Origin of the sequence: Microbacterium gubbeenense DSM 15944 (assembly GCF_000422745.1) — a bacterium.
Lineage (GTDB): Bacteria > Actinomycetota > Actinomycetes > Actinomycetales > Microbacteriaceae > Microbacterium > Microbacterium gubbeenense.
On the sequence record NZ_AUGQ01000006.1, the window covers coordinates 1 to 194,753 of the forward strand.

Consider the following 194,753-nt stretch of genomic DNA (forward strand, 5'->3'; position numbering starts at 1 on the left):
GGTAGAGAACGGTCCGCCACCGTGCCTGATCCGGGCTGCCTTCGGCAACTTGGGAACCGAGATAAGGAAGCAGTCGCACTCGTCGAGCTGGTACCCACCCCACGACGCGACGCGGAGCTGCTCGCGAGCCAGTTCACGGTACGGGTGATCCCCGCTGCACAGAAGATCCAGCACCGTCTTCTCCTTCGCGGAGAAAGCACTCCCAACTGCGCGACCACGACTCATGTTCATCCCTCGAGGATACGGGGGCGGCATCGCTGGGTCTCGCTACCGCAGACATGGCACCTACGGCACGAAGACCTGACAGAGTAGGCGGGTGGTGCGTTTACCGGTTGAGACCGCCGATCCTTTTGGTGCTGGGAAGGTACGTATGCGTCATTGGAGTCGGGTGCGCGGCTCCCGTGACGCAAACGGATCCTCGTTGCGCTGGGAAGGTACGCACGCGTCACCGGAAGCCGCGCGGGCCGTCGTGACGCGACGGGATCCGCGTCGTCAGCGGCGAGGCGTGCGGCTCCGGTGTCGCAAACGGATCCTTTTGGCGCTGGGAAGGTACGTATCCGTCACCTGAGTCGGGTGCGTGGCGCTCCCGTTTCGCAAACGGATCCTCGTTGCGCCGGGAAGGTACGTGTGCGTCACCGGAAGCGGTACGCGCGGCGCTCCCGTGACGCAAACGGATCCTCGTCGCCCACGGAACCTACCTACCCGTCACCGGAAGCGGACACGCCGGAGGGCCGGTCCCTGCGCACAGGGCCGGCCCTCCGGGATCCAGGTCAGAACTGGTCGATTGCCGCGTTCAGGGTGGCGGACGGGCGCATCACGGCACGGGTCTTGGCCTCGTCGGAGCGGTAGTAGCCTCCGATGTCCGCGGGCTTGCCCTGTACCGCGAGAAGCTCGTCGACGATGACCTGCTCGTTGTTCGCGAGCGTCTCGGCGAGGGGACCGAAGGCCGCCGCGAGCTCGGCGTCGTCGGACGCGGCCAGCTCCTGGGCCCAGTACAGGCCGAGGTAGAAGTGCGAACCGCGGTTGTCGATCGTTCCGAGCTTGCGGCCCGGCGAGCGGTCGTTCTCGAGGAACGTCGCCGTCGCCTTGTCGAGCGTCACCGCGAGCGTCTGCGCGTTCTGGTTGTCGGTCGTCTGGGCGAGGTGCTCGAACGAGGCGGCCAGCGCGAAGAACTCGCCGAGCGAGTCCCAGCGCAGGTAGTCCTCGTCCACCAGCTGCTGGACGTGCTTCGGCGCGGATCCGCCGGCGCCCGTCTCGAACAGCCCGCCGCCCGCCATGAGCGGCACGATCGAGAGCATCTTCGCCGACGTGCCGACCTCGAGGATCGGGAACAGGTCGGTGTTGTAGTCGCGCAGCACGTTGCCCGTGACCGAGATCGTGTCGAGGCCCTGGCGGATGCGCTCGAACGAGACGCGGGTCGCCTCGGCCGGCGCGAGGATGCGCAGGTCGAGCCCATCGGTGTCGTGGTCGGCGAGGTACTCGTTCACCTTGGCGATGAGGTTCGCGTCGTGCGCACGGCTCTCGTCGAGCCAGAACACGGCCGGCGTACCCGAGAGGCGGGCTCGCGAGACGGCGAGCTTCACCCAATCGCGGATCGGCGCATCCTTCGTCTGGCATGCGCGCCAGATGTCGCCCCGCTCGACCGCGTGCTCGATCACCGTCTCGCCGGCGGCGGTGACGATGCGCACCGTGCCGTCGGCCGGGATCTCGAACGTCTTGTCGTGCGAGCCGTACTCCTCGGCCTTCTGCGCCATGAGGCCCACGTTCGGAACGGTGCCCATGGTGGCCGGGTCGAGCTTGCCGTTGGCCTTGCAGTCCTCGACGGCGGCGTCGTAGACGACGGCGTACGACGAGTCGGGGATGACGGCGAGCGTGTCCTGCTCGTCGCCCGCGGCGTTCCACATCTTGCCGCCGCCGCGGATCATCGCCGGCATCGAGGCGTCGATGATGACGTCGCTCGGCACGTGCAGGTTCGTGATGCCCTTGTCGGAGTTCACCATCGCGACCGCGGGGCCCTGCTCGAGCGCGAGATCGAACGCGGCACGGATCTCGGATCCGTTGTCGAGGGCACCGAGGCCCGCGTAGATCGCGCCCAGTCCGTCGTTCGCCGACAGGCCCGCCGCGGCGAGGTCGGATCCGTACTGCGCGAACACATCGGCGAAGAACGCTTTGACGACGTGCCCGAAGATGATGGGGTCGCTGACCTTCATCATCGTGGCCTTGAGGTGCGCCGAGAAGAGCACGTCCTCGGCCTTCGCCGCGGCGAGCTGCTCGGCGAGGAACTGATCGAGCGCCTTGGCGCTCATGAAGGTGCCGTCGATGACCTCGCCCGCGAGGACCGGCAACGACGGCTTCAGCACCGTGACGGATCCGTCCGACTCGACGAGCTCGATGCGCAGCGTGTCATCGGCGGGGGAGACCCACGACTTCTCGTTCGAGAAGAAGTCGTTGCCCGTCATGGTCGCGACGCGGGTCTTCGAGGAGGCACTCCAGTCGCCCATGCGGTGCGGGTGCGCCTTCGCGTACGCCTTCACCGCGCCGGGCGCGCGGCGGTCGCTGTTGCCCTGGCGCAGAACCGGGTTCACGGCGGATCCCTTGACCTTGTCGTACCGGCCCGCGATGTCCTTCTCGTCGTCGGTCTCGGGCGACTCGGGCAGGTTCGGCACGTCGTAGCCCGCGGCCTGGAGCTCTGCGATCGCGGCCTTCAGCTGCGGGGTCGATGCTGAGATGTTCGGCAGCTTGATGATGTTCGCCGACGGGTCGTTCGCGAGCTCGCCGAGCTCTGCGAGCGCGTCGCCGATGCGCTGCTCGTCGGTCAGGCGCTCCGGGAATTGCGCGAGGATGCGGCCCGCCAGCGAGATGTCGCGCGTCTCGAACTCGACGCCGGCCTTCGCCGCGTACGCCTCGATGATCGGGAGGAACGAGTACGTCGCGAGCAGCGGGGCCTCGTCAGTGTGGGTATAGATGATCTTGGACATACGTCGAGCCGCTCCAGGGTCAGTCGAAATGGGAGGATTCTCTCGACATCAAGATACCGGAGAGCGCGCGGTATGGCACAACGCTAGAGCGCGTCGATCAGGGCGCGCGCGAGCGGGGCGCTCATCGAGGTCGCCCACGTGGCCGTGACGTGACCCGCCGCATCGCGGTAGACGCGCACGCCGCCGATGATCCCGGGACAGAAGTCGTCGTCGCAGTACAACTGCGTGAGATCGACGACCGGCAGGTCGAGGGATCGCGCCGCCGCGGCGAGCGTGTGCGTGTCGGCGAGCGCCACATCGGCAGCAGTGCCGCATTCGCTGTCGGCGCTCGCGCCGAGCCTCGTCGTGCAGGCGATCGACTCTTCCGTCGGCAGCGGGTTGTCCTCGACGACGATGAGCTGGCTGCCGGCGTCGCGGATCTGGGCCATGATCGCCTCCTGCGAGGCCTGATCCTTGCCGAACTTGCGCGTCGACGTCGCCAGCACGACGTCGTAGTCGCCGGAGGTGAGCGCCTCGTTGATGGCCGGGCGGGCGACGTCGCAGTCGGTCACGACGTCGGTCACGAGCGTCAGCGCGCAACCGCGCCCGACGAACGTATCGAGCGACCAGCCGAGCCCCTCGAGCTGCGGCCAGAGCGCCGGGAGCATGCCCGCGGCGTGGCTGTCGCCGACGATCGCGACGCGGGTCGCATCGTCGGACTCGACGCCGAACGTGCAGGAGTTCAGCTCGGTGTCGCTCGCGTTGTAGCACTGGTACGCGCCGCCGGTGTCGTCGAGCAGATCCTCGGACGACGGTACGATCGGCGTGAGATCGGCCTCCGCGCACTCGTCGGGGTGGAGCGACGTGCCGGCGCCCCAGCAGTCGGTCGCGGGGTCGATCTGATCCTCGGTCGCGCCGGGGGTCGGCGCCGCGACCTCGGCGACCGGCCCCGTCGCCTGCTCGTCGCCGCGCACCACCGAGACGGCGGCGATGCCGGCGGTGCCGACCAGCACGACGACGGCGAGCGCGCTCGTGACGGGGATCCATGCGCGCGTGAGCCCGCGGATCCGCCCCTCGCGGCGCGCGAACCACGTCGCGCGCCTGGCCGGGTTCTCGATGAGGTGGTACGACAGGATCGACGCCGCGAACATCGCCACGAGAGCTGCGGCGTAGTACACGAGCGACCCCGCGGGGAGGATCGTCACGCCGAGGATCGCGATGGGGAAGTGCCAGAGGTACAGGCTGTAGGAGATGTCGCCGATGTAGGTCGCGACGCGGTTCGACAGGATCCACGGATCGGTCCCCGCGGCGATCACGAGCGCCGTGCTGATCACCGGCAGCAGGCCGAGCGGCGCCGGCCACAACGGCGAGGACTCGGTGACGACGACGAGCGAGGCGGCGATGCCCGCGATGCCGACCCACGCGATCGCGCGCCGCCACCAGAGGCCGAGCGGAAGCGCGGGGAGGAAGGCGAGGACCGCTCCGATCCCGAGCTCCCACGCGCGCGAGAACGTGGAGAAGTATGCGAACGCGTGGTTCGCCTGCGTCTCGTACAGTGCCCACCCGAACGACGCCGCGGTGAGGAGCACGATCAGGGTACGGGTGAGGCGCCGCGCGCGCAGCGCCGACCAGCCGCGCGAGGCGGCGAACACGATGATCGCGAGCATGACCCATGGCCAGACGAGATAGAACTGCTCCTCGACCCCGAGCGACCAGAAGTGCTGCAGCGGCGACGGCGGCGTGCCCTGGGCGAAGTAGTCCACGCCCTCCGCGGCGAAGCGCCAGTTGCCGAGGAAGAACGCGCTGTAGAGCGCATCGATCCCGACCCCGATGCCGCCCTTCTTCCCGAGCAGCGCGACCGAGGCGATCGTCGTGGCGACGAGCACGACGACCGCGGCGGGCAGGATCCGCTTCGCGCGCCGCTCGTAGAACCTCCGGAACGAGATCGTCCCCGTGCGCCCCGACTCGCGCAGCAGGAGCCCCGTGATGAGGAAACCGCTGATGACGAAGAAGACGTCGACGCCGACGAAGCCGCCGGCAGGGACCTGGAACACATGGGCCGCGATGACGGCGAGCACCGCGACGGCGCGCAGCCCCTGGATGTCGCGCCGCTGGCGCGTGGAACCGCTCACGCGAGCGCCTTCGCGATCCGCTGCACCGACACCGTCTCGGCCGTGCCGAGCTGCTGGGCGTAGAGCCCCACGCGCAGCTCCTCGAGCAGCCATCGCGCGCGCACGAGGCGCTCATCCGCGTGCTCGGGCAGGGGGATCCGGCCGCCCGCGTCGGCGAACAGCGCCGCGGCCCGCTCGAACTCGGTCATGCGCGCCCGATCGCGGCCGGCGTGGTCGGCGAGCTGTTCGAGCCGCGCCGCGGCGGCCTGCAGGTAGCGCGGCAGATGCGCGAGGCGGTCGAGGCCCGTCAGCCGCACGAATCCGGGGTGGACGAGGCCCGCGAGCTGCCCCGAAACGTCGTTCAGCGCGCCGAGCAGCGACATCGAGTTCGCCTTCTTCATCGCGCGCTCGACGTCGCGCCACGCGACGAGGATCTTCGCTGCGAGCGACACGCCGGCGAAGACATCGTCGACCGATCCGGCCGTCACCTCGCGCCTCAGCGCGTCAAAGTCGGCGCGGGTGCGCACGGCGCCGCGGCGCGCGATCGCCCCGTCGATCACAGCGGCGCGCACGTCTTCGATCACGGCCTTCGGCGAGGGATACGGCGCGGCGGACAGTGCGAGCTTCTCCTGCGAGGACAGGTGCTCCTGGATGTAAGCGACGGGGGAGGGCACGGTGAGCAGCAGCAGTCGGCGCAGCCCCGCACTCGTCTGCCGCTCGGCGTCCTCCGCGGTCGCCTCGACCCGGATCGACACACTGGTGCGGTCGTCGACGATCGCCGGGTAGCCGCGCACCACGCCGCCCGCGACGGGCGTGTCGACCTCGGCCGGGAGCTCGTCGAAGCTCCAATCGTCGAGCCCGGTCCGCTCGATGCTCGGTGCGGCGGGCACCGCGGACGCGGCGCCCTTTCGCGGCCGCGGCGCGACCAGCTGTCGGGCGACCGAATCGCGCGACTTCGCGGACAGCCGGGACTGCAGACCCGCGAGGTCCCGAGAGCTGCCGGCGGCGCGGCCGCGGTGATCAACGGCGCGGAACGACATCGTGAGGTGCGCCGGAACGCGCGACATGTCGATGTCGTCGGCCGTCACGGGCTGGTTCGCCTGTCGCTGCACGAGGCGGGCGAGGGCCTGTGCGAGGCCCGTCTCGGGGCGGCCCGCGGTGTTCTCGGGGCCCGACTCCGCGAGGTCTGAGGCGAACGTCGCCGCCCAGTCGGCGGCGGGCACCACGTGCCGCCTCATCGCCTTCGGCAGCGCGCGCAGCATGGCCGTGATGAGCTCGTCGCGCAGCCCGGGCACCTGCCAGTCGAACCCGTCCGGTCTGATGGAGGCGAGAAGCGCGAGGGGAATCACGACCGTGACGCCGTCGTCGTCGGCGCCCGGCTCGAAGCGATAGGCGAGGCTCAGTGTCTGGTCGCCCTGGACCCACGTCGCAGGGAACTCCTTCGCGTCGGTGGTCGCCTCGCCCTCGACGAGGTCGGCCTCGCGCATCGTGAGCAGATCGGGGGTCGCGCGCAGAGCCTCGCGCCACCAGGCCTCGAAACTGCGCACGTCGAACACGTCGGGCGGGATCCGCGCGTCGTAGAACGTGAAAACGGCTTCGTCGCCCGCGAGGATGTCGCGGCGGCGCTCGCGCTCCTCGAGCTTCTCGAGGCGGCTTCTCAGCTCGGCGTTCTGCCGCAGGAACCGCGCGACGGGCTTCGCGAGGTGCGACGGATCCCAATCGCCCTCCGTCAGCGCGTGCTGCACGAACATCTCCCGCGCCGCGGCGCGGTCCACGCGCGCGAACTGGATGCGCCTGGTCGGCACGATCTCGACGCCGAACAGCGTCAGTTTCTCGTGGGCGACGGCGGCGCCGGAATCCTTCGACCAGTGCGGCTCGGAGACCTGGCGCTTCACGAGATCGCCGGCGAGCTCCTCCGCCCAGGCCACGTCGATCGCCGCGACCGTGCGCGCGAACAGACGGGAGGTCTCGACGAGCTCGGCCGCCATGACGGCCTTCGGGCGCGACTTCTTCAGCCCCGAGCCCGGGAAGATCGAGAACGAGATGCCCCGCGCCCCGCGGTAGGCCGCCGGCGCGGGCCGCTTCGAGCCGCGGTCCTTCTTCGCGTCGCGCTCGTCGAGCACCCCGATCTGGCTCAGGAGCCCCGCGAGCAGCGATTTATGGATCGCGTCGCCCTGCGGGTGGCCCGATTCCGGAGCCGCCTCGACGGGCACGGACTGCTTCTTCGGCGCATTGCGACGCGCATCGCCGCGCGCGTCGCGCCGGTCGTCGCGCGTCAGCGAGCGCAGCTGTCGGTTGACGTCGAACCACTCGCGTACGCGCACGTAGTTCAGGAAGTCCGAGCGCACCTCGCGCCGGAACGCGCTCGAACCGAGCTCCTTCTGCCGCTCGCGCAGGTGGTTCCAGAGGTTCAGCAGACTCAGGAAGTCGCTCGCGGGATCCCGGAACCGGGCGTGCGCCGCATCGGCCTTCTCACGCTGTTCCTCCGGCCGCTCTCGCACGTCCGGAATCGACATGCCCGAGACGATCGCCAGCACATCGTCGGTGACGCCCCGGCGCTGCGCCTCGATGAGCATGCGGGCGAAGCGCGGGTCGATCGGAAGGCGCGTGATCTGACGCCCGATCTTCGTCAGGCGGGGCGTGCCGCGTGTGAGCGTGATCGCGCCGAGCTCGGTCAGCAGATCGAACGCCGCTTTCACCCCGCGCGAGTCGGGGGGAGTGAGGAACGGGAACGCCTGCACGTCGCCGAAGCCGAGCGACAGCATCTGCAGCACGACCGAGGCGAGCGACGTGCGCAGCACCTCGGGGTCGGTGAACTCCGGGCGCTTCTGGAAGTCGTCGTGCCCGTACAGGCGGATCGCAATGCCGGCGCTGGTGCGGCCCGCGCGGCCCGAGCGCTGCTGTGCCGACGCCTGCGAGATCGCCTCGATCGGCAGACGCTGCACCTTCGCACGGCTCGCATAGCGCGAGATGCGGGCCGTTCCCGCGTCGATCACGTACTTGATTCCGGGCACCGTCAGCGAGGTCTCGGCGACGTTGGTCGCGAGGATCACGCGCCGCTTCAGGCCCGCGAGCGTCGACTTCTCGAACACCCGGTGCTGTTCGGCCGCGCTCAGGCGCCCGTAGAGGGGAAGCACCTCCGTCGGGCGAGCGGATCCGCCGAACGCGCCGCGCACGGCGTCCGCCGCGTCGCGGATCTCGGCCTCGCCGGGGAGGAACACGAGCACGTCGCCCGCGGGCTCGCGGTCGAGCTCCTTCAGCGCCTCGACGATCGCTGCGACCTCGTCGTCGGCGTCGTAGGCGCGCTCGTCGATGTCGGGGTCGGCGTTCTCTCCAGGATCAGCGAACGGCCGGTACCGGATCTCGACGGGGAACGTGCGGCCCGAGACCTCGATCACGGGGGCGGGTTCGCCGTTCTGATCGGCGAAGTGCCGCGCGAACGATTCGGGGTCGATCGTCGCCGAGGTGATGATCACCTTGAGGTCAGGGCGTTCGGGCAGCAGCCGCTTCAGGTACCCGAGCAGGAAATCGACGTTGAGGGAGCGCTCGTGAGCCTCGTCGATGATGATCGTGTCGTAGCGGCTCAGCAGCCGGTCGCGGTGGATCTCGTTCAGCAGGATCCCGTCCGTCATCAGCGTGACGAGCGTCGCGTTCGACACCTGATCGGTGAAGCGCACCTTGTAGCCGACCTCGGCGCCGAGGTCGACCTGCATCTCTTCGGCGACGCGCTCGGCGATCGTGCGCGCCGCGAGCCGGCGCGGCTGGGTGTGCGCGACCGACGTGCGCCCGAGCTCCAGCGCGATCTTCGGCAGCTGGGTGGTCTTGCCGGATCCCGTCGCCCCGGCGACCACGACGACCTGGTTCGCGCGGATCGCATCGGCGATCTCATCGCGAGCCCGGCTGACCGGCAGGTCGGAGGGAAAGGAGAGGACAGGCATGGCGTTTCAGTCTATGACGGGCCCGTCGCGCGAACGATCAGGGTGCCTAAGGTGGAGGCATGACTGTTCCCACTGTGAAGCTCAACTCCGGCTACGAGATCCCCCAGCTCGGCTTCGGCGTGTTCCTGGTTCCGCCCGAGGAGGCCGAGAAGGCCGTCAGCGAGGCCCTCGAGGTCGGCTACCGCCACATCGACACCGCCGCGATCTACCGGAACGAGGAGGGCGTCGGCGCGGCGCTCGAGAAGAGCGGCATCGCGCGCGATGAGCTCTTCATCACGACCAAGCTCTGGAACGACCGGCAGGCGGGCGACGAGCCGCACGCGGCGATCCGCGAGAGCCTCGACAAGCTGCGCCTCGACTACGTCGACCTCTACCTGACGCACTGGCCCGTGCCGCAACAGGACACCTACTCGAACGCGTGGCAGAAGCTCATCGAGATCCGCGACGCCGGACTGTCGCGCTCGATCGGCGTGTCGAACCACCTGCCCGAGCACCTCGACCGCATCGTCGCCGACACGGGCGTCGTACCGGCCATCGACCAGATCGAGCTGCACCCCGCCTACCAGCAGCAGAACGTGCTCGACTGGGCCGAGAAGAACGGCACGCGGATCGAGTCGTGGGGCCCGCTCGGTCAGGGCAAGTACCCGCTGTTCGAGAACCCGGCCGTCCAGGCGGCCGCCGAGGCGCACGACCGGTCGCCGGCGCAGGTCGTCATCCGCTGGCACCTGCAGCGCGGCATCATCGTGTTCCCGAAGTCGGTGAACCGTTCGCGCATCGAGCAGAACTTCGACGTGTTCGACTTCGAGCTGACCGCCGCCGAGGTCGACGCGATCACCGCGATCGACCCGCAGGACGGCTCGGGGCGCGTGGGAGGGCACCCGCTCGAGTCCAGGTGACCCGAAACGCGTGAGCGCCGTCCCTCGGGGCGGCGCTCACGCGTTTCTACAGGTACCAGCTGGGCAGCCAGAGGTGGGCCTTGTAGAGCCACTCGGGCTCGACCCAGCCCGTGCCGAACGGCAGGAAGAATATTCCGACGAGGAAGATCGCGGTCAGAGCGACCGTCGTGGCCGTGCCGGCCACGACACGGCGATCGGGATCCGGGTGGTCGCGGAGGCGCGAGGCGGTGACGACGACCGCGAGAATCACGAACGGCAGTACCGTGATCGCGTAGAACGTGAACATCGTGCGGCTCGGCAGCAGCAGCCACGGAATGTAGGTCGCGCAGATGCCGGCGAGCAGGAACCCATCGGTGCCGGAGATCGGGCGTTTGTTCGCGAGCGCGATGAAGATCCGCACCGCCAGCCACACGACGCACGCGATGCCCGCCCACCACAGCACCGGGTTCGGCAGGGCCGCCATGAGCCCGACCGCGCCGTCGTCGCCGTTCGTGCGCTCCATCAGCGTCGGGTTGAGCATCAGGATCCACTCGGCCGCGGGGCTCGCGTACGTGTGCCCCGCCGTAACGCTGCCGTGGAAGTCCAGCACCGTGCGGTGGTAGTTCCACAGCGCGACGAACGGATTCGTCGACGACTGCCGGTCGTAGCCGCCGTCGGTCGCGAACCAGCCCGTCCAGCCGACCAGGTACACGACCAGGGCCGGCGGCACGAGCAGCACGAACGATGCGGGTCCCTGGCGCCCGATCGCCGACTCGACCCACCGGTCCACCCCGGCGCGGCGGCGATCGATCGCGTCCATCACGACGATCGCGATGCCGAGCACCGCGAGCGCGTACAGCCCCGACCACTTCACGGCGGAGGCGAGACCGAGCACGCCGCCCGCCGCGATGATCCACGGGCGCCGCCACACGATCGGGCCCGCGATCCGGTCGGTGCCCGCGCGGATCCGCCGGACGGTGCCCGGGCGGTCGAGCAGCACGAACCAGAAGGCGAGCAGGATGAACAGCGCGAGCGAGGTGTCCAGCAGCGCGATGCGGCTCATCGCGACCGCGAGCGGGTCGATCGCGAGGAGCGCGGCGGCGACACCGGCGAGCCAGACGGATCCGGTCAGCCGCTTTGCGACGACGTGCAGCAGCGGCACGAGCAGCGTGCCCATGATCGCCGTGGCGATGCGCCAGCCGAACGGCCCTGTGCCGAACAGCGCCATACCGGCGCCGATGAGCCACTTGCCGACCGGCGGGTGCGCGACGAACGATCCCTCGGCGGAATAGCCGTCGACGTCGCCCGCCTCGAACGCGGCGTTCGGGTCGTCGCCCCACGTGCCCTCGTAGCCGAGGTTCCAGAGGCTCCATGCGTCCTTGACGTAGTAGGTCTCGTCGAAGATCAGGGTCGCGGGGCCGCCGACTCCCGCGATCCGGAGAATCGCGGCGACGAGCGTGATGCCGACAGCGAGGGCCCAAGCCAGGATGCGCGTGCCACGCGGGGTCATCGAGCGTTCGGTCACGTCGCCACTCTATTCTGAGTCGCATGATCATCCTGGCGGCAACCCCGATCGGCAATCTCGGCGACGCATCCCGGAGGCTCATCGAGGTGCTCGAAGCGGCGACCGTGGTCGCCGCTGAAGACACCCGCACGACACAGCGGCTGCTGCAGGCGCTGAATATCTCCAACCGGCCGCGCCTGATCCCGCTGCACGACCACAACGAGAAGCGCGTATCGGCGGATCTCGTCGCTCTAGCGCGCGACGAGGACCTCGTTGTGCTCTCCGATGCGGGCATGCCGACCGTGAGCGATCCGGGCTACGGCCTCGTCGCGGCGGCCGTGGAGGCCGGTGTCGAGGTCACCGCGATCCCCGGCCCGAGCGCGGTGCTGACCGCGCTGGCGATATCGGGCCTGCCGACCGATCGGTTCGCGTTCGAGGGGTTCGCGGCGCGCAAACAAGGGGAGCGGCGCCGGGCGTTCGACGCCGTCGCCGAGGATCCGCGCACGCTCGTGTTCTTCGAGGCGCCGACGCGCACGGAGCAGACGCTGCGCGATATGGCGCAGGTATTCGGCAACGACCGCCGCGGCGCCGTCTGCCGCGAGCTCACGAAGTTGTACGAGCAGGTCGTCAGAGGAACCCTTTCGGAGCTCGCGGACTGGGCCGCGGGCGGCGTGCGCGGCGAGGTCGTGCTCGTGGTGGCCGGCGCGCCGGACGTCGCGTGGACCCTCGAGAAGGCGCTCGCCGGGGTGCAGGCACGAGTGTCGGCCGGATCCCGTCTCAAGGACGCGACCCGCGAGGTCGCCGCCTCGTCCGGCATCTCCGCGCGCGACCTGTACGACGCGGCGGTCGCGGCGAAATAGGGGCGGTCGCTGCGAAGTTCGGCGGATCAGCCGAGCGATCCGTCCGCGCGGATCTCCGACCGCACGGAGCGCATGTGCTCGCGCGAGTGGTGTTCGGCCTCGTCGGCGTCGCCCCGAGCGATCGCGTCGGCGACCGCGCTGTGCTCCGCGACGGTGCCCGCAGCCGGCGTCGCGGGCGTCATCCCGAGGCGGGAGCGCCCCGTGAGGACCTCGCGGACGGGGTCGCACAGCGCCCGGAGCTGCGGGTTGCGGGACGCGCACAGCAGCAGCGAGTGGAACTCGACGTCGGCCTGCAGGAAATCGTCGGATGCGCCGAGGCCCCTATCACTGAGCTCGCGCAGGCGGTCGGCGAGGCGCCTCAGCTCGGCGCGCTGCGCGGGGGTCGCCCGGCCAGCCGCGAGCATCGCGGCCGTCGGTTCGACCGCGACCCGCAGCTCCATGAGCGCTTCCAGCTGCTGCTGGCGGAAGGGGCCCTGGAGATTCCACTCGATCACCTGCGGCGAGTTGGCCTCCCAGTCCTCGCGCGACTGCACCGTGATTCCGACGCGCCTTCGGCTGCGGACCATGCCGATGCTCTCGAGCACGCGCACGGCCTCGCGAACGACGGTGCGGGAGGCGTCGTGGTCGCGCTCGAGCTGCGCGAGCGTCAGAACAGATCCGGGTGGGACTTCGCCCGCAGCGATGCGCGCACCGAGCGTCGAGGTGATGTCCCCGTGCATGTCGCTCGCCATCGTGCACTCCTTCCGCCGGGTTCCATTCCCAGCGCAATGGTGTTACTTTATCTTGTCATAAGTAGTACTTTTAACGTGCGAGGGCATTGCCGTTCTCGTGCCGCATAACCACGTTCAATGGAGAATCCCATGACAGAAGAGTGGACTCAGACGCTCGGAGCCGGGCCGCTGCTGGCGATCGCCGCCGTGGCGGTCGTGGTCATCCTGTTCCTCGTGATCAAGGTGCGCCTGCACGCCTTCCTCACCCTCGTTCTCGTCTCGCTCCTGACGGCGCTCGCGACGGGACTGCCGCTCGGCAGCATCGTCGACACGCTGGTCGGCGACTTCGGCAAGACGCTCGGATCCGTCGCCCTGCTCATCGGGCTCGGCGCGATCCTCGGAAAGCTCATCGAATCGTCGGGCGGTGCGAAAGCCATCGCTGATCTGATGGTGCGCGTGTTCGGCGAGAAGCACGCGGCGCTTGCGCTCGGCGTGACGTCGCTGCTGCTCGGTTTCCCGATCTTCTTCGACGCAGGGCTCGTCGTCATGCTGCCGATCATCTTCGCGGTCGCGCGACGCCTCGGCGGCAACAACCTGCTGATCTTCGGGATCAGCGGTGCCGCGGCCTTCTCCGTGATGCACGTGTTCGTGCCGCCGCACCCCGGCCCGGTCGCCGCGACCGAGCTGTACGGCGCCAACCTCGGCATCGTGATGCTGCTCGGCATCGTCGTCGCGGTTCCGGCGTGGTACGTCTCGGGTCACCTCTGGGGCTCGTTCATCAACAAGCGCATCCCGCTCGCCGTGCCCGCGCTGTTCGGCACCGTTGATGAAGACCAGCCGAAGAAGGCGCCGCACACCGGCGTCGTCATCATGATCCTCCTCATTCCGATCCTGCTGATCCTTCTGAACACCGGCCTCGACGCCCTCGGATCCATCGGCGCGGTCGATAGATCCGCCGCGTGGGTGCAGGCGCTCGCACTCGTCGGCACCGCTCCCGTCGCCCTCCTCATCTCGGTCATCATCGCGCTGCTCGTGCTCGGCACAGCACGCGGCGAGAACGGCTCGGCGCTCGAAAAGCTCGTCGACGGCACGTTCGGCACGGTCGCATCGGTGATCCTCATCACGGGCGCCGGCGGAATGTTCGGTGGCGTGCTGCGTGCGTCCGGTATCGGCGACGCGCTCGCCGATACTCTCTCGGACCTCGGGCTGCCGATCATCGTGGCGGCCTACGTCATCGCTGTGCTCCTGCGCCTCGCACAGGGCTCCGCCACCGTCGCGCTCGTGACGACGGCCGGGCTTATGGCGCCGGCGGTCGCAGCGGGAGACTTCAGCGCGATCGACGTCGCGGCCATCACTCTCGCGACGGCCGCCGGTTCGGTCTTCGGCAGCCACGTGAACGACTCGGGCTTCTGGCTCGTCGGGCGCCTGATGAACATGGACGTCAAGACCACGCTGAAGGTCTGGACCGTTCAGCAGGCGATCGAATCGGTCGTCGGCTTCGCGATCGTTCTCGTCATCTACCTCGTGTTCTGACCGGCAAGGGGCACCAACGCACATGGCTCACGACGTCGTCATCGGCATCGATCTCGGCACGACCGCCACGAAGGTCGTTGCCTACCAGGCGGACGGCGCGGCCGTCGCCGAGGCCTCGAACGGATATCCGCTCGAGGAACCGTCACCCGGACGCGCGGAGCAGGATCCGCGCCTGATCCTCGACGCCATCTATCGCGGGCTCCGCGATGTGGTCGCCGAGATCGGCGCGGATCGGGTGCGGGGGCTGAGCTTCTCGAGCGCGATGCACAGCATCATGGCTCTCGACTCCGACCAAGAGCCGCTGACGCCCGTGCTCACGTGGGCCGATACGCGGGCGGAGGCCGAGGCTGAGATGCTGCGGCAGGGTGAGCGCGGGCTCGCCCTGCACCAGCGCACCGGCACCCCCGTGCATCCGATGTCGCCGCTCGTGAAGATCTCGTGGTTCCGCGCCCACGAGCCGGACTTGTTCGGGCGCGCCGCGATGTGGGTCGGCATCAAGGACTGGATCCTTGCACGTATGACGGGCGAGCTGGTGACGGATCACTCGCTCGCCTCGGCCATGGGCCTGATGGACATCCACCGTCTCGCTTGGGACGAGGAAGCCCTCGAGATCGCGGGCATCACAGCCGACCAGCTGCCGACGCTCGTGCCGACGCGGTACGTGTTGGAGGGGCTCTCTCCCGAGGCCGCCTCGGCGACCGGGATCGCGCGGGCGACGCCGGTCGTGGTCGGTGCCGGTGACGGACCCCTCGCGAACCTCGGCGTCGGCGCCGTGCACCCCGGCGTCGCCGCGTGCTCGGTGGGTACGAGCGGCGCCCTGCGCATCGCCGTCGACCGACCCGCGGTCGATTCGCGCGGCGGCGTGTTCTGCTACGCGCTCACCGAGGATCGCTGGGTGATCGGCGGCGCCATCAACAACGGCGGCGTCGTGCTCGACTGGGTCCGCAGCGAGCTCGCCTCAGGCGATGCGGGGCTGTCGACGGCGCAGCTGCTCGACGAGGCGATGACGGTTCCCGCGGGATCCGGCGGCCTCGTGATGCTGCCGTACCTGCTCGGCGAGCGCGCGCCCCGCTGGGGCGGCGTCGCCCGCGGAGCCTACGTCGGCCTCACCCGCTCCCACCGGCGCGCGCACCTCGTGCGCGCTGCCGTCGAGGGCGTCGCCCTGCAGCTGACGCTGGTCAAGGACGCGATGATCGAGGCGGGCTTCGAGATCGGCGAGATCCGGGCGACCGGCGGCGTGATGAAGCACGAGATGTGGCGCCAGACGCTCGCGAGCGCGTTCGGATCCGCGATCGGCTTCCCCGAGTCGTCCGAGGGATCCGGCTTCGGGGCGGCGCTGCTCGGCATGGAGGCGCTCGGAATGATCGAGTCGATCGACGTCGCCGCCGACATGGTGCCGATCGAGGGAACCACAGAACCGGTGCCCGCAGACGCGGCCGTGTACGCCGAGCTGCTGCCGGTCTTCGAGGAGCTCTACGACGTGCTGCTGCCGGCGAACGAGGCGCTGCAGCAGGTCGCGAGCCGATTGCCGCTCGCGCACTGATCGGTTTTGCCCGCCATCGGCGTCGCGGGGCGTCGGCGGTCGCCGACGGGGTGCATACTGTCCCGGTGCTCGCATCTCGTACGACCGCTCTCGTCACCGTCGCCGCCGTGCTGGCTGTCGGCCTCACCGCCTGTTCGCCTGCGGAGGGGCTCGATCAAGAGATCTCCGAGCTGACCTCGAAGATCGAGAACCGCTCGCTCGACGGCTTCGATGGGCCGGCCGAGGCGCTCGCCGAGTACGACGTCGAGGTGACCGCCAGCGATCCGGTGCTGGACGGAGAGACCGCCGCAGTCGATCTCGACCTCAGTTGGCACGTCGACGATGAGGTCTGGGAATACCAGGTGCCCGTCGACTTCGCGCGCGTCGAGGGCCAGTGGACGACCGACACGACGGCGTCGGACGTCGCGGGCGACCTCGATGAGGGCGAGACCATCGAGATCACGCGCGAGTATCCCGAGCGCGCGGACATCGTGGGCTCGGGCGGCGAGGAGATCGTGACCGAACGGCCGGTCTCGCGGTTCGGCCTCGACAAGAGCTGGATCACCCTCGCCGAGGTCGAAGGCTCCGCCTTCCGCATCGGGGAGGCACTGGGCATCGACGCGGACGAGTTCGCGGCGCGGGCCGTCGCGGCCGGCGAGGAGGCCTTCGTCGAGGCGATCGTGCTGCGCCCGGAGGCCAGCGACCGGGTCGACGCCGACTACTACGCGATCCCCGGCGCGCGGGCGGTCGACGACGTGATGCTGCTCGCCCCGACGCGCGTGTTCGCCCGCGACCTGCTGGGCACCGCGGGCGAGGCGACGGCCGAGCTCATCGAGGGGTCGGACGGCGACATTGCCCCGGGCGATCAGGTCGGCTTCTCGGGACTGCAGAAGGCATACGACGAGCGCCTGCGCGGAACTCCGAAGACGACCATTGAGGCCGTCGCGGGGGAGGAGCGCCGCACCCTCGTCGAGTGGGAGGCCGCAGCAGGGGATCCGCTCGAAACGACGCTCGACGTCGACCTGCAGAAGAAGGCGGATCGCGTGCTCGCGGGGACGAGCGGAACCGCGTCGATCGTCGCGATCCGGCCGTCGACGGGCGAGATCCTCGCGGCCGCGGACTCCGCCGAGCACGACGTGGCGAACGCGGCGACCGCGGGGCAGTACGCGCCCGGATCCACGTTCAAGATCGTCACCGCGCTCGCGCTGCTGCGCTCAGGGATGAGCCCCGACGACACCGTCGCCTGCAAGAAGACCCTCACGGTCGACGGCTTCGAGTTCCACAACGACCCCGGCTATCCCTCGGACATGACGGGCAAGATCACGCTGCGCGAGGCGATCGCCAATTCGTGCAACACGGCGATGATCGCCCTGCGCGACAAGATCGACGACGAGGCGCTCGCGGACGCCGCAGCCTCGCTCGGCCTCGACGCGGAGGCCGACCTCGGCGTTCCCGCGTTCCTCGGCGACGTGCCGACGCCCGAGAGCGAGACGGAGCGCGCGGCCGCGCTGATCGGTCAGGGCAAGGTGCTCGCGAGCCCCCTCGCCATGGCGACGGTCGCCGCGTCGGTCGCTGAGGGCGCGACCGTCACGCCCCACGTCGTCGTCGGCGAGGAGGGCGAGGCGGACTCCGGGGAGCCCGCGCCCGCGGAGACCGAAACGCCCTCCGCGCCCGCATCACCCTCCGCGACCGCCGCGCCGTCGGATCCCGCGCCGCTGTCGGCCGACGAGGCCGCCGCGCTGCGCGATATGATGCGCGCGGCCGTGACCGACGGATCCGCCTCGATCCTGTCGAAGATCGATCCGGCGGTCGCGGCCAAAACCGGCACGGCCGAGTACGGTGAGCCCGATTCGAAGGGCGCGTACCCGTCGCACGCGTGGCTGATCGCGACGCAGGGCGACCTCGCGGTCGCCGTGTTCGTGGCCAGAGGCAAGGGCGGCGCCGCGACGGCGGGCCCCCTCATGCGCGAGATGCTCGGCTGAGCACCGACGAAACATGCAGTCACACACGGCCTAGACTGGAGCGCGTGACTTCAGGCGGTTCGTTCTTCATCACCACGCCCATCTACTACCCGAGCGATGTGCCCCACATCGGCCACGGGTACACGACGGTGGCCGTCGACGCGCTCGCGCGGTGGCACCGCCAGTCGGGCGATGACACGTGGATGCTCACGGGCACCGACGAGCACGGCCAGAAGATGATGCGCGCCGCCGCTGCGAACGGCGTGAGCCCGCAGGAATGGGTCGACAAGCTCGTCGCCGAGGAATGGTCGCCGCTGCTTGAGACGCTCGACGTCGCGAACGACGACTTCATCCGCACGACGCAGGAGCGCCACGAGACCCGCGCGCAGAAGTTCTGGCAGTCGATCTACGACCGCGGCTACATCTACGCGGGCGAGTACGAGGCCCTGTACTGCGTCGGCTGCGAGGAGTTCAAGCCCGACGCCGAGATCGTCGAGGGCACGGGCGCGTTCGAGGGCCTCATGGTCTGCGCGATCCACTCGAAGCCGCTCGAGCTGCTGCACGAGAAGAACTACTTCTTCAAGCTCAGCGAGTTCTCCGACCAGCTGATCGAGCTCTACCGCAGCCAGCCCGACTTCGTGCGCCCCGAGTCGGCGAAGAACGAGGTCATCGCGTTCGTGCAGCAGGGGCTCAAGGACCTCTCGATCTCGCGCAGCGCGTTCGACTGGGGCATTCCGATCCCGTGGGACTCGTCGCACGTGCTGTACGTGTGGATCGATGCGCTGCTGAACTACGTCACGGGCGTCGGATACGGATCCGACGAAGAGGACTTCCAGCGGCGCTGGCCCGGCTACCACGTGGTCGGCAAGGACATCCTGCGCTTCCACGCCGTCATCTGGCCGGCCATGCTGATGGCCGCCGGCCTCGACGTACCCAGGGGCGTCTTCGCGCACGGCTGGCTGCTCGTCGGCGGCGAGAAGATGTCGAAGTCGAAGGCGACGGGCATCGCGCCGACGACGCTCGTCGACACGTTCGGATCCGACGCGTTCCGCTTCTACTTCCTCTCGGCGATCGCGTTCGGCCAGGACGGCTCGTTCTCCTGGGAGGACATGGCGGCCCGCTACCACGCCGAGCTCGCGAACGGCTTCGGCAACCTCGCCTCGCGGTCGATCGCGATGACGGCGAAATACTTCGACGGATCCGTTCCGGAGCCCGCGGAGTACACCGACGCCGACCGGGAGATCCAGAAGCTCGTCGCGGATGCCGCCGCGAACGCCGACGCCGCGATCGAGCGGTTCCGCATCGACCAGGCGATCAGCGAGGTCTGGACGATCGTCGACGCGCTCAACGGCTACATCACCGAGACCGAGCCGTGGGTGCTCGCGAAGGACGACGCGCAGCGCGATCGCCTCGCGACGGTCATCTACACCTGCCTCGAGGGGCTCCGCGCCCTTGCGGTGCTGCTCTCGCCGATCATGCCGGAATCGACGGCGAAGCTGTGGTCCGCGCTCGGAGGGGCCGGCGAGGTCGCAAAGCAGCCCGTCCGCGAGGCGGGCGCGTGGGGCCAGCTCGCGCCGGGGACGCAGACCTCGAAGCTCGCCCCGCTGTTCCCCCGCATCGAAGAGGACTGATGGCCAAGACGTACGTCGCGAAGCGGGAGACGAAGGGCCGCAAAGACCTGACCCACCCCGACGAGCCGGCGCCGCTCGTCGTGCCCGTCTACGACAACCACTGCCACCTCGACATCGACGACGGCGAGGATCCGCTGGGCCTCGCCGAGCAGCTCGCCCGCGCGGAGCGGGCCGGCGTCGCGGGCGTCGTGCAGGCGTCCGGCGACATCGAATCGTCGCGGTGGGCGGTCGCGGCCGCCGAGCGGGATCCGCGTGTTCTCGCGGCCGTGGCGATCCATCCGAACGACGCGCCGATCTACGCGGCGGAGGGGCGGCTCGACGAGGCGCTGTCGGTGATCGACGAGCTGGCCGCGCACCCGCGCACCCGCGCGATCGGCGAGACCGGACTCGACTACTTCCGCACGGGCGAGGACGGCCACGCCGTGCAGCGGGAATCGTTCGAGGCGCACATCGCTCTGGCGAAGAAGCACGGCATCGCCATGCAGATCCACGACCGCGACGCGCACCGCGACGTGCTCGACACTCTTGCTCGCGTGGGGGCGCCGGAGAAGACCGTCTTCCACTGCTTCTCGGGCGATGCCGACATGGCACGCGAGGCGGCGGATCGCGGGTACTGGCTGTCGTTCGCAGGCAACGTCACGTTCAAGAACGCGCAGAATCTGCGCGACGCCCTCGCCGTGACGCCGCGCGAGCGGGTCCTCGTGGAGACCGACGCGCCGTTCCTCACACCGATGCCGCACCGCGGCCGCCCGAACGCGCCGTACTTGGTGCCGCTCACGATGCGGTTCATGGTGGACGAGCTGGGCACCGACCTCGACGAGCTCTGCGCCCAGGTCGCCGCGAACACCCAAGAGGTCTACGGCGCCTTCGCCTGACCGGGTCGCAGGGAACTCCGCAGGCGGGGTGAGATGATTGCCGGCATGAGTTCCGTTCGCCTGTTGGGCGCCGCCGACATCCGCCGCCTGGCCGCAGACCTCGACGTCACACCGACGAAGAAGCTCGGGCAGAACTTCGTCGTCGACGCCAACACCGTGCGCAAGATCGTGCACGCCGCTCGCGTGACCGGCAACGACCGCGTCGTCGAGATCGGTCCGGGCCTCGGATCCCTGACGCTCGCGATCCTCGACGTCGGGGCGAGCGTCACGGCCGTCGAGATCGACCGCCGCCTCGCCGCGCGCCTCGCGCGGACGGCCGCGGAGCGGGGCGTGCCCGACGGCGCGCTGACCGTCATCGAGCACGACGCCATGACGGTGACCGAACTGCCGGGCGACCCGAACGTGCTCGTCGCGAACCTGCCGTACAACATCTCGGTCCCCGTGCTGCTGCACTTCATGGAGATGTTCCCCGGCCTCGGCCGCGGCGTGGTCATGGTGCAGGCCGAGGTCGGCGAGCGCCTCGCCGCCGGTCCCGGCTCGAAGATCTACGGCGCGCCGAGCGCGAAGGCCGCCTGGTACGGATCCTGGCGACTCGCCGGAACCGTGTCGCGCCAGGTGTTCTGGCCGGTTCCGAACGTCGACAGCGTGCTCGTCGGCTTCGAGCGCGCGGATCAGCCGATGGGGACCGAAGAGGACCGCCGCGAGACGTTCCGCATCATCGATCTCGCCTTCCAGCAGCGCCGCAAGATGCTGCGCCAGGCGCTCGCGCGTGAGCTGGGCGGATCAGCGGCGGCGAGCGAGCTGCTCGAGGCGGCGGGCGTGGCACCGACGGCGCGCGGCGAGGAGCTCGAGGTCGCCGCGTTCCTGCGCATTGCACACGCCGTGCGCGCCGCCCGGTAATCTGAAGGCGTGACCGAATCCCCCCGCTTCCACTCCCGCCCCCTCGCTGATCTCAACCGCCCGTACGCGGCGGCCGATGACCGCTACGACGCGTTCGAGTATCGCCAGGTAGGCGCGTCGGGGCTGTTCCTGCCGCCGATCTCGCTCGGCCTGTGGTGGAACTTCGGTGACAACATCCCGATGGACAACCAGCGCGCTCTGCTGCGCCACGCGTTCGATCGGGGCATCACGCACTTCGACCTCGCCAACAACTACGGCCCGCCGTACGGATCCGCCGAGAAGAACTTCGGACGCATCTTCCGCGAGGACTTCGCCCCGTACCGCGATGAGCTCATCATCTCGTCGAAGGCCGGCTACGACATGTGGCGCGGGCCGTACGGCGACTGGGCCTCGCGCAAGTACCTCATCGCGAGCGCCGAGGAGTCGCTGCGGTCGATGAACCTCGACTACGTCGACGTGTTCTACTCGCACCGGCCCGATCCGGTCACCCCGATCGAGGAGACGATCGGGGCCCTCGACACGCTTGTGAAGCAGGGCAAGGCGCTGTACGTGGGCATCTCGTCGTACTCCGCCGAGCAGACCATCGCAGCGAAGGCCGTTGCCCGCAGCCTCGGCACGCCGCTCGTGATCCACCAGCCGTCGTACTCGATCATCAACCGCTGGATCGAGGACGGCCTGACGGACGCGCTGCGCCAGGAGGGCATGGGCGCGATCGCGTTCGTGCCGCTCGCGCAGGGCGTGCTGACGAACAAGTACCTCGGCGAGGGCGAGGCGGATCGCGCGCAGCAGCGCGGATCCCTCGGCGGAAAGCGCGTGACGGACGAGGCGCGCGAGCAGCTGCGCACGCTCGATGCGATCGCGTCCGATCGCGGTCAGACGCTCGCGCAGATGGCGCTGCAGTGGGTCCTGCGCGACGGCGTCGTCACGAGCGCGCTGATCGGCGCGAGCCGGCCCGACCAGATCGACGAGAACGTGCGCGCGCTCGAGGGAGCGGCCTTCACCGCCGCGGAGAGCGACGCCATCGACCGCGCGGCCGAGCTGATCGGCGACGATTTCTGGGCCTCTGAGTGACGCTCGTCGAAGAGTTCCCCGACGTTCGGGTGCGCGCGCCGGCGAAGATCAACGTCTTTCTGGCGGCAGGGCCGCGCGCCGATGACGGGTACCACGAGCTCGCGACCGCGTTCCAGGCGGTGAGCCTGTTCGAGGACATCATCGCGAGCCACTCCGACGGCTTCTCGCTGTCGATCACGGGGCCGATCGATACGTCGAGCGTGCCCACCGACGATTCGAACCTCGCGCTCAGGGCCGCGAGGTTGCTCGCCGAGCACACCGAGTACGGCGGCGGGGTGCACATCGACATCCGCAAGGAGGTCCCGGTCGCCGGCGGCATGGCGGGCGGATCCGCCGACGCGGCGGCCGCGCTCGTCGCGTGCGATGTCCTGTGGGGCACGGGACTGTCGATGCGCGAGCTGCAGGCTCTCGGATCCCGGCTCGGAGCCGACGTGCCGTTCGCGCTCATGGGCGGCACCGCGATCGGCACGGGGCGCGGCGACGTGCTGAACCCGGCGCTCGCGCGGGGCCGATTCGAGTGGGTCATCGTTCCGAACGCGCTCGGCCTGTCGACGCCGGACGTGTACCGCGAGTTCGATCGGCAGGACGACTCGCCGGCGGCCCCCGCCGTTCCGAGCGAGGTGCTGCACGCACTGCGGGCAGGCGATGCGCGCATGCTCGCTGAAGCCCTGCACAACGACCTCCAGGCACCGGCTCTGCGGCTGCGCCCCGATCTCGCCGCCGTGCTCGAGTACGGCGAGACGAACGGCGCGCTGGCCGGAATCGTCTCCGGATCCGGACCCACCCTCGCGTTCCTCGCGGAGAACCGCATCGAGGCGCGCTCGCTGCAGCAGAGCCTCGAGCGAGCGGGCCACGAGGCGCTCACGGTCTACGGCCCCGTTCACGGCGCGCGCGTGGTCTGATGGACCTCAACAGCGACGTCGGCGAATCCTTCGGCGAGTGGCCGATGGGCGACGACGCTGCGATGTTCCGGCACGTCACGAGCGCGAACATCGCCTGCGGTTTCCACGCGGGGGACCCGTCGGGCATCGCCCGCACCTGCCGCGCGGCCGTCGACGCCGGCGTCGCGATCGGCGCGCACGTCGGCTACCGGGATCTCGTGGGCTTCGGCAGGCGCTTCATCGACTGCTCCGAGTCGGAGCTCGCCGATGATGTCGCCTACCAGATCGGCGCGCTCCAGGCTCTCGCCCGTCGCGAGGGCGGCGAGGTCCGATACGTGAAGCCGCATGGCGCGCTGTACAACGCGATCGTCCACCACGAAGCGCACGTGCGGGCGGTCGTCGAGGCCGTGGCGTCGGTGGATCCGAACCTCGCGCTGCTCCATCTGCCCGGATCCGTCGCGCTCGACACCGCTCGCACGCGCGGGATCCGCGGTGTCCGCGAGGCGTTCGCCGACCGTGCGTATCTGCCGAACGGGCGGCTCGTGCCGCGCACGGAGACCGGCGCGGTGCTCCGGGATCCGGAGGCCGTGGCCAGCCGTATGGCGAGGTTCGCGAGTGACGGGGTGATCGAGGCGATCGATGGATCTGATGTCCGGATCGATGCCGAGAGCATCTGCCTGCACGGCGATACTCCGGGCGCAGTCGCGCTCGCTGCGACCGTGCGCGAGAGGCTCGAGACTGCCGGAATCGAGCTGCGGAGCTTCGTATGAACCCGCGCGTGCGCTGGGTGGGGGAGCGCGCGTTTCTGGTCGAGTTCGCCTCTCTCGACGACGTGCTGGCGTTTCAGGTGCGGGTCACTGCGGATCCGATCGCCCAGACGGATCAGGTCGCGGCCGCGCGGACGGTGCTCCTCACGTTCGCGACGGCCCGCCAGGCGCGGCGCGCGGCGACCCGCGTCGGCGAGGTCGAGCTCACACCGATTCCGAACATCGACCGGCGCACCGAAATCATCGACGTCATCTACGACGGCGCGGATCTCGTGGAGGTGGCCTCCCACACGGGCCTATCGGAAGAGGCCGTCGTCGCTGCCCACACGACCTCGACCTGGACGGCGGCCTTCGGCGGATTCGCACCCGGGTTCGCGTATCTGGTGGGCGGCGATCCGAGACTTCAGGTGTCGCGCAGGGAGAGCCCGCGCACGGCTGTACCCGCGGGATCCGTTGCGCTGGCGGGCGAGTTCTCTGCCGTGTATCCGCGTTCGTCCCCGGGCGGCTGGCGGCTCATCGGTCGAACCACGGCGACGATGTGGGACATCGATCGCAGCCCGCCCGCGCTGCTCGCACCGGGAGATCTCGTGCGGTTCCGCGCCGTGCGCGAGCGGATCACGGCGGCCGCCGTTGCGGGAACGCAGGTGCCCGACGCGAGGGCCGCGACCACCGCGGCGCTTCGGATCCTCGCGCCCGGGCCGATGTCGCTCGTGGAGGATCTCGGACGTCCCGGACGTGCGTATCTCGGTGTGACGGCATCGGGCGCGGCCGATACCGCATCGGCGCGGCTCGCGAACCGTCTGGTCGGGAACGGGCGCGCCGCCGCGGTCGTCGAGACTCTCGGCGGCCTGTCGGTGCGCGCCGAGATCAACGTGATCCTCGCGCTTACGGGCGCGGACGCCCGCGCGGAGCTGCGCCGCGCCCTGCCAGCCGAATCAGACGACGACGGCGGACCCCGGGACGAGCTCGTCGAGCCCGGTCGCACTCTGCCGCGCAACCGCGTGCCCGTCCGGATTCCCGCTGGCACGCCCGTCCTCCTCCGTGCGGGCGATGACCTCGCACTCGGATTCCCTGATACCGGGCTCCGCGCGTATATCGCAGTGCGCGGTGGGATCGCGGCGCCTGACGCTCTCGGCAGTCGCGCCCGCGACACCCTGAGCGGCATCGGCCCGGACCCGCTGCGTGCGGGCGAGGTGCTCGAGATCGGCTCGTCGGCCGTGACCTCCGTGGAGGAGCCCAGCGCCGAAGCGCCGCTCGCAGGGGGCGATACCGCCGCCCTGCGCGTGCGCGTCGGTCCGCGTGATGATTGGTTCGTGTCCGACGAGATCGCACACTTCTTCGATACCGTGTGGGTCGTCAGCTCCGAGACCGACCGCGTCGGCACGCGCCTCACCCCCGCGGACGGGACTCGTCCGCTTCGTCCTCGCACAGGAGACCTCCCGAGCGAAGGCACTGTAAGGGGAGCGCTGCAGGTGCCGCCGTCGGGCGAACCTGTACTTTTCGGCCCGGACCACCCCGTCACCGGCGGCTATCCGGTGATCGGCGTCGTTGCGGATGCCGACCTGCCGCTCGCGGCACAGCTGCGCCCCGGCACGCGGGTGCGCTTCGTTCGAAGCTGACAGCCGCGCGGCGGACCACGCAGCACGACCGAGAGCTCGCGCGATGCGAGAACGCGCCGGTCACCTCGCAGCCCGTTCTCAGCGCGTGCGCATCGCGCTTCAGAGCAATGGTGCAGTGATTGATCGAGGTGGCGGCGCAGCCGCGGTTCGGCGGCGGACCTTCTCCCGCTCAGTGCGCTTGGTGCGGATCGGACGGTAGATCTGCCGTCGGTCGACCCACCCCGGCGCCTTCACGAGGGGCACGCCATCGCGCATGCGGATGCCCCACCCGGAGCCTTCGAGGTTGTGGTGGTGATTCCAACACAGCAGCACGCCGTTATCGGTGTGGGTCTCGCCGCCGTGAGCGTGCTCGTCCACGTGGTGGATCTCGCACCACCCAGCCGGAATCGAACAGCCGGGGATGATGCATCCGCCGTCGCGGGTGGCGATGGCTCGGCGCTGGTGAGTGTTGAACAGGCGCTCGCGGTTGCCGATCTGAACGATGCGACCGTTGCGGTCGAAAACCATTTTCTGAACCGCACCCGTGCAGACGATGCGGTGGGCAAGGCGTGCAGGTGCGGCGACGTCCACGCCGTCGACATCGACGATGCCGCCGTCGAGATCGCTGATCGTCGTCGTGACGACGAGTGTCGGGGCCGCGCCGCCGAGCGAGGGGCATCGGCTGAGCGCGCGGCCGCCTGCACGATCGAACCGAGCACGTCATGGTTTCGCTGGATCGCGGTGCGCGGGTCATCGTACTTCTCGTCGCCGTTCCACGGCGTGCTCTGGTCGGTGCCCGGCTCGGGCGTTCCGGGCGCGAACAGCGTTCGGGAACCGGCGTAGGCGTCGAAGAGGCGCTGAATACCCGCGGCGACCTCGGGAATGAGATCGCCGCGAACGGGGACGAGTCCGTTCCTCGCGCGGCCGAGCGAGAAACCGCGACGTCGCGCCTGCCAATCGTCGTCGGGTTCGACGCCATCGCGGGTGAGGAACTCGATCCACACCTGCGCGAGCGTGCGGTATTCGTCGAACGTGGATGGAAGCGCATCATCACATTCGGACGCGGACTCGGCGCCGGTGAGCCCCGCAACAGTTGCGCCGATGATCTCGCGCTCGGCTGTGCGCTTCTCGTCGGGGTCGATGTGGTGCGTCTTGGAAGCGTGATCCAGTTCGTCGGTGAGGTGTCGCGCGATGTCGATGCCGATGGCGCCGTCGCGGAATGCCTGCGCGACGATGGGATACCGGGTCGTGGATTCGCCCGTCATGAGGTGATGACGGTCGCGCGTGCGGCGGTCGAGGCGCACGCGCGACCGCAGCTCGGGCACCGACGCGCGGGTCGTGCGCTCGAGCAGTTCGGTGGCGTTGCGGCAGCCGAATGCGATCGCGAGGCGATCATCGCCCACGCGGTCGCCGTCGAGGGGATCGGAGCGCACGTCGACCTCGCCCGCGACGCGGACCTTCAGCGCATCCACCTGGCGCACGAGCGCCTCGACCTCTTCCACGGCAGAGACGAGATCGGCGTCGGAGAGCGAGGAGATCTCGCCGGTGAGTCCCGCGACCAGAGGCGTCGCATCCGCGACCCGCCGACGCACACCGCGCGCGATCTGCGGGGAATCCGACGTCGTTGCCATACCCTTATTTTAGAATAAAGATACGAGCAGAGCAAGAAGAGTTTAGAACTAATGTTCTATAAACAGGAGTGCCCCGATCACTCCCGCAGATGCTCGCGCAGGGTGTCTCCGGCGTAGCGCGTGCGGAAGATTCCGCGACGCTGAAGCTCCGGCACGACGCCGTCGACGAACTCCTCGAACGACGAGTGGTACAGCGCGGGCATCACGATGAAACCGTCGGCGGCCCCACTGCGAAACAGGTGCTCGAGCTGGTCGGCAACCGACTCGGCCGACCCCACGAACTGCGGGTGCAGCTGGTTCATCGACTGTTCGATGGCGAGGTCCGCCACCGTGTAGCGGCGACGCGCACTCACCGACGCGAGCATGTCTTCGAACCCGACGCTGCCGGTTGCCCCGCGATGCGCGGCGAGCACCTCGACCGCCGCGGCGCGAGGATCGAGCGGTTCCGCCGCATGAAGCAGGCGCCCGAGCTTCACCAGCGCATCCTCGAGCGAGATCTGCGACCGCAGCCGAGCGAGCTTCTCGGCGGCATCAGCGTCGGTCCACCCGACGATCGGCTGCATGCCCTGCAGCACGCGAATGCTGTTCTTGTCGCGTCCGTGGTCACGCGCCGCCCGCTCGTGGACCTCGGTGCGGAAGTCGCGCATCTGCTCCTCGGAGTCGCCGATCGCGAAGATCACCTCGGCCCATCGGGCGGCGAAATCGCGTCCTCTCGACGACGAGCCCGCCTGCATGAGCACGGGGTGCCCCTGAGGGCTCGGTGGCAGAGTGAGCGGCCCACGGGACAGGGGGTCCTCGCCCTCGCGCGCGGGAACGCGATGCACTTTCGCGGGATCCGCGAACCGTCGCCCATCGCGATCGAGCACCAGCCCGTCCGGATTCCAGCTGCGCCACAGGTCGCGCACCGTGCCCACGACGCGGTCGGCGACGTCGTACCGGTCGACCGGGTTCGCGATGGATTCCCGACCCATGTTGCGCGCCTCGGCGTCGGTCGTCGACGTGACGATGTTCCACGCCGCGCGGCCGCCGGAGAGGTGATCGACCGTCAGCAGCTGCCGCGCGATCGTGTATGGCGGCACGAAGCTCGTCGACAGGGTCGCGCCGAGCCCGATGCGGCTGGTGGCGCCGGCGACGAGCGAGATGGTCGCGATGGGATCCAGGTAGATGCTTCCCTTGCCGCCCGTGAGGAGCGTCGTATCGTACGACCCGTCCGCCGCCTCGGGAACCGCCAGCGCGTCCGCGAAGAAGATCATGTCGAACAGGCCCCGCTCGAGCGTGCGGCCCAGGTCGGTGTAGAAGCTCGCGCGCAGCCAGTCGGCGCGGCCGAGCGGATTGCGCCAGTTCTCGGCATACTGGCTCGTCGGCGGATTGACCATCCCCACCAGGTGCATCCGGCGCATCATCGCGTCGTTCATCGCTGCGTCGGACTGTTGATCGACACCGTGACGTGCGTCGTCACGTGCTGCACCGTGCGCCCCACCCCGATCCACGCATTCGCGACGGTCTCGAGCACCTCGGCGAGATCGCCGTCGAGCCGTGTCGCGAAGTGATCCGAGGAGGTGAACACGCCCGACCTCCTCGCCTGCTCGATGGCCGCGTAGATCGCGCCCATGTGGTCGCCGCCCGCGCCCCCGTCGAGGAGCGGATACAGCGACCAGTGCGCGCCCGCCGTAACCCCCGTGGGCTCCAACCGCACCGGATCCGCGCCCAGCGCCGCGACGCCGGGCGGCAGCTCGCACTGCAGTTCGCCGGGGCAGCCGCGCGAGAGCAGGATGCTCGCCGACAGGTGCGCGTCCGACGCCGCGGCGGCGGCGATCGTGTCGCGCAGGAAGCGCAGGATGTCGCTCTCGGATCCGCCGACGAACGTGGAGACGTCGTCGGTCTTCACCGTGAGGCCGCTGGCATCCGCCGCGTCGAGCGCGCCCACGATGATGCGAACGTAGTCGGATTCGTACACCGAGAGGGTCAGGCGTGCGCCGACCCCGTACTGCTGCGGGGTCATCGGAGGGGACGGGTGCGTCGAGGTCATGACGACACACACTAGCGGCAGCCGGTACGCTGTTCGCAACACGGGAGTCCGGTGAGCCGGGCTGAGAGGAAGGTCACCAACCTTCGACCGTCGAACCTGATCTGGATCATGCCAGCGCAGGGAGGCATCTCTGATAACCCGTGCCCACCTCGAAAGGGCACACCCATGCAAGAGAACATTTCCATTCGTCGACCCCTCGGCGCGGCATCCGTCGCCGCCGTCGGTGCGCTCATCCTCGGCGGCTGTTCCGCGCAGGCGAACTCGAGCGACGCACCGGATCCGCGCGACGAGGTCACCTTCGCGCTCGACTGGGCGCCCAACACCAACCACATCGGCGTCTACGTGGCCGACGCGCTCGGCTACTTCGCCGACGCCGGCCTGGACGTCGAGATCCTCCCGTACGCGTCGACCGCGGTGCCCGACCTCGTGTCGGCGGGCGCGGCCGATTTCGGATCCGCGGGCCAAGCGGGCGTGCAGCTCGCCCGATCCGCCGGGCGCGACGTCGTCTCCGTGTTCCAGGTGACGCAGACCGACACCGGCCAGGTCGTCTTTCTGGGCGACCGCGACGACATCACCCGGCCCGCCGACCTCGATGGGCTCGTCTTCGGGGGCTTCGGATCGCCGCTCTACAGCGCCCTCGCTCGAGCGGTCGCCGTCGACGACGACGGCACGGGCGAGTTCGAGGAGGTCGTGCTCGACACGGGCGCGTACGAGGCGCTCAGCCAGGGGCGCATCGACTTCACCCTCTCGGTGTCGACCTGGGAGGACATCCAGACCGAGCTCGACGGCCACCCGTACGCATCGTTCCGGTACCAGGACTTCGGGGTGCCCGACGTGCAGTCGACCGGCATCGTCTCGAGCGATGCGTTCCTCGAGAACAACCCCGACGAGGCCCGAGCGTTCGTGGGCGCCGTCCAGCGCGGCTACGCCTACGCCGCCGAGAACCCGGACGATGCCGCCGACCTCCTGATCGAGGCCAACCCCGACACGCTCGGCGAGGCCGACGAACTCGTGACGCGCAGCACACGGCTGCTCGCGGAGCGCTACTTCGTCGCCGACGGCGTGGAGATCGGCGAAGCGGTGCCCGAGAAGTGGGAGGAGTTCGGCGCGTTCCTGATCGAGAACGGCGTCGTCACCGACGGATCCGGTGAGACGCTCACCGAGGCGCCCGACTGGTCCGCGTACTACACCAATGATTTCCTCGGGTAGCCCGTGCGTCACCTGCGCAACGCAGCCGCGACCGTTGTTCCTCCGCTCATCGCCGCCGCTGTGCTCCTGATGGTGTGGCAGACCGTGTCGGCCACGGGCATCGTCGACCCGAGCGTTCTTCCGGCGCCGTCGCACGTCGCAGGCCAGGGCATCGGCCAATGGGACGTACTGATCAGGCACACGGCGCCCACGCTCGCGGCGACGGTTCTGGGTTTCATCCTGTCGATCACGGTGGCGTTCGTCGTCGCCTCCGCCCTGGACTTCTCCGGCACCCTGCGCGGAGCGATCCTGCCGCTGCTGATCGTCGGCCAGACCCTGCCCCTCATCGCGCTCGCCCCTCTCGTGGTGCTGTGGTTCGGCTTCGGGCTGCTGCCCAAGGTGCTGCTGGTCGCGTTCGTGACGTTCTTCCCCATGGTCGTCGGCCTCATGCGCGGTTTCGCGTCCGCCGATTCCGACGCCCAGTATCTGTTGCGCTCGATGGGGGCGGGGCGCGTGCGGGTGTTCCGCACAATCCGTCTGCCTGCGTCCATGCCGTCCTTCTTCTCGGCGCTGCGCATCTCGATCACCTACGCGGTGGTCGGCGCGGTGTTCGCGGAGTACGCGGGGGCCGTATCCGGGCTCGGCGTGTACATGCAGTCGGCGAAGAACGTCTTCCGCACCGACCTCGTGCTGGCCGCCGTGGCCGTGAGCTCGGTCCTCACCCTCCTGCTCTATCTGCTCGTCGTCCTGATCGAGCGCGCGGCGCTGCCCTGGCACCGGATCGACGTGGGGGAGCGCACATGATGTCCGGGCTCGACCTCACCGACGTTCGAAAGGGGTTCGGCGGCGCGCCCGTTCTCGACGGCGTCTCGCTCTCGGTGGCGCCCGGCGAGATCGTGAGCCTCATCGGGCCCTCCGGCAGCGGCAAGTCGACCCTGCTCAGCCTGCTGACCGGCGCGCTCGCCCCCGAATCCGGACGCATGCTGTTCGACGGCGCGCCCATGACCGGGCGCGCGCGCCCGGTCGCCTACATGCCGCAGCGGGATGCGCTGCTGCCGTGGCGCCGCGCCCTCGACAATGCCGCGGTGGGATTGGAAGTCGCCGGCGTCAGGCGGCGAGAGGCGCGGCAGCAGGCCGACGCCCTCTTCGACACGTTCGGCCTCCAGGGCACCCAGGATCGCTACCCCCGGCAGCTGTCGGGCGGCATGCGCCAGCGCGTGTCGCTTCTGCGCACCGTCGTCCAGAAGAAGCCGCTGCTCCTGCTCGACGAACCCTTCGGCGCGCTCGACGCCATCACCCGCGACGACCTGCAAATGTGGCTGCTGAACATCTGGGCGGTGCACCGCTGGAGCATTCTGCTCGTGACCCACGACATCCGCGAGGCCATTCGGCTCTCCGACCGCGTGCACGTGCTGTCGAGCCGCCCCGGACGGCTCGTCGGCGAGGTGCAGGTCAGTCGCGACATCCCGCGCGACGACCGGTTCTTCGCCGACCCGCGCATCGCGCCGCTCGAGGGTCGGCTGCACGACATGCTTCGGGCCGGGTCACACCGCGACTGAGCGCGGGATCACGACGGGCTACTCCGCGTCGGGCATCTCGATCTCGATCGACGTCACCGATGCCGGCTCGGCCAGCCCGAGTATGTCGGTCGCCGGGGGATCCGCGAGGAACTCCGCGGGGTCATCGCGATTGAGCGGTTCGCCGGGGATTGCCATCGAACCGAGGTGCTGGTCGCGCTGCTGGCTGAAGAGTCCCATCCGACCATTGTGCACCCGCAGCGGCGGCCGGGCGCGGGTGCGCGTCAGCCCAGCAGCTCGCCGAGCTCGAGCCAGCGCTCCTCGAGTGAATCGGACTCGTCGCGCAGCGTCTGAAGGTCGGCATTCAGCTTCTGCAGTCCGTCGAAGTCACCCTGGTCGTGCGCGGCCATCTTCGCGTGGACATTCTTCGTCTCGCGCTCGATCTTCTCGAGCCGGCGCTCGATCGACGCGAGCTCCTTCTCGGCGGACCGCTTGTCGGATCCCGTCAGCCCCGGCGCTTCGGCCGCTGCGCTCGCCGACGCTGCGGGCGCATCGCCCTGCGCGCGCAGCCTCAGGTACTCATCGACGCCGCCCGGCACGTGCCGGAGCTTCCCGCCCAGGATCGCGTACTGCTGATCCGTGATGCGTTCGAGCAGATAGCGGTCGTGGCTGACGACGATGAGGGTGCCGGGCCACGAGTCGAGCAGGTCCTCCATCGCGGCGAGCATGTCGGAGTCGACGTCGTTCGTCGGCTCGTCGAGCACGATGACATTGGGCTCGCTGAGCAGCAGGAGGAGCAGCTGCAGGCGGCGCTTCTGCCCTCCGGAGAGCTCATCGACGCGCGCGGAGAGGTGCTCGCGCGCGAAACCGAGCCGCTCGAGCAGCTGCGCCGGCGAGAGATCCTTGCCGTCGATGTTGAACGTCGTCTTCTCGCGCCCGAGCACCTCGCGCACCCGATCGGATCCGATGGTGGCGAGCTGAGAGAACTGCTGATCGAGCATGCCGAGCTTCACCGTCTTGCCGCGCTTGACGCGGCCCGACGTCGGCTCGAGCACGCCCGCGACGAGGTTCAGGAGGGTCGTCTTCCCGGTGCCGTTCGCACCGAGGATGCCGGTGCGCTCGCCGGGGCCGATGCGCCAGGTGACATCGCGAAGGATCTCGCGGTCGCCGAACGAGACGCCCGCCTCGAGCACGTCGATGACGTCCTTGCCGAGGCGCGCGACGGCCATCTGCTTGAGCTCGATCGGATTCCGTACGGGCGGAATGTCCGCGATGAGCTCGTTCGCCGCCTCGATGCGGAACTTCGGTTTCGCGGTGCGGGCGGGCGCGCCGCGGCGCAGCCATGCGAGCTCCTTGCGCATCATGTTCTGGCGCTTGGACTCGGTCGCGGCCGCGATGCGATCGCGCTCGACGCGCTGCAGGACGTAGGCGGCGTAGCCTCCCTCGAAGGGCTCGACGATCTGGTCGTGCACCTCCCAGGTCTTCGTGCAGATCTCGTCGAGGAACCACCGGTCGTGCGTGATCACGATCAGCCCGCCCGCATTCTTCGACCAGCGGTTCTTGAGGTGGCCGGCGAGCCACGAGATTCCCTCGACGTCGAGGTGGTTGGTGGGCTCGTCGAGCGCGACCAGGTCCCAGTCGCCGATCAGCAGCGCCGCGAGCGCGACGCGTCGGCGCTGCCCGCCGGAGAGGTCGCGGATCTTCGCGTCCCACGGCACGTCGGCCGCGAGCCCCGCGATGACGTCGCGGATCCGCGCGTCGCCCGCCCACTCGTGCTCGTCGAGATCGCCGACGATCGCCGCTCTCACGGTGCCGTCGGGGTCGAGGTCGTCGCCCTGGGTGAGCACACCGAAGCGCACGCCGCCGCGGCGCGTGACGCGGCCGGACTGCGGCGCGAGGGTGCCCGCGAGCATCGCGAGCAGGCTCGATTTCCCATCGCCGTTCTTCCCGACGATGCCGATGCGATCGCCCTCGTCAATCCCGAGCGTGATGGAGTCGAAGACGATGCGTGTCGGGTATTCGAGGTGCAGGGCCTCGGCCCCGAGAAGATGTGCCATATCCGTCCCAGCCTACGCGGCCGCGCGGTCAGTCGAGCGACACGAGGAGGTGCCGCAGAAGAGTGCTCAGCCGCTTCTGATCCGGGGCGGTCATGCCGCCCAGCAGTTCCGACTCGGCGTCGATGAGGCGCGTGATGGCGGCATCGACCCGCGTGCGTCCCGCGTGCGTGAGCGTGACGAGCGCGCCGCGGCGGTCGGACGGATCCGTCGCGCGCTCGACGAGGCCGCGCTGCTTGAGGCGGTCGATGCGGTTGGTCATCGTGCCGCTCGAGACGAGGGTCTGCTGCAGCAGCTGCTTGGGGCTCAGGCGGTACGGGTCTCCGGCGCGGCGCAGGGCCGAGAGCACGTCCCATTCCCACGGCTCGATGTCGGTGCGCCGGAACGCCTCGCGGCGGGCGCGATCGAGGTGGTGCGAGAGCCGGTCGACTCGCGACAGCACCGCCATGGGGGAGAAATCGAGGTCGGGGCGCTCGGAGCCCCAGGCGCCGACGATGCGGTCGACCTCGTCCTGTTCGGAGACCATCATCCGATTATCGCCCAGTCGGCATCACTCGGTCGGCCGTGACAAGATGGAAGTGCGGCCGAACGGCCGTGGTCCGCCATGGTGTAATGGCAGCACGACAGCCTTTGGAGCTGTTAAGTCCAGGTTCGAGTCCTGGTGGCGGAGCGTGAGTGAGCACAACCTAGCAATTGTGATTCTGGCGGCGGGTCAGGGCACCCGCATGAAGTCGGCCACGCCCAAGGTCCTGCACCGGCTCGGGGGGCGCACGCTGCTCGGGCACGTGCTGCGCAGCGCCGAGTCGCTCGGCGCCGACCTCGTGCGCGTGGTCGTGCGCCACGAGCGAGAACAGGTGGCCGCGTCGCTCGACGATTACCCGGGCGCGATCGCCGTCGATCAGGACGAGGTGCCCGGCACGGGGCGCGCCGTTCAGGTCGGCCTGCACGCGCTTCCCAGCGACTTCGAAGGCGATGTGCTCGTGCTCTCGGGCGACGTTCCGCTGATCGAGGTCGAGACCTTCCAGGCGATGCTTTCGGAGCACCGTGCGCGCGGCGCCGCGGCGACGCTGCTCGGCGCGCACCTCGCGGATCCGAGCGGCTACGGGCGCGTCATCCGCGGATCCGACGGCATGGTCGAGCGGATCGTCGAGCAGAAGGACGCCACGCCCGAGGAGACGGTGGTGACCGAGATCAACCCCGGCGTCTACGTGTTCCGCGCGCCCGCGCTGCGCGGCGCGCTGGAGCAGGTCGGCACCGACAACGCGCAGGGCGAGATGTACCTCACCGACGTGATCGGGATCCTGCGCCGCGGCGGCGATACCATCGCGGGCGTCACGGCCCCCGACGCGGGTGTCGCACTCGGCGTGAACGACCGCGTGCAGCTCGGCGAGGCCGCGCGGATCCTGAACCAGCGCGTCGTGCGCCGCTGGCAGCTGGCCGGCGTGACCATCCAAGATCCCGCCACGACGTGGATCGACGACACGGCGACGCTCGCGCAGGACGTGACGGTTCTGCCGAACACGCACATCCTCGGCGCGACGTCGGTCTCCGCCGGCGCCACGATCGGTCCGGACACCTCGCTCGTCGACACGGAGGTCGGGGAGAACGCCACAGTTCGCCGCAGCGACGCGACCCTCGCGGTCATCGGGCGCGGCGTCAACGTGGGCCCCTGGGCGTATCTGCGCGCCGGTGCCGAGCTCGCGGAGGGCGCGAAGGCCGGCACGTTCGTCGAGATCAAGAACTCCACGGTGGGCGCGGGCAGCAAGGTGCCGCACCTGTCGTACGTCGGCGACGCCGAGATCGGTGAGGGCGTCAACCTCGGTGCCGGCGCCATCACAGCGAACTACGACGACATCGCGAAGCACCGCACGGTCGTCGGCGACCATGTGAAGACGGGCTCGCATACCGTCATGATCGCCCCCGTTACACTGGGTGCTGGCGCGAAGACGGGAGCAGGTGCGGTGGTCCGAAAGGATGTTCCGCCCGGGGCCCTCGCGATGAGCGTGGCACCCCAGCGAAATCTTCCGGGGTGGGTTGAGAAACACAGGTCGGGAACGGCGGCGGCCGATGCGGCCGTCGAGGCTCAGGGTTCGGAGAAGCAAGCCGATGGCGAGTAAGAACAAAACGGTCGAGCTCGATCTTGCCCGGGGCATCGCTCCCGGCAGGGAGCAGAAGACGCGCAAGCGCATGGTGGTCGTGACCGGCAGGTCGCACCCCGAGCTCGCGGCCGACATCGCGTGCCACCTCGGCATCGAGCTGGCGCCGACGGAGCACCGCACGTTCGCGTCCGGCGAGATCTACACGCGCTTCTCGGTCTCGATGCGCGGAACCGACGTGTTCCTCGTGCAGTCGTTCGGAGACAACATCAATGAGGATCTCATGGAGATGCTCATCATGCTCGACGCGCTGAAGCGGGCATCGGCGAAGCGTGTCACGGTCGTCGTGCCGTACTACCCGTACTCGCGCCAGGACAAGAAGGGCCGCGGTCGCGAGCCGATCTCGGCGCGCCTGATCACCGACCTCATCGCGACGGCGGGCGCCGACCGCATCATGAGTGTCGACCTGCACGCCTCCCAGATCCAGGGCTTCTTCAACGGTCCGGTCGACCACCTCTTCGCGAAGCCGGTTCTGGAGAGCCACTTCATCGAGACGCTCTCGGAGGAGGAGCGCGAGACGCTCACGGTCGTCTCGCCCGACATGGGCCGCGTGCGCGTCGCCGACACGTGGAGCGACTCGCTCGGCGCGCCGCTCGCGATCATCCACAAGCGGCGCGATCCGAAGGTGGCCAACCAGGTCTCGGTGCACGAGATCGTCGGATCCGTCGAGGGGCGCACCTGCCTCCTCGTCGACGACATGATCGACACCGCTGGAACGATCGTCAAGGCCGCTCAGGCGCTGAAGGCGAACGGCGCCAAGAAGATCATCGTCGCCGCGACCCACGCGATCTTCAGCGATCCCGCGGCGGAGCGCCTGCAGGATCCGGCCGTGGATCGCGTCGTCGTGACCGACACCGTGCCGGTGCCCGAGCACCGCCGGTTCGAGGGCCTCACCGTGCTGTCGGCGGCCCCGCTCCTCGCGCGCGCCATCCAGGAAGTGTCCGAGGACGGCTCCGTCACGAGCATGTTCGACGGCGCCGCGTAATAGAGACCGCTGGCGCGCCTCACAGGAAGTACATAGCTCGCACCATAGCCGATCCATAGAAAACGGCGCACAATGGGCTCATGACGAACCCTGCGCCCGGATCAGCACTCACCCGCCCCGATGGCACGCCCGTGCGTGTGCTCGTGGTCGACGACGAGCAGATGCTCACCGATCTGCTCTCGATGGCGCTGCGCATGGAGGGGTGGGACGTGCGCACCGCGGCCAGCGGGTTCGAGGCGCTCGACGCGGTCAAGGAGTACTCGCCGGACGCGCTCGTGCTCGACATCATGATGCCCGACCTCGACGGCATGAGCGTGCTGCAGCGCCTGCGCCAGCAGCAGAACATGGTGCCGGTGCTCTTCCTGACCGCGAAGGACGCCGTGTCCGACCGCGTCGCGGGCCTGACCGCGGGCGGCGACGACTACGTCACCAAGCCCTTCAGCCTCGAAGAGGTCGTCGCCCGGCTGCGCGCGCTCATGCGCCGGGCCGGAACGGCGCTCGCGGCCGAGCCCGAGCCGATCCTGCACGTCGGCGAGCTGAGCCTCAACGAGGACAGCCACGAGGTGCTCCGCGCGGGCGAGGAGATCGAGCTCACGGCCACGGAGTTCGAGCTGCTGCGGTTCCTGATGCGCAATCCGCGTCGCGTGGTGTCGAAGGCGCAGATCCTCGACCGCGTCTGGAACTATGACTTCGGCGGCAAATCGAGTGTCGTCGAGCTGTACATCTCGTACCTGCGGAAGAAGATCGACGCTGGTCGTGACCCGCTCATCCACACGGTTCGCGGCGTCGGCTACATGATCAAGGCCCCGCAGTGACGAACGGCCTGCCTCCGCGCGGGCCGGCGCCGCAGGCGGGCAGGCCGCGCATGACGCTGCAGGGCCGGCTGATGATCACGATCTTCGCGATCGTCGCCGCGATTATGCTCGTGATCTCGCTCGTGACCGGCGTCGTGCTGAGCAACGTGCTGAACGGGCAGGCGGATGCGCGCGCGAACGAGGCGCTCACGAACCTCAAGAACGAGTTCGGCATCGGCATGCTCGACGGAACGGCCAAGGATCAGCTGCAGGCCGCGCAGGCCGCGCCCGGCACGCTGCTCGTCATCGTGAGCCCGTTCACGGGAACCACGGGCGCGGTCGTCGGCACCGACTACGAGCGGTACGCCCTGAACGAATCCCAGATGGAACGCATCCTCGAGGCCACAAAGACGAGCGCGTCGTCGCCGCTGACCACCGTCACGATCCCCGGGATCGGAGGGTTCCGGGTCGGGGCGATCGCCCCGCGCGGATCAGGCGAGACGATCGGCGTGTTCGGCCTGTCGACCGCGGGGGAGAGCGCGACCCTTCGTCAGATGCTGTGGGCGATCGGCTTCGCCACGATCGGCGGAATGCTGCTGCTCGGCATCGCCACGTCGGCCGTGATCCGGTCCGGGCTGCGCCCGCTCCGGAGCGTGGCGCACACGGCGCAACGGGTCGCACAGCAGCGGCTCGACCAGGGTGACGTGTCGATCGCCGAGCGCGTGCCGCCGGCCCTCGCGGATCCGGGAACCGAGGTCGGTCAGGTCGGATCGGCCCTCAACACGCTCCTCGATCACGTCGAGGATTCGCTCTCGGCGCGCCAGCGCAACGAGGAGACGATGCGGGCGTTCGTCGCCGACGCGAGTCACGAGCTGCGCACGCCGCTGTCGTCGATCCGCGGATACAGCGAGCTGTCGCTGCGCGACGGCACCCTGAGCGAGACCAGCCGCCAGTCGCTGCAGAGGATCGAGGCGCAGTCGCAGCGCATGACGGGCCTCGTCGAGGACCTGCTTCTGCTCGCGCGCCTCGACGAGGGCAAGGAACTCGTCTACGACATGGTCGACGTGAACCAGCTGGTCGTCGACGCGGTGGCCGACCAGGCGATCGCCGGCATGGAGCACGACTGGGGCGCCGACGTGGGGGAGGACCCGGTTCTCGTCGCCGGCGACCGCGCGCGGCTGACGCAGGTCGTGACGAACCTTCTCGCGAACGCGCGCACGCACACGCCGAACGGCACGTCCGTGACCGTCGCGGTGCGCACCGAGGGCGAGGGATCCGCGACGCGCGCGGTCCTGACGGTCACCGACACGGGGCCCGGAATCGATCCGACCCTGCAGGAGAAGCTGTTCACGCGCTTCATGCGCGCCGACGCCTCTCGTGCCCGGAAGACCGGCGGATCCGGCCTCGGCCTGTCGATCGCCAAGGCGATCGTCGAGGCGCACCACGGAACCATCTCGATGCAGAGCCGCCCCGGCGAGACGACCTTCACGGTCGAGCTCCCGGCGAAGCCCGCAGCGACGTAAGAACGGGTGAGGTCCGGGGGATCAGCCCCGGACCTCACCCGCTCGTTCAGCCGAACGTCAGTGCGTGTCCTCGGCCTCGATCTCGGTGCGGTCGCCCGACCACAGCGTGTGGAAGGTGCCTTCCTTGTCGATGCGCTTGTACGTGTGCGCGCCGAAGAAGTCGCGCTGACCCTGCACCAGGGCCGCCGGCAGGCGGTCGGCGCGCAGGCCGTCGTAGTACGCGAGCGACGAGCTGAAGGCCGGCGAGGGGATCCCCGCCTGCGTCGCGGCGACGACGACGCGGCGCCAGGCGGCCTGGCCGTCGGTGAGCGCTGCGGCGAAGTACGGCGCGGTCGCGAGGACCGGCAGGTCGGGCGCGTCGACGTAGGCGTCGGCGATGCGGTTGAGGAACTGAGCGCGGATGATGCACCCGGCGCGCCAGATCTTCGACACGGCACTCAGGTCGATCGTCCAGTCGTACTCGGCGGCGCCGGCGCGGATCTCGTCGAATCCCTGCGAGTAGGCGATGATCTTCGAGGCGAACAGCGCGAGGCGCACGTCCTCGATGAAAGCGTCGACGTCGGCGACCTCGAAGGCCTCGTCGGGGCCGGGAAGGGACGCCGCGACGGCGCGCTGCTCGGGATGCGACGACAGCGACCGGGCGAAGGTCGCCTCGGCGATGCCGGATACGGGAACGCCGAGCGAGAGCGCGGTCTGCACGGTCCAGGCGCCGGTGCCCTTGGCGCCGGCCTGGTCGAGGATGACGTCGACGAGCGGCTTGCCGGTCTCGGCGTCGACCTGGCGCAACACCTCGGCGGTGATCTCGATCAGGTACGACTCGAGCTCGCCCTTGTTCCATTCGGCGAACACATCAGCGATCTCGGCCGGGGTCTTGCCCGTGCCGCGACGGATGAGGTCGTAGGCCTCGGCGATCAGCTGCATATCGGCGTACTCGATGCCGTTGTGCACCATCTTCACGAAATGCCCGGCGCCGTCGTGCCCGATGTGGGTCACGCACGGCTCGCCCTCGGCGACGGCGGCGATCGACTTGAGGATCGGACCGAGCGTCACCCACGACTCGTCGGATCCGCCCGGCATGATCGACGGGCCGAGCAGCGCGCCCTCCTCGCCGCCGGAGATCCCGGCGCCGACGAAGTTGATGCCCGTCTCGCGGACGGCCTTCTCTCGGCGGATCGTGTCGGGGAAGTAGGCGTTGCCGCCGTCGACGATGATGTCGCCCGGTTCGAAGACCTTGACGAGCTCGTCGATCACGGCGTCCGTGCCGCGGCCGGCCTTGACCATGATGATCGCGGTTCGGGGCTTGGACAGGCTCGCGGCGAAGTCCTCGTACGAGAACGCCGGAGCGAAGCCCGCCTCCGGATGCTCGACGACCAGGGCGTCGGTCTTCTCGCGGCTGCGGTTGTAGACCGCGACCTTGTTGCCCTCGCGACTGGCGAGGTTGCGGGCGAGGTTCGAGCCCATGACGGCGAGGCCCACGACCCCGATGTTGGCGACAGCTGCGTTCACGCACGTCTCCTTAAGAGAGGAATTCACGATGGGATTCCAGCCTACTCTGACGGCCGCGCGGCGAACGTCCCTACTTGTCGTACGACGAGCCCCGGCCGAGGGCGTACATCGCGCCGATGCCGGTGATGGCGGACACGACCGCGAGAGCTCCGATGATGAGTTCGAGGATGTGCGAGGCGTCCATGAGGTGCGGCTCCAGAGTCGTAGCGGGGAAGCGGCGGCGAGTACGCACGCGCGGTGTCGATCCTATCCGAGGGATCGGGTATCATGAGAATCGACCTCGGCGAGGGGGGCCGCATGCGGCCGCCGTTATCGACGCGGTGATGCGGGCTGGCAACGGTCTCCTCACGCAGTGCGTTCGAGTCGAGAGAACTTACCCACATCCGCGGCCGTCACCCCGCCGCGCACATCACAGGAGTGAACATGAGCGACGAGAACAAGCTCTCAGCAGAGTCCCGCACCGAGTTCGGCAAGGGCTTCGCCCGCCGCCTGCGCGCCGCGGGCAAGATCCCCGCCGTCGTGTACGGCCACGGATCCGACGTCCAGCACGTCGCGCTGCCGGCGCACGAGACGGGCCTGATCGTCCGCTACGCGAACGCGATCATCCGCCTCGAGATCGATAACGGCGCGCAGCAGGTCGTCTTCGTGAAGGACGTCCAGCGCGACCCCGTACGCAGCATCATCGAGCACATCGACCTCGTCACGATCAAGACCGGCGAGAAGATGGAGGTCGAGGTTCCCCTCCTCACTGAGGGCGAGTCGTTCTCCGGCACCTACGTCACGCACAGCACGACGACGGTCCGCGTGCTCGTCGACGCGCTCCACATCCCCGAGCACGTCACCGTGTCCGTGGAGGGTCTCGAGGACGGCGCGCAGCTGTACGCGAAGGACGTCGTTCTGTCGGGGGGCGCCGAGCTCGCGGACGACCCGGAGCTGCACCTGCTCTCGGTCACAGCGAACGCGACGTCCGACGAGGACGACGAGGACGGCGCCGAGGCAGCATCTTCTGCGGAGGCCGCCGAGTAAGCATTCGGTATCGTTCGAGGGGTGCGGCGCGAGCCGCACCCCTCGTCTCGTTCTAAGGGATCCTGCGCATGATCGACACCTGGCTCATCATGGGACTCGGCAATCCGGGCCCGCGATACGAGCGCACGCGCCACAACGTCGGGCAGCTCGTCGTCGACGAGATCGCGCGGCGCCGTGACGAGCGCTGGAAGCAGCACAAGGCCGGCGCGCGCGTGGCCGAGACGAGGCTGGGCCCGGGCGGGTCGAAGCTCGTCCTCGTGAAGTCGAACGGATTCATGAACACGTCGGGCGGTCCGGCCTCCGCGCTCGCGAAGTTCTACTCGATCGCGCCCGACCGCGTCATCGCGATCCACGATGAGCTCGACATCCCCTTCGACTCCCTGAAGCTGAAGGTCGGCGGCGGTCACGGCGGCCACAACGGGATCCGCGACATCGCGAAGGCGCTCGACACGCCCGACTTCGCGCGCGTCCGCGTCGGGATCGGGCGTCCGCCCGGCCGGCAGGATCCCGCGGACTGGGTGCTCAGCGACTTCTCGCCGACTGAGCGCAAGACGCTCCCGATCCTCGTCGGCGATGCCGCTGACGCCGCCGAGCTGATCGTGTCGGACGGCCTCACCGCCGCGCAGCAGAAGGTGCACGCGCCGTGCTGACGCCCGATCAGCCGAAGAACGGCAGATTGCCGAGCAGCCCCGCGAGAAGAGCCTCCGGCATGAACGCCAGGAGGATCATCCAGCCGATGCTGGCGGTCACGATCGCGGCGATGCCCCACGCCCGCCCCCTGTTCACGGCGGTCGCGACGATTCCCTGAACGAGGCTCCACACCGCGATCAGCGCATGCACGAGCCAGGCCGCGACGAGGATCACGACGGCGATGACGGCGCGCCCGAGCGTGTCCCAGAGCTGGGTCGACGTCTCCTGGACGAGATCCGGGTAATCGCTGATGCGCACGAGGCGGCCGAGCGCGAAACCCGCGGCCCAGATCCCGATGGCCCCGAGCAGCAGCGCCGATACGGATGCGATGAACGCGACGATGCCGAGGGCGCGGCGGGGTCGGGGTCTGGTGGGAACGCTCACCGCACCACATTATCCGTAGAATCATCGGGTGAGTCTTACCGGGATCCTGCGCGCCCTCGACGCCTCCGAATCGTTCCGCGAGGCGTTCGCCGTCACCTCGGTCGATTCCGACGTGTCCCTCGTCGATGGGCTCGATGCCCCGGGCCTGGCCGCCCTCCTGGAGCGGAGGAAGGCATCGGGGCAGCCCGCCGTGCTGTTCGTCATCGCCCCGACGAGCCGGCGCGCCGAGGCCATCGCGTCGTCGATCGGCGCCCTCGTGCCCGATGCGGAGGTGCGGGGCCTGCCCGCCTGGGAGACGCTGCCGCACGAGCGGCTGAGCCCGAGCCCGGAGACCGTCGGCCGGCGGCTGGAGACGCTGCGCGCGCTGACCGCGTGGACCGGCGAGCGGCCGCTCGTCGTGACGGCCTCGATCCGCGCGGCGATCCAGCCGATCGTGCGCGGCCTCGGCGAGGCGGATCCGATCTCGCTCGTCGTCGGCGGGCGGGACCTGTGGCTCGAGGAGGTCACGGAGCGGCTCGTCGAGCTCGCCTATCACCGCGTCGACATGGTCTCCCGGCGCGGCGACTTCGCCGTGCGCGGCGGGATCCTCGACGTCTTCCCGCCGACCGCGGCCCACCCGCTGCGCGTGGAGTTCTTCGGCGACGAGGTCGATCAGATCCGGGAGTTCTCGGTCGCCGATCAGCGCAGCGTGCCGGGCGAGATCCAGCGCGTCGACCTGATTCCGAGCCGCGAGCTGCTGCTCACCGCCGATGTGCGCCAGCGCGCCCGCGAGCTCGAGGGTGCGTATCCGGGCATCGCCCAGATCCTCGAGAAGATGGCCGAGGGCATCCCCGCCGAGGGCATGGAGTCGCTGTCGAGCCTCGTCGCGGGGCCGCTCATCTCGATCGCCGACTACCTGCCCCGCGGCGCGAGCGTCGGGCTCGTGGATCCGGAGCGCGCGGTGTCGCGCGCCGTGAGCCTGCGCGAGACGAACGCCGAGTTCCTCGAGGCGGCGTGGAGCACCGCGACGGCGGGAGGATCCGCCCCGGTCGACCTGTCGACGGGCGGCTTCTTCACGCTCGAGGACCTGAGGTCGGCGGTGCGCGACGCGGGCGGCGTGTGGTGGAGCCTCAGCCCGTTCGACAGCGGCATGGCCGAGATCGAGGCCGAGCTCGGCGACGCCGTATCGGCCGATTCCGCCGAGCGGGTCGCGGGAGATGCGATCCCCTCATTCCAGGGCAACGTCGAGGGCGCGACCGCATACGTGGCGGGCCTCGTGCACGACGGGTGGTCGGTCGTGCTCGCGGCGGCGGGATCCGGCCTCGTCGATCGTGCGCGCGACGTGCTCAGCGAGCTGGGCGTCGCCGCGCGCATCGTCGAGGACCTCGACGCCGCGCCGGAGCCCGGCGTCGTCACCCTCGTGAAGGCCGAGATCGAGCGCGGGTTCGCCGTGCCCGGCGCGAAGCTCGCGGTGCTCACCGAGTCCGAGTTCTACGGCCGCGGCGTCGGCGGCGGACAGCAGGGGCCGAAGAAGCTCGCGTCGCGCCGCCGCAACGTCGTGGATCCGCTGCAGCTGAAGGCCGGAGACCCCGTCGTGCACGCGACGCACGGCATCGGACGCTTCGTCGAGATGCAGCAGCGCGAGGTGTCCTCGGGAGGACGAAACGCGACCAAGTCGCTGCGCGACTACGTCGTGATCGAGTACGCGCCGTCGAAGCGCGGATACCCGGGGGACAAGCTGCTCGTCCCCACCGACCAGCTCGATCTGCTGTCGAAGTACGTCGGCGGCGAGAGCCCCCAGCTGTCGAAGATGGGCGGATCCGACTGGTCGCAGGCGAAGAAGAAGGCGCGCCGCGCCGTGCGCGACATCGCCATCGAGCTCGTGAAGCTCTACTCAGCGCGCATGGCGTCGAAGGGCCACGCGTTCGGGCCGGATACGCCCTGGCAGCGCGAGCTCGAGGAGGCGTTTCCATTCGCGGAGACGCCCGACCAGCTGCAGACCATCGACGAGATCAAGCGCGACATGGAGCGGGAGATCCCGATGGATCGCCTGCTGTCGGGAGACGTCGGCTTCGGCAAGACCGAGGTCGCCGTGCGCGCGGCGTTCAAGGCGATCCAGGACGGCAAGCAGGTCGCGATGCTCGTGCCGACGACGCTGCTGGTCAAGCAGCACCTCGAGACGTTCGCGGATCGGTTCGCGGGCTTCCCCGTCACCGTCAAGGCGCTCAGCCGCTTCCAGACCGACAAACAGGCGAAGGAGACCGTTGCGGGCCTCGCCGACGGAACGGTCGACATGGTGATCGGAACCCACCGGATCCTCACCCAGAGCATCGCGTTCAAGGACCTCGGCCTGCTGATCGTCGACGAGGAGCAGCGGTTCGGCGTCGAGCACAAGGAGGCGCTGAAGAAGCTCAAGACGAACGTCGATATCCTCGCGATGAGCGCCACGCCGATCCCGCGCACGCTCGAGATGGCCGTCACGGGGATCCGCGAGATGTCGACGCTCGCCACGCCGCCCGAGGAGCGGCACCCGATCCTGTCGTACGTGGGGCCGTCCAACGACAAGCAGGTCGCCGCGGCGATCCGGCGCGAGATGCTGCGCGAAGGGCAGGTGTTCTACGTGCACAACCGCGTGACGAGCATCCAGCGCGTGGCGAAGCACCTCGCCGAGCTCGTGCCCGAAGCGCGCATCGCGGTCGCGCACGGCAAGATGAGCGAGAACCAGCTCGAGCAGGTCGTCGACGACTTCTGGGAGCGCAAGTTCGACGTGCTCGTGTGCACGACGATCATCGAGACCGGAATCGACATCCAGAACGCGAACACCATCGTCATCGACCGCGCCGACAAATACGGGCTCGCCCAGCTGCACCAGCTGCGCGGGCGCGTGGGGCGAGGCCGCGAGCGCGCGTACGCGTACTTCGTGTACGACGAGGGCAAGCCGCTGTCGGAGACGGCGGCGGACCGCCTCGAGACGATCGCCGTGCACAACGACCTCGGCAGCGGCATCCAGGTCGCGATGAAGGATCTCGAGATCCGCGGCGCCGGCAACCTGCTCGGGGCCGAGCAGGCCGGGCACATCGAGGGCGTCGGCTTCGACCTGTACCTGCGCATGATCGGTGAGGCGGTGAGCGAGTTCCGCGGCGAGACGGCCGATGGTCCGGTCGAGCTGCGCCTCGAGCTGCCCATCGAGGCGCGGATCCCCGACGACTACATCGACAGCGAACGTCTGCGGCTCGAGGCGTACCAGAAGCTGTCCGCCGCCGCGACAGCCGCCGCCGCGCAGGACGCGATCGATCTCGTCATCGAGGAGCTGACCGACCGATACGGCGAACCGCCCGCGGAGGTTTCGGGACTCGTCGAGGTCGCGCGCCTGCGTCGACGCGCCGCGCTGTCACAGCTGTCCGACGTCGTCGCGATGGGCAAGAACCTGCGAATTGCGCCCGCGCATCTGCCCGATTCGATGCAGGTGCGCCTGAAGCGGCTTCACCCCGGATCGAAGCTGCTCTCGGGCGGCGATGCGCTGGTCGTGCCGCTGCCGACCGCGGGCGGCGAGCTCGTCACAGGATCCGGTCTCATCGCGTGGGTGCGTCAGTTGCTGGACGCGCTGTTCCCGCTCGCTGAGTAGAATGGAATCTGGTGTGCCGGGAAGTCTGGTCGGCGTCGCGGATCGCCTGATCCGCGAGATGTGTCGACTCGAAAGGCAACGATGAAGCTTCTTCGTTCTGAAAGATTTCCCGCGTTCCTCCTGCTCGGAGCCGCCGCGCTCGGGCTGATCATCGCGAACCTGCCGTTCGGCGGCGAGGTGATCTCGTGGAGCCACACCGAGTTCGGCGTTCCGGGCCTCGAACTGTCGATCTCGCACTGGGTCGCCGACCTGCTGCTCGCGGTGTTCTTCTTCGGCGTCGCGGTCGAGCTGCAGTTCGAACTGACCCGCGGGCAGCTGAACAGCGTCGCCAAGGCGATCCGCCCGGCGATCGCGGCTGTCGGCGGCGTCATCGTGCCGATCATCGTCTTCCTGATGATCGCGGGACGGGGGGACGCTTCGGCGGGTTGGCCGATTCCGACCGCGACCGACATCGCCTTCGCCCTCGGTGTGCTGGCGATGTTCGGCAAGGGCCTGCCCAAGGGCGTGCGCGTCTTCCTGCTCGCTCTCGCGATCATCGACGACATCGTCGGCATCGTCTTCATCGCGGTGCTGTTCGCCACCGACCTCGACTTCGGCATGATGCTCGCGGGCATCGCGTGTGTGGCTGTGTTCGCGATCGTCAGTCGCTTGGACATTCCGACAGCGATCCGCCTGCCGCTGCTGATCGTGCTCGCGATCGCCGCGTGGGTGTTCGTGTTCCACTCCGGTGTCCACGCGACCATCGCGGGCGTCGCGCTCGGCCTCGTGATCCGTCAGGACGTCGGCATGAGCGCGAGGCACGCGCTCGAGCCGTGGATCAACGCGCTGATCCTGCCGATCTTCGCGTTCTTCTCGGCGCTCGTCATGATCCCTCAGGTCTCGATCGATGAGCTCTCGCCGGCGCTGTGGGCGATCGTCGTCGCTCTGCCGGTCGGCAAGCTCATCGGCATCACCCTGTTCGGCTGGCTGGCGCAGTTCGTCGGACGCGGCGAGCGGCTGCCGATCGGCGACATCCTCCCCGCGGCCGCGCTCGGCGGCATCGGCTTCACGGTGTCGCTGCTGCTGTCGAGGCTGGCGTACTCGGACGCGACGATCGCGGACGAGGCGGTGCTCGGCGTGCTGATCGGCTCCCTCGCCTCGCTGATCCTCTCGGCGATCGTCGTGCCGCTGCGCGCCCGGCACCACCGCCGCCTCGCGGCGACCGCCTGACACCCACTTTTCTTCATTTCTGGCACGTTTCTCCCTCGATTTGACGCATGAAAAGTGCCAGAAATGAGGAATAGTGGAGGGGTGATGGAGCCAGGAGACGAGCTGCGGCGGGTTGCCGATGTCATGGAGCAGGTGCATCGGCGCTGCGTGTGGTCCCGCGAGATGACGCACGAGAAGCTCGTCCCGTACCTCACCGAGGAAGCCGCGGAGGTGATCGACGCGGTCGAATCCGGATCCGCGGACGACCTGCGCGAGGAGCTCGGCGACCTGCTCTGGCAGGTGCTGTTCCACTCGGCGGTGGCGGAGGACTTCGCGATCGATGATGTCGCCGCAGGGCTGGCCGACAAGATGATCCGCCGGCATCCGCACGTCTTCGCGGGGGAGGACGCGGCCACTCCCGAGCGCGTGCTCGACCTGTGGAACGCGGCGAAGCGCGACGAGAAGCGCTCGCGCACCTCGGTGCTCGACGGCGTGCCGGCCGCGATGCCGGCGCTCGCCCTCGCGCAGAAGGTGCTCGGCAAGGGCGAGAAGGTCGGAGTGGGCCTCGAGCTGGTGGAGGCGATCCAGGCCGTCGAAGCCCTCGAGCAGGCGGACCAAGAGGCGCTCCTGCCCGAGACCGAGGAGGAGCTCGGCGACACGATCCTCGGGCTCGTCGCGCTGGCCCGCGCTCGAGGCTGGGACGCGGAGCGGGCGTTGCGCGGGCGCGTGCGCGCGTTCGCGGGCGAGGTGCGCGAGGCCGAGCAGGGCTCACGGGCCGCGCGGTCCGGTAGGGGATAATGGATCCCCTATGGCAACTGTGAACCCGCCGCGCGGAATGCGCGATTTCCTCCCCGCAGACAAGGCCCGCCGCGAGCGCGTGCTCTCCGTCATCCGCGAGCGATACCGCGCGCACGGCTTCGACGAGATTGAGACTCCGGTCATGGAGGAGTACGGCCGGCTGCATGCGGGCATGGGCGGCGACAACGAGAAGCTGGCGTTCAACATCATGAAGCGCGGCATCTCGGCCGACGCGCTCGCGACGACGACCGACCCCGCGGATCTCGCCGACCTCGGGCTGCGCTACGACCTCACTGTGCCGCTGTCGCGCTTCTACGCCTCGCACCGCGCCGAGCTGCCCACGGTCTTCCGCGCCCTGCAGATCGCGCCCGTGTGGCGGGCGGAGCGCCCGCAGAAGGGGCGGTACCGCCAGTTCATGCAGTGCGACATCGACATCATGAACGATGCGTCGAGCCGTGCGGAGGTCGAACTGATCACGGCCACGCTCGACGTGCTCGACGCGCTCGGTCTCGCCGGCGCGCACGTGCGCATCAACGATCGCCGCGCGCTCGATGCGATGCTCGATGTCTTCGGGTTCCCCGAGGCCGAGCGCCCGGGCGTGCTCATCACGATCGACAAGCTCGACAAGATCGGGCCCACCGGTGTCGCGGCCGAGCTGCGCGAGCGCGGCGCCGCAGACGCAGCGGTCGGCGCCCTGGAGGCGTTCTTGGCGGGGCTCGAGGCGCCCGCCGGATCCTTCGGTCCCGAGCAGATCCGCGCCCTCCTCCCCGAGGGGATCCCGGGCGAGATCGTGGATCACCTCGTCGGCGTGGGCGAGGCGGTCTCGGCTGCGCGCGGCGACGCCCCGCTCGTGTTCGACCCGTTCCTCGTGCGCGGCATGGGCTACTACACCGGCACGATCTTCGAGATCGCGCACCCCGACGTGACGTACTCGCTCGGCGGCGGCGGACGATACGACGGCATGATCGGCCGCTTCCTCGGACAGGACGTGCCGGCCGTCGGATTCTCGATCGGCTTCGAGCGCATCGTCGACCTCGTCGCGATCGCTGAGGCCGAGGGAGCCCGCGCTGTCGTGCTCGTGCACGACAAGGACGTGCCGGTCGCGGAGCTGCTCGCCCACAAGGCGCGCCTCGTCTCCGACGGCGCGCGCGTGAGGCTCGAGCGCCGGCCGAGGAACCTCAAGGGCGTGCTCGAGCGCGCGCAGGCAGACGGCTACACGTCGTTCGCGACCGTCGCAGCGGGTCAGCACGACCTCGATTTCAAGCCCCTCCGCTGAGCGCCGCGTGAAGTCGCAGGCCCGGCTGATCCGCCTGATCATCGTCTGGCTGCCGATGGCGGCCGTCACGGCGGTGGTCGTCGCCGAGATCGTCGCCCTGCCCTTCCTGCCCGCGCGCGTCGTGATCCACTGGTCGGTGGCCGGCGAACCCGACGGCTGGGGGCCGGCGTGGGGCACGATCGGCGTCACGGCCGCGATCGGCTACGGTTCCACGGCGCTGTTCGCAGCGGTCGGGCTGTTCGATCTCCGGTCGGTGAACGACAGGCCGAGGCCGCGCTTCGTTGCGGCGACGACCTGGTTCGTCGTCGGATCCTGCGTGCTCGTGCTCGGCGCGACGTTCATCGGGCAGATCGGGAAGCCGGAGGCACCAGCCGGAACGGCGATGCTCGTCGCGATCGCGACCGGAGCGTCCTTCGCGAGCCTCGCGAGCACGCTCCTGCCGTCGTCGCGCCGTGACCGCTCGGATCCCGAGGGAGACGACCTGCGGCAGTGGAGCGCCACGACGGCCGCCGGGCGATACGGGCTGCAGGGGGCGATCACCGCCGGCCTCGTCGCAGCCCTCGCGATCGCGGCTCACGCTCTCGCGATGCTGGAGCAGCCCGCATGGATCGTCGCAGCGACGCTGCTCATCGTGCACGCAGCCGCCGCGCCCGCCGCGCTCGTCGTGCAGGTGCGGATCGACGCGCGAGGGGTCCTCGTGCGCTCGCCGATCGGAATTCCTCGGGTCAGCATCCCGCTGACCGATATCGCGGATGCTGACCTCATCGAGGTGGATCCGGCGGTCGAGATCGGGAAGACCGGCTGGAACGCGCGCTCGGTCGGACCGCAGGCGGGCGTCGCGATCCGAGCCGGCGAAGGCATCCGGATCCGCCGCGCGGACGGATCGCGCTTCGTCGTTGCGACCGACGATGCCGCTGCCGGCCTCGTCGTGCTGCGCGCGCAGCTCGCGGCCGAGCGAACCGCGCACGTGAGCACCGGCCCGACAGAGAGGACCCGTCCATGACAGACGCGCTGCTCGAGACCAGGAAGCGAGCCCGTCGCGCATTCGCGATCCGGTGCCTCTGGATCCCGATGGCGGCGTTCGTCGGCATCGCGGCGGTGCAGCTTTCGCTGATGCCGCTTCTCCCCGACGTCGTCGCGACGCACTGGGGCCTCTCCGGCACGGGGGACGGGTTCGGTCCGTCCTGGACCTATCCGCTCATGACGATCGGCATCGGCGGCGGAATCACGGCACTGATCGCGGGCATCGCGCTGGCTGAGGTGAAGAGCCCGGCGCAGCGCACGCAGTACCGCTTCCTCGGGGTCGTGATCGGTGCGGAAACGGGGTTCCTCGGCTCGGCGATGCTCGGTCTCGTGATCGTGCAGGTCGGGGTCGACGATGCGTCGGACGCGCCGGATTCCCTCGGGATCATGATCCTCTCGCTCATCGTCGGGGCCGTGCTCGGCACGATCTATCTGCTCATGATCGAAGAGCCGCCGGCGGCGGACGCCGCAGAGCAGGATCCGCTGCCGTTGACGGGCGCGCAGCCGGGAGTGTGGACCCGTTCGGTGCGGATGTCGCGCGCGGGGGCGGTCACCCTCGGCGCGCTCGTCGGGGGCACGACGCTCGCCGTGCTCGCGCTGTGCTTCGACGCGGTGAGGCGCACGGGGAGCATTCCGTTCGCGCTCTGGGGAACGCTCGCGCTGATGCTCGTCGTCTCGGTGCTGTCGCTGTCGATGCTGCGCTTCGATGTGCGCATCGACGACGCGGGGCTCACGGTGCGCGCACCGCTCGGGTGGCCGCGGGTGCGCATCGCCGCCGGCTCGATCACCGCGGTGCGGATCGTTGAAGTCAGTCCGATGGCGGAGTTCGGCGGTTGGGGGTGGCGCTTCGGGGCGAACGGTCAGGGCTTCGTACTGCGGGCGGGGGAGGGGATCCGCGTCGCGCGCGTCGGCGGGAGCGACCTGACGATCACCGTGGACGACGCCGCGACCGCGGTCGCTCTGCTTCGCCGCGGCATGGCGAGATACTGAAGCCCCCAGGGGTCGTCGAGCCCGGCGCAAGCCGGACACTCGGAGAACCTCCGGTGAACGGCTGCGCGCCGCGCCGCACCGCACGACGCCGCCCCGATACGCTCCCCAACCATGACGTCAGGATTCGTACGCCGGTTGGGACTCTCGGACGCGGTCGCGATCGGCCTGGGATCCATGATCGGCGCGGGCGCGTTCGCCGTGTGGCAGCCGGCGATCGAAGCGGCGGGGAGCGGGGTGCTGATCGGGCTCGTGCTCGCGGCGGTCGTGGCGTTCTGCAACGCGACATCGACGGCGCAGCTCGCCGCAGTCCACCCGGTCGCGGGAGGAGTGTACGCCTACGGCAACGCAGAGCTGGGGGCGTGGTGGGGGTACCTCGCCGGGTGGTGCTTCGTCGTCGGCAAGATCGCGAGCTGCGCGGCCATGGCGCTGACCTTCGCATCGTACGCGGCCCCCGGGTTCGAGCGGCCGGCCGCGATCGGCGCCGTAGTGCTGCTCACGATCGTGAACCTCCTCGGCGTCACGCGCACGGCGAGCGCTGCGAAGATCATCGTCGTGATCGTGCTGCTAGTGCTCGTCTTCGTCGCGGTGTCGGGACTCGTCGGATCCACGGGCGAGCACGCATCGATCGGTGAGGGCCTGTTCGACGGCGGGTGGTACGGGATCCTGCAGTCGGCGGGACTGATCTTCTTCGCGTTCGCCGGGTACGCGCGCATCGCGACGATGGGCGAGGAGGTGAGGGATCCGGCGCGGACGATCCCGCGTGCCATCGTCTTCGCGCTCGCCGGCGCGGTCGTGGTCTACGCCGTGCTTGCGGTCACGGTGCTGCAGGCGCTCGGACCCGCGCCGCACGTCTCCGCGACGCCGCTCGCCGACGTCGTTGCGGCATCCGGGTGGGACTGGGGCGCGCCGGTCGTCCGCGTCGGGGCGGCCTGCGCCGCGCTCGGCGCGCTGCTCGCGCTCATCGCCGGCATCGGGCGCACGAGCCTCGCGATGGCGCGCGGGGGAGACCTGCCGGGATTCTTCTCGCGGATCCATCCGCGTATGCGCGTGCCGCACCGGGCGGAGATCGCGGTCGCGGCCGTCGTGATCGCGATCCTTCTCGTCGCCGACCTGCGCGGCGCGATCGGCGTCAGCTCGTTCGGGGTGCTGCTGTACTACTTCGTGGCGAACCTCGCGGCGCTGCGTCAGGGAAAGACGGTGCGCCGGTACCCGCAGTGGCTGCAGGTCGCGGGCGCGATCGGGTGCGCGGGCCTGGCCGCACTGCTGCCGTGGCCGTCGGTCGTGGCGGGAGCGGCCGTGGTCGCGATCGGCGTCGTGATCCGCGGTGCCCGGCTCATCGCAGAGCGCCGCAGCCTCTGAGACCCACCGTGTCCCACGTGATGCGCGAAAGCGGCAGTCGATCCCGCATCAATCGGGACACGGTCCGGAGGGCTCACGCCAGCGTCACGATGCGGGCCGTCGGATCCGGGGCCTCGTCCCAGAGGCCGGCCATGCCCGCGGCGACGTCGTCGACGACATCCGCGAGCTGATTCACCCGGAAGATGGTGCAGCCGCCGGCCTGCGGACGGTCGGCGTCGCGAGCCGATATCGAGAATCCGTGCGCCATCGCCTGGATCCACGCCTCGATCGCTGCCTTGACGGCCGCGTAGTTCGCACCGCCCGCGAGGGGACGGGCCACCTGCACCGACGAGACGACGGCGACGCGTGCGGCCGGCGATGCCTCGAGCAGCGGCCACGCCGCGCGGCACGCGTGGCGCACCGCCGTCAGGGCATCCGACAGCGCCTGCCAGTCCTCGTCGCTCTGACCAGGGATCCCGCCGCCGCCGCGCCACCCGCCGACCAGCGGGATCAGCCCATCGAGGGGTCCGAGGCCGCCGACGGCGTCGTCCACGGCCGCGGCGTGCGTGAGATCGACCTCGACCGCGTCGAACCCCGCGTCGGCGAAGCGCGCCAACCGCACCGGGCTCCTCCCGGCCACGACGACGCGCGCCCCGCGACCGCGGAGGGCGTGCGCGATCGCCCACCCGGCGTCGGATGTGCCGCCCGCGAGCAGCACGCGGCGATCGGTGAGTGTGCGCGCATCGGTCATAGCGCCCATCCTCTCGCACGATCGACCGCCCGCTGCCGGAATGACGCACGACGGGGTTCGCCCTAGACTGAGGGAGGGCCTCCCGGTCCGCCCATGCCCACCTTCTCAAGGAGTACATCCGTGGCACAGATCGAAGCAGTTGGCGCACGCGAGATTCTCGACTCGCGAGGCAACCCCACCGTCGAGGTGGAGGTCCTCCTCGAAGACGGCATCGTGCAGCGGGCGGCCGTGCCGTCCGGCGCCTCGACCGGCGCGTTCGAAGCGTACGAGCTCCGTGACGGCGACGCCTCGCGCTACGGCGGCAAGGGCGTCACGAAGGCCGTCGAGTCGGTCATCGACGAGCTCGGCCCGGCGATCGAGGGCCTCGACGCGAGCGACCAGCGCCTGGTCGACCAGGTGCTGAACGAGGTCGACGGCACCGACAACAAGAAGCGCGTCGGCGCGAACGCCATCCTCGGCGTGAGCCTGGCCGTCGCGAAGGCCGCGGCCGACAGCGCCGACCTGCCGCTGTACCGCTACGTCGGCGGCGCGAACGCGCACGTGCTCCCGGTGCCGGCCCTCAACGTCATCAACGGCGGCGAGCACGCCGACAACGGCATCGACATGCAGGAGTTCTTCCTCGTGCCGCACGGCGCCGACTCGTTCGCCGAGTCGCTGCGCTGGGGCGCCGAGACCTACCAGGTGCTCAAGAAGGAGCTGCTCGCGGGCGGCTTCGCGACGGGCCTCGGCGACGAGGGCGGCTTCGCTCCCGACCTGCCGAGCAACCGCGCGGCGCTCGACTTCCTGATGTCCGCCATCGAGAAGGCCGGCTTCACGCCAGGCACCGATATTGCGGTGGGCCTCGACGTCGCCTCGACCGAGTTCTTCTCGGACGGCAAGTACACCTTCGAGGGCAAGCAGTGGTCGGCCGAGCAGCTCACCGGCTACTACGAGGAGCTCCTCGCGAACTTCCCGCTCGTGACGATCGAGGACGCGCTCGCCGAGGACGACTGGGACGGCTGGCAGGCCCTCACCGAGCGCATCGGCAACAAGGTGCAGCTCGTCGGCGACGACCTCTTCGTCACCAACCCTGAGCGCCTGAAGACGGGAATCGACCGCGGCATCGCGAACTCGCTGCTCGTCAAGGTAAACCAGATCGGCACGCTCACGGAGACGCTCGACGCCGTCTCGATGGCGCACTCGGCGAACTACACGGCGATGATGTCGCACCGCTCGGGCGAGACCGAAGACGTGACGATCGCCGACCTCGCGGTCGCCGTGAACTGCGGTCAGATCAAGTCCGGCGCGCCCGCTCGCAGCGACCGGGTCGCGAAGTACAATCAGCTTCTGCGCATCGAAGAGGAGCTCGGCGACGCGGCGACGTTCGCGGGCCGCGGCGCCTACCCGCGCTTCAAGGGCTGATCGCACGCACGTATTCACGAGAGGGGGAGTCGCATGGCACGTAACGCGGCTCCCTCCTCTCGTTCCCGCGCGCAGCTGAACGCACGCGAGTGGCTGAGCGGGATCCGCCTGTCGGGCTTCGCCGTGATCATGCTCGGCCTGGTCATCATGGGGGCGTTCATCCTCGTGCCGTCGGCGAGCTCATACATCGACATGCGCCAGCAGGTCGCACAGGCCCAGGCGGGCGTCGCGCTCACCGAGGACGAGATCGCCGACCTCGAGCGCGAGCGCGACCGGTGGCGCGATCCGGCCTTCATCACGAGCGAGGCGCGCGAGCGGCTGTACTACGTCAAGCCCGGTGAGATCGTCTACCTCATCGAGGACGATGTCGAGCGCGACGACGAGGCAGAACCGGATCCCGTCGGCGCTGACGTCGAGGAGGCCGACAGCGACTGGATGAGCACGATGCTCTCGTCGGTCGTGAACGCCGGCCTGGCGCAGCAGGGAACTTCCGAAGACTCGGCGCTGTTCCGATGAGAATCCCAGAGCTTCCCCGGTAACCTCAACGCGTGAGCACACCTCCGTTCGAACCCGTCAGCGCGGCCGATATTCGCGTCGTGAGCGCGCAGCTGGGGCGCGAGGCGCGCGGCGTCGTCGGGATCTCCGCGCGCTGCACGTGCGGCAACCCGACGGTCGTCTCGACCGCGCCGCGTCTGCCGCAGGGAACGCCGTTCCCGACCTTCTACTACCTCACCCATCCCGCCGCGACGGCCGAGATGTCCCGCCTCGAGGCCGGGCAGATGATGGTCGAGCTCAATGAGCTGCTCGCGAGCGACGAAGAGGTGCGCATGCAGTACGCGCGGGCGCACGAGGCGTTCCTGGCCGACCGGGCGCAGTACGGCGATGCGGAGGAGATCCGGAACATCTCCGCCGGCGGCATGCCGACGCGCGTGAAGTGCCTCCACGCCCTCGCCGGCCACGCCCTTGCGGCCGGCCCGGGCGTCAACCCGATCGGCGACCTCGCGCTCGAGCGCTCGGCATGGTCGCCGGATCGCTGCGAGTGCGACGATCCGGGCGCCGCCCTGAGAGGCGACGCCGAGGGGATCCCCGCGGGATGACACGATCCGCGCGTCGCCGATCCGGTGCGGTCCTCGCCGCGCTCGCGGTGGCGTATGCGCTGATCGCGCTGCCGCAGGCATCCTTCGCGGCGACGGACGACGACGAGGCACCCGAGCCCACTTCATCCGCGACGCCCAGCCCGACGCCCACGCCAACCCCGACGCCGGATCCCGTGCGGTCGGCCGAGTACTGGCTCGAGGAGTACGGAATCGCCGAGGCATGGGAGACCACGCGCGGCGAGGGCACGACCATCGCGGTCATCGACAGCGGCGTCGCGAGCGACATCGACGAGCTCGACGGCGCGGTCACCGGCGGCGCCGACATGTCGGGTGTGGGATCCGACGATGGCCGCACTCCGCTCGGCAGCGACGTGCACACCCGCAGCCACGGTACGTGGGTGGCGTCTCTTGCGGCTGCCCGCGGCACGGGGGAGGACGAGGGCATGATCGGGGTCGCCCCGGCCGCGAACATCCTGTCAGTGTCGATCGGGTTCCAATCCGTCAGCGAGGTGCCCTTCGACCAGCAGGTCGCCGACGCGATGAAGTGGTCGGTCGACAACAGTGCCGACATCATCAATCTGTCGTTCACGACGAACCAGACGGCCTGGGGCACGATCTGGGACGAGGCGTTCCTGTACGCGCTCGAACACGACGTGCTGGTCGTCGTCGCGGCGGGCAACCGCGCAGGCGGCACCGAGGTGGTCGGCGCGCCCGCGACGATCCCCGAGGCGCTCGTCGTGGGCGGCGTGGATCCGTCTGGCCGCGCGAGCGACGCCGCCTCCACGCAGGGCGTGTCGATCGGCGTGTCCGGGCCGAGCGAGAAGCTGCTCGGCATCGGGCCGAGCGGGGAGATCGACGAGTGGAGCGGCACGAGCGGCGCGGCACCGATCATCTCGGGCGTGGCCGCGCTCGTGAAGTCGGCGCATCCGGACATCGACGTGAACAATCTCATCAATCGGATCGTGCGATCGGCCGACCGCGCTCCGGACCAGGACGGTGCGCGCGACCCCAGCTACGGGTTCGGGATCATCGACGCCGCGGGAGCGGTGTCGTCGAGCATCGGAGCGGTGTCGTCGAATCCCGTGAGCGACATCACGCTCAAGGAATGGATCCGTCTGAACCGCAGCACCGGATCCACGGGGCAGCTCGAGTCCGGCACGCAGCCGACTCCCGCGCCCGTCGAGCTTCCCGCGCTGCCGCCGCGCGATGCGCCCGTCGAGGCGTCGAACCCGTACCTGCCCTCGCCCGAGAGCCTCCGCGAGGTCACCCTGCCGTTATTCGCCCTCACAGCCGCTGGTAGTCTTGTTCTGCTCGGCGTCTTGGTCGTGTCCCGTCGTCTGCGCTCGCTTCGTGCCGAGCGCGATTCGGGTTCCTGATATTTTCAAGGAGATTTTCTTCCGTGCCTAAGATTCTTATCGTCGGCGGCGGATACGCGGGCTTCTATACCGCGTGGAAGCTCGAGAAGCACCTGCGCCGCGGCGAGGCCGAGGTCGTTGTCGTCGACCCGCTGCCGTACATGACGTACCTCCCGTTCCTCCCGGAGGTCGCCTCGGGAAACATCGAGCCCCGCCACGCGGTCGTCTCGCTCCGTCGCCACCTGAAGCGCACGCGCGTCATCAACGCCCGCGTCACGAACATCGATCACGCGAACAAGACGGCGACGATCTCGCCCGAGGGCGGCGAGGACTGGCAGTACGACTACGACCAGATCGTCGTCACGGCAGGATCCGTCTCGCGCACCTTCCCGATCGCGGGCATCGCCGACAATGCGATCGGCCTCAAGTCGATCGAGGAGGCCGTCGCCGCGCGCGACACCCTCGTGCGCAACTTCGAGCGCGCCGCGAGCCTTCCGGTCGGCAGTGAGCTCCGCAAGCGCCTGCTGACGGTCATCGTCGTGGGCGGCGGTTTCGCCGGCATCGAGACGCTCGGCGAGCTGCGGTCGGCCGCGAACGCGCTGCTCGGCCAGTTCCCGGACATCTCGTACGACGAGACTCAGTTCCACCTCATCGAGGCGATGGGTCGGATCATGCCCGAGGTGTCGCTTCCGACGAGCGAGAAGGTCCTGAAGGATCTCGCACAGCGCGGCGCGCACGTGCACCTCGACACCCAGGTCGCGGACGCGACCGACGGCGTCGTGAAGACGAACACGGGCGAGGAGTACCCGTCGGGGCTCATCATCTGGACCGCCGGTGTCATGGCGAACCCGAAGGTCGTGAACGGCAGCGACCTGCCGCGCGAGCAGCGCGGCCGCATCACGACGCAGGCCGACCTCCGGGTCGTCGATGCCGAGGGCAACCTCGTCGAGGGTGCATGGGCCGCCGGCGACGTCGCGGCCGTGCCCGACAAGACGGGCGGCCTGCCCGATGGCACCTGCGTGCCCAACGCGCAGCACGCCGTGCGCCAGGCCAAGCAGCTCGCGAAGAACATGGTCGCCGTTATCCGCGGCGAGGATCCGGTCGATTATTACCACAAGAACCTCGGCGCGGTCGCGGGCCTCGGCCTGTACCACGGCGCGTTCCAGTCCGGGAAGTTCGCGCTGACGGGCTTCTTCGCCTGGCTCGCGCACCGCGGATACCACGGCCTCGCGATGCCGACGTGGGAGCGCAAGTGGCGCGTGATCTGGGGATGGGTGCACAACTTCTTCCTCGGCCGCGACCAGGTGCAGATCAGCAAGGTGCAGGAGCCGCGCGCCTTCTTCGAGGAGTACGCCTCGCGGCCGAAGCCGAAGGCAGACTGACGCGAAAGAAGGGCGCTCCGATCACGGAGCGCCCTTTTTCTCCCCCCATAGCCCAACCGGCAGAGGCAGCGGACTTAAAATCCGTTCAGTGTGGGTTCGAATCCCACTGGGGGGACCGATCTACCCGCCGGGTCTCAGGCCGGCGCGGCATACTCTCTGGAATGGAGAACGACGTCGCGGCCGCACCGCCCGAGGGGCGCGGCTCGTGGACCCGTCTCGCGCGCGGCCAGCGGATCCTCGCCCCGCGTGAGGGGATCTCCGCGGCGCGATTGCGCGCGCCCGGCGGCAAGGAGACGCACGCCGCCCAACACGATCCCGTTCCCCGCACCGTGCGCGAGTGGCTCGAGACGATCATCATCCCGCGCGCGGTGCGGAGCGAGCGGACGCTCGCAGGCATCACGCCGGAGTTCTTCATCTCTGAGGGCGCCCTGACCGACCAGGACGGCCACAGGGTCGGCCTCGACGACGCCGTGATCCCGGGCGGGTTCTACGCCTTCCACAAGCCGGTGCCGCCCGAGCCCCGCGTGCCGTTCGAGATCGCGATCGTCCACGAGGACGAAGACCTGCTGATCGTCGACAAGCCGCACTTCCTCGCCTCGACGCCGAACGGCGTCTTCCAGCGCGAGTGCGTCGTGACCCGCATGCGCCTCGAGCGCGGCGAGGACGACATCGTCGCGATGCACCGGCTCGACCGCGTCACCGGCGGCCTGCTCGCGCTCTCGCGCCGGCCGGCCACGCGCGGAAAGTACCAGGTCCTGTTCCAGGAGAAGCGGATCCGGAAGACGTATCGCGCGCTCGCGCGGCTGCCGGTCGGATGGCGGGCGGGGGATCCTCTGCCGCTCGGGCTGGAGTCGGGCGAAGAGCGCGAGCGCCGCAGCCGCCTGCAGAAGATCGACGGAGAGCGGCCCGTTCGCGAGGTCGTGGGGGAGCCGAACGCGCACACGTCGATCAGATTCGTGAGGGCTCACGGCACAGCCGGCGAATTCGAGCTCACGCCGCACACGGGAAAGACCCACCAGCTGCGGGTGCACATGAACGGCCTCGGCATGCCACTGGTCGGTGACCCGGTGTATCCCCGGGATATCGAACCGGATCCATACGACTTCTCGGATCCGTTGCAGCTGCTGGCGACGACGCTCGCATTCGACGATCCGCTGACGGGCGGAGAGCGAGTGTTTGAAACGTGCATGACGCTCGCGCGGTAGCTGTTCTCGAGTGAACGGCGGTTATGGCCGCACGTCGAAATGACCGGCTCTCGCTCTCGTACGTCAGAGGGGGCCGCCGAAGCGACCCCTTCTGACGTACGAACGAGCGATCAGTGCACCGGGACCGACTCCTGGTCGTCGGCGGGCTTCTTGATGAAGAACGCCAGCACGACCGCGACGACCGCGATGCATGCGCCGACGAGGAAAGCAGACTGTGCGCCCACGGCTCCTGCCGATGCGGGATCCGTGCCATCGGCGACGCCCGCGTGCAGACCTGACGAGTAGATCCCGATCAACAGGGCGGTGCCGGCGGCGCCCGCGACCTGCTGCAGGGTATTGAGCGCGGCGGAGCCGTGCGAGTAGAGGTGGCGCTTCAGCGACCCGAGCGACGAGGAGAACAGCGGTGTGAACGAGCCCGCGAGGCCGAGCGACATCGCGACCTGGACGGCAGTGACGAGCGCGATCGGCGTCTCCGGCGTCAGCGTCGCAAACGTGAACAGTGCGCCCGCGATGAGGAGCGTGCCCGGAACGAGCAGGACCTTGGGGCCGTACGCGTCGTAGATGCGGCCCATGAGCGGACCGAGGATTCCCATGAGGAGCGCGCCCGGAAGCAGTACGAGGCCGGACTGCGTCGCTTCGAGCCCCGACACCTTCTGCAGCACGAGGGGCAGCATCGACAGCGTGCCGAACATCGCGAACGCGACGACGGTCATGATCGCGACCGCAACGACGAAGTTCTTCGAGCGGAACACGCGCATGTCGAGCAGCGCGTCATCCTTCTTCTGCAGCGCGATCTGGCGCCAGACGAATACAGCGAGCGCGACGATTCCCGTCACCAGCAGCGCGATCGGCAGGACGCCGAGGTCCGTCGAGGCCTCGGCCCCCTCGCCGCCGCCGAGCTGGCTGAGTGCGAACACGAGGCCGCCGAAACCGAGCGCGGACAGGATGATCGACAGCACATCGATCGGGGCGTGCGTCGTCACTCCGAGATTCGTCATCCATTTCGCGCCGATCAGCAGTGCGACGATCGCGATCGGCAGGATGATCGCGAAGATCATGCGCCAGCCGAAATGATCGAGGATGATGCCCGACAGCGTCGGGCCGATCGCCGGGGCGAGCGAGATGACGAGGCCGACGCGGCCCATCATCCGGCCGCGGGAGTGTGCGGGAACGACGTTCATCATCGTCGTCATGAGCAGCGGCATCATGATTCCCGTGCCGGCGGCCTGCACGATGCGGCCGATGAGCAGCATCGTGAATCCGGGGGCGACGAGGCAGATGAGAGTTCCGAGCGCGAACGACATCATCGCGGCGAGGAACACCTGACGCGTAGTGAAGCGCTGCAGCAGGAAGCCGGTCGTGGGGATCACGACGGCCATCGTGAGCATGAATCCGCTCGTGAACCACTGGCCCTGTTCTTCGGGGATGCCGAGGGTCTTGTTCAGCTCGGGGATGGCGATCGCCATCGTCGTCTCGTTGAGAATCGCGACGAAAGCGGCGACGAGCAGCAGCCAGATCACCCGCATTCCTGCAGGGTCGATCGCGTCGTGGGAGGCGGGCTGGGCCCGCATGGATCCGGTGTCTGTCGTCACGAGGTGTGCTCCAGCAGAAGGGTATGAGCTGTCTCGGGCCAGGAGCGTGCAGAAGCTCCCCGTAGACAGACGATTCAGTTTAACGATGAGATCGGTGTGATGTATTCCCGCTCTCGTGAGAATTCTCCGAGTGTTCGCGCGCCATAGGCTAGCCGGATGAGTATGGGACGGCCGATGGGCGGCGGGCGCGGGATGCGCCCGATCGACGAATCCGCGCAGCGGAAGGCGAACGCCGCCGCGCCGCGCGTTCCCGACCTCGGGAAGCGGATCGTCGCGCTGTTCCGGCCGTATCGGCGTCGGGTCGCGATGACGGCGCTGCTCGTGGTCGTCGGCGCCGGACTCGGCGTGATCCCGCCCCTCGTGATCCAGCGGGTCTTCGACGAGGCCCTGTTCCCACCCTCGGGCGAGGTCGACCTCAGCCTGCTCGGCCTGCTCGTCGGCCTCATGATCGTGTTGTACGTGCTGGCGGCGGGCACGCAGGTCGTGCAAACCTGGCTGACGTCGAGCGTCGGCAACCGGGTCGCGGGCGACCTGCGCGTGCGCATGTTCGACCACCTGCAGAACATGGAGCTGGCGTTCTTCACCCGCACCAAGACGGGCGTGATCCAGTCGAGGCTGCAGAACGACGTCGGCGGCGTCTCGGGCGTGCTCACGAGCACCGTGACGAGCATCCTCGGAAACGCCGTCACGGTGATCGCCTCGATCGTCGCGATGGTCCTGATCGACTGGCGCCTGACGATCATCTCGCTCGTGATGACGCCCGTGCTCGTCATCGTCCAGCGCCGCGTCGGCCAGGTGCGGGCGCGGATCGCGAGCGAGACGCAGCAATCGCTGTCGGAGCTGACCTCGATCACCCAGGAGACGCTGAGCGTGTCGGGCATCCTGCTGTCGAAGTCATTCAACCGCCAGCGCACCGAGTCGGCGCGGTACTCGGCCGAGAACGCCAACCAGATCCGGCTCCAGGTGCGCCAGACGATGAGTGGGCAGGGCTTCTTCGCGATCGTCAGCGTGCTCATGAGCTCGGTTCCCGCGGTCATCTATCTCGCCGCCGGGTTCCTCATCGACGGCGCGGCCGGATCCATCACCGCGGGCGCGATCGTCGCGTTCACGACGGTGCAGGCACGGGTATCGATGCCGCTCGTGAGCCTGATGCGGGTCGCGCTGGAGCTGCAGACGTCGCAGGCGCTGTTCGCGCGGATCTTCGAGTACCTCGACCTCGTGCCCGCGATCGCCGACCTCGACGATGCGGCCGACGTCGACGTCGATGGCGAATCGGATCAGGTGGGGCGCATCGAGTTCCGCGACGTCACGTTCCGGTACCCGGATGCGGCGCCCGATTCGACGCCGACGCTCGATCGCGTGTCGTTCGTTGCCGAGCCGGGCACGAACGTCGCGTTCGTCGGTCCGAGCGGCGCGGGCAAGACGACGATCCTCTATCTGACGCCGCGCATGTACGAGGCCTCAGCGGGCGAGGTGCTGTTCGCCGGGCGCGACGTGCGCGAGCTGAGCATGGGATCGATCATCGATCACGTCGGCATCGTCAGCCAGGAGACGTACCTGTTCCACGCCACGATCCGCGAGAACCTGCGCTACGCCAAGCCCGACGCGACCGACGACGAGATCGAGCGCGCGTGCCGCGGGGCGAACATCCACGAGCGCGTGATGAGCTTCGAGGGCGGGTACGACACCGTCGTCGGCGAGCGCGGGTATCGCCTGTCGGGCGGGGAGAAGCAGCGGATCGCGATCGCGCGCGTGCTGTTGAAGGATCCGCCGGTGCTGCTGCTCGACGAGGCGACCAGCGCGCTCGACACCGTGAGCGAGCGCGTCGTGCAGGAGGCGATCGAGCAGGCCGCGCGCGGGCGCACGACGATCACGATCGCTCACCGACTGTCGACCGTGGTCGGCGCCGACAAGATCTACGTGCTCGACGCCGGACGGATCGTCGAGCAGGGCACGCACGCGGAGCTGATGCGCCTGGACGGCTTCTACGCGACGCTCGCGACGCAGCAGGAGCCGGGTCAGAGCGGGCCGGGATCGGCGAAGTCGACCTCGGCGTTGTAGCGGAAGATGCGGGCCGGACGGTGCGGGCCCGTGCGGAAGTCCTCGGTCGGCACGAGCGCTTCAGATCCTTCGAGGAGCCGCCGGAAGTTCGACGGGTCGAGGCGCTTGCCGAGCACCGTCTCGTACACGCTGCGCAGCTCGGCGAGCGTGAACTCGTCGGGGAGCAGCGCGGCGGCGATGCGGCTGTAGCCCGCCTTGTTCCGCAACCGCCAGACGGCGTATTCGATGATCGAGCGGTGATCGAACGCGAGGTCCGGCAGAGCCTCGACGGGGAACCACTCGACGTTCTCGGGCGATCCGGCGGCGGCCCGCTGGGCCTCGACGAGGTCGCTGCGCAGCAGCGCCCAGTACACGACCGAGACGACGCGCGCTGAGGCGTTGTCGAACGTGTAGAGCTGCTCGAGCCAGCTCGGAGCGAGTCCGGTCGTCGCCGCGAGCGTGCGGCCCGCGGCTGTCTCGAGGCCCTCCGCGTCGCCGAGCCACCCGCCGGGAAGGGCCCACTGGTCGAGGAACGGCTCGCGCGTGCGCCTCACGAGCGGGATCATCAGCTCGTCGCGGTCGGTCCCGGCGCGCACCGAGAAGATCGCGGCCTGGACGGCGATCCGCGGCGGATCATTCGTGGCGACAGTCACGCACTAGACCCTACCGACCGCGTGCCGGAAGATTCGCGTGGGCCGCCGCTGCGAGCGCGCGGGCGACGTCGTCGAGGTCGTCGCTGCGCGCCGAGAGTGAGAAGCGGATCGCCGTTCGGGCCTCATCCTCGTCGCTTCCGAGGGCGAGGAGCACATGCGAGGCGTCTTCGCTCGCGGCGGAGCACGCGGATCCGCTCGATGCCAGCACCCCGCGGCGCTCGAGGTCGGTCAGGACCGCCTCGCCGTTGATGCCCTCGATCGTGAAGCTGGCGATGTGAGCCAAGCGCTGGGTGGGGTGCCCCGTGAGCCGGGCCGCCGGCACGACGCCGAGCACGTCCTGGACGAACTCGTCGCGGACCCGTGCGATGCGCGCCGCGGACTCGGTGCGTTCGGCCTCCGCCAGGTCGAGCGCGGCGGCCATCGCCACGGCGCCCGCGACCGACTCGGTGCCCGAGCGCCGCCCGCGCTCCTGGCCTCCGCCGTGCAGCAGGGGCTCGAGCGGGATCCGCTGCCGCACCATGAGCACTCCGGTGCCCTTCGGCGCGCCGATCTTGTGGCCGGAGAGGGAAACGGCATCGGCGAGAGCGTAACGACGGCGGCTTTCGGCCGCGGCGGCGGAACTCGGCCGGAAACGGCTCGTGTCCCCGCGATCTGCCGTCGTTGTGCGGCGCGCGAGCGGCAGCCACCCGGCGGCCTGCACGGCATCGAGGTGCAGCGGCACAGCGCGAGCTGCACAGACGGCGCGGATCTCGTCGATGTCCTGCACCGTGCCGACCTCGTTGTTCGCGTACTGCACGCTCACGAGCGAGGTGTCGTCGCGGATCGCCCGGTCGACCTCCGCCGGATCGACCAGCCCATGCCGGTCGACCGGCAGCACGGACGCCTCGATGCCGTGGATCCGCTCGAGCGCGGCGACGGATTCGAGCACGGACGAATGTTCAACAGCGGTGGTGACGACGTGCCGGAGCCCGCGGCCCGCGAGAGCGGCCACGGCGATGCCCTTGACGGCGAGATTGTTCGACTCCGTGCCGCCGGAGGTGAAGACGATATCGCCCGCGCGGGCGCCGAGGTGCCGCGCGACGCGGTGCCGCGCGCTCGTGAGGGCCGCGCGGGCGCGCTCGCCCGCCGCGTGCGCGCTCGACGGATTTCCGAACTCCGTCGTGAGGAACGGGGTCATGGCCTCGAGCACCTCGCGGCGGACCGGAGAGGTGGCGGCGTGGTCGAGGTAGATCACGACACCGCGATGTCGAGCCCGAGATCGAGCGACCTCGCCGCGTGCGTCAGGGCTCCGACCGAGATCACGTCGACGCCCGTCGCGGCGATGTCGGAGACCGAATCGAGGTTGACTCCGCCGGAGGCCTCGACCGCCGCACGGCCGGCGATCAGCCGCACCCCATCGCGCAGATCGTCGAGCGAGAAGTTGTCGAGCATGATCGTGTCGACCCCGGCCGCGAGCACGGGCTCGATCTGGTCGATCCGGTCGACCTCGACCTCGATGTGGGTCGTGTGCGGGAGGGATTCCCTCGCCTCCCGCAGCGCCTGGGTGAGGTCGCGGCCGGCGACGACGGCGAGGTGGTTGTCCTTCGCCATGACGGCGTCGGACAGCGAGAAGCGATGGTTATGGCCCCCGCCCGAGACGACGGCGTGCCGCTCGAGCGCGCGGAGGCCGGGCGTCGTCTTCCGGGTGTCGGCGATGCGCGCGCCCGAGCCGGCGACGGCGTCGACGTAGCGCGCGGTCAACGTGGCAATGCCCGACATGCGCTGCGCGAGATTGAGCCCGACGCGCTCGGCGGTGAGCACGGCGCGTGCAGGCCCCGTCACGCGCGCGAGCCGGTCGCCCGCGGCGAAGCGGGATCCGTCGGCTGCCTCGAGCGCGACTGAGACCGCCTGGTCCGTCAGCCGGAAGGCGGCAGCGAACACCGCGCCGCCGCTGAAGACGCCGGGCTCGCGTGCGATGAGGTCGGCCTCGGCCGTCGCCGCGGCGGGGATCAGGGCCTCGCTCGTGATGTCGCCCCACGGGGCGTCCTCCTCGAGCGCGAGACGCACGACGCGGTCGATGGCTGCCTGGGTCAGCATGGGTCTCCTTCGAGCGGCGGTCAGGCCGCGGTGGGCACGAGCGCGGGGTCCGAGCGGTGGTGCGCGCCGACCGACTGCGGCCGGGTGCGAGCGGCGCGAACGATCTCGAGCGCCACGGTGAGGAGGCCGAGATCCTCGATGTCGGCGACGGAGGACGGTTCGGCGAGGTCCGACAGCCAGCCCTCGATGCGATCGGCCGCGAGATCGAGGCCGGCCGCATCGCGCTCCAGCCCGGCGTGCTCCCACATCACCCGGCCGAGGGCCTCGCGGTCGAAGTCGTCGGCGGAATCTCCCTGGATCCGCGCACTGCGGCCGGGTCGTATCGGCGCGGCACTGCGGACCGTCGTGGGGCGGTAGCGCGACGCGGCGCGGGCGGCGCGCGATCCGAAGACCGCCCCCTCGAGCAGCGAGTTCGACGCGAGCCGGTTCGCGCCGTGCACGCCCGTGCACGCGGCCTCGCCCGCGGCGAAGAGACCGGGAACGCTCGTCGCGCCGTCGATGTCCGTGACGATCCCGCCCATCAGGTAGTGGGCTGCGGGGGCGACGGGGATCGGATCCCGTGCCCAGTCGAGCCCGCGACCTCGCACGGCGCGGTCGATCGTCGGGAACCTCGCGGCGAGGTGCTCGGCCCCGAGGCCCGTCGCATCGAGCAGCACGGGGCGGCCGCGCTGCTTCGCCATGGCGTCGGCGATCGCCCGCGCCACGACGTCGCGCGGGGCGAGCTCGCCGTCGGGGTGGGCGTCGAACGCGAACCGGCGCCCGTGATCGTCGAGCAGCACCGCACCCTCGCCGCGCACCGCCTCGGAGACGAGGAACGCCTCGCCGTCGGCAAGCACGGTCGGGTGGAACTGCACGAACTCCATGTCGGCGACGCGCGCCCCCGCCCGCATCGCGGCGGCGATGCCCTCGCCCGTCGCACCGGCCGGGTTCGTCGTGCGCGCGTACGCCCGCCCGCACCCGCCCGTGGCGAGGATCACGGCCTCGGCGCCGACATCGACGGAGCGTCCCGAGCTGTCCATGAGCCGCGCGCCGACGACGGATCCGTCGGAGAGGAGAAGATCCTGCAGCGCGGTGTGCTCGCGCACGTCGATGCCGGCCGCGCGCACCGCGCCGATGAGGGCGCGCTCGATCTCGGCGCCCGTGGCGTCGCCGCCGGCGTGCAGGATCCGCGGGTGCGAGTGCGCTGCCTCGAGGCCCTGCGCGAGCCGGCCGTCGGCGTCGCGGTCGAAGACGACGCCGCAGTCGAGCATCAGCCACGCGATGACGTCGGTCCCGTCCTCGACGAGCGTCATCACGGCATCCGGATCCGCCGTATCGTCGGCCGCGCGCAGCGTATCCGCCCAGTGCGACGCGTGGGTGTCATCGGGGGAGACGACCGCGGCGATTCCGCCCTGAGCGTGCGTCGTGTTCGCATCGTCGATCCGCCCCTTCGTGGCGATCACGACCTCGGCGCCGCTCTCGCGGGCGACGAGCGCGGCGGTGAGGCCGGCGATCCCCGACCCGACGACGAGGATCACGGGAGCGCTCGCAGCATGCGATCGAGCGCCGTGCGCGCGGGCTCGGCGACGTCGCCGGTGACGCGGATCCGGTTGACCGTCTCGCCAGCGACCAGCTTCTCGAGCACCCACGCGAGATAGGCGGGGTGGATCCGGTACATCGTCGAGCACGGGCACACGACGGGGTCGAGGCAGAAGATCGTGTGCTGCGGGTTCTGGGCCTGAAGGCGCCGCACGAGGTTGATCTCGGTGCCGATCGCGAACGTCGTAGGCTCGGTCGCCTCCTCGATCGCGCGGCGGATGACGTCGGTCGAGCCCGACTCGTCGGCCGCATCGACGACCGGCATGGGGCATTCGGGGTGCACGATCACGCGCACGCCGGGGTGCTCGGCGCGGGCCCTGTCGATCTGCTCGGTCGTGAACCGCCGGTGCACGGAGCAGAAGCCGTGCCACAGGATGACGCGCGAGTCCGCGAGCTCGGTGGGGGAGGATCCACCGAGGGCGCGCCGCGGGTTCCACATCGGCATCTGCTCGAGGGGCACGCCCATCGCCTTGGCGGTGTTCCGGCCCAGGTGCTGATCGGGGAAGAACAGCACGCGGCGGCCGCGCGCGAACGCCCACTCCAGCACGGTCTTGGCGTTCGACGAGGTGCACACGATGCCGCCGTGACGCCCGACGAAGCCCTTGATCGCGGCGGACGAGTTCATGTATGTCACCGGGATCACCGGCACGAGGCCGTCGGCGTCCGGCTCGTCGAGCGGGCCGAGCAGGTCTTCGAGCTGCTCCCAGCACTCCTCGACCTCGTCGATCGAGGCCATGTCGGCCATCGAGCACCCCGCGCCGAGGTGGGGGAGGATCACGCTCTGATCGGGGCCGGAGAGCAGGTCGGCCGTCTCGGCCATGAAGTGCACGCCGCAGAACACGATCGCCTTGGCGGCGGGGTGCTCGCTCGCCGCGCGGGCGAGCTGGAACGAGTCGCCGACGTAATCGGCGTAGGCGACGATCTCGTCGCGCTGGTAGAAGTGGCCGAGGATCACGACGCGATCGCCGAGCGTCGCGCGCGCGGCACGGATCCGCTCGTCGAGCTCGTCATCGCTCGCGGCGCGGAGGTCTTCGGGCAGGTCGCCCTGCGCGGGCGCGATGCCGGGGAACGGATCGGCGGACGAGGATCCCGGCCCGTACCCGGGCGTCTTGTCGAACGTCCACGGCGCCTCGGCGAGGTCGGTCGAGCAGGAATCGGCGGGGTTCTGAGTGATCGCGCGGGCGACGGAGGCGTCGACCTCCAGGGTGAGCCGGGTGGCGGACATGGCGCTCCTCGAGAGATAAGGTGTCGGAGACCATAACCTTACACCTGCTTAAGGTTCTGTTGACCTTAAGCGGGCTACCGTGCGCGCAAACCTTCATTTCTGGCACTTTTCTACACGCAATTGCGTGTAGAAAAGTGCCAGAAATGAAGGGAAGTCGGCGTTAGATGCCCGCGGCGCGGAGTGCGGGGAGGATCCGGGTCGTCATCAGCGGCGCCAGGTCGGCCGACGGCGGACCTTCCGTCGCGACCCAGCGGATCTCCTCGATCTCGGCAGCCGGCGTCGTCACCTCGACGGGCGGGTGCGTGAACACCGTGCCGCGCACGACGTAGCCGTCCTCGTTCGCCGCGGGCGCCTCGAAGACGCCGAGCAGCCGCATCCGCGCAGGATCCAGCTCGACGCGCAGCTCTTCGCGCACCTCGCGGATCGCCGTGTCGACGGCGCTCTCGCCCGGATCCGGTTTGCCGCCCGGCTGCATGAACATGCTCGTGCCGCGCTTGCGCACGGCGAGCACGTGCCCCGTGCGCGGGTGCCGGATGACGACGGCGCTCACGCGGATCCGCTTGAGCTCGTGATCGATCATCGATCGAACCGCGCGGATCCCTCGTGAACGAGCGCCTCGCGGATCCGCTCGCGCATATCGTCGTTGACGCCCGCCGCGGCAATCTCGTCGATCGGGCACCACCATGCGCGCGTGTTCTCGCCGTCGGCGGGGTGCGGATCGCCGCCGTCCGCCGAGCAGCGCACGACGATGTCGAGGTACTGCGCGCGGTCGCCGTTCGCGTACGTCATCGGCGGGAGCGCGTGCACCCAGACGATCGCCTCGGCGCGCGCGCTGATGCCGGCCTCCTCGGCGACCTCGCGCACGGCGGCGAGAGTCGGATCTTCGCCGGGATCCACGATTCCAGTGACGGGCGTGACCAGGCCGTTGTCGGCGCGCTCGACGAGCAGCACCTCATCGCCCTTCACAACGACGGCCGTCACGCCGATGAGCCAGAGCAGCTCGTGGCCGACCTTCTCGCGCAGGCGCAGGACGAAATCGGGTGTCGACATGGTTCGACCCTAAGCCCGTCGTGGGGGCGCACTAGGCTTATCGAGGTGAGCTTCGCGTCAACACCCACCCTGCAGAACGACCGCGTGCGCCTGGAGCCGCTTTCCCCCGACCACGCCGAAGACCTTGTCACCGTCGTTTCGGACGGCGACCTGTGGCGCACTTGGTACACGAGCATTCCGCGGCCAGAGAATGTGTCCGCCGAGATCGACGCGCGACTCGTCCGCCAGCAGGCCGGAGAGATGGCGCCCTGGGCGATCATCGATCGTGAGACAGATCGTGCCGTGGGCATGACGTCGTACTGCAATATCGACGAGGCGAACCGCCGGGTCGAGATCGGGTACACGTGGATGGGGCGACAGACGCACGGCACGACGATCAACCCCTCGGCGAAACTATTGTTGCTGTCGCGGGCGTTCAACGATCTCGGATGCATCGCGGTGCAATTCTTGACGCATTGGCATAACCGTCAGTCACGCGCGGCGATCGAAAAACTGGGCGCCAAACAGGACGGCGTCCTGCGCAACCATCGGGTCATGCCCGACGGTCACATCCGCGACACTGTCGTCTTCTCGATCATCGAAGGCGAATGGCCGGCCGTTCGCCGCGGCCTCGAAGCGAGGATCTGATGGTCGTCGCTATTCGCCCGCTCAATGATTCCGACATCGACGCGGTGATCCGGTTATGGGAGACCTCCGGCCTGACGCGTGAGTGGAACGATCCGCGCGCCGACATCGCCCGCGCCCGCGCCGTGTGGCCCGACTTGCTGCTCGTCGCCGTCGACGGCGACGCGGTCGTCGGATCCGTTATGGCCGGATACGACGGACACCGCGGCTGGCTGTACTACCTCGCGACGGAACCGTCGTCGCGCGGGCAAGGGGTCGGATCCGCTCTCGTCGCGGAAGCGGAGCGCCGGCTCGGCGAGCTCGGCTGCCCGAAGGTGCAGCTCATGGTGCGCCGCGAGAACGCGCAGGTCCTGTCGTTCTACGACGCGCTCACCTACGCCCCGAGCGACGTCGAGGTCTACGGCAAGCGCCTGAACGCGGTCCCCTGACCCTCCCCAACCCTTCATTTCTGGCACGATTCTTCATCGATTTGCATGGTGAAATGTGCCAGAAATGAAGGGTTGGGGTCAGAGGTGCGACGGGAGGGTGCGGAGCAGATCTCGCCGTGCAGGGCGGACCTCGGCGACGCCCGCGGTCCGGAGGACATCCCGCAGCTTCTCCGGCCGTCGCACGTCGTCCCATGCCCAGCGCGCGATGCCGCGCACCTGGCGGCGGAGTGCATCCTCTCGACGCTTCTCCGCCCATACCTGTTGCTCCGGGCCGGCCCCGTTCAACGAGTACTTCGCGCGTCCGTCCGCCTCGCCGATCACGTCCGCGCTGCGCCAGTAACAATCCGAGCGCACGATCGAACCGCCTCCGATCTCGAACTCCACCTGCAGCTCGGGGCGCTCGAAGCCGAGCCATTCGATCACGCAGAGCGACGCCGACTCGAGTGCGGTTTCGGCCAAGGGCGTCGCGGTCGCCAGCGGCCATCGAGCAGCGGCCCGCCCGCGCCGGCTGAGCCTCTCGTCGTTGGTCGCGAGCAGGACGTCGGGACTCATCCCTGATCGGCGAACCAATGCATCGGCCGCGGCGCGCGCGATCACGGGGTGGTGCGTGCGGGCGAGGTCCACGATCGTGTCGCTCGGTGACGTCGCCGCGATGCCGGGCTCGACGACGACGTCGGGCTCGTCGCTCGTGTGGTGCCACTGGATGTCGCCGGTGCGGCGGGAACCGCCCGACCGTTTCGCCCGCGCATGGAGGTGATACGGCATTCCGAGCGTCGGCAGCCCCCAGAGCGCGGCCGCGGATTCGTGCATGAACACGGTGTGCGGCGACTTCATGGCGAACGCGTGGATCCGCGCGAGATAGCGGCTCCACGGCGGCAGCGCTTCCCAGCCGTCGGTATCGACGTATACGCCGCTGCGGATGCGATGCAATCGCCCGACGCGGACGGCATGGTCGAACCGCGTGCCGGATTCCGCACGTCGGATCAGAGCGATCGGCGGCGGCTGGATCGCGAGAGTCGAGAGCGGCGGATCCTGAAGTCTCATCTATCGATCGTGACGCCGTTCACGCTTCTGAGTCCGAACTGCGAACAACTCATGCGGATCCGCGATTGTGAGCGACGTGTCGACGTCAGGCCGCCCCGTCACAACCCTTCATTTCTGGCACATTTCACCATGCAACTAGATGAAGAATCGTGCCAGAAATGAAGGGTTAGGGGAGGTAGGGGGCCGCCAGCGGGTAGCCGACGAAGGCGAACACATCCAGCAGCGTGTGGGCGATCACCAGGGGCATCACGCGCCGCCACTTCAGGTACACCCATCCGAAGACGAGGCCCATCACCATGTTGCCCAGCGCCATCGCGGGGCCCTGGTAGAGGTGATAAAGGCCGCGCAGCGCCGCCACGGCGACGAGCACGCGCCACCCGGATCCCAGGCGTTCGAACAGGTATCCGTTGAGGATGACCTCCTCGAGCAGACCCGCGCGCACGGCGGAGAGGAGGAGCAACGGGATCGTCCACCACGCGGCGTCGAGCTCCGACGCCTGTACCTGGAGCGTCAGCCCCATAAGGCGGCTGATCGCATACAGGCCGAGCCCGGGGATCCCGATCGACGCCAGCAGCAGAACCGCTGTTCCCACGTCGCGCCCGAACCGCGAGAAGTTCAGCCCGATGCGCTGGAACGCGCTCTGCGCCGGTCGCCACAGCAGGTAGATCACGAGGGCGACGAGCGCGAGATCGAAGAACACGTCGAAGACCCGGTAGATCGCATCCCAGATCGCCTGATCCGCCTGCGACGGGTTGAGCGCCGTCGCTTGTTCGGACAGCGGCGCGGTCATGAGCGATCGGATGAAGGACAGCACCGAGTACACGGCCGATCTGCCGATCGACAGCGCGAGCACGATGCCGACCTCCCAGCCGAGGCGAGCTCGTGAGATGTCGGTGGTCACGAAGTCAGCCTGTCACAACAACTCCGTATCCTTGACGGCATGCCCCGCGACACCGACCCGATCGTGCTCCGCTCGTCATTCGCCTGGGTCTGGACCGGGCTCGCGATCGCGCTGACCGCATACCTCCTCATCGATATGGGGATCCGCGCGAGCGTCTGGGACGCGTTCCTCGTCGCCCCCTGGCTGCTGCTCGTGTGCTGGGTCGTGTGGCTGTTCCAGGTCGTCCCGCGCATCGAGGCCGACGAGCGCGGGGCCCGCGTCTACAACCTCCTCCGGATCCTCGACCTGCCCTGGTCGGCCGTGGCGAGCGTGCGGCTCCGCTACCACACGGAGTTCACGCTGCGCTCGGGCGAGACCGTCACCGCGTGGGGCGGATCCTCGCGGCGCCTGCACCTGTCCATCAAGCACCGCAGCGCGGAGGATCCCGCGATGGAGGAAGCCGACGCGCTCCAGCGCCTGCACGCGAACGCGGTGCGGGACCCGTCGCCCGCCCGCCGCCGCTGGAACGCCCCGGCGCTCGCCGCCCTCGTCGTGATCGTCGTGTGGATCGTCTTCTCGCTGATGCAGACCGGCGGAATCGTGATCCCCGGGGTGATGTAACACTTCCGACGCCTCCGGCAATATGAAGGGAAAGGACCCCTTCGACGAAAGCGATCGTGTGGCAGATCGAGCGATTCACGCGGACGAGTTCCGTGCGTTCTATCGCGCCCACTACGGGCTGATCCTCACGGTCGCCGAGCAGCGGCTCGACACGCACCAGGCCGCCGAGGACGCGACCGCCGACGCGTTCCAGATCGCGTGGCGGAGGTACCAGCACGATGACGCGACGCTCGCCCTCCCGTGGCTCTATCAGATCCTGCGGAACGTGATCGGAACCGAGTATCGACGGCTGGCAAGGGCGCGGCACGCGAACGAACAGCTCGATCTCGACCACGGCACGGATCCGCAGATCGAGCGGCGCATCGACGTACGGAATGCGCTGCGCCGGCTTCCGGAGCAGGACCGGGACCTGCTGTACATGGCCTACTGGGAGGACCTCACGGGCGACGAGCTGGCCGGGATCCTCGGGGCGAGTCCGGGCGCCGTTCGGGTGCGTCTGACGAGAGCGCGCGAGAAGCTCCGCACGATTCTTGCGGACATCGAGGCACGGCAGGGGGATCGCCATGGATGACATCGAGGAGATGCTGCGCGACGCGCGTCCCGAATCAGGGCGCCGTGACCGGGCGCCGAGCGCGCGTTCGGAGCGCGAACTCGACGCGTTGATCTTGTCGACGCAGGCGGAACAGATCCCTGGACGTGCGCGGGTCGTGAGGAAACGTCGGGGCATCGGTCGCCGGACGATACGAACCGCACTGATCCTCCTGGCGGGTGCGATCGCGATCGCGGTGGCCGGCGGGCTGGCCTCACTGCTCGACGGCGCGCAACAGGAACCGCCTCCTGTCGCGCAGCCCGCGGAACCGGATCCGTCGACCGTGCTGTCGAGTGCGGCCGACAAGCTCGATGGGACGGGCGAACAGAGCGAATCCGGTATTGCGGCGCCGGAAGACAGCCGGGCGCTCATCGAGTGGCTCACCTCGGGGGAGCTGACGCGGTCGAATCAGGCGACCTGGCTTCGGGACCTGTCGGAGGACGGTCTCGCCACGCACGCCGAGCGCGGAGCCGACGACACGTGGCTTGTCGATGTCGCAGGCGTCACCCTCGTGATCCGGGAAGCAGCGGGCGAGGTCTCGGCGGTCATCGACACGCAGGGCCGGACGCACACCGTTCCGCCGGGGACGTAACAATCGCCCGCCTCCGGCAATAACCTCTGCAATACATCCCCGCAGAGAGGATCCCCATGAAGATGCGACATCGCGCGCACGCCGCGGCGGTCCCGTGCGCCGTGCTCGTCCTCGGCACCGTCGGATGTGCGACCGGTCAACCCGCCGAGAGACCGAGCACGCCATCGGCCACCGCAATCGCGAACATCTTCACCACGCAGCACCGCACCACGGTCATCGACGACGGCGACCGCCCGCCGCAGCTCTGCATCGGGGGCGTGGCGCAGTCGCTCCCGCCGCAGTGCGCGGGGATCGATCTCGAAGACTGGGACTGGAGCGCCGTCGGTGACCACGAGCAGCAGGGGAGCGTGCGGTGGGGCTCGTTCGTCGTCGCGGGCGAGTACTCCGCACCCGATAACTCCCTGCGCGTGACATCGGTGTCGGCGGACGGAACGGATCCTCGCCACACAATGGAGCCGTGCGCCGACGGATCCCGCGAGAAGACGGATCCGTCGAACGTCATGCGCATCTGGGAGTTCATCGAGGAGGACCTCGGCGTTCGAGTGTTCTCCGGCGGCGACGTCCCGGCGTGCGGATCCGTGGAGGTCCGAGTCGGGCACGACGACGGATCTATCCAGTCGGCGGTAGATGCAGAGTTCGGCGCGGGAACAGCGTCCGTCGATTCGGCACTCGTTCCCGCGCCGTGACATCCGCCCAGCACCGGCACAGCCTGGCGCGATAAGGTGGATCGCCCTGATTTCGGGGCACCTCCCAACGACCCAGAAGGATCCCTTCATGGCGCTTGCGCACCGCACCGATCTCCGCAACGTCGCGATCATCGCCCACGTCGACCACGGCAAGACGACCCTTGTCGACGCGATGCTCCGACAGACCGGCTCGTTCGGCGACCACGAGCACGTCGACGAGCGCGCGATGGACTCGAACGACCTCGAGCGTGAGAAGGGCATCACGATCCTCGCCAAGAACACGGCGATCACGTACAACGGCGAGCACACCGACACCCCGATCACGATCAACGTCGTCGACACCCCGGGCCACGCCGACTTCGGCGGCGAGGTCGAGCGCGCGCTGTCGATGGTGCACGGCGTCGTGCTGCTGGTCGACGCCTCCGAGGGCCCGCTGCCGCAGACGCGCTTCGTGCTGCGCAAGGCGCTCGAGGCCAAGATGCCCGTGATCCTGCTCGTGAACAAGACCGACCGCGCCGACGCGCGCATCGAAGAGGTCGAGGGCGAGGCCCAGGACCTGCTGCTCGGCCTTGCGGGCGACCTCTCCGACGAGGTCCCGGATCTCGACGTCGACGCGCTGCTCGACGTTCCGGTCATCTACGCGTCGGGCCGTGCGGGCATCGCCAGCCGGACGCGCCCCGAGAACGGCTCGCTGCCGGAGGGCGACAGCCTCGAGCCGCTGTTCGAGGCGATCCTCGAGCACGTCCCCTCGCCCACCTACGACGACGAGGCGCCGCTGCAGGCCTGGGTCACGAACCTCGACTCGTCGTCGTTCCTCGGCCGCCTCGCGCTGCTGCGCGTCGTCAACGGCACGCTCAAGAAGGGCCAGACCGTGGCCTGGGTGCGCGCCGACGGAACCGTGCAGAACGCGCGCATCACTGAGCTGCAGATGACCAAGGCGCTCGACCGCTACCCGGCCGAGCAGGCCGGCCCCGGCGACATCGCCGTGATCGCGGGCTTCGAGGACATCATGATCGGCGAGACGATCGCCGACCCGAACGACGTGCGTCCGCTGCCGCAGATCACGATCGACCTGCCGAGCATCTCGATGACGATCGGCACCAACACCTCGCCGCTCGTCGGCAAGGTCAAGGGTCACAAGCTCACCGCTCGCATGGTCAAGGACCGCCTCGACCGCGAGCTCATCGGCAACATGTCGCTCCACGTGAACGACATCGGCCGTCCCGACGCGTGGGAGGTGCAGGGCCGCGGCGAGCTGCAGCTCGCGATCCTCGTCGAGAACATGCGCCGCGAGGGCTTCGAGCTCACCGTCGGCAAGCCGCAGGTCGTCACGCGCAAGGATGAGAGCGGCCACACGATCGAGCCCTTCGAGCAGCTCACGATCGATGCGCCCGAGGAGTACCTCGGCGCGATCACGCAGCTTCTCGCCGCCCGCAAGGGCCGCATGGAGTCGATGACCAACCACGGCACCGGCTGGATCCGCATCGAGTTCGCGATCCCGGCTCGCGGCCTCATCGGCTTCCGCACGCAGTTCCTGTCGATCACGCGCGGCACCGGCATCGCGAACGCGATCTCGACCGGCTACGGCCCGTGGGCCGGCCAGATCGAGGCGCGCGCGCAAGGATCCATCGTCGCCGACCGCTCGGGCGTCGTCACGCCGTTCGCGATGGTCGCCCTGCAGGAGCGCATGTCGTTCTTCGTCAAGCCGACCGAAGAGGTCTACGAGGGCATGGTCATCGGCGAGAACTCGCGCGCCGACGACATGGACGTGAACATCACCAAGGAGAAGAAGCTCACGAACATGCGGTCGGCCAACGCCGACACGTTCGAGTCGATGACGCCGCCGCGCATCCTCTCGCTCGAGGAATCCCTCGAGTTCGCGGCTGAGGACGAGTGCGTCGAGGTCACCCCCGAGCACGTGCGGATCCGCAAGGTCATCCTCGACGCCACCACGCGCGGTCGCGAGACGGCGCGGAAGAAGCGCCAGGGCTGATCCGATGAGCTGGCCGGCTCGCGCCGTCACGTGGATCCTCGCGCTCGTCGCGGGGGCCGTGTTCGGCGTGGCCGGCACCATCACCCACCCGCTCGTCATGGGGTGGGTGCCGGTCGGTCTCATCGTCGCGGCGCTCGGCTGCGCCGGGCTGATCCTCGCCGTGCGGCTGCTCATCGAGGACCGCGGTGCGGTCCTCGCGTGCGGCGTCGGCATGATCGCCGCGCTCATGGTCTTCTCGGGCCGCGGCCCGGGCGGATCCGTCGTGGTTCCGCAGGCCGCCGAGGGCGAGTTCCCGTTCGGCATCACGTGGACGCTGCTGCTGACGGCGATCGTTCTCGTCGTCGTCGCGTGGCCGAGATTCCGCCGCCCCGAGCGCGCCGCCGGCTGAGACCCGCCGCTGAGCCGACCATCAGGCCGCGCGGCTAGAATTACAGCGTGACTTACGTGATCGCCCTTCCCTGCGTGGACGTCAAAGACCGCGCCTGTATCGATGAGTGCCCCGTCGACTGCATCTACGAGGGCGAACGCAGCCTGTATATCCACCCCGACGAGTGCGTCGACTGCGGTGCGTGCGAGCCCGTGTGCCCCGTCGAGGCGATCTACTACGAGGACGACCTCCCCGAAGAGTGGTCCGACTACTACAAGGCGAACGTCGAGTTCTTCGACGAGATCGGCTCCCCGGGCGGCGCCGCGAAGATCGGTGTCATCCCGAAGGATCACCCCGTCATCTCGGTTCTGCCGCCGCAGAGCGTCTGATGTCGATCAACGACCTCGACGACTACCCGTGGGACAAGGTCACGCCCTATCGTGAGCGGGCCGAGCAGCATTCCGGCGGAATCTGCGACCTGTCGATCGGATCCCCGACGGATCCCACGCCGCAGATCATCCGCGATGCGCTCGTGGAGGCGACCGACGCACACGCGTATCCGACCGCGGCGGGATCGCCCGAGGTGCGCGCCGCGATCCGCTCCTGGTACGCGCGTCGCCGCGGCGTGACGGGGCTCACCGACGACAACGTGATCCCGACGATCGGATCCAAGGAGCTCGTCGCCCTGCTGCCGACGCTGCTCGGTCTGGGGGAGGGCGACGTCGTGGTGCATCCGCGCGCCGCCTATCCGACGTACGAGGTCGGCGCGCGCGTCGCCGGTGCCGCGCCCGTCGCCGCCGATGACCCCGACGAGTGGCCCGAGGGCACGAAGCTCGTGTGGATCAACTCTCCCGGCAACCCCGACGGCCGCGTCCGGGGCGTCGATGAGCTGCGCCGCGCGGTCGATCGCGCGCGCGAGATCGGCGCCGTGATCGCGAGCGACGAGTGCTACGCCGAGCTCGGCTGGGACGCGCCGTGGGACACGGAGACGATCCCGTCGATCCTGGATCCGCGCGTCGCGGGCGATTCTCGCGCGAACCTCCTGAGCGTGTACTCGCTCAGCAAGCAGTCGAACCTCGCGGGCTACCGCGCGGCGTTCGTAGCAGGGTGCAGCCGCGTCGTCGCCCAGCTGCTGAAGAACCGCAAGCACCTGGGCCTCATGCCGCCGGCGCCCGTGCAGCACGCGATGGCCGTCGCGCTCGCCGACGACGAGCACGTCGAGGCCCAGCGCGAGATCTACCGCCGCCGGCGCGACGAGCTCCGTCCCGCCCTCGAGAGCGCCGGATTCCGCATCGACGGCAGCGAGGCGGGGCTGTACCTGTGGGTGACCGAGGGCGATGACGCGTGGGCGTCGATGTCGCGGCTCGCAGAGCTCGGGATCCTCGCCGGTCCTGGCGTCTTCTACGGCGACTTCTACCCGAACCACGTTCGGCTGTCGCTGACGGCGAGCGACGATCGGATCCGTGCCGCGGCCAGCCGCCTGCGCGGGCCGTCGTAGGTATCATCAACGATCCTCGGCGAACGTTGCCGAGTTTCACAGTGGCCCATTCGGGCCGATAGGCTATGGCGGGGCGCCCTGCGGAACATGCAGCCGGGTTCGCCTGCATGGAGATCCCAGAAACGACGAGGAGATGCCGTGAGCGACGCGGGAAACCTGCCCGAGAAGGCCACTCTGACGGTAGGCGACAAGATCGCCGAGTTCCCGGTGCTGCCGGCGGTTGATGGCAAGAGCGCGATCGACGTATCGACGCTGTCGAAGCAGACCGGCTACACAGCGCTCGACTACGGGTTCGTCAACACGGCGTCGACGAAGTCGGATATCACCTACATCGACGGCGAGGCCGGGATCCTGCGCTACCGCGGGTATCCGATCGAGCAGCTCGCCGAGAACTCGAGCTTCCTCGAGGTGGCGTGGCTGCTCATCTATGGCGAGCTGCCGACGGCCGACGAGCTCGCGTCGTTCGACGACAAGATCCGCCGCCACACGCTGCTGCACGAAGACCTCAAGCGCTTCTTCGCGGCCCTTCCCTCGACGTCGCACCCGATGGCCGTGCTGTCGTCGGCGACGAGCGCGCTGTCGACGTTCTACGAGGGTCAGTCGGATCCCGACAACCCCGAGCACGTCGAGATGAACATCATCCGCCTGCTCGCGAAGCTTCCGGTGATCGCGGCGTACTCGCACAAGACCTCGAACGGGCAGGCCTTCCTGTACCCCGACAACTCGCTCGGGTACGTCGAGAACTTCCTGCGCCTGAACTTCGGCGTCATGAGCGAGCCGTACGAGATCAACCCCGTCATGGCGAAGGCGCTCGAGCGCCTGCTGATCCTGCACGCCGATCACGAGCAGAACGCGTCGACGTCGACCGTGCGCCTCGTGGGATCCACGGGAGCCGACCAGTACGCGTCCGTCTCCGCCGGCATCCACGCGCTCTCCGGCCCGCTGCACGGCGGCGCCAACGAGGCCGTGTTGAAGATGCTCGCGCAGATCGAGGAGTCCGGCGAGAGCGTCCAGCGCTTCGTCGAGCGGGTCAAGAACAAGGAAGACGGTGTGAAGCTCATGGGCTTCGGGCACCGCGTCTACAAGAACTACGACCCGCGCGCGAAGATCGTCAAGAACGCGGCCGACGAGGTGCTGGCGGCGCTCGGCGTCAACGACCCGATGCTCGACATGGCGAAGGAGCTCGAGGAGATCGCGCTCAACGACGAGTACTTCCAGGCGCGCAACCTGTACCCGAACGTCGACTTCTACACCGGTGTGATCTACAAGGCCATGGGCTTTCCGACGCGGGTGTTCACGGTGCTGTTCGCGATCGGTCGCCTGCCGGGCTGGCTGGCGCAGTGGAGCGAGCAGAACCGCGACCGTCAGGGCAAGATCGGCCGCCCGCAACAGCTCTACACGGGCGAGGCGGCGCGCGACTACCCGACGACGTAGTCGCGCGCGCCGCGTCAGGCGTGCAGGGCCGCGTTCAGCGTCACTCCGACGCCGCGGCGCCTGCGGGCCTCGACGGCTCCTGTGACGGAGTTGCGGATGAACAGCAGGCCGCTCGCGCCCGAGAGCTGGGCGCCCTTGACGACGGGCGCGTCCGGCTCGTCGGCCAGCACGATCTTGGTGCCGGCCGTGACGTAGAGCCCGGCCTCGACGACGCAGTCATCGCCGAGCGAGATGCCGAGGCCCGAGTTCGCGCCGAGCAGCGTGCGCTGGCCGATCGACACACGGTGCGAGCCGCCGCCCGAGAGCGTGCCCATGATCGACGCGCCGCCGCCGACGTCGGATCCGTCGCCCACGACGACGCCCTGCGAGACGCGGCCCTCGACCATCGACGCGCCGAGCGTTCCGGCGTTGAAGTTCACGAATCCCTCGTGCATCACGACCGTGCCGGACGCAAGGTGGGCGCCGAGCCGGAGGCGCGAGCCGTCGGCGATGCGCACGCCCTTCGGCAGCACGTAATCGGTCAGGCGGGGGAACTTGTCCTGCGCGTATACCTGGATCCCGCTGAGCTTCAGCAGCGGCAGGTTCGCCGCCGCGAAGTCGGGAGCGACCGGCCCCGCGTTCGTCCACGCGTTGTTCGGCAAGTGGCCGAAGATGCCGTCGAGACTGATCGAGTTCGGCCGCACCAGCAGGTGCGACAGCGCGTGCAGGCGCAGGTAGGCATCGCTCGTGGATCCGACGGGCGAGTCGAGGTCGATCTCGATCTCGATCACCTCGGTCACGACAGCGCGGCGCGGATCCGGTCCGACCTGCTCGGCGAGCGCGCCGCGTTCCGCTGCGAGGTCGCGATCCGCGAGGCGACCGATGAGGGGTGCCGGGAACCACGTGTCGAGAACGGTGCCGTCGGTCGCCGTGGTCGCGATGCCGACGCCGGAAGCCCAGCGCGTATCAGTCATGCATCCAGGCTAATAGGCTGGAGGCATGCTCGATCTCACCGCGTCCGCCGTCGACCTCACACGAGCACTGTGCGACATCCCGAGCGTGTCGGGGGATGAGGGCGCGTTGGCCGACGAGGTCGCCCGCGCGCTCGCGCCCGTGGCCCATCTCGAGGTGATCCGCGACGGCGACGCGATCGTCGCGCGGACGAACCTCGGGAGGGCCGAGCGCGTGATCATCGCCGGTCATCTCGACACCGTGCCGATCAACGATAACCTGCCCGTGCGCGACGTCTCAGAAGACGGCGAGGCCTACCTCTGGGGCCGCGGAACGGTCGATATGAAGGCCGGCGTCGCGGTGCAGCTCAAGCTCGCGGCCGAGCTCACGGAGCCCGTCTACGACATCACCTGGATCTGGTACGACCACGAGGAGGTCGAGGCCGAGAAGAACGGCCTCGGGCGGCTCGCGCGAACGAGGCCGGACCTGCTCGAGGGATCCTTCGCGATCCTCGGCGAGCCGTCGAACGGCGGCATCGAGGGCGGCTGCAACGGCACGCTGCGCGCCGTGGTGCGTACGCACGGGATCCGCTCGCACAGCGCGCGCGCCTGGCGCGGCGAGAACGCGATCCACTTCGCCGCGCCGATCCTCGCGAAGCTCGCGGAGCACACGGCTCGGACGATCGACGTCGAGGGCCTCGCCTACCGCGAGGGGCTGAACGCGGTGCGGATCTCCGGCGGCGTCGCCGGCAACGTGATCCCCGACCTGTGCGAGGTGGAGGTCAACTACCGTTTCGCGCCGGACAAGACCGCCGAGGAGGCGGTCAATCGCATCACCCACTTCTTCGACGAGTACGAGGTCGAGATCACCGACCTCGCGGGCGGGGCGCGCCCCGGCCTCGACGCCCCGATCGCGCAGTCGTTCGCCCGGGCGGTGGGCGGCACGCCGAAGCCGAAGTACGGCTGGACGGACGTGGCGCGGTTCAGCGCCCTCGGCATCCCGGCGGTCAACTACGGCCCCGGCGACGGCCAGCTGGCGCACGCCGACGACGAGCGGGTGCGGGTCAGCGAGATCGAGAATGTCGAGCGAGGGCTGCGCGGATGGCTGAGCGCCGACTGACCTCGGCGGCGCCCTGGGTGAGGGTGCTCGCCGTCTACGCGATTGCGCGCGCCGTCACGACCCTCCTGATGGCGCTGAGCTCGGCGCTGGCGCCGGCCGACGGTCGGCACGGACAGGGTCCGTCGATCCTCGACTACATCGCGGGGTGGGACGCGGCCTGGTACCGCGAGATCGCCCTCAACGGGTACCCCGCCGACCTGCCCGTCGATGATTCCGGCTCCGTGCAGCAGAACGCCTGGGCCTTCATGCCGATCTTCCCCTGGCTCGCGCGCGGACTCGCCGCCGTGTGGCCAGCAGCCGGCCTCGGATCCGGCGACGTCTGGGCGATCGCGAACGCCTGGGCGATCGCCGCGGCCCTCGTCTCGCTCGTCGCGGGGTTCTTCGCGTGCTGGGCCGTCTATGTGCTGCTCGAGCGCGCGCTCGACGCGGAGCGCGCGCTCTGGGGCACGGCGTTCGTCGCGGCCGGTCCGCTGGCGCTGATGTTCCAGGTCGGATACGCGGAGGCCCTCTTCCTCGCGGTCGCCATGTGGGCGCTCGTCGCGCTGTCGCGCGAGGCGTGGTGGTGGCTGTACCCGGCGAGCATGCTGCTGGCCTTCGTTCGCCCCGGCGAGCTCGCCCTGCCGCTGACGATCGCGCTGTACGGCATCTGGCGCATCCTGAACCGCCGCGACCGGCCGATCGAGCGTCGCGAGGTCGTGCACATCCTCGGCACCGGCGCGGTCGGCACCCTCGCGGGCTTCGCCTGGCCGGTGATCGTGAACGCCGTGACGGGAAGCGGATCCGCGTACTTCGACACCGAGCTCGCGTGGCGGGCAGGTTGGGTGCCCGGCGGGGCGGACGGGTTCGTGCCGGGCGAGGGGTGGCTCACGGGCGCGAGCGTGTGGGCGGACCTCTGGGGCATCCCGACGTGGGCCGGGTACGTCCTGCTCGCCGTCATCGCCGCCGCCGCGGTGCTACTGTTCCTGACCCCGGCCGTCCGCGCGCTCGGCATCGAGACGCGGCTGTGGTCGGCCAGCTACCTGGTCTACGCGGCGCTCGTGCTGTTTCCGCAGTCGAGCACGTTCCGCCTGCTGCTTCCGATCGCGCCGCTCATCGCGGGTGCGCTCGCGTTCCCGAAACTGCTGCGCTCGTCGCGGATCCTCATCCTCATCGCGCTCGCGGCGCTGCAGTTCTGGTGGATCCACGCCATGTACGGCCACGGGAACACCTATTTCCTCATTCCGTGACGCCCGATGACGCTCTTCGACACCCCTCGCGGGGCGTGTGGCTGGGCGTTCCCTATAGAATGGGTGTGACCAATTAGGAAGGGGAGCCACCTATGGCTGCTATGAAGCCGCGCACCGGAGACGGACCCATGGAGGCCGTGAAAGAGGGGCGCCTCATCATCGTTCGCGTCCCGCTCGAAGGCGGCGGACGCCTCGTCGTATCTGTGAACGACGAGGAGGCGAAGGAGCTTCACGGCGTGCTGAGCGGCGTTGTCGAGGCAGCCTGAGCATCCTGGCGTCAGCGACGCAGAAGAGGGCCGGATCCGTATGGGATCCGGCCCTCTTCTTCTGCTTCGCGTCAGCTGCGGCGGGTCGTGATCTGCAGCAGACCCTCCTCGAACGACGACAGCGTCGCGACGACCGACGTCGAGGCGAGCGTCTCGGTGATGAGGCCCCGGAGGTCGCTCGTCAGCGCGTCGCGGGCGACGGGATCCGCGATGCGGCCGGAGGCCATCACCCGCGGGACGAGCACGGTGCCGCCCGGGCGCGCGAGGCGCAGCCCGTGCGCGACGTAGTCGATCGCGTGCTCGGGATCCGCATCGATCAGCACGATGTCGTACGCCGCTTCGTTCATGCGGGGGAGCACGCTGTCCGCGCGGCCCGTGATGTAGCGCACGTGCGACGGCGCGATCCTCGCGTGCTGGAACGCCTGGCGCGCCGCGGCGAGGTGCTCGGGCTCCTTGTCGATCGTCGTGAGCACGGCCTCGGGCGCGCCGTGCAGCAGCCACAGGCCGGACACGCCCGCACCCGTGCCGATCTCGATCATCGTGCGGGCGCCCGACGCCGCGGCGACCGCGGCGATCTGCGACCCGACGGCCGGGCTGACGGGTGCGGCGCCGAGCTCGATCGCGTTCTGCCGCGCTCGAGCGATGTGGTCGGGTTCGACGATCGCCTCGCGCACGAATCGCGCCACTGCACTGTCTGTCATGTGATCCAGAGTAGATGCCGCTACTCTGAATCACATGTTCGGCGGCTTCACGATCGAGAAGATCATCATGATCGGGGTGATCGCGGCGATCCTGATCGGTCCCGAGCGCCTTCCTCAGGCAGCGGAGTGGCTGGGGCGCACGGCGCGCAAGACCCGCGAGTACGTTCAGGGCGCCCGCACGCGGGTGCAGGAGGAGATGGGCGAGGACCTCGGCGACGTCGACTGGAAGAAGCTCGACCCGCGCCAGTACGACCCGCGCCGCATCATTCGCGAGGCGCTCCTCGAGGACGACTCGCCGGCGCGTCCCGCGGCGGCGGCCACGACTGTCGCGATCCCGCGGACGACCCCGCTCGCCGTGACGGCCTTCACGTCGGAGGCGCCCCCGCCCTTCGACGACGAAGCGACCTGACGCGCGGTCCCTATCGCGTGCTGACCGGCAGCTTCCGTCCCGCCAGCCCGCGCCCCGTCGACGCGATGCGCTCGGCGATCGCCTCGACCGCGAGAGCGGCCGGATCGTCCGGGTGGGCGATCACGGTGGGGATCCCCGCGTCGCCGTCGGCGCGCAGGGCGGGGCTCAGCGGCACGGATCCGAGAAGCTCCGCACCCTCGCCGAGCGCGCGCGCCACCTCGGCGCCGCCGCCGGATCCGAACAGATCCATGGTCGACCCGTCGGGCATCTGCATCGCCGACATGTTCTCGACGACGCCCAGCACGCGCTGACCCACCTGGCGGGCGACGAGGCCCGACCGGATCGCAACGTCGCTCGCGGCCGCCTGAGGGGTCGTCACGACCAGGACCTCGGCGCCCGGGAGCAGGTGCCCGGCCGAGATGGCGATATCGCCGGTTCCCGGGGGCATGTCGAGCAGCAGAACGTCGAGGTCGCCGAAGAACACGTCGGTCAGGAACTGCTGCAGGGTGCGGTGCAGCATCGGCCCGCGCCACATCACGGCGCCGGGCGTCGACCCGTCCGACTGCTTCAGGAACATGCCGATCGAGATCGTCTTGACGTCGTGCGCGATGGGCGGCAGGATCATGTCGCCGACCTGCGTGGGGGAGGGCGCCTCGCCGTCCTCGACGAGCCCGATCAGCTGCGGGATGGAGAAGCCGTGCACGTCGGCATCGATGAGGCCGACCTTCAGCCCGCGGCGGGCGAGCGCGACGGCGAGGTTCGCGGTGAGCGTCGACTTGCCGACGCCGCCCTTTCCGCTCGTGACGGCGATCACGCGCGTGAGGGATCCCTCGCCGAACGGATTGCGCTTGGCGGGCCCGCGCAGCTTCTCCGTGAGCGCCTGCCGCTCGGCGGGCGTCATCACGCCGACCTCGACGCGGACCGGGCGCCCCTCCGCCTCGGATTCGGCGGCCTCGCGGACGTCCTGTTCGATGCGGTTCGCCGCCGGGCAGCCGACGATCGTCAGCACGATGCTCACGGTGACCTCGTCCGGCGTCGTCTCGACGCCGCGCACCATGTCGAGCTCCGACAGCGGTCGCCGCAGCTCGGGATCCGTGACGCGCCCGACCGCGTCGGAGATGCGCTGTGCGACCGGCTCGGTCATCGTGAGCGCTCCTCGTCGAGCTCCTCGAGCGCGTGCTTCAGCTCGTCGCGCAGCGCATCGCGATCGATGATGGTCTTCTCCATCGCCTCGAGCGTGAGGCGCAGCGACACGATCTCGCGCGCGAGGTACTCGGTGTCGGCGAGGGTGCGCTCGGCGAGCTGGCGGTCGTTCTCGAGGGCCACGCGGTCGCGGTCGTCCTGACGGTTCTGGGCGAGCAGGATCAGCGGCGCGGCGTAGGAGGCCTGCAGCGACAGCAGCAGGGTGAGCGCCGTGAACCCGATCGCGGCCGAGTCGAACCGCCACTCCACGGGTGCGAGCGTGTTCCAGGCCATCCACAGGGCGCAGAACACCGTGAGGATGATGAGGAACCACGGCGTGCCCATCGCGCGCGCGATCCACTCGGTCGCCCGACCGAAGCGATCCTTGGGGCGGGGCGCCTCGTCCTGCAGGAGCGGGCTGCGGCCGCGCGTGAAGGTGCGGTCGTCGCGGGAGGCCATCACGTCGATGCCGTTCGGATCGAACCGGTCAGCGTCGGGATCGGATCGCCCTCATCGTGCGAGCGCCAGTCGTCGGGCAGCAGCGAGTCGAGGATGTCGTCGACCGTGGCCGCCCCGAGCAGGCGGTGCGCGGTGTCGACGACGGGGAGCGAGACGAGATCGTAGCTCGCCAGGCGCCGCGCGACCTCGGCGCCGGGCGCCTCGGCCTGCACGGGTTCGATCGAATCGTCGAGGATCGCGCCGATGCGCTCGTGCGGCGGGTACCGCAGCATGCGCTGGAAGTGGACGGTGCCGAGGTAGCGGCCCGTGGGCGTTTCGTACGGCGGCAGCGTGACGAACACGCTCGTCGCGAGCGCGGGGTGCAGCTCGTGACGGCGGATCAGCGCGAGCGCCTCCGCGATCGTCGCGTCGGCGGGCAGGATGATCGGATCCGTCGTCATGAGACCGCCGGCCGTGTCCGGGCCGTACTGGAGGATGAGGCGCACGTCCTCGGCCTCCTCCGGCTCCATCATCTGCAGCAGCTCCTCGCTGCGCGTGTCGCCGAGCTCGGCGAGGAGGTCGGCGGCGTCATCGGGCTCCATGGCGTCGAGGACGTCGGCCGCGCGCTCGTCGCCGATGGATTCGAGGATCGCGACCTGCTCGTCCTCGGGCATCTCCTCGAGCGCGTCGGCGAGGCGCTCGTCGCTCAGCTCGGAGACCACCGCCATGCGGCGCTCGCGGGGCAGATCGAGCAGAGTATTGGCCAGGTCGGCGGGCCACAGCTCGGCGTAGCTCTGCGCGAGGTGCTCGGCCGACTGCGCCTGACCGGGGGCGGTCTGCTCGACGACCTCCTCCCACGTGGCAAAGGTCGTGGGGCCCTTCGAGAACGGCGACACCCCGGTGCGCGGGCGGCGCAGGAACAGCTGCGAGATCGCCCATTCCCCGATGCGGCTGCGCTCGATCGCGGCGTCCTCGATCGTCGCGGTGCCGGTGCCGTCGCGCAGGTCGACCCGGCGCCCGACGATCTCGGCCATGATGCGCCGCTCGTCGGCGCGCGGCTGGAAGCGCCGCACGTTGATGAGCCCAGTCGTGATGATCTGGCCCTGCGCGATCGAGGTGACGCGGCCGATCGAGACGAAGACCTGTCGGCGCCCGGGGATCTCGAGAACGAGTCCGATCACGCGGGGCGCGCCCGTACTTCGGTACACGATCACCACGTCGCGCACCTTGCCGAGCCGGTCGCCCGCCGGATCGAACACGGGGCAGCCGGCCAGTCGACCCACGAAAACCCTCTGCGTACTCACCACACCAGACTACTTCGCTCGCCTGCATGGGAGAATCGAAGAATGAGCATGATGAACGCCGCACTGCCCGCGCCCGAGGTCGGCGAGACGGTCGCGACGTACAAGAAGTACGAGGGAGCCCAGCGCGCCGTCTCGAAACTGATCGAGAACGACGTGCCGGCGAAGGAGATCGCGATCGTCGGGCGCTCCCTGCGCTCGGTCGAGAAGGTGACCGGAAAGCTCGGCTGGGCGCGCGCCGCCCGCCAGGGCGCGCTCAACGGCATCGTGCTCGGCCTGCTGTTCGCGGCGTTCGCGATCATCTGGATGCCCGACCTGCAACCGGCCGTCATCGGCGGGATCCTGCTGATCGGCCTCGGGTTCGGCATGGCGCTGCGCCTGCTGAACTACTCGATCGTGCGCCGCCGTCGCGACTTCGCGAGCGTCATGGCGATCACGGCGGATCATTACGAGGTCGCCGTCTCGCCCGCGCACGTGCCCGAGTCGCGCCGCGTGCTCGGCACGGAGAAGACGCGCACCGTGGTGGCGCGGCCGCCGTCGAACGAGCCGCCGAGGTACGGCGTGCGCATCGACGACCGTCCCCGCGACGAGCGCCCCGCCGAGGAGCGTCCCGCCGCGGATCCGGATCAGCCGCGCGAGGACTGAGCGCCTGAGACCCAGGCCTCGATCTCGTCGGCCGTGCGCGGGAGCGCCGCTGAAAGGTTGACGGGCCCGTCGGCGGTCATCAGGATGTCGTCCTCGATGCGCACGCCGATGCCGCGGTACTCGGCCGGCACCGTCTCGTCGTCGATCTGGAAGTACAGGCCGGGCTCGATCGTGAACACCATGCCCGGCGTCACCACGCCGTCGTAGTACATCTCGCGGCGCGCCTGGGCGCAGTCGTGCACGTCGAGGCCGAGGTGGTGGCTCGTGCCGTGCACCATGTATCGGCGCTGCTGCCCGCCCTTATCGGCGTCGAGGGCCTCCTCGGCGGTGACGGGGAGCAGCCCCCACTCGGCCGTGCGCGCCGCGATGACGCGCATGGCGGTGTCGTGCAGGTCGCGGAACTTCATTCCGGGCCGTGCCGCGGCGAACGCCGCGTCGGCTGCCTCGCGCACCGCCTCGTAGACCGTGCGCTGGATCGGCGTGAACGTCCCGCTCACGGGGATCGTGCGGGTGATGTCGGCCGTGTACAGGCTGTCGAGCTCGACGCCGGCGTCGACGAGCATCAGATCGCCCGGCACGACGGCGCCGTCGTTGCGCGTCCAGTGCAGGTAGCAGGCGTGGGGGCCGGATGCCGCGATCGTGTCGTAGCCCTCCCAGTTGCCGTCGCTGCGCGCGCGCAGGTGGAACACGCCCTCGACGATCCGCTCGCCGCGCTCGTGCGCGATGATGCGCGGCAGCTCCCGCACGATGTCGTCGAAGCCCTTCGCCGTCACGTCGACGGCGAGCTGCAGCTGGCGCACCTCGAAGTCGTCCTTCTCGAGACGCAGCTCGCTGACCGCGCTCGTGAGCTCGTCGTGGCGGCCGACGACGAGATCGCGGTCGGTCGCGGCGAACTCGCCGATATCCTTCGTCGCGATGCCGAGGTCGTGCGCGACCGCGTCGAGCGAGGGGCGCGGACCGACCCAGAACTCGCCGATCGATGCGTCGCGGTAGAACTCGGGCATGTCGCGGGTCGCGCGGTCGCGCAGGAACAGGGTGGCCGCGTGCGCGTCGCCGTCGGGCTCGAACACGAGCAGCGAGTCGGGAACCGCGTCGGCGCCCCACCCGGTCAGGTGGGCGAACGCCGAGTGCGCGCGGAACGGGAAGTCCGTGTCGTTCGAGCGCTGCGCGAAGCCGCCGGCGGGGATCACGAGGCGCTGACCGGGGAATCGCGCGCTGAGCGCTTGGCGGCGTGCCGCGGCGTACGGCGCGGCCTCGCGCGGATCCGGAATCTCGTCCGCTCGCTCGGCCCAGCCGGTCCCGATCGTGTCGAGGAAGCCCTGCGGGAACGGCTGACGGCGATTCGTGTTCGTGTCGTCAGCCGCGGTGGTGTCGGTGGTATCGCTCATGCCACCAGTTAATCACTGGAGCCTAGGAGGCGGGTTCGAGCTGCGCGACGAGCGGGCGGTGGTCGCTGCCCGCGTCGTCGAGGTTCGTCACGACGATGGATCCGCTGACCTCCCACGCGCTCGAGACGAGCACGTGGTCGATGGGGGAGCCGAGCACCGCCGGGATCGACGTCGGCCACGTTCCCGCGCCGCCGTTGCCGGTCTCGGCGGCCGCGTCGCGGCACCAGCCGAGGTCGCCGTCGCCCTCGCCGAGCCCGGACATGTGATCGAGCGTCGCGTTGAAGTCGCCCGCCATGATCACGTTCCCCTCGACGCACTGGTCGGCGAGCCAGCGCAGGTCGCTGCGCCACGCGTCCATGTACTGCGGCTGCGGCGCCACGGCGTGCGCCGCGACGACGATCGGGCCATCGCCGTTCGTCGGCATGGCGATGGCCGACGGCAGCATGGTCGTTCCCGAGTCGGAGGCCTCGATGACCGAGTAGTCGCCGAGATCGGGGGAGATGAGGAGGGTCGTCTGCCACGCCTGCGGCCCGTCGACGACGTCTTCGTTATAGGCCTCGTGGTGCACCCACATGGGGCGCCCGAGGTCGCGCATGATGACGGCGACCTCCTCGCCGACGCCCGCCGCCGTTTCGGGCAGCGAGATGATGTCGGCCTCCATCGCGACGGCGGTCTGCGCGATCGAATCGGCGCCGGTCGCGTTCCCAAGGGTGTTCCATGTCATCACGCGCACGCTCTCCTCGCCCTTGTCGGGGAGGGTGGCGGCACCGTACCCGCGGATCCCGAGGGTCACGCCGCTCGCGACCGCGGCGATCACGCACACGACGGCGATCGACACGGCGAACGGCCGCGCGCGGCGGGAGGCCGCGATGATGAGGAACACCACGGCGAGCACGGCGAACGCGGCCACCATGAGGCCGCGCATGGCGACGATCTGGGTGAAGGGCAGGCGCTGCTCGAGGTGGAAGAATCCGGGCCAGGTGATCACGGCCGCGGCGCACGCGAAGAGGACGGTGATGAGAACACCTAGCGAGCGAAGCACCCTTGGAGCCTAAGCAGGCGGGCTGTGAACTTCCGCCACTGCAGGGCATAGGATCCTTGAGATGTCCCCCCAAATCGCCGGGCCCGCCGATCTCCACATGCACTCCGAGTGTTCGGACGGCACCGAGGCGCCCGCCGAGGTCGTGCGCCAGGCGGGGATCGCGGGACTGCGCACGATCGCGCTGACCGATCACGACACGGTCGCCGGGTGGGACGACGCCGCGCGGGCGTCCCGCGAATCGGGGATCGCGCTCCTCCCGGGCGCCGAGGTCTCCTCGAAGCACCGGGGCAGCAGCGTGCACGTGCTGGCATACCTGTTCGATCCGGATCACCGGGGGCTCTCGCATCTGATGGCGCGGGTCCGCGATGATCGCGTCGGGCGCGCGGAGCGGATCGCCCGGAACCTCGCTCGCGACCTGCCGGTGACCTGGGAGGACGTGCTCGAACAGCGCTCGGGAGACGCGACGATCGGCCGACCGCATATCGCCGACGCGCTCGTCGCGCGCGGAATCGTCAAGAGCCGGGCGGAGGCCTTCGCCGGGCCGCTGCATCCGGCCTCGCCGTACTACGTCAGTCACGCCGCGCCGACGCCGCTGGAGGCCGTCATCGAGATCGCGCGGGCGGGCGGGGTATCGATCATCGCCCACCCCGCGGGTCGCGGCACGATGCCGGAGCACGCGATCCGCGAGCTCCTCGACGCGGGGCTGGCCGGGTTCGAGCTGGGACACCGGGAGAACACAGCGACGGGGACCGCGCGGCTGCAACGGCTCGTCGAGGAGCGCGACCTGATCGTGACGGGGTCGAGCGACTACCACGGCGCGGGGAAGCCGAACCGCCTGGGGGAGAACACCACGGATCCCGCGATGGTCGCGCGCATCGTCGGCGCCGCCACGGGATCCGCACCGGTGTTCTGAGCCCCGCGGGGCTCCTGAGGCTTACGCGCCCTGGCTGGGCGTGCGGCGACGACGCCGGCGGCGTGCCGGGGCCGGGTGGCCGTCGCGGTGCTCGGCGCCGGTTCCGTCGTGCGTGCCCTCGCCCGGGCGCTTGTCGTCCGAGGCGTCCTGGCCGCCGGATCCCTCGGTGCGGCGGCGACGCGGCGGGCGCGACGACTTCTCGTCGTCCTTGCGCTTCGTCGGCGCCTTCGTGATGCGACCCTTGGTGCCCTCGGGGATGTCGAGGTCGGTGTACAGGTGCGGGCTCGTCGAGTAGGTCTCGACGGGCTCGGGCTGGCCGAAGTCGAGCGCGCGGTTGATGAGCGCCCACTTGTGCAGGTCGTCCCAGTCGACGAACGTCACCGCGATACCCGTGCGTCCCGCGCGGCCCGTGCGACCGACGCGGTGCAGGTACGCCTTCTCGTCGTCGGGGATCGTGTGGTTGATCACGTGCGACACGTCGCTCACGTCGATGCCGCGCGCGGCGACGTCGGTGGCGACCATGACGTCCTTCTTGCCGGCTTTGAACGCGGCCATCGATCGCTCGCGCTGTTCCTGGCCCATGTCGCCGTGCACGCCGCCCACGGAGAAGCCGCGGTCGCCGAGCTCGTCGACGAGGCGCTGCGCCTGGCGCTTGGTGCGCGTGAAGATCACGGTCTTGCCGCGATCCTTCGCCTGCAGGATGCGGCCGATGACCTCGTCCTTGTCGAGCTGGTGCGCCCGGTAGACGATGTGGCGGATGTTCGCCTGCATGAGGCCCTCATCCGGATCCGACGCGCGGATGTGGATGGGGTTCGACATGAAGCGGCGCGCGAGCGCCACGATCGGGCCGGGCATGGTGGCGCTGAACAGCTGCGTGTGGCGCTTCTGGGCGACCTTCTGGAAGATCTTCTCGATGTCGGCGAGGAAGCCGAGGTCGAGCATCTTGTCGGCCTCGTCGAGCACGACCTCTGTCGCGTTCGACAGGTCGAGCAGGCCCTGGCCCGCGAGGTCGATGAGGCGGCCCGGCGTTCCGACGACGATCTGTGCGCCCGCGCGGAGCTGCTCGATCTGCCCCTCGTAGGCCTTGCCGCCGTAGATGGCGACGACGCTCGTCGAGCGGCCCCCGGTCAGCAGATCCATGTCTTCGTAAACCTGCGTCGCCAGCTCGCGCGTGGGAACGACGATGAGCGCCTTCACGCCCGGCTCAGGGTCGATGCCGAGGCGCTGGACGACGGGGATCCCGAAGCCGAACGTCTTGCCCGTACCCGTCTTCGCCTGGCCGATGACGTCCTGGCCCGGAAGCGAGATCGGAATCGTCTGCTCCTGAATGGGGAAGGCGTCTTCGATGCCCTTCGCGGCCAACTGGTCGAGGATGTCCTGATCGATCGCGAGATCGGCGAATGCGGTCATGAAATGTGCTGCCTGTCTCGACGGTGCGGCGCGTTGACGCGAGGCGACCGCCGGTGGTGACGTCCACGCCCCACTCGATCTTCAACAGGCGCGGCTCCCCGATCCGGTGTCGGGGCCGCTACCAGCGTACCCTGGTGACGTGGTGAACTGGTTCTGGCAGCGCAGGCGTCCTGTTCGGCGACTCCGTCTGAGGTCGCGCGGAGATCAGAGCGACGCCGTGCGCGTCGACTTCGCGGAGCTCGCTCCCGACGTCGAGGTGTTCCTCGGCCAGGCGGCGTACCTGCAGCTCGGGTATTTCGAGACCCTGACCCGGCTGATCCGGCGCACGCCCGACCTCACGGAGAAGGAGGCCCTCTCGATTGCGGCCGGTGCGGCGCTCGAGAAGCACCGCGGGATCGTCGACATCATGCGCTCGCGCGGCGCGGATCCGACCGGGCTGATGCGCCCGTTCCAGGCGCCCCTCGACGAGTTCCGGTGGGCGACCATCGGCGCGCGGCCGCGCGAGACGATGCTGTCGGTGCACATCACCGCCGGCATGCTCGACGACTTCTACGTGGCGCTCGCCGCGACGTACGGCGACGTGGGGCGCCAGGTCGAACAGGTGCTGCGCGTCGAGCACGATCGAGAGCAGCTCGTCGATCTGCTCGTCGCGACGATCGACGAGGACGACGAGATGAGGGGCCTGCTGTCGATGTGGGCGCGGCGCCTCGTCGGCGACACGTTGCTCGTCGCCCGATCGGCCCTCCGGATCGACGCCGATGACGAGGAGAAGATCGAGCCCGTCTTCACGGCGCTCGTCTCCAACCACTCTCAGCGGATGACGTCGATGGGTCTCGCGGCCTGACGCCTCCGCCCCTGCGCGTTAGGCGACGAAGCCGACCTTGCGCACTTCTTCCGAGCCGATCTCGACGTAGGCGAGGGCCGCCGTCGGGACGATGTAGGTCGATCCCTTCGCGTCGGTGAACGACAGCGAGGCCGTGCCTGCGAGGGCCTCGTCGACCTTCTTCGCGACTGCCTCGGGCGTCTCGGCGGAGGAGAAGTTGAGCTCGCGGCCGGTATTCATCATGCCGATGCGGATATCCACGGGTCGTGCCTTTCGTCGTGCTGATCGCCCCGAAACGGGCGCGCCATCAAGCCTATTGCAGTTCGGATGTCGGGGGTTCTGGATAGCGTGGGCATCATGAGCGACATGTCATGGGATGCGGGTCAGGCCGCGGTGCTCGGGCTCGATTCCGCCGAAAGCGGAACCGTGATCGGGGCGCCCGGCAGCGGCAAGACCGCCGTGCTCGTCGAGCGCACCGCGCGGCTGCTCGAGGGCGACGATCCGCTCACGCCCGACCAGGTGCTCGTGCTCACGCCGTCCCGTGCGTCGGCGACGCGTCTGCGCGATCGGCTCGGCACCCGCATATCGGCCGCGACGCCGGGCCCCCTCGCGCGGTCGGTCGGGTCGTTCGCGTTCCAGATCGTGCGCGCCGGCGCGACGGGTGGCCGGGCGCCCGAACTGCTGACGGGGGCGGAACAGGATCGCGTGCTCGCGCAGCTGATCGAGGGCGACATCTCCGACGCGCTGATCGATTGGCCCGCCCACCTCGGCGAGACCGTGAGGCGTTCGCGGCAGTTCCGGTCCGAGGTGCGCTCCTTTCTCGACCAGGCGATCGAGCTCGACACGTCGCGCGACGAGCTGCGCGCGCTGAGGGGCGGCGAATGGGCCCCCGTCGTCGACCTCCTCGACGAGTATGCCGGGGTCATCCAGCGCATGCGCACGACGGCGCTCGGCGCATCCGAGCTCACGGGGCTCGCGGTGGATGCGCTGCGCGGCGAGTCCCACATCCCCGGCGTCGACGAGCTGCGGGTGGTGCTCATCGACGACGCTCAGGAGCTCACCCGCGGCGGGATCGCGCTCGCGGAGGCGCTGCGCGCACGCGGGGTCGCCGTGCTCGCGGCCGGCGACCCCGACATCGCCTCCGGGGCGTTCCGCGGCATCACGCCCGACATGTTCTCGGACCTCATCCGCGCGCTCGGCGACGTGCACGTGCTCGACGGCCAGCATCGATCGTGCGGCGAGCTCGCGTGGCTCGTCCGGCATCTGACCCAGACGATCGGTGCGGCGGGCCGCGTCGAGCACCGGCGCGCGCCCGGGCCCGAGCCCGAGTCGTGGGAACGCGTCACGACCCTGCGCGCCTCGTCGCCCGGCGAGGAGGCCGATCTCATTGCCCGGCGGCTGCGCGAGCTCCACCTCGGCGGCGCCACGGCGTGGGGCCGCATGGCGGTGATCGCCCACGACACGCGACAGCTGGTCGCGCTCGACACCGAGCTCGCCGCGCGCGACGTGCCCACGAGGGCGGCGGGCGTGCCCCGTCCGCTCGGCAGCGAGCGCGCCGTGCGCCAGATCATGGAGATCGTGCGCCTCGGCCTGACGCCCGTGGCCGACCGCGAGGTCGATCAGCTGGTCGAGGCCCTCCGCACGCCGTTCGGCGGTTTCGACGGCGTGGGGCTCCGGCGCCTGCGCGGCGCGCTGCGGCACGCCGAGCTCGAGGTCGGCGGCACGCGGCCGGCGAGAGAGCTGCTGAGGGAGGGGTTCGCGCACCCGGTGCTGTTCGCCACCCTCGACACGGGCGAGGGGCGAGCCGCCGAGCGGTTCGCCGTGACGCTGTCGCAGGTCGCCGTGATGGCAGAGAAGGGCGGCACGGTGCACGACCTGCTCTGGCACGTGTGGGATCGTTCGCGGCTCGCAGAGCCCTGGCACCGCATCGCGACCTCGCCCGGGCCGCTCTCGGGCGAGGTCTCCCGCGCCCTCGATGGGCTCGTCGCCCTGTTCGACGCAGCCAAGCGCGCGATCGAGCGCAACCCGAACGAGGGCCCGCAGCGCTTCATCCGCGAGATCCTCGACAGCGATGTCCCCGAGGACACGCTCTCGTCGCCCGAGCGTCACGACGCCGTGACGCTCCTCACGCCCGCGAACGCGCTGTCGACCGAGTTCGACGTCGTCGTGATCGCGGGGCTGCAGGACGGGGTATGGCCGAACACGCGCCTGCGCGGCGGAATCCTCGGATCCTGGCGCCTCGTCGATGCCGTGCGCGCGGCGCGCGACGGAAGCGATCCGGTCGACGAGCCGCTGATCGACCGGCGGCGCCAGGCCCTGCACGACGAGCTGAGGCTGTTCGTCCGGGCGGCGTCGCGCGCCACGACCCGGCTCATCGTCACGGCGGTCGACAACGACGATCAGATCGCGAGCCCGCTGTTCTCGCAGCTTCCGCCCGCGACTCCGGCGGCGGCGGGCGACGAGCACCCGCTCACCTTGCGGGGGCTCACCGCGAAGCACCGCCGCACCCTGACCAGCTCGCCCGACGAGCGAGCGCGCGCCGAGGCCGCCGGTCAGCTGCGCGCGCTCGCGGCCCACGGGGTTCCTGGCGCCGATCCCGACGAGTGGTACGGGGTGCGCGAGCCGTCGACCACGCGGCCGCTGCGCGACCTCGAGCAGACCTACGTCAAGGTGTCGCCGTCGCAGATCGACGCCTTCACCGAGTGCGGTCTCGGCTGGGTGATCGGCGCGCTCGGCGGCGACGCGATCACGTCTCCCAGCGCCGGCATCGGCACCCTGCTGCACGCGGCGCTCGAACAGGTTCCGGAGGGCGGGATCGACGAGATGAGGGCCGTGCTCGACGCGAGGTGGGGCGAGCTCGACTTCGAGGCGCCGTGGATCGCCGCCCGCGAGCGGCGCCGCGCCGAGGAGTACCTCGAGCGCCTCGATGGCTACCTCGCGCAGGTGGCGCTGCAGAACGGCCGGGTCGTCTCCTCCGAGGGCGCCTTCCGCCTGGCGATCTCCACCACCGACGAGCAGGTCGTGCCCGGCGGCGAGGCGTACGCGCCCGGCAACGCGGTCGTCGGAGGATTCATCGACCGCGTCGAGGAGTATCCGCGCGGCTCGGGCGACCACGCGATCGCGCGCCGCGGCGCGCGAGGCAGCAAGACAGCGTGGCAGGCGATGGCAGCGCCGGACGAGGACGCCGGTCGCCGCGTCGTGGTCGTCGACCTGAAGACCGGCAAATCGGAGGATCGCACCAACGACGACCTCGTCGCGGGCGACGCGCAGCTCTCGGCCTATCAGCTCGCCGTCGCTCAGGGGCTCGTCGACGGCGCCGATCCGGGCGCGCTCGCGGGGGCGCGACTCGTCGTCGTGTCGAAGACCATCGGCGAGAGCCCGTACCGCCTCGCCCATCAGCACACGCTGGGCGGCGAGGCCCGTGAGGCCTTCCTGCACGCCGTCGCGGAGGCGGCGCGCGGCATGGCGGCCTCGAGCTTCGTCGCCGCCGTCGAGACGCATTGCCAGGGCCAGCGCATGGCCCCGGTCTGCCGGATTCACACGATCGGAGCGGTCAGCTCATGACATTCACCGAGGGACGGGGCCTATCGGCCGGGGTGATCGCGCGGGCGCTCGATCTGTTCCCGCCGACGCCCGATCAGACGCGCGTTATCGAGGCAGCGGCCGAGCCCGCGCTCGTCGTGGCCGGCGCCGGCAGCGGCAAGACCGAGACGATGTCGATGCGGGTGCTGTGGCTCGTCGCGAACGGCTTCGTGCGCGCCGACGAGATCCTGGGGCTGACGTTCACCCGCAAGGCGGCGGGCGAGCTCGCCGAGCGCATCGCGGATCGCCTCGCGCAGCTCGACGAGTACGGCCGGCGGGGTCTGCTGCCGCACCTGGCCGAGATCGTCGCCAGCGACGAGTTCGCCCGGCTCGAGGGTGTGAAGCCCCGCGCGCAGCGCCGGGCGATCATCCGCGACGTGATCGAGATCTTCGCCGCGCGCCGCGGGCACGAGGCCGATGAGTCCGCGGTCGCCGACGACCTGCTCGATCGACCGCGGGTGTCCACCTACAACGCGTTCGCCGACGCGATCGTGCGCGAGAACGCCGCGCGCATCGGGCGCGATCCCGACGCGGCGATGCTCGCGGACTCGTCCGCATGGATCGTGGCGCGACGGGTCGCGGTGCGCGCCGAGGGCGCCGGCCTCGAGGACATGGACGGCACGCTGGGCCCGCTCGTCGACGCGATCCGCACGCTCTCGGGCGAGCTGCTCGACCACCGGGCCGATCCCGAGGCCGTGCGGCGGTACGCGGTGCGCCAGGCCGCCGAGTTCGCCCCGTTCGTCGACGATTCCGTCGCGACGACGCGCTCGTGGGAATCGGCCCATCGCGCGCTGACCGCGCTTCCGACGTTCCTCGACATCGTCGCCGATTACGAGGCCGAGAAATCGAGGCGCGGGGTGCTCGAGTTCGCCAACCAGGTCGCGGGGGCTCTTGACGTCACCGAAGCCGCACCGGACGTCATCGAGCAGCTGCGGGAGCAGTACCCCGTCGTGCTGCTCGACGAATATCAGGACACCTCCGTCCTGCAGACGAGGCTGCTCGCCGCGCTGTTCCGCGACAGCGCCGTGATGGCCGTCGGCGATCCGAATCAGGCGATCTACGGCTGGCGCGGCGCGAGCGCCGACAACATCCCGAGCTTCCCCGCCGACTTCGCGCAGGAGAAGCCGGCGCACCGGTTCGAGCTGATGACGAGCTGGCGCAATGACACGAGCATCCTTACGGCGGCGAACACGCTCGTGAAGAGCTTCGAGACGGCGCCCCGCACCGGGGTGTCCGAGCTCGGGGCGCGCGACGGGGCGGGCCCGGGCGTCGTCGACGTGACGTACCCGCGCACGATCGATGAGGAGGCCGCAGGCGTGGCGGACTGGTTCGCGCGCCGGCAGGCCGAGCACACGGGCCGCGACCCGCTGACGGGCGCCGTGCTGTTCCGCAGCAAGGCGCACATGCAGCGATTCGCCGATGCGCTCGGCGAGCGGGGCGTGCCGCACCGGATCCTCGGGCTCGGCGGCCTGCTGTCGGTGCCCGAGGTGACCGACGTCGTGAGCGCGCTGCGCGTGATCCACGACCCGCTCCAGGGCTCCGCGCTCATCCGCCTCCTCGTCGGACCGCGCTTCGCGGTCGGGGTGGCCGACATGGGGGCGCTGCATGACGTGGCGGTCAGCCTGTCGACGAGAGACCAGGCGCTGGCGCCGCTCAGCGCCGACGTCACGCAACGGGTGCGAGATTCGGCGGGCATCGACGAGCAGGTCTCGATCATCGACGCGCTCGATTTCGTTCGGCGCAGCCGTGCCGACCACGGCTTCCTCTCGGCGTTCACCGAGGAGGGGCTCGCGCGCCTCAAGGAGTCGGGCGAGATGTTCGACCGGCTGCGGCGGGCATCGTCGCAGCCCGTGCCCGACCTGATCCGGCTCATCGAGCAGGAGCTGCGCCTCGACATCGAGCTGCCGGCGAACGAATCGCGCGGCGCCGCGCGCACGGCCGCGAGCCAGCTGCGCGCGTTCGCCGATGAGGTGCGCGGCTTCCTCTCGGTCGACGAGCGCGGCACGCTCGGCAGCGTGCTGAGCTGGCTCGACCACGCCGAGAAGAAGGACGACATGGCGCCGCGCGCCGAGGCGCCCGAGCCGGGTGTGGTGCAGCTGCTGACGGTGCACGGCTCGAAAGGCCTCGAGTGGGACGCGGTCGCGGTCGTGCGCCTCGTCGCGAACGAGTTCCCCGGATCGATCAAGAACAAGTCGGGCGGGTTCCGCATGGGCAGCCTGCCGAACGCGTTCCGCGGCGACGCGGCCGCGCTGCCGTCGTTCGATTGGCAGGCTCCGGCCGTCATCCCGGACGCGAAGGCGCTCCGCGCCGAGACCAAGGAGCTGAAGGCGGCGTTCGACGCGTTCGAGCAGGGCAACCGCGACCATCACGCCGACGAGGAGCGGCGGCTCGCGTACGTCGCGGTCACGCGTGCGCGCACCCACCTGCTGCTGACGGGCTCGTACTGGGCGGGGCAGAGCGAACCCCGCAACCCCAGCGCTTACCTCGTCGAGATCCTCGCGGCGCTGGGTCGGGATGCGGTGCCCGAGATGACGAAGGATGCTGAAACGAAGTCGTACGACGACGAGAACCCTTACGCGGGCGAGGGCGCGACGATCTCGTGGCCGCTCGATGCCCTCGGCGCCCGCCGCGCCCGGGTGGCAGCGGCAGCCGATCTGGTGCGCGGCGCCGAGATGGCCGAACCGACGGTCGAGCTGCAGCGCCTGCTCGACGAGCGCGATGCGCGGGGCGCCACCCGCGTGATGCCGGTGCCCACGCGCGTGCCGGCGTCGAAGTTCAAGGACTACGTGGTCGGTTTCGACGAGACGATCTCCGCTCTTGCGCGCCCGATGCCCGAGCGGCCGTACCGCCAGACCCGGCTCGGCACGCTGTTCCACCAGTGGGTCGAAGAGCGCTCGGGACTCACGGCCCGCGCGGCGTCGATCGATGACGCGCTATGGGACACCGACGACGGCGAGGAGTGGGCGGATCCCGCGGCGCAGACCGACGACGACGCACGCGACCTCGGCGTGCTGCGCGAGAAGTTCGAGCGCAGCGAATGGGCGATCCTGAAGCCGATCGAGGTCGAGACCGAGGTCGATTTCCCTCTCGTCCTCGACGAGAACGAGCCGCCCCACATCATGATCTGCAAGCTCGACGCCGTGTACCGCAGAAACGGCAGGATCGAGATCGTCGACTGGAAGACCGGGAAGGCGCCGCGCACGCCCGCAGAACGCACCGACCGCATGCTGCAGCTGGCGCTGTATCGGCTCGCCTACCACCGGCGCCACGGCGTGCCGCTCGATGAGATCGACGTCGCGCTGTTCTACGTGCCCGACGAGCTCGTGCTGCGCGACGAGGGAGCGATGGGGGAGCGCGAGCTCATCGCGCGCTGGAGGGCGGCGCGGAAGCCTTAGTCCTTCTCGTCGACGTCGACCGGCTGCGTCGCGTCGTCGACGGGGCGGGTGGCATCGTCCGGGTCGACCGTGCGCGGCGGCGCCGCGTCCCACGACTCCTCCGAGTGCAGGCGCAGCTCGTCGGGGTCGAACTGGTCGGTGTGCATCGAGGTGTCCGACCCGTTCGGGGTCGTCCGGGGCATGCGATCGAGCAGGGCGATCGCCTCGCTGACGTCGGCGCGGTCGCGCACGGGCAGATCCGCCATCAGGTCGTCGTCGACGAGCCCCGCCGAGAGCGAGTCGAGCAGCGCGGCCGCGTCGTCGACGATGTCGGTGCGGTGAGCCTCGATGCCGTGCAGGAGCCAGCGGGCGAACTCGAGCTCGGCGTGCAGCCGTGCGCGCACGCGCAGCGCGGCATCGGGCGAGCGCACGGCGGCATCGCCGTAACCGCGGAACACGTCTTCCGCACCCTCGGACGCACCGGCTGTCCAGTGCAGGTCGACTGCGGGATCGCCGATCGAGAGGCCCTGCCAGTCGAGCACGCCTGTCACGCGCGGAACATCATCGGCGTCGTCCTGGAGGACGAACGACGTTGCCTGCGCGCCGCCGAGCACGACGACCTGCTCGTAGCCCCACAACCGGTCGTCCTCGACGGCCTCCCGCCAACGCACCATCAGGCGCACCGGCACGCGGCCCGACCGGCCGATCGCGTCCAGAAGCCGCTCGAGACCGGCCCGAGCATCGGCGGGCGAGCGCTCGGGCAGCCCCGCCGCGCGCACGACCGACGGGGGCAGTCCGTGCACGCGGGCGATCGCCCCGCCGATCTCGCCCGCGACGCCGCGACCGGCCGGAATGTGGGCGGCCTCGACCTGGTAACCCGGCAGGTATGTCATCACGACGATGCGCGCGTCGCCGATCGCGGCGGTTCCGCGCGATTGCGGAGCATCGAACCCGAGGTATGCGCGGGCGCCGGCGGTGAGAGCGCGCAGCGCGACGAGCTCGCTGTCGATCTCCTGGTCGACCTCGGCCGAGGTCGGAATGCGCACGACGAGCTTCTCGCCGTCCGCGAGCGTGATGAGCGCGGCATCGAACCGGCCCGACCCGTCTGCCGTGAGGCGCCTGGTGGAGCGGATCGCGGCGTCCGGCAGCGCCGCGGATGCGGCCGCGGCTAGAGTGAGGGTGGTTCGTGCCATGCCGCCCAGACTAGGTGGCGCACACGTGCGCCCCGCCCCGCCACGCCCCGCAGAGAGGGAGTCGATGCCTGCATCCGCCGCTTTTCCGATCGATCTGAGCGCAGACGAGCGCATGGACGATGGCCTCCTCGACAGGCTGCGCGGCGACGACCTCACGCTCGTCGTCAGCGTGATCGGCGACCGGATCGCGACATCCGACGGGACGCTCGCCATCGCATCGCCCGCGGACGTGGGAGACGCGACGTGGGCCTTCCTCGGGCGCGCTCCGAGCGGCGCCGGCGTGCTGCTCGCCGTGCTCGGAGACCGCGACGCATCGGCCCCCGCAGGGGAGTGGTCTGCCTTCCGCGACGCGGCCGTCAGCATGTCGCAGCCTGAGGTCGAGCTCGGCACGAGCGCGGTCGCGCTCGGCCGATGGCTCGCGGACGCGTCGTTCTGCCCCGCATGCGGATCCGCCACCGAGCAGCGCATGGCCGGCTGGGCCCGCGGGTGCACCCAGTGCCGTCGCGAGCATTTTCCGCGCACGGATCCCGCTGTGATCGTCGCGGTCATGAGCGAGGACCGCCAGCGCCTGCTGCTCGGTGCGAACGCCCTGTGGCACGGGGAGATGTTCTCGTGCTTCGCGGGCTTCGTCGAGGCGGGCGAATCGGCGGAATCGGCGATCCATCGCGAGCTGGTCGAAGAGGCCGGTGTGCGCGTGCGCGACGTGCGCTACATCGAATCGCAGGCCTGGCCCTATCCGCGCTCGCTCATGCTCGGATACCACGCCACCGTCGTCGACGAGGCAGAGGTCCGGCCCGACGGCGAGGAGATCGTCGAGGCGCGCTGGTTCACGCGCGAGGAGATCGGCCGCGGGCTTGCGGGCGAGCTGGACGTGCGGGTTCCCGGGGGGATCTCGGTCGCGCATCGACTGATCCGCACCTGGTACGACGAGGCGGAGGATCCCGCGCCGTGAGCGCGCTGGACTCGCTCGACGCCGAACAGCGTCGCGCGGCGGAGATCGTGCGCGGTCCCGTGGCGGTGCTCGCCGGCGCCGGCACCGGCAAGACGCGCGTCATTACGCACCGCATCGCGTACGGCGTCGAGGAGGGCACGTACACGCCGAACCGCGTGCTCGCGCTGACGTTCACGTCGAAGGCCGCGGGCGAGCTGCGCGGCCGGCTGCGCGCCATGGGCGTCGTCGGTGTGCAGGCGAAGACGTTCCACGCGGCCGCGCTCGCGCAGCTGAACTACTTCTGGCCGACGGTGGCGGGCGACACGGCCCCCAGGATCGTCGATAACAAGGTGCGCCTGCTCGCGCACGCGGCCGATTCGGTGAAGCTTCGGCCAGACACGAACACGCTGCGAGACATCGCAGCCGAGATCGAGTGGCGCAAGGTCACGATGCGCTCGATCGAGCAGTACGCGGCGCTCGAGCGCCGCGTCGGATCAGTCTCGCCGACCGCGCTCGTCGACCTGATGGGCGCGTACGAGAAGCTCAAAGACGAGCGCCGTCAGCTCGATTTCGAGGACGTGCTGCTCGCGTGCGCCGGCATGATCGAGTCGGAGCCGAAGGTCGCCGTTGCCGTGCGGGAGCAGTACCGGCACTTCACGGTCGACGAGTACCAGGACGTCTCGGCGCTGCAGAACAGGCTCCTCGAGCTGTGGCTCGGCAACCGCCGCGACATCTGCGTCGTCGGAGACGCGAGCCAGACCATCTACTCCTTCACGGGCGCCGACGCATCGTTCCTGCTCGATTTCGGCAGCACGTATCGCGACAGCACGATCGTGCGCCTCGAGCGCAACTATCGCTCGGCGCCGCCCGTCCTCGCCGTCGCGAACGCCCTGATGCGCGATCGGCCCGGCGCCTTGCGGCTGACCGCCGCATCCGCTGAGGAGGGCGCACCGGCGCCGACCGTCACGGCCTATGAGCACGACGCGGCCGAGGCCGACGGCGTGGCGCGGCGGATCCGTGCACTGATCGACGGGGGAGCGCAGCCGGGCGATATCGCCGTGCTCTACCGGTCGCATGCGCAGTCCGCGCCGCTGCAGCAGGCGCTCGCGCAGCAGCAGATCCCGACGAGCGCGATCGGCGGCACGCGGTTCTTCGACATGCCGGAGGTGCGACAGGCGATCCTCGCGATCCGGGCGGCCGCGGTCGCGCCGAGCGACCTGACCTTCTCGGGCGCGGTCCGCGATGTGCTCCGAGGGCTCGGCCACACCGACGAAGCGCCCGAGGCCGGCGGCGCGCGGCGCACGGCCTGGGAGGCGCGGCAGGCGATCCTCCGGCTCGCGGAGGAGGCCGGGCCCGGATCGACGATGCGCGGGTTCGCCGACGATCTGCTGGCGCGCGCGAAGGATCAGCACGAGCCCGCGCTGACGACCGTCACGCTCGCGACGCTGCACGCGGCGAAGGGCCTCGAATGGCCGACCGTCTTCCTCGTGGGCGCGTCGGAGGGGCTGCTGCCGATCTCGTACGCCACGAGCCTCGACGGCATCGACGAAGAGCGCCGCCTCGCCTACGTCGGCATCACCCGCGCCGAGCGGCGCCTCGTGGTGTCGTGGTCTCGGGGCGGTCGAGCAGGGCGACGGGCATCTCGCTTTCTCGCGGAGATCGGCACAGACACGCTGCGTGAGGTCGATGCGAGCGCCACCGGCGCCGCCCGTCGAGGCTGACGGCGACGGATCGGGTGCGCGACGAGCGCTCATCGACGGAGGAGACGACGCGCGCGACGAGCGAGGCAGCGAGCGCTCCGAGCGTGCGCGACGGGTCGGCGCCGGTCGTGCGCGACGCGAGCTGGGTCGCGATCATCGGCCACGCGGCGTCCCGCTCGCGCTCGTGCTCCCATAGGCACGAGAGGCAGGCCGTCGTGCCCGGCAGGATGTAGGGGCCGACGACCGCGCGCCCGACCTCGAGCGAGATGGGAAGGTGCGGCACGTCGGCGCTCATCATCTCGCGGGCGAGGTGCGGGGGAACGAGATCGCGGCCGAGCAGGATCGCGGCGCCGCCGGACGCCGCTTCGATGGCGGTGCGCCGCACCGCGACGAATCCGGCGTCGCGGAGCCCATCGAACATGCCGAGCACGGCCTCGTGCGGCACGCGGTCCGCGGTGACGAGCGAGATCTCGCGCGGCGCCGCGACCTCACGCAGTGCGGGGCCGAGCACGGCGAGGAACGCCGCCGTCTCCGCGGGCTCGGCGCCGAACGCGGCCGCGACGCCCGCGATCCGCCCGGCCGGGATGCCGCCCTCGAGCGCGGCGAGCAGCTTGAGCTGCCAGCGCGACGGATCCTCGAGCACGACGACGGCCGGACGCGCGCCGATCTGCAGTGACCGCGCATCGCGCCACAGCACGGGGCGCGCGGGGTCGACCTCGATCATCGGCATGGCCCGATTCTGCCGCGCCGCGGCCGGTCACATCCGGTTATCCACAGGTCGATCTCGAGATCGGCCCCTGTGGACGGTGCGTCACGCGGGCCGCGGACCCTCCGGGCCCTCGGTGCCGTCGGCGCTGTCCTCGCCCTCGTCGTCCCCATCCTCGGCGTCCGCGAGCAACTGTGCGAGGGCGTCGTCCATCTCGTCGCGAGGCGCCTCGTCGCCGCGGGCGGCGGCCTCGAGGCGGGCGATGAGGGCTGACGGATCGTCGATGTCCGACGCGCTCGGAACGAGGTCGGGATAGTCCCACAGTGCGTCGCGCGCGTCCTGGCCGACGGCGTCGCCGACCGTCCGCCACATTGCGGCCGCCTCGCGCAGGCGACGCGGCTTGAGCTGCAGGCCGACGAGCGCGCCGAGCGCGTCTTGCGCCGGACCGCCGACCGCGCGGCGGCGACGCGTCGCCTCCGCGATCTTGTCGAGGCTCGGCACGCGGCTCGTGGCGTCGGCCGCGACGACGTCGACCCACCCCTCGATCAGGGCGAGCATGTTCTCGAGCCGCGCGAGCGCGTTCTGCTGCGCCTCCGACTGCTGGGGGAGCAGAGCGCCCGACTGCAGCGCGTCCTGCAGCTCCGAGGGATTCGACGGGTCGAAGCGCTCGGCGAGATCCTCGAGCACCTGGGTGTCGACGTGGATCCCGCGCGCGTAGTCGGTGACCTGGCTCATGACGTGCAGGCGCAGCCACTTGGCGTGCTTGAACAGGCGCGCGTGCGCGAGCTCGCGGGCCGCGAAGTACAGCGCGAGCTGGTCATCGGGAATGCCGAGTCCGTCGCCGAGGTCGGCGAAGTTCTGCGGCACGATGGCCGCCGTGCCCGTGGGAAGCAGCGGAAGCCCGACGTCGCCGCCCGACACGACCTCCTTCGACAGCTTGCCGACGACCTGGCCGAGCTGGTTCGCGAACAGCGTGCCGCCGACCTGGCGCAGCATGCGGCTCGCGCCCTGGATCATGCCCTGCATCTCATCGGGCGCCTGCTGATCGAGCGCGCTCGTCAGGGCATCGGCGACGCTCGTCGCGACCGGCTCCGCGAGCTCCTGCCAGACCGGAAGCGTCTGCTCCACCCAGTTGCCGCGGGTGAGGACCTGCAGCGGCTCTCCCGTGGCGGCGAGCGTTGTAGCCTCGCCGAGCCAGAGGTCGGCGAGCTGGAAGGCCTGGTCGAGGTCGGCGCGATCGCGGGAGCTGATCGACGTGCCCGCCTGATTCGCGATGTGCAGCGCGCCGGTCTTCGCGGCATCCCACGAGATCCCCTCATCGCCGGAGGAATTCATGGCCTGCTGCAGGGCGAACATCATCTGCTGCATCTGGGCGGGGTCGACGCCCATGTTCTGCAGCTGTTCGGCCCCCTCGCCGCCGAGCATTCGGCGGAGCATCTCCTGGAAGTCGTCGTCAGGGGTGTTGTCGTCGCTCACGAGAGCCGCCTTTCCGCGGTGCTCAGCCTGCATTGTGGGTACAGGAACTACGCTAACGTCTCTGGGGCCGGTCGTGCCCGTGATCAGAAAGGCTTACCGCGTTGTCGGATAGTCCACAGGAACCACGCGCGTGGCCGCGCCGCGTCGTCGCGGGATCCATTGCACTCGTCGTCGCGCTCGTCGCACTGCTTGTCATGAGCTTCCTGCCGACCGAATACGTGCTGCAGCGACCGGGCCCGGTGTACAACACGATCGGCGCCGTCCAGGATGCCGACGGCGCAGAAGTGCCGCTCATCAGTGTGCCCGACGGCGAGGCCCACGAGACCACGGGGTCCCTTTCTCTCACGACCGTCGAGGTCGTCGGCAACCGCGAGCACCCGTTGTCGTGGATCGAACTGGCCTCGGCGTGGTTCGATCGGTCGCGCGCGATCGTGCCGATCAGCGCGGTGTTCCCCGAGGGGCAGACGAGCGAGCAGCGCGACGCGCAGAACCAGGCCGCGATGACCGATTCGCAGAGCGAGGCGGAGGCCGCGGCGCTGCGGCACCTCGGCTACGACGTGCCCGCGGACATCCGCGTTGTGTCCCTGACCGATGACTCGCCCTCGCAGGGCCTCATCGAAGAGGGCGACCTGATCCGCGCCGTGGACGGGCAGACGGTGGAGCAGGTGACCGGACTGCGTGACGGGATCGCGGCGGCCGCCGGCGACCCGGTCGTCCTCACACTCGAGCGCGACGGTGATGAGGTGACGGAAGAGGTCACCCCCGAGAAGCTCGAGGACGACAGCTGGGCGATCGGCGCGCTGCTCTCGGTGAGCTACGAGAATCCCGTTGACATCTCGATCCAGCTCGACAACGTGGGCGGGCCGAGCGCCGGCACGATGTTCGCGCTCGGCATCATCGACACCCTGACCGAGGGGGAGATGACGGGCGGCGAGAACATCGCCGGCACCGGAACGATCACCGCCGAGGGCGACATCGGGGCGATCGGCGGCATCCGTCAGAAGCTGTACGGCGCATCGAACGCCGGCAACGACTTCTTCCTCGCTCCCGCATCGAACTGCGCGGAGGTCGTCGGCCACGTTCCGCATCGCCTCACGGTCGTCAGCGTCGAGACGCTCGACGATGCCGTGGACGCGGTCGACATGATCGCTCAGGGCGAAGCGGAGAATCTCCCGTCCTGTGCCCCCTCATAGGAACCGCTCATAGAATGGTCGGGTGACCAATAACCACGCGCAGCCTCCGGCCACATCCGTTTCTCCGACGCGACGGATCGTGATCGCGACCGTTGCGATCATTGCGGTCCTCATCGCGGTGCTGTTCGGGCTCGCGAGCCTGTATACCGAGCTTCTCTGGTATCGCCAGCTCGACTTCGGAACCGTCCTCACGACGCAGTGGGTCGCGCGCGTGGTCATGTTCGCCATCGGATTCGTCGGCATGGCCGTTCCGGTCTGGCTCTCGATCTTCCTGGCCTACCGCATGCGCCCCGTGTATGCGCGCCTGAGCTCGCAGCTCGACCGCTACCAGGAAGTCGTCGAGCCGCTGCGCCGCCTCGCGATGTGGGGCATTCCGGTGCTGTTCGGATTCTTCGCCGGCTTCGCGGCCTCGACGCAGTGGGAGACCACGTGGATGTGGTTCAACGGCGTCGACTCGGGTGAGACCGATGCGCAGTTCGGCCTCGACCTGTCGTTCTACATGTTCGACCTGCCGTTCTACCAGGGCCTCGTCGGGTTCGCCTCGGCGGTCGTGCTGATCTCGCTGCTCGTGACGGCGCTCGTGGCGTACCTGTACGGATCCGTTCGCGTCGGCCAGGGCGAGATGAGCATCTCGAAACCCGCGCGCATCCAGGTCGCGATCATCGCCGGCGTATACCTGCTGCTGCAGGCGGCCAGCATTTGGCTCGACCGCTTCGCATCGCTCACCGCCGAGGCGGGGCGCATCACCGGACCGGACTACGTCGCGGCGAACGCCGTGATCCCCGGCCAGACGATCCTGTCGATCGTCGCGGCGCTCGTGGCGATCCTGTTCCTCGTCACCGCATTCATCGGCAAGTGGCGCTACCCGCTCGTCGCGACCGGCCTGCTGATCGTGACCTCGCTCGTGATCACGCTCGCACTGCCGTGGGGCGTGCAGACGTTCCAGGTCACACCGAACGAGCGTGCGCTGCAGAGCGAGTTCTACCAGAAGAACGTCGACGCGACGCGCGCGGCCTATGAGCTCGACGAGATCGAGACGACGCAGTACGAGGCCGAGACCACGGTGGAGAAGGGCCAGCTGCGCAACGACGCGGCGACGACGGCCTCGCTGCGCCTGATGGATCCCTCGATCATCAGCCCGACGGTGCAGCAGCTGCAGCAGGTGCGTCCGTACTACCAGTTCCAGGACACCCTCGACGTCGACCGCTATGAGATCGACGGCGAGATGCAGGACACCGTGGTCGCCCTTCGCGAGCTGAACCTCGATGGCCTCGGCGAATCGCAGAGCTGGGTCAACTCGACGATGACGTACACGCACGGCTACGGCATGGTGGCCGCGCGCGGCAACGAGCGCACGGACGAGGGCGAGCCGGTCTTCATCGAGGGCGACATCCCCGCGTCCGGCTTCCTGACTGACGTCGAGTACGAGCCCCGCATCTACTTCGGCGAGCAGACGCCGCTGTATTCGATCGTCGGCGCGCCCGAGGGCGACGACCCGGTCGAGCTCGACTACGCCACCGGTTCGGGAGACGAGAACCAGACCTACACGACGTTCTCCGGCGACGGCGGACCGAGCCTCGGCAGCTACTTCAACCGCATGCTCTACGCGCTGAAGTTCCAGTCGGAGCAGATCCTGTTCAGCGACCAGATCAACGACGAGTCGCAGATCCTGTACGACCGCAACCCCCGCGACCGCGTGCAGAAGGTGGCGCCGTACCTGACGCTCGACCAGGATCCGTACCCCAGCGTCGTCGACGGCCGCGTCGTGTGGATCGTCGACGGTTACACGACGAGTGCGTCGTACCCGTACGCGACCCCGACGTCGCTGTCGCAGGCGATCAGCGACTCGTCGAACCCGCAGCCGAACCTGCTCGTCGACGACGTGAACTACATGCGCAACTCGGTCAAGGCGACGGTCGACGCCTATGACGGATCCGTCACCCTCTACGCGTGGGACGACGAGGATCCGGTGCTCAAGACGTGGCAGAACATCTTCCCGTCGACCCTCAAGTCGGTCAGCGAAATGTCGGGCGACCTGATGAGCCACGTGCGCTACCCGACCGACCTGTTCAAGGTGCAGCGCTCGATGCTCGGCGTCTACCACGTCGACACGGCGAGCGCGTTCTACCAGCGCGACAACGCGTGGGAGACGCCGCAGGATCCGACCGACGAGAGCGCGCTGCAGCCGCCGTACTACCTGACGATGCAGATGCCGGGCGAGGAGGAGCCGACCTTCTCGATGTTCACCTCGTTCATCCCCGACGGCGGTGACCGCCAGGTGCTCATGGGCTACCTCTCGGTCGACTCCGATGCGGGCGGCGAGGACGGTGCCGTGCGCGACGACTACGGCAAGCTCCGAATGCTCGAGATATCGTCGGCGAGCACAGTTCCCGCACCGGGTCAGGTGCAGAACACGTTCGACTCGAACCAGCAGGTCGCCGAACAGCTGAACGTTCTGCAGATCGGTGACTCGACGGTGACGCCGGGTAACCTCCTGACACTGCCGGTCGGCGATGGTCTGCTCTACATGCAGCCCGTCTACGTGCAGTCGTCCCGCGACACGTCGTACCCGCTGCTGCGCAAGGTGCTGGTGGTGTTCGGCGATGAGGTCGCGTTCGAGGACACGCTCGCCGAGGCGCTCGACACCCTGTTCGAGGGTGATTCCGGTGCCGAGACGGGCGACGAGGACATCACTCCGACGGCGCCCGAGGCCGACCCCGAGGGGTCGGGCGAGGACCCGACCGAGGGCAGCGTCGAGGATCCGAGCGCCGAGCCGACCGAGGAGCCGACGGATCCCTCCGGCGGAACGTACGAGGACGCTCTCGCCGAGGCGAAGACCGCACTCGACGCCAAGCAGGCGGCGCTCTCGTCGGGCGACATGGTCGCCTACGCCGAGGCCGACGCCGACCTCACGCAGGCCCTCGAGAAACTGCTCGAGCTGGAGTGACGATGACGGGACCTCGTCTCGGTTTCTTCTCGCGTCTGCTCGAGGACGCACCGGCGGCTGATCGCTACCGGTTCGCCCTCGAGCAGATCGAGGCCGCTGATCGGGCGGGGTTCTCGTCGGCGTGGGTCGCGCAGCACCACTTCAGCCGCGACGAGGGCGGCCTGCCGTCGCCGCTCGTCCTGCTGGCCGCGGCCGCCGCGCGCACGACGCGGATCCGGCTGGGCACGGCGGTCCTGACGCTCCCGATCGATGATCCGGTGCGCGCCGCCGAAGATGCGAGCGTGCTCGACGCGATGTCCGGCGGCCGCGTGCAGCTGGGCGTGGCCCCGGGCGGGACCCCGGCGTCGTTCGCGGCGTTCGGCCGGGATCCGTCGCACCGCGCGGAGCTCTTCGCTGACCACCTCGGCGTCTTCCGGGACGCGCTGGCGGGGCTCGGCGTGCGGGGAACGGACTCGCGGATCTATCCCGCGTCAGACGGGCTGTCGGCCCGGATCTGGCAGGCGACGTTCGGCGCGGCGGGCGCCGTGCGGGCGGCCTCGGCGGGAGACGGGCTCATGCTCTCGCGCACGCAGGAGAAGCCGGGCGGGATTCCGCTGCACGACGCGCAGCTGCCGATCATCGAGGCCTACCGCGGTGCGCTCGACGACGGCGCGGCCGCGCGGGTGCTCGCCTCGCGCACGGCGGTGGTCGTGGATTCGGACCGCGATCGCACCCAGTTGATCGAGGCATCGCGGGCCCAGCTTGAGCGCACGGCGCGCAGCACCGTGCGGATCGATCCTGATGGGATGAGCCTCGACGCCCTCGTGCGCGCAACCGACACGCATGTCGGCACGGTCGACGAGGTGGTCGAGTCGCTGTCGGCGGATCGCGCGATCGCGGCGTCGACCGACGTGTCGTTCCAGGTACATTCGCTCCGGGCGGATCACGAAACGACGCTGCGTTCGATCGAGCTGCTCGCGGGCGTGGTCGCCCCGCACGTCGGCTACGGGCTCACTTCGGACGCGCGCGCCACCTGAGGAACGCAACGAGGGCGGCCGAGAAGACGGCGAAGCCCGCGGCCATGACGCCGATGTAGGAGAACACGCCGCCCCATCCGCCCTGCACCGCCGGGTTGAAGAACGGGTAGGGGTACCACGACGGCGCGCCGCCGACGGGCGAGACGATGAACGGCGCGCGCACGAGCGTGTAGAGCACATACGCGATCGCGTATCCGATGGGTACGAGCATCGCGGACCACCGCGGCCGTGCGGGGCGCGGCGCGATGAGCACGTCGGCGAGCAGCACGAGGGGGGCGATCACGTGCATGAGCTCGCTGGTCCACGCGACGTACGGGGCGACGCCGCCCGCCGTGTCATCGCCGCGGAGCAGGGCGTTGTAGACGACTCCCGTCAGCAGCATGCAGCAGGCGGCGAGCACCTGGCCGGCCACGAGGACGCGCGGCTGCGGGGCGCCGCGGCGGCCGCGCGTGAAGCCCCAGATCGCGGCCGCGCCGAGGAAGAGCGCGGCGAAGATGTTCGACTCGATCGTGAAGTAGCTGAAGTAGTTCGCCACGTAGGTCGGAACGTGCGCGGCGGGCGGATCCTCCGCGATCCGCACATAGGACAGGTCATGGACGAACAGGTACACGAGTGTGAAGATGATCACGAGCGCCGCGAGAGCGCGGAACGCTGACCACGCGACGAGGAAGCGCGCGGCGCCGGACGAACGAGTCATGGGCGCTCCGGGAGGTGAGGCGAGGAGAGAATGGTTCACGTCATCGTATCGCCCGCCGGAGGCCATTGATGGCCCCGAACGGCGCATAATCGACTATTGTAGAATTACACGTGAAACACACGCTCATCGGGTGAAAGGAATGCATCATGGCACGTTTTGACGGCAAGACGATCGTGATCACTGGCGGCGGTTCAGGACTCGGACGCGCGACGGCCGTGCGCGTCGCGAGCGAGGGCGCGCAACTGGCGCTCGTCGATATCTCCGAAGAGGGCCTCGCAGCGTCGGTCGACGCGGTGCGTGAAGCGGCGCCCGACGCAACCGTCATCACGGTGGTGGCCGATGTGTCGAAGGAATCGGACGTCGAGGCGTACGTGTCGGCGACGATCGAGAAGTTCGGCCGCATCGACGGGTTCTTCAACAACGCCGGCATCGAGGGCAAGCAGAACCTGACCGAGTCGTTCACGAACGACGAGTTCCAGCGCGTGCTGTCGATCAACCTCTCCGGCGCGTTCCTCGGCCTCGAGAAGGTGCTGGCGCACATGCGCGAGCAGAAGAGCGGATCCGTCGTGAACACCGCGAGCGTCGGCGGTATTCGCGGCGTCGGCAACCAGTCGGGCTACGCGGCCGCGAAGCACGGTGTGGTGGGCCTCACCCGCAACTCAGCGATCGAGTACGGCGAGTACGGGGTGCGGGTGAACGCGATCGCCCCGGGCGCGATCTGGACGCCGATGGTCGAGAACTCGATGAAGCAGCTCGACCCGGAGAACCCGCGGAAGGCCGCGGAGCAGTTCATCCAGGCCAACCCGACCAAGCGCTACGGCGAAGCTCACGAGATCGCGGCGGTCGTCGCGTTCCTGCTCTCCGACGACTCGAGCTACGTCAACGCGGCCGTGCTGCCGATCGACGGCGGCCAGTCGGCGAAGTACTGACGCGGTCGCCAGGTAGGTACGGAGGGCGGCCATCCCCGTGCGGGGTGGTCGCCCTCCGTCGTCACGCCCCGACCAGCAATCCTGATTCGAGGCGCTCGAGGAACGTCTCGTCCCACCGCTGCTCGAGGCGGAGCGCCCGCGGATCGTCGAACCACGAAAGGTCTCGTTCGACGTCCGATGCGGCGTCGTCCGGCCTTCCGCCCTCCGGGTCGGCGCCCAGGGCGGCGAGCTCCCGCTCGCGCCGGCGCATGTCGGCGTAGCGCGCCTGTCGGCCCCGGATCGTCTCGCGCTGCAGCTGGGCGAATTCGTTGTCGCCCCGGTCGGCGAGGAACTGCTGAACATGTGCGTCGGCATCAGCGTCGGCATCGGTGCGCGCCGTGCCGCCGCGTGGCGGCGTGTCGCAGAAGAAGACGCGACTGATCGGCTCGTCGGTGACGGTGCGGCCGAGGGGAGTGGTGAACTCGACGACTCCTCCCGCTTTCTGCCTGACGCGCCAACCGGTCTGATGCTTCATCTGATGATGGCCGGGACACAGCGACTCGAGGTTGTCGAGCGACGTCCGCCCGCCGAGGGCATAGTCGTGCCCATGATCGATATCGCACTTCCGGGCGGTCGTCTCGCATCCGGGGATGCGGCACGTCATGTCGCGTGCGAGCAGCGCGCGCTTCTGCGCCGCGGTCGGTCGGTAGTGATCCGCCGCGGCGATCGTGCCGTCCTCTGGCCGGATGAACAGCCGTTCCCAGCCTGCGGCCTGCCCGGCGAGGATGCGGAGAGTATCGGGAGACGCGAGCTCGCCGCTCTCGAGCCAGCCGGACCCGCGATCTGGATCGAGGAGCTGGTCGACGGGGATCGTGATGTGCACCGTCGGGCGGATCTGATCGAGCGTCGTGCCCGTACCGGACGCCGCGAGCTCGTGACCGGTCGGCTCGGCCGTCAGCAGCACATCCTGCAGCAGGTCGACGCGGATCTGCATGAGGGTGCGATTGTCGGTCGCGGCGATCTCGAGCGGGTTGGTGATCTCGCCTCGGCCCGATTCGGGGGACGTCCACTCGCCATCGGGAAGCGCGCCGTGCTCGCGCTCGTACTCGCGCATCGCCCGCAGGCGGTCGCGGCGGATCGCATGGGCACGCGAATCGAGGATGTCCAGAATCGCGCGCGTCTCGACCGTCGGCGCATAGATCTGAGTGAGCGACATGCCGTAATCGCCGGCGCGCACCGAGATGTAGCGCCGAGCACGCTCGGCGTCGTGCCGCTCCATGAGTGATCGCGTGTCGAGGTCGGCCGCCTGCTTCTTCACGATCTTGGCGAACTCGCGGGCCGTGCGCGCCTCCGCATATGCCGGAGCGTGGTCGTCGAGCGAGGCGCGGGCGTGCGCGTCGAGAGCCCCTCCGGCCGCCGCGACATGGCCCGCATGTGCGAGCGAGATGCGCCCGTCCGTAAGCGAGGCGAGCGTCTTCGGGTAGTCGTGGTCGAGGGTATCTGCGAGGTTCATCTCGTTCCGCGCCTCGCTCGGGGCGACGCGGAGAGCGCACGCTGCTTCGGCGGCCAGCGACCGACGGGCATCGGCGCGCGCATGGGAGTTCGACGAACCCTGGGCCTGCGCGTCGGCGAGCCGCGCGAGAACGGCGAGCGCCCGAACGCGGCGCCCCTCGACGAGCGCGGCATCGCGACGGGCCTGTTCGAGACTGAGGAGGGCCTCGCGCGCCTCGTCGCACTGCTCGCCGGTGAGACCGGTGAGCAGATCGTCGAACGCGTCGTTGTTCATGCCCCGATTCTATCGAACAAATGAACGAAGAACAAGACTTTCACGAAGATTGGTGATAGAAACTAGGAACGATGATGAGTTGCCGCAGTTCGTCCCGTGCGCGGGGTGTGCGTCCCGAGCCGCCCCGGCTCGTTCCGCACGCGCTCGGGAAGAGGGGGAGGAGTGACCAGATCCCAACTCCCGCGTGGCATCGCGGTGACCTATCGTGCTATCCTGAAGTGTCACGCGTGCGCGCGTCGGCTCGCTCGCTCTTCGGATCGGGCGTGCAGACTGCCGCGTGATCGCTGAAACCCATCCAACCGCTTCCGGTTCCCCTGTGTGATTGTGCGGGCACGTGCCCATTCCGTCCGGATCTGAAGCCCGAGATTTCAACCCCTGAAGGCTAACTACTACATGACTAACGCAACGACCGCCTCGGCCACCACGCAGGTCGCGATCAACGACATCGGATCTGCGGAAGACTTCCTGGCCGCGGTCGAGAAGACTCTGAAGTTCTTCAACGACGGCGACATCATTGACGGCGAGATCGTCAAGATCGACCGCGATGAGGTTCTGCTCGACGTCGGATACAAGACCGAGGGCGTCATCCCCTCGCGCGAGCTGTCCATCAAGCACGACGTCAACCCCGATGACGTCGTCAACGTGGGCGACCGCATCGAGGCCCTGGTTCTCCAGAAGGAGGACAAGGAAGGCCGACTGATCCTGTCGAAGAAGCGCGCGCAGTACGAGCGCGCCTGGGGCGACGTGGAGCAGGTCAAGGAGAACGACGGTGTCGTCAAGGGCACGGTCATCGAGGTCGTCAAGGGCGGCCTCATCCTCGACATCGGCCTCCGCGGCTTCCTCCCGGCCTCGCTCATCGAGCTGCGCCGCGTGCGCGACCTGACGCCGTACCTCGGCCAGGAGCTCGAGGCGAAGATCCTCGAACTCGACAAGAACCGCAACAACGTGGTGCTCTCGCGCCGTGCGCTCCTCGAGGAGACGCAGTCCGCGAGCCGCGCTCAGTTCCTGGGCGGCCTGCACAAGGGCCAGGTCCGCAAGGGCCAGGTCTCGTCGATCGTCAACTTCGGTGCGTTCGTCGACCTCGGCGGCGTGGACGGCCTCGTCCACGTGTCCGAGCTCTCGTGGAAGCACATCGACCACGCCAGCGAGGTCGTCGAGGTGGGCCAGGAGGTCACCGTCGAGGTTCTCGAGGTCGACCTCGACCGCGAGCGCGTCTCGCTGTCGCTCAAGGCGACGCAGGAAGACCCGTGGCAGGTCTTCGCCCGCACGCACCAGATCGGTCAGATCACGCCCGGTAAGGTCACCAAGCTCGTTCCGTTCGGTGCGTTCGTTCGCGTCGCGGACGGCATCGAGGGCCTCGTGCACATCTCCGAGCTGTCGCACAAGCACGTCGAGATGGCCGAGCAGGTCGTATCGGTGGGCGAGGAGCTGTTCGTCCGCGTCATCGACATCGACCTGGACCGCCGCCGCATCTCGCTGTCGCTCAAGCAGGCCAACGACATGGTCGACCCGAACGGCACCGAGTTCGACCCGTCGCTCTACGGCATGACGACCGAGTACGACGAGAACGGCGAGTACAAGTTCCCCGAGGGCTTCGACCCCGAGACGAGCGAGTGGCTCGAGGGCTACGACGAGGCGCGCGAGACCTGGGAGCAGGAGTACGCTCAGGCGCAGGCTCGCTGGGAGAACCACAAGGAACAGGTCGCCAAGGCCATCGAAGCCGAGGCGAACGCCGAGGAGCAGGCCCCGGCCGGCTCGGCGGCATCGAGCACCTTCTCGTCGGAGAGCGCCGGTGCCGGCGCCCTCGCTGACGACGAGGCCCTCGCGGCGCTCCGCGAGAAGCTCGCCGGCAACTGATCTAGCCGCAGCATGAGCGGGTCGGATCCTTCGGGATCCGGCCCGCGTTCTCGTTCAGGCGGCGCTCGGTAGGCTGAATCACAGTGCGACGAAGGGAGAGCGCATGGCCCTCGCCCGATGGCGCGTCCCCGTGCGGGTGCGGATCCTCGCCGCGATCCTCGCGGTCACGGCGGTCGGCCTCGTCGTCGCCGGCGGCATCGCCTTCTTTCTGCAGTACACCCGCGTGATCGACGGGATCGACGCCGAACTGCACCAGGAGCTCACGGGCATCGAGACCCGCATCGACGGCGATCGCGTCGGATCGGTCGACGGCTCCGCCGGAACCGCGACTGTCGAGGATCTGTCGGGCTTCACGAACGTCGACGCGCTCGTCGAGGAGATCATGAGCATCGTGTCGCCGCCGCTCGGCGGCAGCACCCTCGGCCTGATAGACGGCAGCCCGGCATACGGGCCCGGTGCGTCGACGATCATCGACCTCAGCGATCCCGATTTTTCGAACGGCGTCGCCGAGGTCGCGACGTCGAGCGGCATCGTCATCGGCACGCACGCGCTGGGCGGCAGCCCCGTGCGCTACCTCGCGGTTCCCCTCGCCGTAGACGGCGATCAGGCCGAGGGACTGTTCATCTCGGGCATCTCCGTCGACTCGCGCCTCGCTGATCTGCGCTCGGTCATCGGCGCGTACGCCTGGGCCGCGCTCGGCGTCCTCATCGTCATCGGCCTCGTGGGCTGGATCGTCGCCGGGCGGCTGTTGAGGCCCGTGCGCGAGCTGCGCACCACCGCCGCACGGATCACCGCCGGCGCCCTCGACGAGCGCATCCCCGTGAGTGGCAACGACGACCTGTCGGACCTCACCGAGACCATCAACGCGATGATCGCGCGCCTCGAGGAGGCGTTCCGCGGGCAGCGGCGCGTGCTCAACGACGTGCGGCACGAGCTCGCGACCCCCGTCACGATCGTGCGCGGTCATCTCGAGCTCGTCGACCTGACCGATCCCGCAGACGTCGCCCAGACGCGCGACCTTGCGATCGATGAGCTCGACAGGATGTCGGGCCTCATCGCCCAGATCTCGCACCTCGCCGAGGCCGAACGCAGCGGGGCCCACGCGCCGCGAGCCGTTGACGTCGACGAGCTCACGCGCGGCGTGTTCGCGAAGATCCGCGTCATTCCGGATCGTGATTGGACGCTTGGATCCGTTGCACGAGGCGAGGCGTTCGTCGATCACGAGCGGATCACCCAGGCCTGGGTGCAGCTCGCCGACAACGCGGCGAAGTATTCCGAGCCGGGCACCCGCATCGAGATCGGCAGCTCCCTCGATCGCGATGGCCTGCGCTGCTGGGTCGATGACGACGGGCCCGGCATCCCCGACGAGGCCCGCGAGCGGATCTTCGAGCGGTTCGGCCGCGCCACGGACAGCCGCGGCGCCGACGGATCCGGGCTCGGGCTGTCAATCGTGCTCGCGCTCGTGCACGCACACGGAGGGCGGGTCGATCTCGATACGCAGGTCGGGCGCGGATCCCGGTTCACGGTGGTTCTGCCGCGGACCCCCGCGGACCCCGACGACGAGGAGGAACGATGAGCAGGATCCTGATCGTCGAAGACGAGGACCGCATCGCCACGTTCATCGAGAAGGGCCTGGGCGCCGCGGGGTATGCGACCGAGCGCGCCGCGAGCGGCGACGAGGGCCTCGAACTGGCGCGGTCGATCGAGTTCGATCTCGTCCTGCTCGACGTCGGTCTGCCCGGCATGGACGGCTTCAGCGTCCTTCGGGCCCTGCGGGGCACCGGCAGCCGCGTGCCCGTCATCATGCTGACGGCGCACAGCTCGCTCGAGGACACCGTGCGCGGCCTCGACGGCGGCGCCGACGACTACATTCCGAAGCCGTTCCGCTTCGACGAGCTGCTCGCCCGCGTGCGCGTGCGGATCCGCGACATTCAGCCGGAGGCGACCTCGTCGACGACGCTGAGCTTCGGGAGAGTGAGCCTCGACCTGCGCTCGCGCCGCGCGGAGGTCGATGGCGCGAACGTCGAGCTCTCGGCGCGCGAGTTCGCCCTCGCGGAAGAGTTCCTGCGCCATCCCGACCAGGTCATGAGCCGCGAACAGCTGCTCAGCCAGGTCTGGGGCTACGACTACGACCCCGGCTCGAACATCGTAGATGTGTACGTGCGGTACCTGCGCGCGAAGCTCGGAGCCGAGCGGATCGAGACCGTGCGCGGAATGGGATACCGCCTCGTGGGCTGATTCCGCTGGATGAGAATCTTCTCATCTGTGCCTCATCCTCCTTTCCCGGACGACGACGAGTGTAGAAGTCGTACAGCCCCGACATACCGATGGGGCAGGGATCAGGAGTAGACATGAGCACGAGAATCGTCTTGTTCTCGCACGACTCGGCCGGCCTCGGCCACATCCGCCGCAATCTTGCGCTCGCACACGCGCTGAGCGCCGGATCGGCCGAACCCGTCACGGGTCTGCTCGTCGCGGGGCGCCCCGAGGCGACGAGGTTCCGTGCGCCGCGAGGATGGGACTGGCTCATCCTTCCCGGCGTGCAGCACGGCGAGGGCGGCTACGTCTCGCGCGAGCTCGACCTCGATCTCGAGGCGTCGACCGCGCTGCGCGGCGGCGCGTTCCGTGCGGCCCTCTCGGCGTTCGCCCCCGACCTCGTCGTCATCGACCGCCACCCGTTCGGCGTGGGCGGCGAGCTCGAGGACGGGCTGCGCACGCTGCGCGCCGCGAACCCCGAGTGCCGGATCGTCCTCGGCCTTCGCGACGTGCTCGACGCACCGCGAGCAGCGGCCGGCGAGTGGAGCGCGCTCGGCGGGGCACCGCGGATCCGCGCGCTCTTCGACGCGATCTGGGTCTACGGCGACCCCCGCGTGCACGATCTGTCGGTATCGGGCGAGCTGCCCGCATCGCTTCGCGATCTTGTCGCGCACACCGGCTACCTCGCCGACGGCCGGGTCGACGGCCCCCAGCACCAGGTCGACGCGCCGTACCTGCTGACGACCGTCGGCGGCGGAATCGACGGCGTCGACCTCGCTGCTGCCGCCGCCGCGGCCCCCGTGCCGGAGGGCCTCACGCACCTCATCGTGACCGGACCCCAGATGACCGCCGCGGATCGCGAGCGCGTCGCGGCAGTCGCGACCGACCGCACGAGCGTGGTGCGCCGGGTGCCGGATGCGCTGCCGCTCATCCGCGGCGCGGAAGCGGTCGTGTGCATGGGCGGGTACAACACGATCTGCGAGGTGATGTCGACAGAGACTCCCGCGCTCGTCGCTCCGCGGCGCCGTCGTCGTGCCGAGCAGGGGATCCGCGCCGCGGCGCTCACCCGCGCCGGCGTGATCGAAACGCTCTCGCCGTGGGAAACGGATCCGGAGACCATCGGGCGCTGGTTCGCCGCGAACGCAGGACGCACGATCTCGCGGGCCGGCGTCGAGCTCGATGGCCTCGGCCGGATCCCGTCGATCGCCGCAGACCTCCTCGGGTCTGCAGACGCTTCAGTTCTGGAGGATGAGTTCATTGCAGTCTGACAACGCGCGCGGCGGCATCGGCTACGTCGTGAAGGTGTACCCGCGCTTCTCGGAGACGTTCATCGTCACGGAGCTGCTCGCGCGCGAGGCAGCGGGGGAGACGCTCACCGTCTTCGCCCTGCGCCCCTCGCAGGATCCGCGCTTCCACCCGCAGCTCGCACGCGTGGCGGCGCCCGTGCGCTACCTGCCGCGGCCGAGCAAGCCGTCGCTGTTGTGGGCGGCGCTGCGCGAGGCCGAGCCGTGGGTCGGCGATGGCGTCGCTCGTGCGCTGCCGGAGCTGCTCGCCTCGGAGGCGGACGAGGCCATCGCCGCCGTCGCCCTCGCCCAGCACGCCCGCGAGGAGCGGCTGACGCACCTGCACGCGCACTTCGCGACTTCGGCGGCCGTTGTCGCCCGGCTCGCCAGCCTCATCACGGGGATCCCGTACTCGTTCACGGCGCACGCGAAGGACCTGTTCCACGAGTCCGTCGACCCCGCGCGCCTGCGCACGCTGATCGCGGACGCCGCCTATGTCGCGACCGTCAGCGCCTTCAACGTCGCCCACCTGCGCGGCATCGCGCCCGACGACGCCGACCGGATCCACCTCGTGCCGAACGCGATCGAGGTCGAGCGGTTCGCGTATCGGCGCCCCGTCCGTCCGGCAGGCGCGCTCCGCGTCGCGGCCGTCGGTCGCCTCGTCGAGAAGAAGGGATTCGACGTGCTGCTCGACGCGTTCGCCGTGCTGCGGGCGACGGGCATCGACGCCGAGCTGACGCTCGCGGGCGGCGGCGAGCTGGCCGACGAGCTGAGCGATCGCGTGCGAACGCTCGGCCTCCAGGACGCTGTGCGGATGCCCGGACCCCTCTCGCAGTGCGAGGTCACCCAGCTGCTGCGCGAGTCGGACGTCTTCGCCGCCCCGTGCATCGTCGGATCCGACGGCAACGCCGACGGGCTGCCCACGGTGCTGCTCGAGGCGATGGCCACGGGGGTGCCCTGCGTCTCCACGCCGGTCACGGGGATCCCCGAGGTCGTCATCGACGGTGAGACGGGGCTGCTCACCTCGCCCGGTGACCCGGCCGCGCTGGCGACGGCGCTGCGCCGCGTCGCGCAGGGATCCGTCGATATCGTCGCGCTCGCCGAGGCGGCTCGCTCTCTCGTCGAGCGCCGCCACGACGCCCGGAACCAGGCCCATGCGCACGCACGCCTGACGAACGGCGATCTGCCCGAGACCGCGCAGGACTTCTCACGAGAGCTGGTGGCGTGATGCGCGTCGCATTTGTATGCACGGACCCCGGCATTCCGGTGGACGGTTCGAAGGGCGCGTCGGTGCACGTGCAGCAGATCGTGCGGGCGTTCCAGCGCCGCGGCGACGACGTCACGGTGTACGCGACCCGGTCGGGATCCGCCGAGATGGGCGGCGCGCCCATCGTCACGGTGCCCGTCGGGCGCGGCGACGCCGCGGACCGCGAGCGTGCGGTCGCGCGCGCCGCCGTCCAGATCGCCGAGCGGATCGCGGACGACGGATGCGACCTCGTGTACGAGCGCCTCTCGCTCTTCTCCGATGTGTCGGCGCGCGTGGCGGCCCCCGCTGTCGTGGAGGTCAACGCGCCCCTCATCGAAGAGCAGCGCACCCATCGCACTCTCGTCGACGAGACCGGTGCCACAGCCGCGGTGCGCCGCGTCCTGTCCCGTGCCGCGACCGTCGCCTGCGTCTCCGAGCCCGTCGCCGAGTGGGCGCTCGCGCACGGATCCGCCGACGCGTCGACGATCGTCGCGCCGAACGGCGTCGACACCCGCGCGTTCGCCCCCGCCGAACTGCGCGACGGGATCCTCGAGGTCGTCTTCATCGGCTCGCTCAAGAGCTGGCATGGCGTCGACATCGCGATCGCCGCGATCGCGGACCTCGAGGGCGTGCGCCTGACGATCATCGGCGATGGGCCCGAGCGCGAGCGCCTGGAGGGCGTCGCCGACGCGCTCGGTGCCGACGTGCGCTGGCTCGGGGCGATCCCGCACGAGGCGGTGCCGGCGGAGCTGGCCGCCATGCACGTCGGTGTCGCGCCGTACCCGGCGACCGCCGATGCGTACTTCTCCCCGCTCAAGGCCTTCGAATACCTCGCCGCGGGACTCGCGGTCGTCGCGTCCGAGACGGGTCAGATTCCGAGCCTCATCGCTCACGACGACACGGGGATCCTCGTGCCGGCCGGCGGCGTCGACGCGCTCCGCGGCGCACTCACCACGCTGCGCGACGACCGCGGCCTCGCGCGCCGACTCGGATCCGCAGGTCGGGCGCGCGCCGTCAGCCAGCACGACTGGGATCGCACCCTCGATCGCATCCTTCCGGGAGGGTTCCGATGAGCACCAACAAGCCGGCGAACGGCAGCCTCAACGCCGTGCGGCGCACCCTCGCGCTCGCTCGGCCGCACCTGCGCGGCCAGGGCTGGATCATGGCCGGCGGCGTCGCGATGATGCTGATCGAGGTCGTGATGCGCGTCGCGGAGCCGTGGCCGCTGAAGATCGTGATCGACGCCGTCACCGTGAGCCTCGGGGCGACGGAGGGAGCCGCGGAGGGACAGCCCGGCGCGAGCGTCGCCCTGCTCGTCTCCTGTGGGATCCTGCTGCTCGGGTTCGTCGGCGTGCGCGCCATCGCGCAGTACTGCTCGACGGTCGTCTTCGCGCTCGTCGGATCCCGCGTCGCGACGCGCCTGCGCTCGCGCGTGTTCTCGCACCTGCAGTCGCTCGGGCAGAAGTACCACTCCCGCGCGCAGCACGGCGACAACGTGCAGCGCCTCGTCGGCGACGTCGGGCGGCTGCAGGAGGTCGCCGTCTCGGCCGGACTGCCGCTCGTCGGCAACGTGATCACCCTTGTCGTCCTGTCGATCGTGATGATGGTGATGGATCCGCTGCTCGCGCTCGTCGTGCTCGGATCCGCGCTCGCCTACGCGATCATGTCGCGGTCGAGCGGCCGCAAGATTGTTGCGGTGTCGCGCCGCACCCGCAAGAGCGAGGGCCAGATCGCGAACGCCGCGTCCGAGACGTTCGGCGCGATCCGCGTCGTGCAGGCGTACGGGCTCGAGCAGCAGCGCGGCCGCACCTTCGAGCACAGCAACGAGCGCGCGCTCGGCCAGGGCGTCGCCTCGCGCCGCCTCGCTGCGGGCCTCGAGCGCGGAACCGACGTGATCGTCGGGCTCGCCCTCGCGATCGTGCTCGTCGTCGGAGGCTGGCGCGTCATCGAGGGCGCGCTCACGCCGGGCGACCTCGTGATCTTCACGACCTACCTGAAGCTCGCGCTGCGCCCCCTCAAGGACCTCGCGAAGTTCACGGGCCGGATCGCTCGCGCGCTCGCGTCGGGAGAGCGCGTCGCCGAGGTGCTCGACGAGCGCCCCGAGATCGCCGACCGCGACTGGGCGCGACCGCTGGGCGAGCTCGCGGGCGGCGTGCGCGGCCGCATCGAGTTCGACCGCGTCGACGTCGACGACGGACACGGGCGGCCGTTGTTCCGCGACCTGTCCTTCCGCGTCGAGCCGGGTAGCAAGGTCTGCGTGCTCGGCCCGTCGGGCGCGGGGAAATCGACCCTCGCGGGGCTGCTGACGCGCGTCGCGGATCCGGTCTCGGGGCGCCTCGCGATCGACGGCGTCGACGTGCGCGACGCGACGCTCTCGAGCCTGCGGGCGAGCGTCTCGAGCGTGCTGCAGGAGGCGGTGCTGTTCGCGACGAGCGTGCGCGAGAACATCCGCTTCGGGCGGCTCGATGCGAGCGACGCCGAGGTGGAGGAGGCGGCGCGCCGCGCGCTCGCCGACGCCTTCATCCGCGAGCTGCCCGACGGGTACGACACCGAGCTGGGCGACCGGGGCGCAACGCTGTCGGGCGGTCAGCGCCAGCGCATCGCGATCGCACGCGCGCTGCTGCGGGACGCGCCGATCGTCATCCTCGACGAGGCGACGACGGGGCTCGATCCGGAATCGAAGGAGCGCGTGTCCGAGTCGATCGACGCGCTCACGGAGGGCCGCACGACGATCTCGATCACGCATGACCCCGTCACGATCCGTACGGCAGACCGCGTGCTGTGGATCGAGGACGGTCGAGTGGCCGAGGACGGCGCGCCGGACGAGCTGCTCGCCAGCCCGGACTCGCGGCTGTCGTCGTGGCTGCGCACGGCGGCCCCCGCTCTGGCGGGAGGTGCGGCATGATCCGGTTCGACGACGCGCTGCCCGATCTCGGGATCTTCGCCGGCGCCGATGCGCTCTCCCAGGCGCTGGGCCGCCGGGTGCGCATCGAACGGATCCGGTACAAGCCCGGCACGTCGATCGTGGCGGCGGTGCGCGACGAGTCGGGCCGGCCGTCGTGGGTGCTCACCCACGCGGATCCGGCGAAAGCGACGAATCATGAGCGCGCCGCTCTGCGCGCGGGAGCCGAGCCGGTGCGGCTCGGATCCGCGACGGTCACCGGCCCCGCGTGGGCCGACCGCGCGCTCGTGGCAGGACTCTCCGACGTCGCCGACGCCGATCGCCGCACCGACGCTCCGCTGCGCTACAACCCGTTGCGCCGGATGGTGATGGCGACGGATTCTCGCGTGATCAAGGTGTCGGAGGGGACGCAGTCGGTGACCGCGGCCCAGCACCTCGCTGATCACGGGGTCTCGGTCATCGTGCCGAGCCTCATCAGCCCGCGGGCGACGTCCGCTGCCTGGTGGGGTGCGGGCGATCTGTCCGAGAAGCCGTCTGCTGCGCTCGCTCGACGCGCGGGGCAGGAGCTCGCCGCCATGCACCGCGCACCGATCGGGAAGCTGCGGACGCCGCGCACGTCGCCGGCGCGGGTCGCCGAGCGCGCAGCGCGGGCGATCCACGCACTGGTGCCGGAGCTCGGCGACCTCGCGGCGCGCCTCGCGGAGACCGCAGGAACGATGGCGGGCGGCCGGGAGGTCGTCGTGCATGGGGACTTCTCGCCCGACCAGGTGCTCGTGGGTGACGGCGAGGTTCGGCTGATCGACCTCGATCGCGTGGCGATCGGCGCGCCGGAGCAGGACCTCGGCTCGTTCCTCGCGGCGGGCGGCGACGAAGAACTGCTCGGCGGATACATCGATGCTGGCGGCGTCGTCGACCCGGAAGCGCTGCGCGCCTGGCGTGCCATCTCCCACCTACAGAAGGCGGTGGAGCCGTTCCGATCGGGGCGTCCGAACTGGACGGCAGCCGTCGTGGCGGCCGTCGACGACGCACTGGAGGCGATCGCATGATCGACAGGGCAGCGCCGACCACCGCGGTGGTCGCGGACGAGGTCTGGCACATCACGCGCGTATGGCCGGGGGATCCGACCCCGCTTGAGGCGCGTCTCGGCGACGAAGTGCGCGGCGGACGTCTTCGTTCCGACGGCACGGTCGAGCTCCTCGATCCCGACGACGACGCGAAGCTGCCGGCGCTCGGCGCCCTCGCCCACAGAGGAGAACTCGTGTCGCACCGGCCGGGCAAGCGCGCCGTCGTGCGCCTGGACGAGACGTTCGCCAAGGCCGTGCGCCGCGGGCGCGCGGGAGGCGTCGCGGACGCGCACGAGCGAGGTGCCGCGGCGTTCGGGCACGCGTTCGCGGTGCCCGAGATCGCCGCGCGGCAGGACGACGCGATCGAGCTGACGATCGTTCCCGGCCGCACGCTCGATGCCCTCGGGGCGGATCCCGCGACGCCCGACGGCGCGTGGCGCGCGGCGTGGCGATCCTGGCGCGAGGCATGGACCTCGAGCGTCGCCGGGGGAGAGCTCGACGGGCTCGCGCCGCACACAGTGGGCGACGAGGCGCGGATCCTTCGCGAGTGGGCCGATCACGCCGCGCTCCGCATCGGCGCCGGATCCGCGCAGCTCTTGAGGGAGGCGGCCGAGCGCCTCATCCAGGGCCTCGAACGCGCCGTTCCGAACCCGGAGCGCATCGCGCATCGCGACCTGCACGACAAGCAGCTCCTCTGGGACGACGACCGCGGAATCGGCCTCATCGACCTCGACACCTGCGCCCGTGCGGATCCGGCGCTCGACCTCGGGAATCTGCTCGCCCACGCGGAGCTCGCGGAGAGCCAGGGGCGCTGGACGCCGGATCGGGCGCGGGCCGCCGCGGCAGAGATCGCTTCGGCGGCGGACGAGCTCGGCGTCGATGCCGACAGCGTCGAGGCGTGGCGTCGCGCGGCGCGATTCCGCATCGCGTGCGTGCACGTGCTGCGCCCGCCAGGGCGCGAGGCCGCACATCGCGACCTCTTCCGAATGATGGTCGAAGACTCTCGCAATGCATGACAGGCTGAAAGGAACGAAGCCATGATGACGAAGGACACACGATGAAGAAGAGCGGCGTGGTGCTGGCCGTGGGCGTCGCCGCGAGCGCGCTCGCGATCGTGCTCGGGGGACTGGGGATCGCCAACGCGCTCTCGCCGGATCCCGAACCGACGGTCGTGCGCGAGGAGCCTCTCATCGCTCCGTCCGCTACGCAGAGTCCCACCGCGGATCCGTCGCCATCGGCGAGCCCGTCCGCGAGCCCGTCCGCGACCCCATCTGCTCCGGCCGATCCGTCGCCGTCCGCCGCTCCGTCCGCGCCCGCGGAACAGGGGGCCGACACGGGCGCCGATTCGGGCGCGGCCGGCCAGCCGCAGCCCGTCCCGCCGCCCCCGCCCGTGCAGCTCGGCGACGACGATGATGACGATGACGATGACGATGACGCCGACGACTGGGACGACGACGATGACGGCGATGATGACGACGACGATGATGACGACGACGATGATGATGAGTGGGACGACGATTAGTTTCGCCTGAACGGGCCTCGATCTGCTCTCAGTTTCGGTTTTTAGAGCAGATCGAGTCATGTTGAGAGCGTGCGGTCGTGCGCCGGCACCCCGGGCTGCCCGGGTCTGTGGATAACTTTCGACGCCCATTCGCGATCTGCTCTAGCGTGTGGGGATGCCTCGCACCGCCCTCGCCCTCGGAGCCATCGTCGCCCTCGCCTTCGGCCTCACCGCCTGCGTCGCGGAGCCCGAACCGGAACCCGAATGGACGGAAGAGACCGCCTATGCCGAGGCCGAGGAGGTGTTTCGGGCGTACCACGTCGCGAGTTCGTTCGGCTCGGAACAAGACGTCACGGAGTTCGTGGGTGGTGATCTTCTTGCGCACTATGCCGAAGGAGATTCCGCACTTGAAGGTCTAGACATCGAGGCTCGTGGTGAGTCGGTCGTCACAACGTTCACTCCCGGCGAGTACCGAACGGTTGGCGAAGAGATCGCCGTTGAAGCGGTCGCTTGCATTGACGATTCGACGCTCGAACTCAATATTGACGGGGCAGGTTGGGCTACGCCACGCGAAGATCCGACTTATGGAGTCCACTTGAGATTTGCGACGCAAGGAGAATCGCTGGTCATTACCAACCTCGTCGAAGGTGCGGACGACGAATGCTGACCGCAAGCACGGTGAGTCTCCTAACCGTGATGGCTGCCGGCTCAGTAGTTGCACAAGTGTCGGACGCAGACCCGACTTGCGACTGGCAGGAAGTGGCCGCGGGCGTCTGCGAACTCGCCGGAGGCCCTGGCCTGGGTATCGGCGGGCAGCAAACCCAGCCCGGGCAGGAGCCGCCCGCCCAGCAGCCGCAGCCCGGGCCGCCCGGGGGGCAGACGCAGCCGATCGTCGGTCCCGGACCCGGTGGCGCGGGCCCGGCCCAGCCCACCGTGCCCGGCGGGGAACCGGGCGGGTGGCAGTGCCTCGATCCGGCTCAGCAGGTGATCGGCGGCACGTGCGTCACCGCCCCGGAGCCCGATCCCGAGCCGGCCGAGGAGCCCGATCCGGTCGAGCAGCCTCCCTCGATCCCGCCTCTGACCGCGTACGACGTCGCGAATTTCGTGCCAGTACCGGCGCCTCCCACGATCGAGCCGTTCGGAGTGGCGATCGTCCGCGCCCCGATGAACGTCGCGGTCGCGGCCTCGTCGCACACCGTCGGCGGCGATCTGTTCGGCCTGCCGATGTCAGTCACCTTCACGCCCGAGCTCCTCACGATCGATTACGGCGACGGCACGATCGTCGACGTCGCGCAGGCGGCGCCCACCTGGGAGCAGCTTGGCCAGGAACAGCTGAGCCCCACCGCCACGAGCCACACGTACGCCGAGCGCGGCACGGCTTCCGTCACCGTCGACGTGTCGTACTCGGCCGTCGTCGATTTCGGGCCGTGGGGCGTGCATCCCGTCGGCGGGTACGTTGTGTCCCAAGGATCCCCGGTCGATGTGCACATCTACGAGAAGCAGTCGTATCTCGTCGCGCACACCTGCGCGGAGAACCCGTCCGGGCCCGGTTGCTGAGCGCGCGCCGTTACGCTCTACCCATGCCCCTCATCGCTCTGACCGGCGGGATCGCATCTGGAAAATCGACGATCGCCCGCCGACTCGAGTCCCACGGCGCCGTCGTCGTCGACGCGGATCAGACGGTGCGCGACCTGCAGCGCTCCGGCGAACCGGTGTTCGACGCGATCGTGCGCGAATTCGGCGAGGCAGTCGTCGCGGCGGATGGCGAGCTCGATCGTGCGGCGCTCGGATCCATCGTGTTCGGCGATGCCGACCAGCTCGCCCGACTCAATGCGATCGTGCATCCGGCGGTCAAAGCCGAGACCCAGCGCCGCTTCCGCGATGCGGGCGACCGCGTCGTCGTCTACGACGTTCCGCTGCTCGCCGAGGCGCGCGGATCCCGCGAATGGGATCTGATCGTCGTCGCCCACGCGCCCGCCGAGACGCGCATGAACCGCATGATCTCCGAGCGCGGAATGAGCCGTGAGGACGCCGCGGCGCGCATCGCGAATCAGGCGACCGACGACGAGCGCCTGAGCGTCGCGGACGTCGTGATCGATACGGACGGCACGATGGAGCACACCCTCGCCCAGGCCGACGACCTGTGGTGGCGGCTCAGCGCGTGACGAAGCACCCGGACGAGCCGGGAGCCACCCCGTAATCGCTTCGCGCGGCCTCGAATGTCAGTGGTTCGGCATAGCCTGAATCCATGCAGACCACACGCAGCGTTCGCCCGTTCGAGGTCGTCAGCGACTACACGCCGTCCGGCGACCAGCCGGCGGCGATCGCCGACCTCGCGCAGCGCATCAACGCCGGCGAGACCGACATCGTGCTGCTCGGTGCGACGGGCACGGGAAAATCGGCGACGACCGCGTGGCTCATCGAGCAGATCCAGCGCCCGACGCTCGTGCTCTCGCACAACAAGACGCTGGCGGCGCAGCTCGCGAACGAGTTCCGCGACCTCATGCCCAACAACGCGGTCGAGTACTTCGTGTCGTACTACGACTACTACCAGCCCGAGGCATACGTGCCGCAGTCCGACACCTTCATCGAGAAGGACAGCTCGATCAACTCCGAGGTCGAGCGCCTGCGCCACGCGACGACGAACTCGCTGCTGAGCCGTCGCGATGTCGTCGTGGTCAGCACGGTCTCGTGCATCTACGGCCTCGGGTCGCCCGAAGAGTACCTGCGCTCGCTCGTTGCGCTGCAGGTGGGCGAGCGCTACGACCGCGACGCGCTGATCCGCCACTTCATCGACATGCAGTACAACCGCAACGACGTCGACTTCTCGCGCGGCAACTTCCGGGTGCGCGGTGACACGATCGAGATCATCCCGGTGTACGAGGAGAACGCGATCCGCATCGAGCTGTTCGGCGATGAGATCGAGCAGATCCTCAAGCTGCACCCGCTTACGGGCGAGGTCATCGAGAAGCTCGACGCCGTCGCGGTCTTCCCCGCGACGCACTATGCCGCTGGCGCCGACACCGTCGCCCGCGCGATCAAGACGATCGAGGTCGAGCTCGAGGAACGGCTCAAGGAATTCGAGCAGCAGGGCAAGCTGCTCGAGGCGCAGCGCCTCCGCATGCGCACGACGTTCGACCTCGAGATGTTGCAGCAGATCGGGTTCTGCTCGGGCATCGAGAACTACTCGCGCCACCTCGACGCCCGCGAGCCCGGTGAACCGCCGCACACGCTGCTCGACTTCTTCCCCGACGACTTCGTGATCGTCATCGACGAGTCGCACGTCACGGTTCCGCAGATCGGCGCGATGTACGAGGGCGACGCCTCGCGCAAGCGCACGCTCGTCGAGCACGGCTTCCGCCTGCCGAGCGCCCTCGACAACCGCCCGCTGCGCTTCGACGAGTTCAAGGAGCGCATCGGCCAGACTGTGTACCTCTCGGCCACGCCCGGGCGATACGAGATGGGCATCGCCGACGGCGTCGTCGAGCAGATCATCCGCCCGACGGGCCTCGTCGACCCGCAGATCGTCGTGAAGCCGAGCGACGGGCAGATCGATGACCTGCTCGAGGAGATCCGCGTGCGCGCGGAGAAGGAAGAGCGCGTGCTCGTGACGACGCTCACGAAGAAGATGGCCGAGGAGCTGACGGACTTTCTCGACGAGCACGGCGTGCGCGTGCGCTACCTGCACAGCGACGTCGACACGCTGCGACGGGTCGAGCTGCTCACCGAACTGCGCCAGGGCGTGTACGACGTGCTCGTCGGCATCAACTTGCTGCGCGAGGGCCTCGACCTGCCCGAGGTGTCACTCGTGGCGATCCTCGACGCCGATAAGGAGGGCTTCCTGCGCAGCGACACGTCGCTCATCCAGACGATCGGCCGCGCCGCTCGAAACGTGTCGGGCGAGGTGCACATGTACGCCGACCGCATCACCGACTCGATGAGGCGCGCGCTCGACGAGACCGATCGGCGCCGTGAGATTCAGGTCGCCTACAACCTCGAGCACGGCATCGACCCGCAGCCGCTGCGCAAGAAGATCGCCGACATCACCGACGCGCTCGCGCGAGAGGAAGCGGACACAGCGGAGCTGCTCGGCACGCGCAAGAAAGATCCGCGCGTCAAGGACGGCGGGCGCGGGCGCGCCGCAGCACCCATCAAGAAGCACGCCGGAATCGGGGCCGAAGGAGCCGATCAGCTCGAGGAGGCGATCGCCGACCTCACGAGCCAGATGGTGCAGGCCGCGGAACAACTCAAGTTCGAGCTGGCGGCCAGGCTGCGCGACGAGGTGCAGGACCTCAAGTATTCGCTGCGCCAGATCGAGAAGGCCGGTCACGCGTAGCGCGAGCGACAGCGGGGCACTCAAGCTCCTCCGACGAATCGCGACACTCAGTCGATGTCGAGCCGCACGAACAAAGTTTCGAATAGGATAGAGCCCGTGCCGATCATCCCCGTGAAATCAGACCACAAGATCATCGTGCGCGGCGCGCGCGTGCACAACCTCCGAAACGTCGATCTGGAGGTGCCGCGCGACAAGATGATCGTCTTCACCGGCCTGTCCGGATCGGGGAAGTCGTCGCTCGCGTTCGACACGATCTTCGCCGAGGGGCAGCGCCGCTACGTCGAGTCGCTCAGCGCGTACGCGCGCCAGTTCCTCGGCCAGGTCGACCGGCCCGACGTCGACGCGATCGAGGGCCTGAGCCCCGCCGTTTCGATCGATCAGAAGTCGACGAACCGCAACCCGCGCTCGACCGTGGGCACCATCACCGAGATCTACGACTACCTGCGGCTGCTGTGGGCGCGCATCGGCATCGCGCACTGCGCCGAGTGCGACGCGATCATCGAGCGTCAGACCGTGCAGCAGATCGCCGATCAGCTCGTCGAGCTGCCCGAGGGCACGCGCTTCCAGGTCGTGGCCCCCATCGTGAACCAGAAGAAGGGCGAGTTCGTCGACCTGTTCGCCGAGCTCGGCTCGAAGGGCTTCTCGCGGGCGATCGTCGACGGCGACCTGATCCAGCTCTCCGAGCCCCCGAAGCTCAAGAAGAGCTACAAGCACGACATCTCGGTGGTCGTCGACCGCCTGGTCTCGCGCGGCGAGAGCATGATCGGCCGCATCACCGACTCCGTCGAGACGGCGCGCGATCTCGCGAACGGCGTGATCCAGGTGAACTTCGTCGACGAGACCGGCGACGACGCGTGGCAGTCGTTCAGCGAGAACCTCTCGTGCCCCAACGGCCACCCCGTGCAGCTCACCGAGATCGAGCCGCGAACGTTCTCGTTCAACGCCCCGTTCGGCGCCTGCCCGGCATGCTCCGGCCTCGGTACGAAGATGTCCGTCGACGTCGACCTCATGCTCGGCGACGACGAGCTCTCGATAGGCGAGGGCGTCATCATCCCGTGGTCGACGCAGGGCAAGGGCCTCGCGCAGTACTTCGAGCGGCTGCTCGTCGCGCTGTCCGACGACCTGAACTTCTCGCTGACCGCGCCGTGGGCGACGCTTCCCGAAGCCGTCCGCGAGGCCGTGCTGTACGGCCAGGACTACAAGGTCAACGTGCGCTATAAGAACCGCTGGGGCCGCGAGGTGCGCTACGCCAGCGGGTTCGAGGGCGTCGTGCCGTACATCGAGCGCCAGTACGCGCAGGCCGAGTCCGACACTCAGCGCGCGCGCTGGGCCGACTACCTGCGCGAGATCCCGTGCTCGACGTGCGGCGGGGCGCGGCTCAAGCCCGAGGTGCTCGCCGTGCGCGTCGCCGACCGGTCGATCGCCGACGTCGCCTCGCTCAGCCTCGACGAGTCGATGCAGCTCATGAACTCCATCGAGCTGACCGACCGCGAGGCGCAGATCGCCGCGCAGGTGCTGCGCGAGATCCGGGTGCGGCTCGAGTTCCTGCTGCGCGTCGGCCTCAACTACCTCTCGCTCAGCCGCGCCGCCGGGTCGCTCTCGGGCGGCGAGGCGCAGCGCATTCGCCTCGCCACGCAGATCGGCACCGGGCTCACGGGCGTGTTGTACGTGCTCGACGAGCCGTCGATCGGCCTGCACCAGCGAGACAACCGTCGGCTCATCGAGACGCTCGAGGCGCTGCGCGACCTCGGCAACACCCTCGTTGTCGTCGAGCACGACGAGGAGACCATCGAGTCGAGCGATTGGGTCGTCGACATCGGGCCGCGCGCGGGCGAGGGCGGCGGCGAGGTCATCCACTCGGGGCCCTACTCCGAGCTCGCGGGGGAGACGCGCTCGATCACGGGCGACTACCTCTCGGGGCGGCGAGTGATCGAGACCCCCAAGAAGCGACGCAAGTTCGACCGCAAGCGCGCGCTCCAGGTGGTCGGCGCGCGCGAGAACAACCTGCAGAACGTCGACGCGACGATCCCGCTCGGCCTGTTCACGGCCGTGACCGGCGTGTCCGGATCGGGAAAATCGACCCTCATCAACGACATCCTCTACCAGGTGCTCGCGCAGAAGCTCAACGGCGCCCGCACCGTTCCGGGCAAGCACAAGCGTGTGACGGGGCTCGAACACCTCGACAAGGTCGTGCACGTCGACCAGGCGCCGATCGGCCGCACCCCGCGCTCGAACCCCGCGACGTACACGGGCGTCTTCGACCGCATCCGCGGGCTGTTCGCCGAGACCCCCGAGGCGAAGGTGCGCGGGTACCTCGCCGGCCGGTTCAGCTTCAATGTCAAGGGCGGCCGGTGCGAGGCCTGCTCCGGCGACGGTACGCTCAAGATCGAGATGAACTTCCTGCCCGACGTGTACGTCGACTGCGAGGTGTGCGGCGGCAAGCGCTACAACCGCGATACCCTCCAGGTGCACTACAAGGGCAAGAACATCGCCGAGGTGCTCGAGATGTCGATCGCCGAGGCCGAGGTGTTCTTCGAGCCGATCCAGGCGATCCACCGGTACATGAAGACGCTCGTCGACGTGGGCCTCGGCTACGTGCGCCTGGGGCAGGCGGCGACCACCCTGTCGGGCGGCGAGGCGCAGCGCGTCAAGCTCGCGACCGAACTGCAGAAGCGCTCGAACGGGCGCAGCATCTATGTGCTCGACGAGCCGACGACGGGCCTGCACTTCGAGGACGTGCGCAAACTGCTCGAGGTGCTCGGCGGCCTCGTCGAGAAGGGCAACTCGGTCGTCGTCATTGAGCACAACCTCGACGTGATCAAGTCGGCCGACTGGGTCGTCGACCTCGGCCCCGAAGGCGGATCCGGAGGCGGCACGATCGTCGCCACGGGCACGCCCGAGCAGATCGCGAAGAACCCCGACAGCCACACCGGCGTCTTCCTCGCGGAGACGCTCGGATTCGCCGAGCGGAAGCGCACGGCCTGACCGTGACGGCGCAGCTTCCGTACAAGCCGGCGACGGGGGAGATCCCGACCAACCCGGGCGTCTACCGGTTCCTCGGCGCAGACGGCCGCGTGCTCTACGTCGGCAAGGCGAAGAACCTGCGGCAGCGGCTGTCGAACTATTTCGCGCCGTTGCACACCCTGCACGAGCGCACGCGCCGCATGGTCACGACGGCAGTGAACGTCGAGTGGACGGTCGTTCCCACCGACGTCGATTCCCTGCAGCTCGAGTATCAGTGGATCAAGCAGTTCGACCCGCCGTTCAACGTCAAGTACCGCGACGACAAGTCGTACCCGTTCCTCGCCGTGACCCTCGCCGACGAGGCCCCTCGGGTCATGGTCACGCGCAACCGCAAGATCCGCGGGGCGAAGTACTTCGGTCCGTACCCCAAGGTGTGGGCCGTGCGCGACACGATCGACCTCATGCTCAAGGTGTTCCCGATCCGCACGTGCAGCGACTCGTCGTACAAGCGCGCGATGACCTCGGGCAAGCCGTGCTTCCCCGGCCAGATCGGCAAGTGCGGCGGGCCGTGCTCCGGGCGCGTGTCGATCGAGGAGCACCGCGCGATCGTCGGTGACTTCGTCGCCTTCATGCAGGGCGGCGACGAGCGCTTCGCCCGCGAGGTGATGGCGCGCATGAAAGAGGCCGCCGCAGCCCTCGACTTCGAGAGCGCCGCCGTGTACCGCGACCAGCTCGAGTCGATCGACGCCGTGCTCACCAAGAGCGCGCTCGTACTGCCCGACAACGAAGACGCCGACCTGTTCGGCCTCGCCGAGGACGAGCTCGACGCCGCCGTGCACCACTTCGTCATCCGCGGCGGCCGGGTGCGCGGGGCGAGCTCGCAGACCGTCGACAAGGAGCTCGACATCACGAGCGCGGATCTCGTCGAACAGATCCTGCAGCGCGCGTACGGCGATGCGGACGCGGCCGACGTCCCTCGGCGCGTGATCGTCCCCTTCCTGCCCGACGCCCACCTCGAGCTCGAACAGTTCCTGGCCGCGAGGCGGGGGCGCCGCGTCGAGATCCAGGTCGCTCAGCGCGGCCAGCGCGCCGAGCTGATGCGCAACGCGACGCTGAACGCCACGCAGGCGCTCGTGCGCCACAAGACCAAGCGCACGAGCGACTACTCCACGCGCACGCAGGCCCTGGCAGATCTCCAGGAGGCGCTCGGCATGACGGAGGCGCCCCTGCGCATCGAGTGCTACGACATCTCGCACCTGCAGGGCACGAACGTCGTCGGTTCGATGGTGGTCTTCGAGGACGGCCTGCCGCGCAAAGACCAGTACCGGTCGTTCTCGATCGCCGAGACCACCGACGACACCGACAGCATGCACCAGGTGCTCACCCGCCGCCTCGCGCGACTCGACGACCCGCAGGAGGACGAGCCGACGGGGCGTCCTCGGTTCTCCTATCCTCCCCAGCTGCTTCTCGTCGACGGCGGCCAGCCGCAGGTGAACGCCGCGGCTCGCGCGCTCGCGGAGTCGGGGCGCACCGGGATCGCGCTCGCAGGCATCGCGAAAAGGCTCGAGGAGCTCTGGCTTCCGGGCGACGACTATCCCGTGATCCTGCCGCGCACGTCCGAGGCGCTCTACCTGGTGCAGCGACTGCGCGACGAGGCGCATCGCTTCGCGATCGTGCACCAGCGCAAGAGGCGGCGGCGCGACATCCGCTCGATCCTCGCCGAGATCCCGGGTCTCGGCGAGGCGCGCATCAAGGCGCTGCTCACCCACTTCGGGTCTGTTACGGCGTTGCGCGGCGCGACGGTCGAGCAGATCGAGGAATTGCCGGGCATCGGCCCGAAGCTTGCGGCAACGATCCACGCGCATCTCGCGCGCGGATGAGGCTATCGATAGTCTGATGGGGTGAGCACGAACAGCGAGACCCGCGGCGAGGTTCTGGTTGTCACGGGCATGTCCGGTGCCGGCCGGTCGACGGCGGCGAACGCCCTCGAGGACCGCGGGTGGTACGTCGTCGATAATCTGCCGCCGCAGATGATGCGCCCCCTTCTCGAGCTGGCCGGCCGCGTCGACGGGCAGCTCCCGAGGGTCGCGGCCGTCGTCGACGTGCGCGGCGGCGAGCTGTTCGCCGACCTCGCGCAGATCGTGTGGCAGCTGCGCGAGGCGAACAACCTGCGCATCATCTTCCTCGACGCGAGCGACGAGCAGCTCGTGCGCCGCTTCGAGCAGGTGCGCCGCCCGCACCCGCTGCAGGGCGACGGCACGCTGCTCGACGGGATCCGCGAGGAGCGCCGGCAGGTGCAGGGGATCCGCGAGCGCAGCGACATCACGATCGACACGACTCACCTGAACGTCCATCAGCTCGCGAATCGCATCGCGGAGATGTTCGAGGGCGACGACACCCCGCGCCACCGCGTGACGATCATGAGCTTCGGCTTCAAATACGGTCTGCCCGCCGACGCCGACCTCGTCGCCGACATGAGGTTCCTGCCGAACCCGTTCTGGAACGACGACCTGCGCGCGCTCACGGGAGAGGACGCGCGGGTGCGGGAGTACGTGCTCGCACAGGAGGGCGCGACCGAGTTCCTCGACGCGTACATGGCCGCGATCCGGCCGATCCTCGCCGGCTACCAGCGCGAGAACAAATCGCACTCGACGATCGCGATCGGGTGCACGGGCGGTAAGCACCGATCGGTCGTGATGGTCCGCGAGCTCGGCGATCGGCTGCGCGGTGACCCGGGCATCCAGGTCAGCGTCAAGCACCGGGATCTCGGGCGGGAGTAAGACATTCATAACCCCGCACGCTGAGAGTTCGACCCCGGAATCGGGCTGCACCTCCAGGTAGGCTGGTGTCCCGCTCCCACTGGAGCCAACCAGCCCCTTGAGACCGAGGAGATCCGTGGCACTGACCAAGGATGTGAAGGCCGAGCTCATCGCCGTACGCGACCCGCGACCGAACGTCCGCGTCGCCGAGACGACCGCACTCTTGCGCTTTGCGGGCGGCCTGCACTCGATCGCCGGCCGCGTCGCGGTCGAAGCCGAGGTCGACGACCGCCGGCTCGCGATCCGCACGGCCCGCGACATCGCCGAGATCTATGGCGTTCGCCCCGAGCTCGCGCACATCCAGGCGTCCGGCGCGCGCGAGGGCGAGCGCTTCGCCGTGCGCGTCGTGAACGGCGGCGAGACCCTCGCCCGTCAGACCGGCCTGCTCGACAACCGCCGCCGCCCCGTGCGCGGCCTGCCGAACAAGCTCACGACCGGCAACCGCGACGACCTCGCGGCGATCTGGCGCGGCGCGTTCCTCGCCGCCGGCAGCGTCTCCGAGCCCGGTCGCTCCGCGTCGCTCGACATCGCCTGTCCCTCGGGAGAGGCAGGAATGGCGCTCGTCGGCGCCGCGCACCGCATCGGCATCCAGGCCAAGCAGCGCGAGGTGCGCGGCGTGCCGCGCGTCGTCGTGCGCGACGCCGAGGCGATCCGAGCCATGCTGCTCGCGATGGGCGCGGTCCAGGCCGCGTCGAGCTGGGACGAGATGCGCCAGCGCCGCGAGGTGCGAGCGGGCGTCAACCGTCTCGTGAACTTCGACGACGCGAACCTGCGCCGCTCGGCCCAGGCGGCCGTCGCGGCGTGCGCACGCGTGGAGCGCGCGCTCGAGATCCTCGGCGACGACGTGCCGGATCACCTGAAGCAGGCCGGCGATCTGCGCCTCGCGCACCGCGACGCGAGCCTCGACGAGCTCGGCCATCACGCCGATCCGCCGCTGACGAAGGATGCCGTGGCCGGCCGGATCCGCCGCCTGCTCGCGATGGCCGACAAGCGCGCGACCGCCGAGGGCCTCCCGGGCACGGAGTCTGCGGTTCCGACGCAGGAAACGGTCGCGTAGCGAGACGAGTCGCGTTACGCGATGACATGAGCGTGCGCCGCGGCCTCCGGGGTCAGTAGGATGGAATAGTCCTTTCGGATCGATGTCCTCGTGTCCGAGAACCCGGTATAAGAGAGAAGGCGTCTCATGGCCAAATACACTCTTCCCGAACTCAGCTACGACTACGGAGCGCTCGAGCCGCATATCAGCGGTCGCATCATGGAGCTGCACCACTCGAAGCACCACAACGCGTATGTGGGGGGTGCTAACACCGCTCTCGAGCAGCTCGCCGAGGCGCGTTCCACCGGAAACTTCGGTTCGATCAACAAGCTCGAGAAGGACCTCGCGTTCAACCTCGGCGGTCACACGAACCACTCCATCTTCTGGACGAACCTGACGCCCGAGGGCCAGGAGCGCCCCGAGGGCGAGATCGCTGCGGCGATCGAGGAGCACTTCGGCTCGTTCGACGGCTTCCAGGGCCAGTTCAACGCTGCCGCCCTCGGCATCCAGGGCTCCGGCTGGGCCGGCCTGTTCTGGGACTCCATCGGCCAGAACCTCATCGTGCAGCAGTTCTTCGACCAGCAGTCGCAGTTCGCTGCGGGCACGGTGCCGCTGCTGCTGCTCGACATGTGGGAGCACGCCTTCTACCTCGACTACCAGAACGTCAAGGGCGACTACGTCAAGGCATTCTGGAACATCGTGAACTGGGAGAACGTGGCACAGCGCTTCACCACGGCTCGCGAGAAGACCGCGGGCCTGCTGATCGCTAACTGATACGTCGCTGGGCCGGTGGAGTGCGGATCCGCCCGCCCGGCGCTTTTCCTGAACAAAACCATCAATCGCCTCGGCAGAGGCACACACCCTAGGAGACACAGAGTGTCCGCACGGATCGGTATTAACGGCTTCGGCCGCATTGGACGCAACTACATTCGCGCAGCTCTTGCGCAGAACGCCGGTTTCGAGGTCGTCGCGGTCAACGACCTCACCGACAACAAGAGCCTTGCCCAGTTGCTCAAGTTCGACTCTGTCGGCGGCCCGCTCGGTCGCGAGGTCACGTACGACGATGACTCGATCACCGTCGACGGCAAGCAGATCAAGGCATTCGCCGAGCGCGACCCCGCCAAGCTCCCCTGGGGTGAGCTCGGCGTTGACATCGTCATCGAGTCGACGGGGCGCTTCACGCACTCCGACCAGGCCAAGGCCCACCTCGAGGCCGGCGCGAAGAAGGTCATCATCTCGGCGCCCGCCAAGGGCGACGTCGCAACCTACGCGATGGGCATCAACGCCGATCAGTACGACCCGGCGACCGAGCACATCCTCTCGAACGCGTCGTGCACCACGAACGCTCTGGCCCCGCTCGCGAAGGTCTTCAACGACGCGTTCGGCATCGAGCGCGGTTTCATGATGACCGCGCACGCCTACACGGCCGACCAGAACCTGCAGGACGGCCCCCACAGCGACCTGCGCCGCGCGCGCGGCGCCGCGATCAACATCGTCCCGACCTCGACCGGCGCCGCCAAGGCGATCGGCCTCGTCATGCCCGAGCTGAACGGCAAGCTCGACGGCACGAGCTACCGCGTTCCGGTGCCCACCGGCTCGATCGTCGACCTCACCGTCGTCACCCGCGATGGCCTGACCGTCGACGAGATCAACGCGGCGTACAAGGTCGCCGCCGAGGGCCCCCTCAAGGGCGTTCTCGAGTACTCGGACGACCCGCTCGTCTCGAGCGACATCCAGCAGAACCCGCACTCGTCGATCTTCGACTCGGGCCTGACCAGCGTCAGCGGCAACCTCGCGAAGATCTCGTCCTGGTACGACAACGAGTGGGGCTACTCGAACCGCCTCGTCGACTTCTCGTCGCTCGTCGCGTCGAAGCTCTGAGCTTCGGCCTCGATAACCGCACATGATCGAACGCCCGTCCGCCCCGCATCACAGCGCCGGCGGGCGGGCGTTCGGCAAGAGATTGGCGATCAATGACTCTTCGAACCCTTGACTCCCTCGGCGACCTCGCCGGCCGCCGCGTCTTCGTCCGCTGCGACTTCAACGTGCCGCTCGACGGCGATGGGCGCATCACCGACGACGGCCGCGTGCGCGCCGCCCTCCCGACCCTGAAGGCCCTCGTCGCCGCCGGCGCGCAGGTCGTCGCGGCCTCGCACCTCGGCCGCCCGAAGGGATCCCCGGACCCGCAGTACTCGCTCGCACCCGTCGCCGCTCGCCTCGGCGAGCTGCTCGGCTCGCCCGTCGCGTTCGCGACCGACACCGTCGGATCCGCGGCGCAGGGCGTCGTCGACTCGCTCGAGAACGGCCAGGTCGCCGTGCTCGAGAACCTGCGCTTCAACGCGGGCGAGACGAGCAAGGACGACGCGGAGCGCCGCGCCTTCGCCGAGCAGCTCGCGGCGTTCGCCGATGTGATGGTCTCCGACGGCTTCGGCGTCGTACACCGCAAGCAGGCGAGCGTGTACGAGCTCGCAGAGCTCCTTCCCTCGGCCGCCGGCGAGCTCGTCGCGCACGAGGTCGGCGTGCTCGACAAGCTCCTCACCTCGCCCGAGCGCCCCTACACGGTCGTGCTCGGCGGATCGAAGGTCTCCGACAAGCTCGGCGTGATCGACAGCCTGCTGCCGCGCGTCGAGAAGCTGCTGATCGGCGGGGGAATGGCCTACACGTTCCTCGCCGCCGAAGGGCACGCGATCGGCAAGAGCCTCGTCGAGACTGACCAGATCGAGACGGCGAAGCGCTACATCGCTGAGGCCGCGGAGAAGGGTGTCGAGCTGCTCCTGCCGGTCGACAGCCTGATGGCCGAGTCGTTCTCGGCCGATGCCGGGTTCGACAATGCTGCGAGCGACGACCTCGAGGGCACGAGCTACGGATCGGACGCGCTCGGACTCGACATCGGACCCGCGACGGCGGAGCAGTTCGCCGCGGCGATCCGTTCGTCGAAGACGGTGTTCTGGAACGGCCCGATGGGCGTGTTCGAGTTCCCCGCATTCTCGGGCGGCACGAAGGTCGTCGCCGAGGCGCTGACCCAGACGGACGGCCTCACGGTCGTCGGGGGCGGTGACTCGGCGGCAGCCGCGCGCACGCTCGGATTCGCTGACGACCAGTTCGGCCACGTGTCGACCGGCGGCGGCGCCAGCCTCGAATTCCTCGAGGGCAAGAAGCTTCCCGGACTGGAGGTCCTCGGATGGGCATGACACGTACCCCGCTGATTGCGGGCAACTGGAAGATGAATCTCGACCACCTGCAGGCGGTCGCCCTCGTGCAGAAGCTGCACTGGAGCCTCAAGGACGCTTCGCACGAGTTCGACGACGTCGACGTGACGGTGTTCCCGCCGTTCACCGACCTGCGCAGCGTGCAGACGCTGATCGACGCCGACAAGATCCCGTTCGGCATCGGTGCGCAGGATCTCTCGGAGCACGACTCCGGCGCGTACACGGGCGAGATCTCGGGCGAGTTCCTCGCCAAGCTCAACATCGGATCGGTCATCATCGGCCACTCCGAGCGCCGCGAGTACCACGCCGAGGACGACCGGGTCGTCGCGGCCAAGACGCAGGCGGCCCTGAAGCACGGGCTCGTGCCTGTCATCTGCGTCGGCGAGACGAGCGAAGACCTCGAGAAGTTCGGCGCGAGCGCTGTGCCGGTCGGCCAGCTCGAGACGGCGCTCGAGAACGTGAATGCCGACGCCGAGATCGTCGTCGCCTACGAGCCCGTCTGGGCGATCGGATCCGGTCAGGCGGCGACGCCCGAGCAGGCGCAGGACGTGTGCCAGAAGCTCCGCGACGTCATCCGCGCGAAGCTCGGCAACGCCGCGGCCGACGCGACGCGCGTGCTGTACGGCGGTTCCGTGAAGTCGAGCAACATCGCATCCTTCATGCGTGAGCCCGATATCGACGGCGCACTCGTCGGAGGCGGCAGCCTCAAGGTCGACGAGTTCAGCGCGATCGTGCGCTTCGGCAAGCACGTCGGAGTCTGATCGCTTCGCACGGCTCGCGGGGCGGATGCGCCGCGAGCCGTGCGGCATCGTATACTTGAGGTTTGTGCGGCCTGACCGGGTCGCACGACGGAAAGGGCACATCGCGTGCAGATTCTCGAGATCATCCTGCAGGTCCTGCTCGGGCTGACGAGCCTCCTCCTGACGCTCTTCATCCTGATGCACAAGGGCCGCGGCGGCGGACTGTCCGACATGTTCGGCGGCGGCATGTCGCAGGCGGCGAGCTCTTCTGGCTCCGCCGAGCGCATGCTCAACTACCTCACGATCAGCCTCGCGCTCGTGTGGTTCCTCTCGATCGTGGGACTCGGTCTCATCACCAAGTTCCAGGTGCTGTAATGGCGCGCGGGAACGCGAGCGCGATCCGCGGAACGCGCATCGGATCCGGCCCCATGGGCGAGCAGGATCACGGGCACCACGCCGAGCGCATCGAGATCACCTATTGGGACGCGTACGGAAACTCCGTCGAGCGCTCGTACTCGGCCGACGTGCCGGACGACGAGATCCCCGAGATCGTGGATCACCCGAAGTCGGGCCTGCCCGCCGGCCGCGACAAGGACAACCCGCCGGCTCCCAATAAGCTCGAGCCGTACAAGACGCACCTCGCCTACGTGAAGGAGCGCCGCAGCGACGAAGAGGGAGCCGAGCTCCTCGAAGACGCGCTGCAGAAGCTCCGCGAGAAGCGCGGACAGTAACAGCAGATACGCCTGCGGCCCCATTCTATGGATGGGGCCGCAGGCGTTTTCGCGCGAGCCTACTCGGAGTGCTCCTCCGCGCCGATCGGGCGCGACAGGGCGTTCCAGCCCTCGGTGATGACGCGGCCGTAGAGGCGGTCCTCGTCGAGCCGGCGCAGTTCCTCCGCGATGCACTCGCGGAGCGAGCGCCGGGGGAGGAGGAGATCGTGATCGGGCTGGCCGGGCTGCGTGAGCACGGCGTGCGACTCGGTGCGGCGCTCGAGCAGGATGTCCCCCGATGCGCGGGTGAGGCGCACCGAACGGATCCCGTGCCCCCAGTCAGCAGACTGCTCGAACTGCCACGACACGGGCGCCTCGAGGGCGAGCCCGAGCCACGCGGCGAGCAGCGCGGTCGAGGGAGAGGACGCCGCACCGTGCACCTGAATCTCGGTGACCGGCTCGTACGGCGGCTGATCGAGCACCGCCGCGAGGTGCTCGCGCCAGCGCGTCAGTCGCGTCCACGCGAGGTCGGTGTCACCCGGCCGGTACGTGTCGTCGAGCTTCTGCAGGCCGCTTCGCGCATTGTCCGCGCGCGAGGAGTCGGTGATCCGCCGCTGAGCGATGCGGCCGAGCGGGCTGAGTGCGGGTGCCTCGGGTGCGCTGTCCGGCCACCACACCACGACGGGTGCGTCCGGAAGGAGCAGACCCGTGACGAGCGACTCGGCGTTGCCCGCCGCCTCGCCGTGCGCGCGCAGGATGATGACTTCGCTCGCCCCGGCGTCCCCACCGACGCGGATCTGCGCGTCGAGTCGGGAGGCATCATCGGGGTGCGTTACGAGGACGATCACGCGCATCGGGTGCTCGCGCGAGGCATCGTTCGCGGCCTCGATGGCCTGTTCGTTCGTGCGGCGGTCGCTCTTGATGATGAGCGTCAGCACGCGTCCGAGAGCGACGGCGCCGCCCTCCTCGCGCACCGCGACGAGTTCCTTTGCGATCGTTGCGACGGTTGTCTCGTGCAGATCGATGATCACGGGCGCCTCCAGACGCGGCCATCCTGTTCGAGCAGGGCTTGGGCAGATGCCGGCCCCCACGATCCGGGTTCGTACTGTTCGACGGGCTCGTCGGTGGATGCCCAGTACTCTTCGATCGGATCGAGGATGCGCCAGGACAGCTCGACCTCCTCGTGCCGGGGGAAGAGCGGCGGATCGCCGAGGAGCACGTCGAGGATCAGGCGCTCGTACGCCTCGGGGCTCGCCTCGGTGAACGCGTGGCCGTAGCCGAAATCCATCGTGACGTCGCGCACGTGCGTGCCGTTGCCGGGAACCTTCGATCCGAACTTCGTCGTGACGCCCTCGTCCGGCTGCACGCGGATCACGAGCGCGTTCTGCGACAGATCCGATGACTGCCCGCGCGAGAAGAGGTGCTCGGGAGCCTTCTTGAACACGATGGCGATCTCGGTGACGCGGCGCCCGAGGCGCTTTCCGGTGCGCAGGTAGAACGGCACGCCCGACCAGCGGCGCGTGTTGATCTCCAGCTTGATCGCCGCATAGGTCTCGGTGACCGACTGGGGGTTCATGCCGTCCTCGTCGAGGAACCCGAGAACCTTCTCGCCCCCCTGCCAACCGCCCGCGTACTGGCCGCGCGCCGTCGCCTTCGAGAGATCCTCGGGCAGCGAAACGGCCTCGAGCACCTTCTCCTTCTCGGCGCGCAGGTGCTCGGCCGAGAGGCTGATGGGCTCTTCCATCGCGGTCAGCGCGAGCAGCTGCAGCAGGTGATTCTGGATCACGTCGCGCGCGGCGCCGACGCCGTCGTAGTAACCGGCGCGGCCGCCGACGCCGATGTCCTCGGCCATCGTGATCTGCACGTGGTCGATGTGATTGCGGTTCCAGATCGGCTCGTACATCTCGTTGGCGAAGCGCAGCGACAGGATGTTCTGCACTGTCTCCTTGCCGAGGTAGTGGTCGATGCGGAAGATCGAGTCGGACGGGAACGCGGCCTCGAGCGAGTCGTTCAGCTCGCGAGCCGACTCGAGGTCGTGGCCGAACGGCTTCTCGATGACCACGCGGCGCCAGGTGTCGCCAGCGGTCGAGTCCTCGGAGACGAGGCCCGATTTCAGCAGCTGCTGGGCGACGACGTCGAACGCCTTCGGCGGGATCGACAGGTAGAACGCGTGGTTGCCCATGGTGCCGCGCTCGCGGTCGAGCTCATCGACGGTCTCGCGCAGGCGCGAGTACGCTTCCTCGTCGTCGAAGGTGCCCTGCACGAAGCGGATGCCGCGCGCGAGCTGCTGCCACGTCTCCTCGCGGAACTCGGTGCGGGCGTGCTTCTTCACGGCATCGTGCACGACGGCGGCGAAGTCCTGGTTCTCCCACTCGCGGCGGGCGAACCCGACGAGCGCGAAGCCCGGAGGCAGGAGGCCGCGATTGGCGAGGTCGTACACTGCGGGCAGAAGCTTCTTGCGGGCGAGGTCGCCCGTGACGCCGAAGATGACGAGCGCGCTCGGACCGGCGATGCGGTTGAGGCGACGATCATCGGCGTCGCGGAGCGGATTGACCCCGCGGAGGATGGGAGCAGGCATGGATTCCTTCTGGTCGCGGTCGGTCGCGAGAGCGCAAGGCCGGGCCCTCGCACACGGCGAGAGGCCCGGCCGAAGAGCTCCTAGCGGGCCGACTCCAGTGCATCGGCGACGGTCTTCTGCAGGTCGTGCCACGAGGCGATGAACTTCTCCACGCCCTCGTCCTCGAGCTTCTGCGTCACGTCGGCGAAGTCGACGCCGACGCCGGCGAGACGGTCGATCACGCTGTGCGCGTCGGCGTAGTTCGGGGTGACCTCGTCGCCCGTGATCTCGGCGTGGTCATGCGTCGCCTCGAGAGTCTTCTCGGGCATCGTGTTGACCGTGCCCGGCGCGGTGAGCTTCGTCACGTAGAGGGTGTCGGGAAGCGAAGGATCCTTCACGCCCGTCGACGCCCAGAGCGGGCGCTGAACGTTGGCGCCCGCGGCGACGAGGTCGCTCGCGCGCGACTCGGCGAAGCGCTTCTCGAACAGCTCGTACGCGAGACGCGCGTTCGCGACGCCCGCGAGCGACTTCAGCGCGGTCGCCTCGTCGGTGCCGATCGCCGCAAGGCGAGAATCGACCTCGGAGTCGACGCGCGAGACGAAGAACGACGCCACCGAGTGAATCTTCGTGAGGTCGTGACCGGCCTCGCGGGCCTGCTCGAGCCCCGCGAGGTAGGCGTCGATGACCTCTTCGTAGCGCTCGAGCGAGAAGATCAGCGTGACGTTGACGCTGATGCCCGCCGCGATCGTCTCCGTGATCGCCGGAAGACCGGCCTTCGTCGCGGGGATCTTGATGAGCACGTTCTCGCGGTCGACGCGGGCGTGCAGGTCCTTCGCCTGGGCGACGGTGCCGACGGTGTCGTTCGCGAGGTCGGGGGAGACCTCGATCGAGACGCGGCCGTCGACGCCGTCCGTGGCGTCGTAGACCGGGCGGAAGATGTCGCAGGCGTCACGCACATCGGTCGAGGTGATCGCGATGATCGCCTCGTCCGTCGTCACGCGCTTCGCGGCGAGGCCGGAGACAGCCTCGGAGTACGACTCGCCGTTCGAGAGCGCGCCCGCGAAGATCGTCGGGTTGGTCGTGACGCCGCTGACGCTGCGCGTCGAGATGAGCTCGGCGAGGTTGCCGGTCGTGATGCGGTTTCGCGAAAGGTCGTCGAGCCAGATGCTCACGCCTGCGGCGGCGAGCTTTTCGGTGGGGGCAGTCATGCGTTCTCCTTGAGGGTCTCGCGGGCGGCTTCGACGACCGCGTCGGTCGTGATGCCGAACTTCTGGAAGAGGGTCTTGTAATCGGCGGACGCGCCGAAGTGCTCGATCGAGACGGAACGGCCGCGGTCGCCGACGATGTCGCGCCACGTCAGGCCGATGCCGGCCTCGACCGAGACGCGGGCCGTCACGCCCGCGGGCAGCACGCTCTCGCGGTACTCGGCGCTCTGCTCGGCGAACCACTCGAGCGACGGCGCCGACACCACGCGGGCGCCCACGCCCTCGGCGGCGAGGATCGCGCGCGCCTCGACGGCGAGCTGCACTTCGGATCCCGTGCCGATGAGGATGACGTCGGGCGCACCGTTCGGCGCGTCCTGCAGGACGTACGCGCCCTTGGCCGTGAGGTCGGCCGATGCGAACTCGTCGCCCGAGCGATCGAACGTCGGAACGCCCTGGCGCGTCAGCGCGAGGCCGACCGGTCCGCCGTGGCGGCGCAGCGTCTCGAGCCATGCGACCGCGGTCTCGTTGGCGTCGGCCGGGCGCACGACCGCGAGGTTCGGGATCGCGCGGAGCGCCGCGAGGTGCTCGATGGGCTGGTGCGTCGGGCCGTCCTCGCCGAGCGCGACGGAGTCGTGCGTCCAGACGAAGATGCTCGGGATGTTCATCAGCGCCGCGAGGCGGACCGCAGGGCGCATGTAGTCGGCGAACTGCAGGAACGTGCCGCCATAGGAGCGCGTCTTGCCGTGCAGCGTGATGCCGTTGAGGATCGCCGCCATCGCGTGCTCGCGGATGCCGAAGTGCAGCACGCGTCCGTACGGCGTGCCGGTGAACATGCCCGTCGTGTGCTCGGGCACGTTGAACGAGTCGGCGCCGGCGATCGTGGTGTTGTTGCTGCCAGCGAGGTCGGCGGATCCGCCCCACAGCTCGGGCAGCTCGGCCGCCAGCGCGTTGAGCACCTTGCCGCTCGCCGCGCGCGTGGCGATGCCGGATCCGGCGTCGAACGCGGGGAGCGCCTTCTCGATGCCCTCGGGCAGTTCGCCTGCCTCGAGGCGATCGAAGAGCGCCTTCTTCTCGGGGTTGTTCTCGGCCCACGCGTCGAACTTCTGCTGCCAGGCGGCGCGCGTCTCCGCGGCGCGGGAAGCGAGTCCGCGGGTGTGCGAGATCACGTCGCTCGCGACATCGAAGGTCTTCTCGGGATCGAAGCCGAGAGCCTTCTTCGTGGCGGCCAGCTCGTCGGCGCCGAGCGCCGAGCCGTGGATCGCGCCCGTGTTCTGCTTGCCGGGCGCGGGCCAGCCGATGATCGTCTTGAGGATGATCAGGGTCGGCTTGTGCGTTTCGGCCTTCGCCTTCTCGATCGAGTCGAAGAGCTCCTGCACGTCCTCGACGTACTCGCCGTTCTTCTTCCAGTCGACCTCGAGCACCTGCCAGCCGTACGACTCGTAGCGACCCTTGACGTCCTCCGTGAAGGAGACGTCGGTGTCGTCCTCGATGGAGATCTGGTTCGAGTCGTAGATCGCGATGAGGTTGCCGAGCTGCTGATGGCCGGCGAGCGAGGAGGCCTCGCTCGTGACGCCCTCCTGGAGGTCGCCGTCGCCGGCGATCGCGTACACGTAGTGGTCGAACGGGCTCTCGCCGGCGGCCGTCTCCGGGTCGAACAGGCCGCGCTCGTAGCGGGCGGCGTAGGCGAAGCCGACGGCCGAGGCGAGGCCCTGGCCGAGCGGACCGGTCGTGATCTCGACGCCGTCCGTCTCGCCGAACTCGGGGTGGCCGGGGGTCTTCGAACCCCACGTGCGCAGCGCCTCGAGGTCGTCGAGTTCGAGGCCGAAGCCGCCGAGGTAGAGCTGCACGTACTGCGTGAGCGACGAGTGTCCGACAGACAGGATGAAGCGGTCGCGTCCGACCCAGTGCGTGTCCGCAGGATCGTGGTTCAGCACGCGCTGGTAGAGCAGATAAGCCGCCGGGGCGAGGCTCATCGCCGTGCCTGGGTGGCCGTTGCCCACCTTCTCGACAGCATCTGCCGCCAGTACGCGTGCCGTGTCAACAGCTCGTCGATCGATTTCGTCCCAACGCAGTTCCGCCACGGGGACCGCCCTTTCGTCACTGGGTGATGCGCCTGGCCGGTGGGCCCCGACCGCGCGCGGGCGTGTGCCCGTGGCGGCCTCGACGCGCGTTTCCACCTCTAGCTTAGTGAAAGCTGAAGGCCCTCGCGTCACTGGATGTCGATCGGGTCGGCGAGTTCTCACTTCTACATGGCATAGAATGAACTCGGTTCTGAGGCAGAGAGATCAGGAGGGCCGCGCGTTGTCGACGACTTCTCGTCCTGAGCATGCGCCGCATGAGGCGAAGCTCGACGCACGACCCTCGAAGGGCCGCGGCTTCAAGCGCACGATCGCCGCCTACGTCGCTCTCACCAAGCCCCGCGTGATGGAGCTTCTGCTCGTCTCGACAGTGCCCGTCATGTTCCTCGCAGCGGGCGGGGTGCCCAACCTGTGGCTGGTCGCCGTGACCGTCATCGGCGGGGCCATGAGTGCGGGCTCGGCGGCGTCGTTCAACATGTACCTCGATCGCGACATCGACAAGGTGATGAAGCGCACGAAGAACCGTCCCCTCGTGACGGGCGAGGTCTCGCCCCGCGAGGTGCTCGTGTTCTCGTGGGTCCTCGCGGTCGTGCAGGCCGTGTGGCTGTACGCCTTCACGAACCTGCTGACAGTCTTCCTGTCGACCTTCGCGATCTTCTTCTACGTCGTGATCTACACGATCCTGCTCAAGCGCCACACCGAGCAGAACATCGTGTGGGGCGGCATCGCGGGATGCTTCCCCGTGCTGATCGGGTGGACGGCGGTGACGAACTCGCTCGCCGTCGCGCCGTTCGTGCTGTTCGTGCTCATCTTCCTGTGGACGCCGCCGCACTACTGGCCGCTCTCGATGAAGTACGCGGGCGACTACGACGCCACCGACGTGCCGATGCTCGGCGCCACGCGCTCCGGCGCGCAGGTCGGGCTGCAGGTCGTTCTGTACGCCTGGGCGACCGTCGCGTGTTCGCTGCTCCTGATCCCGATCGCCGAGATGGGCATCGTGTACACGGCGTCCTCGCTGGTGTTCGGCGGATGGTTCATCTACGAATCGCACCGCATGTATTCGATGTCGGTGCGGGCCAAGGCGGGCACCGAGCAGGGATCCGAGGCGCGGCCGATGCGCGTGTTCCACGCATCGATCACCTACCTGACGCTCGTCTTCGTCGCGGTGGCCGTCGACCCGCTGTTGCCCTTCTGACGCCCGCTCTCAGTCATAAGGCCGGTAGCCTGATCCGGTGAGCAACAATGACGATCAGGCGCCCCCGACCCGCTCGATCGCTCTCGATCACGCCGGTCGCTGGAAGGCCTTCTGGACGAGCGTGACCGTGGCGGCGCTCACGATCATGGACATATCCAAGGTCAACGTCGGGCTCGCGTCGATTGAAGAGGCGCTCGGAGGCGGATCCACGGAGCTGCAGCTCGTCGTGTCGGGCTACATCCTCGCGTTCGGGCTCTCGCTCGTGCCGTTCGGCCGCATCGGGGATCAGCGCTCGCGTCGCACGCTCATGCTCGTCGGGCTGATCGGATTCGTCCTGTCGAGCGCCCTGTGCGCCCTCGCGCCGAACGTGTGGGTGCTCGTGATCGGACGTTTCCTGCAGGGCATCGCGGCGGGCGTCCAGATGCCGCAGGTGATGGGCACGATCCAGCAGGTCTTCACGGGCGCGGAGCGCGGTACGGCGTTCGGCCTGTTCGGCGCGATCGTCGGGCTGTCGACCGCGTTCGGCCCGACGATCGGCGGCCTCCTGATCGCGCTCGGAGGGGCCGAGAACGGCTGGCGCTTGATCTTCTGGATGAACGTGCCGCTCGGCATCATCGTGATCTTCGTGCTGTGGAAGGTACTGCCGGAGGTGCGGCGTCCGGACCCGGCCCGATTCTCTCTCGATCCGGTCGGGCTCGGGCTGTTCGCCGTCGTCGTCGTGACGCTCATGATCCCCTTCCTTCTGACGACCGGATCCCCGGGCGATTCGCCCCTGCGCTGGTGGCTGCTGGTGCCGTGCGCGGCGTTCGCGGCGCTGTTCGTGCTCTGGGAGCGCCGCTACGAGCGCCGCGGCGGATCCCCTCTCGTGCCGCTCGGGCTGTTCCGCGTCGCGTCGTGGCGCAACGGCACGATCCTGCAGTCGCTGTACTTCGCGGCGATGCCGTGCGTGTTCCTGCTCACCGCGCTCTACCTGCAGCAGGGTCTCGGCATGTCGGCGATCGTCGCCGGCGTCGTGACGATCGGATTCGCGCTTTTGAGCGCCTATGCGTCGTGGCAGAGCGGGCGGCTCGTCGCCCGGTTCGGCCGGTCGCTCGTCATCTTCGGGATCGTGATCGTGCTGATCTCGGCCCTCGCCCTGATCGCCACCGCGCACTACGCGACCGACGAGGCCACGCCTTGGATCATGGCGGGGATCATGGCCGTCGGCGGCATCGGGGGCGGCTGCGTCATCTCGCCGAACCAGACCCTGACCCTTGCGGAGATCCCGCCGTCGGAGGGCGGCCTCGCCGGATCCGTCGGGCAGCTCGGCCAGCGCGTCGGCAATGCGATCGGCGTCGCGATCGCGCTGAGCCTGTTCTATGCGACGATCTATCGCGAGGAGGGAACCGTGCCGCACACGACCGTGTTCAACGACGCCTATGCGATGGGCCTGCTCACCGTGATCGGCTTCCTCGCGGCGTCGCTCGCGGTCGCGCTCCTCGACCTCGGGTCGCGGCGCCGCGACGCCGGACGGACGGCGCGGGCATCATGACGCCTGGAACGCGACGTCGATGGATCCCGTGGGTGATCGTCGCCGGGGTGCTCGTCGTCGCGCTGATCGCGGCGCTCCTCTTCGTGCCGCCGTTCCTCGAGCGCCGCTCGGCGGAGGATCGCTACGCCGCGGCCGTCGAGGAGCGCAACGCGGCCGCGTCGGACTACGACGACCAGCGCACCCTGGCGGACGACGGCAGAGCGGTCGCCGGCGAGGCGCTCGAGGTCGCCGACGCGGTCGCGACCGACGAGGCCGAACCGTACCTGGATCCGGACGGCTTCGATGCCGTGCGCGAGATCGCGGACGAGCTCCGCTCCGCGCCCGCTCCGGATCCCCAAGGCGCCGGCACGATCGAACCCGAGACGTACGACACGGTCGAGGCGTACACGACCGCCGCGGAGGCGCTCGAGGACGAGGCCGCCGCGCTCCGCGAGGATGCCGACGCCCTCGCCGAGGCCGCGACGCTCTTCGACGAGAAGGCGCCGCAGCTCGACACGGCGGTCGCGGAGCTGCGCGCCGAGATCCCGGATCGGGCTGACCAGATCGAGAAGGACAACATCTCCTCCGAGGCGCGCGTGCGCATCGACCTGCAGTACGCGGCCGATTTCGCCGCCACGAGCGAGGATCACGTGACCTACTACATCGGCGAGTACGCCGCGGCCGCCGCGGCGGTCGAGGATTCGCAGGCGTCCGAGATCGCCGAGAAGGATCAGGGCGACGGGCACTCGGACACCCGCCTCGAGGTCGAGGAGTTCGTCCGGTCGATCGTCGGCGACGCACGTGTCGACTTCGATTGGGCGCCGATCGTGAACGGGCTGGGCGAGGGCGTCTCCGCGGGCGGATACGTCGAGTGGCACTACCTCGACGGCGGGTACGCCACGATGGAGCTGTCGAACAGCGTCGCCGCGTACTGGCCCGACCCGCGCTTCGAGGGCCTCGTGGCACACGAGGCCGGCCACGTGATCACCTCGCAGTGCCAGGATCTCCTGAACGACACGTTCGAGGGCGACGCCGAGCTCATGGCCACATCGTGGGCGATCGGCATGGGGTTCGACAACCCCTGGGGCAACGGCGTCGACTTCTACCTCGACGGCGTGCCGCCGGAGCAGGAGCTCATCGACGCCACGAAGAGCTGCCGCTAGGTCCTACGCGGTGAGCACGGGCTCTTCGCGCGCAGCCTGTGCCGCGACCGGGCGCTTCATCGCGAAGATTGTGACGACGTAGGCCGCCGCCGACAGCGCGGCGAGCAGCATGTGGATGCCGACGAGCAGCGGCGGAAGGGCCGCGTTCGCCTGCCACACGCCCACGGCGATCTGCACGACGAGGACCAGGGTGAAGGCGCTCACCCAGCCGCGCGTGGGGAGGCGCAGCGCCCAGGCGGCCGCGACCAGGACGACCGCAAGCGCCATCAGCGTGTAGCCCGGCCACGAGTGCACGTGGGCGAGGACGGACGCATCGAAGCCGGTGCGCACGACGGCCGCGTCGCCGGAGTGCGGGCCGTTGCCCGTCGTCAGGATGCCGAACGCGATCGTCAGGGCGAGCACGAGGGACGTGACGTGCGCGAGGATCAGGTACCACTTCGGCACGGCGAGCTCCCGCGGGCCGGGCGCGGTGCGCAGCCGCACCAGGAACGCGGTCGTGACGCACACGAGCAGCAGGGACGAGGCGTAGTGGAAGCCGACGATGAAGGGGTTCAGGCCCGTCAGCACCGCGCTGCCGCCGACGACGGCCTGTGCCATCACGCCCGCCATGACGATCCAGGCGAGGGTGAGCAGGTCCCGCCGGACGGGCGTCTTCACGAGCGAGTAGATCGCCCCGGCGATCACGGCCGCCAGCAGCACGACCGACATCGGAACCGCTCCTGATGCTCCCGCCGCCGTGAACGCGACGTATGCGCCGATGGCGACGACGACGCCGCCCACGGCGAAGACGAGCGCGGGCACGACGGCGCGCCGCCCGCCCGCGGCAGAGAGCGCGAGCAGCAGCACGATGAGCGCGATGATCCCGACGGCGCCCGTCATGGTGCGGTTGCCGAACTCGATCAGGCCGTGGATCCCCAGTTCCTGGGTCGGCACGAGCGAACCGGGCGTGCACAGCGGCCACTGGTCGCAGCCGAGTCCGGAGCCGGTCAGGCGCACGGCGCCGCCGGTGCCGATGATGATGACCTCGGCGATGAACGACAGCCAGGCGAATACTCTGAGCGCGGGGGAGATGGTCATTGCGTGCTGCTCCTGAACTTGCCCTGCGCGTTCCGGGGAAACAGACGAACAGCGGGGCGAGACCTGTAGAATTGAGCCATGAAGGAAACGGTGAGCGCAAGCGCACCGGATCCGCGAACAGTCTAGGCGCGCGACCTGCGCTAAAAATGAGGGTCCACCCACACCGCGTCCACTCCGGCGCAGTGGAACAGCTGACACTGTTCGAGACCCGCTAGAGGAGAGTGTGAGCCGATATGTCTGATGTGCTGATCGATCGCCCCGAGCTGGACAGCCTGGGGGTGTACGAGTTCGGGTGGCATGACTCGGATGCCGCAGGCGCCGCCGCACAGCGCGGCCTCAGCGAAGCCGTTGTGCGCGGGATCTCGTCTCTGAAGGACGAGCCCGAGTGGATGCTCAAGAACCGGCTCAAGGCCCTCAAGCTCTTCGAAAAGAAGCCGATGCCGACGTGGGGCGCCGACCTCAGCGAGATCGACTTCGACAACATCAAGTACTTCGTGCGCACCACGGAGAAGCAGGCTGAGAGCTGGGAGGACCTCCCGGACGACATCAAGAACACGTACGAGCGCCTCGGCATCCCGCAGGCCGAGCGCGAGCGCCTCGTCGCCGGTGTCGCCGCGCAGTACGAGTCCGAGGTCGTGTACCACCAGATCCGCGAGGACCTGGAGGAGCAGGGCGTCATCTTCATGGACACCGACACGGCTCTCCGCGAGCACCCGGAGTTCTTCGAGGAGTACTTCGGCACGGTCATCCCGGCCGGCGACAACAAGTTCGCCGCGCTGAACACGGCCGTCTGGTCGGGCGGATCCTTCGTCTACGTGCCGAAGGGCGTGCACGTCGAGATTCCCCTGCAGGCCTACTTCCGGATCAACACCGAGAACATGGGCCAGTTCGAGCGCACGCTCATCATCGCCGACGAGGGCAGCTACGTGCACTACATCGAGGGCTGCACGGCGCCGATCTACAAGAGCGACTCGCTGCACTCGGCCGTCGTCGAGATCATCGTGAAGAAGAACGCCCGCATGCGGTACACGACGATCCAGAACTGGTCGAACAACGTCTACAACCTCGTCACCAAGCGCGCCATCGCGGAAGAGGGCGCGACGATGGAGTGGGTCGACGGCAACATCGGATCCAAGGTCACGATGAAGTACCCGTCGATCTTCCTCATGGGCGAGCACGCCAAGGGCGAGACGCTCTCGGTCGCCTTCGCGGGCCCCGGCCAGCACCAGGACGCCGGCGCGAAGATGATCCACATGGCGCCGTACACGCAGTCGTCGATCGTCTCGAAGTCGATCGCCCGCGGCGGCGGACGTGCGGGCTACCGCGGCGAGGTGCGCGTCGACGAGAAGGCCCACCACTCGTCGAACTCGGTCATCTGCGATGCGCTGCTCGTCGACACGCAGTCGCGATCCGACACGTATCCGTCGATCGACATCCGCGTCGACGACGTCGTGCTCGGCCACGAGGCCACCGTCTCGAAGGTCAGCGAAGAGCAGCTCTTCTACCTCATGAGCCGCGGTCTCGAGGAGACCGAGGCGATGGCGATGATCGTGCGCGGCTTCATCGAGCCGATCGCGCGCGAGCTGCCGATGGAGTACGCGCTGGAACTGAACAAACTCATTGAGATGGGCATGGAAGGATCGGTCGGCTGAGAATGGCGACAGGTACCACAGCGCCGGAGGCGGCGCAGGATCAGCACGGCCACATGGACCCGGCCCGCGCGCTCGTCGAGCCGCAGGACGCGGTCAACGGCCCGGTTCAGACCCGCTCCGAGCGACCCCGGTCGTTCGACCCGGACGAGTTCGGCACGCCGACCGGCCGCGAGGTCAACTGGAAGCACACCCCCGTTTCGCGCATCGCGCCGCTGTTCACGCAGGCGACGGACAACGACGGCGTGAGCTACTCGTTCTCGTCGGGCGCCGAGTTCCAGAGCGCCGGCCTGGCGATCGGAGATGCGCCCCGCGGCGAGTTCTTCGTTCCCGAAGACCTCATCGGGGCCGTCGCCTGGAACGGTTCGGCCGAGGCGCTGCACATCAAGCTGCCGCGCGAGGCCGAGCTGGCCGAGCCGATCGTGCTCGACATCACGGGCAAGGGCGCGGACCTCCGCGCCGACGGCCACATCGTGATCGAGGCCGAGACGATGTCGAAGGGCACCGTCGTTCTGCACCACACGGGCAGCGCCCAGTACGCGCAGAACGTCGAGATCATCGCTCGCGACGGATCCGACCTCACAGTCATCTCGGTTCAGAGGTGGGACGACGACGCGATCCACGCGTCGGCGCACCAGGCGCGGGTCGACCGCGATGCGACCTTCACGCACTTCGTGGTCACGTTCGGCGGAAGCGTCGTGCGCGTGAACCCGAACCTCGAGCTTTCGGGCGAGGGCGCGGACGGACGGCTGTTCGGTCTGTCGTACGCCGACGCCGGCCAGCACTTCGAGAGCCAGGTCTACATGTTCCACAAGGGCGCGCAGACGACGGGCGACGTACTGTACAAGGGCGCGCTCCAGGGCGAGACCGCCCGCAGCGTCTGGATCGGCGATGTGCTCATCGGCGAGGGGGCGACCGGAACCGACTCGTACGAGGCGAACCGCAACCTGCTGCTCACGACCGGCGCGCGCGCCGACTCGATCCCGAACCTCGAGATCAAGACGGGCGACATCAAGGGAGCGGGCCACGCGTCCGCGACCGGCCGTTTCGACGACGAGCAGCTGTTCTACCTGCGCTCGCGCGGCATCTCCGAGGTCGAGGCGCGCCGCGTCATCGTGCTCGGGTTCCTCACCGAGATCCCGCAGCGGATCCAGATCGAGGAGCTGCAGCAGGCTCTCATCGCCGACATCGAACGCGAGATCGCCGAGGGAGTGACCCCGTGACCGGAGTCCGCGTGTGCGCGTTCAGCGAGCTCGTCCAGGACGAGGCACGGCGCGTCGAGGTCGAGGGCGTGCCGATCGCCCTCGTGCGCGATTCGAATGACGAGGTGTTCGCCATCGGCGACACCTGCACGCACGGCGAAGTATCGCTTTCCGAGGGGTTCGTCGAGGACGAGACGCTCGAGTGCTGGGCCCACGGCTCGGCATTCTCGCTGCGCACCGGCAAGCCTCTGAACCTCCCTGCTTACGAGCCCGTTCCGGTCTACGGCGTCGAAATCGACGGCGACGACGTGCTCATCGACATCAACGTGAAGAAGGAAAACTGACATGGCTGTTCTCGAGATCCGCGACCTGTTCGTCACGGTCGAGACGGATGGGGGAACCACCCCCATCCTGAACGGTGTGAACCTCACCATCCGCAGCGGCGAGACCCACGCGATCATGGGTCCGAACGGCTCCGGCAAGTCGACCCTCGCGTCGACGATCGCGGGCCACCCCAAGTACGACGTCACGGGCGGATCCATCACGCTCGACGGCGAGGACGTCCTCGCGATGAGCGTCGACGAGCGGGCGCGCGCCGGCCTGTTCCTCGCGATGCAGTACCCGGTCGAGATCCCGGGCGTCACCGTGACGAACTTCCTGCGCACCGCCAAGACGGCGATCGACGGCGAGGCGCCGGCGATCCGCACCTGGGCGAAGGAGGTCAGCGGCGGCATGAAGAACCTGCGCATGGACCCGAAGTTCGCGCAGCGCAACGTCAACGAGGGCTTCTCCGGCGGCGAGAAGAAGCGCCACGAGATCCTGCAGCTCGAGCTGCTGAAGCCGCAGATCGCGATCCTCGACGAGACCGACTCCGGCCTCGACGTCGACGCGCTCAAGGTGGTCTCGGAGGGCGTGAACCGCGCCAAGGAGAACACGGGCCTCGGCGTGCTGCTGATCACGCACTACACCCGCATCCTGCGCTACATCAAGCCCGAGTTCGTGCACGTCATGGTCGAGGGAAAGATCGCGGAAGAAGGCGGCGCGGAGCTCGCCGAGCGTCTCGAGAACGAGGGCTACGCGGCATACCTGCCTGCCGACGCCCCGCTCGAGGCGTAGGGTGGCGCTATGACCGCCGCAACGATCACCCCTGACACGTACGACGAGGTCACGGAGGCGCTCAAGGACGTCATGGATCCCGAGCTCGGGGTCAACATCGTCGATCTGGGCCTCGTCTACGACCTCGCCTGGGACGACGAGAACGATGCTCTCGTCGTGCACATGACGCTGACCAGCGCCGGTTGCCCGCTCACCGACGTCATCGAGGAGCAGGTCGCACAGGCGCTCGACGGCATCGTGAAACAGTTCCGCATCAACTGGGTCTGGATGCCGCCGTGGGGCCCGGAGAAGATCACGGACGACGGACGCGACCAGATGCGAGCCCTCGGCTTCGCGATCTGAGCTGTTCAGAAGGCCCGCGGCACGCGCCGCGGGCCTTCTGCGCGCATTGCGCTGTGTGGCGGATCCGCGAGGGCTGAGGATCGGGTTCCGTTAGGCTCGAACGCATGACGGAACCGCTCGGCGCTCTGCCCCTCGAGATCCTCCGCCGGCGCACGAGCACGAAGTGGGCGACGCACCCGGACGACGTCCTGCCGCTGTTCGTGGCGGAGACCGACTTCGCGCTCGCCGAGCCGATCACGCGGATCCTCACCGACGCGCTCGCGATCGGCGACACGGGCTACGTGCCGCCGAAGACGGCGTACCCGGATGCCTTCGCCGGATTCGCATCGCGCCGGTGGGGCTGGGATGTCGACCCGGCCCGCGTGCGCACGACCTGCGACGTGATGATGGGCGTCGCCGAGGCGATCCGCGCGGTGGCTGAGCCGGGGGAGAAGGTCGTCGTGACCTCGCCCGTGTACCCGCCGTTCTTCGACGTGCACGACGAGTCCCGCACGGTGTGCGTCGACGTGCCGCTGTTGCGCGAGAACGACGGGTGGATCCTCGACCTCGATGGGATCGAGCGCGCGTTCGCGGACGGCGCCGTCGCGATCCTGCTGTGCAACCCGCACAACCCGACCGGAACGGCGCACACGACGGCGTCGCTGGCAGAGCTCGCGCGGATCGCCGAACGCCACGGCGCGGTCGTGATCAGCGACGAGATCCATGCGCCCCTCGCGCTGCCGGGTCGGCGCGCGTTCACTCCGTTCCTCGAGGCCGGGCCCGAGGCCGCCGACGTCGGCATCGCGATCCACAGCGCGAGCAAGACGTTCAATCTCGCGGGCCTGAAGTGCGCGCACTTCGTGACGGTCTCGGACCGACTCGCGAAGCTGGTCGCCGACATGCCGATGGAGGTGGAGTGGCGCACGGGGCTGTTCGGCATCAAGGCCGGCATCGCCGCCTACACCGAGGGAGATGCCTGGCTGGACGCTCTCCTCGCCCGGCTCGGATCGAACCAGACGCTCCTCGGCGGCCTGCTCGCCGAGCACGTGCCCGGTGCGGAATACGTGCCGGGCGACGCGGGGTTCCTCGCGTGGGTCGACGTGTCGGCGCTCGGTTGGGGCGAGGATCCCGCCGCGAAGATCCTGGCCGAGGCGCGGGTTGCGCTCAACGCCGGGCGTTCGTTCGGCGCGCCCGGCGAGGGGTTCGTGCGGTTCAACTACGGCACGGGGCCGGGCATCCTGACGGAGGCCGTGCGCCGTGTCGGCGCGCTCATCTGACGCCGGGCGCGAGCGCGCGAAGGCCCGCCGCGAAGTCGGCGCGGGTCGATTCCGCCACTTGGGCGGGGTCCGCGTCGTACGCGCCGATCGATGCCGCCTGCATGCGCTGCTGCACGAGATATGTGTGGCCGAGCAGGAACTGCGCGAGCACCGTCGCGTCGCGCGCGGGGTCCGGCGATCCTGCCGCCTCGTACGCCGCGCGCAACCGCCCTTCGAGGACGCCGGAGCCCAGCGAGAGCGCGGCGGTCGAGACGACGACCTCGGCGCCGTCGCGGTGACGCAGCAGCGCTGCTCGCAGCGCCCATGCGGTCTCGGTGACCGGCGCGGGCGCCGCCGCGGGGCCGGATCCGGCGACGATGCGGTCGGCGACGGCGGCGAGCAGCGTCTGCTTGTTCGCGACGTGCCAGTACAGCGCGCTCGGCTGCACGCCGAGGTGCGTGGCGAGCTTGCGCATCGACAGGTCGGGAAGACCGTACTCGTCGAGCAGCGTCAGGGCCGCGTCGACGATCCCCTCGAGGTCGTGTCCGTATCCGCGCATGCTCATGACTATACTGAACGATGTTCAATGAACGGTGTTCAGGAGGAATGATGTCGACGAAGAAAGATCCCTGGGTCGCCCGCGACCTCACGCGCGTGGCGGTGTTCGCGGCGCTCATCGTCGTGCTCGGGCTGATGGGCCCGATCCCCGTTCCCGGGCTCGTGCCGATCACCGCGCAGACTCTGGGCGTGATTCTCGCGGGCACCGTGCTCGGCTGGAAGCGCGGCGCCGCGGCCGTCGGCGTCGTGCTGATCCTCGTCGCGATCGGGCTGCCCGTTCTCGCCGGCGGCGGGGGCGGATTCGGCAGCTTCTTCGGGGCGACGGGCGGCTACCTGATCGGATGGTTCTTCGGCGCCGCCGCGATCGGCGCGATCGCGCACTCCGGGCCGATCACATGGTGGCGCGTGGGCCTCGGCGCCGTCGTCGGAGGGATGCTCGTCATCTATGCCTTCGGCCTGCCCGTGCAGTCGCTCGTCGCGGGCCAGCCGCTCGGCGTGTCCGCGCTGCAGTCGCTCGCCTTCCTCCCCGGAGACATCATCAAGGTCGTCATCGCGACGTTCCTCACCCTTGTGCTCGCCCGCGCGTATCCGCCGGCGTTCCCCGATCGGGTGCGCGCGAAGAAATCGGTTCCGGCGTCGAGCGCGGCATGATCCGGGCGGAGGGCGTCGGGGTCGAGATCGACGGTGCACGGATCCTCTCGGGCGTCAGCGCCGAGCTCGATCAGCCGCGCATCGCGGTGATCGGGGCGAACGGATCCGGCAAGTCGACGTTCGCCCGCACCCTCAACGGGCTCGTCGCGCCGACCGAGGGGCGCGTCGAGGTGCGGGGGATCGACCCCGCGCGCGAGCCGAAGCGGGCGCGCAGCGCCGTCGGGTTCCTGTTCTCGAATCCCGATGCCCAGATCCTGATGCCGACGCCGCGCGAGGACCTCGCGCTGTCCCTGCGCGCCGCGGGGGTGCCGAAGGGGCAAGTGCCGGTCCTCATGACGGAGGCGCTCGCGCGGTTCGGGCTCGCGGATCGCGGTGACCAGCCGGCGCACAGCCTGTCGGGAGGGCAGAAGCAGCTCCTCGCGCTGGCCGCCGTGCTGATCCGCGAGCCGCGCGTCGTCATCGCCGACGAACCGACGACGCTGCTCGACCTCGGCAACGCGCGCCGCATGGCGCGGCTGCTGCTGGGCGAGGAGGACGGGCCCATCGCCGAGCAGACGGTCATCGTCACGCACGACCTCGACCTCGCGCGCCGCTGCGACGTCGCGCTGCACTTCGCCGACGGCAACCTCGTCGCCCAAGGGGATCCGGGCGAGGTCATCGCTCACTACGTGCGCGAGTTCGCATGATCGCCCTGTATCGCTCCGGCCACAGCCTGCTGCACCGCACGCCCGCCGGCTGGAAGCTGCTCGGCCTGCTCGTCGGCGCCGTGACGCTGACGCTGCTCCCGCGCACGGTGTGGACCGCGGCCATCGCGTTCGCGTCCGTCGCCGCCCTGTTCATCGTCGGGGGCATCGGCGTGGGCGCGTGGGCGCGCCAGCTGTGGACGCTGAAATGGATCATCGTGCTGCTGGCCGGGACGCAGACGATCTTCCTCGGCTGGGAGCTCGCGACCGCGAACACGGTGCGCGTCGTCGCGGTCGTGATGCTCGCCGCGCTCGTGACCTTCACGACGCCCGCGGAGGAGACGATCGACGTGCTGCAGCGCGTGCTCGGTCCGTTCCGGAAGTTCGGGGTGGATCCGTGGCGGGTCGCCTTCACGGTGCAGCTCACGATCGCGGTCATCCCCGTCATCAGCGGCATGGCCGCGCGGATCCGCGAGGCGCAGATCGCGCGGGGCGTGCGCCTCGGCCCGCGCGCGATCGTCACCCTGCTCGTCATGGCGCTGCGCCACGCCGACGACATGGCCGACTCGCTCACCTCGCGCGGCATCGCGTGACCTGCGCGGAGACGCCGCGCAACGTCCGCGGGATGACGATTCGCGGTGCCGTTGTCGACGACGAGACACGCTGCGCGCACTGGCGCGGTGACGATGATGTGCTCGCGATTCTGTTCCCGTGCTGCAACGCGTGGTATCCGTGTTACGCCTGTCACGAGCATCACGCCGGCCATGAGGCCGTTCGGTGGCGCGCGGATCAGAACGACTGCCGCGCGCTGCTGTGCGGACGATGCGGCGAGACCATGTCGATTCGGCACTACCGCGCGACCGGCATGTGCGACGCGTGCGGCGGCCGCTTCAACGACGGGTGCAGACTGCACCATCATCTCTACTTCGCGTAACGAGGGTTCCCAGCGGACGCCTCCTATACTTGGGGGCTGGCCATATTCGGCCGGAACCCCGACCCCCGAAAGAGACAGGTGCGCTGTGCTTGCCGTCAGTGATCTCGAGATCCGCGTCGGTGCGCGCCTGCTCATGGAAAATGTGAGCTTCCGCGTCGCGGCCGGCGACAAGATCGGCCTCGTCGGACGCAACGGCGCCGGCAAGACCACCCTCACGAAGGTGCTCGCGGGCGACCTCGCCGCCGCCGACGGATCCGTGAAGGTGTCGGGCGAGCTCGGCTACCTGCCGCAGGATCCGCGTACCGGAGACCCCGAGGAGCTCGCGCGCACGCGCGTGCTCAACGCGCGCGGCCTCGGCGACCTGCAGGCCGGCATCTCGCAGGCGACGGAGGAGATGGGATCGCCCGATCCGGCCGTCGCCGAGAAGGCGATGCGGCGGTTCGGCCGCCTCACCGAGCGCTTCGAGTCGATCGGCGGCTACACCGCCGAGGCCGAGGCCGCCGTGATCGCCTCGAACCTGTCGCTGCCCGATCGCATCCTCGACCAGCCGCTCAAGACGCTCTCCGGCGGTCAGCGCCGCCGCATCGAGCTCGCGCGCATCCTGTTCAGCGACGCCGACACGATGATCCTCGACGAGCCGACCAACCACCTCGACGCCGACAGCGTCGTGTGGCTGCGCGAGTTCCTGAAGTCGTACAAGGGCGGGCTCATCGTCATCAGCCACGACGTGGAGCTCGTCGGCGAGACCGTGAATCGCGTGTTCTACCTCGACGCGAACCGCCAGATCATCGACATCTACAACATGGGCTGGAAGCTCTACCAGCGCCAGCGCGTCGCCGACGAGGAGCGCCGCAAGAAGGAGCGCGTCGGCGCCGAGAAGAAGGCGTCGGCGCTGCGTCAGCAGGCCGCGAAGTTCGGCGCGAAGGCGACGAAGGCCGCCGCCGCGCACCAGATGGTCGCGCGCGCTGAGAAGCTGCTCGCGGGCCTCGACGACGTGCGCCAGGCCGATCGCGTCGCGAACATCCGCTTCCCGAAGCCGTCGGCGTGCGGAAAGACGCCGCTCATGGCCTCCGGCCTATCGAAGTCGTACGGCGCGCTCGAGATCTTTGCGGGGGTCGACCTCGCGATCGACCGCGGCTCCAAGGTCGTCGTGCTCGGCCTCAACGGCGCGGGAAAGACCACGCTGCTGCGCATCCTCGCCGGCGTCGACGAGAGCGACACAGGGCAGATCGAGCCCGGACACGGCCTCAAGATCGGCTACTACGCGCAGGAGCACGAGAACCTCGACGTGAACCGCAGCGTGCTCGAGAACATGATCTCGTCGGCGCCGAACCTCAACGAGACCGAAGCCCGCAAGGTGCTCGGATCGTTCCTGTTCACGGGCGATGACGTCCTGAAGCCTGCCGGCGTCCTCTCCGGCGGCGAGAAGACGCGGCTCTCGCTCGCGACCCTCGTCGTCTCCAGCGCGAACGTGCTGCTGCTCGACGAGCCCACGAACAACCTGGACCCCGCCAGCCGCGAAGAGATCCTCGGCGCGCTCGCACACTACGAGGGAGCCGTCGTTCTCGTCTCCCACGACGAGGGCGCCGTCGAGGCGCTCAACCCCGAGCGCGTCCTTCTCCTCCCCGACGGCGTCGAGGACATCTGGAACCGCGAATACCTCGATCTCATCACCTTGGCCTGAACCCCGCGGCACGCACATCGCTGCGTTGTCGGTCGGTCGACGCACGTTCGTGCGCCTTCCCTCCTCCGCCTTGCGCTGCACGCGCCGCGGCGCCCAGGATGGAATGCGGGTCAGATGGCGTCGAGGATGGCGTCTTCGGCGTCGGCGTCGCGGTCTCGGCGCTTCGGGCGGCGGGCGCGCGGCTTCCGGCGCGGCGGGAGGTCGTCGAGATCGTCCTCGTCATCCTCATCGTCGTCCGTGTCGTCCTCGCGGTTCGCGCGGATCTCCGTGCGGATCATGTATCCGATGAACACGAAGCCCATGACGGCGAACAGGATCCACTGGATCGCGTACGACAGGTGCGGGCCCGCGTCGATCTCGGGCGCCTCGATGGCGTTGGGCGCGTCGGCCGGGGCCGGATCCTCCGAGGCCATGATCGCGTAGATCGGCGTCACGACGCTCTCGCCCAGCATGTCGGCGATCGTGGGCACGTGGATCGTCGGCAGCTGCCCGTCGGGCGCGGTCTGGCCGGATGCCGTCTGCGGCTCGCTCCCGCGCGCCCGCGCGATCACCGTGATCTCGCCGGTCGGTGCGTCGGGGGCGGCGACCTCATCGCCGCCGTACTCGGGCGGCACCCACCCGCGGTCGACGGCCACGATCCGACCGTCGTCGAGCTCGAACGGCACGATCACCTCGTACGCGCTCGTGCCGCCCCGCGGCCGGTTGCGCACCAGAAGCTGCTCGTCCGGAAGATAGTGCCCCGTGAGCAGCACGGGCTGCCACTCGTCATCGGGATCGAAATCGTCGGTGCCGCTCATCAGCTCGTCGAACGCGATGGGATCCGCGTCGTAGTTGTTCTCCACGAGCGCGTTGGCGGCGGCGCGCTCCTCGCCGCGCACGAACTGCCAATTCGACAGGAACGCGCACGCGATCGCGAACAGCAGCGCGATCACCGCGTACACGACCCACCGAGCGGCGCGGGGCCAGGTCTTCATCGGGACTCCTCTGGAAGATCGACACCGGATCCGTCGGACACGCCGTCGACGACCGTCACCGGAAAAGCGCGGGACGCGAGGAAATCGCGCAGGTATTCGACGTGCTCATCGCACGCGAGCCAGACCTTGCGACGGTCTATCGTGTGGATCTTCGGGTTGCGCCAGACCACGCTGCGCGCCGCGTCGGCGCGGCACTCGGCGCGAGAGCACTGCGGAGACTCGGGGGAGAAGCCGAGGATCATTGTGGGGACCGTTTCTCATCACCGGGCGCCTCGTCGATGCGGATGACGTCGCCGGCGGGATCCGCCTGGGTCGCCGGGCCGTGGGCGTCGAGGTAGCGTTCCGGGCTCACAGCGGATGTTCGCACGTGCGCGTTCGCCTGGTTGGCCAGGACCACCGCGAAGTACGGCAGGAACACCGCGCCGATGCCGAACACGAAGGTCTGCCACCCCCACGGCTGCACCGCGAACGCGAGCACGACGCACACGGTGCGCACGGCCATCATGATGACGTACCGCTTCATGCGGGCGGTCTCGTCATCCTCCGGCGATTCGTCGATCGACGTCGCCGATTGGGGAGCCTTGCTGCGGTGCTTCACGATGACCCCAGTTTAGGCCTCGCACCTGGGGCGAGGCCGGGGATCACATCGTGCTGAATCCGGCGAGCAGCGCGGCGGCGACGAACGCCAGGACGATGAAGATGACGATGCTGAACAGGATCAGCACGTAGCCGATGATGACGCCGGCGAGCGCGAGCCCGCGACCGCCCCCACCGCGCTTCTTGATCTGTGACAGCGCGATGTGTCCGAAGATCACGGCGAGCACCGCCGAGAGGGGCGCGAGCACCGACAGGATCGCGCCGAGGAGCGGAATGAGGCTCAGCAGCCACGACGCGGGGGAGACGAGCGCGCAGATGAAGGACGTGAGCGCCATCGGATTGGTCTGCTGCTGCGGCGCGACCGGATACGGCTGCGCGTACTGCGGCTGGGGCGCCGACGGCTGGTTGTACGGCGGCTGCGGCGGTACGGGCTGCTGGTAGTCGGACATATCGCACTCTCCCTCGGTCGGTGATTCTAGAGTACTGGGGCGACGCGCCCACCGCATTCCGGAGAACCCGACGGATAGGCTGGCGTCTGCCCCACCCCGACAGCAGGAGAACACCCCATGAGCACACCCGCCACCTCGGATCGCGTCGCCCTCGTCACGGGCGGCAACAGGGGAATCGGACGCGCGATCGCCGAGCGCCTCGTCGCCGACGGATATCGCGTCGCCGTCACGGCGCGCAGCGGATCCGGTCCGGCAGGCGCTCTGACCGTGATCGCCGACGTGAACGACGCGGCGTCGCTCGACCAGGCGGTCGCAGAGGTCGAGTCCGCGCTCGGCCCGATCACGATCGTCGTCGCGAACGCCGGCATTACGAAGGACACGCTGCTCATGCGCATGAGCGACGACGACTTCTCGAACGTGGTCGACACCAACCTCGGCGGGGCGTTCCGCACCGTCAAGCGCGCGATCAAGTCGATGATCAAGGCCCGCCGCGGCCGCATCATCCTGATCTCGAGCGTGTCGGGGCTCTTCGGGGTCGCGGGACAGGCGAACTACTCAGCGTCGAAGTCGGGACTCGTCGGGTTCGCCCGCGCGATCACGCGAGAGCTCGGGGGGCGGGGGATCACAGCGAACGTCGTGGCGCCCGGGTTCATCGAGTCGGATATGACCGCCGAGCTCGACGACAAGACGCAGGCCGAGTACCGCAAGCAGATCCCGGCCGGTCGCTACGGAACCGCCGAGGAGATTGCGGGGGTCGTGTCGTGGCTCGCGGGCGACGAGGCGAGCTACATCTCGGGCGCCGTCATCCCGGTCGACGGCGGCCTCGGCATGGGACACTGACGCCCGAGCGAGCGGCAGTCGGCTTCAGGGCAGCAGCGGGATCAGCTGAGAAAGATCCACGGGCCCGACCGACACGGGCGCGGCCCTGCGCACCGCGGGCTTGGCGTTGAACGCGACGCCGAGCCCGGCGGACGCGATCATCATGAGGTCGTTCGCGCCGTCGCCGATCGCGATCGTGCGGTGCGGGGAGATGCCGTGCTCGGCCGCCCACGCGGCGAGGTGATCCGCCTTGGCCTGCGCGTCGACGATCGGGCCGTCGACCTCGCCCGTGACGATTCCGTTCTCGATCGCGAGCCGGTTCGCGCGCCAGAAGTCGACGCCGAGCGTCGGGGCGAGCTCGTCGAGGATCTCGTGGAACCCGCCCGAGACGACGCCGGCGAGGCCCCCGCGCTCGTGCACGGCGGCGGTGAGCTCTGTGACCCCCGGCGTCGGCTCGATGCGCGAGAGCACACGTTCGAACGCCGCTACCGGTACGCCCGCGAGCGCCGACACACGCGACCTCAGGCTCGCGGCGAAATCGATCTCGCCGCGCATCGCGGCCTCGGTCGCGGCGGCGACCTCGGCACCACGGCCCGCCTCATCGGCGATGAGCTCGATGACCTCGTTGCGGATCAGGGTGGAGTCGGCGTCGAGAACGACGAGAAAACGCGCAGTCACCCTCAGAACAGTAGTCGGAGCGTGGCGGTAGGCTCGAACTCATGACTTCCGTGCTCGAGATGAACGACGTCGTCGTGCGTCGTGGCGCCCGCAATATCGTCGACAACATCTCCTGGACGGTGAACGATGACGAGCGGTGGGTCATCCTCGGTCCGAACGGTGCAGGTAAGACGACGCTGCTGCAGATCGCCGACACGATGATGTTCCCGACGACGGGAACCGTCGACGTGCTCGGCGAGCGCCTCGGCAAGACCGATGTGTTCCAGATCCGCCCGTTCATCGGGTTCGCCTCGACGGCGCTCGCGCGGCGCATTCCTGCCGACGAGACGGTGCTCAACGTCGTCCTGACGGCGGCGTACTCGGTGCTCGGCCGTTGGAACGAGCAGTACGAGCCAATCGACGAGCGGCGTGCGATGCGCGTGCTCGCCGAGTGGAAGCTCGATGGCCTCGCCGATCGCGTGTTCGGCACGCTGAGCGATGGCGAGCGCAAGCGCGTGCAGGTGGCGCGCGCGGTGATGACCGATCCCGAGCTGCTGCTGCTCGACGAGCCCACCGCGAGCCTCGACCTCGGCGCGCGCGAGGAGCTCCTGCAGCTGCTGACGGGATACGCGCAGGCGCCGTCGACGCCCGCGATGATCATGGTCACGCACCACGTCGAGGAGATCCCCGTGGGGTTCACCCACGTGATGCTCGTGCGCGAGGGCCGCGCGGTGGCACAGGGACCGCTGCGCGAGACGCTCACGCGCGAGAACCTCGCCGAGACGTTCGGATTCCCGATCGCCGTCGTCGAGCATCGGGGTCGCTGGGTCGCGCGCGCCGAGGCTCCCATCTTCGCCTGATAGAATCTCTCGCTGGCGCTCGAGGTGCGCCTGTGCGGACATGTCCGCGCGCTTCCCTCCTCACCCCCTATCTTCTGAAGGACAGCCATGAAGACTGACATTCACCCCACCTACGCGTACGTCGTGTTCCGCGACCTCGGCTCGGGCCAGACGTACCTCACGCGCTCGACCGCGACCAGCGACAAGACGATCGAGCTCGACGGCACGGAGTACCCCGTGATCGACGTCGAGATCTCGGCCGCTTCGCACCCGTTCTACACGGGCAAGCAGCGCATCATGGACTCGGCCGGACGCGTCGAGAAGTTCAACCAGCGCTTCAAGGGCTTCGGCAAGTAGACCGCGCCTACGACGAAGGGAGCCTCGCACAGCGAGGCTCCCTTCGTCGTTACATCAGCGGATCGGCCAGGCCCCGTCGAGCGTCTCGCCCGCGGAGAGCTTGCCGATCTTCACGAAGTACTGCGTGAGGCTGGCCGACTGCTCGGCGGCCCATCCGGCCTGCGCATCGTGCAGCTGGGCGACGTTCGACGGAAGGTCGCCTCCGTAGCGCTCGGCCTGTGCGAGCGCGATGCGTCCGGCGGCGATCGCGTCGGCGGAGGCCTCGTGCGCGTCCTCGAGCGCGACGCCGTAGTGCGCCGCGACGATGTCGAGGGTGCGCTTGCCGCGACGATACCGATCCATCTGCTTGTCGATGACGAGCGGATCCACGACCGGTGAGGGGTTCTCGATCGGGGCGATTCCGTGGCGGAGAGCCTCGTGCTTGAGGAGCGAGAGGTCGAATGCGGCGTTGTACGCGACGACGGGGATCCCTGCCGCGAGCAGCGCGCGGACGGCGCTGACGATCTCGTCGACGACCTCACAGGCGTCCCGGCCCTCGGCGCGGGCGCGCTCGGTGGAGATGCCGTGCACGCGCGCGGCGCCCTCGGGGATCTCGATGCCCGGATCCGCGAGCCAGTCGTGCGCCTCGACGACGTTGCCGGCACCATCGAGCACGCCGACGTACGCCGTGACGATGCGATCGGAGGTGACGTCGACGCCGGTGGTCTCGAGGTCGAAGACCGCCACGTTCGTCAGCAGGCGGCCCTCGGCGGGCTCGAACTGCGCGGTGATGTCATCGAATACCATGCGGAGCTCCTCGAAATCGATCTGGGCGACGTGCGACGGCACCGGGCGCCGCCCGGAGGAGGAACGCTTCGCGGGGCGAGGCAGCCACGAGACGCGCTCGCCCGGACCGTCGAGGTCCGCCAACGGGAACAGCGGCGGGGGATCGGGCCACGACGTCTTCATACCCCTAGAACGTAGGCGGGATATGCCGCAAACTCGACTCGCCACGCCCTAAACTCGGCAGGGTGTCCGTGCCCTCGCCATACTCCGCCGCGCTCGAGCGGATCCCCGTGACGCAGAAATCGGTCGACGCGGGCGGAACGCGCACGGCCTACTGGGAGTACGGGCCCGCCGATTCCGAGATGACGATCCTCGCCGTGCACGGCTTCCGCGGCGATCACCACGGGCTCGAACCGGTGGTGGCGCAGATGCCGGACGTGCGATGGATCATGCCCGACCTGCCTGGATTCGGCCAGACCCCGCCGATCGCGGGCCGCACGCACGACCTCCGCGCGTACACGGAGTGGCTGACGGCATTTGCGAGCACCGTCGCACCCGGGGCGATCGTGCTGGGGCACTCGTTCGGATCGATCGTGGCGTCTGCGGCGGTCGCGGGCGGGCTCGAGACGCCGCGGCTGATCCTCGTGAACCCGATCGGCGCTCCGGCCCTCGAGGGGCCGCGCGGCGTGCTGACCCGGCTCGCCGTCTTCTACTACTGGGCGAGCGCGCGCCTGCCCGCGGCCCTCGGCACGGAGCTGCTGCGCTCGCCCATCATCGTGCGGATCATGAGCATCGCGATGGCGAAGACGCGTGACAAGGGGCTGCGCCGGTTCATCCACGACCAGCACGACCGCTACTTCTCGACGTTCAGCGATCGCGAGACCCTGCGGCAGGCGTTCACGACGAGCGTGTCGCACGACGTGCGGGAATCGGCGGGTGCGATCGATGTGCCCACGTTGCTCGTCGCGGCGGTTGAGGACGACATCACGCCCATCGCCAAGGAGCGCGAGCTGGTTCGGATGTTCCGCGATGCAGTGCTGACGGAGATCGACGGCGTCGGGCACCTGATCCACTATGAGAAGCCGCGAGAGGCGGCCTCAGCGATCCGCGACGTTATCGGGATTCGCGGCGAGCGAGCTCCATGAGTCCGGATACGCGGTAGGGGATCGACTCGTTCATGACGAGCCGCGTCTCGGAACGCTCGACGCCCGGGATCGCGAGGATCCGCGCATCGACGTCGAACAGGTGCCTCGCGTCGCGGCACGCGACGAGCGTGAGCATGTCGACCTGTCCCGAGACACCGTGCACCTGCACGATCTCGGGCACGCGGCGCAGCTCCTCGACGATGCGCGGCAACTGCGTCTGGTCGAGCCCGATCGAGATGTACGCCTGGAGGGGGAAGCCGAGCGCCGCGGAAGAGATCGAGCGTTCGAACGACTGGAAGACCCCCGCCTGATCGAGTCGCGCCATGCGCGCCTGGACCGTGTTGCGTGACAGCCCCAGTTTCTCCGCGAGGGCGACGACCGTCGCGCGCGGATCGGAGCTGAGCGCGGCGATCAGCTCGAGATCGGCGTGATCGAGGGAGGACATAATGCCAGAGAGTACCAGTGAATCGGGTCGCGAGCTAACAAAGTGCTCAGTTGCTCTGCGATCGAATGCGCGTCATGGCTGATCACGCGCAAGATTTCTGTCAGCGTGGTGAGCCGTTGTAGCCGATGACGCGCACGTCGGGCCCGATGACCTCGACGATCTGCTGCGATCCGTTGCCGACGTGCTCGCCCTCGCGGGGGAGGGATCCGCCCGACGCGTACCGCAGGATCGTGCTGATGAGCCCGCCGTGGGCGACGGCGATGACGGGGTCGGCGCCGGCCTCCTCGGCGATCTCCTCGAGAGCTGCGAGAGCCCGCTCCTGCAGCTCGATGCTCGACTCGGATCCGGGCGCGTTGCGGTCGGGGTAGGTCGACCAGTAGTCGACGGCGGTCATGCCCTCGGCCTCGCCGTACAGGCGTTCCTTGAGCCCGTCGTGGAGCACCGGCTCGCCGAGGCCCGTCGCGCGTCCAATGATCTCGGCGGTCTCCTTGGCGCGGTCGAGCGGGCTGGCGTACAGGCGGCGGTAATCGCCGCCCCGGAGCGCCTCGCCGGCACCGGCGGCCTGCGCGCGTCCCGTGTCGTTGAGGGGGATGTCGCTGTGCCCCTGCACGCGTCCGAGTCGGTTCCATTCGGTCTCGCCGTGGCGCACGAGCGCTATCAGTGTCACCCCTTCAGCTTAGGGGAGGATAGGACGATGCACCTCGAGCGGATCGATGACGCGGGCGACGAACGGATCGCCGATTACCGGAGCCTCACCGACGTCGCGCTGCGCCGCAAGCTCGAGCCCGAGGGCGGGCTGTACATGGCCGAGTCGGCGAAGGTGCTCGCCCGAGCCCTCGCGGCCGGACACGCACCGCGCTCGGTGCTCACCGCCGAGAAATGGCTGCCCGACATCGAACGGATCGTCGGCGACCGCGACGTGCCCGTATACGTCGTCGCCGACGATGTCGCCGAGGCCGTGACCGGATACGCGGTGCACCGCGGCATGCTCGCGGCGATGCACCGACCCGAGCTGCCGAGCGTCGCCGACGTGCTGTCCGGCGCCCGCACGGCGCTCGTGCTCGACGGCCTCGTCGACCACGCGAACGTGGGCGCCGCCTTCCGCGGTGCGGCCGGCCTCGGGGCCGACGCCGTTCTCGTGACGCCGCGGTGCGCGGATCCGCTCTACCGTCGCTCGGTGCGCGTGTCGATGGGCACGGTGTTCCAAGTGCCGTGGACGCGCCTGCCGGAGTGGAACGACGGCGCGGCCGACGAAATGCACGCCTCGGGCATGCACATCGCGGCGATGGCGCTGGCCGACGACGCCGTGCCGCTCGACGAGTTCGTCGCGAACCGCCCGGAGCGCGTGGCGTTCCTCATGGGATCCGAGGGCCCGGGGCTCGATAAGCGGGCGCTCGCCGCGGCGGACACGAAGGTCGTCATCCCGATGTCGGGCGGGGTCGATTCGCTGAACGTCGCGGCGGCGAGCGCCGTCGCCCTCTGGGCGCTCAGGTGAAGTCGGGCCGCTTCGCGCTTCGGCCGTCGCCCGACGATTCGTGACGCACGCGGCGCAGCACCCACGGAACGAGGTGGGTGCGCGCCCACACGAGATCCTCGCGGCGGGCGGCGCGCCAGGAGCGCTCGGGCAGCGGATCGGGTTCGAGGTGTTGCAGGTTGTTCGGAACGTTGAGGGTGCGCAGCACCATGCGAGCGACCTCGTGGTGGCCGAGCGAGTTCAGGTGCAGCCGGTCGGTGGCCCAGAACCGCGAGTCCTGGATCTCCTTCAGCGCCCAGAGGTCGGCCACGAGTGCGTCGTAGTGCTCTGCGACGGCGCGGATGTTCTCGTTGTAGATCGCGACCTTTCCGCGGAACGTGCGCAGGACGGGCGTCCAGCCGACATCGAAGCCCGTGAAGGTCACGATGGTCGCGCCCGACGCGGACAGCCGATCGACCGCGTCGCGGAACAGCTGTGCGACCTGGTCGGGATCCGTGCCCGGGCGGATCACGTCGTTGCCGCCCGCGCAGATCGTGATGAGGTCGGGCTTCAGCGCCAGCGCCGCGTCGATCTGATCGTTCGAGATCTGGCGGATCAGCTTGCCGCGCACCGCGAGGTTCGCATAGGCGAAATCATCGGCCTGGTGCGCGAGCACCTCGGCGACGCGGTCGGCCCAGCCTCGATGGCCGCCGGGGGAGTCGGGCTCGGGGTCACCGATGCCCTCGGTGAAGGAGTCGCCGAGCGAGACCATGCGCCGCCACGGGTGGGATTCCTTGTTCTCGATGAACGGCGTGCGTTCCTCAGAGTGGTTCACGAGGGGCAAGCTTACTGTTTCTGCGGCGCGCCGTCACCGCCTGAGAGATGCCGAAAAGCGATGTCAGGGGTCCGGGCTATCGTGGATTCTCGTGCTGAGCCCGTCCTATCCCCAGAGAGCCCCGAGGGGCACCGCCGGGGCTCTGCGGGCCTGGCAGCAGGAGGCTCTCGACCAGTTCTTCGCCGTCGATAAGCGCAACTTCCTCGTCGCGGCCACACCCGGGGCCGGTAAGACGACGTTCGCCCTCACCGTCGCCCGCGAGCTTCGCCAGCGCGGCGACATCGACCGCATCGTCGTGGTGTGCCCGACCGAGCACCTGAAGACGCAGTGGGCCGATGCGGCCTCGCGTGCGAGCATCCGCCTCGATCCGGCGTTCAGCAACGGGTCGCCGTATCTCGCACGGCACTATCACGGCGCCGTCGTCACGTACGCGCAGGTGGCCGTGAAATCGAGCGTGCACCGCAAGCTCGTCGCCGATGCGAGAACGCTCGTCATCCTCGACGAGGTGCACCACGGCGGCGACGCGCTCAGTTGGGGCGACGCGATCCGCGATGCTTATCAGCCCGCGACGAGGCGGCTGCTGCTCAGCGGCACGCCGTTCCGCAGCGACGACGCGCCCATTCCCTTCGTGGACTACGCGCCCGACGAACAGGGCCTGCGCACCTCGATCACCGACTACGACTACGGCTACGGCCGAGCCCTCGAAGACGGCGTCGTCAGGCCCGTGCTGTTCCACGTCTACTCGGGCCACATGAAGTGGCGCACGAAGATGGGCGACGAGTTCGAGGCGCACCTCGGTCAGGACAACACCAAGGACATCACGAGCCAGGCGTGGCGCACGGCCCTCGACCCCGAGGGCGACTGGATGCCCGCGGTTCTGAAGAGCGCCGACCAGCGGCTCACCGAGATCCGCAATCATGTGCCCGACGCGGGCGGGCTCGTGATCGCCACCGATCAGACCAACGCCCGGGCCTATGCCGAGATCCTGCGCATCCTCACGGGCCAGCGTCCCACGATCGTGCTGAGCGACGAGAGCGAGTCGTCGAAGCGCATCGAGCAGTTCTCGCAGAACTCGTCTCGCTGGATGGTCGCGGTGCGCATGGTGTCCGAGGGCGTCGACGTGCCGCGCCTCGCCGTCGGGGTCTATGCGACGAGCTCGTCGACGCCGCTGTTCTTCGCGCAGGCGATCGGGCGCTTCGTGCGCGCGAGGCGCAAGGGCGAAGCCGCCAGCGTCTTCCTGCCGCAGGTGCCGACGCTGATGGCGCTCGCGCACGAGATGGAGAAGCAGCGCGACCATGTGCTCGATCGCGGTGAGAAGGACGCCGACGGGCTGGATGATTCGCTCCTCGACGCCGCAGAGCGCGAGGAGAAGGCGAGCGATGACCTGTTGGAGGAGGAGTTCTCCTTCCAGAGCCTCGGTTCCGTCGCGCATTTCGATTCCGTGGTCTTCGACGGCCAGCAGTTCGGACAGCTCGCCGTTCCGGGATCCGAGGAGGAGCTGGAGTTCATCGGGCTGCCGGGCCTGCTCGAACCCGAGCACGTGCACGACCTGCTCATGCAGCGCCAGGCCCGTCAGTCGCGCCACCGCGAGGTGCGCGAGACGCGCGAGCGCGAGTCGGGCGGCCTGGGCGAGCTGCCCGAGCCGCTGCACCGCACGCTCAAGGAGCAGCGGCAGCTGCTGAACAGTCTCGTGGGCGTCTACGCGAACCAGACGGGGGATCCGCACGGCCAAGTGCACGCGTGGCTCCGGCGCACGTGCGGCGGCCCCGCCGTCGCACAGGCCACTGTCGCGCAGCTGCAGGCGCGGATCGACGTGCTGCGCAAGCGCGTTCGGCGTTAGCGGCTTCGGGGTTCCGAAACTCTCCCAACGGCCCTCAGCAGCGCTCGATACGTTCGTTGTGCCCCGCGCCGCAGCGCGAGGGGGCCCGCCCTGACCTGAGGAGCCACGCGTGTTCGCGTCGTCCGCTGAAACCGATCCGTCCGATCCCACGCCGGCCGACCGCCGCCGGTGGGCACAGTACCTCGCCGATGAGCGCGCGGAGGCGGCGACGTACCGCAGCCTCGCCGAGCGACGCGAGGGCGACGAGCGTCAGATCCTGGAGGAGCTCTGCGCCGCCGAGAAGCGCCACGAGCAGCACTGGCTGCGTCTGCTCGACGGCGAGCCGGATCGCATGCCGAAGGCGAGCATGCGCACGCGCACGACGGCGTGGCTCGCGTCGCACTTCGGGTCGATCTTCACGCTCGCGCTCGCGCAGCTGGCCGAGGCGCGCTCGCCGTACGACACGGATCCGCACGCCTCCCCCCGCATGCGCGCGGACGAGAAGGTGCACCACGAGGTCGTCCGCGGCCTCGCGGCGCGCAGCAGGCGCAGGCTGTCGGGAACGTTCCGCGCAGCCGTCTTCGGCGCGAACGACGGCCTCGTGTCGAACCTGGCCCTCGTCATGGGCATCGGTGCGACGGGCGTGTCGGGCACCTTCGTGCTGTTCAGCGGCATCGCCGGCCTGCTCGCCGGCGCGCTGTCGATGGGTGCGGGGGAGTTCGTCTCGGTGAAGTCGCAGCGCGAGCTGCTCGAGTCGACCGAACCGAGCGACTACGCGCACGCGGGCCTGCCCGATCTCGACCTCGACGCGAACGAGCTCGCGCTCGTGTACCGCACGCGCGGGCTGTCGGCGGAAGAGGCCGAGAAGAAGGCGCGCGGGGTCGTCGGCGCCGCGCAGGCGGGCAACATGCCCGCCCCGCGCACCGGGCCGGTGTCGTACGAGGTCGTCGGATCCGCGTGGCGCGCCGCGCTGTCGAGCTTCCTGCTGTTCTCGGGCGGCGCGATCATCCCGGTCCTGCCGTGGATCTTCGGCCTGTCGGGCGTCGTCGCCGTCGTGGTCGCGCTCGTGCTCGTGGGAATCGCGCTGCTTGCGACCGGCGCGATGGTCGGCCTGCTGTCGGGCGCGTCGCCGCTGCCCCGCGCGCTGCGACAGCTCGCGATCGGCTTCGGGGCCGCGGCCGTGACCTACGCTCTGGGCCTGCTGTTCGGGGTGTCGGTGGCGTGACGCGCCCGGGATCCGCGATCGATTCGCGACGGCCCCCGGCGGCTGGTAGTGTTGCCTCTTGGTTCGGAGAACGGTTCGCAGGACCGGAGCCCGGATCGACACCCAATGCGCGGGTGGCGGAATAGGTAGACGCGCTAGCTTGAGGTGCTAGTGCCCGTATTAGGGCGTGGGGGTTCAAGTCCCCCCTCGCGCACGCGAATGAAATGGCCTCTGACCTGGGATTTAGTTCCCAAGGTCAGGGGTTGTTTTCGTTGGAAGTGCTAGAAAAAGTGCTAAGTGTTCTCTATGGGGCATCTGGGTGCCAGCGTTCGTACGTACCACGGTGTCAGCAGGACCTGGGAACATAGAGGTATGCCTCGCGCTGAGTCCGTGGCGTTATTGCAAGGAGTGCGCGAGGATCCCGCCGTCTGGACTGCAAAGTATGGCCCTGTGCTTCAGGCTTCGAGGATACGACGGTCGATGTGTTCGACGGCGCTGGCTCGGGCACAGCCTCGGCGGTGAGCCTTGAGCATGCTTCCCTCCTCCAGGTTTGGGATGCAGGCTCGGGGAAGAAGAGATACTGCCCACGCGGCGAGTAGAGGGCAGTTCTGATTTGTCTAGTTGCCACGAGCCGCACTACAGCCCGGGAACATCGACCAGGTCGCCCCACGGCAGCCCGGACAGTGCCCAGAGCAAGGCAAAGCCATGGCTAGAGTGGAGGGGTGAGCGGAAGCAGCGAGACTAGTAAGGGAACAGACCGCCGGATCGGCCTGACTCCCGAGCGAGTCGTCGAGGTTGCGATGGAACTGTCTCGGGGTGGCGGCCTGAGCTCATGGACTGTGCGCGACCTTGCTGACGCGCTCGATGTCGCTCCTTCGGTCATCTACCATCACGTAGGTGGCCGCGACCTAATTATCCGGGGGGTCGTTGAACGTGTGCTCCAGGGCATGACCCCTCCGGATCCCGCCTTGGATTGGCAAGCGTGGTTCCGGGCGTTCCTGTATGACGGGCGGCCCGCGATCGACCCGTACCCCGGCGTCGCGAAGTGGCTCATCATGCATGGGCCGACTTTCCCCAGCATCCGAGGCTTCTTCGATGCGGGGATTTCGACTCTCGAGCGAGCAGGGTTCCCGCAGCCGGCCCTCGTCTACGCGCTCCTCGTGAACACCGCAATGCTCACCATCACGATGAGCGATGACCGTCTTGAGTCAGGAGATGACGGCCCCCGCGACCATGCCAGTATGCTCCGCGATTTCTCCGCGATGAACGTTGAGAGCAGCGGCATCAGCCGCATGATTCGGGAGGTCCTCGGACCACTCGCTGAGGACCCGACTCGGGCCGGCGAAGCCGTCAATGACGCCTATTACCACCTGCTCGTGGAGACCTTGCTCACCGGACTTGCTGCGCGACTTCCGTAAATCGGCACGTGCGCCCCTCACTCTCAGTGCTTGAGGTGGTTGCCCTCAGGGGCGCCCGCGTGGTTATTTCGGCGATCACATCGAACGTGTGATGCAGGTTAGGCATGCCTTACCGTATACTCAATACTCGAACGTTGTTCTAGTGGTTGGGCTGCTGGCCTACTCAGGCGTTCGTCCCGTATCGAAAGGATCCCTGTGTCTACATCTGTGCGCCGGCGCGCGCTTCCTGTCCTTGCACTCACGGCGAGCGCTGCTCTTCTGCTGTCCGCCTGTTCCGGCGACCCCGGCGACGCGCCAGCAGATCTCGAGACGCGAACGATCGCCAGTGAAGTCGGCGAGTCCACCGTTCCGGTGGACCCGGAGATGATTGTGGCGCTCGACGAGCCGGCTGCGCTGAACATGTTGAGCATCGGTATCACCCCCGACGTCGTGTTTGACTCGTGGCGTACCACGGTCCCAAAGGCGATCCTCGAATCGGCCGGTATCGAGATGGCCACGACGTCATCGTTCTACCCGGAGTTGGAAGAGGTAGCCGCGTTCGAGCCCGATCTGATCGTTGGCACCGCGGCCGAAGGGTTCGCCGAATCCGGGCCGGCGTACGCGAGCATCGCGCCGCTCATTGGCGCGCTGTACGCCGAGGCTGACGGAAGCCAGATCATCGAGGCGTACGGCGAGTACTTCGACAGGCCCGCGGAGGCGGCCCGCGTCAGCGACGCTCTGGACGCTCTCGCGGAGGAGACAGCTGCGGCCCAGCCCGCTGGCGAGACCTCGATCTCGGTGCTCATGTCGTGGGCGCAGGACAACATGCCGTTGTACATGGATGCGGCCAACTCGCTTCATGGAACGATCGCTGCGGCAGGCTTCACCCGTCCGCCGTTGCAGGACGAGGTCCCCGCGGAAGGCAGCGCATTTGGCGGGTGGACGGTCTTCTCTCCCGAGCAACTGCCTGCACAGGATGCCGATGTGCTTGCCATCGCCGTCGCCGCGCAGTACAACCTCGAAGGCATCACCGAGATGCCGCTCTACCCCTCGCTCGCCGCGGTGACGAACGACCGGTCTCTCGTCGTCGACGGGGACCTGTGGTCGGGCGGCGCCGCGTTCTACACCTATTGGGTGCTGCGTGATCTCGCGACGATCGCCGCTGGCGATGATGCTCCGGGTACCGTCGATGACGGCGCGGAGCGCTGGAACGACTACCTCACGGCGATCGGCGGCTGAGGTGTCGGCTCACGCGCCCGTGTCGGAGCGATCGGTCACGTTCTGGCAGCTGGCTGCCCCCGTACGCGGGCGCGTGAAGCTGGCAGGGCTTCTGTCTGCGCTCGGAGCGATCGCAGGTGTGCTCCCGGTGCTGTTCGCGATGGAACTCGTTCGTATCCTCGTGCCCGGCCTCGGCGGTGCCGAGACGAATGCCACCCAGGCGTACGTCATCGTCGGTGCGTTGATCTTCGGCGTCGTGCTCGCCCAGGCGCTCACTCTCGCCGGGTACGGCATCAGCCACGTCGCCGATGCTCGGTTGGCTGAGTCGCTGCGTCAGCGTCAGGTGGATCAGGCGCTCCGGCTGCGGCTGGACTGGTTCGCCCGCACCGGTTCCGGGCGGGTAAAGAAGGTCATCCAGGACGACGTAGTGAAAGTTCACCAGCTCGTGGCGCACCTTGTGCCTGACTCCGCCAACGGTCTGGTTCGCCCCCTGGCCAGCCTGGTGGTGCTGTTTCTGATCGACTGGAGGATCGGGCTGATCGCGCTCGTGCCGCTGGTGCTGGCCGCAGCGAGTCTGCCCCTGATGCTCAAGGACGTCACCACCCGATTCGCGCAGTACAACACAGCGCTGGCAGACCTCAGCGCTGCGGTCGTCGAGTTCGTCCGCGGCATCGCACCGATCAAGGTTTTCGAGGCATCAGCAAAGGGTCATCGCCGCTTCTGGGACAGCGCACGCAGCCATCACCGCTTCTACACCGAGTGGATGGAGTCGACCACCCGGGGGTCGGCCCTGATGACGGTATTCACCTCGCCCGGCTTCGCGGTCGTCGTGTCCTCGAGCGGCACGGCGCTGCTCATCGTCCTGGCAGGAGCGGATCCGGTACTGCTGCTGCCCTCGATACTGCTCACCGCGAACATCGCAGGCCCGCTCTACCTGATGATGCAGATGACCCAGTTCCTCCGCGAGGCGAACGGCGCAGCCGGCAGCATCGTCGAGTTCTTCGAGCTTCCCGCCGCGACACAGGGCGACCCTGGACGCCGAGCATCCGGAGAGGCAGTGGACATCGACAGCGTCACCTTCGCCTACGAAGACGGTCCACGAGCACTCCAGGACGTGAGCCTCGCACTCACACCCGGCACGGTGACCGCGCTGGTCGGCCCCTCCGGATCGGGCAAGTCCACACTCGCCTCCATCGTGCCCCGTCTCCTCGACCCCGACACCGGGCAGGTGCGACTGGGCGGCGTCGACACGACGGAGCTGACCGCCCTGGAGCTCTACCGGCACATCGCGTTCGTCTTCCAGCAGCCCTATCTGATGCGAATGACGGTACGAGACAACATCCGACTGGCTCGCCCCGACGCCACCGACGCGCAGGTCGTCGCGGCGGCGCGTGCCGCGCAGATCCACGAGCGCATCGAGCGGTTGCCGCAGGGTTACGACACGGCCGTCGGCGAGGACGCGCGACTCTCGGGCGGCGAGCAGCAACGGCTTTCGATCGCTCGGGCGATTCTGATGGATGCCCCGATTCTGGTCCTCGATGAGGCGACTGCGTTCGCCGATCCGGACTCCGAGGCCGCCATCCAGCGCGCCCTGGCCGAGCTCACCCGCGGGCGCACGCTGCTGGTCATTGCACACCGGCTGCACACCGTCGCCTCAGCGCATCAGATCGCCGTACTCGACCGCGGAACCGTGCGCGAACGGGGCACCCACGCGGAGCTGCTCAACCGCAACGACCTCTACGCCCGGATGTGGCGGACTTATCAACGAGCGCGAGACACCCCGCTCGCCGACACCACCACCAGCCCATCAGAGGAGACGAAGCGATGATCCGGCGCCTCTACGCCATCGCCGACGCGGACGCTCGACGCAGACTGACAACCTACCTAGTCCTCTCCGCCGTCGCGATCATGCTGGTCTCCACGGCCCTGGTGCTACTGATCCCCCTGATCCGCGCGCTGTTCTCAGATGATCCTGCCCAAGCGCTGCCCTCCGTCATCGCCATCGCGGCGGTCGGGTTGGCGGCGATGACCATCGAGATCGTCAGCGGCATGTATGGAGAGCGGACCGGCGCAGTGCTCATCCTCCGCATGCACGAAGTGATCGGAGAGCGGATCATGCGCCTGCCGATCGGCTGGTTCGACAGCGAGCGGATCGGCACGATCAGCGCTTTGACCTCACGGGGGGTCACCTTCGCTGCCAATGCACCGAACTCGTTCCTGCGTCCGGTCTGGCAGGCGACCGTAGGCCCGCTCGTCGTTGCGACGGCGGTGGTGTTCATCCACCCAGTGATCGGCGCCACCATGCTGCTCGGCGGTATCGCCGTGGTCCTCGTCTGGCGTGCTGTACGCGCACGAGAGCAACGATTCCGGCTGCGCTCAGACCAGATGAACGAGGAAGGCACCGCGCGCGTGCTGGAGTTCGCCGCCGCGCAGCCTGCCGTGCGCGCCGCAGGCCCGGACTCCTTGGCCGAACGCAGTGTTCGGGCAGCGTTGCGCGAACAACGAGCAGCGGCCGAGCGTGTGCTCGCGCAGAGCAACCGGAGCATGGCACTGTACAACGTGGTGGCGTACGCGGTACTGCTCATCGTCGTCGTGCTTGACGTCTGGCAGGTCGGGACAGGCGAACTCGATGCCCCGACGTTCGTCGCCCTCCTCGCCATGCAGATCCTCGGCACCTGGTTCGCCGTGCACGGTCTCCCGTTCGGGGAGGGCCTGGACATGTCCAACCGCACCCTGGATCAGATCGACCGGCTGATGACCGCGCCGGTGCTCCCCGAGCCCGACGCCCCGGCCCGCCCCGTCGACGCGCGCATCGAGTTCGATGACGTCACCTTCGGATACAGTGCGGATTCACCGGTGATCCGCGGGGCCTCCTTCCACGTGCCCGCAGGAACCATGACGGCGATCGTCGGCCCCTCGGGCTCCGGCAAAACCACCATCGCCAGGCTTATCGCGCGCTTCTTCGACGTCCAATCCGGCGCGGTGAAGATCGGCGGCGCCGATGTGCGAGCGCTCGGCACCGCGGTCACCCTCGCACAGTTGTCGGTGGTGTTCCAGGACGTGTACCTGTTTGAGGACACGCTGCGAGAGAACATCAGGCTGGGCCGTCCCGACGCCAGCGACACGGAGGTGGAGGATGCCGCCCGCCGCGCCGGGGTCATCGAGATCGCCGAGCGACTGCCGCAAGGGTTCGACACCCCGGTAGGCGAGAGCGGCGGCACGCTCTCGGGCGGGGAACGTCAGCGGGTGTCGATCGCCCGTGCGCTCCTCAAGGACGCCCCGATCGTCCTGCTCGACGAGGCAACGGCAGCGCTGGACATCGAGAGCGAAGCGCTCATCCAGCAAGGCCTTGCAGACCTCTCCGGCCACAAGACCCGAGTGGTGATCGCGCACCGACTGCAGACGATCCGTCAGGCCGACCAGATCGTCGTACTCGACGGCCAGGGTCGGATCGAAGCCGCCGGCAGTCACGACGAACTCCTCGACGCGAGTCCGAGCTACGCAGGTTTCTGGGCGGAGCGCAGCGGCACGTTGAACTGGAGGATCGATGCGGGGTGACCGCGTCACCGGGCGCGTGGCTGTGCTCGTCCTCGGCATCCTCCTCATGGGCGCCACGGCGGCGGCGAGCCTGTTCGTCGGAGCAGGTCACGTCGCACCGCAGGATGTCGTGGATGCCCTGCTCGGAGGTGGGGACGCCGAGAGCGTGACGATCGTCCGCGAGATGCGGCTGCCGCGGACGATCAACGCCCTGCTCGTCGGAGCAGCGCTCGGCTTCGCCGGAGCGATCATGCAAGCCCTCATCGGTAACCCGCTCGCCGACCCCGGCCTGCTCGGGGTCAACGCCGGGGCAGGGCTTGCGGTCATGATCGCCGTCGGCGCGATCGGACTGACGAGCTTCAACGCGTACATCGGCTTCGCGCTCGCCGGTGCACTGCTCGTTTCCCTCTTCGTCTACGCGGTCTCGCTCACCGTCGGACGCGGCTCACCCTTCACAATCGTCCTCGCTGGCGTCGCCGTCACCGCGGTGCTCACCGGTGTGTCGACGGCGCTTGCGGTGCTCGACTCCGCCCGGTTCAACGCCTTGCGCGGTTGGATGTCGGGGGACGTCGCCGGACGCGACCTCGAGGTCATCGGCCAGGGTGCGATCGTGATCGGAGTCGGGCTCGTGGTGGCTATGACGGTCACGCGGCCGCTCGCGCAACTCGCACTCGGCGCCGACACGGCTCGGGGGCTCGGCGTCGCCGTCGGACGCACCCGACTCGGCGCGGCTATCGCGGTGATGCTGCTCGCCGGGGGTGCCACGGCCTTGGGCGGGCCGATCGTCTTCATCGGGCTCATGGTGCCCCACCTCGCCCGCGCCCTGGTCGGCCCGAGGCTGAGCTGGGCACTCGCCTACAGTGCGCTGGCCGGGGGCCTGTTGCTGCTCGTCGCCGACATGATCGGTCGGGTCGTGATCCCCCCGGGCGAGGCGCCTGCGGGATTGCTGACGGCGATCATTGGGGCTCCGGTGCTGGCCATGCTGGTGCGCGGATCTGCCGGCCGCGCGAAGGAGGAACAGCGGTGACCGAACGGCAGACTGTGGACTTCGGGTCCCACCGGATTCTGCTGCGAACGCGTCGGACATCGAGCATCGTGAACACCCGCACTGCGACGCTGGTGATTGTCGCGTTGCTGGGTGGCATGGTGACGTTCTTCCTGGCCGTCTCGCTGGGGAAGTTTCCCGTGCCGCTCGGCGAGGTCTTCTCGATCCTCGGCGGCGGCGACCACGGCTTCAGCAACCAGGTGGTACTCGAATGGCGACTGCCTCGCGCGGTCGCCGGGCTCGTCTTCGGCGCAGGGCTCGGCGTCTCGGGGGCGATCTTCCAGTCGATCACCCGCAACCCGCTCGGCAGCCCCGATGTCATCGGCCTGGGCGTGGGCGCCTACACCGGTGCGCTCATCGCCTCGCTCGTGTTCGGCGGTGGCGTCGCGGTCACCGTGCTCGCTCTCGCTGGCGGGGTGGGCTCCGCGCTGATCGTCTACTTGCTCTCCTACCGTCGCGGGCTCTCGGGAATCCGCTTCGTCGTCGTCGGCATCGCCTTGTCCTCGGCACTCACCGCCGTGAACTCCATCCTGCTGCTGCGGATGAGTACGCGCTTCGCGACCACCGTGAGCATCTGGGGCCAGGGAAGCCTCGTCGATGTCACCTGGGCCGAGGTCTGGCCGGCGGCATTGTGCGTTCTGGTCCTCATCCTCCTGGCCGCCGGGCTCGGACCTTCCATGCGGCAGCTGGAGCTGGGCGACAGCGCAGCAGCATCCACCGGCGTGCCCATCGAGCGGGCACGGCTCGCGCTGCTCGCGGTCGGTGTGCTGTTGACCGCCATCATCACCAGCGTCACCGGGCCCATCGCCTTCATCGCACTCGTCGCCCCGCAACTGGCCCGCCTCCTCACCGGCAACGGCGGGGCCACCCTCGCAGGATCCGCCGCCACAGGCGCACTCCTGCTCAGCGCTGCCGACGTCGCCGCGTCCCACCTCCTGCCCGTCTCCGTGCCGGTCGGGGTCGTCACCGCCGTTCTCGGCGGGGCCTACCTGCTCGCCCTCATCCTCAGAGAGGCCCGACGTTCATGATCCAGATCCAGAACGCCACCGTCGGCTACGGCGGCCCACCCGTCAGCACCGGCATCACCCTCGAGATCCCCGAGAACTCGGTGACCATGATCGTCGGCCCGAACGGATGCGGTAAGTCCACCGCCCTGCGCACGCTCGCGCGACTCCTTACCCCGACCACGGGCACCGTGCTGCTGGATGGCGCAGACATCCGGTCCATGAAGACGAAGGAGCTGGCCAAACGGCTGGGTCTGCTCGCACAGCAGTCGTCGGCACCGGACGGGATCCGAGTCGCGGAACTCGTCGCGCGCGGACGCTATCCGCACCAGAGTCTGCTGCGACGATGGTCAGAAGAGGATGATCACGCTGTCGCGGACGCGATGGCGATCACCGGGGTGGCTGAGTTCTCTGCGCTGCCGGTGGACCAGCTCTCCGGTGGGCAGCGCCAGCGGGTATGGATCGCGATGGTGCTCGCTCAAAAGACGCCGCTGCTGCTGCTGGACGAGCCCACGACCTTCCTCGACTTGGCCCACCAGCTCGACGTGCTCGAACTCTGCCGCGCGCTCGTCGAGGAGCGGAATCGAACTGTCGTCGCGGTGGTCCATGACCTGACGCAAGCGGCACGCTTCGCCTCCCACCTCATCGTCATGCACGAGGGGGCCGTCGTCGCCGCCGGTCCCCCCGCGGAGGTGGTCACGCCGGACCTGATCTGTGACGTATTCGAAGTCGAAGCCAAGGTCGGCCTCGATGCCGAGACCGGCGTCCCGACCGTCATTCCCCTCCGCACGCTCCGTACGACCCCCCGAGCAAAGAAGTCGCTCAGATGAGCAGGGGGCTCTCACGGCGCAGCTTCCTCGCCGCCGCGGGCGGCAGCGCGCTGGGTGTGCTCGGCGTATGGTCGTTGAGCTCCTGCGCCCCCTCCGGACCCTCCTACATCCTCGCGACAGACCCGGAAGTCGCGCAGCGGGAGGCGACGCGCCCTCGAAGCGGAGCGACCGTCCGACACCGGCTCACCGCCGAGGCAGACTTCATCTCACTCGCCGAGGGCCAATTACTCGGCACCTGGGGATTTCGTGAGGACGCAGCCCTCGCCGCACTCGGTCCGACCCTCAGAGCCAGTCGAGGCGACCGCCTCGTCGTCGACGTCGACAACAGGCTCACCGAGGACACCTCCGTGCACTGGCACGGGCTTCGCATCCGCAACGACATGGACGGCTCCCCGCCCGACACACAAGACCCGATCCTGCCCGGGAGCGGGTTCACCTACGACTTCACGCTCCCCGACCACGGAACCTACTGGTACCACTCCCACAGCGGCCTCCAGGCCGACCGGGGCCTGTTCGGGGCGCTCGTCATCGAAGACCCCGACGACACTAGTGGTGCGGACACCGATCTGGTGCTCGTCCTCGACGACTGGCTCGACGGAATCGCGGCGACACCCGAGCAGGTGCTCGCCGCCCTCGGCCCCACCGGTGGCGGACACGGATCGCATGGATCCCACGGCATCGACGTCTCTGGCGAGATCACGCCCACAGCACAGGAGCTCGTCGGCCAGGGCATGGGCCATTCCGACGTGCTCGGCGGGCCGACCCAGCACATCGCCTACCCGCTGCACCTGATCAACGGTCGCACCCGCGAGGATCCCGCACGCCTGGAGGTCCCTTCGGGTTCCCGAGTGCGGCTACGTGTGATCAACGCCGCCGCCGAGACCCCGTACCGCATCGCCCTCGCCGGTCACCGTCTCACGGTCATCGCCGCAGACGGGTTCGACACGCAACCCTTCGAGACAGATGCCGCGCTGATCGCGCCCGCACAACGCCTCGACCTCACCGTCGACCTCTCATCGGGCGTCTGGCCGTTCGTGGCGAGGGTGGAAGGACGCGAAGGATCCACGCTGGCAGTGATCGGCACCGCTGACGCGGCCGGAGCCACACCAACCGGCGCCCGCGCCACAGAGATCCCAGAGCTCGACCGGCGCCTCGCAGTTGACGCGGACCTCCGTCCGGCCGAGCACGCCGCGCTGCCCGAGCGAGAACCCGACCAGCTGTGGAGGCTGGAACTCATCGAAGGCACCGGCGGATATGTGTGGGGTATCGCGGGAGAGGACGCCGCCCGGCTGCAGCCACGCCTCGGCGAACGAATCCGCATGCAGCTCACCAACACCACCTCGATGTGGCACCCCATGCACCTCCACGGGCACACCTTCGCCTCCCGCACCCACGCAGGCCTCCGCCGCGACACGATCGCCGTGCTTCCGGGCGAAACAGCGACCCTCGACTTCGACGCCGACAACCCCGGCCGCTGGATGATCCACTGCCACAACGCCTACCACTTCGCCGCGGGTATGACCGCGCCGATCCGATACATCCGGTGAACCTGAACCCGACTCGCACACCACCCCGTCCACATCCAACCAGTACCCCGCATCAACATCGAAGGAGCATCATGTCCCGCAGCCATCAAGCGCCCCGCCGAGCCGCCGCGACCCTCGTCACGTCCGCGCTGGCTGCCGTACTAGCACTCGGACTCGCAGGCTGCGGAAGCAGCGGCACCGAGCACACCGTCACCATCGACGGGCTCAAATGGACTCCCGCCGAAATCGAGATCGAGGTCGGCGACACCGTCGTCTGGGACATGGAATCCAACGGCATGCCACACGACGTAGTCTCCGACGACGAGCTCTTCGCCAGCGAACTCATGACCGAAGGCGAGTTCCGCTACACCTTCACCGAAGCCGGCGAGTACGGATACCATTGCACACCCCACCCCCCAATGATCGGAACCATCACGGTCGTCGAGCCTTGATCCTTGCGCGTCAGCCTGTTGAGACGCAAGACCACCGATGAGCTCGCGCATGTTGGGAGCCTTTCTGGGTGAGGTTGCTGCCAACGGCAAGTAGCACGTTCTGCACGGACTGCGCTATCCGGTGGGTGCTGTGCCTCAGAGGCCGAGGTGGGCGGCGAAGCGGTCTACTGCTGACCTCTGCATGGTCGGGGTGACGTGGGAGTAGATGTTCATCGTCGTCGTGATCGTTGAGTGCCCCAACCGCTCCTGGACGACCTTAGGGTGCTCTCCGAGTTCGAGCAGCAGGGTTGCGTGGGTGTGACGCAGGCCCTTGATCGTGACCCGGTGCAGGCTGTCGAACTTCGCGGTCGCCCACTTGAGGCGGCGATCCCAGCGGCTGGTGATCGCGTCGGGTGAACGGAGCTTCCCGTCATCGTCGCCGAAGACGTAGGCGTCGGCCTTCGCGAGCTCGAACGACACCTCAGCGCGGGCGACCTTGTACGAGGCGAGCGCTTTCAACGTCTCGGCGTCCACGTCGATGACGCGGGCTTGCCCGGTCTTGGTGGTCTTCGTCTTCGTCCAGTCGTCGGTATCGACGGCGCGGCGGATGCTGACTCGCATGGTCTTCGCGTTGATGTCCGACCATTTCAGGGCGAGGGCTTCGGAGCGGCGCATACCGGTGTAGGCGATGAGTCGCCACAGCGGGAACAGTTCGTCTTCGAGGGTGTCGCGGTTCCAGGTGAGGAAGGTCTGCAACTGCTCGGCCGTCCACGTCGCGATCTCGGGTTTCTGCGCCCGCACCTCGCTGGACTTCGGGGGTTTGACGGTGCGCTTCTTCTTCGCCGGGTTAACCGTCAGGTGCCCGTCGTCGATCGCAGCGTCCAGGATCGCGCCGAGCACGACGTGCACCTTGTGGACGCTGTTGGCCGACAGCGGCTGTCCTTTGCCGTATTCGTCGCTGCGGCCGTGGTCTTCGAGGTCGCGGTAGTGGCGGGCGATCCTGGTGGCGGTGAGCTTGTCGAGCCGGATATTGCCGAGCTGGGGCCGGATGTGGTTGCGGATGATCTTCTTGTACCCGGTAATCGTGGACGCCGCGAGCTTGAGCCCCGCCACCCACTCATCCGCATAGGTGCTCACGGTCGGCACCTTGTTGCCAAACTTCTCGTTCTGCTTGCGCTGCTTCAACGCCTCCTGCAAGGCGTCGTTGGCTTCGTCGGTGCTGGTGAACCCGGAACGGGTCAGGCGACGTGATCCCATCTCGGGGTACTCGGGGTCTTTCAGAACGTAGATCTGGAACCGCCACCGCTTCCCCGTGTCGGTGTCATAGGACTGGATCGAGCCAGGCTGCCGAGAGCGCGAACGCCGCTGCTGCGTCTCACCCCCGCCGCCCTGCCCTGCGGACTGTGGCTTCTTCGTCATGACCGGGTGCTCCTTGCCGTGCTCTGCCCGGGCCGGTGAGTGTCGGCATAGTTCTCGATGTAGTTGGCGGCGTTGAACACGCGCCCCTCCGGGTCGAGCCGCACGCCCCGCTCCTGGATCACTCGCGCGCGTGCCCGCGCCGCCTCCAAACGCTCCTGGTATGCGGCAATGGTCTTCGGGTGCGCCTGAGTCCTCTCGGGGTCGCCCTTGCTGGGGGCGGTCATGCCCGCGAGGGTGGTTTCGAGGTGGTGGATGCGGTCGGTGCAGATCACCCATTCCTGCTGCCAGTAGTTGAACAGCCCCTCATCGGTGAGCCCGAGTTCCCCGCGCATCCACCGATCAATCTCCTCCGGCTCGTACCCCTCCGGCACCCCGGTGAGCGTCGTCTGCTCGTCCGGCGGGGTCAGGAGCGCGGCGGGGGTGGTGCGCAGCAGGTAGGCGATCACGGTCAGGTCGTCCACGTCCACGCGGCGATCCCCGGCCTCCAGCTTGCTGATGCCCGAGGTGGAGAGCTTTCGCCCTGCGGCTTTCAGCCCGTCGGACATGGTGCGCAAGTCCATGCCGATCGCTTGCCGGGCGGCGCGGATGTTCTGTGCGACGTGCGTGTTCGTGATGCCTGCGGGGTTGCCCCGCACCCTCTCGGTTTCCATAGTAGAAAACTACAGCGCAATGCTTGACAGCGCAAGTGCGATTCTCTACGGTGGGATGAACCACATTTCTCGGCGCTGACACGAACGGATGGTGTGACGATGCGGCAGAGCACCCTCGACATGGACGATCTCCGCAAGCGGCGCAGCCTCGTCATCACCCGCAAAGAAGCCGCCGAAGCCCTCGGCGTCGATCCCCGCACGATTACCACGAGCATCAACGAGGGCACGATCCCGCATGTGAAGCTCGGGCGTCGAATCGTGATCCCCCGCGAGAAGTTCCTCGCCCTCTTCGCAGACGCCACGCCCGACGGGTCGTAGGCGGCACTCTGAGGCGATGCCGAATCGGCACCCCCGCGCCGAGTTCCCGGAGGAATGTCGGCGGAGCATGACGCGCAAGAGCACCTGCGACCCCGCCGTGCTCGACCGCGAGCTGGACGCTGCACGTGGACATTGTCGTGCCCTGCCTCCGCCGGATAAGTTTGGACTCGATGCTCCACCTGGAAGCGACCGGGGCGGGCCAAGTCTCGGTCTGTAACGGTTGAACAAGCGCCGGACATTATTCTACGAGGGCGCTGAGTACCTGGGCCTTACCTGAGACCTGCGATAATGAGCGTATGCAGTCTCCGTCGCGTCTCCCGCACCTCGTGCGCGGGTCGAGTGCGGCTGGGATTGCGACGTTCGCGGCATTGTTCTCGCATGTCGTCGGCGGTGGCGCGATGCCTGGGCCGCTGGGGATTTCTGTGCCCTTGCTGCTGTCGTTGATGGTGTGCATCTTGCTCGCTGGTCGGAAACTGTCGCTTGCTCGGCTGTCGGTGTCGGTGGTCGCGAGCCAGACCTTGTTCCACACCTTATTCGTGCTCGGCACGCCCACCGCAGCCGCGGGCGCGCAGATGGATATGTCGGGCGGGGCTCATCATCACGGTCACGGGATGATGCAGATGCCGGTGGTGTCGGAGCAGACGATCACGCTGGTGCATGGCGATGCCACGATGTGGGTGTCGCACTTCATCGGTGCTGCGATCACGGTCTTCTTCCTGTACCGAGGCGAGCAGGCGATTCATCGTCTCCGCGCCTTGGCTGAGCAGTTCGTCGCATGGGTGCGGCATCGTCTCGTGGTGCCGCTGCGTCTCCCGGTCGCGACGGCCCCGGCGCGGGTGCCGGTCACCGTGGAGATGAGCGGTTGGACGGTGCTGTCTCAGCTTCAGGCCTCGACGTTGAGCAGGCGCGGGCCGCCTCGTGTCTTTCGGATCGCTCACTAACTCTCCCAGTGTCGCCGCTTCCGGGCTGGCGATTCTTGTGCTGTAGCCGGTTGTCGCCGCCCACGCACGCATATCCTGCGTGCGTTGTCGCTTGCGCGAACCCTCCAGCCGCATAGCACAGAGCGTTCGAGCGTTTCCATACGGCAGTTCGTATCGATCTGACCGCATCCCCGTACAGGCGGGTGGCGGTGCCGACCCCGCGCACGCGTGCGCCTCGTGGTCGGGAGTATGCATGTCTGAAAGGCACAAGAAACCAATGATGAAGATTCGCAATCGCGCCGCTCGCGCCGGGGCCGTGTTCGGGGTGGCGCTGCTGGCGCTGACCGGATGCGCGACCGGGCAGAACGAAAGCGCAAGTACGCAGCAGGAGGAGCCTGTCGCGCAGACGGCCCAGGCGGACTCGGTCATGATCGAGGACGCGTGGGTGAAGACCGCCCAGCCGGGCGACATGACGGCCGCGTTCGGCACCCTCGAGAACGCTTCCGATCAGGACGTGACGGTGGTATCGGTGGAGTCGTCGGCGTCGCCGATGATGGAACTCCACGAGACCGTCGAGAACGATTCCGGGCAGATGGTGATGCAGGAGGTCGAGGGCGGCTTCACGATCCCCGCGAACGACCACCTGCACTTGGAGCCGGGCGGGAACCACCTCATGCTGATGGAACTCCCCGAGGCGATCCAGGCCGGTCAAGAGGTGACGTTCACACTCACGTTCTCCGACGACTCCACGTTGGAGTTCACGGCCGTCGCGAAGGACTACGCGGGCGCAAACGAGACGTATGAGGGAGACATGGATCATGGCGACATGAACCATGACGACGCCGAGCACAGCGAGCACTGATGAGCGCCCCCGACCGGGGCGAGCCGTCCGTTAAGGCGGCGTCGACCCGGCGGCAGTTCCTCCTCGGAGGGGCCGCCGCCGGGGTCGGCGCGGCTGCCACGCTCGGCATCGGCTACGCCCTCACTCCACACGGCGAGGCCACTCCTGCGTCGGTGCCGCTCAACGGTGACGAGACGGTGCCGTTCTACGGCACCCATCAGGCGGGGGTCGATACCGATGCACAGGCGCACGCCATGTTCATCGGCCTCTACCTACACCCAGAGACTGACCGGGATGGGCTGCGGCGCATGATGGGGATTCTCACCGACGACGCGGCACGACTCGCCCAGGGCGTGCCGCCGCTCGCAGACTCCGAACCGGAACTCGCAGTCGCACCCGCGAGGTTGACGGTCACGTTCGGATTCGGGCCGGGCTTCGTCACCCGCGCAAGCGGCACAGGTCCTCAGTGGCTTCAGCCGTTGCCCGCGTTCGGCATCGACCAACTCCAACCGGAGTACGGTGACGGGGATCTACTGATCCAGGTCGCCTCAGACGACCCGGTCACGGTCGCGCACGCGACCCGGATGCTCCTCAAGGACACGCGCAGCTTCGCGAGTCTCCGGTGGGTGCAGCCGGGGTTCCGGCGGGCGCACGGCTCGGTGAAGCCGGGCACGACGATGCGGAATCTGTTCGGGCAGGTCGACGGCACCACCAACCCCACCCCGGGAACCACCGACTTCGATAAGGTCGTGTGGGCCACGGGCGGCTGGTTGACCGGTGGCACGGGGGCGGTGATCCGCCGGATCCGCATGGATCTAGACAAGTGGGATCGCCTCGACCGTTCCGGCCGCGACCAGGCCGTGGGCCGCTTTCAGTCGAACGGGGCACCGCTGACGAGTAGCCCGCACGAGCAGGCGGCAGAGTTCGATGAACCCGACTTCGAGGCGAAGACCTCGACCGGGTTCACCGTGATCCCGGAGTTCTCCCACATGGCGAGAGCCCGCCCGGTAGAAGCAGGCGAGCGGATCTTCCGTCGCGCCTACAACTATCAGGGGCCACCCGTCGGGGATGAGCTGTCGGAGTCGGGGCTGATCTTCGTCTCCTACCAGGCGGACGTGGAGCGGCAGTTCGTGCCGATCCAGCGCCGTCTGGACGAGCTCGATCTGCTGAACGAGTGGACGACCCCGATCGGCTCGGCCGTGTTCGCGCTCCCTCCCGGATGCGCGGAGGGCGGCTTCATCGGCGACACCCTCCTCACCTGAGCCGACGTGCCCTGCGCTCGGCTCGATTGTCCCGCGTCAAGTAGTTGGCAGGATTTCTTCGATTTCGAAGTTGGGGATGGTGGGGTGCGCGTGGCCGGCGTAGACGTCGGCGGGTCGGTTCCAGGCGATCGCTTCGTGCGGGCGGACGTGGTTGTAGTCGTGCCGGTAGGCGTCGATCTGATCGACGAGGGTCAGGCCGTCGTCGATTTCCTCGCGGAACAGCCACTCGTACTTCATCGTCCCGAAGCCGCGTTCGCGTGACCCGTTCTGACCCGGCGTTCGCACTCTCGTGCGGACGTGGCGGATCTCAGGGTGTGCGGCGATGAACGCTTCGAACGTGAATGAGCGGAACGGGCCGCCGTTGTCAGTGACGATCGT

Annotated in this window: 175 protein-coding genes, 3 tRNA genes and 1 riboswitch; of the genes, 122 read left to right on the plus strand and 56 right to left on the minus strand. The window is 69.3% G+C overall.

All coding sequences use genetic code 11. The annotated features are described in order from the left end of the window. Nucleotides 1–770: 770 nt before the first annotated feature. From G510_RS0105075 to hrpA, 3 genes are all read right to left on the minus strand, one after another. Complete coding sequence (locus G510_RS0105075) at nucleotides 771–2,978, minus strand: NADP-dependent isocitrate dehydrogenase (RefSeq protein ID WP_029152752.1); 2,208 nt, start codon at nucleotides 2,976–2,978, stop codon at nucleotides 771–773. An 83-nt stretch (nucleotides 2,979–3,061) separates the two neighbouring features. Continuing rightward, nucleotides 3,062–5,089, minus strand: coding sequence for an acyltransferase family protein (locus tag G510_RS15405; RefSeq protein WP_051216381.1), 2,028 nt, complete (start codon nucleotides 5,087–5,089; stop codon nucleotides 3,062–3,064). Next, nucleotides 5,086–9,006: an ATP-dependent RNA helicase HrpA gene (gene hrpA, locus G510_RS0105085; protein ID WP_029152753.1), complete on the minus strand. Its 3,921-nt coding sequence runs from the start codon at nucleotides 9,004–9,006 to the stop codon at nucleotides 5,086–5,088. Before hrpA ends, G510_RS15405 begins: the two co-directional genes overlap by 4 nt. Nucleotides 9,007–9,065: 59 nt before the next feature. Between hrpA and G510_RS0105090 the strand changes: the two genes are divergently transcribed. Further along, on the plus strand, nucleotides 9,066–9,902 hold the full coding sequence (locus G510_RS0105090) for an aldo/keto reductase (protein ID WP_029152754.1): 837 nt from the start codon (nucleotides 9,066–9,068) through the stop codon (nucleotides 9,900–9,902). 46 nt (nucleotides 9,903–9,948) lie between these two features. Here G510_RS0105090 and G510_RS15410 read toward each other — a convergent pair whose 3' ends face one another. Then, entirely contained in the window at nucleotides 9,949–11,406 is a 1,458-nt protein-coding gene (locus G510_RS15410; RefSeq protein ID WP_051216383.1) for a dolichyl-phosphate-mannose--protein mannosyltransferase, read from the minus strand. Nucleotides 11,407–11,429: 23 nt separating this feature from the next. On the opposite strand from G510_RS15410, the gene rsmI reads away from it, so the two are divergent. Continuing rightward, nucleotides 11,430–12,245, plus strand: coding sequence for a 16S rRNA (cytidine(1402)-2'-O)-methyltransferase (rsmI, locus tag G510_RS0105100; RefSeq protein WP_029152755.1), 816 nt, complete (start codon nucleotides 11,430–11,432; stop codon nucleotides 12,243–12,245). Nucleotides 12,246–12,271: 26 nt separating this feature from the next. Here the strand turns inward: rsmI and G510_RS0105105 are convergent, their stop codons facing one another. Continuing rightward, nucleotides 12,272–12,976 carry a FadR/GntR family transcriptional regulator gene (locus tag G510_RS0105105; protein ID WP_036322035.1) on the minus strand — a complete coding sequence of 235 codons (705 nt, stop codon included), beginning with the start codon at nucleotides 12,974–12,976 and terminating at the stop codon, nucleotides 12,272–12,274. 129 nt (nucleotides 12,977–13,105) lie between these two features. On the opposite strand from G510_RS0105105, the gene G510_RS0105110 reads away from it, so the two are divergent. From G510_RS0105110 to G510_RS15415, 10 genes are all read left to right on the plus strand, one after another. Then, on the plus strand, nucleotides 13,106–14,488 hold the full coding sequence (locus tag G510_RS0105110; protein WP_029152757.1) for a GntP family permease: 1,383 nt from the start codon (nucleotides 13,106–13,108) through the stop codon (nucleotides 14,486–14,488). A 22-nt stretch (nucleotides 14,489–14,510) separates the two neighbouring features. Beyond that, nucleotides 14,511–16,031, plus strand: a complete 1,521-nt coding sequence (locus G510_RS0105115) for a gluconokinase (protein WP_029152758.1) — start codon at nucleotides 14,511–14,513, stop codon at nucleotides 16,029–16,031. Nucleotides 16,032–16,096: 65 nt separating this feature from the next. Next, complete coding sequence (locus G510_RS0105120; protein WP_036322037.1) at nucleotides 16,097–17,992, plus strand: penicillin-binding transpeptidase domain-containing protein; 1,896 nt, start codon at nucleotides 16,097–16,099, stop codon at nucleotides 17,990–17,992. 44 nt (nucleotides 17,993–18,036) lie between these two features. Beyond that, nucleotides 18,037–19,602 (plus strand): methionine--tRNA ligase, encoded by a 1,566-nt coding sequence (gene metG / locus G510_RS0105125; protein WP_029152760.1) that lies wholly within the window; start codon nucleotides 18,037–18,039, stop codon nucleotides 19,600–19,602. Then, nucleotides 19,602–20,477 (plus strand): TatD family hydrolase, encoded by an 876-nt coding sequence (locus tag G510_RS0105130; RefSeq protein WP_029152761.1) that lies wholly within the window; start codon nucleotides 19,602–19,604, stop codon nucleotides 20,475–20,477. Before metG ends, G510_RS0105130 begins: the two co-directional genes overlap by 1 nt. 45 nt (nucleotides 20,478–20,522) lie before the next feature. Next, the gene (rsmA, locus tag G510_RS0105135; protein ID WP_036322041.1) at nucleotides 20,523–21,377 is read left to right on the plus strand and encodes a 16S rRNA (adenine(1518)-N(6)/adenine(1519)-N(6))-dimethyltransferase RsmA; all 855 of its coding nucleotides are present in this window, start codon (nucleotides 20,523–20,525) and stop codon (nucleotides 21,375–21,377) included. A 9-nt stretch (nucleotides 21,378–21,386) separates the two neighbouring features. After that, nucleotides 21,387–22,448, plus strand: coding sequence for an aldo/keto reductase (locus G510_RS0105140; RefSeq protein WP_029152763.1), 1,062 nt, complete (start codon nucleotides 21,387–21,389; stop codon nucleotides 22,446–22,448). Beyond that, nucleotides 22,445–23,350 (plus strand): 4-(cytidine 5'-diphospho)-2-C-methyl-D-erythritol kinase, encoded by a 906-nt coding sequence (locus G510_RS0105145; RefSeq protein WP_029152764.1) that lies wholly within the window; start codon nucleotides 22,445–22,447, stop codon nucleotides 23,348–23,350. Before G510_RS0105140 ends, G510_RS0105145 begins: the two co-directional genes overlap by 4 nt. Further along, entirely contained in the window at nucleotides 23,350–24,099 is a 750-nt protein-coding gene (locus tag G510_RS0105150; protein WP_036322043.1) for a LamB/YcsF family protein, read from the plus strand. Before G510_RS0105145 ends, G510_RS0105150 begins: the two co-directional genes overlap by 1 nt. After that, nucleotides 24,096–25,715, plus strand: a complete 1,620-nt coding sequence (locus G510_RS15415) for a 5-oxoprolinase subunit B/C family protein (protein ID WP_051216385.1) — start codon at nucleotides 24,096–24,098, stop codon at nucleotides 25,713–25,715. The genes G510_RS0105150 and G510_RS15415 overlap by 4 nt, the downstream gene beginning before the upstream one ends. 230 nt (nucleotides 25,716–25,945) lie before the next feature. Here G510_RS15415 and G510_RS15420 read toward each other — a convergent pair whose 3' ends face one another. The 3 genes from G510_RS15420 to G510_RS0105170 form a co-directional block, all read right to left on the minus strand. Then, complete coding sequence (locus tag G510_RS15420) at nucleotides 25,946–27,325, minus strand: DUF222 domain-containing protein (RefSeq protein WP_036322046.1); 1,380 nt, start codon at nucleotides 27,323–27,325, stop codon at nucleotides 25,946–25,948. 77 nt (nucleotides 27,326–27,402) lie between these two features. Further along, nucleotides 27,403–28,740, minus strand: a complete 1,338-nt coding sequence (locus G510_RS0105165; RefSeq protein WP_029152766.1) for an NtaA/DmoA family FMN-dependent monooxygenase — start codon at nucleotides 28,738–28,740, stop codon at nucleotides 27,403–27,405. Further along, the gene (locus G510_RS0105170) at nucleotides 28,737–29,354 is read right to left on the minus strand and encodes a YkoF family thiamine/hydroxymethylpyrimidine-binding protein (RefSeq protein WP_029152767.1); all 618 of its coding nucleotides are present in this window, start codon (nucleotides 29,352–29,354) and stop codon (nucleotides 28,737–28,739) included. Before G510_RS0105170 ends, G510_RS0105165 begins: the two co-directional genes overlap by 4 nt. Before the next feature lie 30 nt (nucleotides 29,355–29,384). Beyond that, nucleotides 29,385–29,492: riboswitch (TPP riboswitch) on the plus strand. Between the two features lie 27 nt (nucleotides 29,493–29,519). Between G510_RS0105170 and G510_RS0105175 the strand changes: the two genes are divergently transcribed. The 3 genes from G510_RS0105175 to G510_RS0105185 are packed head-to-tail and all read left to right on the plus strand — an operon-like array spanning nucleotide 29,520 to nucleotide 32,101. Continuing rightward, nucleotides 29,520–30,563: an ABC transporter substrate-binding protein gene (locus G510_RS0105175; protein ID WP_051216387.1), complete on the plus strand. Its 1,044-nt coding sequence runs from the start codon at nucleotides 29,520–29,522 to the stop codon at nucleotides 30,561–30,563. Between the two features lie 3 nt (nucleotides 30,564–30,566). Next, on the plus strand, nucleotides 30,567–31,346 hold the full coding sequence (locus tag G510_RS0105180) for an ABC transporter permease (RefSeq protein ID WP_029152769.1): 780 nt from the start codon (nucleotides 30,567–30,569) through the stop codon (nucleotides 31,344–31,346). Then, a complete protein-coding gene (locus G510_RS0105185; RefSeq protein WP_245563235.1) occupies nucleotides 31,343–32,101 on the plus strand; it encodes an ABC transporter ATP-binding protein in 759 nt (252 codons plus the stop codon). The genes G510_RS0105180 and G510_RS0105185 overlap by 4 nt, the downstream gene beginning before the upstream one ends. An 18-nt stretch (nucleotides 32,102–32,119) precedes the next feature. On the opposite strand, the gene G510_RS0105190 is transcribed toward G510_RS0105185, so the two are convergent. The 3 genes from G510_RS0105190 to G510_RS0105200 are packed head-to-tail and all read right to left on the minus strand — an operon-like array spanning nucleotide 32,120 to nucleotide 34,639. Next, nucleotides 32,120–32,299 carry a hypothetical protein gene (locus G510_RS0105190; RefSeq protein ID WP_029152771.1) on the minus strand — a complete coding sequence of 60 codons (180 nt, stop codon included), beginning with the start codon at nucleotides 32,297–32,299 and terminating at the stop codon, nucleotides 32,120–32,122. A gap of 44 nt (nucleotides 32,300–32,343) precedes the next feature. Then, on the minus strand, nucleotides 32,344–34,116 hold the full coding sequence (locus G510_RS0105195; RefSeq protein ID WP_029152772.1) for an ABC-F family ATP-binding cassette domain-containing protein: 1,773 nt from the start codon (nucleotides 34,114–34,116) through the stop codon (nucleotides 32,344–32,346). Between the two features lie 28 nt (nucleotides 34,117–34,144). Continuing rightward, complete coding sequence (locus G510_RS0105200; protein WP_029152773.1) at nucleotides 34,145–34,639, minus strand: MarR family winged helix-turn-helix transcriptional regulator; 495 nt, start codon at nucleotides 34,637–34,639, stop codon at nucleotides 34,145–34,147. Between the two features lie 72 nt (nucleotides 34,640–34,711). Here G510_RS0105200 and G510_RS0105205 point away from each other — a divergent pair. The 5 genes from G510_RS0105205 to G510_RS0105225 all read left to right on the plus strand — a co-directional run bounded on the left by G510_RS0105205 (nucleotide 34,712) and on the right by G510_RS0105225 (nucleotide 39,571). Further along, a tRNA-Gln gene (locus G510_RS0105205) sits at nucleotides 34,712–34,783 on the plus strand. Nucleotide 34,784: 1 nt separating this feature from the next. Continuing rightward, nucleotides 34,785–36,230 carry a bifunctional UDP-N-acetylglucosamine diphosphorylase/glucosamine-1-phosphate N-acetyltransferase GlmU gene (gene glmU, locus G510_RS0105210; RefSeq protein WP_029152774.1) on the plus strand — a complete coding sequence of 482 codons (1,446 nt, stop codon included), beginning with the start codon at nucleotides 34,785–34,787 and terminating at the stop codon, nucleotides 36,228–36,230. Continuing rightward, nucleotides 36,220–37,254, plus strand: a complete 1,035-nt coding sequence (locus G510_RS0105215; RefSeq protein WP_029152775.1) for a ribose-phosphate diphosphokinase — start codon at nucleotides 36,220–36,222, stop codon at nucleotides 37,252–37,254. Before glmU ends, G510_RS0105215 begins: the two co-directional genes overlap by 11 nt. Before the next feature lie 80 nt (nucleotides 37,255–37,334). After that, nucleotides 37,335–38,069 carry a response regulator transcription factor gene (locus tag G510_RS0105220; protein ID WP_029152776.1) on the plus strand — a complete coding sequence of 245 codons (735 nt, stop codon included), beginning with the start codon at nucleotides 37,335–37,337 and terminating at the stop codon, nucleotides 38,067–38,069. Further along, nucleotides 38,066–39,571 (plus strand): sensor histidine kinase, encoded by a 1,506-nt coding sequence (locus G510_RS0105225; protein ID WP_342664727.1) that lies wholly within the window; start codon nucleotides 38,066–38,068, stop codon nucleotides 39,569–39,571. The genes G510_RS0105220 and G510_RS0105225 overlap by 4 nt, the downstream gene beginning before the upstream one ends. Nucleotides 39,572–39,628: 57 nt before the next feature. Here the strand turns inward: G510_RS0105225 and gndA are convergent, their stop codons facing one another. Then, nucleotides 39,629–41,077 carry an NADP-dependent phosphogluconate dehydrogenase gene (gene gndA / locus G510_RS0105230; protein WP_029152778.1) on the minus strand — a complete coding sequence of 483 codons (1,449 nt, stop codon included), beginning with the start codon at nucleotides 41,075–41,077 and terminating at the stop codon, nucleotides 39,629–39,631. A gap of 70 nt (nucleotides 41,078–41,147) precedes the next feature. After that, nucleotides 41,148–41,309, minus strand: a complete 162-nt coding sequence (locus G510_RS18205) for a hypothetical protein (protein ID WP_157560425.1) — start codon at nucleotides 41,307–41,309, stop codon at nucleotides 41,148–41,150. A 191-nt stretch (nucleotides 41,310–41,500) separates the two neighbouring features. Here G510_RS18205 and G510_RS0105240 point away from each other — a divergent pair, with 191 nt between their 5' ends. Further along, nucleotides 41,501–42,103: a 50S ribosomal protein L25/general stress protein Ctc gene (locus tag G510_RS0105240; RefSeq protein ID WP_029152779.1), complete on the plus strand. Its 603-nt coding sequence runs from the start codon at nucleotides 41,501–41,503 to the stop codon at nucleotides 42,101–42,103. A 68-nt stretch (nucleotides 42,104–42,171) separates the two neighbouring features. After that, nucleotides 42,172–42,753: an aminoacyl-tRNA hydrolase gene (gene pth, locus G510_RS0105245; protein ID WP_029152780.1), complete on the plus strand. Its 582-nt coding sequence runs from the start codon at nucleotides 42,172–42,174 to the stop codon at nucleotides 42,751–42,753. Between the two features lie 7 nt (nucleotides 42,754–42,760). On the opposite strand, the gene G510_RS0105250 is transcribed toward pth, so the two are convergent. Continuing rightward, nucleotides 42,761–43,177 (minus strand): hypothetical protein, encoded by a 417-nt coding sequence (locus G510_RS0105250; RefSeq protein ID WP_029152781.1) that lies wholly within the window; start codon nucleotides 43,175–43,177, stop codon nucleotides 42,761–42,763. A gap of 28 nt (nucleotides 43,178–43,205) precedes the next feature. Between G510_RS0105250 and mfd the strand changes: the two genes are divergently transcribed. The 7 genes from mfd (at nucleotide 43,206) to G510_RS0105285 (ending at nucleotide 53,415) form a co-directional block, all read left to right on the plus strand. Further along, nucleotides 43,206–46,781, plus strand: a complete 3,576-nt coding sequence (gene mfd / locus G510_RS0105255; RefSeq protein ID WP_029152782.1) for a transcription-repair coupling factor — start codon at nucleotides 43,206–43,208, stop codon at nucleotides 46,779–46,781. Nucleotides 46,782–46,862: 81 nt separating this feature from the next. Further along, nucleotides 46,863–47,990 carry a Na+/H+ antiporter NhaA gene (locus tag G510_RS0105260; protein ID WP_029152783.1) on the plus strand — a complete coding sequence of 376 codons (1,128 nt, stop codon included), beginning with the start codon at nucleotides 46,863–46,865 and terminating at the stop codon, nucleotides 47,988–47,990. Nucleotides 47,991–48,074: 84 nt separating this feature from the next. Beyond that, complete coding sequence (locus G510_RS15425) at nucleotides 48,075–48,767, plus strand: nucleoside triphosphate pyrophosphohydrolase (RefSeq protein WP_211219158.1); 693 nt, start codon at nucleotides 48,075–48,077, stop codon at nucleotides 48,765–48,767. 10 nt (nucleotides 48,768–48,777) lie between these two features. After that, the gene (gene hisS, locus G510_RS0105270; RefSeq protein WP_084644210.1) at nucleotides 48,778–50,043 is read left to right on the plus strand and encodes a histidine--tRNA ligase; all 1,266 of its coding nucleotides are present in this window, start codon (nucleotides 48,778–48,780) and stop codon (nucleotides 50,041–50,043) included. 7 nt (nucleotides 50,044–50,050) lie between these two features. Next, the gene (locus G510_RS0105275; RefSeq protein WP_029152785.1) at nucleotides 50,051–51,046 is read left to right on the plus strand and encodes a DUF1648 domain-containing protein; all 996 of its coding nucleotides are present in this window, start codon (nucleotides 50,051–50,053) and stop codon (nucleotides 51,044–51,046) included. Beyond that, nucleotides 51,043–52,056 (plus strand): DUF1648 domain-containing protein, encoded by a 1,014-nt coding sequence (locus G510_RS0105280; RefSeq protein ID WP_051216391.1) that lies wholly within the window; start codon nucleotides 51,043–51,045, stop codon nucleotides 52,054–52,056. Before G510_RS0105275 ends, G510_RS0105280 begins: the two co-directional genes overlap by 4 nt. 111 nt (nucleotides 52,057–52,167) lie before the next feature. Then, a complete protein-coding gene (locus G510_RS0105285) occupies nucleotides 52,168–53,415 on the plus strand; it encodes an APC family permease (protein ID WP_029152787.1) in 1,248 nt (415 codons plus the stop codon). Nucleotides 53,416–53,488: 73 nt separating this feature from the next. On the opposite strand, the gene G510_RS0105290 is transcribed toward G510_RS0105285, so the two are convergent. Further along, the gene (locus G510_RS0105290; RefSeq protein ID WP_029152788.1) at nucleotides 53,489–54,145 is read right to left on the minus strand and encodes an SDR family NAD(P)-dependent oxidoreductase; all 657 of its coding nucleotides are present in this window, start codon (nucleotides 54,143–54,145) and stop codon (nucleotides 53,489–53,491) included. 120 nt (nucleotides 54,146–54,265) lie between these two features. Here G510_RS0105290 and eno point away from each other — a divergent pair, with 120 nt between their 5' ends. From eno to G510_RS0105325, 7 genes are all read left to right on the plus strand, one after another. Next, the gene (gene eno, locus G510_RS0105295; protein WP_029152789.1) at nucleotides 54,266–55,546 is read left to right on the plus strand and encodes a phosphopyruvate hydratase; all 1,281 of its coding nucleotides are present in this window, start codon (nucleotides 54,266–54,268) and stop codon (nucleotides 55,544–55,546) included. Nucleotides 55,547–55,579: 33 nt separating this feature from the next. Continuing rightward, nucleotides 55,580–56,062 (plus strand): FtsB family cell division protein, encoded by a 483-nt coding sequence (locus G510_RS15430; protein WP_245563236.1) that lies wholly within the window; start codon nucleotides 55,580–55,582, stop codon nucleotides 56,060–56,062. 32 nt (nucleotides 56,063–56,094) lie between these two features. Continuing rightward, nucleotides 56,095–56,643, plus strand: coding sequence for a DUF501 domain-containing protein (locus G510_RS0105305; protein ID WP_029152790.1), 549 nt, complete (start codon nucleotides 56,095–56,097; stop codon nucleotides 56,641–56,643). Further along, nucleotides 56,640–58,019 carry a S8 family peptidase gene (locus G510_RS15435; RefSeq protein ID WP_036322056.1) on the plus strand — a complete coding sequence of 460 codons (1,380 nt, stop codon included), beginning with the start codon at nucleotides 56,640–56,642 and terminating at the stop codon, nucleotides 58,017–58,019. The genes G510_RS0105305 and G510_RS15435 overlap by 4 nt, the downstream gene beginning before the upstream one ends. A gap of 23 nt (nucleotides 58,020–58,042) precedes the next feature. Continuing rightward, complete coding sequence (locus tag G510_RS15440; RefSeq protein ID WP_051216393.1) at nucleotides 58,043–59,380, plus strand: NAD(P)/FAD-dependent oxidoreductase; 1,338 nt, start codon at nucleotides 58,043–58,045, stop codon at nucleotides 59,378–59,380. Nucleotides 59,381–59,421: 41 nt separating this feature from the next. After that, nucleotides 59,422–59,495 (plus strand) — tRNA-Leu (locus G510_RS0105320). 46 nt (nucleotides 59,496–59,541) lie between these two features. Beyond that, a complete protein-coding gene (locus tag G510_RS0105325; protein ID WP_084644211.1) occupies nucleotides 59,542–60,585 on the plus strand; it encodes a pseudouridine synthase in 1,044 nt (347 codons plus the stop codon). A gap of 110 nt (nucleotides 60,586–60,695) precedes the next feature. On the opposite strand, the gene G510_RS0105330 is transcribed toward G510_RS0105325, so the two are convergent. Further along, nucleotides 60,696–62,156 carry an MDR family MFS transporter gene (locus tag G510_RS0105330; protein ID WP_051216446.1) on the minus strand — a complete coding sequence of 487 codons (1,461 nt, stop codon included), beginning with the start codon at nucleotides 62,154–62,156 and terminating at the stop codon, nucleotides 60,696–60,698. Nucleotides 62,157–62,339: 183 nt separating this feature from the next. Here G510_RS0105330 and G510_RS15445 point away from each other — a divergent pair, with 183 nt between their 5' ends. Beyond that, nucleotides 62,340–64,238 (plus strand): ABC transporter ATP-binding protein, encoded by a 1,899-nt coding sequence (locus G510_RS15445; RefSeq protein ID WP_051216395.1) that lies wholly within the window; start codon nucleotides 62,340–62,342, stop codon nucleotides 64,236–64,238. On the opposite strand, the gene G510_RS0105340 is transcribed toward G510_RS15445, so the two are convergent. The 7 genes from G510_RS0105340 to G510_RS0105370 form a co-directional block, all read right to left on the minus strand. Further along, nucleotides 64,196–64,870, minus strand: coding sequence for an NUDIX hydrolase (locus G510_RS0105340; protein ID WP_051216397.1), 675 nt, complete (start codon nucleotides 64,868–64,870; stop codon nucleotides 64,196–64,198). The genes G510_RS15445 and G510_RS0105340 overlap by 43 nt on opposite strands. Before the next feature lie 10 nt (nucleotides 64,871–64,880). Beyond that, on the minus strand, nucleotides 64,881–66,104 hold the full coding sequence (locus G510_RS0105345; RefSeq protein ID WP_029152794.1) for a cysteine desulfurase family protein: 1,224 nt from the start codon (nucleotides 66,102–66,104) through the stop codon (nucleotides 64,881–64,883). Then, nucleotides 66,101–66,946 (minus strand): carboxylating nicotinate-nucleotide diphosphorylase, encoded by an 846-nt coding sequence (gene nadC / locus G510_RS0105350; protein WP_029152795.1) that lies wholly within the window; start codon nucleotides 66,944–66,946, stop codon nucleotides 66,101–66,103. The genes G510_RS0105345 and nadC overlap by 4 nt, the downstream gene beginning before the upstream one ends. Before the next feature lie 20 nt (nucleotides 66,947–66,966). After that, the gene (nadB, locus tag G510_RS0105355; protein WP_029152796.1) at nucleotides 66,967–68,463 is read right to left on the minus strand and encodes an L-aspartate oxidase; all 1,497 of its coding nucleotides are present in this window, start codon (nucleotides 68,461–68,463) and stop codon (nucleotides 66,967–66,969) included. Beyond that, entirely contained in the window at nucleotides 68,460–69,749 is a 1,290-nt protein-coding gene (gene nadA / locus G510_RS0105360; RefSeq protein WP_029152797.1) for a quinolinate synthase NadA, read from the minus strand. The genes nadB and nadA overlap by 4 nt, the downstream gene beginning before the upstream one ends. A 160-nt stretch (nucleotides 69,750–69,909) precedes the next feature. Next, nucleotides 69,910–70,329 carry an NUDIX hydrolase gene (locus tag G510_RS0105365; RefSeq protein WP_036322060.1) on the minus strand — a complete coding sequence of 140 codons (420 nt, stop codon included), beginning with the start codon at nucleotides 70,327–70,329 and terminating at the stop codon, nucleotides 69,910–69,912. Continuing rightward, nucleotides 70,326–70,799, minus strand: a complete 474-nt coding sequence (locus G510_RS0105370; protein ID WP_029152799.1) for an NUDIX hydrolase — start codon at nucleotides 70,797–70,799, stop codon at nucleotides 70,326–70,328. The genes G510_RS0105365 and G510_RS0105370 overlap by 4 nt, the downstream gene beginning before the upstream one ends. A gap of 45 nt (nucleotides 70,800–70,844) precedes the next feature. Between G510_RS0105370 and G510_RS0105375 the strand changes: the two genes are divergently transcribed. Beyond that, a complete protein-coding gene (locus G510_RS0105375; protein WP_029152800.1) occupies nucleotides 70,845–71,426 on the plus strand; it encodes a GNAT family N-acetyltransferase in 582 nt (193 codons plus the stop codon). Then, nucleotides 71,426–71,851, plus strand: a complete 426-nt coding sequence (locus G510_RS0105380) for a GNAT family acetyltransferase (protein ID WP_029152801.1) — start codon at nucleotides 71,426–71,428, stop codon at nucleotides 71,849–71,851. The genes G510_RS0105375 and G510_RS0105380 overlap by 1 nt, the downstream gene beginning before the upstream one ends. Before the next feature lie 78 nt (nucleotides 71,852–71,929). Here G510_RS0105380 and G510_RS15450 read toward each other — a convergent pair whose 3' ends face one another. Further along, nucleotides 71,930–72,895, minus strand: coding sequence for a hypothetical protein (locus tag G510_RS15450; protein WP_051216399.1), 966 nt, complete (start codon nucleotides 72,893–72,895; stop codon nucleotides 71,930–71,932). 166 nt (nucleotides 72,896–73,061) lie between these two features. Then, nucleotides 73,062–73,796, minus strand: a complete 735-nt coding sequence (locus G510_RS0105390; protein ID WP_029152802.1) for a CPBP family intramembrane glutamic endopeptidase — start codon at nucleotides 73,794–73,796, stop codon at nucleotides 73,062–73,064. Nucleotides 73,797–73,835: 39 nt separating this feature from the next. Here G510_RS0105390 and G510_RS17430 point away from each other — a divergent pair, with 39 nt between their 5' ends. From G510_RS17430 to G510_RS0105435, 9 genes are all read left to right on the plus strand, one after another. Further along, nucleotides 73,836–74,396, plus strand: a complete 561-nt coding sequence (locus G510_RS17430) for a hypothetical protein (RefSeq protein WP_051216400.1) — start codon at nucleotides 73,836–73,838, stop codon at nucleotides 74,394–74,396. 58 nt (nucleotides 74,397–74,454) lie between these two features. Then, nucleotides 74,455–74,967, plus strand: coding sequence for an RNA polymerase sigma factor (locus tag G510_RS15460; protein WP_051216402.1), 513 nt, complete (start codon nucleotides 74,455–74,457; stop codon nucleotides 74,965–74,967). After that, nucleotides 74,960–75,577 (plus strand): hypothetical protein, encoded by a 618-nt coding sequence (locus tag G510_RS0105405; protein WP_029152803.1) that lies wholly within the window; start codon nucleotides 74,960–74,962, stop codon nucleotides 75,575–75,577. The genes G510_RS15460 and G510_RS0105405 overlap by 8 nt, the downstream gene beginning before the upstream one ends. A gap of 56 nt (nucleotides 75,578–75,633) precedes the next feature. Continuing rightward, nucleotides 75,634–76,263, plus strand: a complete 630-nt coding sequence (locus G510_RS0105410) for a hypothetical protein (protein ID WP_029152804.1) — start codon at nucleotides 75,634–75,636, stop codon at nucleotides 76,261–76,263. Between the two features lie 88 nt (nucleotides 76,264–76,351). After that, nucleotides 76,352–78,256, plus strand: a complete 1,905-nt coding sequence (gene typA, locus G510_RS0105415; RefSeq protein ID WP_029152805.1) for a translational GTPase TypA — start codon at nucleotides 76,352–76,354, stop codon at nucleotides 78,254–78,256. Nucleotides 78,257–78,260: 4 nt separating this feature from the next. Further along, a complete protein-coding gene (locus G510_RS0105420) occupies nucleotides 78,261–78,644 on the plus strand; it encodes a DUF6113 family protein (protein ID WP_029152806.1) in 384 nt (127 codons plus the stop codon). A 47-nt stretch (nucleotides 78,645–78,691) separates the two neighbouring features. Continuing rightward, the gene (gene fdxA / locus G510_RS0105425) at nucleotides 78,692–79,012 is read left to right on the plus strand and encodes a ferredoxin (RefSeq protein ID WP_029152807.1); all 321 of its coding nucleotides are present in this window, start codon (nucleotides 78,692–78,694) and stop codon (nucleotides 79,010–79,012) included. Next, the gene (gene dapC, locus G510_RS0105430) at nucleotides 79,012–80,121 is read left to right on the plus strand and encodes a succinyldiaminopimelate transaminase (protein WP_029152808.1); all 1,110 of its coding nucleotides are present in this window, start codon (nucleotides 79,012–79,014) and stop codon (nucleotides 80,119–80,121) included. The genes fdxA and dapC overlap by 1 nt, the downstream gene beginning before the upstream one ends. A gap of 138 nt (nucleotides 80,122–80,259) precedes the next feature. After that, entirely contained in the window at nucleotides 80,260–81,555 is a 1,296-nt protein-coding gene (locus tag G510_RS0105435; protein ID WP_084644213.1) for a citrate synthase, read from the plus strand. 14 nt (nucleotides 81,556–81,569) lie between these two features. On the opposite strand, the gene dapD is transcribed toward G510_RS0105435, so the two are convergent. Beyond that, nucleotides 81,570–82,508 (minus strand): 2,3,4,5-tetrahydropyridine-2,6-dicarboxylate N-succinyltransferase, encoded by a 939-nt coding sequence (dapD, locus tag G510_RS0105440; protein ID WP_029152810.1) that lies wholly within the window; start codon nucleotides 82,506–82,508, stop codon nucleotides 81,570–81,572. Between the two features lie 25 nt (nucleotides 82,509–82,533). Between dapD and dapE the strand changes: the two genes are divergently transcribed. The 3 genes from dapE (at nucleotide 82,534) to G510_RS17820 (ending at nucleotide 85,096) form a co-directional block, all read left to right on the plus strand. Then, nucleotides 82,534–83,604 (plus strand): succinyl-diaminopimelate desuccinylase, encoded by a 1,071-nt coding sequence (gene dapE / locus G510_RS0105445; protein WP_029152811.1) that lies wholly within the window; start codon nucleotides 82,534–82,536, stop codon nucleotides 83,602–83,604. Further along, entirely contained in the window at nucleotides 83,586–84,830 is a 1,245-nt protein-coding gene (locus tag G510_RS0105450; protein WP_029152812.1) for a hypothetical protein, read from the plus strand. Before dapE ends, G510_RS0105450 begins: the two co-directional genes overlap by 19 nt. 92 nt (nucleotides 84,831–84,922) lie before the next feature. Beyond that, nucleotides 84,923–85,096, plus strand: coding sequence for a DUF3117 domain-containing protein (locus G510_RS17820; RefSeq protein WP_084644214.1), 174 nt, complete (start codon nucleotides 84,923–84,925; stop codon nucleotides 85,094–85,096). Nucleotides 85,097–85,167: 71 nt separating this feature from the next. Here the strand turns inward: G510_RS17820 and G510_RS0105460 are convergent, their stop codons facing one another. Then, nucleotides 85,168–85,797, minus strand: a complete 630-nt coding sequence (locus G510_RS0105460) for an O-methyltransferase (protein WP_029152813.1) — start codon at nucleotides 85,795–85,797, stop codon at nucleotides 85,168–85,170. A gap of 34 nt (nucleotides 85,798–85,831) precedes the next feature. Between G510_RS0105460 and G510_RS0105465 the strand changes: the two genes are divergently transcribed. Then, nucleotides 85,832–86,206, plus strand: coding sequence for a twin-arginine translocase TatA/TatE family subunit (locus tag G510_RS0105465; protein ID WP_029152814.1), 375 nt, complete (start codon nucleotides 85,832–85,834; stop codon nucleotides 86,204–86,206). 10 nt (nucleotides 86,207–86,216) lie between these two features. Here G510_RS0105465 and G510_RS0105470 read toward each other — a convergent pair whose 3' ends face one another. Genes G510_RS0105470 through G510_RS15465 form a run of 3 tightly spaced genes read right to left on the minus strand, consistent with a single transcriptional unit; the run spans nucleotide 86,217 to nucleotide 89,130 of the window. Then, complete coding sequence (locus G510_RS0105470; RefSeq protein ID WP_029152815.1) at nucleotides 86,217–87,350, minus strand: Mrp/NBP35 family ATP-binding protein; 1,134 nt, start codon at nucleotides 87,348–87,350, stop codon at nucleotides 86,217–86,219. Next, a complete protein-coding gene (locus G510_RS0105475; protein WP_029152816.1) occupies nucleotides 87,347–87,847 on the minus strand; it encodes a DUF1003 domain-containing protein in 501 nt (166 codons plus the stop codon). The genes G510_RS0105470 and G510_RS0105475 overlap by 4 nt, the downstream gene beginning before the upstream one ends. Then, nucleotides 87,847–89,130 carry a magnesium transporter MgtE N-terminal domain-containing protein gene (locus G510_RS15465; RefSeq protein WP_036322122.1) on the minus strand — a complete coding sequence of 428 codons (1,284 nt, stop codon included), beginning with the start codon at nucleotides 89,128–89,130 and terminating at the stop codon, nucleotides 87,847–87,849. Before G510_RS15465 ends, G510_RS0105475 begins: the two co-directional genes overlap by 1 nt. A gap of 42 nt (nucleotides 89,131–89,172) precedes the next feature. On the opposite strand from G510_RS15465, the gene G510_RS15470 reads away from it, so the two are divergent. Next, a complete protein-coding gene (locus G510_RS15470) occupies nucleotides 89,173–89,772 on the plus strand; it encodes a YflT domain-containing protein (protein WP_051216404.1) in 600 nt (199 codons plus the stop codon). Here G510_RS15470 and G510_RS0105490 read toward each other — a convergent pair. Both G510_RS0105490 and G510_RS0105495 read right to left on the minus strand, forming a co-directional pair. Beyond that, nucleotides 89,754–91,160, minus strand: a complete 1,407-nt coding sequence (locus G510_RS0105490) for an aminopeptidase P family protein (protein WP_029152817.1) — start codon at nucleotides 91,158–91,160, stop codon at nucleotides 89,754–89,756. The two genes, G510_RS15470 and G510_RS0105490, sit on opposite strands and share 19 nt — an antisense overlap. A gap of 22 nt (nucleotides 91,161–91,182) precedes the next feature. Then, nucleotides 91,183–92,202, minus strand: coding sequence for an endonuclease/exonuclease/phosphatase family protein (locus tag G510_RS0105495; RefSeq protein ID WP_029152818.1), 1,020 nt, complete (start codon nucleotides 92,200–92,202; stop codon nucleotides 91,183–91,185). Between the two features lie 61 nt (nucleotides 92,203–92,263). On the opposite strand from G510_RS0105495, the gene G510_RS0105500 reads away from it, so the two are divergent. Continuing rightward, entirely contained in the window at nucleotides 92,264–93,115 is an 852-nt protein-coding gene (locus G510_RS0105500; protein WP_036322065.1) for a PHP domain-containing protein, read from the plus strand. A 21-nt stretch (nucleotides 93,116–93,136) separates the two neighbouring features. Here the strand turns inward: G510_RS0105500 and G510_RS0105505 are convergent, their stop codons facing one another. Further along, nucleotides 93,137–94,525 (minus strand): DEAD/DEAH box helicase, encoded by a 1,389-nt coding sequence (locus G510_RS0105505; protein ID WP_029152820.1) that lies wholly within the window; start codon nucleotides 94,523–94,525, stop codon nucleotides 93,137–93,139. 139 nt (nucleotides 94,526–94,664) lie between these two features. Between G510_RS0105505 and G510_RS0105510 the strand changes: the two genes are divergently transcribed. Next, nucleotides 94,665–95,369 carry a ferritin-like fold-containing protein gene (locus G510_RS0105510; protein WP_029152821.1) on the plus strand — a complete coding sequence of 235 codons (705 nt, stop codon included), beginning with the start codon at nucleotides 94,665–94,667 and terminating at the stop codon, nucleotides 95,367–95,369. 18 nt (nucleotides 95,370–95,387) lie between these two features. Here the strand turns inward: G510_RS0105510 and G510_RS0105515 are convergent, their stop codons facing one another. Continuing rightward, nucleotides 95,388–95,609 carry a DUF3107 domain-containing protein gene (locus G510_RS0105515; RefSeq protein WP_029152822.1) on the minus strand — a complete coding sequence of 74 codons (222 nt, stop codon included), beginning with the start codon at nucleotides 95,607–95,609 and terminating at the stop codon, nucleotides 95,388–95,390. 96 nt (nucleotides 95,610–95,705) lie between these two features. Here G510_RS0105515 and G510_RS0105520 point away from each other — a divergent pair, with 96 nt between their 5' ends. Continuing rightward, nucleotides 95,706–98,912 (plus strand): ATP-dependent DNA helicase, encoded by a 3,207-nt coding sequence (locus tag G510_RS0105520; protein ID WP_169562565.1) that lies wholly within the window; start codon nucleotides 95,706–95,708, stop codon nucleotides 98,910–98,912. Continuing rightward, nucleotides 98,909–102,325 (plus strand): ATP-dependent DNA helicase, encoded by a 3,417-nt coding sequence (locus G510_RS0105525; RefSeq protein ID WP_029152824.1) that lies wholly within the window; start codon nucleotides 98,909–98,911, stop codon nucleotides 102,323–102,325. The genes G510_RS0105520 and G510_RS0105525 overlap by 4 nt, the downstream gene beginning before the upstream one ends. On the opposite strand, the gene G510_RS15475 is transcribed toward G510_RS0105525, so the two are convergent. Then, nucleotides 102,322–103,497, minus strand: coding sequence for a phosphotransferase (locus G510_RS15475; RefSeq protein WP_051216408.1), 1,176 nt, complete (start codon nucleotides 103,495–103,497; stop codon nucleotides 102,322–102,324). The genes G510_RS0105525 and G510_RS15475 overlap by 4 nt on opposite strands. 64 nt (nucleotides 103,498–103,561) lie before the next feature. Between G510_RS15475 and nudC the strand changes: the two genes are divergently transcribed. Next, the gene (gene nudC / locus G510_RS18650) at nucleotides 103,562–104,449 is read left to right on the plus strand and encodes an NAD(+) diphosphatase (RefSeq protein WP_036322068.1); all 888 of its coding nucleotides are present in this window, start codon (nucleotides 103,562–103,564) and stop codon (nucleotides 104,447–104,449) included. Beyond that, complete coding sequence (locus tag G510_RS0105540) at nucleotides 104,446–106,149, plus strand: ATP-dependent helicase (RefSeq protein ID WP_029152826.1); 1,704 nt, start codon at nucleotides 104,446–104,448, stop codon at nucleotides 106,147–106,149. The genes nudC and G510_RS0105540 overlap by 4 nt, the downstream gene beginning before the upstream one ends. A 790-nt stretch (nucleotides 106,150–106,939) precedes the next feature. On the opposite strand, the gene G510_RS0105550 is transcribed toward G510_RS0105540, so the two are convergent. Continuing rightward, nucleotides 106,940–108,343 carry a zinc-dependent metalloprotease gene (locus G510_RS0105550; RefSeq protein WP_051216410.1) on the minus strand — a complete coding sequence of 468 codons (1,404 nt, stop codon included), beginning with the start codon at nucleotides 108,341–108,343 and terminating at the stop codon, nucleotides 106,940–106,942. A 68-nt stretch (nucleotides 108,344–108,411) separates the two neighbouring features. On the opposite strand from G510_RS0105550, the gene G510_RS0105555 reads away from it, so the two are divergent. The 3 genes from G510_RS0105555 to G510_RS0105565 are packed head-to-tail and all read left to right on the plus strand — an operon-like array spanning nucleotide 108,412 to nucleotide 113,466. After that, the gene (locus tag G510_RS0105555) at nucleotides 108,412–109,503 is read left to right on the plus strand and encodes a YlbL family protein (protein WP_029152829.1); all 1,092 of its coding nucleotides are present in this window, start codon (nucleotides 108,412–108,414) and stop codon (nucleotides 109,501–109,503) included. Between the two features lie 22 nt (nucleotides 109,504–109,525). Next, on the plus strand, nucleotides 109,526–112,450 hold the full coding sequence (locus tag G510_RS0105560) for a UPF0182 family membrane protein (RefSeq protein ID WP_029152830.1): 2,925 nt from the start codon (nucleotides 109,526–109,528) through the stop codon (nucleotides 112,448–112,450). A gap of 2 nt (nucleotides 112,451–112,452) precedes the next feature. After that, nucleotides 112,453–113,466, plus strand: coding sequence for a putative FMN-dependent luciferase-like monooxygenase (locus G510_RS0105565; RefSeq protein ID WP_029152831.1), 1,014 nt, complete (start codon nucleotides 112,453–112,455; stop codon nucleotides 113,464–113,466). On the opposite strand, the gene G510_RS15480 is transcribed toward G510_RS0105565, so the two are convergent. Beyond that, nucleotides 113,441–114,163: a Pr6Pr family membrane protein gene (locus tag G510_RS15480; protein WP_157560429.1), complete on the minus strand. Its 723-nt coding sequence runs from the start codon at nucleotides 114,161–114,163 to the stop codon at nucleotides 113,441–113,443. The genes G510_RS0105565 and G510_RS15480 overlap by 26 nt on opposite strands. A 146-nt stretch (nucleotides 114,164–114,309) precedes the next feature. On the opposite strand from G510_RS15480, the gene G510_RS0105575 reads away from it, so the two are divergent. Next, on the plus strand, nucleotides 114,310–115,092 hold the full coding sequence (locus tag G510_RS0105575) for a glucose 1-dehydrogenase (RefSeq protein ID WP_029152832.1): 783 nt from the start codon (nucleotides 114,310–114,312) through the stop codon (nucleotides 115,090–115,092). 61 nt (nucleotides 115,093–115,153) lie between these two features. Here G510_RS0105575 and G510_RS0105580 read toward each other — a convergent pair whose 3' ends face one another. Next, entirely contained in the window at nucleotides 115,154–116,857 is a 1,704-nt protein-coding gene (locus tag G510_RS0105580; RefSeq protein ID WP_029152833.1) for an HNH endonuclease signature motif containing protein, read from the minus strand. Between the two features lie 393 nt (nucleotides 116,858–117,250). Here G510_RS0105580 and rpsA point away from each other — a divergent pair, with 393 nt between their 5' ends. From rpsA to G510_RS0105700, 24 genes are all read left to right on the plus strand, one after another. Beyond that, complete coding sequence (gene rpsA, locus G510_RS0105585) at nucleotides 117,251–118,714, plus strand: 30S ribosomal protein S1 (RefSeq protein WP_029152834.1); 1,464 nt, start codon at nucleotides 117,251–117,253, stop codon at nucleotides 118,712–118,714. A 103-nt stretch (nucleotides 118,715–118,817) separates the two neighbouring features. Beyond that, nucleotides 118,818–120,290: a sensor histidine kinase gene (locus G510_RS15485; protein ID WP_036322070.1), complete on the plus strand. Its 1,473-nt coding sequence runs from the start codon at nucleotides 118,818–118,820 to the stop codon at nucleotides 120,288–120,290. Then, nucleotides 120,287–120,952, plus strand: coding sequence for a response regulator transcription factor (locus G510_RS0105595; protein WP_029152835.1), 666 nt, complete (start codon nucleotides 120,287–120,289; stop codon nucleotides 120,950–120,952). The genes G510_RS15485 and G510_RS0105595 overlap by 4 nt, the downstream gene beginning before the upstream one ends. Nucleotides 120,953–121,065: 113 nt before the next feature. Continuing rightward, entirely contained in the window at nucleotides 121,066–122,238 is a 1,173-nt protein-coding gene (locus G510_RS15490) for a glycosyltransferase family protein (RefSeq protein WP_051216414.1), read from the plus strand. After that, nucleotides 122,228–123,481 (plus strand): glycosyltransferase, encoded by a 1,254-nt coding sequence (locus G510_RS0105605; protein ID WP_029152836.1) that lies wholly within the window; start codon nucleotides 122,228–122,230, stop codon nucleotides 123,479–123,481. Before G510_RS15490 ends, G510_RS0105605 begins: the two co-directional genes overlap by 11 nt. Further along, the gene (locus G510_RS0105610; protein ID WP_029152837.1) at nucleotides 123,481–124,572 is read left to right on the plus strand and encodes a glycosyltransferase family 4 protein; all 1,092 of its coding nucleotides are present in this window, start codon (nucleotides 123,481–123,483) and stop codon (nucleotides 124,570–124,572) included. Before G510_RS0105605 ends, G510_RS0105610 begins: the two co-directional genes overlap by 1 nt. Next, nucleotides 124,569–126,404 (plus strand): ABC transporter ATP-binding protein, encoded by a 1,836-nt coding sequence (locus tag G510_RS15495; protein WP_036322073.1) that lies wholly within the window; start codon nucleotides 124,569–124,571, stop codon nucleotides 126,402–126,404. The genes G510_RS0105610 and G510_RS15495 overlap by 4 nt, the downstream gene beginning before the upstream one ends. Beyond that, the gene (locus G510_RS0105620) at nucleotides 126,401–127,447 is read left to right on the plus strand and encodes a phosphotransferase family protein (protein ID WP_029152838.1); all 1,047 of its coding nucleotides are present in this window, start codon (nucleotides 126,401–126,403) and stop codon (nucleotides 127,445–127,447) included. Before G510_RS15495 ends, G510_RS0105620 begins: the two co-directional genes overlap by 4 nt. After that, nucleotides 127,444–128,481 (plus strand): phosphotransferase, encoded by a 1,038-nt coding sequence (locus tag G510_RS17435; protein ID WP_051216418.1) that lies wholly within the window; start codon nucleotides 127,444–127,446, stop codon nucleotides 128,479–128,481. The genes G510_RS0105620 and G510_RS17435 overlap by 4 nt, the downstream gene beginning before the upstream one ends. A 41-nt stretch (nucleotides 128,482–128,522) precedes the next feature. Next, on the plus strand, nucleotides 128,523–128,987 hold the full coding sequence (locus G510_RS0105630; protein ID WP_029152839.1) for a hypothetical protein: 465 nt from the start codon (nucleotides 128,523–128,525) through the stop codon (nucleotides 128,985–128,987). A gap of 154 nt (nucleotides 128,988–129,141) precedes the next feature. Continuing rightward, nucleotides 129,142–129,633 (plus strand): hypothetical protein, encoded by a 492-nt coding sequence (locus tag G510_RS0105635; protein ID WP_157560433.1) that lies wholly within the window; start codon nucleotides 129,142–129,144, stop codon nucleotides 129,631–129,633. Between the two features lie 56 nt (nucleotides 129,634–129,689). Next, a complete protein-coding gene (locus tag G510_RS15505) occupies nucleotides 129,690–130,523 on the plus strand; it encodes a hypothetical protein (RefSeq protein ID WP_157560435.1) in 834 nt (277 codons plus the stop codon). A gap of 23 nt (nucleotides 130,524–130,546) precedes the next feature. Further along, the gene (gene coaE, locus G510_RS0105645) at nucleotides 130,547–131,131 is read left to right on the plus strand and encodes a dephospho-CoA kinase (protein WP_029152841.1); all 585 of its coding nucleotides are present in this window, start codon (nucleotides 130,547–130,549) and stop codon (nucleotides 131,129–131,131) included. A gap of 83 nt (nucleotides 131,132–131,214) precedes the next feature. Beyond that, the gene (uvrB, locus tag G510_RS0105650) at nucleotides 131,215–133,302 is read left to right on the plus strand and encodes an excinuclease ABC subunit UvrB (RefSeq protein ID WP_029152842.1); all 2,088 of its coding nucleotides are present in this window, start codon (nucleotides 131,215–131,217) and stop codon (nucleotides 133,300–133,302) included. A gap of 96 nt (nucleotides 133,303–133,398) precedes the next feature. After that, nucleotides 133,399–136,287, plus strand: coding sequence for an excinuclease ABC subunit UvrA (gene uvrA, locus G510_RS0105655; protein WP_029152843.1), 2,889 nt, complete (start codon nucleotides 133,399–133,401; stop codon nucleotides 136,285–136,287). A gap of 2 nt (nucleotides 136,288–136,289) precedes the next feature. Beyond that, nucleotides 136,290–138,146, plus strand: coding sequence for an excinuclease ABC subunit UvrC (gene uvrC / locus G510_RS0105660; RefSeq protein ID WP_029152844.1), 1,857 nt, complete (start codon nucleotides 136,290–136,292; stop codon nucleotides 138,144–138,146). A gap of 21 nt (nucleotides 138,147–138,167) precedes the next feature. Continuing rightward, nucleotides 138,168–139,046 carry an RNase adapter RapZ gene (gene rapZ / locus G510_RS0105665; protein ID WP_029152845.1) on the plus strand — a complete coding sequence of 293 codons (879 nt, stop codon included), beginning with the start codon at nucleotides 138,168–138,170 and terminating at the stop codon, nucleotides 139,044–139,046. Nucleotides 139,047–139,161: 115 nt separating this feature from the next. After that, on the plus strand, nucleotides 139,162–140,142 hold the full coding sequence (gene whiA / locus G510_RS0105670) for a DNA-binding protein WhiA (protein ID WP_029152846.1): 981 nt from the start codon (nucleotides 139,162–139,164) through the stop codon (nucleotides 140,140–140,142). Nucleotides 140,143–140,268: 126 nt separating this feature from the next. Beyond that, complete coding sequence (locus G510_RS0105675) at nucleotides 140,269–140,895, plus strand: superoxide dismutase (protein ID WP_029152847.1); 627 nt, start codon at nucleotides 140,269–140,271, stop codon at nucleotides 140,893–140,895. Between the two features lie 102 nt (nucleotides 140,896–140,997). Further along, nucleotides 140,998–142,002, plus strand: coding sequence for a type I glyceraldehyde-3-phosphate dehydrogenase (gene gap / locus G510_RS0105680; protein WP_029152848.1), 1,005 nt, complete (start codon nucleotides 140,998–141,000; stop codon nucleotides 142,000–142,002). Nucleotides 142,003–142,094: 92 nt separating this feature from the next. Next, the gene (locus tag G510_RS0105685; protein WP_029152849.1) at nucleotides 142,095–143,312 is read left to right on the plus strand and encodes a phosphoglycerate kinase; all 1,218 of its coding nucleotides are present in this window, start codon (nucleotides 142,095–142,097) and stop codon (nucleotides 143,310–143,312) included. Continuing rightward, entirely contained in the window at nucleotides 143,303–144,091 is a 789-nt protein-coding gene (gene tpiA, locus G510_RS0105690; RefSeq protein WP_029152850.1) for a triose-phosphate isomerase, read from the plus strand. Before G510_RS0105685 ends, tpiA begins: the two co-directional genes overlap by 10 nt. Nucleotides 144,092–144,196: 105 nt before the next feature. Beyond that, on the plus strand, nucleotides 144,197–144,445 hold the full coding sequence (gene secG / locus G510_RS0105695) for a preprotein translocase subunit SecG (protein ID WP_029152851.1): 249 nt from the start codon (nucleotides 144,197–144,199) through the stop codon (nucleotides 144,443–144,445). Beyond that, on the plus strand, nucleotides 144,445–144,801 hold the full coding sequence (locus tag G510_RS0105700) for an RNA polymerase-binding protein RbpA (protein ID WP_029152852.1): 357 nt from the start codon (nucleotides 144,445–144,447) through the stop codon (nucleotides 144,799–144,801). The genes secG and G510_RS0105700 overlap by 1 nt, the downstream gene beginning before the upstream one ends. A 59-nt stretch (nucleotides 144,802–144,860) precedes the next feature. On the opposite strand, the gene G510_RS0105705 is transcribed toward G510_RS0105700, so the two are convergent. The 4 genes from G510_RS0105705 to tkt form a co-directional block, all read right to left on the minus strand. Continuing rightward, nucleotides 144,861–145,811, minus strand: a complete 951-nt coding sequence (locus tag G510_RS0105705; protein ID WP_029152853.1) for a glucose-6-phosphate dehydrogenase assembly protein OpcA — start codon at nucleotides 145,809–145,811, stop codon at nucleotides 144,861–144,863. Next, nucleotides 145,808–147,358 (minus strand): glucose-6-phosphate dehydrogenase, encoded by a 1,551-nt coding sequence (zwf, locus tag G510_RS0105710; RefSeq protein WP_029152854.1) that lies wholly within the window; start codon nucleotides 147,356–147,358, stop codon nucleotides 145,808–145,810. Before zwf ends, G510_RS0105705 begins: the two co-directional genes overlap by 4 nt. An 80-nt stretch (nucleotides 147,359–147,438) precedes the next feature. Beyond that, nucleotides 147,439–148,545, minus strand: a complete 1,107-nt coding sequence (gene tal, locus G510_RS0105715) for a transaldolase (RefSeq protein WP_029152855.1) — start codon at nucleotides 148,543–148,545, stop codon at nucleotides 147,439–147,441. Then, on the minus strand, nucleotides 148,542–150,623 hold the full coding sequence (gene tkt, locus G510_RS0105720; protein WP_029152856.1) for a transketolase: 2,082 nt from the start codon (nucleotides 150,621–150,623) through the stop codon (nucleotides 148,542–148,544). Before tkt ends, tal begins: the two co-directional genes overlap by 4 nt. Nucleotides 150,624–150,843: 220 nt before the next feature. Between tkt and G510_RS0105725 the strand changes: the two genes are divergently transcribed. Genes G510_RS0105725 through G510_RS17440 form a run of 3 tightly spaced genes read left to right on the plus strand, consistent with a single transcriptional unit; the run spans nucleotide 150,844 to nucleotide 154,488 of the window. Further along, complete coding sequence (locus G510_RS0105725) at nucleotides 150,844–151,815, plus strand: heme o synthase (protein WP_029152857.1); 972 nt, start codon at nucleotides 150,844–150,846, stop codon at nucleotides 151,813–151,815. Nucleotides 151,816–151,852: 37 nt separating this feature from the next. Next, a complete protein-coding gene (locus tag G510_RS0105730; RefSeq protein WP_281167426.1) occupies nucleotides 151,853–153,346 on the plus strand; it encodes an MFS transporter in 1,494 nt (497 codons plus the stop codon). Next, entirely contained in the window at nucleotides 153,343–154,488 is a 1,146-nt protein-coding gene (locus G510_RS17440) for a hypothetical protein (protein WP_157560437.1), read from the plus strand. The genes G510_RS0105730 and G510_RS17440 overlap by 4 nt, the downstream gene beginning before the upstream one ends. Before the next feature lie 3 nt (nucleotides 154,489–154,491). On the opposite strand, the gene G510_RS15515 is transcribed toward G510_RS17440, so the two are convergent. After that, nucleotides 154,492–155,565 (minus strand): COX15/CtaA family protein, encoded by a 1,074-nt coding sequence (locus G510_RS15515; RefSeq protein WP_051216422.1) that lies wholly within the window; start codon nucleotides 155,563–155,565, stop codon nucleotides 154,492–154,494. 233 nt (nucleotides 155,566–155,798) lie between these two features. On the opposite strand from G510_RS15515, the gene sufB reads away from it, so the two are divergent. From sufB to G510_RS0105770, 6 genes are all read left to right on the plus strand, one after another. Beyond that, nucleotides 155,799–157,217: a Fe-S cluster assembly protein SufB gene (gene sufB, locus G510_RS0105745; RefSeq protein ID WP_029152860.1), complete on the plus strand. Its 1,419-nt coding sequence runs from the start codon at nucleotides 155,799–155,801 to the stop codon at nucleotides 157,215–157,217. A 2-nt stretch (nucleotides 157,218–157,219) separates the two neighbouring features. Then, on the plus strand, nucleotides 157,220–158,437 hold the full coding sequence (sufD, locus tag G510_RS0105750) for a Fe-S cluster assembly protein SufD (RefSeq protein ID WP_029152861.1): 1,218 nt from the start codon (nucleotides 157,220–157,222) through the stop codon (nucleotides 158,435–158,437). Next, a complete protein-coding gene (locus tag G510_RS0105755; RefSeq protein WP_029152862.1) occupies nucleotides 158,434–158,760 on the plus strand; it encodes a non-heme iron oxygenase ferredoxin subunit in 327 nt (108 codons plus the stop codon). Before sufD ends, G510_RS0105755 begins: the two co-directional genes overlap by 4 nt. A 1-nt stretch (nucleotide 158,761) precedes the next feature. After that, a complete protein-coding gene (sufC, locus tag G510_RS0105760; protein ID WP_029152863.1) occupies nucleotides 158,762–159,532 on the plus strand; it encodes a Fe-S cluster assembly ATPase SufC in 771 nt (256 codons plus the stop codon). Nucleotides 159,533–159,541: 9 nt separating this feature from the next. Continuing rightward, on the plus strand, nucleotides 159,542–159,874 hold the full coding sequence (locus G510_RS0105765) for a metal-sulfur cluster assembly factor (RefSeq protein WP_029152864.1): 333 nt from the start codon (nucleotides 159,542–159,544) through the stop codon (nucleotides 159,872–159,874). 104 nt (nucleotides 159,875–159,978) lie between these two features. Next, entirely contained in the window at nucleotides 159,979–161,130 is a 1,152-nt protein-coding gene (locus G510_RS0105770; RefSeq protein WP_029152865.1) for a MalY/PatB family protein, read from the plus strand. On the opposite strand, the gene G510_RS0105775 is transcribed toward G510_RS0105770, so the two are convergent. After that, a complete protein-coding gene (locus tag G510_RS0105775; protein WP_029152866.1) occupies nucleotides 161,123–161,668 on the minus strand; it encodes a TetR family transcriptional regulator in 546 nt (181 codons plus the stop codon). The two genes, G510_RS0105770 and G510_RS0105775, sit on opposite strands and share 8 nt — an antisense overlap. 50 nt (nucleotides 161,669–161,718) lie before the next feature. On the opposite strand from G510_RS0105775, the gene G510_RS0105780 reads away from it, so the two are divergent. From G510_RS0105780 to G510_RS0105800, 5 genes are all read left to right on the plus strand, one after another. Then, nucleotides 161,719–162,318, plus strand: coding sequence for a biotin transporter BioY (locus G510_RS0105780; RefSeq protein ID WP_029152867.1), 600 nt, complete (start codon nucleotides 161,719–161,721; stop codon nucleotides 162,316–162,318). Further along, nucleotides 162,315–163,004 carry an energy-coupling factor ABC transporter ATP-binding protein gene (locus tag G510_RS0105785; RefSeq protein WP_029152868.1) on the plus strand — a complete coding sequence of 230 codons (690 nt, stop codon included), beginning with the start codon at nucleotides 162,315–162,317 and terminating at the stop codon, nucleotides 163,002–163,004. The genes G510_RS0105780 and G510_RS0105785 overlap by 4 nt, the downstream gene beginning before the upstream one ends. Continuing rightward, nucleotides 163,001–163,594: an energy-coupling factor transporter transmembrane component T family protein gene (locus tag G510_RS0105790; RefSeq protein ID WP_029152869.1), complete on the plus strand. Its 594-nt coding sequence runs from the start codon at nucleotides 163,001–163,003 to the stop codon at nucleotides 163,592–163,594. Before G510_RS0105785 ends, G510_RS0105790 begins: the two co-directional genes overlap by 4 nt. A 32-nt stretch (nucleotides 163,595–163,626) precedes the next feature. After that, nucleotides 163,627–163,935 (plus strand): CHY zinc finger protein, encoded by a 309-nt coding sequence (locus G510_RS0105795; protein ID WP_036322145.1) that lies wholly within the window; start codon nucleotides 163,627–163,629, stop codon nucleotides 163,933–163,935. Nucleotides 163,936–164,020: 85 nt separating this feature from the next. Next, nucleotides 164,021–165,619 carry an ABC-F family ATP-binding cassette domain-containing protein gene (locus tag G510_RS0105800; protein ID WP_029152871.1) on the plus strand — a complete coding sequence of 533 codons (1,599 nt, stop codon included), beginning with the start codon at nucleotides 164,021–164,023 and terminating at the stop codon, nucleotides 165,617–165,619. Nucleotides 165,620–165,729: 110 nt separating this feature from the next. Here the strand turns inward: G510_RS0105800 and G510_RS0105805 are convergent, their stop codons facing one another. The 4 genes from G510_RS0105805 to G510_RS17445 are packed head-to-tail and all read right to left on the minus strand — an operon-like array spanning nucleotide 165,730 to nucleotide 167,639. Next, entirely contained in the window at nucleotides 165,730–166,593 is an 864-nt protein-coding gene (locus G510_RS0105805) for an SURF1 family cytochrome oxidase biogenesis protein (RefSeq protein ID WP_029152872.1), read from the minus strand. After that, nucleotides 166,590–166,835 (minus strand): hypothetical protein, encoded by a 246-nt coding sequence (locus G510_RS0105810; protein WP_029152873.1) that lies wholly within the window; start codon nucleotides 166,833–166,835, stop codon nucleotides 166,590–166,592. Before G510_RS0105810 ends, G510_RS0105805 begins: the two co-directional genes overlap by 4 nt. Next, the gene (locus G510_RS15520) at nucleotides 166,832–167,191 is read right to left on the minus strand and encodes a DUF3099 domain-containing protein (protein ID WP_051216424.1); all 360 of its coding nucleotides are present in this window, start codon (nucleotides 167,189–167,191) and stop codon (nucleotides 166,832–166,834) included. The genes G510_RS0105810 and G510_RS15520 overlap by 4 nt, the downstream gene beginning before the upstream one ends. Before the next feature lie 43 nt (nucleotides 167,192–167,234). Beyond that, nucleotides 167,235–167,639 (minus strand): DUF4190 domain-containing protein, encoded by a 405-nt coding sequence (locus tag G510_RS17445; RefSeq protein WP_051216426.1) that lies wholly within the window; start codon nucleotides 167,637–167,639, stop codon nucleotides 167,235–167,237. Nucleotides 167,640–167,756: 117 nt separating this feature from the next. Between G510_RS17445 and fabG the strand changes: the two genes are divergently transcribed. After that, complete coding sequence (fabG, locus tag G510_RS0105825) at nucleotides 167,757–168,479, plus strand: 3-oxoacyl-ACP reductase FabG (RefSeq protein ID WP_029152874.1); 723 nt, start codon at nucleotides 167,757–167,759, stop codon at nucleotides 168,477–168,479. A gap of 24 nt (nucleotides 168,480–168,503) precedes the next feature. Here fabG and serB read toward each other — a convergent pair whose 3' ends face one another. Further along, nucleotides 168,504–169,142, minus strand: a complete 639-nt coding sequence (gene serB / locus G510_RS0105830) for a phosphoserine phosphatase SerB (protein ID WP_029152875.1) — start codon at nucleotides 169,140–169,142, stop codon at nucleotides 168,504–168,506. A 35-nt stretch (nucleotides 169,143–169,177) separates the two neighbouring features. On the opposite strand from serB, the gene G510_RS0105835 reads away from it, so the two are divergent. Further along, nucleotides 169,178–169,975, plus strand: a complete 798-nt coding sequence (locus G510_RS0105835) for an ABC transporter ATP-binding protein (protein ID WP_029152876.1) — start codon at nucleotides 169,178–169,180, stop codon at nucleotides 169,973–169,975. Nucleotides 169,976–170,062: 87 nt separating this feature from the next. Next, nucleotides 170,063–170,311 (plus strand): type B 50S ribosomal protein L31, encoded by a 249-nt coding sequence (locus G510_RS0105840; RefSeq protein ID WP_029152877.1) that lies wholly within the window; start codon nucleotides 170,063–170,065, stop codon nucleotides 170,309–170,311. A 54-nt stretch (nucleotides 170,312–170,365) separates the two neighbouring features. Here the strand turns inward: G510_RS0105840 and G510_RS0105845 are convergent, their stop codons facing one another. Then, nucleotides 170,366–171,097 carry a 3'-5' exonuclease gene (locus tag G510_RS0105845; RefSeq protein WP_084644227.1) on the minus strand — a complete coding sequence of 244 codons (732 nt, stop codon included), beginning with the start codon at nucleotides 171,095–171,097 and terminating at the stop codon, nucleotides 170,366–170,368. Nucleotides 171,098–171,321: 224 nt separating this feature from the next. Here G510_RS0105845 and G510_RS0105850 point away from each other — a divergent pair, with 224 nt between their 5' ends. Next, entirely contained in the window at nucleotides 171,322–172,221 is a 900-nt protein-coding gene (locus tag G510_RS0105850) for an alpha/beta fold hydrolase (RefSeq protein ID WP_029152879.1), read from the plus strand. Here the strand turns inward: G510_RS0105850 and G510_RS0105855 are convergent. Further along, entirely contained in the window at nucleotides 172,190–172,666 is a 477-nt protein-coding gene (locus tag G510_RS0105855) for an Lrp/AsnC family transcriptional regulator (RefSeq protein WP_029152880.1), read from the minus strand. The two genes, G510_RS0105850 and G510_RS0105855, sit on opposite strands and share 32 nt — an antisense overlap. 100 nt (nucleotides 172,667–172,766) lie before the next feature. Then, nucleotides 172,767–173,333, minus strand: coding sequence for a histidine phosphatase family protein (locus G510_RS15530; protein WP_084644218.1), 567 nt, complete (start codon nucleotides 173,331–173,333; stop codon nucleotides 172,767–172,769). Nucleotides 173,334–173,360: 27 nt separating this feature from the next. Here G510_RS15530 and G510_RS0105865 point away from each other — a divergent pair, with 27 nt between their 5' ends. Continuing rightward, nucleotides 173,361–174,161: a TrmH family RNA methyltransferase gene (locus G510_RS0105865; RefSeq protein WP_029152881.1), complete on the plus strand. Its 801-nt coding sequence runs from the start codon at nucleotides 173,361–173,363 to the stop codon at nucleotides 174,159–174,161. Here G510_RS0105865 and G510_RS0105870 read toward each other — a convergent pair. Next, nucleotides 174,154–174,891, minus strand: coding sequence for an SGNH/GDSL hydrolase family protein (locus tag G510_RS0105870; protein ID WP_084644219.1), 738 nt, complete (start codon nucleotides 174,889–174,891; stop codon nucleotides 174,154–174,156). The genes G510_RS0105865 and G510_RS0105870 overlap by 8 nt on opposite strands. A 154-nt stretch (nucleotides 174,892–175,045) precedes the next feature. Here G510_RS0105870 and G510_RS0105875 point away from each other — a divergent pair, with 154 nt between their 5' ends. The 12 genes from G510_RS0105875 (at nucleotide 175,046) to G510_RS0105930 (ending at nucleotide 188,986) form a co-directional block, all read left to right on the plus strand. Next, nucleotides 175,046–176,794: a DEAD/DEAH box helicase gene (locus tag G510_RS0105875; RefSeq protein ID WP_029152883.1), complete on the plus strand. Its 1,749-nt coding sequence runs from the start codon at nucleotides 175,046–175,048 to the stop codon at nucleotides 176,792–176,794. A gap of 109 nt (nucleotides 176,795–176,903) precedes the next feature. Further along, nucleotides 176,904–177,998, plus strand: coding sequence for a VIT1/CCC1 transporter family protein (locus G510_RS0105880; protein ID WP_029152884.1), 1,095 nt, complete (start codon nucleotides 176,904–176,906; stop codon nucleotides 177,996–177,998). Between the two features lie 107 nt (nucleotides 177,999–178,105). Next, nucleotides 178,106–178,191: transfer RNA gene (locus tag G510_RS0105885), tRNA-Leu, on the plus strand. A 508-nt stretch (nucleotides 178,192–178,699) separates the two neighbouring features. Next, the gene (locus tag G510_RS0105890; protein WP_086989815.1) at nucleotides 178,700–179,395 is read left to right on the plus strand and encodes a TetR/AcrR family transcriptional regulator; all 696 of its coding nucleotides are present in this window, start codon (nucleotides 178,700–178,702) and stop codon (nucleotides 179,393–179,395) included. Nucleotides 179,396–179,590: 195 nt separating this feature from the next. Continuing rightward, nucleotides 179,591–180,613 carry an ABC transporter substrate-binding protein gene (locus G510_RS0105895; RefSeq protein ID WP_157560441.1) on the plus strand — a complete coding sequence of 341 codons (1,023 nt, stop codon included), beginning with the start codon at nucleotides 179,591–179,593 and terminating at the stop codon, nucleotides 180,611–180,613. Nucleotides 180,614–180,632: 19 nt separating this feature from the next. Further along, nucleotides 180,633–182,420: an ABC transporter ATP-binding protein gene (locus G510_RS15535; RefSeq protein ID WP_159456839.1), complete on the plus strand. Its 1,788-nt coding sequence runs from the start codon at nucleotides 180,633–180,635 to the stop codon at nucleotides 182,418–182,420. Continuing rightward, on the plus strand, nucleotides 182,417–184,150 hold the full coding sequence (locus G510_RS0105905) for an ABC transporter ATP-binding protein (protein WP_029152887.1): 1,734 nt from the start codon (nucleotides 182,417–182,419) through the stop codon (nucleotides 184,148–184,150). Before G510_RS15535 ends, G510_RS0105905 begins: the two co-directional genes overlap by 4 nt. Then, nucleotides 184,140–185,156 (plus strand): FecCD family ABC transporter permease, encoded by a 1,017-nt coding sequence (locus tag G510_RS15540; RefSeq protein ID WP_051216434.1) that lies wholly within the window; start codon nucleotides 184,140–184,142, stop codon nucleotides 185,154–185,156. The genes G510_RS0105905 and G510_RS15540 overlap by 11 nt, the downstream gene beginning before the upstream one ends. Further along, nucleotides 185,153–186,202 (plus strand): FecCD family ABC transporter permease, encoded by a 1,050-nt coding sequence (locus tag G510_RS0105915; RefSeq protein WP_029152888.1) that lies wholly within the window; start codon nucleotides 185,153–185,155, stop codon nucleotides 186,200–186,202. Before G510_RS15540 ends, G510_RS0105915 begins: the two co-directional genes overlap by 4 nt. Beyond that, nucleotides 186,199–187,008, plus strand: a complete 810-nt coding sequence (locus tag G510_RS15545) for an ABC transporter ATP-binding protein (protein WP_036322084.1) — start codon at nucleotides 186,199–186,201, stop codon at nucleotides 187,006–187,008. Before G510_RS0105915 ends, G510_RS15545 begins: the two co-directional genes overlap by 4 nt. Further along, nucleotides 187,005–188,555: a multicopper oxidase family protein gene (locus tag G510_RS0105925; protein ID WP_029152889.1), complete on the plus strand. Its 1,551-nt coding sequence runs from the start codon at nucleotides 187,005–187,007 to the stop codon at nucleotides 188,553–188,555. Before G510_RS15545 ends, G510_RS0105925 begins: the two co-directional genes overlap by 4 nt. A gap of 71 nt (nucleotides 188,556–188,626) precedes the next feature. Next, complete coding sequence (locus G510_RS0105930; RefSeq protein ID WP_051216436.1) at nucleotides 188,627–188,986, plus strand: plastocyanin/azurin family copper-binding protein; 360 nt, start codon at nucleotides 188,627–188,629, stop codon at nucleotides 188,984–188,986. Between the two features lie 135 nt (nucleotides 188,987–189,121). Here G510_RS0105930 and G510_RS0105935 read toward each other — a convergent pair whose 3' ends face one another. Both G510_RS0105935 and G510_RS18490 read right to left on the minus strand, forming a co-directional pair. After that, nucleotides 189,122–190,384, minus strand: a complete 1,263-nt coding sequence (locus tag G510_RS0105935; protein WP_029152891.1) for a tyrosine-type recombinase/integrase — start codon at nucleotides 190,382–190,384, stop codon at nucleotides 189,122–189,124. Next, entirely contained in the window at nucleotides 190,381–191,034 is a 654-nt protein-coding gene (locus G510_RS18490) for a helix-turn-helix domain-containing protein (RefSeq protein ID WP_169562568.1), read from the minus strand. Before G510_RS18490 ends, G510_RS0105935 begins: the two co-directional genes overlap by 4 nt. Nucleotides 191,035–191,133: 99 nt before the next feature. Here G510_RS18490 and G510_RS0105945 point away from each other — a divergent pair, with 99 nt between their 5' ends. The 4 genes from G510_RS0105945 (at nucleotide 191,134) to G510_RS0105960 (ending at nucleotide 194,375) form a co-directional block, all read left to right on the plus strand. Continuing rightward, entirely contained in the window at nucleotides 191,134–191,352 is a 219-nt protein-coding gene (locus tag G510_RS0105945) for a helix-turn-helix domain-containing protein (protein ID WP_029152892.1), read from the plus strand. Nucleotides 191,353–191,648: 296 nt separating this feature from the next. Next, nucleotides 191,649–192,293: a hypothetical protein gene (locus tag G510_RS15555; RefSeq protein ID WP_036322087.1), complete on the plus strand. Its 645-nt coding sequence runs from the start codon at nucleotides 191,649–191,651 to the stop codon at nucleotides 192,291–192,293. A gap of 259 nt (nucleotides 192,294–192,552) precedes the next feature. Then, a complete protein-coding gene (locus G510_RS0105955) occupies nucleotides 192,553–193,134 on the plus strand; it encodes a copper chaperone PCu(A)C (protein ID WP_029152893.1) in 582 nt (193 codons plus the stop codon). Further along, nucleotides 193,134–194,375 carry a Dyp-type peroxidase gene (locus G510_RS0105960; RefSeq protein WP_029152894.1) on the plus strand — a complete coding sequence of 414 codons (1,242 nt, stop codon included), beginning with the start codon at nucleotides 193,134–193,136 and terminating at the stop codon, nucleotides 194,373–194,375. The genes G510_RS0105955 and G510_RS0105960 overlap by 1 nt, the downstream gene beginning before the upstream one ends. A 36-nt stretch (nucleotides 194,376–194,411) precedes the next feature. Here G510_RS0105960 and G510_RS15560 read toward each other — a convergent pair. Beyond that, nucleotides 194,412–194,753: integrase core domain-containing protein (locus tag G510_RS15560; protein WP_036322092.1), on the minus strand; the 342-nt coding region annotated here is incomplete at its 5' end.

Coding starts and splice junctions, on each gene's coding strand:
- G510_RS0105075 (WP_029152752.1), bottom strand. CDS start 2,978: ATGTCCAAGATCATCTATACCCACACTGACGAGGCCCCGCTGCTCGCG.
- hrpA (WP_029152753.1), bottom strand. CDS start 9,006: ATGCCTGTCCTCTCCTTTCCCTCCGACCTGCCGGTCAGCCGGGCTCGC.
- G510_RS0105090 (WP_029152754.1), top strand. CDS start 9,066: ATGACTGTTCCCACTGTGAAGCTCAACTCCGGCTACGAGATCCCCCAG.
- rsmI (WP_029152755.1), top strand. CDS start 11,430: ATGATCATCCTGGCGGCAACCCCGATCGGCAATCTCGGCGACGCATCC.
- G510_RS0105105 (WP_036322035.1), bottom strand. CDS start 12,976: ATGGCGAGCGACATGCACGGGGACATCACCTCGACGCTCGGTGCGCGC.
- G510_RS0105110 (WP_029152757.1), top strand. CDS start 13,106: ATGACAGAAGAGTGGACTCAGACGCTCGGAGCCGGGCCGCTGCTGGCG.
- G510_RS0105115 (WP_029152758.1), top strand. CDS start 14,511: ATGGCTCACGACGTCGTCATCGGCATCGATCTCGGCACGACCGCCACG.
- G510_RS0105130 (WP_029152761.1), top strand. CDS start 19,602: ATGGCCAAGACGTACGTCGCGAAGCGGGAGACGAAGGGCCGCAAAGAC.
- rsmA (WP_036322041.1), top strand. CDS start 20,523: ATGAGTTCCGTTCGCCTGTTGGGCGCCGCCGACATCCGCCGCCTGGCC.
- G510_RS0105150 (WP_036322043.1), top strand. CDS start 23,350: ATGGACCTCAACAGCGACGTCGGCGAATCCTTCGGCGAGTGGCCGATG.
- G510_RS15415 (WP_051216385.1), top strand. CDS start 24,096: ATGAACCCGCGCGTGCGCTGGGTGGGGGAGCGCGCGTTTCTGGTCGAG.
- G510_RS15420 (WP_036322046.1), bottom strand. CDS start 27,325: ATGGCAACGACGTCGGATTCCCCGCAGATCGCGCGCGGTGTGCGTCGG.
- G510_RS0105165 (WP_029152766.1), bottom strand. CDS start 28,740: ATGAACGACGCGATGATGCGCCGGATGCACCTGGTGGGGATGGTCAAT.
- G510_RS0105170 (WP_029152767.1), bottom strand. CDS start 29,354: ATGACCTCGACGCACCCGTCCCCTCCGATGACCCCGCAGCAGTACGGG.
- G510_RS0105175 (WP_051216387.1), top strand. CDS start 29,520: ATGCAAGAGAACATTTCCATTCGTCGACCCCTCGGCGCGGCATCCGTC.
- G510_RS0105185 (WP_245563235.1), top strand. CDS start 31,343: ATGATGTCCGGGCTCGACCTCACCGACGTTCGAAAGGGGTTCGGCGGC.
- G510_RS0105190 (WP_029152771.1), bottom strand. CDS start 32,299: ATGGGACTCTTCAGCCAGCAGCGCGACCAGCACCTCGGTTCGATGGCA.
- G510_RS0105195 (WP_029152772.1), bottom strand. CDS start 34,116: ATGGCACATCTTCTCGGGGCCGAGGCCCTGCACCTCGAATACCCGACA.
- G510_RS0105200 (WP_029152773.1), bottom strand. CDS start 34,639: ATGGTCTCCGAACAGGACGAGGTCGACCGCATCGTCGGCGCCTGGGGC.
- G510_RS0105215 (WP_029152775.1), top strand. CDS start 36,220: ATGGCGAGTAAGAACAAAACGGTCGAGCTCGATCTTGCCCGGGGCATC.
- G510_RS0105220 (WP_029152776.1), top strand. CDS start 37,335: ATGACGAACCCTGCGCCCGGATCAGCACTCACCCGCCCCGATGGCACG.
- G510_RS0105240 (WP_029152779.1), top strand. CDS start 41,501: ATGAGCGACGAGAACAAGCTCTCAGCAGAGTCCCGCACCGAGTTCGGC.
- pth (WP_029152780.1), top strand. CDS start 42,172: ATGATCGACACCTGGCTCATCATGGGACTCGGCAATCCGGGCCCGCGA.
- G510_RS0105260 (WP_029152783.1), top strand. CDS start 46,863: ATGAAGCTTCTTCGTTCTGAAAGATTTCCCGCGTTCCTCCTGCTCGGA.
- G510_RS15425 (WP_211219158.1), top strand. CDS start 48,075: ATGGAGCCAGGAGACGAGCTGCGGCGGGTTGCCGATGTCATGGAGCAG.
- hisS (WP_084644210.1), top strand. CDS start 48,778: ATGGCAACTGTGAACCCGCCGCGCGGAATGCGCGATTTCCTCCCCGCA.
- G510_RS0105280 (WP_051216391.1), top strand. CDS start 51,043: ATGACAGACGCGCTGCTCGAGACCAGGAAGCGAGCCCGTCGCGCATTC.
- G510_RS0105285 (WP_029152787.1), top strand. CDS start 52,168: ATGACGTCAGGATTCGTACGCCGGTTGGGACTCTCGGACGCGGTCGCG.
- G510_RS0105290 (WP_029152788.1), bottom strand. CDS start 54,145: ATGACCGATGCGCGCACACTCACCGATCGCCGCGTGCTGCTCGCGGGC.
- G510_RS15430 (WP_245563236.1), top strand. CDS start 55,580: ATGGCACGTAACGCGGCTCCCTCCTCTCGTTCCCGCGCGCAGCTGAAC.
- G510_RS15435 (WP_036322056.1), top strand. CDS start 56,640: ATGACACGATCCGCGCGTCGCCGATCCGGTGCGGTCCTCGCCGCGCTC.
- G510_RS0105325 (WP_084644211.1), top strand. CDS start 59,542: ATGGAGAACGACGTCGCGGCCGCACCGCCCGAGGGGCGCGGCTCGTGG.
- G510_RS0105330 (WP_051216446.1), bottom strand. CDS start 62,156: ATGCGGGCCCAGCCCGCCTCCCACGACGCGATCGACCCTGCAGGAATG.
- G510_RS15445 (WP_051216395.1), top strand. CDS start 62,340: ATGGGACGGCCGATGGGCGGCGGGCGCGGGATGCGCCCGATCGACGAA.
- nadC (WP_029152795.1), bottom strand. CDS start 66,946: ATGCTGACCCAGGCAGCCATCGACCGCGTCGTGCGTCTCGCGCTCGAG.
- nadA (WP_029152797.1), bottom strand. CDS start 69,749: ATGTCCGCCACCCGGCTCACCCTGGAGGTCGACGCCTCCGTCGCCCGC.
- G510_RS0105365 (WP_036322060.1), bottom strand. CDS start 70,329: ATGATCGATCACGAGCTCAAGCGGATCCGCGTGAGCGCCGTCGTCATC.
- G510_RS0105370 (WP_029152799.1), bottom strand. CDS start 70,799: ATGTCGACACCCGATTTCGTCCTGCGCCTGCGCGAGAAGGTCGGCCAC.
- G510_RS0105380 (WP_029152801.1), top strand. CDS start 71,426: ATGGTCGTCGCTATTCGCCCGCTCAATGATTCCGACATCGACGCGGTG.
- G510_RS15450 (WP_051216399.1), bottom strand. CDS start 72,895: ATGAGACTTCAGGATCCGCCGCTCTCGACTCTCGCGATCCAGCCGCCG.
- G510_RS17430 (WP_051216400.1), top strand. CDS start 73,836: ATGCCCCGCGACACCGACCCGATCGTGCTCCGCTCGTCATTCGCCTGG.
- G510_RS0105405 (WP_029152803.1), top strand. CDS start 74,960: ATGGATGACATCGAGGAGATGCTGCGCGACGCGCGTCCCGAATCAGGG.
- G510_RS0105410 (WP_029152804.1), top strand. CDS start 75,634: ATGAAGATGCGACATCGCGCGCACGCCGCGGCGGTCCCGTGCGCCGTG.
- typA (WP_029152805.1), top strand. CDS start 76,352: ATGGCGCTTGCGCACCGCACCGATCTCCGCAACGTCGCGATCATCGCC.
- G510_RS0105420 (WP_029152806.1), top strand. CDS start 78,261: ATGAGCTGGCCGGCTCGCGCCGTCACGTGGATCCTCGCGCTCGTCGCG.
- dapC (WP_029152808.1), top strand. CDS start 79,012: ATGTCGATCAACGACCTCGACGACTACCCGTGGGACAAGGTCACGCCC.
- dapD (WP_029152810.1), bottom strand. CDS start 82,508: ATGACTGATACGCGCTGGGCTTCCGGCGTCGGCATCGCGACCACGGCG.
- dapE (WP_029152811.1), top strand. CDS start 82,534: ATGCTCGATCTCACCGCGTCCGCCGTCGACCTCACACGAGCACTGTGC.
- G510_RS0105450 (WP_029152812.1), top strand. CDS start 83,586: ATGGCTGAGCGCCGACTGACCTCGGCGGCGCCCTGGGTGAGGGTGCTC.
- G510_RS17820 (WP_084644214.1), top strand. CDS start 84,923: ATGGCTGCTATGAAGCCGCGCACCGGAGACGGACCCATGGAGGCCGTG.
- G510_RS0105460 (WP_029152813.1), bottom strand. CDS start 85,797: ATGACAGACAGTGCAGTGGCGCGATTCGTGCGCGAGGCGATCGTCGAA.
- G510_RS0105465 (WP_029152814.1), top strand. CDS start 85,832: ATGTTCGGCGGCTTCACGATCGAGAAGATCATCATGATCGGGGTGATC.
- G510_RS0105470 (WP_029152815.1), bottom strand. CDS start 87,350: ATGACCGAGCCGGTCGCACAGCGCATCTCCGACGCGGTCGGGCGCGTC.
- G510_RS0105475 (WP_029152816.1), bottom strand. CDS start 87,847: ATGGCCTCCCGCGACGACCGCACCTTCACGCGCGGCCGCAGCCCGCTC.
- G510_RS15470 (WP_051216404.1), top strand. CDS start 89,173: ATGAGCATGATGAACGCCGCACTGCCCGCGCCCGAGGTCGGCGAGACG.
- G510_RS0105490 (WP_029152817.1), bottom strand. CDS start 91,160: ATGAGCGATACCACCGACACCACCGCGGCTGACGACACGAACACGAAT.
- G510_RS0105500 (WP_036322065.1), top strand. CDS start 92,264: ATGTCCCCCCAAATCGCCGGGCCCGCCGATCTCCACATGCACTCCGAG.
- G510_RS0105505 (WP_029152820.1), bottom strand. CDS start 94,525: ATGACCGCATTCGCCGATCTCGCGATCGATCAGGACATCCTCGACCAG.
- G510_RS0105520 (WP_169562565.1), top strand. CDS start 95,706: ATGAGCGACATGTCATGGGATGCGGGTCAGGCCGCGGTGCTCGGGCTC.
- G510_RS0105525 (WP_029152824.1), top strand. CDS start 98,909: ATGACATTCACCGAGGGACGGGGCCTATCGGCCGGGGTGATCGCGCGG.
- G510_RS15475 (WP_051216408.1), bottom strand. CDS start 103,497: ATGGCACGAACCACCCTCACTCTAGCCGCGGCCGCATCCGCGGCGCTG.
- nudC (WP_036322068.1), top strand. CDS start 103,562: ATGCCTGCATCCGCCGCTTTTCCGATCGATCTGAGCGCAGACGAGCGC.
- G510_RS0105550 (WP_051216410.1), bottom strand. CDS start 108,343: ATGCAGGCTGAGCACCGCGGAAAGGCGGCTCTCGTGAGCGACGACAAC.
- G510_RS0105565 (WP_029152831.1), top strand. CDS start 112,453: ATGACGGGACCTCGTCTCGGTTTCTTCTCGCGTCTGCTCGAGGACGCA.
- G510_RS15480 (WP_157560429.1), bottom strand. CDS start 114,163: ATGACTCGTTCGTCCGGCGCCGCGCGCTTCCTCGTCGCGTGGTCAGCG.
- G510_RS0105575 (WP_029152832.1), top strand. CDS start 114,310: ATGGCACGTTTTGACGGCAAGACGATCGTGATCACTGGCGGCGGTTCA.
- G510_RS0105580 (WP_029152833.1), bottom strand. CDS start 116,857: ATGAACAACGACGCGTTCGACGATCTGCTCACCGGTCTCACCGGCGAG.
- rpsA (WP_029152834.1), top strand. CDS start 117,251: ATGACTAACGCAACGACCGCCTCGGCCACCACGCAGGTCGCGATCAAC.
- G510_RS15485 (WP_036322070.1), top strand. CDS start 118,818: ATGGCCCTCGCCCGATGGCGCGTCCCCGTGCGGGTGCGGATCCTCGCC.
- G510_RS0105595 (WP_029152835.1), top strand. CDS start 120,287: ATGAGCAGGATCCTGATCGTCGAAGACGAGGACCGCATCGCCACGTTC.
- G510_RS15490 (WP_051216414.1), top strand. CDS start 121,066: ATGAGCACGAGAATCGTCTTGTTCTCGCACGACTCGGCCGGCCTCGGC.
- G510_RS0105610 (WP_029152837.1), top strand. CDS start 123,481: ATGCGCGTCGCATTTGTATGCACGGACCCCGGCATTCCGGTGGACGGT.
- G510_RS15495 (WP_036322073.1), top strand. CDS start 124,569: ATGAGCACCAACAAGCCGGCGAACGGCAGCCTCAACGCCGTGCGGCGC.
- G510_RS0105620 (WP_029152838.1), top strand. CDS start 126,401: ATGATCCGGTTCGACGACGCGCTGCCCGATCTCGGGATCTTCGCCGGC.
- G510_RS17435 (WP_051216418.1), top strand. CDS start 127,444: ATGATCGACAGGGCAGCGCCGACCACCGCGGTGGTCGCGGACGAGGTC.
- G510_RS0105630 (WP_029152839.1), top strand. CDS start 128,523: ATGAAGAAGAGCGGCGTGGTGCTGGCCGTGGGCGTCGCCGCGAGCGCG.
- G510_RS0105635 (WP_157560433.1), top strand. CDS start 129,142: ATGCCTCGCACCGCCCTCGCCCTCGGAGCCATCGTCGCCCTCGCCTTC.
- coaE (WP_029152841.1), top strand. CDS start 130,547: ATGCCCCTCATCGCTCTGACCGGCGGGATCGCATCTGGAAAATCGACG.
- uvrB (WP_029152842.1), top strand. CDS start 131,215: ATGCAGACCACACGCAGCGTTCGCCCGTTCGAGGTCGTCAGCGACTAC.
- G510_RS0105675 (WP_029152847.1), top strand. CDS start 140,269: ATGGCCAAATACACTCTTCCCGAACTCAGCTACGACTACGGAGCGCTC.
- G510_RS0105685 (WP_029152849.1), top strand. CDS start 142,095: ATGACTCTTCGAACCCTTGACTCCCTCGGCGACCTCGCCGGCCGCCGC.
- tpiA (WP_029152850.1), top strand. CDS start 143,303: ATGGGCATGACACGTACCCCGCTGATTGCGGGCAACTGGAAGATGAAT.
- G510_RS0105700 (WP_029152852.1), top strand. CDS start 144,445: ATGGCGCGCGGGAACGCGAGCGCGATCCGCGGAACGCGCATCGGATCC.
- zwf (WP_029152854.1), bottom strand. CDS start 147,358: ATGCCTGCTCCCATCCTCCGCGGGGTCAATCCGCTCCGCGACGCCGAT.
- tal (WP_029152855.1), bottom strand. CDS start 148,545: ATGACTGCCCCCACCGAAAAGCTCGCCGCCGCAGGCGTGAGCATCTGG.
- G510_RS17440 (WP_157560437.1), top strand. CDS start 153,343: ATGACGCCTGGAACGCGACGTCGATGGATCCCGTGGGTGATCGTCGCC.
- G510_RS15515 (WP_051216422.1), bottom strand. CDS start 155,565: ATGACCATCTCCCCCGCGCTCAGAGTATTCGCCTGGCTGTCGTTCATC.
- sufB (WP_029152860.1), top strand. CDS start 155,799: ATGTCTGATGTGCTGATCGATCGCCCCGAGCTGGACAGCCTGGGGGTG.
- sufD (WP_029152861.1), top strand. CDS start 157,220: ATGGCGACAGGTACCACAGCGCCGGAGGCGGCGCAGGATCAGCACGGC.
- sufC (WP_029152863.1), top strand. CDS start 158,762: ATGGCTGTTCTCGAGATCCGCGACCTGTTCGTCACGGTCGAGACGGAT.
- G510_RS0105765 (WP_029152864.1), top strand. CDS start 159,542: ATGACCGCCGCAACGATCACCCCTGACACGTACGACGAGGTCACGGAG.
- G510_RS0105770 (WP_029152865.1), top strand. CDS start 159,979: ATGACGGAACCGCTCGGCGCTCTGCCCCTCGAGATCCTCCGCCGGCGC.
- G510_RS0105775 (WP_029152866.1), bottom strand. CDS start 161,668: ATGCGCGGATACGGACACGACCTCGAGGGGATCGTCGACGCGGCCCTG.
- G510_RS0105780 (WP_029152867.1), top strand. CDS start 161,719: ATGTCGACGAAGAAAGATCCCTGGGTCGCCCGCGACCTCACGCGCGTG.
- G510_RS0105785 (WP_029152868.1), top strand. CDS start 162,315: ATGATCCGGGCGGAGGGCGTCGGGGTCGAGATCGACGGTGCACGGATC.
- G510_RS0105790 (WP_029152869.1), top strand. CDS start 163,001: ATGATCGCCCTGTATCGCTCCGGCCACAGCCTGCTGCACCGCACGCCC.
- G510_RS0105795 (WP_036322145.1), top strand. CDS start 163,627: ATGACGATTCGCGGTGCCGTTGTCGACGACGAGACACGCTGCGCGCAC.
- G510_RS0105805 (WP_029152872.1), bottom strand. CDS start 166,593: ATGAAGACCTGGCCCCGCGCCGCTCGGTGGGTCGTGTACGCGGTGATC.
- G510_RS0105810 (WP_029152873.1), bottom strand. CDS start 166,835: ATGATCCTCGGCTTCTCCCCCGAGTCTCCGCAGTGCTCTCGCGCCGAG.
- G510_RS17445 (WP_051216426.1), bottom strand. CDS start 167,639: ATGTCCGACTACCAGCAGCCCGTACCGCCGCAGCCGCCGTACAACCAG.
- fabG (WP_029152874.1), top strand. CDS start 167,757: ATGAGCACACCCGCCACCTCGGATCGCGTCGCCCTCGTCACGGGCGGC.
- G510_RS0105835 (WP_029152876.1), top strand. CDS start 169,178: ATGACTTCCGTGCTCGAGATGAACGACGTCGTCGTGCGTCGTGGCGCC.
- G510_RS0105840 (WP_029152877.1), top strand. CDS start 170,063: ATGAAGACTGACATTCACCCCACCTACGCGTACGTCGTGTTCCGCGAC.
- G510_RS0105845 (WP_084644227.1), bottom strand. CDS start 171,097: ATGGTATTCGATGACATCACCGCGCAGTTCGAGCCCGCCGAGGGCCGC.
- G510_RS0105855 (WP_029152880.1), bottom strand. CDS start 172,666: ATGTCCTCCCTCGATCACGCCGATCTCGAGCTGATCGCCGCGCTCAGC.
- G510_RS0105865 (WP_029152881.1), top strand. CDS start 173,361: ATGCACCTCGAGCGGATCGATGACGCGGGCGACGAACGGATCGCCGAT.
- G510_RS0105870 (WP_084644219.1), bottom strand. CDS start 174,891: ATGGTCTCGCTCGGCGACTCCTTCACCGAGGGCATCGGTGACCCCGAG.
- G510_RS0105905 (WP_029152887.1), top strand. CDS start 182,417: ATGATCCGGCGCCTCTACGCCATCGCCGACGCGGACGCTCGACGCAGA.
- G510_RS15540 (WP_051216434.1), top strand. CDS start 184,140: ATGCGGGGTGACCGCGTCACCGGGCGCGTGGCTGTGCTCGTCCTCGGC.
- G510_RS15545 (WP_036322084.1), top strand. CDS start 186,199: ATGATCCAGATCCAGAACGCCACCGTCGGCTACGGCGGCCCACCCGTC.
- G510_RS0105925 (WP_029152889.1), top strand. CDS start 187,005: ATGAGCAGGGGGCTCTCACGGCGCAGCTTCCTCGCCGCCGCGGGCGGC.
- G510_RS0105930 (WP_051216436.1), top strand. CDS start 188,627: ATGTCCCGCAGCCATCAAGCGCCCCGCCGAGCCGCCGCGACCCTCGTC.
- G510_RS0105935 (WP_029152891.1), bottom strand. CDS start 190,384: ATGACGAAGAAGCCACAGTCCGCAGGGCAGGGCGGCGGGGGTGAGACG.
- G510_RS18490 (WP_169562568.1), bottom strand. CDS start 191,034: ATGGAAACCGAGAGGGTGCGGGGCAACCCCGCAGGCATCACGAACACG.
- G510_RS0105945 (WP_029152892.1), top strand. CDS start 191,134: ATGCGGCAGAGCACCCTCGACATGGACGATCTCCGCAAGCGGCGCAGC.
- G510_RS15555 (WP_036322087.1), top strand. CDS start 191,649: ATGCAGTCTCCGTCGCGTCTCCCGCACCTCGTGCGCGGGTCGAGTGCG.
- G510_RS0105955 (WP_029152893.1), top strand. CDS start 192,553: ATGAAGATTCGCAATCGCGCCGCTCGCGCCGGGGCCGTGTTCGGGGTG.
- G510_RS0105960 (WP_029152894.1), top strand. CDS start 193,134: ATGAGCGCCCCCGACCGGGGCGAGCCGTCCGTTAAGGCGGCGTCGACC.